Genomic DNA, 217,697 nt, shown 5'->3' with positions numbered 1-217,697 from the left:
TGCGCCAGCCAGGCCAGGCCGGCGGGAATCCGCCGGTCCTCGCGCGGCTTGGGCGGCCAGCCTTCGGTGTGCAGGGCCGAGGTGTACTTGAGGAAGGCGATCAGCGCCGTGACCTCGCGGGCGTCCAGCGGCAGGTTGGGCATCAGGGTGTGCTGGCCGCCGCGCCGTTCCAGGCGTTCGGCCGCGCCGGGGTAGCGCCGCAGATAGGCCTGCAGGTCGTCGGTGCCCGCGTCCTCCCGGACCGCCGGGTTCTGCAGCTGGACCCGGACGGCGGCGGACGTGGGCCAGCCCCCCGCCGAAGGCAGGAAGGCGGCCAGCCAGGCGGGTCCGGCGTCGGCGTGGATGCGCGTCAGGTCGGGGCCGAAATAGGCGCCGTTGCCGACGATGGTGTGACAGCCCATGCAGTTGTAGGCCTGGAAGACGCGCTTGCCTTCCACCGCGCCGGCCCCGCCGTACTGGATCCCGTCGGGGACGGCCTGGCCGCGCGAAGGCAGGAAGGACCAGACGGACAACAGCAGGAAGATCGCCAGCATCAGCGCCAGCACGGCCAGGGCGGAGCGGCGCTTGGCCGTTTCGCGGCAGTCGGTACCGTTCAGGCAGCTCATGGCCGTTCCTCCCGCGCCAGGCCGTCGCGCCCCGATGCCGGCGCCCGCGCCTGCTCGTCGTGCAGGAACAGGGTGCGCAGGCTGCCCAGGAAGACGTAGAACACGTAGACCGCCAGGACGTAGCCCGCGGCGATGTACAACCACCACATGGCATGGGATTCCGGCCAGTACTCGAAATCCCGCCAATAGGGCCAGGACAGCAGCACGCTGACCAGGCCAGCCAGGGCCGACAGCACCCCATCGATGATGCGTTGCGCCATGATTGCCTCTCCTCCGGGTTGTGGATGGCAGGGACAGTCTAGGAGCGGGGGTGGACGGGCGGCCCGAAGCCATCACCCTGGAGTAGGGATATGGTTGATGAGGGATCGATCAAGAAAGCATCAAACGATGGTTTTCTTTGCTGCGGCGCGAGATGGGAGGGGATCCTATAATCGGGTTCCGGATGGCATGAATGGCTAATTATCATTGTTTATTTTCAATATATTATTGAATCATATTAATGTTTTACATGAGATTCATAAATTCTGGATCCGGAGACGGGGCACGAGGGACTCGGGGCGGGGAGATCTTTCTTTCCCGCCGGGCGCCTTAACTTGCATCAAGTCGGTGCCGAAATAGGGATTTCCCTCCCGGGCCGGTATCGGGCCCATGGCGGCGGCTTGCGCGCGGCGGCCGGGCGCTCAGCTTCCTTAAAGCTTGAAGCTTCATAATAGAAGGTTGCCTTTGGATTCAGAAGGCCGGAGTTTCCTTGCCCATGCCAGAACAACCTTCCCAGGATCAGGCTCCGCCGGATCACCCCTTGCCGTCGCTGGAGCAGAGCCAGGTCGGCGGCCTGCCCGTGGCGCCCGACTTGGGGCTGAGCCTGGCGCAGGTGCGCATGCCGCGCGGCCTGACCCGTTTCGACGCGCGCTTGATGCGGCTCATCGGCGTGTCGATCCTGCTGGGGGTGGCGGCGGCCTGCGTGGCCTGGCTGCTGATGAAGCTGATCGGGCTGATCACCAACCTCAGCTTCTACGGCGTCTGGTCCACCGCGTTCAGCTCGCCGGCCGGCGCGGTGCCGCGCCTGGGCGCCTGGGTGATCGGCGTGCCGGTCGTCGGCGGCCTGATCGCCGGCGGCATGGCGCGCTGGGGTTCGAAGGCGATCCGGGGGCATGGCATACCCGAGGCCATGGAACAGGTCCTGCTCAACGAATCGCGCATTCCGACCCGCATCACGCTGCTCAAGCCACTGTCCTCGGCGGTCGTGATCGGCACGGGCGGCCCTTTCGGCGCCGAAGGGCCGATCATCGCCACGGGCGGCGCGCTGGGCTCGCTGATCGGCCAGCTGATGAAAGTGACGGCCAGCGAGCGCAAGGTGCTGCTGGCGGCCGGGGCGGCGGCCGGCATGGCGGCCGTGTTCGCCGCGCCGGTGTCGGCCGTGGCGCTGGCGGTGGAGCTGCTGCTGTTCGAACTGCGCGGCCGTTCCCTGATCCCGGTGGCGCTGGCCTGCGTCGCCGCGACCGGCGTGCGCGACCTGCTGATGGGCTCCACGCCCGTGTTCCTCATGGATCCGGTGTCCACGCCGGGCGGCGCCGCGCTGGCGGTTTACGTGCTGATCGGGGCGTTCATCGGCGTGCTCGGCGTCTGGGTGACGCGGGTCGTCTATGCCATCGAGGACGGTTTCGAGCGGCTGCCGATCCATTGGATGTGGTGGCCCGCGCTGGGCGCCGTGGTGGTGGGCCTGGTGGGCTGGATGGCGCCGCTGACGCTGGGCGTGGGCTACGTGAACATCGAGGACATCCTCAACGGGCGCCTGGCCATGGGCGCGCTGGCTTGGCTGTGCCTGATGAAATTCATTTCCTGGTCGGTCTGCCTGGGCAGCGGGACGTCCGGCGGGACGCTGGCGCCCATGTTCACCATCGGCGGGGCGCTGGGTGCCATGGTCGGCCTGCTGCTGGGCCATGCCGCGCCGTGGCTGGGAATCGATCCGCGCATCGCGGCGCTGGTCGGCATGGCGGCGCTCTTCGCCGGCGCCTCGCGGGCCCTGCTCACGACCGTCATCTTCGCCTTCGAGACCACTGGCCAGCCGGCGGGGCTGCTGCCCTTGCTGGGCGCCTGCACGGCCGCCTACCTGGTGTCGGCGATGATGATGCGCAACACCATCATGACGGAAAAGATCGCCCGCCGGGGCGTGCGCGTGCCGTCGGAATACAAGGCCGATTACCTGGAGCGCATCCTGGTCGGCGACGCCTGCGAGCGCGACGTGGTGACCCTGCGCGCCGACCAGACCATCGGCGAGGTGCGCGCCTGGATCGCGCGCGCCACCCCCGAGTCCCAGCATCAAGGCTATCCCGTCCTGAGCGCCGCGGGCCAGGTGCTCGGAGTGCTGACGCGCAGGACGTTCTTCGACGCGAAGTGGTCCGGGCAGGCGCGGCTGGGCGACCTGATCCGCCGTCCCCCCGTGGTGGTGACGCCGGCGCACACCTTGCGCCAGGCGGCCGATCACATGGCGGTGGAGAACGTCGGCCGGCTGCTGGTGGTCGACCCTGCCGACCCGACCCGCATGCTGGGCATGCTGACCCGGGGCGACGTGATCTCGGCCCATACCCGGCGGCTGCGCGAGAGCGTCCGCATGCGCCGCCAGATCGACCTGCGCGCCTGGCGTCGGGCCAGGGCCCGGCGGCGGCAGCGCGCCTAGGAAGCGCACCCTCTGGTTTTGTGCTGTGGGGGTTTGTGCTGTGGGGTTGCGGCGTCAGACCAGCGCTTCGATGACGGCTTGCGGGTTGCGGTCGATCACATTGAGCAGCACCAGCGCCGGGCCGCGCGGGGCGCGGTCGCCGCGCTCCCAGTGTCGCAAGGTGGCCGTGGAAAAGCCGAAGAGGGCGGCGAATTGTTCCTGCGTCATGCCTGTCCTGGCGCGCACGGCCTTCACATCGATGGCGCGTGGGCGATGCGTGCGGACGCTGCGTTCGTCCCCCTTGGCATGGGCGATGGCTTCCTGCAGACCCTGTTTGATGCTTTCAAATGCGGTGCTCATATTAGTTTTTGAAACAAGAGAGGATAGGCGCCGAACTGAATGGTAGGCGAGGATGGCTGACAAGGGAGCACGGCATGGACCATTGCGTCATGGGTCCATGAGAGGCGAGTCCAGGGCACCTCTGAACAAGCCATCACGCCGCATGCATCTGCGGACTTGGACGGCCTGCTATTCGATGTTCTGCGCCTGCTCGCGCATCTGCTCGATCAGCAGCTTCAGGTCGATGGCGGCCTGGGTGACGGTCAGGGCGGCGGCCTTGGAGCCCAGGGTGTTGGCCTCGCGGTTCATTTCCTGGAACAGAAAGTCCAGGCGCTTGCCGCTGCCGCCGCGCGCGGAGGACGCATGCTGGCCAGACAGGATTTCGCGCAGTTCCTGCAGGTGGGAACGCAGCCGGGTGAGCTCCTCGGCCACGTCCACGCGCAGGCCGAACAGGCTGGCTTCCTGGGCGATGCGGGCGGTCAGTTCGGCCCCGCCGATGGCGGCGAAGCCCTCCGGGCTGGCGGCCTCCAGGGCCTCGCGCAGGCGCTGGGCGACGCGATCCTGGTGCTGCCGCACCAGGGCCGGCAGCTCGGCTTCCACGCGCGCGACGATGGCGTCGATTTCGCCGGCCATGGCCAGCATGGCCTGCGCCAGCCGGGCGCCCTCGCGCAGCCGCGTGGCGCCGAATTCCTCCAGGGCCTGCTCGCAGGCCCGTTCGCACAGGGGCAGCCAGACTTCGGCGTCCAGGCCGCCGCGCAGCGCGCCTTCGCGCGGCAGTTCGGCCAGCGTCGGCGCGGGCAGGTCGGGGATGAATCGGCGCGCCCATTGCAGTTGCTCGGCCAGCGCGCGCACGGCTTCGGGATCCAGGGGGCGCAGGGCCTCGCGGTCGATCGCGGCGTAGGACAGCTTGAGCTCGACCTTGCCGCGCAGGGCCTGACGGCCGACGAGGTCGCGCAAGCGGGATTCGGCGAAGCGCAGGTCTTCCGGGATCCGCAGGCTCAGGTCGAGGAAGCGGTTGTTGACGCTGCGGATCTCGGCGCTGATCGACCCGGCGTCGGAGTCCAGTCGGGCGGAGCCAAAGGCGGTCATGCTGCGGATCATGGGGCGGTCTCGTCGGCGTTTATCTACAATGGGGCCTTATTGTAGTCCGGCCCTCTCGGGCCTCATGGCAGGAAATTTCTTCATGACGATCCCCTCGAATTCCGACTCCGCCCCCGCGCGGCCGTCCGGCCGCCGGCCGGACGAGCTGCGCCGCATCGAGCTGCTGACCGGCTATACGCGCCATGCCGAAGGCTCGGTGCTGGCCTGCATGGGCGACACCCGCGTGCTGTGCAACGCCAGCGTGCTGGACAAGGTGCCGCCCTTCCTGAAGGGGCGGGGCCAGGGCTGGGTCACGGCGGAATACGGCATGCTGCCGCGCGCCACGCACACCCGGGGCGACCGCGAGGCGGCCCGGGGCAAGCAGAGCGGCCGCACCCAGGAAATCCAGCGCCTGATCGGCCGCAGCCTGCGCGCGGTGTTCGACATGCGGGCGCTGGGCGAACGCACCCTGCACCTGGACTGCGACGTGCTGCAGGCCGACGGCGGCACCCGTTGCGCCAGCATCACCGGCGCCTGGGTGGCGGCGGCCCTGGCCGTGCGCGCCCTGATGGCCGGCGGCCAACTGGCGGCCGACCCGCTGCGCGGCCAGGTGGCCGCCGTCTCGGTCGGCATCGTGGACGGGCGGCCGGTTCTGGACCTGGACTACCCGGAGGACTCCGCCTGCGACACCGACATGAACGTGGTCATGACCGGCGCCGGGGATTTCGTCGAGGTCCAGGGCACGGGCGAGGGCGGCAGTTTCCGCCGCGACGAACTGGATGGCCTGTTGGATCTGGCGACCGCCGGCATCCAGGCGCTGATCCGCGCGCAGGCCGCCGCGCTGGAGGCCGCATGAAAAAAATAGCCCCCACGCTGCGCCTGCGGCTTGCTGCCCCCCAAGGGGGCGTTTTCCATCTTGGGACGGCCCTGCGATGAAAAAGGTCGTGCTGGCCTCGGGCAACCCGGGCAAGTTGAAGGAATTTTCCGCCAGCCTGTCGGCGGCCGGCATCGAGATGGTGCCGCAAGGCGCGCTGGGCGTGCCCGAGGCCGACGAGCCGTTCCATACTTTCGTGGAAAACGCCCTGGCCAAGGCGCGCCATGCCAGCCGCGCCACGGGCCTGCCGGCGCTGGCCGACGATTCCGGCCTGTGCGTGCATGCCCTGGGCGGCGCGCCCGGCGTGCATTCGGCGCGCTACGCCCAGGCGCCGGGCGGCGTGCGCTCGGACGAAGCCAACAATGCCCGGCTGGTGGCCGAGATGGCCGGCCAGGCCGACCGGCGCGGCAGCTACGTCGCCGTCCTGGTCTACGTCCGCAGCGCCGACGACCCGCGTCCGATCGTGGTCGAGGGCTCCTGGGACGGCGAGGTCCTGAACGCCCCCCGGGGCGCCAACGGCTTCGGCTACGACCCGTATTTCTACCTGCCCGACCTGGGCATGACCGCCGCCGAGCTGCCCCTGGAGCAGAAGAACATCCTCAGCCACCGCGCCCGCGCCTTACGCGGCCTGCTGCGGGCGCTGCGCGATGAGTTCGGCCAGGACCAGGGCGGGGAGCGGGGAAGCCGATGAAGCGCCTGGTTCCCGTTCCCGCGCCCGAACGCGCAGGCGACGGCCGCCCCGGCGTGCGCGGCAGGCCCGGCCTGGCGGCGCTGCCGCCGCTGTCGCTGTACGTGCACGTGCCCTGGTGCGTGCACAAGTGCCCGTATTGCGACTTCAATTCGCACGAACGTTCCGGCGAGTTGCCGGAAGAAGACTACCTGCGGGCCCTGCAGGCCGATCTGGAGCAGGCCGTGCCCGACGTCTGGGGCCGGCCGGTCTCGACGGTGTTCTTCGGCGGCGGCACGCCCAGCCTGTTGTCGGCCGAGGCGATCGACCGGATCATCGGCCTGTTCCGCGCCTACCTGAACCTGCCTCCCGACGTGGAGATCACCCTGGAGGCCAATCCCGGCACCGCCGAGGCGGCCCGGTTCCAGGGCTACGCCCAGGCCGGCGTGAACCGGATTTCGCTCGGCATCCAGAGCTTCGACGACGACAAGCTGCGCCGCCTGGGACGCATCCACGACGCCGCCCAGGCGCGCGCGGCCATCGAAATGGCCCAGCGCGCCGTGGACCGGGTCAACCTGGATCTGATGTTCGCGCTGCCGGAGCAGACTCTGGCCGAGTGCGAACGGGACGTGCGCGAGGCCCTGGCCTTCGGCACGGGACACCTGTCGCTGTACCACCTGACGCTGGAACCCAACACGGTCTTCGCCAAATACCCGCCCCGGGTGCCGGACGATGAACTGGGCGCGGCCATGCAGGACAGGGTGGCGGAACTGATCCAGGCGGCGGGCTTCGACCGCTACGAGGTCTCGGCCTACGCGAGGCCCCACCAGGCCTGCCAGCACAACCTGAACTACTGGCGCTTCGGCGACTACCTGGGGATCGGCCCGGGGGCGCATTCGAAGATCTCCTTCCAGGACCGCATCACGCGCCAGGCGCGGGCGCGCATGCCGGACGCCTGGATGCGGCTGGCGACCGAGGGCGCCGGCGGCCACGTGGTCGAACGCCGCGAGCTGAGCCACGACGACCTGGGCTTCGAGTTCATGCTCAACGCCCTGCGCCTGCGCGAAGGCGTCGAAGGCGGGCTGTTCATCGAGCGCACCGGCCTGTCGCTGATGGCCATCCTGCCGGCCATGCGCCGCGCGGTCGAGCGCGGCCTGCTCGAACCCGGCCTGGACCGCATCCGCGCCACGCCCCGGGGCTGGAGCTTCCTGAACGAACTGCAGATGGAGTTCCTGACCTGAGCGTCCGCCGAGTGTGCGCGGCGGGCGATCCGGCGCCGCCGGGTGCCGGACTGGACATGGAACCGGGCGGCCTGCACTGAAAAAGTGCGGCCATTGCACCAAAAGCACTAGAATGTGCACCTGAATGGTGCATCCATGCGCCGCCGTGGCCGGTCCGGTGTCCGTCCAGCAGGTCCTTCCTTCTGGAATCCTGGCCTGGAAAGCTGGCACGATCATTGCTAATGAAACCGACGAAGCCTCGGGCTTTTCCCTTTGACGACATGACTTGGCGCAGGAGCTTTTATGTCCACCCCTGAAAACGTTGTGCAGATGATCGCCGAACGCGAAGTGGCGTTCGTGGATTGCCGCTTTACCGACACCCTGGGTCGGGAACACCACCTGACCGTTCCCGCCAGCCAGATGGACGAGGACCGGATGGAATCGGGCGTCGCCTTCGACGGCTCGTCGCTGCCCGGCTGGAAGGGCATCGAGGCGTCCGACATGATCCTGATCCCGGACGCCGGGACCGCCCGCCTGGATCCTTTCCGCGAGGAAACCACGCTGATCCTGACCTGCGACGTGGTCGAGCCGTCCGACCTGAAGGGCTACGACCGCGACCCGCGTTCCCTGGCCCGCCGCGCCGAGGCCTACCTGAAGTCCAGCGGCCTGGGCGACACCGCCTATTTCGGTCCGGAACCCGAGTTCTTCGTCTTCGACGGCGTGAGCTGGAACGCGGACATGAGCGGCAGCTTCGTCAAGATCTCGTCCGACGAGGGCGCCTGGTCCAACGCCAACGAGGCCAACGGCAACAACCTGGGCTACCGTCCGGCCGTCAAGGGCGGCTACGTGCCCGTTCCGCCGATCGATTCCTTCGCCGACATGCGTTCGGAAATGTGCCTGCTGATGGAGCAGATGGGCGTGCCCGTCGAGGTCCACCACCACGAGGTCGCGAACTGCGGCCAGCTCGAGATCGGCACCCGCTTTTCCACCCTGGTGCAGCGTGCCGACTGGACCCAGATCATGAAGTACGTGATCCGCAACGTGGCCCACGTCTACGGCAAGACCGCGACCTTCATGCCCAAGCCCGTGGTGGGCGACAACGGTTCGGGCATGCACGTGCACCAGTCCATCTGGAAGGACGGCCAGAACCTGTTCGCCGGCAACGGCTACGGCGGCCTGTCGGAATTCGCCCTGTACTACATCGGCGGCATCATCCATCACGCCCGCGCCCTGAACGCCATCACCAATCCGGGCACGAACTCCTACAAGCGCCTGGTGCCGCACTACGAGGCCCCGGTCAAGCTCGCATACTCCGCGCGCAACCGCTCGGCTTCGATCCGCATCCCCTACGTCAGCAACCCCAAGGCGCGCCGCGTTGAGTCGCGCTTCCCGGACCCGCTGGCCAACCCGTACCTGGCTTTCTCGGCCCTGATGATGGCGGGCCTGGACGGTGTCCAGAACAAGATCCACCCGGGCGATCCGGCCGACAAGAACCTGTACGACCTGCCGCCGGAAGAAGACGCCAAGATCCCGACGGTGTGCTCGTCGCTGGACCAGGCGCTGGAAGCCCTGGACCGCGACCGCGAGTTCCTGACGCGCGGCGGGGTCTTCAGCAACGACCTGCTGGACGCCTACCTGGACCTGAAGGCCAACGAGCTCGACCGCCTGCGCGTGACCCCGCACCCGGTCGAATTCGACATGTACTACGCGCTCTAGGACGTGCGATGGACACGTCCGGCCTCGACCTGCTGCGCACCGCGGTCCTGCTGCTGGACGAGTCCTTCCGCATCCGCCACGCCAACGGCGCGGCGGAGGAACTGCTGGGCCAGTCCCGGCGCCAATTGGCGGAGCAGCCCGCGCAGCCCTGGCTGGACGGCTTCGACAGCGTCCTGAAGACCCCGCTGCGGGGCCAGCCCTGGGCCTGGCTGATCGAGATCCCGGTCCACCAGGGCGTCCACCTGGACGACCTGCGGCTGGCCCGGGGCCGCCAGGAGGCGCAGCGCGAAACCCTGCGCAACCTGGCCCACGAGGTGCGCAACCCCCTGGCGGGCCTGCGGGCCGCCGCCCAGCTGCTGGAAATGGAACTGCCGCGCGACGACCTGCGCGAATACACCCGGGTGATCGTGGCCGAGGCCGACCGGCTGGCCGATCTGGTGACCCGGCTGGCTTCCCCCAGCCAGCCCGCCGCCGCGCCCAGCGTCTTCAACGTCCACGAGCTGTGCGAGCGCGTCCTGTCGCTGATCCGCCTGGAATTCGGCGAGCGGATCCGCCTGGAGCGCGACTACGACGCCTCGGTGCCGGACATGCGCGCCGACCGCGACCAGTTGCTGCAGGCGCTGCTGAACGTGGCGCGCAACGGCGCGCAGGCGCTGGCCGAGACCCCGGGGCTGGACGCGCCCGCGCTGCATCTCAGCACCCGCATCCTGCACCAGCCCATGCTGGCCGACGGCCAGCACCGCATGGGGCTGAGGATCGCGGTCGCCGACAACGGCCCGGGCGTGCCCGAGGCCCTGCGCGACAAGCTCTTCCACCCCCTGGTGACCGGCCGGGCGCAGGGCACCGGCCTGGGCCTGAGCCTGGCCCAGGAATGCCTGCAACGGCAAGGCGGCCTGCTGGAATTCGATTCCGTCCCCGGCCGCACGGAATTCCGGCTGCTGCTGCCGCTGGAAGTCGCATGAGCATGAGGCAGGGAACCGCATGAACACCATCTGGATCCTGGACGACGAGCCCGGCATGCGCTGGGTGCTGGAAAAAGCCCTGGACAAGGCGGGCTGGCCGGTGCGCAGCTTCGCCGACGGCGCGGCGCTGAAAGAAGCGCTCGACGCCCTGGAGGGCGCGGCGGATCCGCGCGCGCCGGCCGTGCTGGTGTCCGACATCCGCATGCCGGGCCCCGACGGGCTGACCGTGCTGTCGGCGGTGCGCGCGCGCCTGCCGGGCCTGCCCGTCATCATGATGACGGCCTATACCGACCTGGACACGACCGTGGCGGCCTTCGAGCAGGGCGCCTTCGACTATCTCGCCAAGCCCTTCGACATCCAGGCCGCCGTGGAACTGGTCGGCCGCGCCGCCCAGTCGGCGCCGTCGCGCGCCGGGGCGGACGGCGTCCGGGAGGACTCCGCCGATGCGGGGGCCGTGCTCGGCGAGGCGGAAATGGCGCCCTCGCAGTCGCCGGCCATGCAGGACGTGTTCCGCGCCATCGGCCGCCTGTCCCAGTCCGGCGCCACCGTGCTCATCACCGGGGAATCGGGGACCGGCAAGGAACTCGTGGCCCGGGCCCTGCACCGGCACAGCCGCCGCGCCGCCGGCCCCTTCGTGGCGGTGAACGCGGCCGCGATTCCGCGCGACCTGCTGGAAGCCGAGCTGTTCGGCCACGAGCGCGGCGCCTTCACCGGGGCAGTCCAGTCGCGCCGGGGGCGCTTCGAGGAAGCCGACGGCGGCACGCTGTTCCTGGACGAGATCGGCGACATGCCGGCCGAGCTGCAGACCCGCCTGCTGCGGGTGCTGGCCGAGGGCGCCTTCTACCGGGTGGGCGGCGCGCGGCCCGTCCGCGCCGATGTGCGCATCGTGGCCGCGACCCACCAGCCGCTGGAAGAGCGGGTGCGCGCGGGCCTGTTCCGCGCCGATCTGTTTCACCGCCTGAACGTCATCCGCCTGCGCCTGCCGCCCCTGCGGGAGCGCCGCGAGGACATCGAGGCCCTGGCGCGGCACTTCCTGGCGCGCAGCGCCGCGGAACTCGGCGTGCCGGTGCGCCGGCCCGATCCCGCCGCGCTGGAAGCGCTGCGGCGCTTCGACTACCCCGGCAACATCCGCCAGCTGGAGAACGTCTGCCAGTGGCTGACGGTGATGGCGCCCAGCGCCGAAGTCGGGCTGGAGGACCTGCCGCCGGAGATCCTGGGCGCCGAGGCCGCCGATCCCTTCCGGACGGCCGCGGCCGGACCGGAGGGCGAACCGGGGCGGGGCGCTGCGGCGCCGGCCGCGGCTGGAGACGCCGCGGCGGCGGTCCGGCCCGACTGGCGCGCCGCGCTGGAAGCCGAGGCGCAGGGCCGGCTGGCCCGCCGCGAACCCGGCGTGATGGACGCCCTGCAGCGGGACTTCGAGCGCACGCTGCTGCGGGCCGGCCTGCGCCAGGCCGCAGGCCGCCGGGGCGAGGCCGCACTGCGCCTGGGGATCGGCCGCAACACGCTGACCCGCAAGTGCCGGGAACTGGGGCTCGACGAACCGGACACGGATCGGCCCGACGAGGACTGATGTCGGGCGCCGGCGTCTCGAACCGCTCAGGCGGCGGCCGGGGGCGCGCCGCGCAGGCTGGCCTGCGCGCGCCGGGCCATCAGGGCCTCGCGGTGGATGAAGGCCGCGATGTCCGGCGTGGCGGGGTGGTGGTGCATGCCGTAGGGCGTGTCCCATTGGGCCAGCCGACCCTCGTTCAGGATGCCGATCCGGTCCGCCACGGCGAAGGCCTCCGCCTGGTTGTGGGTGACCACCAGGGCGGTGCGTCCCGCCGCCTTCAGCAGGTCGCGCAGTTCAAAGGCCAGCCTTTCGCGGGCGTCCACGTCCAGGTTGGAAAAAGGCTCGTCGAGCAGCAGCAGGTCGGGCTCGGGCGCCAGCGCCCGGGCCAGTGCCACGCGCTGCTGCTGCCCGCCGGACAGCTCATGGGGGCGGCGCGCCTCCTGGCCCGCCAGGCCCACGAGGTCCAGCAGGGCGCGCACGCGCCGGCCGCGCTCGGCCGCGTCCAGGCGGCGCAGGCCGAAGCCGACGTTGGCCGCCACGTCCAGGTGGGGGAACAGCGCATAGTCCTGGAACATCATGCCCACGCGCCGGTGCTCGGGCTCGACGCGGGCGCCTTCGCCCGACAGCAGCCGCCCGTCCAGCCGGATCGAGCCGCCGTCCAGCGGTTCGAAGCCGGCGATGGCGCGCAGCACGCTGGTCTTGCCGCAGCCCGAGGCGCCCAGCAGGCAGGCGATCTGGCCGGTCTCCAGGGTCAGGCTCAGTTCGCGCAGCACGTCGCGCCGGCCGCCGTCGGCGGCGTAGCTCAGGGAAATCCGGTCCAGTTCCAGCATATCGGGTCTCAGGCGGAGGGGCGGTCCAGCAGGCGGGCCAGCAGGATCACGGGCAGCAGGCCGGCGGCGACGATGCCCAGGGCGGCGATGGCGCCTTCCTCGTAGGTGCCGCGCGCGGCCTCGGCATACAGCCAGGTCGCCAGGGTGTCGAAATTCAGGGGCCGCAGCAGCAGCGTGGCGGGCAGTTCCTTCATCGCGTCCACGAACACCAGCAGCGCCGAGGCGGCCAGCGCCGGGCGCAGCAGGGGCAGGTGGACGCGGCGCAGCATGCCGTGGACGTTTTCGCCCAGCAGGCGCGCGGCCTGGTCCAGCGACGGTGGAATCCGGTCCAGGCCCGCTTCCAGCGTCCCCACGGGAATCGCCAGGAAGCGGATCACGTAGGCCAGCGCCAGCGCGGCCGGGGTGCCCAGCAGCACCAGGCCCGCCGGGTCCAGGCCGGTCGCCGCGCGCAGCGCCGCCAGGCCCCGTTCGATCACCATCAGGGGAAACAGCAGGCCGATCGCCAGGACGGTGCCGGGCACGGCGTAGCCCAGCGTCGTCAGCCGGGACAGGGCGCGCAGCCGGACGCCCGTCCGCGGCAGGATGCGGCGGCTCCAGGCGATGGCCAGGCCGATGGCCAGGGCGATGGCCGTGGCCAGGGCGGAGACCGCCAGCGTCTGCCCCGCGGCGCGCAGCAGGGCGGGCGAGGGGCCCTGGCCCGCGCCCAGCCGTTCGAGGACGAGCGCCAGCAGGTAGGCGGCGGGTGCGGCGAAACCGATCAGGACGGGCGCCAGGCCCAGGAAAACGGCGAACCAGGCCGCCGGGCCGCGCAGCCTGCGCCGCCGGATCGGCGCGGCCCGGCGGCTGCCGGTGTAGCGCAGGCGCCGGCGGCCCTGGCGCTCGACCGTGATCAGGAGAGTCACCAGCGCCAGGGCCACCAGCGCGATCTGGGCGGCGCCCGCCAGGTCGGAACGGGTCACCCAGGTGGTGTAGATGGCGACGGTCAGGGTCTGGACGCCCAGGAATTCGGAGGCGCCGATGTCGTTCAGGGTTTCCAGCAGCACCAGGCACAGGCCGACGGCGATGGCCGGCCGGGCCAGCGGCAGGGCCACGCGCCGGAAGGCGCTCCAGGGGCCGTGGCCGAGCAGCCGGGCCGCTTCCATCAGGTGGGCCGCCTGGCTGGCGAACATGCTGCGGGTGGTCAGGTAGACGTAGGGGTAGAGCACGAAGGCCAGCAGCACGATGGCGCCCGGCAGGCCGCGCGGATCGGGCAGGCGGAATTCGCGCGGACTCGAATAGCCCAGCAGGGCGCGGACGGCTTCCTGGACGGGGCCGATGGGGTGCAGGATGTCCAGGTAGGCGTAGGCCACGATGTAGGTGGGCACGGCCAGCGGCAGCAGCAGCGCCCAGGACAGGATCCTGCGGCCGGGAAAATCGTAGGCCGTGACCAGCCAGGCGGCGCCCACGCCCAGGGCGGCGGCCAGCAGGCCCACTCCGGCGAGCAGGCCCAGGGTCTGGGCCAGCGCGTCCGGCAGCACGAATCGCAGCAGGTGGCCCCAGTGGGCACCCGAACCCGCGCCCGCCTGGCCCACCAGGGCCAGGACCGGCGCCAGCACGCCCAGCGCCGCCAGGGCCGCTCCGGCGTGCCAGGGCCAGGCCTGGAACCGGCCGCTCGCCGCCATCATGGCGTTCCCCGCCTATCGGCCCGTCATCGGTTCAGGCCGGCGCGGTCGACCAGTTCGCTGGCCTGCTTGCGGTGGCGGGCGATCTCGGTCAGCGGCAGGGCGTCGATCGTCAACGGTCCGAAGCTCGCTACGGTCGGGTCCAGCGCCACGCCCGCCTTCACGGGGTATTCGTAGTTGGCTTGGGCGTACAGGCCCTGGGCCTTGTCCGAGACCAGGTATTCCAGCAGCTGCACGGCTTCGGCGCGGTGCGGCGCGTGGCGCGCCACGGCGGCGCCCGAGACGTTGACGTGCGTGCCCGGCGCGTTCTTGAACGTGGGCCGGATGACGCGGATGGCGTCGCCCCAGCGGCGGGCGTCGCTGCCTTCGGCCGCGTTCTTCATGTGGCCGGCGTAGTAGGCGTTGGCGATGCCAACGTCGCAGATTCCGCCCAGGATGTCGCGCGCCACGTCGCGGTCGCCGCCGGTGGCGGGACGGGCCAGGTTGGCCTTCACGCCGCGCAGCCACTGTTCCGCGGCTTCGGCGCCGTCGTGGGCGATCAGGGCGGCGATGAGCGCGGTGTTGTAGGGATGCTGGCCGGAGCGGATGCAGACCTTGCCCTTCCAGCGCGGGTCGGCCAGGTCCTCGTAATGGAAGGACTGGATGTCCAGGTCCTTGGAGACATAGGCGACCCGGTCGCGCAGCGACAGGGCGAACCACTGGCCGTCGGCCGCGCGCAGGTTGGCGGGGATGGCGGCCTTCAGCGCGGCGGAATCGACCGGCTGAGTGACGCCTCCGTCCACCAGGTCCAGCAGGTTGCCGATGTCCACCGTCATCAGCACGTCGGCCGGCGATTGCGCGCCCTCGGCGCGCACCCGCTCGAGCAGGCCGTCCTTGACGAAGACCGTGTTGACCTTGACGCCGGTATCCTGGGTGAAGGCGGCGAGCAGCGGTTCGACGAGCTTGGGTTCGCGGGTGGTGTACAGATTGACTTCCGCCGCCAGGGCGGTGCCCGCCATCAGCGGCAGAGCGGCGGCCAGCAGGGACAGGCGTCGGGCGAAGGGCAGGGCGCGGAGGCGGATCGGCATGGGGGCGGCTCGTGCAAGTGGATGAAAAATGAGAACAATTCTCAAAACCGATTGGAATTTATCATCGCGTTCAGCTTAAAGCAAGCTGAACGTATTAAAATGCGCCGCGATCCCGGTCGTTGAGCCTGGTTTCGCGCCCGATCTTGCGCGAAATCAAGAAAATCCCTGCGCTGCGCAAGGTCTGGCCTTGCGTTTCACGGCCATCGCCGTACCATCTGTTCATACCCATCCATACCCCGAATTCTGGAGTCCGACCTTAGTCATGGCCGCTTTCAATTCCGAGCAAGTCCTCAGCGTGCGTCACTGGAACGACACGTTGTTCTCCTTCAAGACCACCCGCGATCCAGGCCTGCGCTTCCACAACGGCCATTTCGTGATGCTGGGCCTGGAAGTCGAGGGCAAGCCGCTGATGCGCGCCTACAGCATCGCCAGCGCCAACCACGAGGACAACCTGGAGTTCTTCAGCATCAAGGTTCCCAACGGCCCGCTCACCTCGCGCCTGCAGCACCTGAAGCCGGGCGACATCGTCCTGGTCAGCCGCAAGCCGGTCGGCACGCTGGTGGTCGACGACCTGCGCCCGGGCCGGCACCTGTACCTGTTCGCCACCGGCACGGGGCTGGCGCCGTTCCTCAGCATCATCAAGGATCCGGAAGTCTACGACCGCTTCGAGAAAGTCATCCTGACGCACGGCGTGCGCTTCGTGAGCGAGCTGGCCTATTCCGACTACATCCGCCATGAGCTGCCCCAGGACGAATATCTGGGCGAAATGGTGCGCGACAAGCTGATCTACTATCCCACGGTGACGCGCGAGCCCTACGAGCACCAGGGCCGGTTGACGACGCTGGTCGAAAACGGCCAACTGTTCCGCGACATCGGCCTGCCGCCGCTGGACCCCGCCGTCGATCGCGCCATGATCTGCGGCAGCCCGGCCATGCTGACCGACATCCGCGCCATGCTGGACGCGCGCGGCTTCGTCGCCTCGCCCGGCGTCGGCGAGCCTGGGGATTACGTCTTCGAGCGCGCCTTCGCCGAAAAATAGGCGCGGCGGGCGCCCGCGCCCGCTTTTATTTTTCGCTATTGGTCGGTACACTCTGATAGTCTTTTAACCATTACCGAGTCCCCCACCATGAGCAAGGCAATCATCCACACCGATGCCGCCCCGGCCGCCGTCGGCCCGTATTCCCAGGCGGTCAGCGCGCCGGCCGGCAAGCTGGTCTTCCTGTCGGGCCAGATCGGGCTGGAACCCGGCACGGGCGAACTGGTGTCGGAAAACTTCGAGGGCCAGGTCCGCCAGTCCTTCGCCAACATGCAGGCCGTCATCGAGGCGGCCGGCGGCACGCTGAACGACATCGTCAAGCTCACCCTGTTCCTCACGGACCTCAGCAAGTTCGCCAGCGCCAACGCGATCATGGCGGAAATCATTCCCCAGCCCTATCCGGCGCGTTCGACGCTGGGCGTCGCCAGCCTGCCCAAGGGCGCCCAGTTCGAAGTCGAAGCCATCCTGGCGCTCTGACCCTCACCGCCGTCCGCCGGACCATGCGCCGTGAACTCGGCTGAAAAGCCGCGCCGGGCCGCGACCGGCGCCCGAAAGACGGCGGGCGTATCGCAGGCCCGCCTGTTCGAGCGGCTGGGCCTGCGCGCCCCCGCCGACTTCGCCACGCACCTGCCGCTGCGCTACGAGGACGAAACCCGCATCACGCCGATCGGCGAGGCGCGGCCCGGCGTCCACGCCCTGTTCGAAGGCGAGATCGTGGACAGCGAAATCCGTTTCGGTCCCCGGCGCGAGCTGCAGGCCACGCTGGCCGACGATTCCGGCCGCCTGGGCCTGCGCTGGCTGCACGTCTATCCGGGCCAGCAGGCCCGCCTGCATGCCGGACGGCGGGTCCGCGCGCGCGGCGAGGTCCGCGCGGGCTACCACGGCCTGGAGATCGTGCACCCCCTGATCACCGAGCCGGGCACGCCGCTGCCCGACACCCTGACGCCGGTCTATCCCACGACCCAGGGCCTGCCGCAGGCCGCCCTGCGCAAGGCCATCGCCCGTGCCCTGGACGAGGCCGACCTGGGCGATACCCTGCCGGCCGCCGTGCGCGAGGCCTACCGGCTGGCCGACTTCGAGCCGTCCCTGCGCCTGCTGCACCATCCGGGACCGGACATTTCCCTGGAATCGCTGGCCGAACACAGCCATCCGGCCTGGCGGCGCATCAAGTTCGACGAACTGCTGGCGCAGCAGCTGGCCCTGGCCGACGCCCGGGCGGCGCGCCGCGCCCAGGCCGCCCGCGGCCTGCGGGGGGACGGCAGCCTGACGGGCCGCCTGCTGGCCAGCCTGCCGTTCAAGCCCACCGGCGCCCAGACGCGCGCCGTGGCGCAGATCGGCGGCGACCTGGCGCGCACGCATCCCATGCACCGCCTGCTGCAGGGCGATGTGGGCAGCGGCAAGACCCTGGTGGCCGCCCTCGCGGCCGCCCAGGCGATCGAGGCCGGCGCGCAGGTCGCCGTGATGGCGCCCACGGAAATCCTGGCCGAGCAGCTCTGGCGCAAGCTGTCCGAATGGCTGGCGCCGCTGGGCGTGGCGGCGGTCTGGCTCACCGGCGGCCTGCCGGCCGCCGAGCGCCGCCGGGCCCTGCGGGCCATGGCCACCGGCGAGGCGCGGCTGGCGGTCGGCACCCAGGCCCTGATCCAGGACAAGGTGGAGTTCGAGTCGCTGGGGCTGGTGATCAGCGACGAGCAGCATCGTTTCGGCGTGGGGCAGCGCCTGGCGCTGAACCGCAAGGGCGACCAGGCCCGGTATCGCCCCCACCAGCTCAGCATGAGCGCCACGCCGATCCCGCGCACCCTGGCGATGGCCTTCTTCGCCGACATGGACGTTTCGGTGCTGGACGAATTGCCCCCGGGGCGCGTGCCGGTGCGCACGCGCCTGTTCGATGACCGGCGCCGCGACGAAGTCCTGGCCCGCGTGGGCGAGGTCGTGCGCGCCGGACGCCAGGCCTACTGGGTCTGCCCCCTGGTCGAGGAAAGCGAGGCCCTGCAGCTGCAGACGGCCGTCGATACCCACGAGCTGCTGCGCGCGGCCCTGCCGGACCTGCGCGTCGGCCTAATGCACGGCCGCCTGCCGGCGCGCGAAAAATCGGAGGTCATGGACGCCTTCCGCGCCGGGGACATCGACCTGCTGGTCGCCACCACCGTCATCGAGGTCGGCGTGGACGTGCCCAATGCCGGCCTGATGGTGATCGAGCACGCCGAGCGCTTCGGCCTGGCGCAGCTGCACCAGCTGCGCGGCCGGGTGGGGCGCGGCGGCGGCGAGGCCACCTGCGTCCTGCTGTACCAGCCGCCGCTGTCGGCCATCGCCCGCGAACGCCTGCGCGCCATGTATGAGACCACCGACGGCTTCGAGATCGCGCGCCGCGACCTGGCCCAGCGCGGCCCCGGGGAACTCCTGGGCCTGCGCCAGTCGGGCCAGGCCCTGCTGCGTTTCGCCGACCTGGAATCCGACGAGGACCTGCTGGAGCAGGCCCGCGAGGCCGCCGCCTGGCTGTCGGCCGATTTTCCCGAGCACGCCCGCGCCCACCGGCAACGCTGGATGGCGGGCGCCGACCAGTACCTGCGCAGTTGAGAGGAATCCCGATGACCCTGACCGAACTGAAATACATCGTCGCCGTGGCGCGGGAGCGCCATTTCGGGCGCGCCGCGGAAGCCTGCTTCGTCAGCCAGCCCACGCTGTCGGTGGCCATCCGCAAGCTGGAGGAAGAGCTGGGCGTGGTGCTGTTCGAGCGCGGCGGCGCCGAAGTCGGCATCACCCCCATCGGCCTGCGCGTCGTCGCCCAGGCGCAGAAGGTCCTGGAAGAGGGCGCCAATCTGCGCGAGATCGCCCGCCAGGGGCACGACCCGCTGGAAGGTCCGCTGCGCGTCGGGGTGATCTACACCGTGGGGCCGTACCTGCTGCCCTACCTGGTGCCCGAGCAGATCCGCCGCACCCCCCAGATGCCGCTGCTGCTCCAGGAAAACTACACCACGCGGCTGCTGGAACTGCTGCGCCAGGGCGAGATCGACTGCGCCATCGTCGCACTGCCGCTGCCCGACACCGGCCTGTCGCAATGTCCCCTGTACGACGAACCGTTCTACGTCGCCCTGCCGCACAACCATCCCTGGGCGGATGAAAAGCAGATCGATTCCGGCCGCCTGAAGGAAGAGACCATGCTGCTGCTGGGAGCCGGCCACTGCTTCCGAGACCAGGTGCTGGAAGTCTGTCCGGAACTGTCGCGCTTCTCGGCCTCCAGCGAGGGCATCCAGCGCACCTTCGAGGGATCCTCGCTGGAGACCATCCGCCACATGGTGGCCGCGGGCATCGGCATCACGGTCCTGCCGGCCAGCGCGCTGGGGATGCGGGGCGCCGAAAGCCGGCTGCTGCGCTTCGTGCCCTTCAAGCCGCCGGCGCCCGACCGCCGCGTGGTGCTGGTCTGGCGCAAGAGCTTTCCGCGCCAGGCGGCCATCGAGGCCCTGATCCAGGCCGTGCGCCACTGCGGCATGCCGGGCGCCACCATGCTCGAAGACCCGGCTCCGGTGGCCATCGAGGCGGGCTGAGGCCAATGCCCGCGGCCCTGCGCCGGGTCAATGCCGGCGCGCCTGGCCCCATGCTATCCTGGTGCCGTGTGACAGACTTTTCGAAGGAGTGCTCCATGGCCAAGGCCGCCAAGAAACCCAGCCCGAAGAAATCCGCCATCGCGCCGTCCAGCGGCCTGCCGATCGACATCGGCATCTCGGCCAAGGATCGCGCCGCGGTCGTGGCGGAACTGTCCAGGACGCTGGCCGACACGTACACGCTGTACCTGATGACCCACAACTTCCACTGGAACGTGACCGGTCCCATGTTCAGCACCCTGCACCAGCTGTTCATGACGCAGTACACGGAAACGTGGCAGGCGCTGGACGCCATCGCCGAACGCATCCGCGCCCTGGGGCATTACGCGCCGGGCACCTACGCCGAATACGCGCGGCTCAGTTCCATCGCCGAACCCGCGTCCGTGCCTTCGGCCGAAGACATGCTGCGCATGCTGGTCGACGGCAACGAGTCGGTCGCCCGCACCGCGCGCCGGGCCTTCCAGTGCGCCGACGCCGTCAACGACCAGCCCACGGCCGACCTGCTCACGCAGCGCCTGGACGTGCACGAAAAGAACGCCTGGATGTTGCGCAGCCTGCTGGCCTGACCCTGGATCCGCGCGCCGTTCCGCCTCGGCGCGCAACGCGATATCGGGAAAACCCCCGTACGGCGCAATGACCGCTGCACGGGGGTTTCGTGTATTCTTTTCCAAGTCTTTCACAGGAGGTCTTATGAACGTACGCTTTACGCCGATGGCAGCCGCACTGGGCCTGGCCGCCGGCATGATGCTTTCTTCCGTGGCGCATGCCGATACCATCCGCATCGCCATCGCGGGGCCCTTCACCGGGGCGTTGACGCAGTATGGCGACATGGTCAAGGAAGGCGTGGACACGGCGATCGAAACCATCAACGCCGGCGGCGGCGTGCTGGGCAACAAGCTGGAAGCCGTCGTGATCGATGACGGCTGCGAACCCAAGCAGGGTCCGGTCGTGGCCAACCGCGTCGTCAACGAAAAGATCCACTACGTCGTGGGCCACGTGTGCTCCGGCGCGACGATCGCCGCCACGCCCGTCTACAACAACGAAGGCGTGGTCATGATCTCCCCGTCCGCCACCTCGCCCCTGGTGACCGACGGCAAGAACTACGACATGATCTTCCGCACCATCGGCCGCGACGACCAGCAGGGTCCCGCCGCCGCGGAATTCATCATCCAGAAAATCAAGCCCAAGGCCGTGGCCGTGCTGCATGACAAGCAGTCGTACGGCCAGGGCATCGCCACCGCCGTCAAGAACGACCTCGAAAAGGCTGGCGTCAAGGTCGTGCTGTTCGAAGGCATCAACGCCGGCGACAGCGACTACTCCGCCGTGATCACCAAGCTCAAGTCCTCGGGCGCCGATTTCGTCTACTACGGCGGCTACCACCCCGAAATGGGCCTGCTGCTGCGTCAGGGCGCCGAACAAGGCCTGCAGGCCAAGTTTATGGGTCCCGAAGGCGTGGGCAATCCGGACATCAACGCCATCGCCGGCCCCGCCGTCGAAGGCATGCTGGTGACCCTGCCGGCCGACTTCACCACCGATCCGGCCAACGCGGCCGTGGTCAAGGCCTTCAAGGACAAGAACCGCAACCCGGGCGGCGCCTTCCAGCTGACCGCCTATTCCGCCGTCGAAGCCATCGCCGCCGGCATCAAGGGCGCGGGCAAGGACGATCCGGCCAAGGTCGCCGCCTGGCTGCACAGCAACTCGGTCAAGACCCCGATCGGCGACATCTCGTGGAACAAGCAGGGCGACCTCAAGTCCTTCAAGTTCGACGTCTTCACCTGGCACGCCGACGGCTCCAAGTCCGTCTTCAAGTAAAAGCCGGCCCATGTCCGGGGCGCCGCGCGGCGCTCCGGACGCGGAAAAACGGCGCAGCCCGGTTTGGGCTGCGCCGTTTTTTCATGGCCGTTCTCGCGGCAGTCCACGGCCGGCGCGGCGCGCCGGCCGGGTTCAGGCCTCGACGCGCTTCCCGGTGCCGGCGTCGAACCAGTGCGCCGGATGCTCGCCGTCCGGACCGGCCGTGATCTCGTCGCCGGCGGCGAGCGGCCGTTCCCGGGTTTCGGACACGGCGCAGCGCAGCACCAGCGGCTGTTCACCCCAGCGGGCGTGGATCAGCTGTTCCGACCCCAGGATCTCGATCATCTCGATCCGGGCCCGCAGGCCCGGCGCGCCGAGCCTCAGGTGTTCCGGACGCAGTCCCAGGACCAGGGCGCGCGCGGGTCCTGGCGGCGCGGACAGGGGCAGGGCGACGCCGTCCGGGCCGGCCGCCCGGCCCTGCGCGTCCACGTCCACCCGCAGCAGGTTCATGGGGGGCGAGCCGATGAATCCGGCCACGAAGACGGTGGCGGGGCGCTCGAAGACTTCGGCGGGCGTGCCGATCTGCTCGGGCACGCCCTTGTTCATGACGACCATGCGGTGGGCGAGCGTCATGGCCTCGACCTGGTCGTGGGTGACGTACAGGCTGGTGGTGCCCAGGCGCCGGTGCAGTTTCTGGATCTCCAGGCGCATCTGCACGCGCAGCTTGGCGTCCAGGTTGGACAGGGGCTCGTCGAACAGGAACACGGCCGGCTCGCGCACGATGGCCCGGCCCATGGCCACGCGCTGGCGCTGGCCGCCGGACAACTGGCGCGGACGCCGCTGCAGCAACTGGTCCAGCTCCAGGATGCGGGCGGCGTCCTCGACGCGGCGGCGGATCTCGTCGCGCCCCAGCCGGCGGATCTTCAGGCCATAGGCCATGTTGTCGAAGACGCTCATGTGGGGGTAGAGCGCGTAGTTCTGGAAGACCATGGCGATGTCGCGCTCGGCGGGTTCCAGGTCGTTGACGACCCGGCCGCCGATGGCGATTTCGCCGCCGGTGACGGATTCCAGGCCCGCCACCATGCGCATCAGGGTCGATTTGCCGCAGCCCGACGGACCGACGATCACGACGAATTCGCCGTCGCGGACTTCCATGTCGATGCCGTGGATGACGGCCACGCCGCCCGGGTAGGTCTTGCGCACGTCGCGAAAGCTGAGTGTTGCCATGGGGGATGCGGTTTCCTATTTTTCTGAATCGACCAGGCCCTTGACGAACCATTTCTGCATCAGGATCACGACGGCGGCGGGCGGCAGCATCGCCAGCATGGCCGTGGCCATGACCAGGTTCCATTCGGTGACGCTGTCGCCCCCGGCGATCATGCGGCGGATGCCCACCACCACGGGATACATGTCCTCGTGCGTGGTGATGATCAGCGGCCACAGGTACTGGTTCCAGCCGTAGATGAACTGGATCACGAACAGGGCGGCGATGCTGGTGCGCGACAGCGGCAGCAGGATGTCCTTGAAGAAGCGCATGGGGCCGGCGCCGTCGATGCGGGCGGCCTCGACCAGCTCGTCGGGCACCGTCAGGAAGAACTGCCGGAACAGGAAGGTGGCGGTGGCCGAGGCGATCAGCGGCAGGGTCAGGCCGGCGTAGCTGTTGAGCATGCCCAGGTCGGCGACGACCGCGTAGGTGGGGGCGATGCGGACTTCCACCGGCAGCATCAGGGTGACGAAGATCATCCAGAAGCACAGCATGCGCAGGGGAAAGCGGAAGTACACCACGGCGAAGGCCGACAGCATGGAAATGGCGATCTTGCCGATGGCGATCGCCAGGGCCATGAAGGTGCTGATCCACAGCATCCGGCCCACGGGCGGGGTGTTGATCGCGCCGCCCTTGAGCACGGCCCAGTAGTTTTCCAGAAGATGGGGACCGGGGATCAGGGACATCGGCGCCCGGGCGACTTCCTGGGCCGTCTGGGTGGAGGCCACGAAGGCCACGTACAGCGGGAAGGCGATCACCGCCACGCCCAGGATCAGCGTGAGGTGCGAGACGATGTCCAGCAGCGGGCGGCGTTCAACCACGGGCGCCTCCGGAAGGGTCGGGATCGGTCGGCATCAGTAGTTCACCTTGCGGTCGACGTAGCGGAATTGCAGGGCCGTCAGGCCGATGACGATCAGCATCAGGATCACGGACTGGGCGGCGGAGGCGCCCAGGTCCAGGCCCTTGAAGCCGGCGTTGTAGACCTTGTAGACCAGGATGTCGGTGGCGTGCCCCGGCCCGCCCTGCGTGACCACGTCGATCACCGCGAAGGTGTCGAAGAAGGCGTAGATGAAATTGATCACCAGCAGGAAGAAGGTCGTGGGCGAGAGCAGCGGGAAGACGATGGTGCGGAAGCGCCGGAGGGGGCCGGCGCCGTCGATGGCGGCGGCCTCGATCAGCGAGCGGGGGATGGACTGCAGGCCGGCCAGGAAGAACAGGAAGTTGTAGGACACCTGCTTCCAGATCGAGGCGAAGACGACCAGCGCCATGGCGTCGGTGCCGTCCAGGCGCGGGTTCCAGTCGAAACCGAGCCGCGCCAGGTAGACCGCCAGGATGCCGACCGAGGGCGAGAACAGGAACAGCCACAGGACCCCGGCGACCGCCGCCGCGACCGCGTAGGGCCAGATCAGCAGGGTCTTGTAGATCCCCGCGCCGCGCGCCACGCGGTCGGCCATCACGGCCAGCAGCAGCGAGATCGCCAGGCCGCCGAAGGCCACCAGCGCCGAGAACCAGAGCGTGGTGCGGAACGAGCTCAGGTAGTCGGCGCTGGCGAACAGGTCCGCGAAGTTGTCCAGGCCCGCGAACTGCGAGGACAGGCCGAAGGGATCTTCCAGCCGGAAGGACTGCCACATGGCCTGGCCCGCCGGCCAGAAGAAGAACACCAGCGTGATGGCCAGCTGCGGCGCCAGCAGCAGCCAGGGCAGGCTGCGGTGGCGGAAGACGACGCGTTTTTCCATCGGCCTACTTGACGCTCTTCTCGAAGCGTTCGAGCAGGGCGTTGCCCTCGGCGTTCATTTTCTTCAGGCCGTCCTCGGGGCTCGTCTTGCCGGCGAAGATCTGCTCCATGGTGCTGTCCTCGATGTCGCGGATCTGCGGCAGGTAGCCCAGCCGCACGCCGCGCGAGTTGGCGGTGGTGGTGGCGTCGAGCTGCTTGACCGCGATTTCCGTGCCCGGGTTCTTTTCGTAGAAGCCGGATGCCTTGGTGGCCTGGTAGCCGGCCTTGGTGACGGGCACGTAGCCGGTGCCCTGGTGCCAGGCGGCGGCCTGTTCGGGGCTGGACAGGAACTTGAAGAACTTGATCACGCCCTTGTAGGCGGCGTCGGACTTGCCGGAGAACACCCACAGCGAGGCGCCGCCGATGATGGAGTTCTGGGGCGCGCCCTGCACGTCGGGATAATAGGGCAGGGTGCTGGTGCCGAAGGCGAAGCCGCCGGTCTTGATGATGGAGGCGCGCATGCCGCTGGAGCCGGTGTACATGCCGCACTTGCCCGAGGTGAACAGGGCGTTGCCCGCGTCGCCGCGCCCGCCGTAGGTGAAGGTGCCGGCCTTGGCCATGTCGGCCAGGAAGCCCAGGTGCTTGCGGAACAGCGGGCTGTCGAGCTGCAGGCGCGCGTCCAGGCCGCCGAAGCCGTTGTCCTGGCTGGCGTAGGGCACGTTGTGCCAGGCGGCGAAGTTTTCCAGCAGGACCCAGGACGGCCAGGCCGAGGAATAGCCGCATTCCATACCGGCGGCGCGCAGCTTTTTCGCGGCATCCGCCACTTCGGGCCAGGTCCTGGGCGGTTTTTCGGGGTCCAGGCCGGCCTTCTTGAAGGCGTCCTTGTTGTAGTACAGCACCGGCGTGGAGCTGTTGAAGGGCATGGACACCAGCTTGCCGTCGGGGGACGAATAGTAGCCGGCCACGGCGCCCAGGAAGGCGGAGGGATCGATGGGGTCGCCGACGGCTTCGGACAGCGCCTGGACGGGCTTGATGGCGCCCTTGGCGTACATCATGGTGGCGGTGCCGACCTCGAAGACCTGGAGGATGTCGGGCGCGTTGCCCGCGCGGAAGGCGGCGATCCCGGCGTTCATGGATTCGCCGTAGTTGCCCTTGTAGACGGCGTGCACGACGTAGTCGGACTGGCTGGCGTTGAAATCCTGGGCGAGCTTGGCGACGCGTTCGCCCAGGGGGCCTTCCATGGAATGCCAGAACGTGACGTCGGTGGCGGCCTGGGCCGTGCCCGCGCCGGTCAGCAGGGCGGCCAGCGCGGTCGCGCGAAACAAGGAAAAGGACATGGTGGTCTCCTGTGGTTGTGCCCCCGATCCAGCCCGGGTGGCGGCGGGAGGGGATTGTAGGGGCTCATTGTGATCAGCTTATGACGGCTTTGGCAATCCCTGATTTCCTTGCTTTTCTTTTCGTTTCCTGTGCGTTTTCTTTCTAATGCCCCATGCAGGGCTTTCTATGTGATGGCGCTTGTCCGTACAATGCCGGGTCATGAAAACCGAACTTTCTCTCGCCCTCATCGGCGGCGGCAACATGGCCAGCGCCCTGGCCAGCGGCCTGATCGGGCGGCGCTGCGCCGCCGCCAGCGTGCACGTGATCGATCCCGGCGAGGCCACCCGCGAACGCTGGGACGCGCTGGGCACCACCACGGCGGCGGCGCCCGACGCGCGCCTGTCCGGATGCCGCGTCTGGTTCTTCGCCGTCAAGCCCCAGGTCATGGCCGAGGTCGTGCGCCAGTGCCGCCCCTGGCTGCGCCCCGGCACCCTGGTCATCAGCATCGCCGCCGGCATTCCCGGCGCGGCGATCGCGCGCTGGCTGGGCACCGACGCCGAGCCCTACGCCCGGGTCGTGCGCTGCATGCCCAACACGCCCGCGCTGATCGCCTGCGGCATGACCGGCATGGCGGCCCTGGACGGCGTCGACGAGGCCGACCGCGCCCTGGCCGAGGAACTGCTGCGCGCCGTCGGCCAGGTCATCTGGGTGCGCGACGACGCCGCCATCGACGCCGTCACGGCGGTCTCCGGCAGCGGCCCGGCCTACGTCTTCCTGTTCCTGGAAGCCCTGATCGCGGCCGGGGTCGAGCAGGGCCTGACGCCGGACCAGGCGCGCCAGCTTGCGCTGGGCACCTTCCATGGCGCCACCCAGCTGGCGACCCTGTCGCCGGACCCGCCCGCCGTCCTGCGCGAGCGGGTCACTTCCAAGGGCGGCACCACGGCGGCGGCCCTGGCGGTCTTCCAGGATCGCGGCCTGCCCGACATCATGCGCCAGGCGGTGGACGCCGCCGCGCGCCGGGCGGGCGAGCTGGCGCGCGAATTTTCCAGTTGATCCGTCCCTGAATAACCCGGAACGCGCGCGACCGCGTTCCGCCCTAAGGGATTAACCGTAGTGACACCCTCGGGGTGAGCCTTCAGAATACGCCTGCCGCTCAGGGCGGAAGCAAAACCAAGGCTTGGCGCCCCTGGCCTCAACCCCGACCGGGTCGTTGAAACAGCCCACGGCGCCTCTACCGGAGACTATCGAATGAAGTTCAAACTGCGCATCACCCCCTGCATTCTCGCGTTCGGAGCTCTGGCTCTGGCTGCCGGCGCCCATGCCGACACCCTCAAGATCGGCATTCCGCAGCCGATGACCGGCCCCAACACCCAGTACGGCGACCAGATCCAGGCGGGCGCGCTCACGGCCATCGATGCGCTGAACGAAACCGGCGGGATCAAGGGCATGAAGATCGAGCCGCTGCTGATCGACGACGGCTGCGAACCCAAGCAGGCCGTGCCGGCCGCCAACCGCGTGGTCAACGCCGGCGCCAAGTTCGCCGTGGCCCATGCCTGCTCCGGCACCACGGTCCCGGCCGTCAACGTGTACGAACAGGAAGGCATCGTCGCCATCACCCCGGGCGCCACGTCCCCGCTGGTCACCGACACGATCAAGCCGCACTTCTTCTTCCGCACCATCGGCCGCGACGACCAGCAGGGCCCCTTCGCCGCCGAATACATCGCCAAGCAGCTCAAGCCCAAGAAGGTCGCCATCCTGCACGACAAGCAGACCTACGGCTCGGGCGTGGCCACCCAGGTCCAGAAGTCCCTGGAAAAGGACGGCGTGAACATCGCCATGTTCGAGGGCATCAACGTCGGCGACAGCGACTATTCCGCCGTGATCTCGAAACTGAAGGCCCTGGGCCCCGACCTGATCTATTTCGGCGGCTACCACCCCGAACTGGGCCTGCTGCTGCGCCAGGCGCGCGAGCAGGGCCTGGAAACCCAGTTCATGGGTCCCGAAGGCGTGGCCAACAAGGACCTCGCCGCCATCGCCGGTCCGGCCGTGGACAAGCTGCTGGTGACGCTGCCCGCCGACTTCACCAAGCGCAAGGGCAACGAGCAGGTGCTGGAGCAGTTCAAGAAGTACCAGCGCAGCCCGGACGGCGCCTTCACCATGACGGCCTACGCGGCGGTCCAGGTGCTGGCCGACAGCATCAACGCGGTCGGCGCCGACCCGGCCAAGGTCGCCGACTACATGCACGACCACAGCTTCGACACCGCCATCGGCAAGGTCGACTACGATGCGAAGGGCGACCTGAAGCATTTCGAGTTCGCGGTCTTCCGCTGGGATGCCAACGGCAACCTGACTCAGATCCAGCCCTGACGGGCTCGATCGGCCCCGGCGCGAGCCGGGGCCGGCGCGGTTCTTCCGGGCGCCAGCCGCCCGGCCGTCTTTCCGTCTCACTCCCCCCGACATTATGTCCGACCTGCTTCCTCTATTGACGCAACAGCTGTTCAACGGCTTGTCGCTGGGCGCCATCTATGCCCTGATCGCCATCGGCTACACCATGGTCTACGGCATCATCGGCATGATCAACTTCGCCCACGGCGAGATCTACATGATCGGCGCCTACGTGGGCCTGGTCACGCTTTCGGCCATCGGCGTGAACAGCGGCCTGCCGCTGCCCCTGATGGTGCTGGTCATGCTGATCATGGCCGTGCTGGTCACGGCGGTCTACGGCTTCGCCGTCGAGAAGATCGCCTACGCGCCGCTGCGCGACAGCCCGCGCCTGGTGCCGCTGATCTCCGCCATCGGCATGTCGATCTTCCTGCAGAACTGGGTGGCCACCGGGCAGGGCGCGCGCGACATGGCCGTGCCGGCGCTGATCACCGGCTCGTTCAACTTCACGGTGGGCTCCGGCGACTTCTCCGTGACCGCGCCGTACTCCCGCATCCTGATCATCGTGGTCACCGTGCTGATGATGATCGGCCTGACCCTGTTCATCAAATATTCCCGCACCGGCCAGGCGTCGCGGGCCTGCTCCCAGGACCTGCGCATGGCCAACCTGCTGGGCATCGACACCGGCCGGATCATTTCCTTCACCTTCATGATCGGCGCCATGCTGGCCGCCGTCGGCGGGGTGCTGATCGCCCTGGCCATCGGCAAGCTGAACCCGTTCATCGGCTTCATCGCCGGCATCAAGGCCTTCACCGCCGCCGTGCTGGGCGGCATCGGCAGCATCCCCGGCGCCATGCTGGGCGGCGTGCTGCTGGGCCTGGCCGAAACCTTCGCCGCCGCCTTCATCTCCTCGCAGTACAAGGACATCGTCGCCTTCCTGCTGCTGGTCTTCATCCTGCTGTTCCGTCCCACGGGGCTGTTGGGCAAACCCGAGGTGGAAAAAGTCTAAATGAATCAGAATCTCAAGAATGCAGCGATCGCCTCGCTGCTGGCGGGGGTGATCATTGCCCCCGTATATGGCCTGCAGATCCTGCGCCGGGGCCAGGAAACCTATCTGCAACCCGACTGGAAGATGATCCTCGGCGGCATGCTGATCGTCTTCGTGTTCCAGCTCGCGCGCGCCTGGCTGCGCCAGCGCCGGGCCGGCAAGGTCGCGGCGCCCTCGCGGTTCCGCATTCCCGCCATCAGCGACAAGTTCCGCCACCGGGCGATCCTGGTGCTGGTCCTGTTCGCGCTGGCCTGGCCGTTCTTCACCGGACGCGCCCAGGTGGACATCGCCACGCTGGTGCTGATCTACGTCATGCTCGGCCTGGGCCTGAACATCGTGGTGGGCTTCGCCGGCCTGCTGGACCTGGGCTTCGTCGGCTTCTACGCCACGGGCGCCTACACCTACGCCCTGCTGTACCACTGGGCGGGCTGGGGCTTCTGGCAGGCGCTGCCGTTCGCCGGCCTGGTGTCGGCCTTCTTCGGCTTCATCCTGGGTTTCCCGGTGCTGCGGCTGCGGGGCGACTATCTGGCGATCGTGACGCTGGGCTTCGGCGAGATCATCCGCCTGCTGCTCATCAACCTGACCGGCCTCACCGGCGGCCCGGACGGCATCTCGGGGATCCCCAAGCCGTCCTTCTTCGGCTACCAGATGGTGCGCCGCTCGGTGGACGGCACGCCGACCTTCCATGAGCTGATGGGCTGGTCCTTCAACAGCCAGGACGTGGTGATCTACCTGTACCTGATGGCGCTGGTGCTGGTGCTGTTCACCCTATACTTCACCAGCCGCCTGATCCGCATGCCGATCGGCCGCGCCTGGGAAGCCCTGCGCGAAGACGAGATCGCCTGCCGCTCCCTGGGCCTGAACCCGCGCAACATCAAGCTCTCGGCCTTCACCATGGGCGCCATGTTCGCCGGCTTCGGCGGGGCGTTCTTCGCCGCGCGCCAGGGCCTGGTCAATCCCGAATCCTTCACCTTCATCGAATCGGCGCTGATCCTGGCCATCGTCGTGCTGGGCGGCATGGGGTCCCAGCTGGGGGTCATCCTGGCCGCCGTGCTGCTGACCGTCATCCCCGAGATCGCCCGCGAATTCGCCGAATACCGCATGCTGATCTTCGGCCTGGTCATGGTCGTCATGATGATCTGGCGCCCGCAGGGCCTGCTGCCGGTGAAACGTCCGCAAGTGGAATTGGAATCATGAGTGAAACATTGCTGAAGGTCAGCGGACTGACCATGCGGTTCGGCGGCCTGCTGGCCGTCGACCAGGTCGAATTCGACGTGCGCCGCGACGAGGTCTTCGCCATCATCGGCCCCAACGGCGCCGGCAAGACCACCGTCTTCAATTGCGTGGGCGGTTTCTACAAGCCCACCACGGGCGACATCCTCATGGACGGCAAGGCCATCACCGGCCTGCCCAGCCACAAGGTCGCGCGCCACGGCCTGGTGCGCACGTTCCAGAACGTGCGCCTGTTCAAGAACCTGACCGTGCTGGAAAACCTGATGGTGGCGCAGCACACCCTGATGGAAACCGGCCTGCTGCAGGGCCTGTTCAAGCTGCCCTCGTACCGGCATTCCGAAACCGAAGCCAAGAAGCGCGCGGTCCAATGGCTGGATTTCATGGGCATCCGCCAGTACGCCAACCGCGAGGCCGGCAACCTGGCCTACGGCCACCAGCGGCGCCTGGAAATCGCCCGCTGCATGATCACCCAGCCGCGCCTGCTGATGCTCGACGAGCCCGCGGCCGGCCTGAACCCCCAGGAAAAGCGCGACCTGCAATCGCTGATCGATCAGCTGCGGCGCGAATTCGGCGTGGCCGTGCTGCTGATCGAGCACGACATGAGCCTGGTGATGGGCGTGTCCGACCGCATCCTGGTCATGGAGCACGGCAAGCCCATCACCACCGGCCTGCCCGACGAAGTCCGCGCGGATCCCCGCGTCATCAAAGCCTATCTGGGGGAATGACCGTGCTCAAGCTCGAAAACGTCAGCACGTTCTACGGGGCCATCCAGGCCCTGAACGAAGTGTCCGTGGAAGTCAACCAGGGGGAAATCGTCACCCTGATCGGCGCCAACGGCGCCGGCAAGACCACGCTGCTCATGTCGGTCTGCGGCAATCCGCGCGCCCGCTCGGGCAGGATCACCTTCCTGGACGAGGACATCACCCAGGAGCCCACCCACGTCATCATGCAGCGCGGGATCGCCATCTCGCCGGAAGGCCGCCGGGTGTTCCCGGACCTGACGGTGGCGGAAAACCTGAACATGGGGGCGTTCTTCCTGAACCGCGCCCAGACCGAAGAGGGCATGGAACACGTCTTCGACCTGTTCCCGCGGCTGCGCGAGCGCGCCAACCAGCGCGCCGGCACCATGTCCGGCGGCGAGCAGCAGATGCTCGCCATCGGCCGGGCGCTGATGACGCGCCCCAAGCTGCTGCTGCTGGACGAGCCGACCCTGGGCCTGGCGCCGCTGATCATCGCGCAGATCTTCGACATCATCCGCACCATCCGCGAGGAAGGCGTGACGGTGTTCCTGGTCGAGCAGAACGCCAACAAGGCCCTGCAGGTGGCCGACCGGGGCTACGTCCTGGAAACCGGCAAGGTCGTGCTGGCCGACACCGGCGCCAACCTGCTCAGCAACGACGAGGTCCGCAAGGCGTACCTCGGCGCCTGAACGGGTCGCGGCATCGCGCCGGCCCCCGCGCTGAACGGCGATCGGCCCCGTCTTCCGGCGGGGCCGATTTTTTGCGGGGGGAGGGGAGGGCATTGTAAAAGTGGGACAGCCCTCCACCTCGTGGTCTGCAGACCACTCGGATTGGCCTGTACACAGGACAACCCGCAGGGGTTGTCCCGAGTCAGGCCAATCCTTCCGCCTTCAGGGCGGCCTGGACGCCGGCGTCGGCGCGCAGGCGGGCCTGGAATTTCCGCAGTTCGTCCAGGCCTTCCAGCGGGATCTTCTTCGCGTCCGCCCACATCAGCAGCACGAACAGATAGGCGTCGGCCACCGAGCGCCTGCCGGTCAGCCAGTCGCGGCCGCGCAGGCGGTCGTTGACGATGGCGAACAGGCTTTGCAGCTTTTCGGCCGCCTTTCCGGCCACCACCTTGCCCTGGGCCTCGTCGCCATCGGTGTAGTAGGCCGGGCCGAAGACCAGGCCAAAGGTCTTATGCAGATCGGAATTGCACAGGCCCAGCCAGCGGCGGGTCTCCGCGCGTTCGCGCGGGGTGTCGCCCAGCAGGCCGGCCTCGGGGTTGAGTTCGGCCAGGTAGTCCAGGATGGCCGCGCTCTGGGTCAGGACGAAATCGCCGTCCACCAGGGTGGGGACGGCGCCCGTCGGGTTGAGCGCCAGGTAGTCGGCTTCCTTGGTCTGCTCGCGGGTCAGGCGGACGGTTTCATAGGGCTTGCCGATCCATTCGAGGACGATGTGGGAGACCAGGGGGCAGGCGCCGGGGAAATAATAGAGTTTCATGGTGCTTGATACTTCAAGAGTGAGGGGTTCGCCCTGTTTTATACCACCGCGGGCGCCGGCGCGGATTGAAGCATCCCCCCACCTCACCGCTTGCAAGCGGTTCGGATTCGTCAGGCACCGGGCAGGCCGCAGGGACTGCTTGGTGTCCGGACTCATCCATGGGGTAGACTATCTGGCTGACGCTGTCTTCCGACGAGGCCTTTCCCATGGACCCCCTGCGCATTGTCTTCCTGGACCGGGATTCCCTGCCTGCGACAGAGAATTTCACCGGCCCGGAGACGCCCCACGAACTGGTGCTGTATCCACGCACGGCGCCGGGGCAGGTGGTCGAGCGCATCCGCGACGCCGACATCGTGATCGTCAACAAGGTCGTGCTGGCCGCCGACGCGATCGACCAGGCGCCGCGCCTGCGCATGATCGCGGTCGCCGCCACCGGCACCGACAACATCGACCTGGACGCCTGCGACCGGCGCGGCATCATCGTGTCCAACGTGCGCGATTACGCCGTGCACGCCGTGCCCGAGCACACCTTCGCCCTGATGCTGGCCCTGCAGCGCAACCTGCTGGCCTACCGCCAATCGGTGCGCGACGGTCGCTGGCAGGCCAGCGGCCAGTTCTGCTATTTCGATTTCCCCGTGCGCGACCTGTCCGGATCGACCCTGGGCATCATCGGCCGGGGCGCCCTGGGCGAGGCCGTGGCCGAGATCGCCCGCGCCTTCGGCATGAAGGTCCAGTTCGCCGCGCGGAGGGACGCGGGCGAGCCCACCAACGACTACACCGATTTCAACCACGTCCTGCGCACCAGCGACGTGATCACCCTGCATTGCCCGCTCAACGCCCAGACCCGGGGCATGATCGGCGCCGCCGAGTTCGCCCTGATGGAGCGCAAGCCGCTGCTCGTCAACACCGCCCGCGGCGGGCTGGTGGACGAATACGCGCTGGAGCACGCGCTGCGCACCGGCCAGATCAGCGGCGCGGGCTTCGACGTCTCGTCCCAGGAACCCCCCGCGCAGGACCACCCCCTGATGCGCCTGCTGGACCATCCGAACTTCATCCTGACCCCGCACATGGCCTGGACCAGCGCCGCCGCCATCCGGACGATGATCCGCCAGGTGCGAGACAACATCGACGCGTTCCTGCGGGACGATCCGCGCAACGTCGTCGCCGGCTACCGCGCCGCGCGCTGACCTCCGGATCCTTTCCCCATGCCCGACCGCCCCGAACCCGCCGTGTCCCGTCCCTTGCGCGTCGCCATCAACGGCTACGGCCGGATCGGCCGCTGCGTGCTGCGCGCCCTGATGGAATCCCCGCATCGCCGCGATCTGCGCATCGTGGCGATCAACGAGCCGGCGGACCTGGAATCCATGGCCTACCTGACCCGTTTCGATTCGACCCACGGGATCTTCCCGGGCGAGGTCCGGGTGGCCGGCGGCGGGCTGGAGATCGAGGGACAGGCGATTCCCGTGTTCCACGCGCGGGAGCCGGCCGACGGCCCCTGGGGCCGGCTGGAATTCGACCTGCTGCTGGAATGCTCCGGCGCCTTTTCCACACGCGACCGCCTGCGGGCCTTCCTCGACGCGGGCTGCCCGCGGCTGCTGGTCTCGCACCCCGGCAAGAGCGCGGCGGACGTGGACTGCACCATCGTCCATGGCATCAACGACGGCGACCTGCGGGCCGGCCAGCGCATCGTGTCGGCGGCCTCGTGCACGACCAACGCCGCCGTCCCCGTCCTGGACCTGCTGGAACGCCGCCTGGGCGTGGAAAGCGCCTTTCTCACCACGCTGCATTCGGTGATGAACGACCAGCCCATGATCGACGGCTACCATCACGCCGACCTGCGCCGCACCCGATCGGCCATGCAGTCCATCGTGCCGGTGGCCACGGGCCTGGCCCAGGGCATCGAACGCATGCTGCCCGGCTTGGCCGGCCGCATCCAGGCCAAGGCGGTGCGGGTGCCGATCCTGAACGTCTCGGCCATCGACCTGGCCGTGAACCTGCGCCGGGACACGAGCCCGGAGGCGCTGAACGCGCTGTTCTCCGAGGCCGCCCGGGCCCGTCCCGACCTGATCGCCTGCGCCGACCAGCCCCACGCCTCGGTCGACTTCAACCACGATCCGCACTCGGCCGTCATCGACCTGGGCCAGACCCGGGTCAACCAGGGCCGTTTCGCCAACCTGCTGATCTGGTTCGACAACGAATGGGGCTTCGCCAACCGCATGCTCGACGTGGCGCGGGCCTGGGCGGGACATTTTTTGCCGCCGGGCCGCCCCAAGGCAAATTCGGCCACCGCGCCGGCGCACGCAACCTTTTCTTCTTCTCCCGGAGTTTGACATCATGGCCGATATTCGGACCGAAACCGATTCCATGGGCGCCATCGAGGTGCCCGCCGCGCATTACTGGGGCGCGCAGACGCAGCGTTCCATCCAGAATTTCCCGATCGGCGTGGCCCGCTTCCGCTGGCAGCCTCCCGTGATCCGCGCCCTGGGCGTACTGAAGAAGGCCGCCGCCCAGGCCAACGCCGAACTCGGCGAACTGCCCGCCGACATCGGCAACCTGATCGTGCGCGCCGCCGACGAGGTCATCGAGGGCAAGCTCGACGCCGAATTCCCGCTGGTGGTGTTCCAGACCGGCTCGGGCACCCAGTCCAACATGAACGCCAACGAAGTCATTTCCAACCGGGCTATTGAGCTGGCCGGCGGGCAGGTGGGCTCCAAGTCTCCGGTGCACCCCAACGACCACGTCAACCGCGGCCAGTCGTCCAACGATACCTTCCCCACGGCCATGCACATCGCGGTGGCGGAAGAACTGTCGCGCCATTTCTTCCCGTCCGTCGGGCGCCTGCGCGCCACGCTGGACGCCAAGGCCAAGGCCTTCCAGGACATCGTCAAGACCGGGCGCACCCACCTCCAGGACGCCACGCCGATCACGCTGGGCCAGGAAATCAGCGCCTGGGTGGCGCAGATCGACTTCGCCCTGGACGCCGTGCAGGCGGCGCTGCCGGGCATCTACGACCTGGCGATCGGCGGCACGGCCGTGGGCACCGGCCTGAACGCCCACCCGCGCTTCGGCGAGCTGGCCGCCGCCCGCATCGCCGACATCACCGGACTGCCGTTCCGCAGCGCGGAAAACAAGTTCTTCGCCCTGTCGGCCCACGACGCGCTGGTGAACCTGTCGGCGGCGCTGCGCACCCTGGCCGGCGCGCTGATGAAGATCGCCAACGACGTGCGCTGGCTGGCCAGCGGCCCGCGCTGCGGCATCGGCGAACTGCTGATCCCGGAGAACGAGCCGGGCTCGTCCATCATGCCGGGCAAGGTCAACCCCACCCAGTGCGAGGCCATGACCATGGTCTGCGCCCAGGTCTACGGCAACGATGCCGCCGTGGCCTTCGCCGGGTCCCAGGGCAATTTCCAGTTGAACGTCTACAAGCCCGTCATGGTGCACAACGTCCTGGAAAGCATCGGCCTGCTGGCCGACGCCTGCCTGTCCTTCGACGAGCACTGCGCCTCGGGCATCGAGCCCAACCGGCCGCGCATCGAGGAAAACCTGAACAAGAACCTGATGCTGGTCACCGCGTTGAACCGCCACATCGGCTACGACAAGGCCGCCGCGATCGCCAAGAAGGCCCACAAAGAGCACAGCACACTGCGGGAAGCCGCCCTGGCGCTGGGCTTTCTGACCGATGCGCAGTACGATGAATGGATCGTCCCCCTGGACATGACGCACCCCAGCAAGGCATGAGGCCGGGCGCGGGGCGGTCCCTGCGGACCATCCCGCGCCTGCCGAATCCGAGCCGCCTTCACCATGAAATCGCCCGTACAGATCAAGCGCGTATACGAAGAACCCGAAGACACCGACGGCCTGCGCGTGTTCATCGACCGGCTCTGGCCGCGCGGCGTGTCCAAGGACGCGTTCCACTACGATCTGTGGTGCAAGGACCTGGCGCCCAGCCCGGCGCTGCGCACCTGGTTCGGCCACAAGCCCGAGCACTGGGACGGCTTCCGCCGCGACTATGCCGCCGAATTGCGGGACGAACAGGCACAGGCCCGCATGGGCGAGGTCTTCGAGGCGGCCCGGGGCCGGCGCATCACCCTGGTGTTCGGCGCCAAGGATCCGGAACACAATCACGCGCTGATCCTGGCGGACGCGATGAACGACTACGCCCGGCGCCACCGCCTGGCCTGAACGAACACGCGGCGGCGCCGCGCCGGCCGCGCGCGATGCCGTCCCGGCCCGTGACCACGGGCCTGAACGCGGGGTCCGTCGCTCCGCAACCTCCTCGGGGAAGGACATGCTGCTGGTCTATTTCGGTTCGCAGTCGGTCTGGGCGCTGTCGCTGCTCGGGCTGATCCTGCTGCTGGCCGCGGTCATCGCCATCCAGGCGCATCGCGGCCGGGCACGGGGCGGCAACGAAGAGCTGCCCGGCATGACCGGCGAAGTCACCCAGGCCTCCGATGCGCGGGGCCGGGCCCGCGCCCTGGTGCGCGGCGAGATCTGGCAGGTGCATGCGGACACGCCCCTGCGGCCGGGGCAGGCCGTGCGGGTCCGGAGCGCGCGCGGCCTGATGCTGGAAGTCGAACCCGTCCCCGAGCGGGATGTTTCCCTGGGAGAACCCTCATGATGTTCCTGGAACTGGATTCGGGCCTCGGCCTGCTGGCACTCGTCTTCCTGGTGTTCGTGCTGTTCAAGCTGTTCCGCATCCTGCGCGAATACGAGCGCGCCGTGATCTTCACGCTGGGCCGCTACACCGGCAGCAAGGGGCCGGGGCTGATCATCGTGATCCCCTTCCTGCAGCAGGCGGTGCGCGTGGACATGCGTGTGGTGACGCTGGACATCCCGCCCCAGGACGTGATTTCCCGCGACAACGTGTCGGTGCAGGTGAACGCCGTGCTGTATTTCCGGGTGGTGGATCCCGGCAAGGCCATCATCCAGGTCGAACGCTACCTGGAAGCCACCAGCCAGCTGGCGCAGACGACGCTGCGGGCGGTGCTGGGCAAGCACGAACTGGACGAGATGCTGGCCGAGCGCGAAAAGCTGAACCTGGACATCCAGACCATCCTGGACGCCCAGACCGACGGCTGGGGCATCAAGGTCACCAACGTCGAGATCAAGGACATCGGCCTGAACGAGACCATGGTGCGGGCCATGGCGCGCCAGGCCGAGGCCGAGCGCGACCGCCGCGCCAAGGTCATCCACGCCGAAGGCGAGCGCCAGGCGGCCCAGGCCCTGGCCGACGCGGCCCATACCCTGGCCCGGGAGCCGTCCGCCATGCAGCTGCGCTACCTGGAAACCCTGTCCCAGGTGGCGGGCGACAAATCGTCGACCCTGGTGTTCCCGATCCCCATCGACCTCCTGGCGGGGTTCATGGGGCCATCGCGTCCGCCTCGGCCAGAAGCTGACCGATGACGGCGCCCGCCCGCAGGTCGTCCAGCCGGCCGAAGTGATGCAGGCGCACGCCGCCCCGGGCGTCCAGGATCACCAGGGACGGCGTGCCCTGGAGGCCCCAGGCCTGCATGGTCAGGGGAATCGGGTTGCCGGACGGGGCGGGGCGGTCGATGCCCACGGGAAAACGGATCCGGTATTCGTGCAGGAACGCCCGCAGCGCGACCTCGCCCATGGCGGCGTGATGCTCGAAGACCGTGTGCAGCCCGATCACCTGGACGCGGCCCGGCGGAAAGGACTCGTGGATCGCCTTGGCCTGGGGCAGGCCGTGGGACACGCAGCCCGGGCACAGCATCTGGAAGGCGTGCACGACCACCACGGATCCGCGCAGCGATTCCAGCGTGGGCGGAACGTCGTCGTGGACGTTCAGCCAGGTCTCGATGTCCCAGGGGGGAGGCAGCGCGCCGTTGATCATGATCAGTTTCCGTGGTGAGGCCGGTCCATTCCATCATAGGACGGACGTACAATCGTGGAAAGGCGCCCGCGCGGGAAAACCTACAATTCGTAGTGGTAATCTCCCGCGCATTCGGCGACCATGGTGTAATGATGCGCCTTCGCCGCACGGTGTGTGCCGGCGGCGTGGCGATACGGGGGCGCCATGGGGCGCCCATCGGAAACTTCCCTGTATGACGGAGAATTCACACATGAAACTGTCCGCTCTCGCCCTGAGCCTGTCCCTGCTGGTCATGGCTCAGGCCGCTCACGCTGCGCCGGACTTCGCCCAGGTCAAGGAAATCCTGACCAAGAACGCTTGCCTGGCCTGTCATGCGGTCGACAAGAAAGTCGTCGGGCCGGCGTACATCGATGTCGCTGCCAAGCACAAGGGCCAGGCGGACGCCGCCGAAGTCCTGACCAAGCACATCAAGGGCGGCAGCTCCGGCGTCTACGGCCCGATCCCGATGCCTCCCAACGTCGCCGTCTCCGACGCCGACGTCAAGACGGTGGTCGAGTGGCTGGTGGCCGGCGCCCCGCACTGATCGCCCAGCGCTCGAGAAGACCCTGCGCGCGGCTGTCAGCCGCCGCAGGGTTTTTTGATTTCGGGGTCCGGGGACGGACCCATCCTTCATCATCACAGGAGCCGGCATGAACCGAGTGGATGTTTTCTCGGGCCTGGAAACCCAGTCCATTTCCGTTGAAGTCCTGCGGGAAAAATACGCCAAGGGCGACGAAACCTCGATCGTCGAGATCCAGCAGCGCGTGGCGCGCGCGCTGGCCGCGGTCGAGAAACCCAGGCAGCGCGCCCGCTACCGGGCCATGTTCCTGGACGCCCAGCAGCGCGGGTTCATTCCCGCCGGCCGCATCAATTCGGCCGCGGGCACGGACCTGGCCGCCACGCTCATCAACTGCTTCGTCCAGCCGGTCGGAGACTCCGTGTCCGATCCCGTGGACGGCCGGCCGGGCATCTACGACGCCCTGCAGAAGGCCGCCGAGACGATGCGGCGCGGCGGCGGGGTGGGGTACAACTTCAGCCACATCCGGCCCGCGGGCGCCATCGTCAAGGGCACGGCCTCGAAGGCGTCCGGGCCCGTGTCCTACATGCGCGTGTTCGACCGCTCCTGCGAAACCGTGGAATCGGCCGGCTCGCGGCGCGGCGCGCAGATGGGTGTGCTCGACGTCGGCCATCCCGACATCGAGACCTTCATCGAGGCCAAGCAGACGGCCGGCGAGCTGACCAATTTCAACGTGTCGGTCAGCGTCACCGACGAATTCATGCGCGCCGTCGAGAACGACACGGCGTTCCCCCTGACCCATGCGGCGGAGCCCGCGGACGACCTGAAGGCCGCCGGAGCCCATCGCCGCGAGGACGGCCTGTGGGTCTACCGCGAGATCCGGGCGCGCGACCTGTGGGACCGGATCATGCGGTCCACGTACGACTATGCCGAGCCCGGCGTGCTGTTCCATGACCGGATCAACGGCGAGAACAACCTGCACTACCTGGAAACGCTGGACGCCACCAACCCGTGCGGCGAGCAGCCCCTGCCGGGCTATGGCTGCTGCTGCCTGGGTTCCATCGACCTGACGCGCTTCGTGCGCGACCCCTTCGGGATGCAGGGCGAGCCCTCCGTGGACTGGGACGGGCTGGCCGAGGTCGTGGCGGTGGCCGTGCGCATGCTGGACAACGTGCTGGACGCCACCGTCTGGCCCCTGCCCGAGCAGGCGGCGGAAGCCGCCCGCAAGCGCCGCGTCGGCCTGGGGGTCACGGGCCTGGGCGACGCGCTGATCATGCTGAAGCTGGCCTACGACAGCGAACCCGCGCGCGCGATGGCCGCCCGCTTCGCCCGCGAGGTGGCCCACGCCGCCTACCGCGCCTCGGTCGAACTGGCCCGCGAGCGCGGCCCCTTCCCGGGCTTCCAGGCCGGGCCCTACCTGGACAGCGGCTTCGCCCGGCGCCTGCCCGAGGACATCCGCGCCGCCATCGCCGAGCATGGCATCCGCAACAGCCATCTCACCTCGATCGCCCCGACCGGCACGATTTCCCTGGCCTTCGCCGACAATGCCTCCAACGGCATCGAGCCGCCGTTCTCCTGGACCTACACGCGCACCAAGCGCATGGCCGACGGCGGCAAGCAGGACTACGTGGTCGAAGACCACGCCTACCGGCTCTACCGCCTGATGGGGGGCGACGTGTCCGGCGAACTGCCGCCGTATTTCCGCACCGCGCTGGAGATCTCCGCCCGCGACCACGCGCTGATGGTCGCCGCCGTCAAGGATCACGTCGACGCCGCGATCTCCAAGACCGTGAACGTTGCCGCGGACTATCCCTACGAGGACTTCAAGGACCTGTACATGCAGGCCTGGAAGCTCGGCCTGAAGGGCATCACCACCTATCGCCCCAGCGGCAAGCGCGGCGCCGTGCTGTCGGTCGCGCCCGCGCCCGACACGCCCGCCCAGCCCGAGGCCATCTCCCTGTCCGAGGCCGACCGCCGCCTGGTGCTCAAGCGCGTCATCGAGCCGGTGCTCAACAGCCTGCGCTGGCCCAACCGCCCGCGGCTGCCGCGCGGCGCATCCTGCTGGGCGTCGGACGCCATCGAGTCCCCCGAAGGCAGTTTCGTGGTCTTCGTGTCCGACCTGCAGAACCGGCCCTTCGAGGTCTGGGTCAACGGCGCCCGCCCGCCGCGCGGCCTGGGCTCGGTGGCCAAGATGCTCAGCCTGGACATGTACACGGACGACTTCCCCTGGCTCAACCGCAAGCTGGAAGTCCTGGCCGGCACCAACGGGGGCGCGCCCTTCCAGATCCAGGATCCGGAGGCCGGCGAGCCGATCTGGGTGCCCTCGACGGTGGCCGCGCTGGCGCGCCTGGTGGCGTTCCGCCACCGCACCCTGGGCATCGATGCCTCGGTCCAGGCCAAGTCCGCCATGATGGAGGCCCTGATCGCGCCGCGCGAGCCCAAGACCGGCCCCGACGGGACGATGGGCTGGATCTGCGACGTCCTCAACCCGGTCACGGGCGACGATTTCGTGCTGATGGTCAAGGAACTGCGCATGCCCGACGGTTCCACCCGGCCGTACTCCGTCTGGGGCGCCGGCAAGTTCCCCCGCGCGTTCGAAGGCCTGTTCAAGCTCCTGAGCCTGGACATGCGCATCGTCGATCCGGCCTGGATCGCCATGAAGCTGCGCAAGCTGATGAACTATGCCGAGCCCCAGGGCGACTTCCTGGCCCGCGTGCCCGGCGCCGACAAGTCCAGCTCCTTCCCCTCGACGGAAGCCTACATCGCCCGCCTGCTGATCCACCGCTACGCGATGCTCGGCATCCTGGACGAGCACGGCGAGCCCGTCGAGCAGATGGGCGTGGTGCAGGCCGAGTCCGACGCCGCCGCGGCGCCCGCCCATCCGGCCCGCCCGGCGCCCGTCGTCAACGGGACCGAGTGCCCCGAATGCCACCTGCACAGCGTCATCAAGAAGGACGGCTGCCAGTTCTGCACCCACTGCGGATACACGGGGGCATGTGGATGAGACAGGACACGGGACAGTCCCTGCGGACTGTCCCGTGCCTGTCGAATCCGAGCGGCCTGCAGGCCGCGAGGTGGGGGAAACAGGGATAGAATGATTCCCCCGGCCCGGGGAGGCCGGGGACTCGATCACTCAACCAAGAAGTGTCATGAATCACCAATATGATGTCCTGATCATCGGCAGCGGCCTGTCCGGCCTGACGGTGGCGCTCCACCTGGCGGCCGACAAGAAAGTCGCCGTGCTGTCGAAGAAAGCCCTGCTGGACGGCGCCAGCAACTGGGCCCAGGGCGGCATCGCCGCCGTGCTGGACTCCCAGGACAGCCATGACGAGCACATCGCCGACACGCTGGTGGCGGGCGCCGGCCTGTGCGACACCGACGCCACGCGCCACATCGTCGAACAGGGCCGCTCGGCCATCGACTGGCTGATCGAGCTGGGCGTGCCCTTCACGCCCGACCAGGGCGCCGAACTGGGCTTCCACCTGACCCGCGAGGGCGGCCACAGCCAGCGGCGCATCATCCACGCGGCCGACGCCACCGGCCATCTGGTCCAGCTCACCCTGGAGCAGCAGGTCCGCGCCCACCGCAATATCACCCTGCTGGAATACCATTCCGGGGTCGAGCTCATCACCAGCCGCATCCTGGCCGGCGAGGGGCCGATCCCGGCCGACCGTCCGGCCCGCTGCCTGGGCGCCTATGTCTACGACGAGCGCGCCGACCGCGTGCACACCATCCTGGCGTCCCACGTGGTGCTGGCCACGGGCGGCGCGGGCAAGGTCTACCTGCACACCAGCAACCCCGACACCTCCACCGGCGACGGCATCGCCATGGCCTGGCGGGCGGGCTGCCGCGTGGCCAACATGGAATTCATGCAGTTCCACCCGACCTGCATGTACCATCCGCAGGCCAAGTCCTTCCTGATCTCCGAAGCCGTGCGCGGAGAGGGCGGGGTGCTGCGCCTGCCGGCCTCGGCCGGCGCCCAGGCGGGCGAGCGTTTCATGCAGTGGCACGACGAGCGGCTGGAACTGGCCCCGCGCGACGTGGTGGCCCGCGCCATCGACTTCGAGATCAAGAAGCGCGGCCTGACCCACGTCGACCTGGACATCAGCCACCGGCCGGCCGAATTCATCCGCGAGCACTTCCCGACCATCCACGCCCGCTGCCTGGAATTCGGCATCGACATGACCCGCGAACCGATCCCGGTGGTGCCGGCGATGCATTTCACCTGCGGCGGGGTGGTGGTCGACATGAATGGCCGCACCGACATCCCCGGCCTGTATGCGGTGGGGGAAACCGCCTACACCGGCCTGCACGGCGCCAACCGCCTGGCCAGCAATTCGCTGCTGGAATGCCTGGTGATCGGCCGCAACGCCGCGCACGACATCGACGCCCAGCCCGCGGCGGAGCCCCTGCCGGGCCGGGTACCGGAATGGGACGACAGCCGGGCGCGGGACAGTTCCGAGGCCGTGCTGGTCACGCACGCCTGGGACGAGGTCCGCCGCCTCATGTCCAATTATGTCGGCATCGTGCGCACGCAGAAGCGCCTGGGCCGCGCGCGCCAGCGCATCAGCCTGCTGGACCAGGAAATCGAATCGTATTACCAGGAGCACCGGGTCACCAGCGACCTGCTGGAATGCCGCAACCTGATCCAGGTCGCGGCCCTGGTGGTGGCCGCCGCGCTCTCGCGCAAGGAAAGCCGCGGCCTGCACTATTGCCAGGATTTCCCCTGGACGCTGCCGCGGGCGATGCCCACCGTGATGACGCCGGAGGACGGCTTCCGCTGAGGCCTTCTCAGACGATCCGCAGGGAATAATCGACGGCCTGGATGTCCTTGGTCAGGCTGCCGATGGAAATCCGGTCCACGCCCGTCTGGGCGATCGCGCGCACGGTGTCGTGGCGGATGCCGCCGGAGGCTTCCAGCAGGGCGCGGCCGGCGTTCAGCGCGACCGCCGCGGCCAGATCGTCCAGGCTGAAATTGTCCAGCAGGACGGACACGGCGCCGGCGTCCAGCGCCTGCCGCAGTTCGTCCAGCGATTCGACCTCGATCTGGACCGGAGCGCCGCCCGAGACTTCCTGCGCGGCCCGCAGGGCGGCGGCGATGCCGCCGGCCGCCATGATGTGGTTTTCCTTGATCAGGATGCCGTCGTACAGGGCCAGGCGCTGGTTCCGGCCGCCGCCCACGCGCACGGCGTATTTCTCGGCCAGGCGCAGGCCGGGCAGCGTCTTGCGGGTGTCCAGGATGGCCGCGCGGGTGCCGGCCGTCAGGTCCACGTAGCGGCGGGTGGCCGTGGCCACGCCCGACAGCAGCTGCAGGAAGTTCAGGGCCGTGCGCTCGGCGGTCAGCAGGGCGCGCGCGGGGCCGTGCAGGCGGCAGACCACGGAATCGGCCTCCATCAGGTCGCCTTCGGCGTAGGCCCAGTCGAGCAGGATGCGCTCGTCCACCCGGTGCATCACCGCCTCGAACCAGGGCGCGCCGCACAGCACGGCGGGTTCGCGCACGATGACGCGGGCGGCCTCGACCTGTTCTTCCGGGATCAGCAGGCCGGTGAGGTCGCCCGGGCCGATGTCCTCGGCCAGGGCGCGCTCGATGTTGGCCTCGAAGGACGACTGCAGGGCGGGCGGGAAGGGGGCGTGGGGATTGCGCAGCGTGGAAGGGGGCGTGGAAGGACTCATGCCGGACCGATCCCGGAAAACAGGGCCTGTTCCTGCGCGAGGTCGGGACCGGGGCGCGTGTCGCGGCGGCGCGCGGCGGCGAAGTCCAGCATGCGGTCGATGCAGACCTTGGCCTGGCGGCCCAGGGCCGGATCCAGGTGGACTTCGTTGGTGCCGAATTCCAGCGCGTCGGCCACGCCCTTGAGGGAATTCATGGCCATCCAGGGACAGTGGGCACAGCTCTTGCAGGTGGCGGATTCGCCGGCCGTGGGCGCGGCGATGAAGGTCTTGCCCGGCGCGGCCAGGCGCATCTTGTGCAGCAGGCCCTGGTCGGTGGCGACGATGAAGGTCGTGGCCGGCGATTCGGTCACGGCCGCCAGCAGCCGCGAGGTCGAGCCTACGACGTCGGCCTGGGCCACGACGGAGGCGGGCGATTCGGGGTGCACCAGCACCAAGGCGCCCGGGTGCTCCTTGCGCATCAGGTCCAGCTCGATGCCCTTGAATTCATCGTGCACGGTGCAGGACCCCTGCCAGAGCACCATGTCCGCGCCGGTTTCGCGCTGGATGTAGGAGCCCAGGTGGCGGTCGGGCGCCCAGAGGATCTTCTTGCCCTGGCGGTGGAGTTCGGAGACGATGTCCAGACCGATGGAGGACGTCACCATCCAGTCGGCCTGGGCCTTCACGGCGGCGCTGGTGTTGGCGTACACCACGACCGTGCGGTCGGGGTGCCGCGCCCGGAACGCGGCGAAGGCCACCGGATCGCAGCCCAGGTCCAGGGAACAGGTGGCGTCCAGGTCGGGCATCAGGATGCGTTTCTCGGGGGAGAGGATCTTGGCCGTCTCGCCCATGAAGCGCACGCCCGAGACCACCAGGGTATCGGCCGCGTGGTCGCGCCCGAAGCGCGCCATTTCCAGGGAATCGGAGACGCAGCCGCCGGTTTCCTCGGCCAGGTCCTGGATGTCGGCGTCCACGTAATAATGCGCGACCAGGGCGGCGTTGCGGGATTTCAGCAGGCGCCGGACGCGGTCCTTCTGGAATTCGCGTTCCCGGGGGGACAGCGGCGGATTCACCCGGGCCCAGGCCTCGGCTACCGTGTGGGTGCCGACGGCCATGTCCGGGCGGTCGAATTCGACGATTCGGGTACCTGAGGGCATGATGGTTGGGATCGAAGCGGAAAAACGGGGAGAAGACCATCATACGACAAAGCCGCCCGCACCGCCCGGCGCGCCCTTGCGCGCGCAAAGGGCATCGGCGCTCCGGACGGACCCGGTTCGCCGCCTCGCCCGCTTTCCGGCGGACTCCGCGTGGATGGAAATCGCAGCCATCGCCGTTATAATTCGCGCCACCCCCGATGTGCCTCCTCTCATGACCGTCTTCCTCGTTCCGGGAAACTGATGCTCGCCCTGGCCCTGTTCGTCCTGACGCTGGCGCTGGTCATCTGGCAGCCGCGCGGCCTGGGCATCGGCTGGAGCGCCTGCCTGGGCGCCGGGCTGGCGCTGCTGACCGGCGTCATCCAGCCGGCGGACATCCCGGTGGTCTGGGGGATCGTCTGGAACGCCACCGGGACCTTCGTCGCGGTCGTGATCATCAGCCTCCTGCTGGAGGCCGCCGGCTTCTTCGAGTGGGCCGCCCTGCACATGGCCCGCTGGGGCGGGGGCCGGGGCGGGCGTCTGTTCGTCCTGATGATCCTGCTGGGCGCCGGCGTCAGCGCGCTGTTCAACAATGACGGCGCGGCGCTGATCCTGACGCCCATCGTCGTCGCCATGCTGGCGGCGCTGCGGTTCTCGCCCCGGGCGACGCTGGCCTTCGTCATGGCGGCCGGTTTCATCGCCGACACCGCCAGCCTGCCGCTGGTGGTGTCCAACCTGGTCAACATCGTCACGGCGGATTACTTCGGCATCGGCTTCGCCCGCTACGCGGCCGTCATGGCGCCGGTCGATCTCGCGGCCATCCTCGCTTCGCTGGCGGTCCTGGGCCTGGTGTTCCGCCGCGCCATCCCGCCGCGTTACGACGCGCAGCGGCTGCCGGCGCCGGCGACCGTCGTGCGCGACCGGCCGACGTTCCTGGCGGGGTGGGGCGTGCTGGCGTGGCTGCTGCTGGGCTTCTTCGTGCTGGAGCCCCTGGGCATTCCCGTCAGCGCCACGGCGGCGGCCGGCGCCCTGGCGCTGGCCCTGGTCGCCGCGCGAGGCGGGCGCATCCCGGTCCTGCGCCGGGTGCGCGGAGCCCCCTGGCAGATCATCGTGTTCGCCCTGGGAATGTACCTGGTGGTCTACGGCCTGCGCCATGCGGGCCTGACGGAGTTCCTGACGCGGGCGCTGGACTGGCTGGCCGGGCAGGGCGTCTGGACGGCCACTCTGGGCACGGGCCTGCTGAGCGCGGTCCTGTCCTCCCTGATGAACAACCTGCCCACGGTCCTGATCGGCGCCCTGTCGATCGAGGCGTCCCAGGCGCATGGCGTCGTGCGCGAAGCCATGATCTACGCGCACGTGATCGGCTGCGACCTGGGCCCCAAGCTGACGCCCATCGGCAGCCTGGCCACGCTGCTGTGGCTGCACGTGTTGCGCGGCCGGGACATCCGCATCGGTTGGGGGCAATACTGCCGCATGGGGCTGGCGCTGACGCTGCCGGTGCTCGCCACTGCGCTGGCGACGCTGGCCTGGCGGATCGGCTGAGCAGCCCGACAAGCCATTGTGCGACGCCGGTCCCGGACGCTATTGACGATGGTCGACGATGCGCTCCCGCGGCTGGCGGGATCGGGTGCCGCGGCGATGCGGTGGCGGATCGGATGGGGGCCGCCGTCACTGGCTGGCGCCCAGCCTGCTCAGGGCTTCCGGGTTGCGTATGCTCAGGTGCCGCCGCCTGACGTCCAGGATGTGCGCAAGCTGCAGGCGGGTGAGCACGCGGCTGACCGTCTCGAGCTTCATGCCCAGATGGAGGGCGATATCTTCGCGGGTCATCTTCAGGACGAACTCCCGCGCGGAGTAGCCGCTGGCGGCCATCCGCTCCGAGATGTCCAGTAGGAAGCTGGCAATGCGTTCTTCGCTATTCATGCTTGCCAGAACGATCAGCAGGCGCCTGCAGTGATTCGTCTCTTGCGCGATCGCCCTGTTCAGCTGCAGTATCGCCATCACATCGGCCCTGGAACAGGCCACCAGATCGGAAAACGGCAGGACGCATACCAGGGAGTCTTCCAGGGCGACCGCGGTGCACACGTATTTTCCGGTTTCTATGCCGTCGAGGCCCAGCAATGCGCCCGCCATGGGAAAGGACACAATCTGCTCCATGCCGGTGCAGTTCGTGATGCGCAGTTTCATCGATCCGGCATACAGCTGATAAAGATTGAAACAGGCATCGCCGGCGCGATAGAGGGACTGTCCCCGATGTATGGGGCGGCGATCGATGACACCGCCCGGGAACGGCTGGCGGCCGCCATTTTTTATGTTGCGGCATAGGTCGGCAACCGGACATGTTCCCGCGGCGGCCAGCCTGCATGGGGCGGGAGGAGGGGCGTGTGGGACGAGTGGCCGGGGGTGGGGTCCCGGATCGCGCAGGCTGCCGCTCCCGGCTGGCATATGGACGGTGTTCATTGCATGCCTCATGTGGCCGGGTGGGCCACGGTTCGAACGGGTGACGATGGTCAGTATTGCCGGGGCGAAGCCGATCGCGCTATCGGCGGATTCGGATAGTTCCCGCCGAAAAGGACTACGGATGTAGGAATATTTCTACGGGCTCCGCCCACGTGTCGCCGGGCATGGCCGCGACGTTTCGGAATGTCCGGAGCCTATTCCGGATTTTCCGGATGCAGGTCCATGGTTTCCTGCTCATCGACGAGGCGGTGCCTGATTGCATAACGGACCAGGTCGGTCTGGTTGCGCATATGCATCTTGACGAACAGCCGGGTCTTGTAGGTGCTGACGGTCTTGACGCTGATGAACAGGCGCCGGGCGATCTCGGAATTGGTCTGGCCTTCCGCGAGCAACTGAAAAACGGTGAATTCGCGATCCGACAGCAGGAGATGGGGGGTATCGTCATGGCTGCCATGCCGTTCGAACGCAATGCTTTCCGCCAGCGCCTGGCTGAGGAAATGTCCGCCCATCGCCACTTTGCGCACCGCCTGGACCAGTTCTTCCGCCGCGCCGTCCTTGGTCAGGTAGCCCGCCGCGCCGGCCTTGATCGCCCGGACCGCATATTGTTGTTCCCCATGCATGGTCAGCACCAGGATGGGAACCTTGGGGTATTCCGCCCGGATCTGGCGTATCAGGTCGATGCCGTCGCGCCCGGGCATCGACATGTCGAGCACCAGCACATCCCAGTGCCGCCGGGCCAGAAGGGCCAGCGCCTCCTGGCCGTTGCCCGCTTCGCCCTCCACGACGATATCGCTGGTTTGATGGAGCAGGCGCTTCAGGCCTTCGCGCAGCAGCGTGTGATCGTCCGCGAGCAATAGCGAAATCATGGGCGTCTTCCTACGGGGAACCCGGTTGTTCCAAGGGCACGAGCACTTCCAGCCGGAGGCCCCCCTTGGGGCGGGTGTGGATCGATACGGTGCCGTTCAACAGGCGCACGCGTTCCCGCATGCCCAGCAGGCCCAGGCGCTTGGGCAGCGCCCTGGCCAGATGTTCGGGCGTCGTGCCCATGCCGTTGTCCTGCACGATCAAGGCGCACTGCGCCTCGGCGCAATAGAGCTCCAGCAGGACGTTCGTCGCGCGCGCGTGCTTTGCGATGTTCGTCAGCGCTTCCTGGGCGACGCGAAACAGCACGGTGCTCATCACGGTCGAAAATTCCTGCTGCCCGACATCGATGCGGGTTTTCACATCGACGCCGTAGCGGGAAATGAAGTCCGAAGTGAGCCATTCGACCGCGGCGGGCAGGCCGAGGTCGTCCAGCATGACGGGCCGCAGGTCGGACGCGATGCGGCGCAGGGAAGTGAACGCGCTCTTGATCAGGTGCCGCATCGCGTCTATGTGGCCGGGCCCGGCCGCGAGGGATGGGGGCAAGGCCGCTTCGAGCTGGGATAGTTCCATCGAAAGGGCCGTCAGGATCTGGCCGATGTCGTCGTGCAATTCCCGCGCGATGTGCCTTTTTTCCTGCTCCCGCTCGCGCAGCAATGCATTGGACAGCCGTGTGAGTTCGTCGCGCGAGGCGCGCAATGCCTGCTCGGCCTGCAACCGTTCCGTGATGTCGCGGAGAAAGACCGTCAGGTAGACGCCCGTCGGCGTTTTGATCCGGGAGATCGACGCCTCCATGGGGAATTCCTCGCCGTTGGCCTTCAGGCCCCACAGCGGCATGCCCGGCCCCATGCTGTGTCTGGAAATGCCCGTGGCCTGAAAACGCGCGGTGTGTTCCGCATGGGCCTTGCGGAAGCGGGCGGGGATGAGGATGTCCAGGTCCCGGCCTATCACCTGTTCCGCGTCATAGAGAAACGCCTTTTCCGCCGCGCGATTGAACAGGACGACGCGATGCGCCGCATCGACCGCGATGATCGATTCGCCGGTGGAGCGGACGATGTCGGCAAGCGGGGGGAGCGTGAACGAATCGATCATTGCATCATCCCCGATGAACTCCTGGATCCGGAAGGGTCAGGCAGGCGAATCCGTCATTTCGAACCGCAGGAAGGGCAAGCTGCAATTTTACGCCAGCGGGCCTGTTTCCGGCAGAAGGCGCATGCAGATTCCATGCGGGTTTCAAGTGATCTCAACCGGAAACGGGAGGTGCCGGCGGCGCCTCCCGCGGGCAGGCCGTTCAATCCGGTCGGGCTTCCTGTTCCACGAGCGTGCGCAGGATGTCGCGGCGGCCGACGAGGCCGACGATCTTTCCCTCCCGGGTGATGGGAACCCGTTTGATGCCGTATTTCAACATCACCTCCGCGATTTCCGCGAGGCTCGTCCGTTCGTCCCGCGTGATGACCGGGCTCGTCATGACGCTTGCCGCCGTCATCTCGCCAAGTTGCAGGCTGTGCAGGAATTCAAGATTCATCGGCCCGCCTTCGGCCAGACGGTCCAGCCAATGATTCAGCCTTTGCTGGTGGCCGCCGCCCTTTCGCCTGATGAGATCGCCTTCGCTGACCACGCCGGCCAGCGAGCCGTCGTTCGCAGTCACCATGACCGCGCTGATGTTTCTGCGCAGCATGATGTGAATGATCTCCGATACGGTGGTTCCGATGCCGACGCTCAGCGGGGAGGCGGTCATTACTGCGTGCGCAAGCATGGGGTTTTCTCCGGAATCGGGAGCGGCGGGCCGATCGGGGTGCGGCTGGCGCGGGCTGAGCAGGATGCGGGGGATCGCGGCCATGATGCGCACCAGTCAATGCGCGCCCGCCCGCTGTGGATCGGATTCCGCCCGCTGTGGATCGGACTTGCGATTCGCGGACGGGGCGGTGGCCTGCCCGTCCAGGACGGTCCGGACCAGTTCCAGCATGTACTGGTTCCAGCGGCCGATCTGCTCGGCGTACGCTTGTTGCTGCCAGGAAGCGCACTGCGCCATGTCGCTGGCGTTTTTCAGCTTGCCCGCGCATTGTGTGGCGGCCTCGGCGAATTCGGCGTCGGCGCGGCGCTGCATGTCCCGCAAGCGCTCCATGTGGGTAAAGTAGGTTCTCCAGGCGTCGAGCATGATGGTTGCCCCGGCCTTGTAAAGCGACGTCGATGTGTCGTTCCGTTCCATGGCGATCTCCTTGCCTGACCACGTATCACGCCATCAGTATGCATTTCATGCATTCCGGTTTCTTGACTTCCGTCAGTACTCGGCAGAGGGACCCGATCGAAGCATCTTCGCGGGGATTGATGCGCATCAATGGGGCATGCGGCACTGCGGTTAGGATGGGATGGAGCGGAGAACGATCCCTTTGCCGAAATCCAGAATCCGGATCGGGAGAACGAAGATGGGGCATTTGCCTGAATCTGTGCTGGAAGTCCTGAAAGACAGGCTGATCCGCCTGCGCGACGATGCCCTGAACGAGGCCCTGACTGCCGAAATCCGCGGTCTGTCGCCGCTTGCGACGAGGGATGGAGAAGTTCCGGACCGGGCTGAACGCGCCGAAGCCTGGCGCGAGGAAGAAATCGACAAGGTCGAAACCGCCATCGATCATCAGCGGGCTCGTGCCGCGGATGCGGCATTGCGGCGGATCGAGGATGGATGCTACGGCGCATGCGAGGATTGCGGGCGTGCGATTTCGCGGGCGCGCTTGCTTGCCCTGCCTGCCGCGCTGCGTTGTGCCGCGTGCCAGCAGGCTTACGAACGACGCCAGGGCCATGATCGTCCGGTCCGGCTGGGGCGGCCATGATGGCGGAACCGCGTCGAATGAAGGCGATGGTCCTGCGCCAATCCGGGCGTGCCCTGTGCCATGAAGAAAGGGATCTTCCGTCCCCGGGGCCCGGCCAGGTGCGCGTGCGCGTCGAAGCGTGCGCCGTGTGCCGCACGGACCTGCACGTCGTGGATGGAGAACTGCCGGACCGGAAACTGCCCATCGTGCCGGGGCACGAGATCGTCGGGATCGTCGAGGCGGCCGGGGAAGGCGTCGCCGGCATCGCTCCGGGCGCGCGGGTGGGGGTGGCATGGCTGGCGAGCACGTGCGGCGCCTGCGCGTATTGTCGCGAGGATCACGAGAATCTCTGCGAGTCGGCCGCCTTTACGGGCCATACGCGGGATGGCGGATTCGCGAGCCACGTGATCGCCGAGGCGGCGTATGTGTTTCCTCTCCCCGGCGATGCCGACCCCGTCAAGCTAGCTCCCCTGATGTGCGCCGGCCTGATCGGCTGGCGGTGCCTGCGCGCGCTGGGCGCGGCGCAGCATGTCGGCCTGTACGGTTTCGGCGCGGCCGCGCACCTCGTCGCGCAGGTGCTCCGCTGGGAGGGCAGGGCGTTCCACGCCTTCACGCGTCCTGGCGACGAGCGGAGCCAGGCGCTGGCGCGCTCGCTGGGTGCGGCCTGGGCCGGCGGATCGGATGCCATGCCTCCGGCGCCGCTGGACGGCGCCATCATCTTCGCGCCCGTCGGATCGCTCGTGCCGGCGGCGCTCGCCGCCGTCCGCAAAGGCGGCCGGGTGGTGTGCGGCGGCATCCACATGACGGACATCCCGTCGATGCCCTACCGCCTGCTGTGGGGGGAAAGATCGCTCGTCTCCGTGGCGAATCTGACGCGGCGCGACGGCCGGGAATTCCTGGAACTAGCCGGCAGGATCGGCATCGCGCCCAAGACGACCGTCTACGTCTTGCGGGACGCCAACCGCGCGCTGGACGATCTGCGGCAGGGGCGGATCGACGGCGCGGCCGTCCTGGTTCCCTGACCGTTTTTTCGCAAGCGTCGCCGATCGCCATCCGGCCGGACAGTCATCGGCCTTACGGCTGCGGAAATGAAAATCGAGATGATAAAAAGAACTCGAGCCGATCGTTGACTGACGTCAATATTATCGGTTTTCGACCTCTTATCCTGGATGGGCGGTTTCCGTGGATCCTGATCCTCGCGGATCGTTTCCATGCCAAATGGCGCACCGCAATTTTCATCCATAAGAGAGGTCGATCATGTACAAAGAACGATGGCAGCCGATCCTGGCCCTGATCCTGGGTGCATATGTCATTGCTTCACCCTGGCTCATTCCTTATTTTCTGGCAGATGCAAGACTGGCGCTGGAGCCTGCGTGGCACCACTATTTCGCGGGCCTGGCCATCGTCATCGTGGCGGTCTTTGCCATCATGTCCTTCGGGTCATGGACGTCATGGCTGGAGGCCTTGCTGGGCATATGGATGATCATCGCGCCATGGCTGCTCGGATTTTCTTCATTGCCCGTCGTCACCTGGAATTCAGTGATCGTGGGCATCGCACTCATCGTGATCTCCGTCGATTCCATGAGGACCGGGCTGATGCAATCGGCGTAGCAGGCCCGGCGCGTCGCCCATGCCGGCCGCCGGCCGGCATGGGTGTGTCCGAACCGCGGCCAATGCGGCCGCTTCCTCCCGTTCTTCCAGGCGCGCCTAGGAAAACTAGTGCGAAAACAGGATCGGGACGGTCATCGATTGCAGCAGGGTCTTCGACGTGCCGCCCAGGATCCATTCCCGCACGCGGCTGCGGTTGTAGAGGCCCATGACGATCATGTCGCAATCATGATCGGTGGCCGCGTTCAGGATGGCGTTGCCGACTCCGACGCCTTCGCTGACCGTGTGCACGGTCTTGGGCGCGGGATAGCCATGCGCGGCGCAGTAGGCCGCCAGGTCCCCCGGCTGGATGTCCAGCGCGCGCAGCATGTCCGGCTGCGGATCGACCGTCAGGACGGTGAGTTGGGACGCCTCGCGCAGCAGGGGGGCGGCATCGGCCAATGCCCGCGCGGCCCGGCGGCCGTAATCCCAGCAGAACAGTACGTTGCGGCCGATGGGCCGATGCGCGTCTCCGATGTAAGGGGCGACCAGCACGGGCCGGCCGGCCGCCATGATCACGGAATCGACCACGCTGGGCGGTATGGCCCAGTTCGGCTGGGCCATATCCGTCTGGCTCATGATCAACAGATCGCATGAACGGGCATGCGCCGCCAGGGCTTCTTCGATGGGGCTCTGGGGCATCCGGCATTGGGCCTGGATTCCCGCCAGCGCGGCCTGCTGCAGGAAATGGGTTTTGATCTCCAGCTTTTCCTGCGTGGATTGTTCCTGCAGCTGGGACAGGATCTGCTGCGAGATTCCCCCTTCGTCGTAGACGTATCGAGGAATGGGCGGATCGACGCAGATGCCGATCAGCTCGGCCTTGTGGCGCGCCGCCAGCTGAATGGCCAGTTGCACGCGGCGCGCCTGGTTGTCGTCTTTGGTCAGGTCAAGTGCGATACGTCCGAGCATGGCGGCCTCCTGTCGGCTGGGCAATCGGATATCGGGATCCAATCTATGCCCGCCGCGATCTTTCGCGATTGACCTGACGCAATGTTTCGTCGGAATGGCCGGGTCCCCGGCCGAGGTATACCGTTTCCGATATCGATGATAGGAATATTTCATTCTTAAAAATATGAAATCATCGTGATCCAACCCTAGAATATTCAGCAGTTCTTCTCGCGAAAAGATCTCTACGAAAATCCCCCCAGGAGACCGCATTGAAATACCATCATCACGGATACGTTTCGCACGATCCGCGCATCCAGGCGCCGGCCGGCGCCGGGATCGATCGCCCGGAAGAATTGCCCGACCGCGTGGACGTCCTGATCGTCGGCGCGGGACCCGCCGGCATGATCACGGCGGCCCAGCTGTCCCAGTTTCCCGATATCGTCACGCGCATCGTCGATCGCCGGACCGGGCGCCTGGAAGTCGGCCTGGCCGACGGCCTGCAGCCGCGCAGCATCGAAACGTTCGAGGCGTTCGGCTTCGCGCAGCGGCTGATCGACGAGGCCTGCCAGGTCACGGAAACCGTATTCTGGAAACCGGATCCGCAAAATCCGGCGGACATCGTCCGGGTGTCCCGCGTTGCCGAGGATCCGCACGACGTCAGCGAATATCCTCACCTGACCGTCAACCAGGCCCGGGTGCTGGATTATTTCGCCGAGTTCATGGCCAACGCGCCCACGCGCATGAAGCCCGATTACGGCTACGAGTTCCAGGGCCTGACGGTGGCCGGCGAGGGCGACTATCCCGTGACCGTGAGGCTGGTCCGCGCCGGCGGCGGGCCCGGCCGGGAGCGCATCGTCCGGGCCCGCTACGTCGTGGGCGCCGACGGCGGGCGCAGCGGCGTGCGCAAGGCGATCGGGCTGGCGCTGCGCGGCGTGTCGTCCAATCACGCCTGGGGCGTCATGGACCTGCTGGCCGACACGGATTTTCCGGACGTCCGCACCAAGTGCGCGATCCAGTCGGAAGCCGGCAACATCCTGCTGATTCCCCGCGAGGGCGGCTTCCTGTTCCGCCTGTACGTCGATCTGGGCGAGGTGCCCGCGGACGACGCGGGCGCCATCCGCGAAATGCCGCTCGAGCGGATCGTCGCCCGGGCGCAGCGGATCTTCCATCCTTATCGGCTGGACGTGCGCGAGGTGGCCTGGCACAGCGTGTACGAAGTCGGCCATCGCCTGTGCGACCATTTCGACGACGTTCCCCAGGCCGATGCCGGGCGCCGCGCGCCGCGCGTATTCATCGCCGGAGACGCCGGCCACACCCACAGCGCCAAGGCGGGGCAGGGCATGAACGCCTCGATGCAGGACGGGTTCAATCTGGGCTGGAAGCTCGGGCACGTCCTGGAGGGCCGCAGTCCCGCCGACCTGCTGTCGACCTATTCGGCCGAGCGCCAGAAGATCGGCCGGGATCTCATCGACCAGGACCTGCGCTGGGCCACGCAGATGGCCAAATCGGCGGAGGCCTTCGCCAGCCACGCCGAGTTCGAGCAGGCCTACCTGCGGATCACCGAATTCGCCCAGGGCTTCATGACCCGGTACGAACCTTCCATGATCACCGCGGCGGCCACGCACCAATCCCTGGCCGCGGGCTACCCGATCGGCAAGCGCTTCCGGTCCGCCGAGGTCATGCGGGTCGCGGACGTCAACCGGCAGCACCTGGGGCACGAGGCGAAGGCGGATGGCCGCTGGCGCGTCTACGTGTTCGCCGACGCGGCCCGCGCGGGCGAGGACTCGCCCCTGGCCGAACTGGGCCGCTGGCTGGACGAATCGCCCGAATCCCCCATCCGGGGGTATACGCCGGCCGGCCGGGACGAGAACGCCTGGTTCGACCTCAAGGTGATCTACCAGCAGGACTACACCGCCGTCGACATCGGCCGGGTGCCCAGGGCGTTCCTGCCGCGCGTGGGAACCCATGGCCTGACCGACCTGGAAAACGTCTACGCGTCGCTGGCGGACCAGGACATTTTCCGGCTGCGCGGCATCGACCGGCAGGGCGCCATCGTGATCGTGCGCCCGGACCAGTACGTGGCCAACGTCCTGCCGCTGACGGCCACGGACGAACTGGCCGGATTCGTCCGGACCTTCGCCAGCCGGCAGCAATGAACATCGTCACACAAAGGAGAGAGACAATGAAACTGCGCACAATCCTGGGCGTCGCGGTCCTGTCCATCGGCGGGGCGGCGCTGGCGCTGCCCGCCCAGGCCAAGGACCTGAAGATCGGCCTGGTCCTGTCGGTGTCGGGTCCGTATTCGGACTACGGCAAGCAGATCCAGAACGGCATCGAGACCTTCATGGCCCAGCACGGCGACACGGTGGCTGGACGCAAGGTCCGGCTGATCGTCAAGGACGACACCGGCATCGCCCCGGCGGTGGCCAAGCGCCAGGCGCAGGAACTGCTGATCAAGGACAAGGTCGACATCCTGGCCGGGTTCGACCTGACGCCCAACGCGTTCTCGGTCGCGCCGCTGGCCACCGAGGCCAAGGTGCCCATGATCGTGATGAACGCGGCCACGTCCTCGATCACGGAAAAGTCGCCCTACATCGCGCGCGTGTCGATGACCCTGCCGCAGAGTTCCTGGGCCATCGCCCAGTGGGCCGTGAAGAACGACATCAAGTCGGCCTACATCCTGGTGGCGGACTACGGCCCCGGGCATGACGCCCAGGCGCAGTTCAAGAAGACCTTCACCGAACTGGGCGGCAAGGTGGTGGGCGAGGTGCGCACGCCGGTCAGTACGCCCGATTACGCGCCGTTCCTGCAGCGCGTGAAGGAAACCCGGCCCGACGCGCTCTTCTTCTTCGTGCCGCCGGGCAGCTCGATGGTGGCGCTGGCCAAGAACTTCCGTGAAATGGGGCTGGACAAGCTGGGCATCAAGGAAATGGGGCCGGGCGACATGACCGACGAAAACTCCCTGGCCGCGCTGGGCGACAACGCGCTGGGCATGATCACCGCCTTCCATTATTCGGATGCGCACGATTCGCCGGAAAACAAGGCGTTCGTCGGTGCCTACACCAAGGCCCATCCGCAGGACCGCGCCAACTTCATGTCGGTGGGCGGCTACGACGGCATGCAGCTCATCTACAAGGTGCTCGAGAAGACCGGCGGCGACGCGGGCGGCGATGCCTTCATGGCGGCCGCCCGGGGCATGGCATGGGAAAGCCCGCGCGGCCCCGTGCGGATCGATCCCGAAACCCGCGATATCATCCAGAATGAATACATCCGCAAACTGGAGCGGGTCGACGGCGAGCTGCGGAATATCGAGTTCGCGACCTTCGAGGCCGTGAAGGATCCGGGCAAGCAGCGCTGATCCCGGTTCGTTCCCCGCCGCCGATGCGCTCCTTCATCCGGGAGCCCGACATGGGTAGCGATTGGACCGACCGCATCCGCCTGCGCAATCTCAGGTTCCTGCTCAGCCTAGCCCAGACGCGTAATCTGAGCCACTCGGCGGCCGCGCTGCACACCACGCAGCCCGGCCTGTCGAAATGGCTCAAGGACCTGGAAAGCGACGTGGGCCTGACGCTGTTCGAGCGCCACGCCCGTGGATTGACGCCCACGGTCCACGGCCAGGCGCTGATCGCGCACGCCCGCCGCATCGAGGCCCAGCTCGACCGGGCGGCGGCCGACATGAACATCCTGCGGGAGGGCGGGGCGGGGCATGTGGCCCTGGGGGCCTCGGGCGTGGCGGCGACCGAGGCCGGCCCGCTCGCCGTGCTGGAAATGGCCGCGCGCATGCCCAGCCTGCGCATCGACCTGGTCGAAGGCACCATGGACCTGCTGCTGAACCAGTTGAGCCAGGGCGACCTGGACATCGTCATCGGGCGGACGATGGAGGACGATCCGGGCCTGGCGAGCTTCGAGGCCGAGTTCCTGTACACCGAGCCGGTCGACCTGGCCGTGCGCCGCGACCATCCCCTGGTCGGCCGCGCCAGCATCGGCTGGGACGACGTGCGGCAGTACCGCTGGGTCGTCTGGCCCAAGGGGTCGCCGATCCGCAAGGGGCTGGAGACCGCGCTGGCCGAGGCGGGGTTGAGCCTGCCGCCCAACTACATCGAGTCCAACTCGGTCATCGCCAACATCGCGCTGCTGCGCAACAGCGATGCGATCGGCGTCGCCTCGCACCGTTCGGCGAGCGCGCTGGCGGACATGAACCTGCTGAGCATCCTGCCCCTGCGGCTGCAGTGCTTCGGGTCGGTGTCGATGTACTGGCGCCGGAACGAATACCACCCGCGGTCGGTGGAACTGGCGCTGGACTGCATCCGCCACGTGCTGCGCGCGCCCGGCGCGGTTCAGTGATTTCCCTTATATTCTCACTGGATAAGAATACGAGACAAGAAATTATCAAAAAATATTTATGATGGGCTTCATCCCGTGCGGGACAGGGGGGCCGGCCAAGGATCCGCCTCGTGCCGCCACGGTTTCGCCGCCAGCCATTTCCTTCGCGAGGGCCCATCCGCATGCAAGAAGATCACGCCGTGGCCAAAGGCAGCGCAGAGCGGGTCCTGCACGTCCTGGCGACGCTGGCCCGGCTCGGACGCGGCGCCACGATCGCCGAATTGATGGACCTGACGGGCCTGGCGCAAAGCACGCTGTACCGCCAGCTGTCCCTGCTGCGGCGCTGGGGCTTCGTGATCGGACGGGACAACGAATTCTCGCCCGGACCGATGTGCGTGCCCCTGGCCTGGGGATTCGACCAGTCCTCGTTCCTCACGCTCGAATCACACGAAAGAATGGAAGCCCTGTCGAACCTCAGCGGGGAGTCGATCGGGCTGCTCATGGCCGTCAAGCACCAGATCGTCTGTCTCGACATGGTGGAAAGCCGGCATCCGCTGCGCTGCTCCTTCGTCAAGGGACGGATGCTGCCGTTGTGCAAGGGCGCCTCGGCCAAGGCGCTGCTGGCGTTCATGCACGTCGAGCAGCGGCGCGCCGTGCTGGATCAATTGCAGCGCGACCAGTTGCTCGACGATGCCGCGCGGGCCGACCTGGAACACCAGCTGGAGCGGATCCGCGCCCAGGGATACGCGGTCACCAACGGCGAAGTCGACGCCGGCGTCTGGGGGGCGAGCGCGCCCCTGTTCCAGCATGACGGCCATGCCGCCGTGGCCGTCATCACCCTGATGGCGCCTTCGCTGCGGGCGCAAGGACAGGAAGAACGATTCATCGAGATGACCGTGCGCGGGGCGGCGCACATTTCATCGCGGCTGCAGAGCCTTTGACCCGAGACAAGCCCACACACCGAGGAGACTCCCCATGAAACTTTCCCAGACCTTCCGAATCACCCTGCTGGCCCTGGCGCTGGGCGGCGCGTCCGCCGCCAGCCAGGCGGCGTCCGACACCATCCGCGTGGTGACCGACCCGACGTTCCCGCCCATGGAAATGACCGTGGACGGCAAGCGGACGGGCTTCGACATCGAGCTGACCGAGGCCCTGGCCCAGGCCATGGGCAAGAAGATCGCCTGGACCGACATCGACTTCAAGGGGCTCATCCCCGCGGTGCTGTCCGGCCGGGCCGACGCCGCCATGTCGGCGATCTACATCACGGACGCGCGCAAGCAGGCCGTGGACTTCACGGATCCCTACTACGCCGGCGGGCTCGTGGTGCTGACCAAGAGCGGCGGCCCGATCAAGACGCTGAAGGACCTGGACGGCCGGCGCGTCACGGTGCAGGTCGGCACCAAGTCCGTGAACTACATGCAGCAGCACTATCCCAAGGTGCAGCGGGTCGAGGTGGAGAAGAACCAGGAAATGTTCAACCTGGTGGACATCGGCCGCGCGGACGCGGCGGTGACCGGCAAGCCGGCCGCCAAGCTGTTCGCGCAGCAGAATCCCGGCTTCACGGTGCTGGACGAGCAGATCACGACGGAGGAATACGGCATCGCCGTGAGCAAGAACGAGCCCGGACTGACCAAGGACCTGAACCAGGCGCTCAAGACCATCCAGGCCAACGGCGTGTACCAGCGCCTGGTCGACAAGTGGTTCGAGGGGAAGAAATGAATCTCGACTTCACGCCCGCGCTCGCCGGCTGGGAAGACCTGCTGCGCGGCACCTGGGTGACGGTGGAGGTCACCGTGTGCGCGCTGCTGCTTTCCTGCTGCCTGGGCCTGCTGATCGGCATCGGCCGCCTGAACCCCCGGCGCAGGATCGTCTACAAGGCATGCAGCGTCTACCTGTCCTGCTTCCGCGGCACGCCGCTGCTGGTGCAGCTCTTCATCTGGTTCTTCGGGCTGCCCCGTTTCGGCATCCTGCTGCCGGCCTTCGTCTGCGGGGTGCTGGGCATGGGCATGTATTCGGCCTCCTACGTCTCTGAAGTCGTGCGCGGCGCGATCCAGTCCGTGGACAAGGGGCAGATGGAAGCGGCCCGGTCCCTGGGGATGTCCTCGGCCCAGGCCATGGCCAAGATCATTCTGCCGCAGGCGGTCGTGCGCATGATCCCGCCGCTGGGCAACGAGTTCATCGCCCTGATCAAGAATTCGGCGCTGGTTTCCCTGGTCACCATCCACGACGTCATGCACGAGGGCCAGAAGATCATCAGCGTGTCCTACCGCTCGCTGGAGGTCTATCTCGTGATCGCGCTGATCTACTGGATCCTCACCAGCGCCACATCGAAAATCCTGCGCCGCGTCGAGCTGCGCCTGCAGGCCGGAGGCATGGTGCAATGAGTACGTCCGACGTCATGATCAGGATTCGCGATCTCCACAAGTCGTATGGCGACAATGCGGTCCTGAAAGGAGTCGACCTGGAGGTCGACCGGTCCCAGGTGGTGGTCGTCATCGGCCCCAGCGGCTCGGGCAAGAGCACCTTGCTGCGCTGCTGCAACGGCCTGGAGGTCGCCGAGCGGGGCACGATCGAACTCTGCGGCGAGCGCCTGCTCGACGAGGGCGCGCTGATGCCCGAAAAGGCCCTGAACCACCTGCGCACCCGCGTGGGTATGGTGTTCCAGTCCTTCAACCTGTTCCCGCACCTGACCGTGCTGGAGAACGTCACCATCGGCCCGCGCACCCTGCGGGGCGCTTCGGCCGCGCAGGCCGACGAAAAAGGGCTGGCGCTGCTGACCAAGGTCGGGCTCGAATCCAAGGCCCGGGCCATGCCCAACAGCCTGTCGGGCGGGCAGAAGCAGCGGGTGGCCATCGCCCGGGCGCTGGCCATGGAGCCGGAGGTCATGCTGTTCGACGAGCCCACCTCGGCGCTGGACCCGGAACTGGTCGGCGAGGTCCTGCAGGTGATGAAGCTGCTGGCCAAGGAAGGCATGACGATGATGGTCGTCACCCATGAAATGGGCTTCGCCCGGGAGATGGCCGACACCGTGGTCGTCATGGACTACGGCCGGGTCATCGAGGCGGACCGCCCGGATGTCATCTTCCAGCAGCCCAGGCACGAGCGCACCCGCTCGTTCCTGCAGGCGGTACTCAGCAAGGGCCCCATGGAGGCGGGCGCATCATGAGCGATACATTCTGGACCGGGCGCGACGACGCGTCCGAAAGCGGGGACACCCGCCGGCTGCACCAGATCGTGCGCACCGGGCCGGACGGCTGCGGGGCGGGGGACGCCGTCCTGCTGGGCTTCGCCAGCGACGCGGGCGTGCGGCGCAACCACGGCCGTCCGGGCGCCGCGAAAGGGCCCGGGGCGATCCGGCGCATGCTGGCGAACCTGCCCGCGCACGACCTGGAACGTTTCTGGGACGCGGGCGACGTGGCCTGCGAGGGCGACGCGCTGGAAGAGGCCCAGCGGGCGCTGGCGCGCAAGGTCGCCGCCGCGCTGGACGCGGGCGCGCGTCCCGTCACGCTCGGCGGCGGGCACGAGGTCGCCTGGGCCAGCTTCCAGGGGCTGGCCGCCCATCTGGAAGGAGAGGGCGGGGCGCCGCCGCGCATCCTGGTCCTCAACCTGGACGCGCATTTCGATCTGCGTACCAGCCGGCCGGGGTCGTCGGGGACTCCTTTCGACCAGATCCTGGAATACGGCCGCGACCACGGGCTGCCCATCCGCTACGCGTGCCTTGGCGTGTCGCCCGTGGGCAATACCCGCGGGCTGTACGATCATGCCCGGGCACTGGACGTCTTTCACGTCGAAGACATGGACATGCAGGAGCGCCACCTGCCCGAACGCCTGCGGCAGATCGGCGGCCTGCTGGCCGAGGCCGACCTGGTCTACCTGACGATCGACCTGGACGTGCTGCCCGCCGGCGTGGCGCCCGGCGTGTCGGCGCCCGCCGCCCTGGGCGTGCCCCTGAGCGTCGTGGAGGCCTGCGTGCTGGCGGTCAAGAAGAGCGGCAAATTGCACCTGGCCGACATCGCGGAGATGAACCCGGACCACGACGTCGATCACCACACGGCCCGCGCCGCCGCCCGGCTGGCCTGGCATCTGCTGAGGCCCTAGCGGATCCGGGGGGAAGTTCCGTCATGTCGATGTCCCCCGGCGGATCGGCCGCGACTTGGCTGCGCTTCATCCGCGCCGCCGAGCCGCGCGAGAGTCCCTGGAAGAACGGCGGCGGCGTCACGCGCGAGATCGCGGTCCATCCCGCCGGAGCGGAGATGGACGATTTCCTGTGGCGCGTCAGCGCCGCCGACGTCGCGGCGCCCGGGCCGTTCTCGCACTGGGAGGGCGTCGACCGCGTGCTGCTCGTCACCCGGGGCGGCCCGATCCGCCTGATCCAGGAGCGCACGGAACGCGCCATCATCCTGCCGGCCGGCCAGGGCTTCCGCTTCGCCGGCGAGGAGCCTTACCGCTGCGAACTGCCCGCCGGTCCCGTGCGGGATTTCAACCTGATGCTGCGGCGCACGAAGGCGCAGGGCCACGCGCAGGCGTTCCACGGCGCGCTCGCCCGGCGCCTCGCCCCGGGACATTGGCTGTGGCACGGCTGGCGCGGAGCCTACGAGGTGGACGTGTCCGGCGGCCGCCTGAGCCGCGGCGTGCTGGAAGCCGGCGACACGCTGCATCTTTGCGTGGCGGCGGGCGACCGCCCGATCCTGAGGTTGACGCCGAAATCCCGCGACGCCTGCCTGATCGCCGCGCGGATCGAGACCGCTTGAATTGCCGGCGCGAACGGCAAAAAGTCAGCCGGGTTTCCCGTTATTCCGCGGGTACGGCGCTCCGCCTTCATTCTCCCAGCGCTTCGCGCAATCGCAGTCCTGGAGCGGCTCGCCGCATTGCGGGCAGAGCGGTTGCGATTTTTCTGGGTGTTCGTGGCTCTTCCGTGCGGGATCGGGCCGGATGTCTTTCTCCGTCATGGCGTTTGCCTCCGGTATCAGTGAGGGACGCGCGTCATCGGCGCCGCGCGTAGCGGGTGGCGGCAAACCGTGTTCCGATCAGGCAAAGCACGGTAACCGGCCACAGGAAAATCGTGAGCAGATAGACCAGCGGGTAGCCGATGAACCCGTCGGCCCATCGATGGTCGATATCGATGAAGAAAATAATGTAGGCCAGCATGATCACGGCTCCGATGATGACCCAGGTCAGGATGAACGACATGCGTTACTCCTTTATTTGCCGAAGCGCTTACGGATAGTGTGCTCCGACCGGCGGGGCAAATCCATCCAGATTGAGTTCCGAGTGTGGATTTCTTTGACTTTACATAATATACATTATGCGAATTATAGGGAGGGTCAGGAAGAGACCGGGCGGCCTGAGTCCGGTCCCGCCGATTCCGTCGAAACCCTGTCGGCCTGCCGGCCCCGGCGACCCGTTCGGCGGCCAGGAAAGAGCCCGCTGTTCTTCGAGCGCCGGCGCCGTCGATCACGGTAAGATGCCACTGTTTTTCCTCCAACGGTTCCACGCATGAATCCATCCACCTTGATCGGCATCGTCGCCAGCATCCTGATGCTGGCCATCGTCCTGTTCCTGTCGGCCGAGGATCCGGGACTGTTCGTCGACTGGCCGGGCCTGGGCATCGTGCTGATCGGGACGGCGGCGGCGACCTTCATCGCCTATCCCTTGCGCGAGGTCATGCGCATCTTCGGCCTGATCCGCAGCGTCGTGCACCACGAGCCCCTGGACGTCGATAAGGATCTGGAGGATCTGGTCGAGATCGCTCGCATCTGGATGCAGAGCGACATCCATGCCGTCGAGCAGGCGCTGGAACGGGTGTCCAGCCCCTTTCTGCGCAACGGCGTGCAGTTCGTGATCGACAACGTGCCCGAGCAGGACATCCTGGACCTGCTGCAATGGCGCGTCGCCCGCATGAAGGCCAAGGAACACGCCGAGGCCCAGTTGTTCCGCGTCATGGCGGGCTTCGCGCCGGCCTTCGGCATGGTGGGCACCCTGGTGGGCCTGGTCAACCTGCTGTTCCTGCTGGGCGACGGCGACATCACGGCCATCGGCCGGCAGATGGCGCTGGCCCTGATGACGACCTTCTATGGCGTGCTGCTGGCCAACCTGGTGTTCAAGCCCGTGGCGGTCAAGCTGGAACGCCGCACCGAGCAGCGCCTGATCCTGATGAATACCCTGATGCAGGGCATCGCCATGATGAGCCAGAAGCGCAGCCCGGCCCTGATGCGGGAAACGCTGAAGGCCTTCATCGCGGAAATCCGCGATGAGATCCGCGACCAGAAACCCGTCGCCGCGCCCAGGAACAAGGAGCCGGAGCCCTCATGAGGCGCGGACCCGCCGAACCGAACCCGGCCCAGGCCATCGCCCAGCGCATGCGGGCGATGGAGGCCGAGCTGCATCAGGCCCGGCAGGCCTTGCGACGCGACCGCAAGCGCGCGAGCGTGTCCGACCGCTGGGGTCTGGAACAGCCGGCGACGGACTCGGCACAGGAAGACATCTGGTTCATCACCTACCTGGACATGATGACCCTGCTGCTGGTCGCCATGATCGTGATGCTGGCGTTTTCGGGGGCCATCGGCAAGCGGGACGGCGCGCCGGGTCCGGCCGTCCGGGCGGATGCGCCGCCGGCCGCGGCGCTGGCGCCGATTCCCGCTCCGGAGGACATCGCCCCCTATTCCGCGGAGGACGCCGCGCTCGCCTTCGCCCCGCCGCCCCCGGCCGGGCCCGAACATTCGCCGCTGTACGGGACTTTCCCGGACTTCGAGCCCGAGACGCCGCCGGCCCCCTTCGCGGCGGCCGCTGTGGCGCCCCGCCCGGACGAAGCCGTGGCGGCCGCCGCCACGACCACGCCGGAAGGCATCGACGGGGCCGTGGCGCTGGCGCAGATCCCGCCGCCGGAGGACATCGCCCCCTATTCCGCGGAGGACGCCGCGCGCGCGTTCGCCTCTCCTCCCCCGCCCGCGGGCGCGGACGGGGCGGACGGAAATCCATCGGCCGCGCCCACCGCTGCGCCGGCCCCCGACCAGGAGGCGCCGTCCGAAGGCGCCGCCCTGGCGGCGTCCCTGCCGCTGGGCGAGCTGGGCCATGACGTCGAAGTGATCGTCAACCGGCGCTCCATCAGCTTCCGCATCAACAGCGAGATCCTGTTCGGCACAGGCCAGGCGGATCTCAGCCGGGAAGGCTTGTCGGTACTGCGGCGCATGGCCAGGGTGCTGTCCGACGCCGGCTACGACATCACGGTCGAGGGGCACACGGATTCCGTGCCGGTGCGCAGCAACGCCCGCTATCCGTCGAACTGGGAGCTGTCCAGCGCCCGGGCGGGCAGCGTGGTGCGCTACCTGCAGGCCAACGGCATCGCCAAGGAACACCTGAAGGCCGTGGGCTATGCCGATTCCCGGCCGATCGCCGACAACCGGTCGCCGGACGGGCGGTCGCGCAACCGCCGGGTGGAACTGGTGGTGGAAAAGCCGCACGAGGACCGGGACAAGGCCGCGCGGTCCGATTCCAGGCCCGGCGCGGAAACCGCTGCCGCGCCGGAATCATCCGCCAGGCCCTGAGGCGCCCCGGCCCGGCCGCCGGCGCCCGTGCTCCGCGCCGGCCTCAGTCGCGCGAGAACGGCCTGCCGTCGAAATCGAGCGTGACCAGATTGCCGTCCATCGCCCCCATGCCGGGGGAATTCAGGGGCATGCCGGGCGCCGCCACGCCGCGCGTGTCCTTCGAGGCCAGCAGCTTGCGCACGGCCGAGGCCGGCACGTGGCCTTCGACGATCTGGCCGCTCGATTCCAGGCGCGCCGTGTGGCAGGACGCCAGTTCCATCGGCACGCCCAGCCGGGCCTTGACCGCCGCCATGTCGGACGAAGGCACCTCGCGCACGTCGAAGCCTTCGGCGCGCATGTGCTCGGCCCAGCCGTGGCAGCAGCCGCAATTCGGATCCTGGTAGACGGTGACGGCCTCGCCCGCCTGGGCGTGGACGGACAGGGAAGCCCCCAGGGCGGCGGCCAGCAGGCCGGCGGCGAAGAAACGTTTCATGCGTACCTCAGGTATTGAGCCATGATCCGCCGGGACTGGCGGGCCATGGGTTGGAGCGTGAAAAACCCGTTTGGTTCAGTCGCGCCCGATCGCGCCGGCTCAGATCTGCTCGAACCGTTCGTAGTGGCGTTCCGTCGGGGTTTCCGTGTGCGATACGCCGGCCACCCGGGCGGCGGGCGGCCCCTGGAGCAGCCAGGACAGCATGCGGTCGACGGCGGCGCGTTCGCCCTGGATCAGCGCTTCGACCCGGCCATCGGGCAGATTGCGCACCCAGCCGCCGAGTCCGAGCTGATGCGCCTGGCGGACGGTGGCGGCGCGAAAGCCGACGCCCTGCACGCGGCCTTCGACGAAGACGGACAGGGTTTCGAGGTCGTGATGTTCAGGCAGGGATTTCATACGGTCGTGAATCGGAAAGCAATCGGGGGTTCAGCCGAGACTTCTTTCCGCTCGGCTGGCTCAGAGGACACCAAGGGATTGCTTGATCATTAAACTGTAACCGAAACGGGCCGTAAAAAGGTTCCCGGAGGGATGTTTCCTGAAGGCGCTTCCGCTCTTTCGCATCCATCCGTGCGGCCAGCCGCGAACCGGCACCGATCCATCACCTGGACTTCGATCATATGGGCATTCGTTCCTTATCCATCCGGGCCAAGCTGGTCCTGGCTTCCGCGGCCACCGTCGCCGTGGCCATGGGCCTGCTGGCCGCCGCCAATCTGTACTCCGCCCAGACCGCCGTCAGGGAGCTCGTCGCAGCCCAGACGGAAAGCCTGATCAACAGCAATGCCCGGGAAATCGAAAGCTGGGCGCGGGACAAGGTCGCGATCCTGTCCTCGGTCCGGCCGGTGGCGCTGACGGACGCGCCCGAGCCGTTCCTGCTGCAGGCGCTGCATTCCGGGCGCTTCATGGCCACCTACATCGGCTCGGCCGACAAGAAGATGAAGTTCGGCCAGGTGCTCAAGCTGCCGGACGACTACGACCCCACCACCCGCCCCTGGTATACCCTGGCGGCGCAGGCCGGCAAGCCCATCCTGACCGCGCCCTATCTCGACGCCGCGTCCAACGGACTGGTGGTCAGCGTCTCGGTTCCCGTGCAGGAAAACGGCAAGACCCGCGCCGTCATCGCGGCCGACATCGGCCTGGACGACATCGTCGCCAGCACGCGCGCGCTGCGCCCCACCGAGCACAGCTTCGCCTACCTGGTCTCCGGCGACGGCAAGATCATCGCCCACCCGGACGCGAACCTGTCCCTGAAGCCGGCGACCGAGGTCTTCGCCGGCTACGACATCCCCAGGCTCCAGGGCCTGGCGGACCAGCCCGGCGCGCTCGTGGAGGCTGAAAACGCCGCCGGACGGTACTGGCTCAGCGCGCACCGCATCCAGGGCACCGACTGGATGCTGGCGATCGCCCTGGACCAGGGCGACATCCTGGCGGGCGTGCGCCAGATGCGCCTGCAGGCCATCCTGACCGGCGTCGTCATGATCGCGCTGGCGGCGCTCGCCCTGGCCCTCCTGACCCGCGCCCTGCTGCGCCGCCTGGGCAAGCTGAAGGACGCCCTGCAGAACATCGCCTCCGGCGAAGGCGACCTGACCCAGCGCCTCGACCAGGACGGCCATGACGAGCTGGCCCTGGTGGGGGCTTCGTTCAACCAGTTCGTCGACAAGATCGCCGGCACCCTGCGCAGCATCCGCCAGACCACGGATTCCGTGCACCTGGCCTCGGACGAGATCGCCGCCGGCAACACCGACTTGGCGCGCCGCACAGAAGGCGCCGCCGCCAGCCTTCAGGAAACGTCCAGCTCCATGGAGGAACTGTCCAGCACGGTGAAGCAGACCGCCGATTCGGGCAATGCCGCCGTGCAGCTGGCCGAAAGCGCCCGCGCCGCCGCGCGCGAGGGCGGCGAGCTGATGCACCGCGTGGTCGAGACCATGCAGGGCATGAACGAGAACGCCGCCCGGATCGGCGACATCATCGGCGTGATCGACAGCATCGCCTTCCAGACCAACATCCTGGCCCTGAACGCGGCGGTGGAAGCCGCCCGCGCCGGCGAGCACGGCGCTGGCTTCGCCGTGGTGGCGTCCGAAGTCCGGTCGCTCGCCCAGCGCAGCGCCCAGTCGGCGCGCGAGATCAAGGCCCTGATCGACACCAATGTGTCGCAGGTCGCGCATGGCGGCGAGCAGGTCCGCCAGGCGGGTACCGCCATGGACAAGATCGTGTCCGAGGTCCAGCGCGTCACGGACATCATCAGCGAGATCAAGGTCGCCACCAGCGAGCAGAGCCTGGGCATCAGCCAGATCGAGATTGCCGTGCAGCAGCTCGACGGCATGACGCAGCAGAATGCCGCGCTGGTCCAGGAATCGGCCGCCGCCGCCGACAGCCTGCGCGACCAGGCGCGGATCCTGGCCCAGGCTGTGGCCGGCTTCAAGCTCGATGACGGCCCCGGGGCCGGCCCGGCCGCCCTGCCCGCTCCGCGCGATTGATACCCATGAGAGCCATCCGGTTTTTTGTCGAGGGAGTCATAAAGACATAGCCCATCGGTCGTTCTCCCTGCGGGGGCCGGCTCCTAGAATGATCGCATTGTGCCGCAGGGCGCCCCGCCCCAGGCTCCATCCGATCCATTCGAGGCCCTCATGAGCAACGCATCCATCCGCAAACACACCGTGGTGATCGTCGGCGCCGGCACAGGCGGGACCACCGTCGCCGCCCAGCTCCGGCGCCAGGAGCCCGGCCTGGACATCGCCGTCATCGATCCGTCCAGCAACCACGACTACCAGCCCGCCTGGACCCTGGTGGGCGGCGGCGCCTACAAGGCCGAGGACACCCGCCGGTCCCTGCACGACTGCCTGCCCGACGGCGTGCGCCACATCGCGCAGCGCGTGACTTCCCTGCTGCCCGACGAACGCCAGGTGGAACTGGACGACGGCAGCCGCGTGGCCTACGACTACCTGGTGGTGGCCGCCGGCATCCAGATCAACTGGAACGCCATCGACGGCCTGGCCGACGCCCTGGGCAAGAACGGCGTGACCAGCAACTACCGCTACGATCTCGCTCCCTACACCTGGGAACTGGTGCGCCAATTCCAGGGCGGCACGGCGGTCTTCACCCAGCCGGCCGGCGCGGTGAAATGCCCGGGCGCCCCGCAGAAGGCCTTGTACCTGGCGGCCGACCATTTCCGCCGCCGGGGCGTGAAGGTCGACAGCCTGCAATTCCGTTCGGCCGGCGCCTCGGTCTTCGGCGTGCCCTTCTACGCCCAGGCGCTGGACAAGGTCATGGCGTCCTACGACGCCCGGCCGCACTACGGCCAGAACCTGGTCCAGGTGCGCGGCGAGGAAAGGATAGCCGTCTTCGAATCGGTGGTGGACGGCGAGAAAGTGCGCGAGGAAGTCGCCTATGACCTGCTGCACGTCGTGCCGCCGCAAGGTGCGCCCGATTTCATCCGCAGCAGCCCGCTGGCCGACGCCAACGGCTGGCTGGAAGTGGACAAGAACACGCTGCGCCACACGCGCTATCCCAATGTGTTCGGCCTGGGCGACTGCACGTCCACGCCCAACAGCAAGACGGCCGCCGCCATCAAGAGCCAGGCTCCCGTGCTGACGCTGAATTTGCTGAGCGTCCTGCGCGGCGCCGGCAACGTCGAAAGCTACGACGGCTACGCCGCCTGCCCGCTGACGACCTCGCGCGGCAAGGTCCTGCTGGCCGAATTCACCTACGGTGGCACGATCACGCCCAGCTTTCCGTTCGATCCGCGCATTCCGCGCCGCTTCTATTGGTGGCTCAAGCGCAGCTTCATGCCCTGGTTCTATTGGAACATCCTGCTCAAGGGCCGCGGCCTGCCGGTGACGCACCGCACGCGCCGTTTCCCGGCCGGCGTGCCCTCGGTCCAGCCCTGACGCATGCCCGGAACGAGCCCCGGCCCGCGCATGCGGCGGCCCGGGGCTCGCTCATTCATCGATCCGGCTCATGGGCCGGTCGCCCTACCCCCGGACCAGCAGCACGGACAGGGACGTCGGCTCGATGATGGTGGTGCCCGTGAAGGGCCGGTCGAACGAGGCGATCAAATAGAGGGTGGCGCCGAAGCCCAGGGAAAACAGCGCCAGGGATAGGGCCAGCGGCCGGCGATGGCCGATGTGCAGTTCGCTCAGCACGCAGGCGGCGACGAACAGCAGTACCAGCACCGCGGCCCACTTCGTCGTCATCACCCGGCCGTGCGAGACCAGCAGGCGCTGGTTGCGGGCGTTCTCGATGTCCGTCGCGTAGCGCCGCAGTGCCTCGGCGGCGCGTTGCAGGCCGACCCGGTCTGCTCCGGCCTCGATCCGCACCGCGGCGACCATCAGGGCTTCCAGTTGGTCCTCGGCGACCTGGCTGGCCCGGCCTTCGCCCATCAGGGGCCATTCGATCTCGATGACTTCGCGGATGTAATCGTCGAGCACGCCCGTGACCTGCTCGCGCATGTCGGCCGGCAGGAACTTGGCGACGCGCAGCGTGTCGGCCACGGCGATGGCTTCCTGTTCCACGGCGGTGCGGCCCTTGGCGTCCTGCTGCCAGATGTCCGACGCCACGAAGGCGATGACGATGCCCGTGGGCAGCAGGATGCCCGAAAGCATGGTGTTGACCATGTTGGGGGCCGCGCCGGGCGGCCAGAGGCGGCGCAGGGCGCCCATCAGGATCAAGGCGGAAGCCGACAAGCCCCCCACCAGCAGCACGCAGACGGCGAACATGGCCCATTCGGGCAGATCGTACATGAAGTCGAACACGGCGAGGCCCTCTCCGGGTGTTGGCGGGTATCGGCCCGCCGGGATCATGATGGGCGGACGTCAGGGATGGATCAGAGGATTTCCCGGATCGTTTCGAAAGGCCGGCACAGGCGCGCGCCCTTGTCCGTGACGACGAAGGGCCGGTTCAGCAGGACGGGGTGCCGCTCGACGGCGTCGAGCAGCTGTTCGTCGGTCAGCGAGGGGTCCGCCAGCCCGAGGGTCTCGTAGGCGGATTCCTTGGCGCGCAGGGCCTCGCGCACGGTCAGGCCCGCCGCCCGGATCAGCTCGCGCAGTTCGTCGCGCGGCGGCAGGGCCCGCAGGTATTCGATCACTTCGACGGGCCGGCCCGTGGCCTGGACCGCTTCCAGCGCCTTGCGCGACGTGCTGCAGCGCGGGTTGTGGTAGATTCTGATCATGCGGATCCCCGGGGTGGAAAGCCCCCATTATCCACGATCCCGCCGCTCCGAATAACCCGTCCGGCCGGCGATCCCGAACGCCGCGCGCCACCCAGCCCACGAAGCCCATGCCGATGTCCTCGCCGTCCGAAATCCCTTCGCCGTCCTCTCCCCGCCCCGCCCTGCCGATCGCGGCCCTGGCGCTGGTCCTGGCGCTGGCCGGCTGCGCCAGCGGCCCCCGGGACGACCTCAGCCTGGTGCCGGCCCAATTGGACCAGCAGACCAGCCAGGAAGGCCTGTTCACGCAGCCAGTGAAATGGTCGCGCGAACGTCCGGGCTGCCGGGGCGAATGCCCGAAGCTCACGGTCGATTCCCTGGCCTTCCCGGGACATCCCCGCCTGACCGAACTGGTCGACCACGCCCTGGCCGCCATGACCTGGGTCGACGCGCAAAGCGCGGCGCCCTACGACACCCTGGACGGTTTCGAGGCCTACTACTGGAAGACCGCCGGGTCGCGCGACGAGGTCCGGTTGACGGCGCGGACGCGCTATCGCAACGAACGCCTGACCGTGGTCGAACTGGACGCGGGTCAGTACCGGACCGGCATGGCCCACGGCATGACCGGTTCGCAGCTGCTGAACTGGGACAATGCGGCGGAAAAGGCCCTGACGATCGACAACCTGCTCGCGCCGGGCGCCCGCCCCGCCTTCGACGCGGCGCTGCGCGCCGAGCATGCGCGCTGGCTGGACCAGCATGCCGACGCCATCGACAACCGGGACAATTTCAACCGCATGTGGCCCTTCGCCCCCAGCGACAACGTGGGGCTGACCGACCTGGGCGTGCTGGTCAAGTACCAGCCCTACGAGATCGCGCCCTATGCCTGGGGGCAGCCGGAACTGCTGATTCCCTACGACCGCCTGCGGGGCATCCTGCGCCCGCAATTCCTGCCGCCGCAGTCCTAGCCGGGACCGGCGGGCCCCGCGCCGCCGGGCCGCATACGCACATACGCATATAGCAGCGCCGCATAATGCGCGGCGTTCATATCGTTGGACAAAACGATTCGTTCTGTCCCGGGAAGGAACTCTTTAACCTGATGCCTCGATCCCCCGCATCACGAGGTTCCTTTCCATGCGACTCCGATTCCTGCTTCCCCTGGCCGCCGCCCTGGGCCTGGCGAGCGCCGCGCACGCGGCCGACGTCACGCTGCTGAACGTGTCCTACGATCCCACGCGGGAACTGTACCAGGCCTACAACCAGGCCTTCGCCCGGTACTGGCAGGACAAGACCGGCGACCACGTCACGATCCGCCAGTCGCATGGCGGCTCGGGCAAGCAGGCGCGCTCGGTGATCGACGGCCTGCAGGCCGACGTGGTGACCCTGGCGCTGGCGCCGGACATCGACGCCATCGCCGACCGCGGCGCGATCCGCAAGGACTGGCAGCGGCAGCTGCCCCAGAACAGTTCGCCCTACACCTCCACCATCGTCTTCCTGGTGCGCAAGGGCAACCCCAAGGGCATCCACGACTGGGGCGACCTGATCAAGCCGGGCGTGCAGGTCATCACCCCCAATCCCAAGACTTCCGGCGGCGCGCGCTGGAACTATCTGGCGGCCTGGGGCTATGCCCTGCGCCAGCCTGGCGGCGACGAAGCCAAGGCGCGCGAGTTCGTGGGCAAGCTCTACCGCCAGGTGCCGGTGCTGGACTCGGGCGCGCGGGGCTCCACCACGACCTTCGTCGAGCGCGGCATCGGCGACGTGCTGCTCGCCTGGGAAAACGAGGCCTTCCTCGCCATCGAGGAACTGGGCCCCGGCAAGGTGGACATCGTCGTGCCCTCGGTCAGCATCCTGGCCGAGCCGCCCGTGGCGGTGGTGGACAAGGTCGTCGATGCCCGCGGCACGCGCGACGTGGCCCGGGCCTACCTGGACTACCTGTATTCCGAGGCCGGCCAGGAGATCGCGGCGAAGAACCACTATCGCCCTACCCTGAAGGAGGTCGCCGAGCGGCACGCGAAACAGTTCCCCCGGCTGTCGCTGTTCACTATCACCGACGTGGCGCCGAGCTGGACCGAAGCGCAGAAGACGCACTTCGCGGACGGCGGCGTGTTCGACCAGATCTACCAGCCGAACGCGCAATAAGGCGGCAGAGCCATGTCCTTCACGACGCTCGCGCCGCATGCCTCCGCCCCCGCGCCTCGGGTCCTGCCCGGCCGCAACCTGACCCTGGGCCTGACGCTGACCTATCTGTGCCTGGTGGTCCTGCTGCCCCTGTCGGCCGCATTCCTGACGGCCTCGACCCTGAGCTGGGAGGCCTTCTGGAAGGCGGTCACCGCGCCCCGGGTGCTGGCTTCGTACCGCCTGAGCTTCGGCGCCGCGCTGCTGGCGGCCGCCGTGAACGCGGTGTTCGGCGGCATCGTCGCCTGGGTCCTGGCGCGCTACCGGTTTCCCGGCAAGCGGCTGGTCGACGCCCTGGTGGACCTGCCCTTCGCCCTGCCCACGGCCGTGGCCGGGATCGCCCTGACCGCGCTGTACGCGCCCAACGGCTGGCTTGGGGGACTGCTGGCGCCGCTGGGGATCCAGGTGGCCTTCAAGCCGCTGGGCGTGGTGGTGGCGCTGGTCTTCATCGGCCTGCCCTTCGTGGTGCGCACCGTCCAGCCGGTGCTGGAGGACATGGCCCCTGAATACGAGGAAGCCGCCAGCAGCCTGGGGGCCTCGCGCGCGCAGGTCTTCGTCCGCGTGGTGTTCCCCGCGATCCTGCCGGCCCTGCTGACGGGCTTCGCCCTGGCCTTCGCGCGCGCGGCCGGCGAATACGGTTCGGTGATCTTCATCGCCGGCAACATGCCGATGGTCTCGGAAATCGCGCCCCTGTTGATCGTCACCAAGCTGGAGCAGTACGACTACGCGGGCGCCACGGCCATCGCCGTGGTGATGCTGGGGATTTCCTTCCTGCTGCTGCTGGCCATCAACCTGCTGCAGGCCTGGGTGCGGCGGCGCTCGACCGGCCGGACCGATTAGCGTGAACAGGCCCCAGGCACCCGCGCGCATGAATCCAGGCACGCATCCACCCGCATGAACTTTCCGATCCCATGACCTCCATCGTTCTCGATTCCCTTCCCCCGGCCGACGCCGCCGCGCGGCCGGCCGCCGAAGGCCGGCTCGTCCGCCTGGCGCTGATGGGAACGGCGTTCGCCTTCCTGTTCCTGTTCCTCTTCATTCCGCTGGCGGCGGTCTTCCACGAAGCCCTGGGCAAGGGCTGGGAAGCCTGCGTGACCGCGGTCACCGAGCCCGACGCCCGGGCGGCCATCCGCCTGACGCTGATCGCGGCCGGGATCGCGGTGCCGCTGAACCTGGTGTTCGGGATCTGCGCCGCCTGGGCCGTCACCCGCTTCGAGTTCCGGGGCAAGAACCTGCTCATCACCCTGATCGACCTGCCCTTCTCCGTATCCCCCGTGATCGCCGGCCTGATCTATGTGCTGATGTTCGGCGCCCAGGGCTGGTTCGGCCCCTGGCTGCAGGCGCACGGCATCCAGATCCTGTTCGCCGTGCCGGGCATCGTGCTGGCCACGGTCTTCGTCACCGTGCCCTTCGTGGCGCGCGAGCTGATTCCGCTGATGCAGTCGCAGGGCTACGAGGAGGAAGAGGCCGCCATCGTGCTGGGCGCCTCGGGCTGGCGCGTCTTCTGGCACGTCACGCTGCCCAACATCCGCTGGGGGCTGTTCTACGGCGTGATCCTGTGCAACGCGCGCGCCATGGGGGAATTCGGCGCGGTGTCGGTGGTGTCCGGCCACATCCGCGGCCTGACCAACACCCTGCCGCTGCACGTGGAAATCCTCTACAACGAATACAACTTCGCGGCCGCCTTCTCGGTGGCCTCGCTGCTGGCGCTGCTGGCGTTGTTGACGCTGGCCCTGAAATCCCTGGCGGAATGGCACCTGCGCGCCCAGGCCGCCCGCATCGCATCGGAGCAATCCTCATGAGCATCGAAGTCCGCCACATCCACAAGCGGTTCGGCACGTTCACGGCGCTGGACGACGTGTCCCTGGCCTTTCCGGACGGCCGCCTGACCGCGCTGCTGGGCCCGTCGGGCTGCGGCAAGACCACGCTGCTGCGCATCATCGCCGGCCTGGAGCATCCGGACGGGGGACAGGTCCTGCTGGAGGGCCAGGACGCGTCCCATACGCACGTCCGCCAGCGCCAGGTCGGCTTCGTGTTCCAGCACTACGCGCTCTTCAAGCACATGACGGTGTTCGAGAACGTCGCCTTCGGCCTGCGCGTCAAGCCGCGCGCGCAGCGGCCGGACGAGCGCCGGATCCGCGAGAAGGTCATGGGGCTGCTGGAGCTGGTGCAGCTGGACTGGCTGGCCGACCGCCGGCCGGCGGCCCTGTCCGGCGGCCAGCGCCAGCGCATCGCCCTGGCCCGCGCCCTGGCGGTGGAGCCGCGCGTACTGCTGCTGGACGAGCCTTTCGGCGCGCTGGACGCCAAGGTCCGCAAGGAACTGCGGCGCTGGCTGCGCCGCCTGCACGACGAGCTGCACATGACCAGCCTGTTCGTCACGCACGACCAGGAAGAGGCCCTGGAAGTCGCCGACGAGATCGTCATCATGAACAAGGGCCGGGTCGAGCAGCGAGGCGCGCCGCAGGCGGTCTATGATGCGCCCGAGACCGCTTTCGTCTACGGCTTCCTGGGGCACGTGAACCTGTTCCACGGCCGGGTGCGCGACGGGCGGCTGCACACGGGCGGCGCGGCCCTGGACATGCCGGGCCTGGAGGGCGCGGCCGACGCGCCGGGAACGGCCTATGTCCGGCCGCACGACATCCAGATCGAGCCGCTGCCGGCGGCGGAACCGCCGCCCGCCGGACACGGCCTGCTGGTGAACCTGCAGCGGGCGCATGCCTTCGGGCCGCTGGCGCAGCTGGAACTGCGCCGCGAGGACACCCAGGAGATCATCGAGGTGGTGATGCCGAGCCTGGAATTCGATCGGATCCGGGCGCAGGGCCACCGGCGCTTCATCGCCCGGCTCCGCCAAGCGCGGGTGTTCCTGAACTAGTGCCTCGTCCGCGGGACACCGGCGCTCCCGGGCTTCCGGCCGGGGGCGCCGCGCCGCCGGACCGGGGATGCGCGCCGCCCGGCGCCGCCGGGCTCATCGGCCCTGCGGCGTGTCTTCGAAGCGGCCCAGGTCGAAGTAGCGCGAGAACGAGGATTCGTCTCCCGCGTCCGTCTTGGCGTCCGGCGCCGGCGACGCGGCGGCCGGTCCCGTGGGCGCGGGCGCCTGCGCGGCCCCCGCCCTTCCGGCCGCGGCCGGAGCGGCGGCTCCGCCCCGCCGGCTCTGCGCCTTGCGGGCGGCGGCATCGTCCAGGGCGTCGGCCAGGGCCTGGTGGTTGCGCTTGCGCGCCCAGTCCGCCGCGGTTTCATGGGCGGCGTTGAACATGGTCGGATCGGCGCCTCGCGCCAGCAGCAGGCGGACGATTTCCGGCTTGCCGGACAGGGCCGCCATCATCAGCGGCGTGGTCCCGTCCGGACCGGGCGCATTGACGATGGCCCCGTGCTCGATCAGCATGCGGGCCGTATCGACCTGCGCCTTGGACGCGGCATAGTGCAGCGGCGTCCACCCCAGGCGGTTGACCTGGGCGCCCGCGGCGATGAGCGCCCGGGCCCGGTCGGTCTGGCCCAGGATGCACAGGTACATCAGCGCCGTCTCGTCCCGGGCGTTGGGCTCGTCGATCCGCACGTCGGGCGCCGCGCGCAGGGCGTCGAACACCTTCCAGGACTGGTCCCGCACCGCCTGGGTCAACGCGGGGTTGCCCAGGGCGTTGAGCGCGTTGGGGTCGGTGTAGCGCAGCAGCATGCCCTGGACGGCGGACACGTCGTCGCGGCGGATGGCCGACCACCAGTCGGCCGTCGGCGCCTGCTGGGCGCAGGCCGCGGGCGGCAGGCCGGCCCCCAGGGCCAGGACCAGCGCCAGGGCCGGGATCGGGCCGTGCGGCAGGCGGCGCCGCACGCCGGATCGAACGGGAGTGGACAGGGACATGGCGGAAGACCTCCGTCGGCTGGGATGAAGACAGGCGGCCCGGGCGGCGGGCCGGGGTTCAGGCGGGCGCGGCGGCCTTGTCGAACAGCCGCCAGTAGTTCTCGGCGCTCGCCTGCTCGATGGCGGCGACGGGCACGCCGCGCAGTTCGGCGATCTTTTCGGCCACGTGGATCACCCGGGATGGATCGTTCAGCTTGCCCCGGTACGGCACTGGCGCCAGGTAGGGGGAATCGGTCTCGATCAGCAGGCGGTCCAGGGGCACCTTGCGGGCGACGTCCTGGATCTGGGCGGCGTTCTTGAAGGTCACGATGCCGGACAGGGAAATGTAGAACCCCAGGTCCAGGGCCGCCTGCGCGACTTCCCAGGACTCGGTGAAGCAGTGCATGACCCCGGCCGGCGCGCGTTCCTCGCGCATCAGGCGCAGAGTGTCCCCGGCGGCGGCGCGGGTGTGGATGATCAGCGGCAGCCCGGTTTCGTGCGCCGCGCGGATGTGGGTGCGGAAGCGTTCGCGCTGCCATTCCAGCGGTTCGCCCTGGCGGTAGTAATCGAGCCCGGTCTCGCCGATGGCGACGACCCGGGGATGGGCGGCGCGGCTCGTCAGGTCGTCCAGGGTCGGCTCGACGCCGTCGTCGTCCTCGGGATCGTTGTCCGGATGCACGCCCACGGAGGCCCGCAGGAAGGGATGTTGCTCCACCAGCGCCATCAGGCCGGGCCAGTCGCGCAGGTTGACGCTGACGACCAGGGCATGGCCCACGCCGGCCGTCCGCATGCGCTCCAGCACGTCCGGCAGCTGGGCCCTCAGGTCGGGAAAATTCAGGTGACAGTGGGAATCGATGTACATGATGGAAGAATCTATCGGGGCCGCACCGACTGCAGCAGGTAGCGGGCGGCGTGGTCGGCCAGCAGCTTGGGGTTGAGGGCGTGCCGCGCCAGGCGCCGCTGTTCCCGCAGCCAGTCGGCCGCGCGGGCCAGGGCCGCGGGATCCAGCGCACGGGCGATGGCCGCGATCCGCGCCGCCTGTCCGGGATGATAGCGCGGCGGCAGGCCGTGCGCGCCCAGGCTCAGGTCCAGCCACAGGCGCTGGAAGCCGTCCACCCAGTCGGCCGGCTCGCCGGCCTGCAGCGCGTCGGCCAGCGCGGCGCCGTCTCCGCCGCCGCTCGCCTGGTCCAGGAACAATTCCAGCCAGTCGGGCGTCACGGGCCGCCCTTCCCTTGCCTGTTCCAGCGCCAGCATCGGCGCGCCGCCAGCGGCGGCCAGCCGGGCGGCGGCCTCTTTCACGCCTTGCGCCTGCAGCCAGGCCAGGGAGTCGGCGGCGGGCGGCACCGCCAGGGGCAGGCGCCGGCAGCGCGACACCAGCGTCGGCAGCAGGCGGTCGGGCGCCTGGGCCGACAGCAGGAACACGGTGTGTTCGGGCGGCTCTTCCAGGATCTTCAGCAGGGCGTTGGCCGCGATGGTGTTCAGGGATTCGGCCGGATACAGCAGGGCGACGCGCCAGCCTCCCCGGTGGGTGGCGGTGTTGAACCAGGGCAGCAGGCCGCGGACCTGCTCGATGCGGATCTCGCGCGAGGGCTGCTTCTTGGCGTCCTCGGCGACGTCCATCGCGCCTTCGCGCACGGCCTGGGCGTCGGGCCGGATACGGCGCAGATCCGGGTGGTTGCCGGCCCGGACCCAGCGGCAGGCCTGGCATTCGCCGCAGGCCAGGCCGTCCCGAGGCGATTCGCACAGCAGGCTGGCGGCGCCCGCCAGGGCGAACTCCATCTGGCCGCAGCCGGGCCGGCCGTGGATCAGCCAGGCGTGGGCGAAGCGTTCCCGCGAGGCCAGCCAGCGGCGCGCCGGCGCCTGTTGCCAGGGCAGGAAGTCCATCATGCCGGATCCGGGATGACGGGCGCGGGCGCGTAGCCGCGCGCGCGCAGCAGCCCGTCCAGGATTGCGCCCAGGTCGGCGCGGATGTCCGCGATGCCCCGGCGGGCGTCGATCACCCGGAAACGGCCCGGATCGGCCGCCGCCCGGGCATGGTAGGCCTGGCGGGTGCGCTCGAAGAAGGCGGCGTCCTCGCGCTCGAAGCGGTCGGCGTGCTCGCGGCCCTTCGCCAGGCGCTCGCGGGCGGTTTCCAGCGGCACGTCGAACAGCAGGGTGCAGTCCGGCCCCCTGCCCTGCTGCACCCAGTCCTCCAGGATGCGGACCGGTTCCGCGCCCAGGGCGCGGCCGCCGCCCTGATAGGCGAAGGAAGCGTCGGTGTAGCGGTCGCACAGCACCCACTGGCCGCGCTCCAGCGCCGGCAGGATGCGCGTGCGCCAATGCTCGTTGCGGGCGGCGAACATCAGCAGGGTCTCGGTGCGCAGGTCCATCGGCCGGTGCAGCAGCAGCTCGCGCAGGGTTTCTCCCAGGGGCGTGCCGCCGGGTTCGCGGGTGGACAGCAGGTCCACCCCGGCCCGGCGCAGCCGGTCCTCGATCCAGGGGATGTGCGTGCTCTTGCCGGCCCCGTCCAGGCCTTCGAGCGTGATGAAGCAGGCGCTCCGGGTCATCGGGCTCATCGCTTGAGGATGTATTTGCCGACGGCGCGGTTGTGCGCCGCCAGGTCGGTGGAAAATTCGCTGGTGCCGTCGCCCCGCGACACGAAATACAGGTATTTGTGTCGTTCCGGATGCAGGGCCGCCTCCAGCGCGGCCCTGCCCGGGCTGGCAATGGGCGTGGGCGGCAGGCCCGCGCGGGTGTAGGTGTTCCAGGGGGTGTCGCGTTCCAGGTCCTTCTTGCGCAGGCGGCCCTGGTAGTCGGCTCCCAGCCCATAGATGACGGTGGGATCGGTCTGCAGCGGCATGCCGGCGCGCAGGCGGTTGATGAACACGCCGGCGATGCGCGCCCGGTCGGCGCCGTGGCCGGTTTCCTTTTCGACGATGGAGGCCAGGATCAGGGCCTGGTACGGGGTCTCCAGCGGCAGGTCGCGGTCGCGCCCGGCCCAGGCGCGCTCCAGCGTCTGGCGGCCGGCCTGGGCGGCGCGGCGCAGGATGTCCAGGTCGGAACTGCCCGGCGCGAACACGTAGGTGTCGGGATGGAACAGGCCTTCGGGCGCGTCGGCCTCCAGCCCCAGGCGCCGCATCAGGGTCTGGTCGTCCATGCCGAGCGTATCGTGGCGAACCTGAGGGTCGGCGTCCAGCGCCGCCCGGATCTGGGCGAAGGTCCAGCCTTCGGGGAAGGTCAGGCGCGTCTGGGTCATGTCCCCGTTGGCCATGCGTTCCAGCAGCAGCCAGGGGGTGTCGCCTTCGCGGGCCTCGTAGGCGCCGGCCTTGAGCCATTTGTCGCGGCCGCTCAGGCGGGCCAGCCAGATGAAGGCCTCGGGCTGGATCTCGATGCCCGCGTCCCGCATGGCCAGGGCGATCTGGCGCGGCGTGCTGCCGGCGTCGATCAGATAATCCACCACGGGCGCCTGCATAGGCACGGGGCGCTTCCAGCCCCACCAGGCCGCCGCCGCGATGGCGACCGCCGCGGCCGTCAGGCCGAGGATCAGCAACCAGAGGAATGCGCGCAGGGCTTTTTTCATCGCCGGGCCGTCCCAAGATGAAAAGCGCCCCCTTTGGAGGCAGCAAGCCCGAAGGGCGCGGCGTGGGGGTAATTCTTCATGCCCGCCAGTTTAACTGGAACGTCGGACGGCGGCCCGGAGGGCTTGTGACTTTTCCGTACGGGCGGCCGGCGGGCGGACCGAAGCGCCCCTCCCCTCCAATCATATGGAGAGCGGCGCTTCGGGGGCGGGGCGGCTATGTCATGTCGGCTCAGAGGCTGCCCATCGCCATTTGCACGCCCAGGCTGCTGAGCGATACGGCCGTCCACACGCCCAGGCCGAGCAGCAGCGGACGGATGCCGGCCAGGGCCATGCGGCGCAGGTCGGAGGACAGCCCGATGGCGGTCAGTGCCATGATGATGAGGAATTGCGAGATCAGGTGCAGCGGTTCGAGCAGCGCTTCGGGGATCAGGCCCAGGCTGCGCGTCGCCGAAGCCGCCAGGAACCAGAGGATGAACCAGGGAAAGATGGTGGCCAGCGACACCCGGGTTTCCGAGTGCTGGTTGCGCCAGGCCGTCCAGAAGGCGATGACGATGCAGATCGGGATGATCAGCGTCGCGCGGGTCAGCTTGACGATGGTGGCGATGTCCCCCGCCGCCGTGCTGTAGCTGTAGCCCGCCGCCACCACCGAGGACGTATCGTTGATGGCGGTCCCGGCCCACAGGCCGAAGCCGGGGTCGCTCAGGCCCATCCAGTGGCCCAGGGGCGGAAACAGCAGGACCGCGACGACGTTGAAGAGGAAGATCGTCGAGATCGACAGGGCCGTCTCGTGGTCGTCGGGCTTGATGATGGGCGCCACCGCCGCGATGGCCGAACCGCCGCAGATCGCGGTGCCGACGCCGATCAGGGTGCTCAGGCGGCCACCCAGCTTCAGCCAGCGTCCCAGCAGCCAGGCGCTCAGGAAGGCCACGGACAGCGTGATCAGGGTGACGGCCAGGGACGAGGCCCCGGTTTTCATGACCTGGCCGAGGCTCAGGCCAAAGCCCAGGCCGATGATGGACCATTTCAGCACCTGGCGGCTGCTGAAGATCACGCCGGGGGTGAAGATCGGCGACAGGCCCAGCACGTTGCGCCAGGCCATGCCCAGCAGGATGCCGAACACGGGGCCGCCGATGAGCGGAAACCGGGCGCCCAGCCACCAGGCCGCCAGGCCCAGCCCCGCGGCGAGCAGCAGGCCATGCCACAGGGAAGGCGTGCGCGACGAGCCTCGGGACTGGGTCGAGGCGGCGGGGCGGCCGGCGGCCGGAGGCAGGGGGTGTGGAACGGCGGAAATGGGCAGCATGCTGAAAGCTCGTCGTCAAGTGGAAACTGACGGCCATTCTAGGCATGGGTTATGAATAAATAAATTCAAATCATTTTAGATAATGAATAAGAAATATTTAACTACCGCGCCCGGACTAATCCAGCCGGCAAGACCATGCGCCGGTTCACGCGCTATCCTATCCGGCACGCCCTTTCTTCCGCCGCCTCGTTCCCGCCATGTCGCTCAGCGTCGATTTCATTTATGGTGCCGTGCTGGCCTCCGCCCTCTTTCACGCGACCTGGAACGCGCTGATCAAGGGCAGTTCCGACACGCTGCTGAGCGCCATCGGCATCACGGGGGTGGCGACGCTGCTCGCGGCGCTCGGCCTGCCCTGGCTGCCGCCGCCGGCACCGGCCAGCTGGCCCTTCCTGCTGGCTTCGCTGGGGCTGCAGGTCGTCTACATGCGGCTGGTCGCGTACATCTACCGCGTGGCCGACATGAGCGTCAGCTACCCCGTCATGCGGGGGACCGCGCCGTTGCTGGTGGCGCTCGTTTCCATCCTGTTCTTCCACGACGACCCGAGTCCGGGCGCGCTCGCGGGCGTGGCCACGATCTGCGCCGGCATCCTGTGCATCGGCCTGCCCGGCGGCGCGCGATCGCACAAGTCCGGCGGCGTCGGGCTCGCTCTGCTGAACGCCGTCGTGATCGCGGGCTATACCTTGGTGGACGGCACAGGCGCCCGGCTTTCGCAGGCGCCGGCCAGCTACACGCTGTGGATCTTCCTGCTGCAGGGCGTCGTCATGATCGGTCTGGCCCTGCCCCGCCGGGCCCGGGAACTGGCCCGCCACTTCCGGGACCACTGGGGCGCGGCCGTACTGGGCGGGTTCGGCACCGTGATTTCCTATGGCGTGGCGCTTTGGGCCATGACCCTGGCGCCCATCGCCGTGATCGCCGCGCTGCGCGAGACTTCCATCCTGTTCGGCATCCTGATTTCGGGCCTGTTCCTGCGCGAGCGCCTGACGCCCGCCCGGATCGCGGGCGCCTGCGTCCTGGTGCTGGGCGTGATCGTGTTGCGCCTGGCCCCATAGCCGGCGGAGCATCGCCGCCGCTTCGCTCCCCGCATGGCGCCACCGGGGCGAAAAATCCGGCTTGGCATCAGCATTTACCCTAGATCACCCCGGCCGGGTTCCAGGCCTTTGCGGGCGATCAGTCAATGTTTACGCGACTCCCGCATGATCTGGATCAAATTTCGGAATATTCTGGCTCTAAAGTTAGAAACGAACTGGACCTAGTTCGCCGGGCGGACTATGGGCACCATGGACGCACAAGTGCCGCGCTGGAACAGATCCACGGACTGGCATCCGACGCGCCTTCCATCAAGGAGACGACCGTGAAACCATCATTTCGCTTCATTCGCAAGCTGACCGTGCTGGGCGTTGCCGCGGGGGCCCTGAGCCTGAGCTGCGGCGCCTTCGCCGCGACCAAGGTCGTGGTCGGTTATCAGCAGATCGTAGGTCCCTTCGTCAGCGCCATCGCCGATGGCAGCTTCGACAAGGCGCTGCAGGAAGCCGGGTATGAAGTGGACTGGCGCCAGTTCAGTTCGGCGGGCGACATTTCCAGCGCGTTCGCCTCGCGCGACGTGCCGGTGGGCGTGTTGGGGTCCACGGGGATCACGGCCGCCGTGACGCGCGGCGTGGACATGCAGCTTTTCTGGATCCTGGACAATATCGGCAAGTCCGAGGCGCTGATCGCGCGCAATGGCTCCGGCATCGAGAAGCCCAAGGATCTGGTGGGCAAGAAAGTCGGCGTGCCCTTCGTGTCGACGTCGCACTTCCACCTGCTGCTCGCCCTGAACGACATCTGGCGCATCAAGGCCAACGAAGTGCAGATCCTGAACATGCAGCCGCCGCAGATCGTGGCCGCCTGGCAGCGCGGCGACATCGACGCCGCCTACGTCTGGCCGCCCGCGCTGACGGAAATCATGAAGACCGGCAAGGAAATCGCCAATTCCGAGGAAATCGGCGCCAAGACCGTCCCCACCTTCGACGGCATCGTGGTGGACAAGGCCTGGGCCGCCAAGAATCCCAAGTTCATGGCCGCCTTCACCCAGGTCCTGGCCAAGTCCTACCAGGGCTTCGACGCGCGCAAGGGTTCCCTGACGCCGGATTCGCCCGAGATCAAGGGAATCGTGAAGATGATCGGCGGCTCGCCCGCGGACATCGTCAGCGCCATGAACCTGCTGCTCTTCCCGGACGTGAAGGAACAGGCGTCCGACGTCTGGCTGGGCGGCGGCGCGCAGGGCGGCGCCGTCAAGGCCCTGACGGCCAGCGCGAAGTTCCTGAAAGCGCAACGCCAGATCAATGCGCCCCTGGGCGATTACACCCCCTTCGTCACCGCCAGCTTCGCCGACGAGGCCGCAAAAACCGCGAAGTGACGGAAACATCCCGGACCGGAACCGGTCCGCGCGGCCGCCGGGGCTCCGTCCCCATGATGCTCCGGCGGCCCGGCACCCCATCTGAAGGAGACTCTCATGTCCGCCGCCATGGCCAATCTCAGCATCCGCAATGTCAGCGTGACGTATCCCTCCCAGATGATGGGCGGCGCGGTCACCGCGCTCAAGAACGTCAATCTCGAAATCGCCCCGGGGGACTTCGTCGTCGCCCTGGGGGCCTCCGGCTGCGGCAAGACCACGCTGCTCAGCGTGCTCGCGGGATTCCTGACCCCGACCGAGGGCGAGGTCCTGCTCGGGGGCAATCCCGTCATCGGCCCCGGCGCCGACCGGGGCGTGGTATTCCAGAAACACGCCCTGCTTCCCTGGCTCAATGTCATCGACAACACGGAATTCGGGCTGAAGCTGCAAGGCGTGCCCAAGAACAAGCGTAACGAAATCGCGGCCAGGAATCTCGAGCTGGTGGGCCTGAAGGACTTCCACAGGCACATGATCTACCAGTTGTCGGGAGGGATGCAGCAACGGGTCGGGATCGCCCGGGCGCTGACCTGCGATCCGGCCATGCTGCTCATGGACGAACCGATGGCGGCGCTGGACGCGCTGTCGCGCGAGACCATTCAGGAATTGCTGCTGGACGTCTGGCAGCACACCCACAAGATGCTTTTCTTCATCACGCACAGCGTGGAGGAGGCCCTGTTCCTGGGCACCAAGCTGATCGTGATGTCGCCGCGCCCGGGCCGCGTCACCAACACCTACGAGCTCGACTTCAACCGGCGCTTCCTGAAGGACCGGAACGCGCGGGCCATCAAGTCCAGTCCCGATTTCATCCAGATGCGGGAAACCGTGCTGGACATCATCTACGGCGACGAGCGGGCCGCCGGCGAGCCCGAGTTTCACCAGAACGTCTGACGCTTCTTCAAAACCGCATCATCGGAGTCACAGCATGTCGATCGTATCCAAGCGGAAGCGCCGCTCGGCGCAGCCCGGCAAAGTCTACGGCGCCCCAGGAGCCGGCTACAGCGGCCACATCAGCGTCATGACGGCGATCGTGCTGATCGCCCTATGGTTCCTCGTCACCGGCATGGGGTGGATCAAGCCCATCTTCCTGCCCTCGCCGGGCGCCGTTTATGGCAAGTTCATCGAAGCCGCGACCGAAGGCGTCGCCAATTCCACGCTGGCCCAGCATACCCTGGTCAGCCTGGGCCGGGTCATGGGCGCCTTCTTGCTGGCATTAGTGACGGCTGTCCCGGTCGGCATCCTGATGGGCGTGAACCGGACGATGCGCGGGCTGTTCGACCCCATCATCGAGTTCTACCGTCCCCTGCCGCCGCTGGCCTACCTCCCGCTGGTCATCATCTGGTTCGGGATCGGCGAGTTCCCCAAAGTCTTCCTGATCTTCCTCGCGATCTTCGCGCCCATGGCCATCGCCGCCCGCGCCGGGGTGAAGTCCGTTTCCATTGAACAGATCCACGCCGCCTATGCCATGGGGGCCAGCAGCCGCCAGATCATCTTCCACGTCATCCTGAAGGCGGCGCTGCCCGAGATATTCACCGGGATGCGCATCGGCATCGGCGTGGGCTGGACGACGCTGGTGGCCGCCGAAATGGTGGCGGCCGCACGCGGCCTGGGCTTCATGGTGCTGAACGCCGCCCAGTACCTGGCGAGCGACACCGTGATCATGGGTATCATCGTGATCGGATTCTTCGCCTTCTCGTTCGACTTGCTGCTGCGCTATCTCGAACGCATCATGATCCCCTGGAAAGGCAAAATTTAAGGAACACCCCCCATGCCAGAAAGCGGCTCCGCCGGCACCGTGCAATGGTCGGCCCTGTTCGCACGGGTCGACGATTACAACCTCAGCCTTCAGGGCCGCATCCGCAAGATGCTGGTGTCCGCCATCCTGAGCGGGCACCTGCCGCCGGGCTCTCCGGTGCCTTCCAGCCGGGAACTGGCCAAGGCCCTGGGGGTTGCGCGCAACACCACGGTTTTCGCCTATCAGCAACTGGTGGTCGAAGGCTATCTGGAATCCCGCGAGCGCAGCGGCCACTACGTGGCCAAGGGCATGGCCAACCAGCAGGCCGCCCCGCAGGGCGCGCCGGCCGCGGGACCGCCGCCGCGTACCGGCGTGGACTGGTCCAGGCGGCTGGTGTTCCACCCGTTCTCCCAGCGCAACATCGTCAAGCCGGCCAACTGGCAGAGCCTGCCCTACCCCTTCAGCTACGCCCAGTTCGACGCCCAGCAGTTTCCCACGGCCGAATGGCGCGAATGCTGCCTGCGGGCGCTGTCTGTGCTGGACATCCGCATGTGGGCGCCGGACCTGATCGCGAGCGACGACCCCGCCCTGGTGGAGGCGATCCGCAACCAGGTGCTGCCCCGGCGCGGCATCTGGGCCGAGGACAACGAGGTCATGGTCACGCTGGGCGCCCAGCACGCGCTCTATCTGGTGGCCACCCTGCTGATCCACGGCCACACCGTGGTCGGCATGGAAGATCCCGGCTATCCGGACGCGCGCAATATCTTCGCACACCGCACCGAACGCCTGGTTCCCCTGCCGGTCGATGACGAAGGTCTGATTCCTTCACCCGCGCTGAGGGAATGCGACTATGTTTTCGTCACGCCCAGCCATCAGTGCCCGACCAACGCGACCCTGTCCATGGAGCGGCGGGTCGCGCTGCTGGAACTGGCCAGCCGCACGGACAGCATCCTGATCGAGGACGATTACGAGACCGAGAACCGCTACGACGGGCATCCTTCTCCGGCGCTCAAGAGCCTGGACAAGCACGGCCGCGTGCTCTACATCGGCAGCCTGTCGAAAAGCTTCGCGCCCGGGCTGCGCCTGGGCTACATCGTGGCGCCGCGGGAACTGATGGTCGAATTGCGCGCCCTGCGCCGGCTGATGATCCGCCATCCCCCCGCCTACCTGCAACGGGCGTTCGCGCTGTTCATTTCACTGGGGCACTATCATGCGCTGCTGCGCCGGCTGTCCCAGGTCTATGCCGAACGGGCCCAGGTGCTGCAGGAAGCGGTCCGGACCCATCTGCCGCAGTTCGGCGGCAGGCCGATCCACGGCGGATCGTCCTGGTGGGTGGAGGGGCCGCCCGATCTCGACACCGACCGGCTCGCGCAAGCGGCCTTGCGGGCCGGCGTGGTGATCGAGCCCGGCCGGGTCTTCTACCAGGATCCCCGGTCGCAGGACCACCGGCACATCCGGCTGGGCTTCTCGTCCATCCACCGGGACAGGATCGCCGAAGGGATCGCGGCGCTGGCCCGGGTCGTGGCGGAGTCTTCACGCTAGAAAGAGGCCTGCGAAGAAGGCGGGCCCGGCGACGGGCCCGCCTTCTTCGCATTCACGTTCAGGCCGCGGCGTGCCCGAGGATCAGGCGATCCATCTCCGCCTTCGGCGTGTTGCAGTATTCGCGCGCCAGCGTCAGATAGAACCCCAGCCCGATCAGTACCCAGCAGCCCAGCGCGATCCAGGCGGGCGTTTCCAGGAAGGCGGGCGAACCCGGCACGAGCAGCAGCCCCAGCAGGCCGATGCTGCAGAGCATGCCCGCCAGCGCGACCAGTTTCTTGAGCGGCGCGGTTTCCTTGCAAAAAGCCGGCGCCCGCTGCGACGCGGTCCATTTGAACAACCGGTAGGCCACGGCGCAGTAATAGATGAAGGCGATCGAGATCCCCACGGCGGACATGTCCACGATCCAAAGCAGCACCGAACGGCCGAACCACGGCGCCAGCAGGCAGATCGCGCAGACGAACACGATGCTGGCCCACGGCGTGCCGTGCTTGCCATGCAGGCGGCAGAACACGGCGGGGAGCGCCTTGGCGCGGCCCATGGCGAACATCAGCCGGCTGCACGAAATGTAGAAGCCGATCAGGCCGGTGAAAATTCCCATGCAGAGCGCGATCACCAGGGCGGCCAGCCCCGCCGTGCCCAGCACCTGCTGGACGGCCCATCCCGTGCCCCAGATCTCGCGGAGATCCACCAGGTCCAGCCACGGGATGGCCAGGCCGGTCGCGAGGATCATGATCGAATAATGGGAAGCGGCCACCACCAGCGCCGCCAGGATCAGGAAGGTCGCCTTCGCGGGCGAGAAATTGAACTCCTCGGCGGCCTGGGGCACGGTATCGAAGCCGACGTAGGCCCAGGGAGAGATGGCGACGATGGCCGCGATCGCGGACCAGGACGGAATGCCCGGCTTGTAGAGCGGCAGCAGATTGCCGAAGGACGTTTCAGGCGCGAACGACATGGCGGCCGTCACTCCGGTCGCGGCGGCGATCAGCAGGACGCAGAAATAGAATTGCGTCTGTGCCGTGGCGTCCGCGCCCCGGATATTGAGCCAGGCGAACAGCACCAGGACGGCGCTGGCGATCAGCACCTCCATGAGATACACGTCCCACCCGGCGATGCTGTAGAGCAGCCCCACCTTGACGACGTCCGGGACCAGGAACTTGATCATCAGGGCGAAAGCGGAGGCGTTGAGCGCCACGATGGCCGCGTAGCCCAGGATCAGGAACCATCCGCACAGGAAAGCGTGCTTGCGGCCGAAGGCCAGGTAGGCGTAGGTGAAGGCGCCGCCGGTGATCGGATACGCTTTCACCAGAAAACCGGTGCTCAGGCCGACGAGGCTGAGGATCAGCCCGCCGATCCAGAGCCCGATGACGACCCCCATGGGCCCCGCCATGTTCATCCATTCGACCGGCAGCACGAAGCTGCCCCAGCCGATGGCCGAACCGAAGGCGATGGCCCAGACCCAATGAGGTTTGAAGGTTTTTCCGAGGGTGATTCGATCTGACATCATGGTCTCCTGCAAATATCGCTTTTTAGTTTTTATCGTTCCAATAACTGGAATCAAAAATAAGTTTATCGAACTCGAGGAGAAGCGCGTAGGGCCACAGCCGGCCCATCGTGGAGACCAGACGGAAATCCGATGAAAAAGGGTCGCCCACACGGGCGACCCTGGTCCGGTGCGGCGCGTGTGCGCCCAGGATGTCCGGTCAGAACACTTCGTCCCTCAGGTAGTAATACTTGTAGAACATCGCCTGCCCCAGCCGGCGGAAGGGCGCGAACATGTGACCGTTGAGCGGCGAGTTGTAGATCGGCAGATCCCATTGGGGGCCGGCCTTGCCGACGACGCGCTCGGCCAGGCGCCGGCCCGCCTGCGCGGAAAACGACACCCCGTTGCCGCCGTAGCCGATGGCGTAATAGATCCGCTGGCCTGGATCCGGCTGCGTGATGCGCGGCATCATGTCGTGGCTGACGTCCACCCAGCCCCACCAGGAATACGCGATCGGCACATCCTTCAGGGCGGGAAACTTGCGCGCCAGGCCTTGCTTGAGCAGGTCCAGGTGCCTGGGGTTTTCCGCGTCGGCGCCCGTGAGCGCGCTGCGGCTGCCGATCTGCATCGAGCCGTCCGGCAGCAGGCGGTAGTAGAAGCGCAAGGTGCGCGTGTCCGTGATGAACGTCGTGCTCTTGAGGCCGGCCGCCTCCCGCTCCTGCCGCGTCAGCGGGCGCGTCACCATCGAGTTCGACAGGATCGGCATGATCTTGTTGTCGAGCAGCGGATGCAGGCCCTGCGGCGTGTAGCCGCCCGTCGCCACGGCGACGCGGCGCGCGCGCACGATGCCTCCGGGGGTGCGCAAGTGGTGGACGCCGCCCACGGTTTCCCAGCCCAGGACCGGGCTGCCGGTATGGATCCTGATGCCCAGTTCGCGCAGGCGCCGCAGGTAGGCGAAGGCCAGCTTCAACGGATGGATGCCGACGCCTTCGGGCTCGTACAGCGCCCCGGCCGCTTCGCGGTCCATGGCGTAGCGTTCCCACAATTCCTCGCGGCTGAGCATCCTGGTGTCGTAGCCGAACTGTTCGCGCATGACACGGCACAGGTTCTCCAGGAACGCCATCTTCTTCGGACGGTGCGCCGTGTACAGATGGCCGCCGGGCTGGGCGTCGCACGGGAACCGCTCCACCAGGCTCTTCCAGTATTCGAAGCCATCGTGGATTTCACGATCCAGCCGCTTGGCGGTTTCCAGGCCCCAGCGCTCGATCCATTGCGTACGGTACAGGCGGCCCGAGGCGTTCTGCCCCTGGCCGCCATTGCGGCTGGTGCAGCCCCAGGCTTCCTGGTTGGCTTCCAGGACGATCGGGATGACGCCGTGCTCCTCGGCCAGGTTGAGCGCCGTCACCAGGCCGGTGAAGCCCGAGCCGATCACCACCACGTCCGCGTCCATGTCCTGGAGGACGGGGCCGTCGTCGGGCGGGGGATCCCCGGCCGTGCCCACCCAGTACGTGGGCGCGTATTGCTGATTGCGGCCCGCGGGCGAGACCAGGGGGTCGTAGCGCGGATCGTAGGGGTTGGAAGCGCGCGGCGCGGCGGCGGGCGGGACGGCCTGCGCGCGGGCGCCCGGCGGCGCTGAAGTCAAAGTGGCCATGGTGTCTCCTGTGGACGGGGTGGAGCTCCGCGCGAGCGATTCAGGCTTGTGCAGGCAAAAGGGGGCGCTGCTTGCGAAAGGCGTTCTTGATCAGGATCTTGCCGTCCTTGAAGGTCAGCAGGTCCACCATGTCGGCCTCGATCCGGGAACCGTCGGCGGTCGTGCCGGTGAACGTCGACTCCATCACGCCCCGGTCGCCCGACATCCAGCAGCGGGCATTGCGCCAAGCGGCGTCGGGAATGGTCTGCCAGGCCGACTCGAAGGCCTTGCGCACGGCGGCCGGACCTTCATGGCGCACTCCGCAGGCTAGCGGTCCCGCCACGCCCTCGAACACGCACGCCTCGTGCATGCACGCCATCAGGGCATCGATGTCGTGACGGTTCCAGGCCTCGCCGAAAGCCTGGAGCATGGAAAGCAACTGATCCTGTGTCATGGAGTCTCCTCGTGGATTGATGTGATGCGGCGCCGGTCCGAGGGTCGGAGATGCGCGGTGATGTTCACACATTAGGAGAACGCCCCAGGCTGGTCTAGGGCCAGTGATTACGTTTCGCTGGCGCCAGATCGCCTGGCTGGATCCTATGTTCCATCTGATCATTCGAGACGGATGGTTCCAGATTCAGAAATTCAGATTGACAATCACAAAAGGCTCTGTAGAATTCGAATAACACGATATCGAAATAAATCATCTCGATATCCGGAATAACTGGGCAAGTACAGCCCTCCGCATACCGCATCAGGAGACACACGATGGCAAACGATACCCGCCAAGTCGTTCAAGGCGTCCAGGAAATGACCCCGTCCGAGGCCTTCGTCGAGACCATGGTCGCCAATGGCGTGACCGAAATCTTCGGCATCATGGGCTCGGCGTTCATGGACGCCATGGACATCTTCGCCCCGGCCGGAATCAAGCTGATTCCGGTGGTTCACGAACAGGGCGCCGCCCACATGGCCGACGGCTTCGCCCGCGTCAGCGGCCGCACGGGCGTGGTGATCGGCCAGAACGGTCCCGGCATCAGCAACTGCGTCACCGCGATCGCCGCCGCCTACTGGGCCCATACGCCCGTGGTCATCGTCACTCCGGAGGCCGGCACCACCGGCATCGGCCTGGGCGGCTTCCAGGAAGCCAGGCAGTTGCCGATGTTCCAGGAATTCACCAAGTACCAGGGCCACGTCACCCATCCGGCCCGCATGGCCGAATACACCGCCCGCTGCTTCGCCCGCGCCCGGGACGAAATGGGACCGGCCCAGCTCAACATCCCGCGCGACTATTTCTACGGCAAGATCAAATGCGAGATCCCCCTGCCCCAGCCGCTGGATCGCGGCCCGGGCGGCGCCCAGAGCCTGGACGCGGCCGCCAGGCTGCTGGCCGAGGCCAAGTTCCCCGTCATCATTTCCGGCGGCGGCGTGGTCATGGGCGACGCGGTCGAGGAATGCAAGGCCCTGGCCGAGCGCCTGGGCGCGCCGGTGGTCAACAGCTACCTGCACAACGACTCCTTCCCCGCCAGCCATCCGCTGTGGTGCGGCCCGCTGGGCTACCAGGGCTCCAAGGCGGCCATGAAGCTGCTGGCCGACGCCGACGTGGTGCTGGCCCTGGGGACCCGCCTGGGGCCTTTCGGCACCCTGCCGCAGCATGGCCTGGACTACTGGCCCAAGAACGCCAGGATCATCCAGGTCGACGCCGACAGCAAGATGCTGGGCCTGGTCAAGAAAATCACCGTGGGCGTCTGCGGCGACGCCAAGGCCTCCGCGGCCGAGATCTCCCGCCGCATCGACGGCATGAAGCTGGCCTGCGACGCCAACAAGGCCGAGCGCGCCGCCCGCATCCAGGCGGAAAAGGACGCCTGGGAACAGGAACTGACGGACTGGACCCACGAACGCGATCCGTTCAGCCTGGACATGATCGAAGAACAGAGCAAGGAAGAAGGCAACTGGCTGCATCCGCGCCAGGTGCTGCGCGAGCTGGAAAAGGCCATGCCGGAAGATGTGATGGTGTCCACCGACATCGGCAACATCAACTCGGTGGCCAACAGCTACCTGCGCTTCGAGAAGCCCCGCAGCTTCTTCGCCGCCATGAGCTGGGGCAACTGCGGCTACGCCTTCCCCACCATCATCGGGGCCAAGGTCGCGGCGCCGCACCGTCCGGCCGTGTCCTACGCGGGCGACGGAGCCTGGGGCATGAGCATGAGCGAAATCATGACCTGCGTGCGCCATGACATCCCCGTGACCGCCGTGGTCTTCCACAATCGCCAATGGGGCGCGGAAAAGAAGAACCAGGTGGACTTCTACAACCGCCGCTTCGTGGCGGGAGAACTGGAAAGCGAAAGCTTCGCCGGCATCGCCCGGGCCATGGGCGCCGAGGGCGTCGTGGTCGATCGCATCGAGGACGTGGGCCCGGCCCTGAAGAAGGCCATCGACGCGCAGATGAACGATCGCAAGACCACCGTGATCGAAATCATGTGCACCCGGGAACTGGGCGATCCGTTCCGCCGCGACGCGCTGTCCAAGCCCGTCCGGCTGCTGGAAAAGTATCGCGACTACACCTGATCCCGGCCCCGAGGAGACGCCCATGCGCGCACAGGACATGCTGCTGGATGCCGCCCGGCGCGACCCGAAGCGGATCGTCCTGTGCGAAGGGGACGACCCCCGGGTGAAGGCTGCGGCCCGCCGGGCGGCCGCCGACGGCATCGCCCAGGTCCTTCTGCTGGGATCGTCGGAGGACGTCCCGGGCGTGCATGGCATCCGGCCCGCCGATTCCGGCTGGCTGGATGCGTTCGCCGAGGAACTGCTGTCCCTGCGCCGCGCACGCGGCATGACGCCGGAACAGGCCCGGGAGGCCGTGCGCCAGCCGCTGGTCTTCGCCGCCTTGATGGTGCGGCTCGGGCACGCCGACGGCTCCGTCGCCGGCGCCGTCCACACCACGGCGGACGTCGTGCGCACCGCCATCCAGGTCATCGGCAAGCGGCCTGGCGTGCGGACCGTATCCAGCTTCTTCATGATGATGCGCGACGAGCCCTTTCCGACCGGGGAGCATGCCATGGTCTTTTCCGATTGCGGCCTGGTGATCGAACCCGACAGCCGCGAACTGGCCGAAATCGCCCTGGCCTCGGCGCGCAGCGCCCGGACTCTGCTGGGGATCGAGCCGCGCGTGGCCATGCTCTCGTTTTCCACCCACGGCAGCGCCGCCCATCAGCAGATCGACAAGATCCGCGAAGCCATGGCACTGGCCCGGCGGCAGGCGCCGGACCTGCTCATCGACGGCGAAATGCAGCTCGATACCGCGATCGTGCCGGAAGTCGCCCGGCGCAAATGGCCGCAGTCCTCCGTGGCGGGCCAGGCCAACGTGCTGGTCTTTCCCAGCCTGGACGCCGGGAACATCGGCTACAAGCTCGTCGAGCGCCTGGGCCATGCCACCGCCCTGGGGCCGATCCTGCAGGGTCTGGACAAGCCGGCCAACGATTTGTCCCGGGGCTGTTCGGCGGACGACATCCACCAGGTGATCGCCGTCACCGCCGTGCAGGCGGCCTGGACGGACTGATCAAGGACGCCGGCGGCGCGGCGCGAGCGTCCGGATCAGCGCCAGCAACGCCTGCATGGTCACGCCGCCGTCCAGGTCCAGCCCGATCGAATGCGGGTAATAGGCGCTCAAGTCCTGGTTCACGCCCACCGCCAGGATCTCGACGCCGCGCTCGCGCGTGTAATGGCGCACCACCTGGCGCAAATGCGCATCGAGGAATCCGGGCGGATTGGCCAGGGCGGTGGCGCTGTCCATCGGGCCGCCATCGGACACGACCCACAGGATCCTGCGCCGCTCGTCCCGCTGGGCCAGCAGGCGTTCGCACGCCCATTGCACGGCCTCGCCGTCGATGCCCTCGCGGAACAGTTCCGGCTTCATGGCGGCCGTCAGGCCCAGCCGGCCCTGCCGGCGCGGCATGGCCTGCGACCAGAAGACCACGTGCTGCAGCTCGTTGAGCCGGCCCGGATGCTCGGGGCGGCCACGCGCGGCCTGCCATTCGCGGGCCGGCCGGCCGCCGTTCCAGGCGCCGGTGGTGAAGCCCAGCAGCTCGAAAGGCACGTCGGCGCGGCCGAACACGCGCGCCAGCAGATCCATCAGCAGCGCCAGGCGCGGGCCGTGGTGCCGCATCGATCCCGAGCAGTCCAGCAACAGCGCGATCCGCGCCTGCGCGACGGGCTCGTCGCGCTCGCGAAAGAACACCCGGTGATCATCGGGCGAGCCGATCAGTTGCGCCAGGCGGCGGCCGTCGATCCAGCCCTCGTCCTGGCCGAACAGGCGGCCCGAGGGCTGGGGCCTGAACAGCATCCGCCGCAAGGCCTGCGCCAGGCGGGACAGCGACCAGGGCAGCCGGGCGACTTCCTCGTCGAGGCGGCGGCGGTAATCCCGCAGCAAGGCCGGGCGCACCAGGCTGGCGGCCTCGACGACCCGGTCGTGGCGCCGGGTCCAGACGGCATAGCCGGAACCGGCCGCCTCCCCGGCTGGCGAACCACCCGCCGCCTGGCCGGCCGCTTCGTCCTCGTCGATTCCCGGCGGCAGCAGGGCCACGGAAAAATCCAGGTGCCGCTTCGGCGGGCGCTTCTTTTCCTTTCCGGCCAGGTCCTGGAACCATCGGGCCAGCGCCGTCGCCAGCTCCGCCGCCACGGGCGCGTAAGCCGCCTGGTCTTCGCGCAGCAGGCGCAGCCGCGCCAGCGGCCCGGCCAGCAGGGGCCCCATCCGGTAGCGAGCGGATTCGATCAGGTCTTCCAGGCGCTCCGGGACCGGCTCGTCGAACAGCCGGCCGCGGGCCATCAGGGCGAGGCAGAACAGGTGCTGGCCCGTCCGGGTCTCGATCAGGCCGGACCCCTGGAACCGGAACAGCCATTGCTCGAAGCGCCGGCGCAGATTGTCCCGCATGCCCGGCCAGCGTTCGGGCGCCAGGGCTTCCACGCGCCATTGCTCCAGCCACTCGAAGATCAGCGCGGCGACCGGATCCAGCAAGGAAATCCGATCCTGGTGCAGGCGCGCGTCGGATCGCAGCAGGCGCAGAGCCAGCGCGTCGGCCAGCGCCCGATAGGCCGGCGGATCGTCCAGCCCCGGCTGCGTCTGCAGGTGGGGCGCGCCGTCCGGCAGGAGGGTGTCGCCGTTCCAGGGCCTGCCGGCCTCGAAGTGCACCCGCGGCTGCCGGGACAGCGCCCGGATCGTCGCGGCCGTCCGGGCCTCCAGCGCGTGGCGGCGGGCCCAGTCGCGCACGTCAGGCGTCGTCATGCCCGGGGAGCGGGACGGCGGCGGCCATCTCCAGCTCCGTACCGAAACAGCGCTGGAAGTATTCCGCCACGGCGGCCTGCTCCGAGGCGTCGCATTTGTTCAGGAATGCGTAGCGGAAGGCGCGGGCGGGCGACTGGAAAATGCGCAGGTTTTCCGCCCAGGAGATCAGGGTGCGCGGCGACATCAGCGTGGACAGGTCGCCGCTCTGGAAGCCGGCGCGCGTCAGCGCGGCGACCTCGACCATGGCGGCGATCAGGCGGCGGCCTTCGGGGTGGTTCAGTTCCGGCACCTGCACCGCGACGATCTCGATTTCGGCCTCGGGGCTGAGATAATTCAGGGTGGCGACGATGTTCCAGCGGTCCAGCTGCGCATGATTGAGGCGCTGGACGCCGTAGTACAGGCCGCTGCTGTCGCCCAGCCCCACGCTGTTGGCGGTGGCGAACAGGCGAAAGCCGGAATGCGGCGCGATGACCCGGTTCTGGTCCAGCAGCGTGAAATGGCCGTCGCGCTCCAGGATGCGCTGCAGGACGAACATGACCTCCGGCCGTCCGGCGTCATATTCGTCCAGCACCAGCGCCATGGGCCGCTGCAGCGCCCAGGGCAGGATGCCTTCCTTGAATTCCGTGACCTGGCTGCCTTCGCGCAGCACGATGGCGTCGCGCCCGACCAGGTCCAGGCGGCTGATGTGACCGTCCAGGTTGACCCGGATGCAGGGCCAGTTCAGGCGGGCCGCGACCTGTTCGATATGCGTGGATTTGCCCGTGCCGTGCATGCCCTGGATCAGGACCCGGCGGTTGCACGAAAATCCGGCCAGGATCGCCAGGGTCGTATCCGGGTCGAAGCGGTAGTTCGGATCGGCTTCGGGCACGTACTCGCTGGGTTCGGCGAACGCCATGACCTCGAGATCGCTGTCCAGGCCGAAGCCGTCGCGCACGGACAGGCGCTTCGTGCCCAGGTCCGTGTCCACCAGCCGCTTCATGAGGCGGCCCGTTGCCGGATCGCGGCGCGCTCGGGGTAGCTGTCGGCCTCGATGTCCGCCAGTGCCTGGGCGGCGCGACGCAGCGCGGGCAGGCAGGACTCGATGCGCTGCGCCTGGAACCGGATCGTCGGCGCCTGGATGGCGATCCCCAGGTTGGACTTGCCGGACGGCATCGGCACCAGCATGGCGATGCAGGTCAGGCCGGGCAGGAATTCCTCGTCGTCCCTCGCATGGCCGTCCTTGGAAACTTTACGCAGCTCGGCCTCCAGCGCCTGCGGATCGGTGATCGTCTTTTCCGTGTACTTCTCGAGCGTGCCGGGCACCAGCAGGCGCTTGCGCTGCGAGGCCGACATCTGCGTCAGGAACAGCTTGCCGCTGGCGGAGCAATGCAAGGGCACCCGCGAGCCCGGATGCAGGTAAAAACGCAGCGGCGCCGGCGTCTCGACACGATCCAGGTACAAGACTTCGCTGCCGGCGCAACTGGTGATGTTGCAGCTTTCACCCACCTCGGACACCAGGGTGCGCAGCACGTTGCGGCGGGCGCCGTGCACGGTGTTGTTCAGCAGCAGGTTTTCCGCGATCCGCCGCAGGCGCACGCCGGTGCTGTAATGGCGCCCATCCCCGTCGCGCTGGATCATGCCGGCACTGTCGAGCTGCTGCAGCATGCGGTGCAGCGTGGGCTTGGGCAGTCCCAGTTCCTCCACCAGGCTTTGCAACGAGAAGTACTGGTCCTTTTCCGCGATCACTTCCAGGAGCGCGAACAGGCGGATGGCGGGGGTATCGCCATCCAGTTTGGTCGGCAAGGGGGCAAGTTCGACTGGACGCATGGAGTTCTAGGCCTTATATTTCAATAACAGGAACTTATTGTACCGATTTTAGGATTTTTAGCTAGGGTAATGATGAATATCGGAATCGCCGGCGCGGGCGTGCTCGGACGGCTGCTGGCCTGGAGGCTGACCCGCGCGGGCCATCGGGTGACCGTCCTCGATCCGGCGGGCGGCCCGCTGGACAGGGGCGCGGCCGGATGGACGGCGGCGGGCATGCTCTCGCCATCCGCCGAGCTGGAGTGCGCCGATCTTCAGGTCTTCCAGGACGGCCTGGACTCGATCGACATGTGGGCGGAAATCGTGGCGGCGCTGCCCGGCCCCCCCGATTTCGCCCGGCGCGGCAGTCTGCTGCTGGCGCATCGCGGCGACGGCGGAGCCGCGCGCCGCCTGGTGGACCTGATCGAGCGCAAGGCGCCCGAAGCCCACCGGCCCCAACCGCTGGCCGCCGCGGCCCTGGGCGAACTGGAACCGGACATCCACGGTCCGGCCCTGGCCTGGTTCCTGCCCCACGAGGGCGCCCTCGATGCGCCGCAACTCATGCAAGCCTTGTATGAAGGCGCGCAGGCGGCCGACTGGCGCTGGGGGCTGTCGGTGGAACAGGCGGGCGAAGGGTTCCTGGCGGCCGGCGGCCGGCGCCATGTCTTCGACCACGTGTTCGACGCGCGCGGCCTGGGCCAGCGGCCCGCTCGCGGCCCGGCCGCCGGCTGCGCGGACGTGCGCGGCGTACGCGGCGAAATCTTCCTGGTGCGCGCCCCGGACGTCCGGCTGGCGCGGCCCGTACGCCTGCTGCATCCGCGCCATCGCGTCTACATCGTGCCGCGCCGCGATCATCACTTCGTCATCGGCGCGAGCGAAATCGAGAGCGAGGACCGCTCCCCCGTGTCGCTGCGCACCACCGTCGAGCTGCTGGCGGCCGCGCACAGCGTGCTGCCCGGCCTGGCCGAGGCGCGCATCGTGCGCATGGAAACCAATCTGCGTCCGGCGCTGCGCGACAACCTGCCCCTGATCGAACAGGCGGCGGGCCTAACCCGCATCAACGGCCTGTTCCGCCATGGCTGGATGATCGCGCCGGCGATGACCGCGCGCGCCATCCGCCAGGCCGGCATCCCCTTCCCCGCTTCCGGAGGCCACACTGCATGAACACCATCCCGATCTATTTCAACGGCGAGTCCCGCGCCATCCCCGACGGCACGACCCTGCAGCAGGCGCTGGCGCTGCTGGCGCCTGGCGGCGCGCCGGATCACTCCCCGGTCGCCACCGCCCTCAACGGCAGCCACGTCGCCCGCCCGCGCCGGGAGCACGTCCGGCTGGCGCCGGGAGACCACATCACCACCTTCACCCCGATCGTCGGAGGCTGAACGCCATGAGCTGGCAAATCGCCGACACCGGACTCGACAGCCGCTTCTTCCTCGGCACGGCCGCCTACCCTTCCCCGCAGGTCATGCTGGACGCCGTGCGCGCCTCCGGCGCCCAGGTCGTCACGGTCGGCCTCAAGCGCCAGGCGGCGGCCGGCGCCCACGGCGGGCGGCCCTTTTTCTCGATGCTCCAGGAACTGGGGTGCCATCTGCTGCCGAATACGGCGGGCTGTGGCACGGCGGCCGAGGCGGTCGCGCTGGCCCACATGGCGCGCGAGCTCTTCGGCACGTCCTGGATCAAGCTGGAGGTGATCGGCGACGAGCACACGCTGCAGCCGGACGTGTTCGAACTGGTCGCGGCGGCCGGGACGCTGGCGCGCGACGGCTTCCAGGTCTTTCCCTACTGCACGGACGATCTGATCGTCTGCCGGCGCCTGCTGGACGCGGGCTGCGTGGCGCTGATGCCCTGGGCGGCGCCCATCGGCTCCGGCCAGGGCCTGATCAATCCGTCGGCGCTGCGCACCCTGCGCGAACGCCTGCCGGATACGCCCCTGATCGTCGACGCCGGCATCGGCTCGCCCATGGACGCCACGCAGGCCATGGAACTCGGCTTCGACGCGGTGCTGCTGAATTCGGCCGTCTCCCGCGCCCTGGATCCGGTGCGCATGGCCGAAGCCTTCAAATGGGCCATCCAGGCCGGACGGCTGGCCTGGGAAGCCGGCATCATGGCGGAACAGGACATGGCGGTCGCCACGACGCCGGTCTCGGGCCGGCCTTTCGTGCTGGACTGAGGCCGGCGGCCACCGCACGGACGTCAGACGGTGCGGGCGTCCTCCAGGATGAAATCGGCCGCGCGCTCGGCGATCATCACGGTGGGGACGTTGGTATTGCCGGAAACGATCGTCGGCATGACGGAGGCGTCCACCACGCGCAGGCCGCCGATGCCGTGCACGCGCAGGCGCTGGTCGACCACGGCCTCGCGGTCCGAGGCGGGCCCCATCCTGGCGGTGCCGACGGGGTGGAAAATCGTGGCGCCATGCTCCCGGCAGAAATGCAGGATTTCGTCGTCGCCGCGCACATCGCCGCCGGGGCGGAATTCCCGCTTCATCAGCGCGTCGAGCGGCGCCGTGGCGGCCAGGCGGCGGGCGTATTTCACGCCGGCGACGGCGGTGCGCCGGTCGCGGTCGCTGTCCAGGTAGTTGGGCTGGATGGAAGGCGCCTGCAGAGGATCGGCCGAGCGGATGCGGATCGTCCCGCGCGATTCCGGGCGCAGCTGGCACATGGAATATGTGCAGCCGGAAAAATCGTGCACCACGCCGCCGGCCATATCCGCGGACAGCGTCCCGAAGTGCAGTTGCGCGTCCGCCGTCGGGCTGTCGGGCAGAACGCGGCAGAAGGCCGCGCCCTGGTTGATGCCGATCGCCAGCGGCCCGCTCCGGAAGAGCAGCCATTGCAGGCCGATGCCCGCCTTGCCCCATACGGTGCGCAACTGGTCGTTGGTGGTGATGGGTTTGCCGACCTCGTAGATCAGGCGGACCTGCAGGTGATCCTGCAGGTTGGCGCCGACCCCGGGCAGGTCCTTGACCACTGCGACACCGTGTTCGGCCAGCAAGCCGGCCGGACCCATGCCGGAGAGCTGCAGTATCTGGGGTGACTGGACGGCGCCGGCCGACAGGATCACCTCGCGCGCGGCCCGCAGCGCGAGGTTCCGGCCGTTTTTCCTGTACGCCACGCCGCGCGCTCGCGTGCCTTCCATGAGCAGGCCTGTGACCTGGGCGCCGGTTTCGATGCGCAGATTGGCCCGCCTGCGCGCCGGGTCCAGGTAGGCGACCGCCGTCGAGCAACGCTTTCCCCTGCGGGTGGTCAACTGGTAGTAGCCGATCCCTTCGTTGTCGCCTTCGTTGAAATCGCGCCGCCGTTCCAGCCCCAGTTCTTCACCGGCCCGGATCAACGCCTCGACCAGCGGATGCCCGGTCTTGATGGAGGTGGCGTTCAGGGGGCCCCGGGTACCGCGTGTGGGCCCCGCGCCCAGATCATTGGTTTCCAGCTTGCGGAAATAGGGCAGGCACTCTTCCCAGCCCCAGCCCGGATTGCCCGAATCCTTCCAGCGGTCGTAATCCTGTCGCTGCCCGCGGATGTAGATCAGGCCGTTGATCGAGCTGGAGCCTCCCAGCGTACGGCCGCGCGGCCAGTAGATGCGGCGCCCCAGCATATTGGCGTCCGGATCGGTGTGGAAGCCCCAGTTCAGCGTATCGTGGAACATGGTCTTGCCGTAGCCGATCGGGATATGGATCCAGGGATTGCGGTCCCGTGGCCCCGCCTCGAGCAGGCAGACGGTGTATTTTCCGTTTTCACTCAGGCGGTTGGCCAGGACGCAGCCCGCCGACCCCGCCCCCACCACGATGTAATCGACTGTATTGGACACGCAGGACTCCGATCCGGCACGGGCCGGACTGGAATCCATCCTATCCATGATGATTCAGGACTCAAGTTAAACTGGGATGCCGTTTCGCCAGCGGAACGGTAAGTTCCAGAATCATTCCAAGGGTGGACCGATGGCAGACTCCCCGGCGCGTTATCTTCGTGAACTGCGCGTGTTGGAACAACTGGCGCGCACCCGGCATCCCCAGACCCTGTCCATGCTGGCCCACCGCCTGGATTTGCCCAAGACCTCGCTCATGCGCCTCCTGGCGGCGATGCTGGAAGCCGGCTTCATCATCAAGGCGCCGGGCGAACAGGGCTTCCTGCCGGGGACCCGCGCCGCGCGGCTGGCGGTGTCGCTCCTGGGGGCCCCTCATTTCTCCCGCGCCGCGCGGACGATCCTGGCCCGGCTGGTGGAAGCCACGGGCGAAAGCTGCAACCTGACGGCGCGGGAAGGCGACAGCATGCGCTATCTGGAGCGCGTGGAGACGCCCCAGCCCCTGCGCCTGAGCATGGAAGTCGGGGCTCATGTTCCATTGCATTGCACCGCCACGGGCAAGCTCGCGCTGGCTCTGATGGACGAAACGGAACGTCGTGCCACGCTGGACCGGATCACGCTGACCGGCCATACGCCCCGGACACTGACGCAACGCAACGCGCTGGAGCACGACCTGGCGGTCATCCGCCGGCAGCGGGTCGGCGTCGACCGGGAGGAATTCATCCAGGGCATGGTGGCCGTGGCCGTGCCGGTGACCGACGGCAAGGGGCGCATGATCGCCGCCATCGCCAGCCATGGCCCGACCGCCCGCGTTTCGCTGCGGTTCCTGCTCGATCAGGTTCCCAGGATGCGGCAGGCCGCCGAGGACATGGGAAAGGTCTTCGCCGAAACCGCCGCGCCATCGGACACGGACGAAGCCGCGCCGGATCGGGAATAGGCGGACCCGCGCCCATGGCCGGCGGAATCGCGCCCCTGTTCCTCGCGGCCTTTATCCGTTCCGCCTGTCGGCCCTCTCGCCGGCCCGGGCCGCGCCCGCGCTATCATGGGCGCTGACCGATTGTTTGAAACATTCATATTCACGGATTCACCATGGAAGGCCTCGCCATTGACGGATTTCAACCCTTGCCCGAATGCGCGCTGGTGCGCGTCCAGGGGCCGGACGCCGCGTCGTTCCTGCACGGACAGCTGACGCATGGCGTCACGGACCTGGACGGCGGCCTGGCGGCCCCGGCCGCCTACTGCACGGCCCAGGGCCGCCTGCTGGCCAACGGCGCGCTGTGGCGGGCGGGCGACGAAGAGCTCGTCTGGATGGTGTCGCGCGACCTGGCCGAAGGCCTGGTCAAGCGCCTGCGCATGTTCGTGCTGCGCGCCCGGGTCGCGATCGGCGTGGACGAGACCCCGAATATCTGGGGCGCGCTGGGCGCCGGGGCCGTGCCGGCCGCGCTGCACGCGGCGCCGGCCTGGACTCGCGCCTCGATCGAGGGCGCGGACTGGATCGTGGCTCCGATGTCCCGGGCGGAGCGGCCCGCCGCCTGGCGCCTGTCGGAGGCCGCGCCGGACAAGGCCGGCACGCTCGAGGACGGCGCCTGGACCGCGTCGCGGCTGGACGGCGGCTGGCCCTGGATCCGGGCGGCGTCCCAGGACCAGTTCCTGCCCGCTTCCCTGGACATGGACCTGAACGGCACCATCGATTTCACCAAGGGCTGCTACCCCGGCCAGGAAGTCATCGCCCGCAGCCACTACCGGGGCACGGTCAAGCGCCGCATGGCCTGCGGCACCGCGCCCTGGGCGCCGGGCGCCCCCGCCCTGCCCCCGGCATCCGATCTGTACGCCGCCGGGGACCCGACGGGCCGGCCCGTGGGGCGCGTGATCGAATCGGTCGTCCATCGGGGCCTGCTGCGCGTGGCGGCGGAAATCACCTTGTCCGACTGGCCGGCGACGCGCTACGCCGTCGGCGCGCCCGACGGCGCGGTGCTCGACCTGCGCGCGCCTTCCGGCACCGCCTGACGCCGGAGCGGTCCCCTCGACGGGTGGCGCGCGGGATGTCCCCGCCGCCACGCCCGTCTTTCAGCGCGGCTGGTGATACAGCTTCAGGATGCTGGAGAAATCCAGCTTGCCGTGGCCCTGGGCGCTGTGCAGCGCGTACAGGTTGCGCGCCAGTTCACCCAGCGGCGTGGTCGCGCGCGCCTGCATGGACGCTTCCGCCGCCAGCCCCAGGTCCTTGAGCATCAGGTCCACGCCGAAGCCCCCGGCATAGTCCTTGGAGGCCGGCGCGTTCTCCATCACGCCGGGCCAGGGGTTGTACAGCTCGGTCGCCCAGTTGCGCCCGGAACTCTTGGCGATGATGTCCGACAGCGTCTTGGGATCCAGGCCGTTGGCCACGCCCAGGGCCAGGGCCTCGGCCGTGCCGGCCATCAGGATGCCCAGCAGCATGTTGTTGCAGATCTTGGCGACCTGGCCCGCGCCCGCGTCCCCTGCGTGGAAGATGTTCTTGCCCATGGCCTGTAGATAGGGCCGCGCCGATTCCAGATCGGCGGCCGCGCCGCCGACGATGAAGGTCAGCGTGCCCGCCACGGCGCCGCCCGTGCCGCCGGACACCGGCGCGTCGATCATGCGGATGCCGCGCTGCGCGGCCGCCGCCGAGACCTTGCGGGCCGATTCCGGGGCGATGGTGCTGCATTCCAGCACCAGCGTGCCTCGGGCGATGGCCGTCAGCAGGCCGTCCTCGCCCAGGTACAAGCCCTCGACGTGACGGCTGGCCGGCAGCATGGTGACGACCAGGTCGGCCCCCGCCACGGCCTCGGCCGCCGAGGCCGCCGCCGTCGCGCCCGACTGGACCAGGGCCTGGACGGCCTGCGGGACCAGGTCGAAGACCCGCAGCGTGTGGCCCGCCTTCAGCAGGTTCTGTGCCATCGGGCCGCCCATGTGGCCCAGTCCGATGAATCCGATGGTGCTGCTCATGCCGTGTCTCCTGTGATGATGCGTGGAATTCTTGTGTGAGGTGGGGCGCGCCGGACCGCGCGGATGCGCGGCCGGCCGCTGGATCATGGGCCCAGGTCCGCCAGGGGATGGGGCTGTCCGGCCGGCCCCGCGGGCGCCAGGAAGCGCCGCGCCCAGTCCGCCGTGGCCTGCTCGTGCGTGGCCGGGTTCCAGCGCGGGGACTTGTCCTTGTCGATCAGCAGCGCGCGGATGCCTTCGCGGAAGTCCGGCTCGGCGCAGCAGTGCAGCGAGGCCGTGAACTCCATGCGGAAGGTTTCCGCCAGGGACTGGTGCCGCGCGCGCGCCAGCAGCGTGTGGCTGAGGCGGGCCGAGCCGGGCGACCCCGCCAGGAAGGTGGCGGCCGCGCGCGCCAGCCAGGGATCGGGGTCGTCCTTCCAGGCGGCGATGGCGGCGGCGATTTCCAGAAAATCGGCGCGGCCGCAGGCCAGGCGGATGGTGTCGGCGTGGCGCTGCAGCGGCCCGGGCGCGGGCGCCGGCACCTGGCAGGCATCCAGCGCGGCGTCGACCTGGGCGGCGTGGCGGGCCGGATCGGCCGCCCAGTCCGTGGCCGCCAGCGCGGCCAGCAGGGCGTCGGGCTCGCCGGCCTCGCAGACCCGGTCGGCCAGGCCGTAGTGCAGGCAGTCGGCCGCGCCCAGCTGCGCGCCGGTGAAGGCGAGGAAGGCGCCGATGCCGCGCGGCAGGCGGCTGAGCATCCAGGTGCCGGCCACGTCGGGATACAGGCCGATGGTGACTTCCGGCATGGCGAAACGCGTCGCGCCGGTGACGATGCGGTGGCTGGCGCCCAGCATCAGCCCCACGCCGCCGCCCATCACGATGCCGTCGGCCCAGCACAGCACGGGCTTGGGGTAGCGGTGGATGAGGTGGTCCAGCCGGTATTCGGTCTCGAAGAACTCGCGGGCCGGGACATTGGCCCAGGCGTCGCCCGCCGGGCTCTCGAGCATGGCGCGGTACAGGGCGTGCAGGTCGCCCCCGGCGCAGAAGGCCTTGCCGCCCGTGCCCTTCAGGACGACGGCGGCGATCCCGTCGTCGCCGGCCCAGGCCCGCAGGCGGGCGTCGAGCAGCCGGCACATGGGCAGCGACAGACCGTTCAAGGTGCGCGGGCTGTTGAGCGTGGCCACGCCGATGCGCCGGCCGCCGCGCGCGGGGATTTCCTGGAACAGCACCGGCTCCTGGCCGGCGGATTCGGGGATGGCGGACGCGCTCATCGCAGATCGGCCTCCTGGGTGAGGATGTGGCGCGCCACGATCAGGCGCATGATTTCATTGGTGCCTTCCAGGATCTGGTGCACGCGCGTGTCGCGCACCAGCCGTTCCAGCGGGTAGTCCTTCAGGTAGCCGTAGCCGCCATGGATCTGCTGCGCGTCCAGGCAGGACTGGAAGCACAGGTCCGTGGCCAGGCGCTTGGCCATGGCGCAGTAGGCGGTGGCCTGGGGGTCGCCCTCGTCGAGCTTGCAGGCGGCCAGCCGCACCATCTGGCGCGAAGCCACGATGTTGGCCAGCAGGTCGGCCAGCTTGAACTGCAGCCCCTGGAAGTCGGCCAGCGCGCGGCCGAACTGGCGCCGTTCGCCCATGTAGCGGCGCGCGGCCTCGTAGGCGCCCTGGGCCGCGCCCACCGAGCAGGTGGCGATGTTGATGCGCCCGCCGTCCAGGCCCTTCATGGCGAAGCGGAAGCCCTCGCCTTCCTCGCCCAGGCGGTTTTCCACCGGCACCTGGACGTTCTCGAAGGTGATCGGGCGCGTGGACTGGCTGTTCCAGCCCATCTTGTTTTCCTTGCGGCCGTAGGTGATGCCGGCGCTGTCGGCGGGCACCACCAGGGCCGAGATGCCGCGCGCGCCCTCACCGCCCGTGCGGGCCATGACCACCAGCACGTCGGTGTCGCCCGCGCCGGAAATGAAGGCCTTGGCGCCATTCAGGACGTAGTGGCCGCCCTCGCGGCGGGCGCTGGTGGTCAGCGAGGCGGCGTCCGAGCCCGCGCCGGGTTCGGTGAGGCAATAGGACGCGAGCTTTTCGCCGCTGGCCAGCAGCGGCCCCCAGTGGTCGCGCACCCGGGGCTGGGCCCAGGAGCCGATCATCCAGGTGGCCATGTTGTGGATGGTGATGAAGGCGGTGGTGGAGGGATCGACGGCGGCCATTTCCTCGAACACCAGCGTGGCGTCCAGGCGCGGCAGGCCCAGTCCGCCGATGGATTCGGGCGCGTACATGGCGCAGAACCCGAGCGCGCCGGCCTTGGCGAAGGCCTCGCGGGGAAAGATGTGTTCCTCGTCCCACTGCGCCGCGTAGGGGGCCAGTTCCCCCTGGGCGAATTCTCGGGCGGCCTGTGCGAAGGCCTGTTGCTCCTCGGTGAGGCGAAAATCCATGGTGCGTGTCTCCGGATTTTGTATGGGGCTGTCGCGGCATGCTCGTGGCGCCGCCCGACGCGGCCTGGCCCGGGTAGGGGCCGGCCGATGCGCCGCAGGTTTAATGTAGCACTTTGACGGCCTGCTTCCGCGCGGCCCGCCCACCTTAGCGCAGCCGCCGCGGCGCGGCTGTCGCGCACGCGACATTTTCCCGCGACATGCTTCTCGCACCGCCCGATGCGAGCCCCTCGGCGCCTGCCCGTTCATCGGCCCGGCGGGCCCGCCGCCAGGCCGGCGGCGTGCTAGCCCGCCTTCGGAGGCTGCCGTCCCGCATCCTGCCGGTGCGCCGCGCGCCGGCGGCGGGATTCCAGGGGGTCGAAGACCAGCGGTCGGTACAGCTCGACGCGGTCGTCCTCGCGCAGCACGCGGCGCGCGTCGCAGCGTTCGCCATACACGCCCATCGCGGGCGGATGGTCCGTGAACTCGGGGAATTCGTCGGCGAAACCGCTCAGGGCCAGCGCCTGGCCCGCGGTCGCGCCCTCGGGCACGTCCAGGGTCCGTTGCCACAGGCGCGTGGGCGCGGCGAAGGCGATGCGCACTCGCATATCGGCCCTAGCCCCCGTAGACCGCGTGGGCGCGCTGGGTGAAGGAATCGATGAAGCTGGTGGCGATCCGGTTGAAGACCGGCCCGACCACCGCCGAGAGCGCGCGGCTGGAAAAGGTGTATTCCATGGTGTAGAGCACCTTGCAGCCGTCCTCGCCCAGGGGCTGGAAGGTCCAGTGCCCGGTCAGGCTGGAAAACGGCCCGTCCACCAGGTGGAAGACGATCCTGTGCGGATATTCGTGGTCGTTGCGCGTGGTGAAGCTCTGGCGGATGCCGGCGAAGTGGATCTGCACCGTGGCCTGCATGCCCTGCTCGTTGCGCCACTGCACCTGGGCTCCGCCGCACCAGGGCATGAATTCGGGATAGCGTCCGACGTCGGCCACCAGATCGAACATCTGTTCGCAACTGAACGGAACGAGGACGGAGCGCTGGATCGAGGGCATCGGCAAGGCGGTCGGTTGGGCTAGAATGAAGGGATTTTACATTTTCAGTTCCCGCCTTGGTCGGACCCCCATGAGTATTGTCGAAAATCGCAAGGCCACCCACGATTACTTCATCGAAGAACGCTTCGAAGCGGGACTGGTGCTGGAAGGCTGGGAGGTCAAGGCCATCCGCGCCGGCCACGTCCAGCTCAAGGAAAGCTACGTCATCGTGCGCGACGGCGCCCTGTGGATCCTGGGCATGCACATCAGCCCGCTGCCCACGGCCTCGACGCACATCCACCCCAATGCCACCCGCACGCGCAAGCTGCTGCTGCACGCCGCCGAAATCAGCAAGCTGATCGGCAAGGTCGAACAGCGCGGCTATGCCCTGGTGCCGCTGAACCTGCACTACAAGGGCGGGCGCATCAAGCTGGACTTCGGCCTGGGGCGGGGCAAGAAGCTGCACGACAAGCGCGACACCCAGCGCGACAAGGACTGGGCGCGCGAGAAAGAACGGCTGATGAAGCACGACACCCGCGCCCGCAAGGGGGATTGAGCGGGAACAGGACGCCCGTCCGAAGATCGGACGTCCGCCAAGCCCGGTGCCCGGTGGCGCATCGGCCCGTGTCTTGCCCGGTCAGGGACGCCCCTCCCGGAAGGCCCGCCGGTAGGCCGTGGGCGTGGTCCGCAGGCGGGCTCGGAAGTGCTGCCGCAGCGACAGCGCGGAGCCGAAGCCGGCCGCCTGGGCGACCGCGTCGATCGGCAGGACGCTCCCCTCCAGCAATTCGCGCGCCCGCTCCAGGCGCCTGGCCAGCAGCCATTGCTTCAGCGACGTGCCCGTCGCCCGCTGGAAATGGCGCGTGAAGCTGCGCCGGCTCATCGCCGCCCGGGCGGCCAGCGTATCGATGGTGTGCGGCTGCTCCGCATGGGCGGCGGCCCAGCCCAGGACGCGGGCCAGCCGCCCCTCGCCGGGAGAGGCCGGCATCGGCCGTTCGATGAACTGGGCCTGCCCCCCGTCCCGGTGCGGCGCGACGACCAGCGCCCGGGCGGCGCGGCTGGCGGCGCCGGTGCCGCCCAGCCTGCCCAGCAGGTGCAGGCAGCAGTCCAGCCCGGCCGCGACGCCGGCCGAAGTCAGCACCCTGCCCTCGTCCACGTAGAGCGCTTCGCGCTCGACCCGCACGCCCGGATGGCGTTCGGCCAGGCGGCCGGCGTAGGCCCAGTGGGTCGTGGCGCGCAGGCCGTCGAGCAGCCCCGCCTGGGCCAACGGAAACGCGCCCAGGCATAGTCCCACCAGCCCCGCGCCACGCTTGCCGGCGCGCCGCAATGCCTGGATCAGGTCGTCCGGAGCCGGCCGGCAGTCCTCGTGCCAGGTGGGCACGATCACCCAGTCGGCCCGCTCCAGTTCCGACAGGCCGTATTCGGGGACGATCGAGAATCCGGCCGTCGTCCGCAGCGGCTCGGGGTCGGCGGCGCACACGCGCACCTCGAAGCCCGTGGCGGCGCCGCCCGGCCGCGCGCCGAAGACCAGCGAGGGGACCGACAGGTGAAAGGGCGTGATCCCGTCGAAGGCCACGACGGCGATCCGGATCGGGGCCGCGCCGGCGCGGCCGGCCGGCGGCGTCCGGGCCACCCGGGGACCGGCGGCGAAGGCGCTGGAAACGGGAATGCCGGAAGCGGGGGCGCTGAAAGCCTGGATCGTGGGATCGCTCATGATGGCCCGATTCTATCGAATCATGGTTTCCAGGCCAATACCGGCATCGGGCGGCCGGCTCCACAATGGCGCATCGGCCCTGGAGACGGGGCCGTTCCATCCCGACACCCTTTCCGGAGCCACCCCATGCCCTCCACACCTCGCCGCGCCCTGCTGGTCATCGACGTGCAGAACGAATACTTCACCGGCCGCCTGCCCATCACCCACCCGCCCGCGGAAGCATCGCTGCGCAACATCGGCCTGGCCATGGAGGCCGCCCGGAGCGCGGGCATTCCGATCGTGCGCGTCCTGCACGACGGGCCCGAAGGCGGTCCGGTGTTCGCCCCGGGTTCCGACGAATGGCAGCCGCATCCGGCCCTCGCCGGACTGCCGGTGGACCACACCGTCCACAAGACCCGGGCCAGCGCCTTCGCCGGGACGGACCTGGCCGACTGGCTGGCCGCGCGGGACATCGATACCGTGACCGTCGCGGGCTACATGACGCACAACTGCGACGCGGCGACGATCTTCGAGGCCCTGCAGCGGGGATTCGGCGCGGAATTCCTGTCCGACGCCAGCGGCTCGCCGGCCTACCGGAACGCGGCGGGCCAGGCGAGCGCGGAGGAAATCCATCGCGTGTTCTGCACCGTGTTCCACTCGAATTTCGCCGCGGTCGCCACCACGGCGGAATGGATCGAAGGCATTCGCGCGGGCCGTGCGCTGGAAAAGGACAACGTCTTCCTGTCGGGCCAGCGGGCGCGGCCGCCCCTCAGCGGATCGTGAAGCCCTCGATTTCCAGCAGGCGGACCTTGCGGCCCAGGCCGCCGCCATAGCCATTCAGGGTGCCGTCGCGGGCCAGGATGCGGTGACAGGGGATGATGATGCTGATGGGATTGCTGCCCACGGCGGTGCCGGCCGCGCGTCCATGGCCGGCGCCCAATCCCGCCCGTTCGGCCAGTTCGCCATAGGACAGGGTTTCGCCGCAGGGGACTTCCAGCAGGGCCTGCCAGATCTTCCGCTGGAAGGCCGTGCCCCGGGGTGCCAGCGGCACCTCGAAGACCGTGCGTTCGCCGCGCCAGTATTCGTCCAGTTCGCGCCGGGCCTGCTCCAGCACCGCCAGGGCGCTGGCGGGGGTGTCTTCCTGCAGCAGGCGCATGGGCGCCGCCGCGCCGGATTCCTCGTCCCGCCGGCGGGAGAAGGCCGCCGCGGATGCGGGACCGTCCGCGAACAGCTCGCCGCTTTCGCCCGTCGGCTGCCGCCGCGTCGCCCTGAACGTGCGGATCGCCCGGCCGCCCTGGAAGCCGGCCGAGGGATCGGACACCACCGCCGCGGCGGCCTCGACCCCCGGCACCCGGGGCAGATCCCGCTGATCGGTGAAGTACAGGCCGGTCAGGCCGTCCTCGTCCGAGGCCAGGAGGATCGGTCCCAGGGGGGACGGGATCAGGGCGTGGAACGGCATCGCATGCCGGTCAGGCGGCGACCTGCGTGTCGGCCAGGCGCTGCCAGGTATCGACCACCGTGTCCGGGTTCAGGGACATGGACAGGATGCCCTCGTCGCGCAGCCACTGGGCCAGGTCGGGATGGTCGCTGGGGCCCTGGCCGCAGATGCCGACGTACTTGCCGGCCTTCAGGCAGGCCTGGATGGCGCGGCGCAGCATGAACAGCACGGCGGGGTCGCGTTCGTCGAAGTCGGCGGCGAGCAGTTCCATGCCCGAATCCCGGTCCAGCCCCAGGGTGAGCTGGGTCATGTCGTTCGAGCCGATCGAGAAGCCGTCAAAGTATTGCAGGAACTCGTCGGCCAGGATGGCGTTGGTCGGGACTTCGCACATCATGATCAGGCGCAGGCCGTTCTCGCCGCGCTTCAGGCCGTGCGCGGCCAGCAGGTCCACCACGCGCTGCGCCTGGCTGAGCGTGCGCACGAAGGGCACCATGATCTCGACGTTGGTCAGGCCCATCTCGTCGCGGACCTTCTTCAGGGCCTCGCATTCCATGCGGAAGCACTCGGCGAAGTCCTCGGAGATGTAGCGCGACGCCCCGCGGAAGCCCAGCATGGGGTTTTCTTCCTCGGGCTCGTAGCGCGAGCCGCCCACCAGCTTGCGGTATTCGTTGGACTTGAAGTCCGACAGGCGCACGATGACGGGCTTGGGATAGAAGGCCGCGCCGATGGTGGCCACGCCTTCGGCGAGCTTTTCCACGAAGAAGGCGCGCGGGCTGGCGTAGCCCCGGGCGGCGGATTCGACGGCCTTCTTCAGGTCGCTGTCGACGTTCGGGTAGTCCAGGATCGCCTTGGGGTGGACGTTGATGTTGTTGTTGATGATGAATTCCAGGCGCGCCAGGCCGACGCCGCCGTTGGGAATCTGCGAGAAATCGAAGGCCAGTTGCGGGTTGCCGACGTTCATCATGACCTTCAGGCCGATGTCGGGCATCTGGCCCCAGCGCACTTCCTCGATCTCGGTCTCGATCAGGCCGTCGTAGATGCGGCCCTCGTCGCCCTCGGCGCAGGACACGGTGACCTCGCGGCCGTTGGCCAGCACGTCGGTGGCGTCGGCGCAGCCCACCACGGCCGGGATGCCCAGTTCGCGCGCGATGATGGCCGCATGGCAGGTGCGCCCGCCCCGGTTGGTGACGATGGCCGAGGCCAGCTTCATGACGGGTTCCCAGTTGGGATCGGTCATGTCGGTGACCAGAATGTCGCCGGGGCGCACCTTGTCCATTTCGGAGGCGTCGGCCACGACGCGCACCGTGCCCGAGCCGATCTTCTGGCCGATGGCCCGGCCGGTGATGAGGACCTCGCCGGTGGCCTTCAAGCGGTAGCGTTCCTGGACGTCGTGGTGGCCCTGCTGCGACTTGACGGTTTCCGGGCGGGCCTGGAGGATGTAGAGCTTGCCGTCCACCCCGTCGCGGCCCCATTCGATGTCCATCGGGCGCTGGTAGTGCTTTTCGATGATGGTCGCGTAGCGGGCCAGCTCGATGATCTCGTCGTCGGTCAGGGAATAGCGGTTGCGTTCCGACGCGGGAACCTCGACCGTGCGCACGGCGTAGCCGGAGACGCGCTGTTCGTCGAATTCCATCTTGATCAGCTTGGAGCCGATGCGCCGGCTGATGACCGGATAGTGGCCGGCGGCCAGCGTGGGCTTGAAGACGTAGAACTCGTCCGGGTTCACGGCGCCCTGGACGACGGTCTCGCCCAGGCCGTAGGACGAGGTGATGAACACCACGTCCTTGAAGCCGGATTCGGTGTCCAGGGTGAACATCACGCCCGCGCTGCCCTTGTCCGAGCGCACCATGCGCTGGATGCCGGCCGACAGGGCGACCTCGGCGTGCGCGTAGCCCTTGTGCACGCGGTAGGAGATCGCGCGGTCGTTGTACAGCGAGGCGAACACATGGCGGATCTTTTCCAGCACGTCGTCGATGCCGACCACGTTCAGGTAGGTTTCCTGCTGGCCCGCGAAGGAGGCGTCGGGCAGGTCCTCGGCGGTGGCCGACGAGCGCACGGCAAAGGAGCCCTTGCCGTCGGCGTCGAGCTGGGCGAAGGCGGCGCGGATGGCCTGCTCGAAGTCGGCCGGGAACGGGGTGTCGATCACCCACTGGCGGATTTCGGCGCCGGCGGCGGCCAGTTCGCGCACGTCGTCGGCGTTCAGCGCGTCCAGGCGCGCCTTGATGCGGGCATCCAGGCCCGTGGACTTCAGGAAGTCGCGGAAGGCGTCGGCCGTGGTCGCGAAGCCGCCCGGCACGCGGACGCCCGCGCCGGCCAGCTGGCTGATCATTTCCCCAAGAGAAGCGTTCTTGCCTCCTACCGAGTCCACATCCGTCATGCGGAGCTGCTCGAACGATACGACATACGACATGGTGTCACCTTTGAGATAGAAAAAGCGTGTTTGCCCGGCGTACGCGGCGCGGGGGGACGATACCCCCCGCGTGCGCGGCATGATCGCGTGCGCCCGGCAAACCAGCCTTGCTCCCGGTTCGGGTGACTGGTAACCTTTCGCGGATTGTACCGTTTCTGACGCTTGGTGGTTCAACAATACATGACCGACTCCCTCATCGAACGCCCGGTGTTCATCGTCTCCGACAGCACCGGGATCACGGCTGAAACCTTCAGTCACGCGGTGCTTTCCCAATTCGAGGAAATCGCCTTCCAGTCGGTCCGCCTGCCCTTCATCGATTCGGTGGAAAAAGCCGACGCCGCCGCGCGGCGCATCGCCCAGCAGGCCGACCGGGGCGGCCCGCCGCCGCTGGTCTTCAGCACCCTGGTGGATTCCGAAATCGCCGACCGCATCCGCGCCGCGCCCTGCATCTTCCTGGACCTGTTCGGCTCCTTCGTCCATCACCTGGAAGGCGTCCTGGGGATGAGCGCCAGCCGTTCGGTGGGCCGTTCGCACACCAACGGCCTGAGCAAGCAGTACAACAACCGCATCGAGGCCATCAATTTCAGCCTGGCCCACGACGACGGCCAGTACGTCCAGGGGCTGGAGCAGGCCGACGTCATCCTGGTGGGCGTCTCGCGCTGCGGCAAGACCCCCACCAGCCTCTACCTGGCGATGCAGTACGCGGTCAAGGCCGCCAACTACCCGCTGATCCCGGAAGACTTCGACCGGGGCGCCCTGCCCGCCACCCTGCTGCCCTACCGGCGCAAGCTGTTCGGCCTGTCGATCCAGCCCGAGCGGCTGGCCGAGGTCCGCAACGAACGCCGCCCCAACAGCATCTACGCCTCGCTGAAGCAGTGCCGCCAGGAAGTCGCCGACGCCGAACGCCTGATGCGCATGGAAAACATCCCCTGGCTGTCCACCACCACCCGCTCGATCGAGGAAATCTCCACGAAGATCCTCGACGAAGTCGGCCTGGACAGGATGAGTTACTGATTTTTTACCGCCGGGCCGTGCGCGCCTGCACGGCGGCCACCAGCTGCTGGCGCCGCTGCTCGAACAGGCAGACGGCCGCGGCGGCGGCGACGTTCAGGGATTCGACCGCCGCGGACTGCGGGATGTGGACCCGCCAGTCGGCCTGGGCCAGCAGTTCGTCCGCCACGCCCTGCCCCTCGTTGCCGAACAGCCAGGCGCACGGCCGCCGCAGGTCCTTGACGTACAGGATTTCGGCCTTTTCCAGTGTCGTGGCGGCCAGCGGGATGTCCAGCCGCCGCCTCAGCGCCGACAGGTCCGCGTGTTCGTGGATTTCCAGGGCGAAGTGCGCTCCCTGGCCGCTGCGCAGGACCTTGGGCGACCAGGCCGAGGCGCAGCCGCCGGACAGGAAGGCCTGCCGCAGGCCCGCCGCCGCGGCCGTGCGCAGCAGCGTCCCCAGGTTGCCCGGATCCTGCACCCGGTCCAGCCACAGGCAGCCGGCCGTGATGCGCGCAGGCGGCGCCGGGACGGGCGGCTCGACGATGAAGAACACGGCGGGGCCGTGCTCGACCTGGGACAGGACGGCGGCGAGATTGTTCTGCAGGACGACGCGGCGCACGCGCGCGCAGGCCTGCCAGATCGGCCCGACCCAGTCCAGGGACAGGGCGGACTCGCCGACCACCAGCGCCGGCGGCGGCCCCCGGTGTTCCAGCCAGGCGCGGCACAGGTGCTCGCCTTCGAGGATGACGCGGGCGTCGTGGCGGCCCGGCCGGCCCTGGGCCAGGCGCAGCCAGGCGCGGTAATCGGGGTTGTCGCGCGACGCGATGTGGCGCACGGGAACGGACGCGGTCATGATGGGCCTCCGAGCAGCTTGCGCACGGGGGCGAAGCCGCGCCGGTGTTCGGGGCACGGGCCGAACTCGGCCAGCCGGGCCAGGTGCAGCGCGGTGCCGTAGCCCTTGTGGCGGTCGAAGGCGTATTGCGGATAGCGTGCGTGCAGTTCCAGGCAGCAGGCGTCGCGCGCGGTCTTGGCCAGGATGGAGGCGGCGGAAATCGCCGGCTCCAGGGCGTCGCCCCCCACGATGGCGCGGGCGCGGCCCGGCAGCTCCTTGGGCAGGCGGTTGCCGTCCACCAGGATCAGCGCCGGCGCGCGGGACAGGTCCAGGCAGGCGCGCCGCATGGCCAGCATCGTCGCCTGCAGGATGTTCAGACGCTCGATCTCTTCGACGCTGGCGCAGGCGACGGCCCAGGCCAGCGCCCGCTCGCGGATCCGGCCGGCCAGGAATTCCCGGCGTTCGGGGCTGAGTTTCTTGGAATCGTCCAGGCCCTCGATGGGCCGGGCCGGGTCCAGGATGACGGCGGCCGCGTAGACGGGGCCGGCCAGGGGCCCGCGGCCCGCCTCGTCCACGCCGGCGACCGGACCGTCGTACTCCGGAGTCTCGAAGAGTTCAGGCTGCGCGGCCATGGCTGGCATCCAGTATGGCCTGCGCGGCCAGGCCCGGCGTGTCGCGGCTGAGGGTCTCGTGCAGCGCCGTGAAGCGCCGCTCGATGCGCTCGGCCAGGGCCGCGTCGGTCAGGGCCGTCCAGGTGTGCTCGGCCAGGGCCTGCGGCGTGGCGGCTTCCTGCAGCAGCTCGGGCACGACGAATTCGCGCTCGAGGATGTTCGGCAGGCCGATCCAGGGCAGGCTCGGGGCGTCCTGGCCGGATTTCCAGGCCATGATGCGCCGCATCCAGGGCGTGATGACGTAGGAGATCACCAGGGGCCGCTTGAAGAGCGCGGCTTCCAGGGTGGCCGTGCCGCTGGCCACCAGCACCGCGTCGGCGGCCTCCATGGCGTGCCAGGCGATGGGCCACTCGGCCGTGTCCAGGCCGTCGGCGCGGGCCGGCGTGCCCAATCCGGCTTCGGCCCCCTGCCCCGCCTCGGGCGGCGCCGACAGGACCTGGCAACCGGGGACGGGATATTGCGCCAGGAGGGCCTCGAACTGGGCGCGGCGGTGCTGGTTGACCACCGGCACGACGATCCGCAGGTCGGGATCCTGGCTCGCCAGGATCTGCGCGGCCCGCAGGAAACGGGGCGCAAGCAGGCGGATCTCCGATTCGCGGCTGCCCGGCATCAGGGCCAGCACCCGGCGGCCGGGCTCCAGGCCCAGGCGCGCGCGCGCGGCCGCGCGGTCCGGCCGCGCGGGGATGAGTTCGGCCAGGGGGTGGCCCACGTAAGTCACGGGCACGCCCTGCTCGCGGTACAGGTCGACCTCGAAGGGGAACAGCACCAGCATGTGCGACACCGCGCGGCGGATCTGGTGGATGCGCTCGAAGCGCCACGCCCAGATCGACGGACCGACGAAATGCACGGTGGGGATGCCGGCGGCGCGCAGTTTTTCTTCCAGGCGCAGGTTGAAGTCCGGCGCGTCCACGCCCACGAACACGTCCGGACGCCAGTCCAGCGTGCGGCGGCGGGTGTCGCGCCAGGTGCGGATCAGGCGCGGCGCCTGGCGCAGCGCATCGACGTAGCCGAACACGGACAGCGCGTCCATGGGATGCCAGGCCTCGAAACCCGCACGGGCCATGGCCGGACCGCCGATGCCCATGGCACGGACCTGGGGGTCCCGCGCCCGCAGGCCGCGCAGCATGCGCGCCGCCAGCAGGTCGCCGGAAGGTTCCCCGGCCACGATGGCGGCGGCGAAGGTCATGGCCGGGCGATACCCCGGCTGGATGCGCGCAGGAAATCGAGCAGGGTCTGGACGGCCGGCGCCTCGGCCGGATGCCCGGCCTGGAGGGCCGCCAGGGCCTCGATGGCCTGGTCCACGTTCAGCTGGCGCCGGTAGAGGATCTTGTAGGCTTCCTTCAGCACCTGGATGTCGGCCGGCGTGAAGCCGCGCCGGCCCAGTCCTTCGGCGTTGATGCCGACCGGCCGGAACGAATCGCCCGCGCCGATCATGTAGGGGGGCACGTCCTGGCGCACGGAGCTGGTGCCGCCGATCATGGCGTGCGCGCCGATGCGCACGAACTGGTGCACGGCCGACAGGCCGCCCAGGATGGCCCAGTCGCCGATGTGGATGTGGCCGCCCAGCTGGACGCTGTTGGAGATGACGATGTGGTCGCCCAGCTGGCAATCATGGGCGATGTGGACGTAGGCCATGATCCAGTTGTCGTCGCCCAGCCGGGTGGTGCCCGCGTCCTGGACGGTGCCGGTGTTCACGGTCACGAATTCGCGGAAGGTGTTGCCCGCGCCGATTTCCAGCGCCGTGGGCTCGCCCGCGTATTTCTTGTCCTGGGGAATGCCGCCGATCGAGCAATAGCGGTAGAAATGGTTGTCCGGGCCGATGACGGTATGCCCGTCGATCGAGCAATGCGGGCCGATGCGCGTGCGCGCCCCGACGCGGACATGCTCGCCGACGATGCTGTAGGGGCCGACGACGACGTCCTCGCCCAGCACCGCGCCCGGCGCGACGAGGGCCGTGGGATGGATCTGTGCCGCGCCCATCATTCCTCCAGGATACGCACCGCGCACATGATCTTGGCCTCGGCGGCGATCTGGTCGTCCACCTTGGCCACGGCGGTGTACTTGCAGATGGAGCGGCTGAGCTTGTCGGCCGAGACTTCCATGCGCAGCTGGTCGCCGGGCACCACGGGGCGGCGGAAACGCGCGCCGTCCACGCCGACCAGGTAGTAGGCGATCTTGGTGCTGGCCAGGTTCGGCGCGCCGGCGTCGGCGAAGGAGAACAGCGCGGCCGCCTGGGCCAGGGCCTCGATGATGAGGACGCCGGGCATCACGGGATGATGGGCGAAATGCCCCTGGAAGAAGGGCTCGTTGTAGGTGACATTCTTGATGGCCACGATGCTCTTGCCCGGGTCCATTTCCAGAACGCGGTCCACGAGCAGCATCGGTTGCCGGTGCGGCAGCCGTTCCATGATGTCTTTGATATCGAGTTCCATTATTTTATGCGTCCTGCTTGTGGTTCGTCGGCTGGCCGGACGTTCCGGCGGCGCCTTGTCGTTCCGCGGCGCGCAGCCGCTTGCGCAATTGCGCGAGCTGGCCGATCACGGCTGCATTATGTTGCCAGGCGCCATGTTCGGCCACGGGGAATACCCCGGTGTAGCGCCCCGCCTTGAGGATGTCCGAGGTGACCGCGGTGCCGCCCGAGATGTGCACGTCGTCGCCCAGCGTCAGGTGCCCGCCGAACATGGCCGCCCCCCCGATCACGCAGCGGCGGCCCATGATGGTGGAACCGGCCACGCCCACGCAGGCGGCCATCGCGGTGTGATCCCCGATCCGGCAGTTGTGGCCGATCATGATCTGGTTATCGAGCTTCACGCCGTCGCCCAGCACCGTGTCCTCGACCGCGCCGCGGTCGACGGTGGTGTTGGCGCCGATTTCCACGTCGTCGCCGATGCGCACACCGCCCAGCTGGGCGATCTTGGCCCAGGCGCCGGGCGTGCGCGGGTCGGGCGCGAAGCCGAAGCCGTCGGCCCCCAGCACCACGCCCGAATGCAGGATCGCCCGGGCGCCGACGTGGACGCCGTGATAGAGCGTGACGTGGGCATGCAGCAGGCTGTCGGGCCCGATGGAACTGCCCGCGCCGATGACGCAGCCCGCGCCGATGCGCACGCCCGCGGCCAGCCGGACGCCCGATTCGATCACCGCCAGCGGCCCGACGTGCACGCCGTCGGCCAGCACGGCGTCGTCGGCGATCACGGCGCTGGGGTGGATGCCCCGGGGCAGGCCGGCCTGGCGGTGGCGATCGAACCACTGGGCCAGCAGCGCGTACATCAGGTAGGGCTGCGGACACAGCACCGCCGCCCAGGACGGGGGGCCGGCATGGCGGGCCCTGTAGGCGTCCCAGTCCTGCTGTCGCAGGATGACGGCGGCCGCGCCGCAGTCATCCAGCTGGGACTGCAGGCGGGGATTGGACAGAAAGCTGATTTCGGACCGGCCCGCCGAGCCCAGGGAGCCGATTCCCGCGATCTTCAGCGCGCCGGATTCCGGCGCGCCCGTGATGCCGCATCCCAACCCGACCGTATCGGCAGCCCGCAACAGCTCGGACAATGCGGGTGCCCGATCGGGCGCGAGCAGCACAGGCATCGGAAATCAGCCGCCCAGGGCGCCGATGACCTGGTCGGTGATGTCCACGCGCGGGCTGACCGTGACGGCGTCCTGGATGATCAGGTCGTAGTTCTGCTGTTCGGCGATTTTCTTGATCGCGGCGTCGGCCTTTTCCACGATGGCGGAAAATTCCTCGTTGCGGCGGCGGTTGAAGTCTTCCTGGAATTCGCGGCGCTTGCGTTGCAGGTCGGAATCCATATCCTGGAGCTTGCGCTGGCGCTTGACGCGTTCGGCCTCGGACAGCACCGGGGCGTCCTTGTCGAGCTTCTGCGCTTCGGAGCGCAGGCTGTCGGACAGGCGCTGCAGTTCCTGGTCGCGCTTCTTGAATTCGGCTTCGATCTTGGCCTGGGCCGCCTTGGCGGGCTTGGAGTCGCGCAGGATGCGTTCCGTGCTGACGAAACCGATTTTTGTGCCCTGGGCATAGGACGGCGCGACGAACAGCGCCCCCAGGCCCACGGCCGCCGCCAGGGCCAGCGCCCGGTGGCTACGCACGGCGCGTTGCGCCAACGTTGAAACATTCAGACCTGAAACGAACATGATGAGGAATCCACCTAGGATCAAAGCAGCTACAAAAGGAGTTATTGTGCCATCAAACGCGGGGAATCAGAAACCCGTGCCGATCTGGAACTGGAAGACCTGCTTCTGGTCGCCTTCCTTGGCGTTCAGCGCGCGGCCGAAGGACAGCTGCAGCGGACCCAGCGGCGATTCCCAGGACAGGCCCAGGCCGGCGGAGTATTTCCAGCCGCAGGGATCGGCCACCTGGCCGTACTGGCCATTGGCGCAGGCCGAGCCGTCGGTCGTGTCGATCTGGCCGACGTCCGTGAACATGAACCAGCGCAGGGTGCGGTCGCGCGAGGCGCCGGGGAACGGCAGGTACAGCTGCACGTTGCCGACGATGCGCCGGGAACCGCCCAGGTAGGTGTCGGTCAGGGTGTCGCGCGGCCCCAGGGACGCGCCCTCGTAGCCGCGCACCGAGCCGATGCCGCCCGCGTACATGTTCTTGATCACCGGGAAGGCCTTGCCGCTGCTGCCGTAGGTCTTGGCCCAGTCCACCTGGCCGTTCAGGGCCAGGGTGAAGGAGCGGCCCAGGGGCAGGTAGTACTGCTGCTGGCCGCTGAGCTTGTAGTAGCGCAGGTCCAGGGTGGACACGTCGGCGGACACGCGGGTGTAGCTGCCGCGATGGGGCGCCAGGGCGCTGTCGCGGGTGTCCTTGGCCCAGCCCAGGCTGAAGATGGCGGCGTTGGTGGTGTCGCCGTAGTCGTCGACGAAGTTCTGGTAGGCCAGGGGCGCCGGATTGGTGCCGTCGCGGCGGATGTCCTTCAGGGCGTTGCGCTCGAAGGTCAGGCCGGCGAAGATGCGGTCCACTTCCGAGATCGGCACGCCGAAGTTCAGGCCCAGGCCCATGGATTCCACCGTGTACCAGCCGGTGGAGCCGCTGTCGGACACGTCATAGGGCGTGGTGCGGCGGTAGTACAGGGACGTGGTCTTGCTGATGCCGTCCTGGGTCCAGTAGGGGTTGGTGTGCGAGATCACCGCCGCGCGGTTGGTCTTGCTGGTGTTGACGTTCAGGGACAGGGAATTGCCGCTGCCGAAGACGTTGTCCTGGCTGATGCCGGCCGACAGCATCAGCTTGTCGGTCGAGCCGTAGCCCACGCCCAGGCTGATCATGCCGGTGGGCTTTTCCTTGACGTCGACGTTGACGTCCACCTGGTCGGGCGAGCCCGGCACCGGATCGGTCTTGACGTCCACGTCGGTGAAGTAGCCCAGCCGGTCGATGCGTTCCTTGGAGGTCTTGATGTTGGAGGAGTCGTACCAGGCGGCTTCCTGCTGGCGCATTTCGCGGCGCACGACCTCGTCGCGGGTGCGGGTGTTGCCGCCCACGTTGATGCGGCGCACGTAGACGCGGCGGCCCGGATCGACGTAGAAGGTCAGCTTGGCGACGTGGTTCTCGCGGTCCAGCACCGGGCTGGGATTGACGTTGGCGAAGGCGTAGCCCAGCGAACCGAGGTAGTCCGTGATGGACTTCGCCACGGCGTTGGTCTTTTCCGCCGAGAAGGTCTCGCCTTCCTTGACCGTGACCAGCGGCTGGAGCTTGTCGTCCAGGCCGAGCAGGTCGCCGGCCAGGCCGACCTCGCCCAGCTTGTAGGGCTCGCCCTCGTGCAGGGTCATGGTGATGTAGATGGCCTTGCGGTCGGGCGAGATCGACACCTGGGGCGGTTCCATGGAGAATTCCAGGTAGCCGCGATCCAGGTAGTACGAGCGGATGCGCTCCACGTCGCCCTCGAGCTTTTCGCGCGAATACTTGTTGGTACCCGTGTACCAGGTCATGAAGCCGCCGGTGGTCAGCTCCATCTGGTCTTCGAGGGTGCTGGCGGAGAAGGCCTCGTTGCCGATGAATTCGATCTTGTCGATGGTGGCGACGTCGCCTTCGAAGATGTCGAAGCTGACCCCGACCCGGTTGCGTTCCAGCGGCGTGATCACGGGATTGATCTGGACGCCGTACTTGCCCTTGGACAGATACTGCTGCTTGAGTTCGAAGACCGCGCGGTCGAGCATGGCCTGGTCGAAGATCCGGCCCTGGCCGAAGCCGACCTGCGCCAGGGATTTCGTCAGGGCCTTGGCGTCGAATTCGCGCATGCCGTTGAAAGTGATCGAGGCGATCGTGGGCCGTTCTTCGACGGTGACCACCAGCACGTTGCCCTGCGCATCGATCTTGACGTCGTTGAAGAAACCGGTGCCGTAGAGCTTCTGGATGGCGGCCGAGGCTTCTTCCTGGGTGAAGGTCTGGCCGACTTTGACGGGCAGATAGGTGAAGATCGTACCCGGATCGACGCGTTCGATCCCCTTGACCTGGATGTCCTTGACCACGAAGGGCGTGAAGGCCGCCGCGACGGCGGGCGCCAGCAGGGCCGCCAGCACCAGGGGAATGGCGCGCTTGATCAGACGAAAATTCCGGGGAGACGACATCCTGGCAATCCTATTTGGCCGTGGAGGAACATGCTTGAGCGATGCGCGATTGTAAGTCACAACCTCATCAACTGAAAAGCCGCGAAAAATCGTTGAACAAGGCCAGAACCATGAGGCCCAGCACGACCCCCAGGCCCAGCCTCTGGCCCAGGTCGCGCGCCCGCTCGGACAGCGGCCGGCCGCCGCGCAGCGCCTCGATCAGATAGAACAGCAGATGGCCGCCGTCCAGCATCGGAATGGGCAGCAGGTTCAGCACGCCGATGCTGATGCTGATGAGCGCCAGGAAGCCCAGATAGGACTCCAGGCCGATCCGGGCGGTGCGGCCGGCATATTCGGCGATCGTGACCGGTCCGGTGACGTTCTTCCAGGACACGTCGCCCACGACCATGCGGCCCATCATGCGCAGCGTGAACAGGCTCATGTCGGCCGTGCGCCGCGCGCCCTGCCACAGGCTGTCCAGGGGCCCCAGACGCACCAGCACCTGGGGGAACTCGGCCTGGATCAGGGCGCCGATGCGGCCGACCGTGCGGCCGCCCTCCCCGGCCTCGGGCCGGGGCGTGACGGACAGCGAGACGCGTGCGCCCTGGCGCAGCACGACCAGGGACAGCGGCCGGCCGGCGTGCGCCTGGACGGCCTGGACGAAGGCCTCGACGGACGGATGCTCCAGATCGCCGGCCGACAGGATCCGGTCGCCGGGAAGCAGGCCCGCCTGTTCGGCGGCGCCGCCCGGAACGAGCTCGCCCGCCACCGGGACCGGCGCCCGCAGCGCCAGCCCGGCGGCCTGGAGGGGATCGGGGCCGTCCGGCGTCACGGCCTGGGGGGCGAGCCGCAGCGTTTCCGTACGCACCGCGCCGTCGGCGGACCGCAGCGTCAAGGGTACGGCGCCGCCCAGGGACAGGGGTTCGGCCAGCCGCCACCGGGCCTGGGTCCAGGACGCCACAGGCTCCCCGGCCACGGCCGTGAGCGTATCGCCGTCGCGCACGCCGGACAGGGCGGCCGGCGTGCCGGCCGGCGGCGCCGCCAGCACGGCGGCCGGCTCCTGCGCGCCCCACAGGCCCAGGAAGGCGTAGATCAGGGCGGCCAGCACCAGATTGGCGGCGGGGCCCGCCGCCACCACCGCCACGCGCCGGATCAGCGGCTGGGCGTTGAACACGGCGCGGCGCGTGGCCTCGTCCGCGCCGGGCGGGGCCTCGTCGAGCATCTTCACGTAGCCGCCCAACGGGATGGCCGACAGCGCCCATTCGGTCCCATGCCGGTCGCGGCGGCGCAGCAGCACCGGGCCGAATCCGACCGAGAAGCGCACGATCGGCACGCCCGCGCGCCGCGCCACCCAGTAATGGCCCAGCTCGTGGAAGGTCACGAGCAGGCCCAGGGCAAGGATGAAGGCGAACAGGGTCAACAGCATGGGGAAAACAGGAATGGGAGGCTAGAAGAAGCCGGCCGCGACGCGCCGGGTGCGCGCGTCCAGGTCGAGGATCTCGGCCAGGGAGGACGGGGTCCGCGTCCCGTGCGCCACGGAATCGTCCAGGCAATGCTCGATGATGGAAGGGATCTGGGTGTAGCGGATGCGCCCGCGCAGGAAGCCGTCCACCGCGACCTCGTTGGCCGCGTTGAGCGCGATGCAGGCGCCCTGCCCCTGGCCCAGCGCGTCGAAGGACAGCCGCAGGCAGGGGAAACGCGCCAGGTCCGGGGTTTCGAAATCCAGGCGCCCCAGGCGGGCGAGTTCCAGCAGGCCGACGCCGCCGTCGATGCGTTCCGGATAGCCCAGGCCGTAGGCGATGGGCGTGCGCATGTCGGGCTGGCCCAGTTGGGCCAGGATGGAGCCGTCCAGGTATTCGACCATGGAATGCACCACGCTCTGGGGGTGGACCACGACCTGGATGCGCTCCATCGGCATGGAGAACAGCCAGTGGGCCTCGATGACTTCCAGCCCCTTGTTCAGCATGGTGGCCGAATCCACGGAGATCTTGCGGCCCATGCGCCAGTTGGGATGCGCGCAGGCCTGGTCCGGGGTGACCGCGTCCAGCTGGTCCAGCGCGGTGCGGCGGAACGGCCCGCCGGAGGCCGTGAGCAGCAGGCGGCGCACGCCCTCGGCCGGGCTGGCCGGCGCGCGCGCCCGGTCGGCCGACTGGGGCAGGCATTGGAAGATGGCGTTGTGCTCGCTGTCGATGGGCAGCAGCTCGGCGCCGGATTCACGCACGGCCCGCATGAACAGGCTGCCCGCCGCCACCAGCGCTTCCTTGTTGGCCAGCAGGACCCGCTTGCCGGCCCGCGCCGCCGCCAGCGCGCCGGGCAGCCCGGCGGCGCCCACGATGGCGGCCATGACGGCGGTGACCTCGGGGTCGGCCGCGGTGTCGGCCAGGGCCTGGGCGCCCTGGCGGATTTCCGGCAGGGGCCGGCCGGCCGGCCAGGCGGCCACGAAACGCGCCCGCGCGGCGTCGTCGGGGACGATCACCACACGCGCCGCGTGCCGCGCCGCCTGTTCCGCCAGCGACTCGATCCGGCTGTGCGCGCTCAGGGCGTGGACGGAGAACCGGTCCGGATGGCGCGCCACCACGTCCAGCGTGCTCACGCCGATGGAGCCGGTCGAGCCGAGGATGCAGAGGCGTTGCTGGACGGACATGGTGTCGGAACCCGTGGATGCGGAGGAATGAAGGAGGGCCGGATCAGAACCCGGCCATCAGCAGCAGCGCGGCGGCCGGCGCCACCGGCAGCACCGCGTCGATGCGGTCGTACACGCCGCCGTGGCCCGGCAGCAGCTGGCTGGAATCCTTGACCCCGGCGCGGCGCTTGAGCAGCGACTCGAACAGGTCGCCGACGATGGACCAGGCCGCCAGTGCCACGCCGGCCAGGACCAGGCCCGCCCAGCCGATGCGCGCCAGCAGCAGCGCCCCGAAGCTGTCCGGCCACCACAGGGCCGTGGCGACCAGCCACGCGGTGGCCGCCAGGATACCGCCGGCCGCGCCTTCGAGCGTCTTGCCGGGGCTGACGCGCGGCGCGAGCTTGTGGCGCCCCAGGCTGCGGCCGGTGAAATAGGCGGCGATGTCGGCGGCCCAGATCAGCGCCCACAGGCTGATCAGCGCCGCCGCGCCGTGGCGCAGGAAGACCCAGGCCAGCGCGTACCAGGTCGCGGCCAGGACCAGGAACCCGGCCAGGGCCAGCACGCCGGGCCGGCAGGCGGCCGGCACCCGGGCGCGCGCCACCGCGGCGGGGGCGACGGTCAGCCAGAACAGCACCGCCAGCGGCAGCAGGAAGGATCCGAAGGCGGTTTCCAGGGCCGGCTGGCCGTCGGCCAGCAGGCGCGACATCGGCACCAGCGCCAGGACCGCCAGGATCGCTCCGCCCCAGCGCGCGGCGGCGCCATCCTGCACCAGCCTCAGCCATTCCCACAGCGCGCAGCCGGTCATCAGGCCCAGCAGGGCCAGCATCGGCCAGGGCGTGGGGGCGGTCACGGCGGCCCCCACGATCAGCAGCAGGACGATGGCGGTGAGGATGCGCTGGCGCAGCATGAAGGATTCCTGTCAGGGCCTGTTTGCACTATTCAAGGCGTCACGCAGCTGGGCGCTGGTGCGGCCGAAGCGCCGTTCGCGGCCCCGGTACCACTCGAAGGCCTGGTCGAGCTGCGCGGCGTCGAAGTCCGGCCACCAGCAGTCGGTGAAATACAGTTCAGTATAGGCCAGCTGCCAGATCATGAAATTGGAAATGCGCTGCTCCCCGCCGGTGCGGATGAACAGGTCGGGCTCGGGCGCGTAGGCCATGGCCAGCCAGGGCGTCAGGGCGGCCTCGTCCAGGGCCTCGGGGTGGGCGGCGAGATCAGGCCGGTCGGCCAGCAGGGCCCTGGCGGCCTGCAGGATGTCCCAGCGGCCGCCGTAGTTGGCGGCGATGGTCAGCGTCAGGGCCGACTGCCCGGCGGTGCGCCGCTCGGCGGCCTCGATCAGGCCGCGCAGGTGCGGGTCGAAGGCCGACAGGTCGCCCACCACGCGCAGGCGCACGCCCTGGGCTTCCAGGCGGTCGACTTCTTTTTCCAGGGTGCGCACGAACAGGCGCATCAGCAGGGAGACTTCCTGGGCCGGCCGGCGCCAGTTCTCGGAGCTGAAGGCGAACAGCGTCAGGTAGCGCACGCCCCGATGGCCGCAGGCCTCGACGATGCGGCGCACGGCCTGGACGCCGCGCACGTGCCCCGCGGTGCGGGGCAGCATCCGCCGGGTCGCCCAGCGGCCATTGCCATCCATGATGATGGCGACATGCCGGGGCACGTCCCCGGTCTCGGGAATGGCCAGCGTGGAAGAAAGCGTGTCGGTCATACGCCGGAGCGTCGCGCGGCTGGCGGCTAGACCGTCATGATCTCGGCTTCTTTCTGGGTGACGAGCTTGTCGATTTCGGCCACGTAGCGGTCGGTGAGCTTTTGCACTTCGTCCTGGCCGCGGCGGTCCTCGTCTTCCGAGATTTCCTTGTCCTTGAGCAGCTTCTTCAGGGTCTCGTTGGCCTCGCGGCGCAGATTGCGCACCGCGACCTTGGCGTCCTCGCCCTCGCCCCGCACGACCTTGGTCAGGTCGCGGCGGCGCTCTTCCGTCAGGGCCGGCATCGGCACGCGGATGTTGTCGCCCATGGCGATGGGGTTCAGCCCCAGGTCGGATTCGCGGATGGCCTTCTCGACCGGACCCGCCATCGTCTTTTCCCAGACCTGCACGCTGAGGGTGCGGGCGTCGATCACGGTCACGTTGGCGACCTGGCCCACCGGCACGGGGGAGCCGTAGTATTCGACGTGCACGTGATCCAGGATGCCGGCGTGGGCGCGGCCCGTGCGGATCTTGGCCAGGCTGGCTTTCAGGGCTTCGATGGATTTGCCCATGCGCTCGTCGGCCGAGCGGCGAATGTCGGAAAGGCTCATGAGGATTCCTATACCTGAACCAGGGTGCCTTCGTCCTCGCCGCAGACGACGCGCCGGAGGGCTCCCGGTTTGTTGATCGAAAAGACCTTGATCGGCAGTTTCTGGTCGCGGCACAGCGCGAAGGCCGTGGCGTCCATGACTTCGAGGCGGCGCACGATGGCTTCGTCGAAGCTGATGCGCGAGTAGCGCGTGGCGTTGGGGTCCTTGTTGGGGTCGGCGCTGTAGATGCCGTCGACCTTGGTGGCCTTGAGCACGACTTCGGCGCCGATCTCGGCCCCGCGCAGCGCGGCGGCCGTGTCGGTGGTGAAGAAGGGATTGCCGGTGCCGGCCGCGAAGACGACGACCTTGCCTTCTTCGAGGTAGCGCAGGGCCTTGGGACGGATGTAGCGCTCGACGACCTGGTCGATGTTCAGGGCCGACTGCACCCGGGTGTCGACGCCGTGGTTCTTCAGGGCGTCCTGCAGCGCCAGGCCGTTCATGACGGTGGCCAGCATGCCCATGTAGTCGGCCGTGGCCCGGTCCATGCCCTGGGCGCCCGGCGCCACGCCGCGGAAGATGTTGCCCCCGCCGATCACCACGGCCAGTTGCACCCCGAGGGACACGACGCCGTGGATCTCCTCGGTCATGCGAAGTATGGTCGCGCGGTTGATGCCGAAGGCATCGCCGCCCATCAGAGCCTCACCCGAGAGTTTCAGGAGAACGCGCTTGTAGGCAGGAGTGGACATGCAGGATTCCTGGATGGATAAATGATCGAAGCATAAAACGGTACGGATGCCGGGATGCGGCTCCCGGACGCGGATGCGAACAGGCATCGCGCGTCCGGCGCGATGCCATCGTACCTGAAATCGAAATCGGCCGGAATCAGGAACCGCTGGCGGCGGCGGCGACTTCCGCGGCGAAGTCCTCGGACTTCTTCTCGATGCCTTCGCCCACCACGAACAGCGCGTAGCGGTTGATGCGGGCGCCCTTTTCCTTGAGCATCTGCTCGACGGTCTGCTTGTCGTTCTTGACGAAGGGCTGCGACAGCAGCGTGACTTCTTTCAGGAACTTCTGCACGGAGCCTTCGACCATCTTGGCGACGATTTCGGCCGGCTTGCCGGATTCGGCGGCCTTCTGTTCGGCCACGGAGCGTTCGGCGGCGATCAGGGCGGGATCCACGCCGTCCGCGCTCAGGGCGCGGGGCTTGGTCGCGGCGATGTGCATGGCCAGGTCCTTGCCGACTTCCTCGGCGCCGGCGAAGTCCACCAGCACGCCGATGCGTCCGCCGTGCACGTAGCTGTTCAGGCCATCCACGGTGTCGAAGCGCTGGAAGCGGCGCACCGACATGTTTTCGCCGATCTTGCCCACCAGCGCGGCGCGCACGGATTCGACGGTGCCGTCACCCATGGCGCAGGCGTTCAGGGCGGCCAGGTCGGCCGGATTGCGTTCGGCGGCGATGCGGGCCAGGTCGTTGACGAAGGCGATGAAATCGTCGTTCTTGGCGACGAAGTCGGTTTCGCAGTTGACTTCGACCAGCGCGCCGCTCTTGCCGTCGGCGGCGATGTGCAGGCCGACCAGGCCTTCGGCCGTGATGCGGCTGGCGGCCTTGGAGGCCTTGCTGCCCAGCTTGACGCGCAGCAGTTCCTCGGCGCGGGCCAGGTCGCCCTCGGCCTCGGTCAGGGCCTTCTTGCATTCCATCATGGGCGCGTCGGTCTTTTCGCGCAGTTCCTTGACCATGGCGGCGGTGATTTGAGCCATTATGTTCTCTCCTGTTCAATCAATGCGCGCGCCGACGGGCGGCGCGCGACGAGTCCGCCGCCCGTCGGCGGCGGCCGTGACGGCGGAAGGCAGGAAGTTATTCCTGATCCTGATCCTGCTCGACCTCGATGAATTCCTCGCCTTCGGCCAGTTCCTCGACCAGGCCGTTGAGGCTCTGTTCGCGGCCGGCCAGCACGGCGTCGGCCATGCCGCGGGCGTACAGGGCGATGGCCTTGGAGGAGTCGTCGTTGCCCGGGATGACGTGATCGATGCCTTCGGGCGAGTGGTTGGTGTCGACCACGCCGACCACCGGGATGCCCAGGGTGCGGGCTTCGGCCACGGCGATCTTGTGGTAGCCCACGTCGATCACGAACAGCGCGTCGGGCAGCGTGTTCATGTCCTTGATGCCGCCGATGGACTTGTTGAGCTTGTCCATTTCGCGCGCGAACATGAGCGCTTCCTTCTTGCTCATGTGCTCGGTGGCGCCTTCGGCCTGCTGGGCTTCCATGTCCTTCAGGCGCTTGATCGAGGTCTTGACCGTCTTGAAGTTGGTCATCATGCCGCCCAGCCAGCGGCTGTCGACGTAGGGCATGCCGCAGCGCTGGGCTTCGGCGGCGATCAACTCACGAGCGGAGCGCTTGGTGCCGACGAACAGCACGTTGCCGCCGCGCGCGGCGACCTGGCGCACGAACTGGCTGGCTTCCAGGTATTTTTCAACCGTGCGTTCCAGGTTGACGATGTGGATCTTGTTGCGCTGGCCGAAGATGTATTCGGCCATCTTCGGGTTCCAGTAACGGGTCTGGTGGCCAAAATGCACACCGGCTTCCAGCATTTCGCGCATGAGCGACATGAAAATTCTCCGAGAGGGTTTGGTCTTGTACCTGGCCAGTATCCGGGACTAACATGAGCGAAGGCTGAATCTTCAAACAACCGCGTTGCATTCAGAACGCATTGCTTTTCGAACATTCTGCATCGCCATGCAAGCCGCGCACCCTTGGGCGGCCAGGCACGCTATTTACAGCTAAGCCTATAATTCTACTATTCATCTCGTCCACACAGCAAGCACCCTCATGAGCCAAGTCATCACCGACCCCCACGAACTCGACCAGATGCGCGCCGCCTGCCAGGCCGCCGCCAGCGTACTGGACTACCTCGAACCGCACGTGCGCGCCGGGGTCACGACGGGGGAACTCGACCGCCTGTGCATGGACTACATCACCAACACGCTGCAGGTGAAGTCGGCCACCGTGGGCTACGCGCCCCCGGGCTATCCGCCCTTCCCCGCCTCCATCTGCACCTCGGTCAACCACGTCATCTGCCACGGCATCCCCGGCGACAAGGTCCTGAAGAACGGCGACATCATGAACATCGACGTCACCATCATCAAGGACGGCTGGTTCGGCGACACCAGCCGCATGTACTGCGTGGGCGAGCCCCCGATCCTGGCCCGGCGCCTGATCGACACCACCTACGAATGCATGTGGCTGGGCATCGAGCAGGTCCGCCCGGGCGCCACCTTGGGCGACATCGGCCACGCCATCCAGAAGCACGCCGAGGGCGCGGGCTTTTCCGTGGTGCGCGAATACTGCGGCCACGGCGTCGGGCGGCGCTTCCACCAGGATCCCCAGGTGCTGCACTACGGCAAGCCCGGCACGGGCGTGCGCCTGGAACCCGGCATGATCTTCACGATCGAGCCCATGATCAACGCCGGCCGCCGCGAAATCCGTACCCTGGCCGACCAGTGGACGGTCGTCACGCGCGACCACAGCCTCTCGGCCCAGTGGGAACACAGCATCCTGGTGACCGACGACGGCTACGAGGTGCTGACGGTGTCGCCCGGCATGCCGGCGCCCCCCGCCTTTGCCAAGGATGGGGCTGGACGCGGGACAGTCCTTGCGGACTGCCCCACGCCTGCCGAATCCGAGCGGCATGCAGGCCGCGAGGTGGGGAGCGCGTAGGCGCCAGAGGGCGCCATGAACCAGAAGAGCGCCGACGCGCACCGCCCCGTCCTGGCCGAACTGCGCGCCCGGATGCAGGCGCGCCGGGACGAGGCCATCCAGGCCTGGCGCGCGCACCTGCGGCCCGACACGCTGCTGTCCGCCCTGCGGCGCATCGCCGACGACACGCTGCGCGGCCTGCTGAAGATCCACCCGCTGCCGGCGGGCGCCTGCGCGGCCGCCGTCGGGGGCTACGGGCGGGGCGAGCTCTATCCCGGCTCGGACCTAGACATCCTGATCCTGCTCGAACGCGCCCCGGACGCCGCCGCACGCGAACGCATCGAGGCCCTGGTCGCCGCCCTGTGGGACATCGGGCTGGAACCGGGCCTGAGCGTGCGCACCCTGGAGCAATGCCGGCACGAGGCCGCCGCCGACATCACCGTCCAGACCTCCCTGCTGGAGGCCCGCTGGCTGGCCGGCGGCCGGGCGCTGTTCCAGCGCTTCCGCGAGCGCATGCGGCAGGACCTGAATCCCCGGGATTTCTACCTGGCCAAGCGCACCGAAATGCAGCAGCGCCACGCGCGCCACCAGGACACGCCCTATGCGCTGGAGCCCAATTGCAAGGAAGCCCCCGGCGGCCTGCGCGACCTGCAGGTGCTGCTGTGGCTGGCGCGCGCGGCCGGCCTGGGCACGACCTGGAGCGCGGTGGCGCGCACCGACCTGCTGACCTCGGCCGAGTTCCGCGCCCTGCGGCGGGCGGAACTGGCCTTCAAGCGCCTGCGCATCGAGCTGCACCTGCTGGCCGGACGCCGCGAGGACCGCGTGCTGTTCGACCTGCAGCCGCGCCTGGCGCGGGTCTACGGTTTCGTCGACCAGCCGCACCGGCGCGCCGGCGAACTACTGATGCAGCGCTACTACTGGGCCGCCCGCGTGGTCTGCCAGGTCAACCGGCTGCTGATGCTGGCGCTGGAGGAACGCCTGTTTCCCCGCCCGCAGGACGAGACGGTCGCCCTCGACGAGGATTTCTGCATCCGCCGCGAACGGCTGGCCCTGGTCCGCGAGGATGCCTTCGAGCGCGCGCCCAGCCTGCTGCTGAAGGTGTTCCTGGTCACGCAGCAGCATCCGGAACTGCAGGGCATGGCGGCCGGGACCCTGCGCGCCATGTGGCACGCCCGCCACCGCATCGACCGGGCGTTCCGCGACGACCCGGCCAACCGCCGCCTGTTCCTGCAGATCCTGCGCCAGCCGCGCGGCATCGTCCACGCGCTGCGCGACATGACGATGTGGAACATCCTGCCGCGCTACCTGCCCGCGTTCCGGCGCATCGTCGGCCAGATGCAGCACGATCTGTTCCACGCCTACACCGTGGACCAGCACATCCTGATGGTGATCCGCAACCTGCGCCGCTTCACCATGCCGGAGCACGCCCAGGAATATCCGCTCGCCAGCCAGCTGATCGCCGACCTGGACGATCACTGGCTGCTGTACGTGGCGGCCCTGTTCCACGACATCGCCAAGGGACGCGGCGGCGACCATTCGCAGCTGGGCGCCGCCGAGGTGCGCCGCTTCGCCCGCCGCCACGAGCTGCCGCGCGAGTCCGTCGATCTGCTGGACTTCCTGGTGCGCGAGCACCTGACCCTGTCCCAGGTGGCCCAGAAGCGCGACCTGAGCGACCCCCGGGTGATCCACGAATTCGCCGCCCGGGTCGGATCCCGGCGCCGGCTGGCCGCCCTGTACCTGCTGACGGTGGCCGACATCCGCGGCACCAGCCCCAAGGTCTGGAACACCTGGAAGGGCAAGCTGCTGGAGGACCTGTACCACCGCACGCTCGCCGCCCTCGGGGGCGAGCAGCCCGATACCCGGACCATCCTGGCCTTGCGCAAGGACGCCGCCGCCGCCGAAATCCGCCGGATGGGGCTGCGCGACGACAGCCGCGAAGCCTTCTGGTCGCAGCTGGACGTGGCCTATTTCCTGCGCCACGACGCCAACGAGATCGCCTGGCACACGCGGCACCTGTACCATTGCTTCCAGGGACCGGATCCGGTCGTGCGCGCCCGCGTCCTGGGCCAGAGCGAGGCCCTGCAGATCCTGGCCTACGCGCCCGACCGGCCGGACCTGTTCATGGACATCTGCACCTATTTCGACCGCCACGGCCTGAGCATCCAGGACGCCCGCATCCACACCACGCGCCAGGGCTGGGCGCTGGACAGCTTCATCGTGCTGCTGTCCGAGCACGACCGGGACTTCCGCTCCTGCGCCGCCCTGATCGAGCACGAGCTGCGCGCCGCGCTGAACGGCGGCCCGGCCGCGCGCCGGGACGCCACGGCGCCGCATCCCGGATCGCGCCGTTCCCGGGCCTTTCCGATCATGCCCAGCGTCACGCTGCAGCCCGACGAACAGGGCGGCAACTGGCGGCTGTCGGTCACGGCGGCCGACCGCGTCGGCCTGCTGCACGACCTGGCCCGGGTGTTCGCCCGCCACGACGTCGGCCTGAGAATGGCCAAGATCATGACCCTGGGCGACCGCGTGGAGGACATCTTCGTCCTCGACGGCCCCGGCCTGGAGCATCCCCGCGGCCAGATGCAGTTCGAACGCCAGGTGCTGGAAGCGCTGGGCGCGGCGGCCGACACATCCCTTTCCTTCCCTTCGACGAACCCGACCTCGACTTCGCCATGACCCTGACCCGCTCCGACCGTCTCCTGCGCCTCGTCGCCCTGCTGTGCCTGGCCGCCGTGGGCGTCGCCCTGATCTCGCAATACGCGTTCGACATGAAGCCCTGCGCCTGGTGCGTGCTGCAGCGCCTGATCCTGCTGGCCATCGCCGCCGTCTGCGGGCTGGCGAGCATGGGCTGGGGGTCCGTCCTCGTGCGCCGCATCGGCGCGGCCCTGGCCGCCGTCCTGGCGGCGAGCGGCATCGTGGCCGCCTGGTACCAGCACAGCGTGGCCTCGCAGATGCTGTCCTGCGCCCAGACCTTCGCCGACCGCTTCATCTCGGCCTCGGGGCTGGACGCCGCCCTGCCCTGGCTGTTCGGCATCTACGCGAGCTGCATGGACGCCCGCGTCGACCTGCTGGGCGTGGAATACGCGCTGTGGGGATTGATGCTGTTCATCGTCTGCGCCGTGCTGGCGCTGGCCGCGTTGCGACGCGCCGCCCGGACCTGAACCCCGGGCGGTACTGCGGCTCTCCACCTCGCGGCTTGCAGGCCGCCCGGATTCGATCCGCGCGGGACAGTCCGCAGGGACCGTCCCGTGTCAGCTCTCGTCCTCGGCCGCCGCCATGGCGCCGGAGCGCTGCGGCAGGCCCCGGGTGCGGCTGAGGCGCTCCAGGTAGGCGTCGTCGATGTCGCCGGTGACGTAGCGGCCGTTGAAGCAGGACGACTCGAAGGACCGCATGGCCGGGTTCAGGTCGCGCAGGGATTGCTCCAGGTCGTCCAGGTCCTGGTAGACCAGGCCGTCGGCGCCGATCTCGCGGGCGATCTGCGCCTCGTCCCGCCCCGTGGCGATCAGTTCGGCCTGGGTCGGCATGTCGATGCCGTAGACGTTCGGATAGCGGACCGCCGGCGCCGCCGAGGCGAAGAAGACCTTGTTCGCGCCCGCCGCCCGGGCCATGTCGACGATTTCGCGGCTGGTGGTGCCGCGCACGATGGAGTCGTCGACCAGCAGGACGTTCTTGCCGCGGAATTCCATGTCGATGGCGCTCAGCTTCTGGCGCACGGATTTCTTGCGTACGGCCTGGCCGGGCATGATGAAGGTGCGGCCCACGTAGCGGTTCTTGATGAAGCCCTCGCGGTAGTTCAGGCCCAGGCGCGCGGCCAGCTGCATGGCCGACGGCCGCGAGGAATCGGGGATCGGCATGACCACGTCCACGTCGCCCAGGCGCAGCGACTTGGCGACCTTGTCCGCCAGGTATTCGCCCATGTGCAGGCGCGCGTCGTAGATCGAGACCCCGTCCATCACGGAGTCCGGCCGGGCGAAATAGACATACTCGAAGACACAGGGCGTGTGTTCCAGTCCGGGATCGGCGCAGGCCTCGGCGCTCAGTTCACCGTCCTCGGTGATCACGACGGCCTCGCCGGGCGCGATGTCGCGCACCAGGGAAAAGCCGCTGCCGGTCAGCGCCACGGATTCGGAGGCCAGCATCCATTCGGGACCGGATTCCGTGTCGTGGCGGCCCAGGCACAGGGGCCGGATGCCGTGCGGATCGCGGAAGGCCACCAGGCCGAAGCTGCTGATGCTGGCGATGACGGCATAGGCGCCCTTGGCGCGCCGGTGCACCGCGCGCACGGCCTGGAACACGGCGTGCGCGTCCAAGGTGACCCCGTCGGACGCCTGCTGCAGTTCGTGGGCGAAGACGTTGAGCAGGACTTCGGAATCGGAATTGGTGTTGATATGGCGCCGGTCGTGCTTGAACAGGGACTCGCGCAGTTCGCGCCAGTTGGTCAGGTTGCCGTTGTGCACGAAGGTGATGCCGAACGGCGCGTTCACGTAGAAAGGCTGGGCCTCGTCGACGCTGGCGCTGGAGCCCGCCGTGGGGTAGCGCACCTGCCCCACCCCGCTGTTGCCCGGCAGCGCCCGCATGTTGCGCGTGCGGAACACGTCGCGCACCAGGCCGTGGGCCTTGTGCATGCTGAAGAACTGGTCGTGCGCGGTGGCGATGCCGGCCGCGTCCTGGCCCCGGTGCTGCAGCAGCAGCAGGCTGTCATAGATCAGTTGATTGACGGGGCCGCGCCCCATCACACCTACGATTCCGCACATAAGGATGAATTCCGGCTAATAGGGAAGCAGTTCCGCCACCTGGGTCGGCAGCAGCGATTTGACCTGTTGGAAGCCCCGGACGGCGGCGGCGGAGGTGCGCGCGTCGCGCCACCAGGGCTCCTGGGGGAGCTGAGTGTAGCCCGCCAGGCCCACCAGGGCCAGGACCAGCACCACGCCGCGTACCGCGCCGAACACCGCGCCCAGGCCGTGATCGGCCGGCGTCAGGCCGGTGCGGTCCACCAGCGCGCCCAGCGCCATGTTCAGCAGGCCGACCAGCAGGAGCGCCACGATGAAGACCGCCCCATAGGCGGCCAGTGTGCGCAGCAGGCCGTTGTCGATCAGACCCAGCAGCCAGTCGGACGCCGCCGGCCCCCACCAGATGGCGGCCACGAAGGCGGCGACGTAGGCGACCAGCGACAGGACTTCGCGCAGGAAGCCGCGCAGCAGGCCGATCAGGGCCGAGACGGCCACGACGGCCAGGACGAAGTAGTCGAAGCTGGTCACTTGCCGGAGATCAGGCCGTTCTGGTAGCCCAGGGCCCGCAGCCGGGCCTGGGCCGCCTGGGCGGCCTCGTGGGAACCGAAGGGTCCCACCCGCAGCCGGTAGACGGTGCGGCCGTTGGACTGGCCGCGCTCGACGTAGGCGTCGGTGACGCCGGCCTGGCGCAGGCTGTCGCGCCGCGCCTGGGCGTCCTGCTCGGTGGTGTAGGCGGCGACCTGGAGATAGTAACGGCCCCCGCCGGCGGCGGGACGGGCTTCGGACCGGGCGGCGGGCGGCGTCTTGCCGGCCAGCAGGGCCAGGGCGACGGAACCGTCGTCGGTGCGGTCGGCCGGGGCGCGGCTGGCGGGTTTGTCCGCGTTCGGGCGTTCGGCGCTCCGGGCGGGCTCGGCGGGCTTCTCGCGGGGAGGCTCGGGCTGGGTGCGGGCCGGTGGTTCGGCGGGCGCCGGTTCAGGCGCGACGGCGGCGGCCGGCGGCTGGCCCTGGGCGGGCGCCTGGGACGGTTCCGCCGGTTCGGCGGGCTCGGTCCCGGCGGCGGGCGCCGCATCGGCCGGATGATCGTTCTGGACGGCGCCCCCGGCCGCGGCGGTGTCGGGCTGGGCGACGGAAGGATCGGCGGCGGGAGGCAGTCCGGCGACCGGCGCCGGCACCACGATCGGAGCGTGCGTGTCGTCGGGGACGGGTTCGTCGAACAGCCAGGGCACGACGATGAACGCCGCCAGCACCAGCGCCAGGGCGCCGATCAGGCGGCGGCGGGCTTTCACGCGCAGTTCACGGAGCTGGGCCTCGGTTCCCGCGGATCGTGCCGGAGCGCGTTGTCCCGTTTCGGTTCCCTTGCGAAAAAACATCGTGCAGCCAACCCATCAAAAGTGGCGGACCGGCCCCCGGGCCCGATCAGGACAGGACATCCCTGCCTTCGCGGCGCAGGACGTCGAGCACAGGACCGACCGTGGCAAACGATCCGAACACGAGGATTCTATCATTGTCGGTCGCCAGTCTCCTGGCCTCGGCAAAGGCTTGTTCCGGACTGTCAAAAGTGGAAACCTGGACGTCCCGGGCCGCCACGGCGGGCCGGGGCGCGGCCCGCACGCCGGGCTTGTGCCCGCCCGTGGGCCGGGCGATTTCGCTGGTCTGGGCGATGAAGGGATCCACGGGCGCCTGGTCGCCGCAGAGGCGGTGCACGATGGCCGCCAGTTCCTGCGCGGTGGTGCCGCGCGGCCCGCCCAGCGTGGCGCACAGCCAGCGGTCCACCCGCCGCGACAGGCGCGACAGCGTGGTTTCGATGTCCTTGTCGCGCAGCATGCCGACCACCGCGTAGGTATGCGGATAGTGGCCCATGCTGTCCAGGTTCTGGCCCAGCGCCGAGGCCGCGTGCGGATTGTGCCCCACGTCCAGGATGGTGGCGGGCAGGCCGGGCAGGATCTGCATGCGGCCCGGCAGGCTGACGTGCAGCAGGCCCTGGCGCACGTCCTGCTGGGTGACCACCAGGCGGTCGCGCAAGGCCTCCAGGGCCGCCAGGGCCGCCGAGGCGTTCAGCAGCTGGTTGGCGCCGCGCAGGGCGGGATAGCCCAGCGCGTTGCGGCGCTGCGAGCGGCCGCCGTAGGCCCATTGCTGGCGGTCGCCGGAATAGTTGAAGTCGATCCCGACGCGCCACAGGTCGGCGCCGATCGCCATGGCGTGATCGATCACGGTCTGCGGCGGGACGGGATCGGCGCAGATGGCGGGCCTGCCGGGCCGGAAGACATGGGCCTTCTCCAGGCCGATCGCTTCGCGGGTATCGCCCAGGTATTGCATGTGGTCCAGGTCCACGCTGGTCAGGATGGCGCAGTCGGCGTCGATCAGGTTGACCGCGTCCAGCCGGCCGCCCAGGCCGACTTCCAGCACCACGACGTCCAGCCGGGCGGCCTGGAACAGCAGCAGGGCCGCCAGCGTGGTCATCTCGAAATACGTCAGGGTGACGCCGTCCCGGGCGGCCTCGATGCGCTCGAGCTGCGCCACGATGTCCGCGTCGGAGGCCTCCTCGCCGTTGATGCAGATGCGCTCGTTGAAGCGCAGCAGGTGGGGCGAGGTGTATTTGCCGACCTTGTAGCCCGCGGTGAGCAGGATGGATTCCAGCATCGCGCAGGTGGAACCCTTGCCGTTGGTGCCGGCCACGGTGATCTTGACGCAGTCCAGGGACAGGGCCAGGCGGCCGGCCACGGCGCGGATGCGGTCCAGGCCCAGGTCGATGGTTTTCGGATGCAGGGTCTCGAGGTAGGCCAGCCAGTCGGCGAGCGCGGCGCCCTGGGCGGGAGCGGAAAGGGACATGAGTGAGGCTTCGACAATGAAAAACGGCAGGTGCCGATATTAGCACCCGCCGTCCGGTGGCACGCCGGACATCCCTGCCCGGCGTGACGATACTGCTTACTTCTTCCTGGCGGGCGGCACGTCCGTGCAGTGGCCGTCGGCGACTTCGGCGGCCATGCCGACCGACTCGCCCAGCGTCGGGTGCGGGTGGATGGTCTTGCCGATGTCCACGGAATCCGCGCCCATCTCGATGGCCAGGGCGACTTCGCTGATCAGATCGCCCGCGTGGGTGCCGACGATCCCGCCGCCCAGGATGCGGCCGGTTTCCGCGTCGAACAGCAGCTTGGTGAAGCCCTCGTCGCGGCCGTTGGCGATGGCGCGGCCCGAGGCCTGCCAGGGGAACACGCCCTTCTTGACGGCGATGCCGTCCTTCCTGGCCGCTTCCTCGGTCAGACCGACCCAGGCGACCTCGGGATCCGTGTAGGCCACCGAGGGGATCACGCGCGCGTCGAAGAAGGCCTTGTGGCCGGCGATGACCTCGGCGGCCACGTGGGCCTCGTGGACGGCCTTGTGCGCCAGCATGGGCTGGCCCACGATGTCGCCGATGGCGTAGATGTGCGGCACATTGGTGCGCATCTGTTTGTCCACGGCGATGAAGCCCCGGTCGGACACCGCCACGCCGGCATTTTCCGCGCCGATCTTCTTGCCATTGGGCGAACGGCCGACGGCCTGCAGCACCAGGTCGTAGCGCTGGGGTTCCTTGGGAGCGGCTTCGCCCTCGAAGGTGACCCAGATGCCGTCCGCCTTGGCCTCGGCGGCGACCGTCCTGGTGTTGAGCATGACGTGGTCGAAGCGCCTGGCGTTCATCTTGTCCCAGACCTTGACCAGGTCGCGGTCGGCGCCGGTCATGAGGGTGGGCAGCATTTCCACCACGTCCAGGCGGGCGCCCAGCGCGGAATAGACCGTGCCCATTTCCAGGCCGATGATGCCGCCGCCGACGATCAGCATGCGCTTGGGCACCGATTTCAGGGCCAGCGCGCCGGTGGAGTCGACGATGCGCGGATCGTCCGGCAGGAACGGCAGCTTCACCGACTGGCTGCCGGCGGCGATGATGGCCGAGGCGAACTTGACCGTGGCCTGGCCGCCGTCGGCCTTGGCCACCGTCAGGTGGTGCGGATCGGCGAAGGTGCCCACGCCCTGGATGACCGTGACCTTGCGGGCCTTGGCCATGCCGGCCAGGCCGCCGGTGAGCTTGCCCACCACGGAATCCTTGTAGCCGCGCAGCTTGTCCAGGTCGATCGCCGGCTCGCCGAAGGCGATGCCGTGGGCGGCCAGGGACTTGGCCTCTTCCAGCACGCCGACGGTGTGCAGCAGGGCCTTGGACGGGATGCAGCCGACGTTCAGGCAGACCCCGCCCAGGGTGGCGTAGCGTTCCACCAGGACGACCTTCAGGCCCAGGTCGGCGGCGCGGAAGGCGGCCGAGTAGCCGCCGGGACCCGCGCCCAGCACCAGGACGTCGTATTCGCCGTCGGCCGCACCGGAAAACTGCGCGGGCGCCGGAGCCGAAGCCGCCGAAGCCGCGGCCGGGGCGGATGCGGGCGCGGCTGCGGGCGCCGCCTGGGCCGGGGCGGCCGGCGCCGCCGAGGCGGCGCCGTCGTCGGCGGCCTCGATGCGGACCACGGGCGTGCCCTGGGAAACCTTGTCGCCCAGCTTGACGAGGATTTCCTTCACCACCCCGCCCCGCTCGGCCGGGATCTCCATGGAGGCCTTGTCGGATTCCACGGTGATCAGGCTCTGTTCGGCCTGGATGGTGTCGCCCGCCTTGACCAGGATCTCGATGACTTCGACCGAGTCGAAGTCGCCGATGTCGGGGACGTTCAGATCGACGATGCTCATGCCGTCCCCCTTACAGGATGATGCGGCGGAAGTCCGCCAGCAGGCCAGCCAGGTAGGCATTGAAGCGCGCGGCGGCGGCCCCGTCGATCACGCGGTGATCGTAGGACAGCGACAGCGGCAGCATCAGGCGCGGCTGGAAGGCCTTGCCGTCCCACACCGGCTGCATGGTCGAGCGCGACACGCCGAGGATGGCGACTTCGGGCGCGTTGATGATGGGCGTGAAGTCCGTGCCGCCGATTCCGCCCAGGGACGAGATCGAGAAGCAGCCGCCCTGCATCTGCGAGGGCGAGAGCTTGCCCTCGCGGGCCTGGCCGGCGAGCTCGGAGGTTTCCGCCGCCAGTTCCATCACGCCCTTCTTGTCGGCGTCCCGGATCACCGGAACCACCAGGCCGTTGGGCGTGTCGGCCGCGAAGCCGATGTGGAAGTAGTGCTTGAGCACCAGGTTGTCGCCATCCAGCGAGGCGTTGAATTCCGGGAATTTCTTCAGCGCGGCGACCACGGCCTTGATCAGGAAGGCCAGCATGGTGACCTTGGCGCCGGACTTCTTGTTCTCCGCGTTCAGCTGCTGGCGCAGGGCTTCCAGATCGGTGATGTCGGCCACGTCGTTGTTGGTGACGTGCGGGATCATGACCCAGTTGCGGTGCAGGTTGGCGCCGGAGATCTTCTTGATGCGCGACAGCGGCTTGGTCTGGATTTCGCCGAACTTGGCGAAATCGACCTTGGGCCAGCCCAGCACGCTGAAGCCGCCGCCCGCCGGCAGGGTCGAGCCCACGGGGCTGGCGCCGCCGGTGGACAGGGCCTGCTTGACGTAGGCGCGCACATCGTCGGCGACGATGCGGTTCTTGGGACCGCTGCCGGTGACCTGGGCCAGGTTCACGCCCAGTTCGCGGGCGAACTTGCGCACCGAGGGCGAGGCGTGCGGCAGATTGCGCAGCGGCACCTCGGCTTCGGCGAAGGCCGCCGTCGGCGACGTGCGCTCCGGCGCGCTGGAGGCCATGGAAGACGCGGCCGGAGCCGCCGCGGGCGCGGGGGCTTCCGCGACGGGCGTGGGAGCGGGCGCCGCCGCGGGCGCGGGAACCGGCGCGGCGGCAACCGGAGCCGCGGCCTGGGGCGCGCCGCCGGCGGCTTCCACCACCAGGATTTCCGTGCCCTGGGAAACCTTGTCGCCCAGCTTGACCTTCAGTTCCTTGACCACGCCGCCCACCGAGGCCGGGATTTCCATGGAGGCCTTGTCGGACTCCACGGTGATCAGGCTCTGTTCGGGCTGGATGGTGTCGCCCACGGCGACCAGGATCTCGATCACTTCGACCGTGTCGAAGTCGCCGATGTCGGGCACGACCACGGACTGCGCGCCGCCCGAGGCGGCCGGCGCCGGGGCGGGAGCGGCCGCGGGGGCCGGGGCGGCCGCCGCAGCGGACGCGGCCGGGGCGGCGGCGGCAGCGCCGGAGGCCTCGACCTCCAGGATGACCGAGCCTTCGCTGACCTTGTCGCCCAGCTTGACCTTTACCGCCTTGACCACCCCGCCCTGCGAGGCCGGGATCTCCATGGAGGCCTTGTCGGATTCGACCGTGATCAGGCTCTGTTCGGCCTCGATCGCGTCGCCCACGGCCACCAGGATCTCGATGACTTCGACCGTGTCGAAATCGCCGATGTCGGGGACCTTGATTTCCACGATATTGCTCATGTTGTTCGTCCTCCTCAGGCGTGGTGCGGATTGGCCTTCTCGGGATCGATGCCGTACTTGGCGATCGCCTCGGCGCATTTCTTGATGTCGATGGCGCCCTCGTCGGCCAGGCTGCGCAGGGCGGCCAGGACCACGAAGTGGCGGTCGATCTCGAAGTGCTTGCGCAGTTCGGAGCGGAAGTCCGAGCGGCCGAAGCCGTCGGTCCCCAGGACCTTGAGGGGGCGCCCGGCCGGCACGAACGGACGGATCATGTCGCCGTAGGCCTTGATGTAGTCGGTGGAGACGATGATCGGACCCTGGGTGCCCTTGAGCTGGCGGGTGACGTAGGCCTCCCGGGACGGCTCGGTCGGATGCAGCAGGTTGTGGCGCTCGGCATCCAGGCCGTCGCGGCGCAGTTCCGTGAAGCTGGTCACGCTCCAGACGTCCGAGGTCACGCCCCAGTCCTTTTCCAGCAGTTCCTGGGCCGCCAGGACTTCGCGCAGGATCGTGCCCGAGCCCATCAGCTGGACGTGGTGCTTGGCGGGCTTGGCGCTGGACTGGAGCTTGTACATCCCCTTGAGGATGCCTTCCTCGTCCCCGGCCTTCAGGCCCGGCTGGGCGTAGTTCTCGTTCATGACCGTGATGTAGAAGAACACGTCTTCCTGGTCATGCATCATGCGCTGCAGGCCGCTGCGGATGATGACGGCGACCTCGTGGGCGAAGGCCGGATCGTAGGCCACGCAGTTCGGGATCAGGGAAGCCTGGATGTGGCTGTGGCCGTCCTCGTGCTGCAGCCCTTCGCCGTTCAGCGTGGTGCGGCCGGCCGTGCCGCCCAGCACGAAGCCGCGCGCCAGCATGTCGCCCGCCGCCCAGGCGTGGTCGCCGAAGCGCTGGAACCCGAACATCGAGTAATAGATGAAGAACGGGATCATGATGCAGTTGCTGACGGAATACGACGTCGCCGCCGCGATCCACGAGCTGAAGCCGCCGGCCTCGTTGATGCCTTCCTGCAGCAGCTGGCCGTTCTCGGCCTCGCGGTAGTACATCACCTGGCCCTTGTCCACCGGCACGTACTTCTGGCCTTCCGGGGCGTAGATGCCGATCTGGCGGAACAGGCCTTCCATGCCGAAGGTGCGGGACTCGTCCACCAGGATGGGCACCACGCGCGGGGCGAGGTCCTTGTCGCGCAGGATCTGGTTCAGCACCCGCACGAAGGCCTGGGTGGTGGAGATTTCCCGGCCCTCGGCGGTGGGCTCCAGCACGGCCTTGAAGGCCTCCAGGGGAGGCACCGGCAGGGACTGGTCGGCCTTCTGGCGGCGATGCGGCAGGTAGCCGCCCAGCGCCTTGCGGTGCTCGTGCAGGTACTTCATTTCCGGGGAATCCTCCGCCGGCTTGAAGAAGGGGATTTCCTCGAGCTTGTCGTCGGGGATGGGGATGTTGAAGCGGTCGCGGAATTCGCGCACCGAATCGACGTCCAGCTTCTTCTGCTGGTGGGTGGGGTTCTTGGCCTGGCCGACCTGGCCCATGCCGTAGCCCTTGATGGTCTTGGCCAGGATGACCGAAGGCTGGCCCTTGTGGCCGGCCGCGGCGGCGAAGGCCGCGTAGACCTTGTGCGGATCGTGGCCGCCCCGGTTCAGGCGCCAGACGTCTTCGTCGCTCATGCGGCTGACCATCTCCAGCAGCTTCGGATGCTTGCCGAAGAATTTTTCGCGCACGAACTTGCCGTCGTTGGCCTTGTAGGCCTGGTATTCGCCGTCCACGGTCTCTTCCATGACGCGGCGCAGGATGCCTTCCTTGTCGCGGGCGAACAGGGGATCCCAGTAGCCGCCCCAGATCAGCTTGAGCACGTTCCAGCCGTTGCCGCGGAAGGCGCCTTCGAGCTCCTGGATGATCTTGCCGTTGCCGCGCACCGGGCCGTCCAGGCGCTGCAGGTTGCAGTTGACGACGAAGATCAGGTTGTCGAGCTTTTCACGCGAGGCCAGGCCGATGGCGGCCAGGGTTTCGGGTTCGTCGATTTCGCCGTCGCCCACGAAGACCCAGACCTTGCGCTGGGCCGTATCGGCCAGTCCGCGGGCGTGCAGGTATTTCAGGAAACGGGCCTGGTAGATGGCCATCATCGGCCCCAGGCCCATGGACACCGTCGAGAACTGCCAGAAGCCGGGCATGAGCTTCGGGTGCGGATAGGAGGACAGCCCCTTGCCCTTGCCGCCCACTTCCTGGCGGAAATAGTTGAGGTTTTCCTCGGTCAGGCGGCCTTCGAGGAAGGCGCGCGCATACATGCCCGGGGACGAGTGGCCCTGGAAATACACCAGGTCGCCGCCGTGGTCGGGCGATTCGGCGTGCCAGAAGTGGTTCTGGCCGCACTCGATCATGGTCGCCAGCGAGGCGAAGGAAGCGATGTGGCCGCCCAGGCTGCCGCCGTCGGCGGGTTCGACCTTGTTGGCCTTGACCACCATCGCCATGGCGTTCCAGCGGATGTAGGAACGGATGCGTTCCTCGAGCACCATGTTGCCCGGATGCGGCGGCTCCAGCCCCGGGGGGATGGTGTTCACATACGCCGTGTTCAGCGAATAGGGAATGTGGGCGCCGCTGCGGCGGGCCAGGTCGATGAGCCGCTCGATCAGGTAGTGGGCGCGTTCCGCGCCTTCCCGATCGAGCACCGCTTCCAGCGCATCGATCCATTCCTGGGTTTCCTGCTGATCGACATCCGCCGCTGCCGCGTGGACTTGGTCAAGAGAGGACATGGTGTGTGTCTCCTGTGGTGTGGTTCGATGACGCGACCACACATCGCGCCAGCCTGATGAAAAATACCCCCACGCCGCGCCTTCGGCTTGCTGCCCTTCGAGGGGGCCGTTTTTACCTTGGGGCGGCCCGGCGGTAAAAAGCGAGGGAGGTGCGCCAGCGGCCCTGCAACGGAAGCCCCGGACGCGGACGCGCCCCGGGAGCCGGCACTTGCAGCCATTCTAGGAAAGAGCCCGCGCCAGCACAAGCAAAATTTCATTAGATGATATGTATTTTTATTATGTGAAAAATTGAATGGGGTTTTCACGTCTAAAATGGCGCAATCGCGATACCCTCACGCCCATGGCCTCCTCGAATCGCAAGTCTCTGATTCCGACGACGTTCTACGAGCACGCTCGTCACAGCCGACGTCTGTACTGGCTGACGCCGGCGGTCGTGCTCGTGCTCTATCTGTGCGTCATGGGCGCCTTCATCTGGCTGCAGCGCCTGCAGAGCGACAGCGTGATGTTCGTCACCATCGACCAGGAAACCCGCCAGCAGCGGCTGATGATGGTGGTGTTCGCCCTGTCCCTGGTGATCGTGTTCAGCCTGCTGGCGCTGTGGCGCTACACGCGCTTCCGCACCCAGGCCGAGGCCGCCCTGATCGCCGAGACCGGCTTTCGCCGCGCCATGGAAAACTCCATGTCCACGGGCATGCGCGTGTTCGACATGCAGGGGCGCATCGCCTACGTGAATCCGGCCTTCTGCCGCATGATCGGCTGGAACGAGGCCGACCTGATCGGCCGCACCGCCCCCTTCCCCTACTGGCTGCCGGGACGCCACGATCACCACCGCGAAACTCTGGCCCAGCTGCTGTCGGGGCGCACCCCCAGCAGCGGCCTGGAAATCGAGGCCCAGCGGCGCGACGGCTCGCGCTTCACCGCGCGCATGTACGTCTCGCCCCTGCGCGACCCCAAGGGAGAGCAGATCGGCTGGATGACCTCCATGACCGACATCACCGAGCCCAAGCGCATCCGCGAGGCCCTGACCGCCGCGCACGAGCGCTTCATGACCGTGCTCGAAGGGCTGGACGACGCGATCTCCGTCGTGGCCGACACCCCCGAGGGCCTGGAGCTGCTGTTCGCCAACCGCACCTACCGGCGCCTGTTCGGCGCCCAGACCGGCGGCCACGCGGAACTGCTGGGCGGGCGCCTGGGCCGCTTCACCGACGAGACCATGGAACTGTTCTCGGCCACGGCCCAGCGCTGGTTCGAAGTCCACCACCGGATGCTGGCCTGGACCGATTCCCGCCGCGTGCGCCTGCAGGTGGCGCGCGACATCACCGAACGCCGCAAGCACGAGGAAGAATCCCGCGTGCAGCAGGAAAAGGCCCAGCTCACCAGCCGCCTGACCACGATGGGGGAAATGGCCTCGTCCCTGGCGCACGAGCTGAACCAGCCGCTGACGGCCATCAGCAACTACAATATGGCGGCCGTGGCGATGATCAAGTCGGGCAAGGCCTCGACCGAATCCCTGCTCCAGGCCCTCGAAAAGGCCTCCCAGCAGGCCGAGCGCGCCGGCAAGATCATCAGCCGCATCCGCGAATTCGTGAAGCGCAGCGAGCCGCGCCGCCAGGCCGTGGGCCTGGGCCGCATCGTCGAGAACGCCGTCGGCTTCGCCGACATCGACGCCCGCAAGCGCCAGATCGAGATCGTCCAGAACCTGCCCGACCCCATGCCCGAAGTGCTGGCCGATCCCATCCTCATCGAACAGGTGCTGCTGAACCTGCTGAAGAACGGCGTCGAGGCCATGGAACACAGCGAATGCCGCAGCCTGCACGTCCGGATCACCGACCAGCATCCCCAGATCGAAATCGCCGTCATCGACCGCGGCCACGGCCTGCGCAATCCCGAGCGGCTGTTCGAGCCCTTCTACAGCACCAAGTCCGAAGGCCTGGGCATGGGCCTGAACATCTGCCGCACCATCATCGAATCGCACCACGGGCGCCTGTGGGCCAGCCCCAATCCGGAAGGCGGAACGATCTTCCGCTTCACCCTGCCCAAGGCCCCGCCGCATCCCCAGACTACGGCAATCACGGAGGAACAGCACGCATGAGCGATACCCAAATCCCCAGCACCATCTACATCGTCGACGACGACGAGGCGGTCCGCGATTCCCTGCGCTGGCTGCTCGAAGCCAACGGCTACGCCGTGCGCAGCTTCGCCGGCGCCGAGGAATTCCTCGCCGCCTACGATCCCGAGCAGGTCGGCGTCCTGATCGCCGACATCCGCATGCCCGGCATGAGCGGCCTGGAACTGCAGGAAACCCTCATCGCCCGCAAGGCGCCGCTGCCCATCGTCTTCATCACCGGCCACGGGGACGTGCCGATGGCGGTCTCCACCATGAAGAAGGGCGCCGTCGATTTCCTGGAAAAACCCTTCAACGAAGCCGATCTGCGCGCCCTGGTGGCCGGCATGCTGGAACAGGCCCGCGAGCGCGTGCGCGAGGCCCACGCCCAGCGCGACCAGCAGGCCGTGCTCGGCCGGCTGACGGCCCGCGAGCAGCAGGTGCTGGAACGCATCGTGGCCGGCCGCCTGAACAAGCAGATCGCCGGCGACCTGAACATCAGCATCAAGACCGTCGAGGCGCATCGCACCAACATCATGGAAAAGCTCGAGGTCACCACCGTGGCGGATCTGATGAAGATCGCCCTGGCCCGCGCCGAGGAAGCCTGACATGAGCGCCCGCATCATCGACGGCAAGGCCCTGTCCGCGCGGGTGCGCGGCGAGGTGGCCGAACGCGTGCGCGCGCTCAAGGCCCAGGGCGTCACGCCCGGGCTGGCGGTCGTGCTGGTCGGCGAGGACCCGGCCTCCCAGGTCTACGTGCGCAACAAGGCCGCCGCCTGCACGGCGGCCGGCATGCATTCGCGCGTCATCCCGCTGGGCGCCGACACGCCCGAAGGCGAGCTGCTGGACGTGATCGAGACGCTCAACGCCGATCCGGCCATCCACGGCATCCTGGTGCAGCTGCCCCTGCCCGGCCACATCGACACCGGGCTGGTGATCGAGACCATCAGCGCGGCCAAGGACGTGGACGGCTTCCACGTCAGCAACGCCGGCCTGCTGATGACCGGACGGCCGCTGTTCCGTCCCTGCACGCCCTACGGCGTGATGAAGATGCTGGAATCGGAAAACGTCCCCCTGCGGGGCGCCGAGGCGGTGATCGTGGGCGCCAGCAACATCGTCGGCAAGCCCATGGCCATGCTGCTGCTGGCGGCCGGCGCCACCGTGACGCTGTGCAATTCCAAGACCCGCGACCTGGGCGCCCAGACGCGCCGGGCCGACGTGCTGGTGGTGGCCACGGGCCGGCCCGGCATCGTCACCGGCGACATGGTCAAGCCCGGCGCGGTCGTGATCGACGTGGGCATCAACCGGCTCGAATCCGGCAAGCTCGTCGGCGACGTGGACTTCGACTCGGCCGCCGCGGTCGCATCCGCGATCACGCCCGTGCCCGGGGGCGTGGGTCCCATGACCATCGCCATGCTGCTGGTCAACACCATCGAAGCCGCCGAGCGCACGCTGCAGGCCTGACGCCGCAGGCATGACGCGGCGGACTTGAAAAACGGGGGCGCCGCCCCCATCTGGGCTCGCATGAACAGTACCCGCACCGCCGGCAATCCCCTCCTCGTTCCGGCCGAGGCATTCGTGGACTATGGCGCCGTCCGGCCCGAGCACATCGAACCCGCCGTGCGCGAGCTGATCGAGGCCTCGCGCGCCGCGATCGAGGCCGCCGCCGCGTGCACGGACCCGCCCGACTGGGACAACCTGGTCGAGGCCATCGAGGACCCGTCCGAACGCCTGCATCGCGCCTGGGCCATCGCCGGGCACCTGAACGGCGTGGTCAATACGCCCGACCTGCGCGCCGCCTACAACGCCTGCCTGCCGCTGATGAGCGAGTTCTCCACCTGGGTGGGGCTGCATCGCGGCCTGTACGAACGCTACCGCGCGCTGGCGGCGAGCCCGGCCTTCGCCGGGCTGACGCCGGCCCGCCGCCGCATCGTCGAGCTGGCGCTGCGCGACTTCCGCCTGAGCGGGGTCGAACTGGAAGGCGCCGCGCGCGAAACCTACGCGCGCAACGCCGAGCTGCAGGCCCAGGTATCCCAGAAGTTCTCCGAAAACGTGCTCGACGCGACCGACGGCTGGTCCCTGCTGATCGCCAACGAGACCCGCCTGGACGGCCTGCCCGCGGACGTGGTTGCCGCGGCCGCCCAGGCCGCCCGGTCGGCGGGCGAATCCGGCTGGAAGCTGACGCTGCACATGCCCTGCTACCTGCCGGTCATGCTGCACGCCCGCGACCGCGAACTGCGCCAGACCCTGTATCGCGCGCACGCCACACGGGCCTCGGACCAGGGCGATCCGGCCTTCGACAATTCCGAATCCATCGAAACGCTGCTGGCCCTGCGGGCCGAGGAAGCCGCCCTGCTGGGCCACCCCGATTTCGCCAGCCTGCGCCTGGAAACCCGCATGGCCGACAACGCCGGCCAGGTGCTGGACTTCCTGCGCGAACTGGCCGCCCGCGCCCGGCCCAGCGCCCGGCGCGACCTGGACGAGCTGCGCGCCTTCGCCGCCCGCGAACTCGGGCTCGATCCCCTGGAACCCTGGGACATCGCCTACGCGTCCGAGCGCCTGCGCGAAAGCCGCTACGCCTATTCCGACGAGGAACTGCGCCCCTATTTCACCGAATCGCGCGTGCTGGACGGCCTGTTCCAGGTGATCCGCACCCTGTTCGGCGTGCGCCTGGAAGCCACCGACGCGCCCGCCTGGCACGCCGACGCGCGCATCTACCGGGTGCTGGACGCCGAAGGCCGGGAACTCGGCCGCCTGGGCATGGACCTGTACGCCCGCACCGGCAAGCAGGGCGGCGCCTGGGTGGACAGCGAGCGCAGCCGCCGCGTGCACGCCGGGCGCCTGCACACGCCGCTGGCCTGGCTGACCTGCAATTTCCCCGCGCCGCAGGACGGCCGCGAGGCCCTGCTATCCCACGACGACGTGATCACCCTGTTCCATGAAAGCGGCCACGCCATGCATACGCTGCTTTCGCGCGTGGACGATCCCGGCGCCGCCGCCTTCGCCGCCGTCGAATGGGACGCCATCGAGCTGCCCTCGCAGTTCATGGAGAACTTCTGCTGGGAATGGGACGTGCTGCAGTCCCTGACCCGCCACGTGGACACCGGCGAGCCCCTGCCCCGCGCCCTGTACGACCGCATGATCGCCGCGCGCAACTTCCAGAGCGGCCTGCAGACCCTGCGCCAAGTCGAGTTCGCCCTGTTCGACATGCTGATCCACACCCGCGCCAGCGGCCTGTCGATCAGCGAGGTCCTGGACACCCTCGACCAGGTCCGCCAGGAGGTCGCGCTGCTGATTCCGCCCGCCTGGCACCGCTTCCCGCACGCCTTCTCGCACCTGTTCGCGGGCGGCTACGGCGCCGGCTACTACAGCTACAAATGGGCGGAGGTCCTGTCGGCCGACGCCTTCGCCGCCTTCGAGGAAGCCGCCCGGCCCGGCCCGGACGGCACGCGCGACGTGTTCGACCCGGCCACCAGCCGCCGCTACCTGGACGAGATCATCGCCGTCGGCGGCTCGCGCCCGGCCGCGGAATCCTTCCGCGCCTTCCGCGGCCGCGATCCCAGCATCGATGCGCTGCTGCGGCATAGTGGGCTGGTAGAGGTCCAATCGTCATGATTCGGCGCCTGCTGCTCGCGCTGGGACTCTGGACAGCCGGCATCGGCCTGGCGCTGGCGGCCGTCCATCCGGTGCGCGGCTTCCTGCCGGACCTGAAGTTTTCCCTGCAGGGCGCGGGCGGCGCGACCATCACCCAGCAGGCCTTCGCCGGCAAGGTGGTGCTGATGTTCTTCGGCTACGCGAGCTGCCCGGACATCTGCCCGACGACCATGGCGCAACTGGCCCAGGTGACCGAGTCCCTGGGCCCCAAGGCCGACCAGGTGCGCATCCTGTTCGTCAGCGTCGATCCCCACCGGGACACGCCCGACATCCTGCAGGCCTACGTGGACCAGTTCGATCCCCGCGCCATCGGCCTGACGGGCGACGAACAGGCCATCGCGGCGCTCGCCCGGCGCTACCGGGTCGCCTACCAGATCGAGCGTCCCGATCCGAAGCACCCGGACGCGCCCTACGAGGTCTCCCACAGCCGGGGGATCTACGCCTTCGACCAGCGGGGCAAGGCCGTCTGGCTGGCCTCGGACGGCGAATCCCAGGAAGAGCTGCTCGCCGCCCTGAAGCCGTTGCTGCGCTGAACCCTCAGCCTGTTTGCCGCGCGGCATCGCGCAGCGCCGTGCGGATGCCTTCCTCGATGGTCGGGTGGTAGAAGGGCAGGTTCAGCATGTCCGGCACGGTCAACCCCATCTGCAGGGCCCAGGCCAGCAAATGGCCGACGTGCTCCGCGTCCGGCCCCACCATTTCCGCGCCCAGGAAGCGCCGGTCGGATTTGCGCATGTAGACGCGCAGCAGGCCCTGGTTGCGCTGCATGACGCGCGAACGGCCCTGGCGGGTCCAGTCGACCTCGCCGATGGCGGCCGCGTCCGGATCGTCCAGCGCGGCATAGCCGCCGCCCACCTGCATGATCTGCGGATCGCTGAACACCACCGCCAGGGGCGCGCGGCGCGGCAGCGCCCGCACGTCGGGCCAGGCGGCGGCATTGCGCCCGGCCAGGCGGCCGTCGTCGGAGGCCTCGTGCTGGATGGCGTGGCGGCCGGTGACGTCGCCCGCCAGGAACACCGGCTGGCCGTGGACCTGCAGCGTTGCCGGATCGAAGCGCGGCCGGCCGCGCTCGTCCAGCGGCATCGAAGTGCGCTCCAGGCGCAGCGCGTCCAGGGCCGGGCTGCGGCCCGCCGTCAGCAGCACGCGGTCGAAGCGTTCCACGGTTTCCGGCCCGCCATCGGCCGACCAGCCCACCACGGCCTGATCGCCCTCGCGGCACGCCGAGGCGACCCGGGCGTTTTGAACCAGGGACAGTTCCGGCGCCAGCAGCGCCACCGCGGCCGCGCGTACCTGGGGATCGGCCAGATGGGCGAAGCTGCCGGAGCGGTTCAGCACCCGCACCCGCACGCCCAGGCGCGCCAGCGCCAGCCCCAGTTCCACCCCGATCACGCCCGAGCCGACGACCAGTACGCTGCGCGGCAGGTCGCGCCAGTCGAACACGTCGTCGTTGACGATCGCCAGGTCGCCCAGCGGCCGGTACAGGTCCGGCACGTTCGGCCGGGTGCCGGTGGCCAGGATGACGCGCCGGGCATGCACCTCGCGGCCGTCGCCGGCCCGCAGCACGCCGTCGCGCAGGAATTCCACCGGGGCGTCCAGACGGTGCTCCGGCGGCATGGCCCGCACGTCGTCCACCACGAAGCCCACGAAACGGTCGCGCTCGCGCCGCACCCGGTCCATCACGGCCGCGCCATCCACCCGGGGCGGGCCGTCCAGGCGGATGCCGAAGCCGTCCGCATGGCGCATGTCGGCCACGGACTGGGCCGCCGCGATCAGCAGCTTCGACGGCATGCAGCCCACCCGGGCGCACATGGTGCCGTGCGGCCCGCCTTCGATCAGCAGGGGTTTCAGGCCCGCCTTGAGGACCTCGCGGTAGGCCGGCAGGCCGGCCGAGCCGGCGCCGACGATGGCGACGTCGCAGTCGATGATCCGATTGTTCATTGCCACGCCCCGTGTCAAGCGGGCTGGACGTCGTAGCCTTCCTCGGCGATCGCGGCCTGGAGCGCCGCCGCGTCCGCCGACGACTCGATCGTGACGCGATGGGCGGCCAGGTCGGCCTGTACGGCGGCGCCCGGCGCCACGTCCTGCACGGCCCGGGTGATGGTCTGCACGCAGTGGTTGCAGGTCATGTCGGAAACGATGAATTCGGTCTTCATGGGAAAGGCTCCTGGAAAAGGGACTGCCGGCATCTTAAGCCTTGACATGGAGGGAAGCTCAAGCTTCGTCGTAACGCGACACTTCGATCAGGTTTTCATCCGGATCCCTGAAATACACCGAGGTGATCTTACCCGTCGCGCCCGTGCGCGGCACCGGGCCGTCGAGCACCGGCACGCCGCAGGCCCGGAGATGATCCAGCACCGCCTGCGGCGCCGCGGACGTGATCAGGCACAGGTCGGCGGTGCCGGGCAGCGCCACGGCCGCCTTGGGCTCGATTTCCCGGCCCTGCTGATGCAGGTTGATCTTCTGGCGCCCGAAGGCCAGGGCCTTGCGGCCCTCGCCGAAGGTCACGACCTCCATGCCCAGGACGCGCGAATAGAAATCGCACGTGGCGGCGACGTCCCTGACTGTCAGGACGAGGTGGTCGAGTCTGTCGATGCGTATCGTCATTTCTTTCCCGTGAGGTTCGCGGTCCGGCATCCGGACCGGCCGGTTCTGCAATACCCCTTGACCTTACCACACGGGCAAGCCCCATCCTACAATCATCGTGATGAACCGGAGTCCGCCCATGTCCGTCCTGCCCGCCCCATCCGCGCTCGACCTGGAGGTCGAGGGCATGACCTGCGCCTCCTGCGTGCGCCGGGTCGAAACGGCCCTGGCGAAAGTCCCCGGGGTGTCCCAGGCCAGCGTCAACCTGGCCACGCGCCGCGCCCACGTCACCCTCGCGGCCGAGGGCGCCGATCCCGGGGCGCTGGTCGCCGCCATTGAAAAGCGCGGCTACCAGGCGCGGCTGGTCAGCCGCGAGAATCCCGCGCCAGCCACGGACGACGCGGACGAGGACGCCGCCGCCGGCCGGCGCTTCCTCCTGGCCCTGGCCTTGACGCTGCCGGTGTTCCTGGTCGAGATGGGCGGGCACCTGGTCCCCGCCCTGCACCACGCGATCCAGTCCATGGCCGATCCGCGGGCGCTGGCCTGGGCCGAATTCGCGCTCGCCACCGCCGTGCTGGCCGGTCCGGGCCGCGCCTTCTTCACCCGGGGCTTCAAGGCGCTGCGGCACCTGGGGCCGGACATGAACACGCTGGTCGCGCTGGGCGCGGGCAGCGCCTGGCTGTATTCCGCGCTGGTCACGATCGCGCCCGCCCTCTTTCCTGACGAGGCCCGCCACCTGTATTTCGAGGCCGCCGCCGTCGTCGCCACCCTGATCCTGATGGGCCGCTGGCTGGAGGCCCGCGCCCGGGGCCGGGCCGGCTCCGCCATCCGCCACCTGATCGGCCTGCGGCCGCGCACCGCCTGGGCGCGGCGCGGCGACGACTGGGCCGAGCTGCCCATCGACGCGCTGGCCGTCGGCGACGAAGTGCGGGTGCGGCCCGGCGAGAAGATCCCGATCGACGGCACGGTCGTCGAAGGCGAATCCTGGGTGGACGAGTCCATGATCACGGGCGAACCCATGCCGGTCACGCGCCGCGCGGGCGACCGCCTGATCGGCGGCACGCTGAACACGCGCGGCAGCCTGACGATGCGCGCCACGCAGGTCGGGGCCGACACGGTGCTCGCCCACATCATCCGCCTGGTCGAACAGGCGCAGGGCGCCAAGCTGCCGATCCAGCGCCTGGTGGACCGGGTCACCGGCTGGTTCGTTCCGGCCGTCATGGCGCTGGCCGTGCTGGCCTTCCTGGGCTGGCTGCTCTGGGGACCGGAGCCCCAGCTGACACACGCGCTGATCGCCGGCGTGGCGGTGCTGATCATCGCCTGCCCCTGCGCCATGGGATTGGCGACACCGATCTCGATCATGGTGGCCACGGGGCGCGCGGCGGGCCTGGGCATCGTATTCCGCCAGGGCGACGCGCTGCAGCGCCTGCGCAACGTCCGGGTGGCGGCCTTCGACAAGACCGGCACGCTGACCGTGGGGCGCCCGGCGCTCAGCGACGCGCAGCCCCTGGACGGCCTGGACCGCGCCGCCCTGCTGGCGGCGGTGGCCTCGGTGCAAGGCGCTTCGGAACATCCCATCGCGCACGCGCTGCTGCAGGCCGCCAAGGCCGAAGGACTGTCCCCGGCACCGGTGGAAGGATTCGCGGCGCTCACCGGCGCGGGCGTGCGGGGCCGGGTCGAAGGCCACGACTGGCTGCTGGGCAACGAGCCCCTGATGCGCGATCAGGGCGTGCCGGTCGAGGCCGGGGTCGCGGCGCAGGTCCGGACGCTGGCCAGCCAGGGGAAGACGGTCTTCCTGGCGGCGCGCGACGGCCAACTGGCGGGCGTGCTGGCGGTGGCCGACACGTTGCGGCCCGGCGCCCGCGAGGCCATCGCCCGACTGCACGCCCTGGGGCTGAAGACCGCGCTCATCACCGGCGACCATGAAGCCGCCGCCCGGGCCGTGGCCGGCGAACTGGGCATCGACATCGTCCACGCCCAGACCCTGCCCGAGCACAAGGCGGAGCTGCTGCGGGCGCTGCGGCGCGACGCCGGCGCCCTGGCCTTCGTGGGCGACGGCATCAACGACGCGCCCGCCCTGGCGACCGCCGACGTGGGCATCGCCATCGGCCAGGGCACCGACGTCGCCATCGAATCGGCCGACGTGGTGCTGATGAACGAAGACCTGAACTCGGTGGCCCGCGCCATCGCGCTGTCGCGGCTGACGCTGCGCAACATCGGCCAGAACCTGTTCTGGGCCTTCGCCTACAACGCCGCCCTGATCCCGGTGGCGGCCGGCGCCCTGTATCCCTTCACCGGGCTGCAGCTCTCGCCCATGCTGGGAGCGGGCGCCATGGCCCTGTCCAGCGTCTTCGTCGTCGTCAACGCCTTGCGCCTGAAATGGCTGCCCTTGGGGAACCTCCATGACTGAATCCCGTCCACGCCGCCCCCTCGCCCCCGCCGGAAGACCGCTCACGATCGGCGAAGCGGCCGCCCGCACCGGACTGAGCCCCAAGATGATCCGCTACTACGAACAGGAGGGCCTGTTCGTCCCGCAGGCCCGCAGCGCCGCCGGCTACCGGCAGTACGGCGAGGCCGACCTGCACGCGCTGCGCTTCATCCGCAGCGCGCGCGACCTGGGGTTCTCATTGAAGCAGATCGCGGAACTGACCGGCCTGTGGCGCGACCGCGGGCGCGCCAGCGCGGAAGTCAAGCGCCTGGCGCTGGCGCACATCGAATCGCTGGAGGCCAAGGCCACCCTGCTGCGCGGCATGGCGGCGACCCTGCGCGAGCTGGCGCGGCGCTGCCATGGCGACGACCGGCCTGACTGCCCGATCCTCGAAGGCATCGAGGACGGCGCGCGCGCTCAGGCCCCGGCCGGGGCGTGCCATTCGGACACGTGATCCCGCCAGTCCGGACGCTGGACCGGATGCGGCGCGTCGATGGGCGTGCCGATGGCCAGGTAGCCCATGAAGCGCTCGTCCAGGGGGTCGAAGCCCAGGGCCTCGCCCACGCCGTCCAGGTAGGTGCCGATGCCGGTGCTCCAGAAGGCGCCGAAACCCAGGGCGTGCGCGGCGTTGAGCATGTTCATGGCCGCCGCGCCCACGGCCAGCAGGCTTTCATGCTCGGGGATGCGGCCGGAAGGATCCGGGCGGCAGCCCAGGGCGACCACCAGCGGCACCCTGGACAGCCACTTGCGGGCATTGTCCACCTTGGGCTGCGGCAAGGGCTTGCCCGCGGCGATGCCGGCCCGTACGCCCACGTCCACCAGGGCGGGCACGTCGGCGCCGCGCACCAGGACGAAGCGCCAGGGCTTCACGGCGCCATGGTCGGGCGCGCGCAGGGCGGCTTGCAGGATCAGGTCCAGCTGCTCGCCGGTCGGACCGGGCGCCTGGACGAACTTGACTGACTGGCGGCCAAGCAGGACATCGAAGAACGCGGACATGGGCAAGGCTCCTGGCGATTCACGGCACTATGAACAGGACGCCCGGATCATCAGGGCCTTCATGCGCCGGATCGCGGGCTCCCAGCCGTCGAACACGGCCTGGGCGACGATGGCGTGGCCGATGTTCAGCTCGGAGATTCCCGGCAGGGCGGCGACGGGCTCGACGTTGTCGTAATGCAGACCGTGACCGGCATTGACCCGCAGGCCCTCGCCCACGCCCACGGCGATGGCGGCGCGCAGGCGTTCCAGCTGGGCGGCGCGCAACCCGGCCTCGGGCGCGTCGGCATAGGCGCCGGTGTGCAGCTCGATCACCCGGGCGCCGGCGCGCGCGGCGGCGGCGATCTGGTCGGCCTCGGGATCGATGAACAGGGACACGCGGATGCCGGCGTCGTGCAGCCGCGCCACGGCGGACGCGACTTCGTCGTAGCGGCCGAGCACGTCCAGGCCGCCCTCGGTGGTCAGCTCGCGCCGGTTTTCCGGCACCAGGCAGACGTCCTGGGGACGGATGTCGCAGGCGATCGCCAGCATGTCCGGGGTGATGGCGCATTCCAGGTTCATGCGCGTGCGCAGGGCCGGCCGGATGGCGCGCACGTCGGCGTCCTGGATGTGGCGCCGGTCCTCGCGCAGGTGCAGGGTGATCAGGTCGGCTCCCGCGTCCTCGGCGCGCAGCGCGGCCTGCAGGGGGTCGGGGTACGTCGTCAGGCGCTGCTGGCGCAGGGTGGCGACGTGATCGATGTTGACGCCCAGTTCCATCAGGACGCCCCCGGCAGGTCGTCCGCCGACCAGCCCCCGCCCAGCGCCTTGTACAGTTCGACGCGGTTGAACAGCGCGTCGGTACCCAGCTGGATGAACTGCTGCTGCACGCCGTACAAGGCGACCTGCGCGGATTGAACCTGCAGGAAGCTGTCCACGCCGGTCTCGTAGCGGATCTGGGCCAGCTTGAGGGCCTTGAGCGCGGATTCCTCGGTGGCGCGCAGGGCGTCGAGCTGGTTGCTGTAGGTGGCTTCGCCCGCCAGGCCGTCGGCGACCTCGCGGAACGCGGTCTGGATGGCTTTCTCGTAGGCCGACACGGCGATGTTGCTGCGCGCCTTGGCCAGGTCCAGATTGCCCTTGACGCCGCCCGAGAACAGCGGCATCTGGATCTGGGGCGAAAACTGCCAGTAGCGGTGGCTGCCGCCGAACAGGGCGTCGAGTTCCGGGCTGGCGAAGCCCAGCAGTCCGGTCAGGGAAATGCGCGGGAAGAAGGCCGCGCGGGCGGCGCCGATCTGGGCATTGGCCGCCATCAGGTCGTGCTCCGCGCCGACGATGTCGGGGCGGCGTTCAAGCAATTGCGACGGCAGGCCCGCGGGCAGCGACTGCAGCAGCTGCTCGCGGCCGAACGGCCGGGGCTCGGGCAGGCCGTCGGGCACCGGCGTGCCCAGGAGCAGCTGCAAGGCGTTGCCGGCCTGCGTCATCGCGCGCTCGGCCGCGATGCGGTCGGCGCGCACGGTGTCGTACTGGGACTGGGCCTGGGCCAGGTCCAGGTCGGAGGCGACCCCCACGTCGAAGCGGGACTGGACCAGGTCCAGCGTGCCCTTGCGGGCTTCCAGGGTCTTGTCCATCAGCTCGTGCAGGACCTGGGCCGAACGCAGGCGGAAGTAGGCCTCGGCGGTCTGGGCGATGAGCCCCAACTGGACGGTGCGGCGCGCCTGGTCGGTGGACAGGTAGGACTGGTAGGCGGCTTCGCTGAGATTGCGCACGCGGCCGAAGAAGTCCAGCTCGAAGGCCGTCATGCCCACGCCCGCGATGTAGCTGCGGTTGACGGATTGGGCATCGGCGCCGCCGTTGCGCATGTCGGGCGGCGTGCGGGTGACCTGCCCCGTGCCCTGCGCGCCGATGGTCGGCAGGCGGTCGCTCTGGGCGATGCCGAACTGGGCGCGGGCCTCTTCGACCCGGTCGACGGCGATGCGCAGGTCGCGGTTGTTCTTCAGCGCCAGTTCGATCAGAGCCTGCAGGCGGGGATCCTGGAAGAAATCCCGCCAGGCCGGCAGCGCCGCAGCCTGTCCGGCGTCGGCGGCCGTGACCGGGAAGCGGTCGGGCACCGGCGCGTCCGGCCGGTGGTAGGTGGGCGCCAGCGAGCAGGCGCCCAGCGCCAGGCCGAGCGTGGAGACGGCCAGGACACGCGCAGAGAGTCGTCGGGTCGTCATGCCTTTTCTCCCGGGTCGGATTCGCCGGCGGCGGGGATGTGCGGCGCCTGGTGGCCCAGCAGTTTCGGTTTGGTCTTGAACAATTTCAGAATCACCACGAAGAAAGTCGGCACGAAGAGCACGGCCAGCGGCGTGGCCGCCAGCATGCCGCCCAGCACGCCCAGGCCCACGGCATTCTGGCTGGCGGCGCCCGCCCCGGTCGCCATCACCAGGGGCACCACCCCCAGGATGAAGGCGAAGGAGGTCATCAGGATCGGACGGAAGCGCAGCCGCGCGGCCTCGATGGCCGACTCGGCCAGGCCCGCGCCGCTGGCGTACAGGTCCTTGGCGAACTCGACGATCAGGATGGCGTTCTTCGCCGCCAGGCCGATCACGGTCACCATCCCGACCATGAAGTACACGTCGTTGTCCTTGCCCATCAGGCTGCTGAGCAGCACGGCGCCCAGCATGCCCAGCGGCACGGCCAGCATCACCGACAGCGGGATGGCCCAGCTTTCGTACAGGGCGGCCAGCACCATGAAGACCACCAGGATCGACAGCCCCATCAGGATCGCGGACTGGCTGCCCGCCTGGATTTCCTGGTAGGACAGCCCGGTCCACTCATAGCCCAGCCCGGACGGCAGCTGGGTGATCAGACGCTCCATTTCGGCCATCGCCTGGCCAGTGGAATAGCCCGGCGCCGCCGAACCGCCGATCCGGATGGATTCATAACCGTTGTAGCGCACGACCTGGACCGGGCCCTGGGTCCATTCCAGGGACACGAACGAGGACAGCGGCACCATCTCGCCGTCGGCGTTGCGGGCGTTGAGCCGCAGGATGTCGTCCGGATTCATGCGGGCGCTCTGCTCCGCCTGGACCCAGATGTTCTGCACCCAGCCCTGATTGGTGAACTTGCCGACGTAGGACGAACCGATCGCCGTGGAGATCAGGTTGGCGGCCTCGGAGAAGTCCACGCCCAGGGCGGCGGCCTTGGCGCGGTCGATTTCCACCTTCAGTTGCGGCCCCGGTCCCAGGCCGGTGATGCGCGTGCCGGTCAGGATGGGGCTCTGCGAGGCCAGCTGCAGCAGTTGCTGGGTGGCGGCCTGCAGGGCTTCGCTGCCCACGCCGCTGCGGTCCTCCAGCCGCAGGTCGAAGCCCGAGGCGTTGCCCAGCGAGGAAATGGCGGGCGGCGTGATGGAGATCACCATGGAGTCCGGCAGGCCGAACAGCAGCTTGCCCATGGCGGTGCCGGAAATCGCCTGCGCCGAGTCGCCCGGCCCCTTGCGTTCGGAAAAGTCCTTCAGGGGGACGAAGGCGATGGCGGCGTTCAGGCCGTTGCCGTTGAAGCTGAAGCCCTGGACGGCGATGATGTTGGCCACCTGCGGCAGGGCCATGAAGTATTTTTCCACCTGCTCGATGATTTCCACCGTGCGGCTGGACGAGGCGCCCGAGGGCAGTTCGATGTTGGCGATCACGTAGCCCTGGTCCTCTTCGGGCAGGAACGACGTGGGCAGGCGCAGGTACATCCAGCCCATCACGCCCACCAGCACGGCGAACACCACCATCATGCGCAGCGTGCGCTTCAGGCTGCGCGAGACCCAGCGGGTATAGCCCTGCGTGGTGCGCGCGAAACCGCGGTTGAACCAGCCGAAGAAACCGCGCTTGGATTCGTGATGGCCCTTGGGGATGGGCTTGAGCAGGGTGGCGCACAGCGCCGGGGTGAAGCTGAGCGCCAGCAGCGCCGAGAACAGGATGGACACCGCCATGGCCACGGAGAACTGGCGGTAGATCACCCCCACGGAGCCGGTCATGAAGGCCAGCGGCAGGAACACCGTGGTCAGCACCAGCGTGATCCCGACGATGGCGCCGCTGATCTGCGGCATGGCCTTTTTCGTGGCTTCCTTGGGCGACAGGCCTTCCTCGGCCATGATGCGCTCGACGTTTTCCACCACCACGATGGCGTCGTCCACCAGGATCCCGATGGCCAGCACCATGGCGAACATGGTCAGCACGTTGATGGAGAATCCCAGGGCCAGCATCACGGTGAAGGCCCCCATCATCGCCACCGGCACCACCAGCGCGGGGATCAGCGTGTAGCGCACGTTCTGCAGGAACACGAACATCACCACGAACACCAGCACCATGGCCTCGAACAGGGTGTGGACCACCTGCTCGATGGACAGGTCCACATAAGGCGAAGTGTCGTAGGGGATCTCGTAGGTGATGTTGTCGGGGAAGAACCGGGCCAGTTCGGCCATCTTGGCCTTGGCCAGCTTGGCCGTTTCCAGGGCGTTGGCCGTGGGCGTCAGCGACAGGGCGAAGGCGGCCGTGGGCTTGCCGTTCAGGCGGGCGCCGAACTGGTAGTTGTCCGAACCGAGCTCGACCCGGGCGACGTCACGGATGCGCACCGAGGAGCCGTCCGGATTGGCCCGCAGCACGATGTCGCCGAACTCTTCCGGCGTGGTGAGCTGGCCGTTGACTGTCAGCGGCGCCACCGTGCGCTGCGAGCCCGGGTTCGGGGGCGAGCCCAGGAGGCCGCCGGAGATCACCAGGTTCTGCGCCGCCAGGGCGCTGTTGACCTGGGACATGCTCAGCCCGTAGCCGACCAGCTTCTGCGGATCGACCCAGACGCGCATGGCGCGCGGCGCGGCGAAAAGCTGGAAATTGCCCACGCCCTTGATCCGCGACATCGGATTCTGGATGTTGCGCGTGATGTAGTCGGCCAGGGCGGTCTGGTCCATGGAGCCGTCCTTGGACGACACCGTGACCACCATCAGGAAGCCGGAGTTCGACTGGCTGACCTTCAGGCCCTGCTGCGTCACGGCGGCGGGCAGCTTGGCCGTGGCGTTGGACAGGCGGTTCTGCACGTCCACCTGGGCCAGGTCGGGATCCGTGCCCGGCGCGAAGGTGACGGTGATCTCGGCCTGCCCGTTGGAATCGCTGACCGATTCGTAGTAGAGCAGGCCCTTGGCCCCGTTCAGCTCGTTCTCGATGATGCTGGCCACGGTGGTGGCGACCTCGGAGGCCGAGGCGCCCGGATAGGTGGCGCGGATGTTTACCGTGGGCGGCGCGACGTCGGGATACTGCGACACGGCCATGTTGGGGATGGCCAGGATGCCGGCCAGGGCGATGGCCAGCGCCACCACCCAGGCGAAGATCGGTCGTTCGATGAAAAACTGTGGCATGAGAGCTCGCGTGGAATCCGGAGGAGTATCGGGCGGCCGTGGCCGGATCAGTGGGCCTTGCCTGGCGCGGCCTGGCCGTCGGCGGGCTTGTCGCCAGCGGATTTGTCACCGGCGGGTTTGTCGCCGGCGGGCTTTTCAGCGCCGGGCTGGCCGCCCGCGGCGGGCGGCTGCGCGGCGCCCTGCCCCGCCGGACCGCCCTGGGCCTGGCCCTGGCCCTTCCAGGGCATGGGCTGGACGGGCGCGCCGGGACGGACCTTCTGGAAGCCCTCGACCATCAGTTGATCGCCCGCCTGGATGCCCTGGTAGATGATGTAGCCATTGTCGGTGTGCGGGCCGACCTGGACCGGCGTGAAGGTGGCCTTGCCGTCCTTGATCAGGACGACCGTGCTGTTGCCGTCGGCGGTGCGCTGGATGGCCTGCTCGGGCACCACCAGGGCCTGCTGGTCCACGCCCTGGATCAGGCGCACGCGCACGTACAGGCCGGGCAGCAGGATCTGTTCCGGATTGGGGAACAGCGCCCGCAGGTTCACCTGCCCCGTGCCGGGATCCACGGCCACGCCCGAGAACAGCAGCTTGCCGGGATGGCGGTAGGCGGTGCCGCCGTCCAGCAGGACTTCGGCCCGCGCGTCGCCGTTGGCGTCCGGCTTGACGATGCCGTCGGCCATCTGGCGGCGCAGGGTGGCGATCTGCGCCACCGGCTGGGTGATGTCCACGTAGACCTGGTCCAGGCGGTGCACGGTCGCCAGCGAGGTGGCGGACGTGGCGCTGACCAGCGCGCCCACGGTGACCTGGGCCTTGCCGATGCGGCCGTCGATGGGCGAGGTGACCCGGGTGTAGTCCAGATCGATCTGCGCCGCTTCCAGGGCGGCCTGGGCGGCGGCGACCGCGGCGTCCGCCTGGCGCGCCTGGGCGACGGCGTTGTCGTAGTCCTGCTGGCTGACCGCGTGCTGCTTGATGAGCGCGGTGTAACGCTGCGCCAGCAGGCGCGCGGTGTGCGCCGAGGCCTGGGCGTTCTTCAGCTGCGCGGCGGCCTGGTCGCGAGCCGCCCGGTATGGGGCGGGATCGATGGTGAACAGCAGCTGGCCGGCCTTGACCGTGCTGCCCTGCTCGAAGTCGATGGACTGGACGATGCCGTTGACCCGGGCGCGAATCTCGGCGTCCTCAATCGCCTGCACGCGGCCCGGAAGTTCCGTGTTGACGACCGCGGCCTGGGGCTGGACCTGGATCACGCTGACCGGGACTTTCATGCCTTCCATCCCCTGCTGAGGCTCGCCCGAGCAGGCGGCCAGGGTCAGCAGCGACACCAGCGCCAGCGGTCGCAGGGCCCGGCCGGCGGACAGTCGATTAAAGGCCATAAGAAAAGCTCCAGAAACGTTGATTTTTCGATTGGGTGAAGCGAAGGATGGCCGCCCGGTCATGCGCAAGCCGGGATCGCCGGCCCCGCGGGCAAGCCAAAAGTATAAGGGGAAAATCCGCATGTCCGGCAGAATGCGCATCGCTGTCCTGCCCGCTATGGGCCATCCGCCGTGAAACGGTCCACGAGGATGCGGACCCGGCGTTCCAGCACGTCCAGGCGGGGCTTGTCCTCGATCTGGCCCTCCAGGGCCAGCAGGAACACCAGGGCGACCCCGGTATCGTCGAACACCTGGTTCAGGCATTCCAGCAGGCATTCGCGGTGCCGGCCGGCCACTTCCGGGCTCAGACCCTGGCAGACTTCCAGGAATTCGCTGGACATGGGCGCGGCTTCCATTTCGGACCAGGGCTCCAGCAACACCCGCCGGCAGACCGCGAACAGGCGCTCGCGCGGGGAGCCCGGCGCCCGCACCACTTCCATGGCGAGCGGCAGGCGCGACAGCATCCAGTCGTCGAAGACCTGCATGAAGAGGTCTTCCTTGTCCTTGAAGCCGCGGTAGAGCAGCGTGCGGGAAATGCCCGCGCGCTGGGCGATGTCCCCCAGGGAGGTACGGGAAAAGCCGAAATTCAGGAAGCACCAGCGCGCCGCGTCCAGTATCCTGGCGCGCCGCGCGATCATGGCTTCGGAACTCAGCTTGGGTGACATCGGCGCATTTTGACAATAAGTGCGTTTTTTGTCAATTTGATTTTGATGTCCACCTCGCGGCTTGCGGGCCGCTCCGATGATTCCGGCGGCCGGCAGTCCGCGGAGGACTGCCGGACCATCCGGCATCATCCCAACAACAACGTATCGTCGGAGAGTTCCTCGCCGCGCACTTTCTCGAACATGGCGAGCAGGTCGGGGACTTCCAGGTCGCGGCGGGTGTCGCCCGAGACGTCGAGCACCACCCGGCCCTGGTGCAGCATGACGGTGCGGTCGCCCACGTCCAGCGCCTGGCGCATGCTGTGGGTGACCATCATCGTGGTCAGGCCGTGCTCGGCCACGATGCGGGCGGTCAGGTCCAGCACGAACTGGGCGGTGCGGGGGTCCAGCGCCGCCGTGTGCTCGTCCAGCAGCAGGATGCGCGAGGGGCGCAGGGCCGCCATCAGCAGGCTGACGGCCTGGCGCTGGCCGCCCGACAGCAGGCCGATCCGGTCGGTCAGGCGGTTTTCCAGTCCCAGCCCGAGCATGGCTAGGCGCTCGCGGAACAGCACGCGCATTTCCTCGCGCACCGCCTGGCGCAGGCTGCGGAACTGCCCCCGGCCCAGGGCCAGGGACATGTTTTCCTCGATCGTCAGGTTCTCGCAGGTGCCGGCCATCGGATCCTGGAAGACGCGCGCGACCTTGCGCGCGCGGTCCCAGACCGGCTGGCGCGTGACGTCCTCGCCGTCGATCAGGACGGCGCCGCTGTCCACGCCCTGCTCGCCGGAAATGGCGTTCAGGAAGGTGGATTTCCCGGCCCCGTTGGAGCCGATCACGGTGACGAACTGGCCCGCCGGGATGTCCAGCGACATGCCGCGCAGGGCCTGGGTTTCGATCGGCGTGCCGGGATTGAAGGTCAGATGAAGGTTCTGGGCGCTCAGCATGGGATCAGGCCCTCTTTTTGCGCAGGCGCTGCTTGGCGAGCGGGATCACCAGGGCGACCGTGACCAGCACGGCCGTGACCAGGTTCAGGTCCTGGGCCTTCAGGCCCACGAAATCCGCGTTCAGCGCCAGCGCGATGAAGAAGCGATAGAGCACGGCGCCGACCACCACGGCCAGCGTCGCCACCATCAGGCGGCGGCTGGGCAGGATGGACTCGCCGATGATGACGGCGGCCAGGCCGATGACGATGGTGCCGATGCCCATGGAGATGTCCGCCCCGCCCTGCGACTGGGCGAACAGCGCGCCGGCCAGGCCGACCAGCGCATTGGAAATGCCCATGCCCAGCAGGACCATGTTGTCCGTGCGGATGCCCTGGGCGCGCGCCATGCGCGGGTTCGAGCCGGTCGAGCGCATCGCCAGGCCCACCTGGGTGGCGAAGAACCAGTCCAGCAGCAGCTTGGCGATCACCACCAGCGCCAGCAGGATCAGCGGCCGGGCGACGTAGTCCTCGATGCCGTCCGGCTGCAGCACGGTGAACACGGTGGGATCGGTGATCAGCGGCACGTTGGGCGCGTCCATGACGCGCAGGTTGATCGAATACAGGGCGATCATCATCAGGATGCTCGCCAGCAGGTCCATGATCTTCAGCCGGACGTTGAGCCAGCCCGTCACCATGCCGGCGAAGCCGGCGGCCAGGGTGGCCACGCCGGTCGCCAGGAAGGGATCCGTGCCGTGATGGATCAGGATGGCGGCCGTCGCGCCGCCCAGCGGAAAGCTGCCGTCCACCGTCAGGTCGGGGAAGTTCAGCACGCGGAAGGAAATGAGGACGCCCAGCGCGACCAGGCCGAATATCAGCCCGATCTCGAAGGCGCCCCACATGGAATAGATGGACATGGAATGGAAATCTCTGGATGCGGCCCCGCGCCGGACGCCGCCATGACGATCGGGCCGCCCTCAGGCGGCCCGGGGACGCGCAACGCGCGAAGGGGTTACTTGATGACCTGGGCGGCCGACTTGACCAGGGCGTCGGACAGCGTCACGCCCTGCTTGGCGGCCGCGCCGGGATTGACGTAGAGCTCGACCTTGGAACTGGTTTCGGAGGCGATGGCGCCGGGCTTCTCGCCCTTCAGGATGCGCACCACGAGCTTGCCGGTCTGCACGCCCAGGTCGTGGTAGTTCACGCCCAGGGCGGCGATGGCGCCGCGCTTGACGCTATCGGTGTCGGACGCCACCAGGGGGATCTTGGCGGAATTGCCGACCTTGACCAGGGATTCGTAGGCCGAGACGACGTTGTTGTCGGTGTTGGTGTAGATCACGTCGACCTTGCCCACCAGGCTGCGGGCGGCGGCTCCCACGTCCACGGTGCGGGCGGCGGTGGCTTCCACCAGGCTCATGCCCGATTGCGGCAGCAGTTCGCGCAAGCGCTTCACCACGACCACGGAATTGGCCTCGCCGGGGTTGTAGACCATGCCGACCTTCTTGGCGCCGGGCACGACCTTCTTGATCAGGTCGATCTGCTTTTCCAGGGACAGGGCGTCGGACACGCCGGTGACGTTGGTGCCCGAGGCTTCCCAGCCCGGCACGAGCTGGGCGGCCACCGGATCGGTCACGGCGGAATAGACCACCGGGATGGTCTTGGTGGCGGCGACCACGGCCTGGGCCGACGGCGTGGCGATGGCGACGATCACGTCGGGCTTGTCGCCCACGAACTTGCGGGCGATCTGGGCGGCGATGGCGGTATTGCCCTGGGCCGTCTGGAACTGCCACTTCAGGCCCTTGGCCTCGGTGTAGCCGGCGGAGGCCAGGGCTTCGTGCACGCCGTCCTTCACGGCATCGAGGGCGGGATGCTCGACGATGGAGGTGACCGCCACGGATTGCGCCTGGGCCTGCGCGGCGGCCAGCGCGCCCGCCACGGCGGCGGCGCCGGCAAGCGAGCGAAGGACGGAATGCAGCTTCATGAGGGAACTCCTTTGAATGGGGGACGATGCCGGACCGTGCCCGGATCGGGCAATGCGGCGACCAGTCTACCCGCCGGGATCAATATTTTCTGCAAGGGATATCCCTGCGGCGGCAATTATTGTAGCTTGGACGCGAAATGGCGAGGCGTATGAGGCATCGAATGCCAATAAAGCGTCAAAATAAAGAATCATCGATCAATAAATACCGGAAGCCACATCCCCGCGCCCTCAAAGCCCCGCCCCGTCCGGCGATTGATGCCATGGCGCGAGGACGCGCGCGGACGCGGCTCAGCGGACCTGGCGCTTTTCCAGCTTGCGCGCCAGGGTGCGGCGATGCATGCCCAGCCGGCGGGCCGTCTCCGAGATGTTGAAATTGGTCGCGGCCAGCACTTCGTGGATGCGCTCCCACTCGAGCGTCTTGATCGAGGCCTGGCGCGGCGCCAGGGCGGCCTCGACGTCGCCCTCGGTGCGGGCGAAGGCGCGCTCGATGTCGTCCGTGTTCGAGGGCTTGGCCAGGTAGTGGCAGGCACCGAGCTTGACCGCCTCGACGGCGGTGGCGATGCTGGCGAAGCCGGTGAGCACCACGATCAGCATCCCGGGCCCGTGCGCATGCAACCGCCGCACGCAGGCCAGCCCCGAGGCCTCGCCCTGCAGCTTCAGGTCCACGACGGCGTAGCCGGGCTCATGGCCCTGCGCGAGCAGCGCCTCGACGGATTCCAGGCTGTCGGCGCGCAGCACGCGGTAGCCGCGGCGCTCGAACGAGCGCGCCAGGGAATGCGACAGCGACTCGTCATCCTCGACCACGAGCAGCAGGCGCTGCGCTTCGGCGAGGGGTTCATTCAGCGGGCTCATCGGCATCCTCCGGCGTCAGTGCGGACAAGGGAAAGCGGATCGTGACGCAGGCGCCGCCTTCGGGCAGGTTGCTCGCGCTCAGGGTGCCGCTGAGGGACCGGGCCACCTTGTGCGACAGGAACAGGCCCAGCCCCCTGCCCGGCCGGCCCTTGGTGGACCGGTAGGGCTTGCCCAGCGAGCGCAGGACGTCCTGGACGAAGCCCGGCCCCCGGTCGCGGATTTCGAGCGTGAGCTGGCCGTCTTCAAGGACCGCGGTGAGCTCCTGCAGGGTCGGCGAGGCTTCCAGCGCGTTGTTCAGGACGTTGAACACCATCTGCTGGAGGCCCTGGTCGGCGATCACCGGCGCGTCCGTGTCGATCGTACGGCGGTAGCGCAGGCGGGCCGCCGGGTGGGCCTGCCGCCATTGCGCCACCAGCCCGTCCAGGAAGGCGCTCACGGTGGTGCGCGTCAGAGCCTCGCCGCGCACCTCGCCGGCCGACATCAGGATGCCGCCCAGGATGGTCTTGCAGCGCTGCACCTGGGCCTGCATGTCGCGCACGTCCTGCCGCAGTTCGGGATCGGCGGCCACGGCGGGCGCATGCGCCCAGTCCCCCAGGATCACGTCCAGGGTCGCCAGGGGCGTGCCCAGCTCATGGGCCGCGCCCGAGGCCAGCAGGCCCATGTGGACGATGTGCTCTTCCTCGGAGGCGCGCTGGCGCAGCGCCGCCAGCCGCGCGTCGCGCGTGCGCACGTTGTGGGTGATGCGGGTGATGAAGGCCGCCAGCAGGACGGCGTTCAGGGCGAAACAGACCAGCATGCCCAGCACGAAGGGACTGTCCAGCCCGCCGCCCAAGTCCAGCGGCAGGGTGTAGCCGTGGTGGCGGGTCAGCACCAGCCCGGCGAACGCGGCCGAGGTGACGCCCGCCATCATCCAGGTCGTGCGCCGCCGCAGCAGGACGGCGGCCAGGGCCACCTGCAGCAGGTAAAGGAAAATGAACGGATTGGTGGCGCCGCCGCTCAGGTAGAGCTGGGCGGTCAGGGCCATGACGTCGACGAGCAGCGCCAGGAACAGCTCGATCTGGCTCACGGGCAGGTGCCATTTCAGGCGCAGCTGGCTGAAGAAGTTGTAGACGATCAGCAGGACCACCACCGCCCCCATGTCGGACAGCGGCAGCGCCAGGGAGAACCCGGCCACGGCCACGGCGATGGCCAGCACCTGGCCGAGCACCGCGATCCAGCGCAGCTGGACCAGCAGGCGCAGGTTCTGCCGACCCGCCACGTGCGAGCCGTCCGGAAGCGCCGGCCGGGACGCGCGGCCCGGCCGGCTCACCGGACCTCCCCCCGCGGATCCGTGCCCGCCGCCGCGCGGCGGCGCCATTCCTGGCGCGCGCCGTAGGCCATCGCCGCCGCCGTCATGGCCGCCAGGGCGTACCAGGTGAGCGCGTAGCCGAGGTGCTCGTCGCGGAAACGCACGACCGTCAGGCCGGGCACGGGCCAGCGCGGCGGCTCCGCCTGGAAGGCGTCCTCCGGCGCGGCGGCCCCGCCCTCCGCCGACTGGTCGACGAAATACGGCGCGACGGGCGACAGGCCCAGGGACCGGGCCATGGCGGCCACGTCGCGGGAATACCAGCGGCCCTCGGTCGGCGCGTTGCTCCGCAGGAAGCCGCCGCCCGGCTGCGACAGGCGCAGCAGGCCCTCGATCCGGACCGGGCCGGCCGGCGGGGCTTCGCCCCGGCGGGCGGGATCGCGGTGCGCGGCATCGACGAAGCCGCGATTGATGAAGACATAGCCGCCGCCGTCGCGCCACAGGGGCGTCATGACCCAGAATCCGGCACCCAGGCGGGTATTGGCCTGGACCAGGATCTCGCGGTCCAGCAGGACGCCCCGCAGTTCGACCCGGCGGTATTCGTCACGGTCGGCCCGCAGGCCGGCCCAGGCGCGCGGCCCGGGCGCGGCCACGGGCGGCGCGCGCAGGAAGCCATCGACCCGGGCGATGAGGGCGTGCTTCCAGTGCATCCGGTGGATCTGCCAGGTGCCCAGCGCGACGAAGCCGCCCAGCGCCGCCGCCAGGAGGACGGTCCAGAGGACGAGCCATCCCGTGGGCAGAGGACGTGAGGGGCGTTGGGACACGGTGGGCGGAAGGAAGCGGACCCGGGGGGACGGCGGGCGCGGCCGGCCGGGCGGGACCGCGTCCGCGCGGGATCTACATCGACGGCATGTCGTGCAGGTGCCCCGGCATCATGTTGACGTTCAGATGGTACATCACCCACAGCGACCCCGCCAAAGCGATGGCCACGATGATGACGGTGAAGATCAGCGCCAGCAGGGTCCAGCCGCCTTCGGAGCGGGGGCTCATGTGCAGGAAATACACCATGTGCACGATCATCTGCGCGGCGCCGATCAGCAGGATCGCCAGCGCGGTGGCGCCGGAGCTGGCCAGGACGCCGTCCATGACCAGCCAGAAGGGAATCGCGGTCAGGATCACCGACAGGACGAAGCCGGTCATGTAGCCCCGGAACGTGCCGGGCGCGTGGCCGCCTTCCCCGGTGTGGGCCGCGTCGTGCCCGGGCGTGGTGTGGTGGCCGTTGCTCATGGCAGCACTCCCATCAGGTAGACAAAGGTGAAGACGCCGATCCAGACCACGTCCAGGAAGTGCCAGAACATCGACAGGCACATCAGGCGGCGGCGGTTCTCGGGAATCAGGCCGTGGCGGCCGAGCTGGAACAGCAGCGTGACCAGCCACACGATCCCGAAGGTCACGTGCAGGCCGTGGGTGCCGACCAGCGTGAAGAAGGACGACAGGAAGGCGCTGCGCCACGGGCCGGCGCCCTGTTCGATCAGGTGGTGGAACTCGAACAGCTCCAGTCCCAGAAAGGCCAGCCCGAACAGGCCGGTGACGACCAGCCAGGCCAGCGTCCCGCGCAGCCGGGCGCGCTGCGCTTCCAGCATGGCGAAGCCGTAGGTGATGGACGAGAACAGCAGCATGGCCGTGTTCACCGCCACCAGCTTCAGGTCGAACAGGTCCGCTCCCGTGGGGCCGCCGGCATACGCCCTGCCCTGCACGCCGTACACGGCGAACAGGCAGGCGAAGATGAGGCAGTCGCTCATCAGGTAGATCCAGAAGCCGAGCAGCGTGCCGTTTTCCGGATGATGGGGCTCCCGCACGACGAAGTCGGGAACGGAGGCCGGACCGCCGGCCGCTTGGGGATGCAGGATGTGGGTATCAGACATGGCGGGCCAACTGCAGGGTGCGGGCTTCCTCCGCGCGCGCCACGTCCGCGGCGGCGACGTGGGTGTCGCGGTGGTAGTTGAAGGTGTGGTGGATGGCGGCGGCGATCAGGGCCGCGAAGGACGCGATCACCAGCGCCCACATGTGCCAGATCAGGGCGAAGCCGAGGACCGAGCTCAGCGCTGCCAGCGTGAAGCCGGCGGCGGTGTTCTTCGGCATGTGGATGTCGACGAAGCCGCTTTCGGGCCGGCGGTAGCCCGCCTGCTTCATGTGCCACCAGGCGTCGCGCTCATGGACGCGCGGCGTGAAGGCGAAGTTGTAGTCCGGCGGCGGCGACGAGGTGGACCATTCCAGCGTGCGGCCGTCCCAGGGGTCGCCCGTGACGTCGCGCAGCGCCTCGCGGTCGCGCCAGCTGACGTAGATCTGCACCAGGAAGAAGGCGATGCCCAGCGCGATCAGGAAGGCGCCAACCGCGGCGACCTGGAACCAGATCTGCAGCGAGGGATCCTCGAAGTGGCTCAGGCGGCGGGTGACGCCCATCAGGCCCAGGATGTAGAGCGGCATGAAGGCGACCCAGAAGCCCACCACCCAGCACCAGAACGAGCACTTGCCCCAGAACACGTTCAGGCGGAAGCCGAAGGCCTTCGGGAACCAGTAGTTGATCGCGGCGAACACGCCGAACACCACCCCGCCGATGATGACGTTGTGGAAGTGGGCGATCAGGAACAGGCTGTTGTGCAGCACGAAGTCGGCCGGCGGCACGGCCAGCAGCACGCCCGTCATGCCGCCGATCACGAAGGTGATCATGAAGGCCACCGTCCACATCATCGGCAGCTCGAAGCGGATGCGGCCCCGGTACATGGTGAACAGCCAGTTGAAGATCTTCGCCCCCGTGGGGATCGAGATGATCATCGTCGTGATGCCGAAGAAGGAATTGACGCTGGCGCCCGACCCCATGGTGAAGAAGTGGTGCAGCCAGACCAGGTAGGACAGCACCGTGATCACGATGGTCGCGTACACCATGGAGGTGTAGCCGAACAGGCGCTTGCCGCAGTACGTGGAGGTGATCTCGGAGAACGCGCCGAACAGCGGCAGGATCAGGATGTAGACCTCGGGATGGCCCCAGATCCAGATCAGGTTCACGTACATCATCGGGTTGCCGCCCAGGTCGTTGGTGAAGAACTGGGTGCCCAGGTAGCGGTCCATGCCCAGCAGCGCCAGCGTGGCCGTCAGCACCGGGAAGGTGATGATGATCAGGATGTTGGTGCACAGCGCGGTCCAGGTGAAGACCGGCATCTTCATGAGCTTCATGCCCGGCGCGCGCATCTTGATGATGGTGACCGCCAGATTGATCCCCGACAGCAGCGTGCCCACCCCGGCGACCTGCAGGGCCCAGATGTAGTAATCCACCCCCACGTCGGGGCTGAAGTCCAGGCCCGAGAGCGGCGGATAGGCCAGCCAGCCGGTGCGGGCGAATTCGCCCACGAACAGCGACATCATCACCAGGACGGCGCCGCCGGTGGTCATCCAGAAGCTGAAGTTGTTCAGGAACGGAAAGGCCACGTCGCGCGCGCCGATCTGCAGCGGCACGACGTAGTTCATCAGGCCGGTGATGAACGGCATGGCCACGAAGAAGATCATGATCACGCCGTGCGCGGTGAAGATCTGGTCGTAGTGGTGCGGCGGCAGGTAGCCCAGCGCATCGCCGAAGGACATCGCCTGCTGCAGGCGCATCATGGCCGCGTCGGCGAAGCCGCGCAGCAGCATCACCACGCCCAGCGCCATGTACATGATGCCGATCTTCTTGTGGTCGATGCTGACGATCCAGTCGCGCCACAGGGGACCCCAGAGGCGGTAGCGCGTCATCAGGGCCAGGACGGCCAGTCCGATCACGGCCACGCCGGCGAAGGTGGCCACCAGGATCGGCTCGTGGTAGGGGATGGCTTCCAGGCTGAGCCGGCCCAGGATCCAGGTTCGCAAATCCATCTTTACTTCTCCATAGGCTGCATGAGATCGCTCATGCAGGTCGAACCGGGCCGCACGCAGCGATTCAGGATCAGGCGGTACAGGTCGGGATCGACGGCCGCCCAGCGGCGCACCGGATCGTTCTCGCTGGGCCGCTCCAGAGCCAGGTACCCGGCGCGGTCCAGGGTCCCGCCGGCGGCGCGGTTCTTTTCCACCCAGGCGTCGAAACCGGCCTGGTCCAGGCCGTGGAAGCGAAAATGCATGCCGGAAAAGCCCGCGCCGCTGTAGTTCGCGGACATGCCCTCATAGTTCCCGGGGGCGTTGATCACCGCGTGCAGCGTGGTCTGCATGCCCGGCATGGCGTAGATCTGGCCGGCCAGGGCGGGGATGAAGAAGGAATTCATCACCGAGGAGGCCGTGATCTTGAAGCGGATCGGCCGGTCCACCGGCGCCGCCAGTTCGTTCACGGTGGCGAAGCCGTATTCCGGGTAGATGAACAGCCATTTCCAGTCCAGGGCGACGACCTCGACGGTGAGCGGCTCGACGTGGGCGGCCAGGGGCTTGTCCGCCGAGATCCGGCTCAGCGGACGGTAGGGATCGAGCAGGTGGGTGCTGACCCAGGTGACGCTGCCCAGCGCGATGATGATCATCAGCGGCACCGACCAGATCACCAGTTCCAGGCGGGTGGAATGATCCCAGTCGGGGTCGTGGCGCGCCTTGCGGTTGGCCGCCCGGTAGCGCCAGGCGAACAGGATCGTGGCGACGATCACCGGCAGGATGACGATCAGCATCAGCCCGGTCGCCGTGTAGATCAGGTTGCGCTGCTGCAGGGCCACGTCGCCCGCCGGGTTCAGCAGCACGGCGTCGCAGCCGCCCAGCAGCAGGGCCGGGCCGGCGCCCAGCAGTATTTTCAGAATCTTGTCGTGCCTCATTGCCTTGGATGCCGATTTCACGCGAAGGCCGATACTATAGATTTGAAATGTCGAGGTGGAAATTGGACATTTTGACTCATGCCCCTTCGGTCCGCAGGGTTACTGCGGGTAATGTCCAATGGCGGGCCGTGCCGCCGGCGTGGGATTCTATGCGCGAGGCCGCCTGCGCGCGGCGGCCCGCACCGCAGACCAGGAGGACCCGATGACGACAGATATCCTCAGCACCCGCTTGCCCGGACCGCGCGCCCGGGAAGACGACCAGGCCAGGGCCGCCCGCCACGCCGAGGGCCACCCTTCCGTATCCCCGGGCGACATCGCCGTCGGCGTGATCATCGGCCGCACGTCGGAATACTTCGATTTCTTCACCTACGGGATCGCGTCGGTGATCGTGTTCCCCCAGGTGTTCTTTCCGTTCGCGGATCCCCTCGCCGGCACGCTGTACGCCTTTGCGATCTTCGCCCTGGCCTTCATCGCCCGGCCCTTCGGCACGACGCTCTTCATGCACGTGCAGAAGCACTGGGGCCGGGGCGTGAAGCTGACGGCGGCGCTGTTCCTGCTGGGCACGGCCACGGCGGGCATCGCCTTCCTGCCCGTCCACGAGACCCTGGGCGCGCCCGCCATCGTCCTGTTGGCGCTCTTCCGCTGCCTGCAGGGCATCGCCTGGGGCGGTTCCTGGGACGGCCTGCCCTCGCTGCTGGCCCTGAACGCGCCCGCCCGGCGCCGCGGCTGGTACGCCATGCTCGGGCAGTTGTCGGCGCCCATCGGCTTTTTCGTGGCCGGCGCCCTCTTCCTCTACCTGCACGCCCGCCTGGATCCGGCCGACTTCAACGGCTGGGGCTGGCGCTTCCCGTTCTTCGTGGCCTTCGCCATCAACGTCGTCGGCCTGTTCGCCCGCCTGCGGCTCGTGATGGACAATGAATTCTCGCGCCTGCTGGAAGAACGCGAGCTGCGCCCGATCGGCACGCTGGAGATGGTCCGCACCCAGGGCCGGCACATCGTCACCGGCGCCTTCGCCTCGCTGGCGAGCTATGCCCTGTTCCACCTGGTCACGCTGTTCCCGCTGTCCTGGCTCGTCCTGCGGCACCAGCGGACCGTATCCCAGGTGCTGTCGGTCGAGCTCGCGGGCGCCGCGGTCGCCCTGGCGGCCATGCTGTGTTCCGGATACCTGGCCAACCGCATCGGCCGGCGCCACACGCTGGGCCTCGTCGCCGTGCTGATCGGCGCCTTCGCCCTCGCCTCGCCCTGGCTGCTGGGCGGCGGCGCGGTGCATCAGGACGCCTTCATCCTGATCGGCTTCGCCCTGCTGGGCCTGTCCTACGGCCAGTCGTCGGGCACCGCGACCGCCAATTTCCTGCCGGCGTGCCGCTACACGGGCGCCGCGCTGACCGCCGACCTGGCCTGGCTGGTGGGCGCGGCCTTCGCGCCGCTGGTCGCGCTGGGCGTCTCGGACCGCTACGGCCTGGGCGGGATCAGCCTGTACCTGCTGTCGGGCGCGGCCTGCACCCTGGCGGCCCTGGCCGCGAACCGCTCGGCCCGCCGCGCCGCCGCCTGAGGCCGGCCCGAGTCCCCGCGCGGCTTGCAAGCCGCGCGGTGGACGCAAGCCGAAGGTTGCGGGGGGGGGCCGTCTTCAAGATGCCCGGTCGGCGTCGGCGGCGCGCACCGCCCGCATGAACGCCTGGATGCGCGCTGGGTCCTTGATCCCGGGCGCCGATTCCACTCCGCTGCTGACGTCCACGGCGAACGGCGCCAGGGCGGCGATCTGCGCGCCGACCGTTTCGGCCTTCAGGCCGCCCGACAGGATCAGGGCCGGCATGCCCTCGCCCCGGGGGACGTCGGCCAGCAGCGCGGTGTCGAAGCCGCTGCCGCTGCCGCCATAGCCCGTGCTGTAGCTGTCGAACAGCCAGCCGGCCGCCCGGCCGTGGGCCTCGCAGGCCCGGGCCAGCCCGGCCGCCGTGTCCATGCCGGGCGACCCGGCCCGGAAGGCCTTCACGTGGCGCACGCCGAAGCCGGCGCAGAAATCGGGCGATTCCTCGCCGTGGAATTGCAGCAGGTCGGGACGCACGGCCTCGATCACCTGGCTCACCGTCCGGGCGTCGGGATTGACGAACAGGGCCGTGACGCCGACGAAGGCCGGCACCCGGGCGCGCAGCGCGGCGGCCCGATCCGGCGTCAGGCAGCGGCGGCTGGGCGGATAGAAGACCAGGCCGACGGCGTCGGCGCCGGCCGCCACGGCCGCGTCCAGGTCCTGCGGACGGGTCAGCCCGCAGATCTTGACGCGCGTGCGCCGAAATCCGGGGACGCCTTCCGCCGGCCCGGCGGACGATGCGGCCGGCGCGCTCATTGGAACGCCGCCCCGGCGTCGCCCGCGCCGTAGCCGTCCTGACCGTAGGCGCTGTCCTGGCCGAAGGTGACGCTGGCCGGATCGACGGTGGGCGCGTCGCTCTTGTAGTGGGTCACCAGGCCGGGGAAGGCCAGCACCGCCACCACCATCAGGATCTGGATGACGATGAAGGGAATCGAGCCCCAGTAGATCTGGGCCGTGGTGACCTTCGGGATCAGCTTGCCGGTGACGCGGTCGTGGTAGTCCTCCTTGGGCGCCACGGAGCGCAGGTAGAACAGCGCGAAGCCGAACGGCGGATGCACGAAGGAAGTCTGCATGTTCACCGCCAGCAGCACGCCGAACCAGATCAGGTCGATGCCCATCTTGTCGGCCACCGGCCCCAGCAGCGGCACGATGATGAAGGCCAGTTCGAAGAAGTCCAGGAAGAAGGCCAGGAAGAAGGTCATCACGCTGACCACGACCAGGAAGCCGAGCTCGCCGCCGGGCACGTGCAGCAGCAGTTGTTCGACCCAGAGGTCGCCGTTGATGCCCCGGAAGCTGAGGCTGAAGATGGTCGAGCCCACCAGGATGAACACCACGAAGCAGGACAGCCGGGCCGTGCTTTCCATGGCCTGGCGCAGCTGCTTCATGGAAAAGCGGCCGCGCGACACCGCCATGATCAGCGCGCCGATGGCGCCCATCGCGCCGCCTTCCGTGGGCGTGGCCACGCCGATGAAGATGGTGCCCAGCACCAGGAAGATCAGCGCCAGCGGCGGGATCATCACGAACACGACCCGCTCGGCCAGGGACGACAGCAACTTCAGGCGCAGGAAGCGGTTGGCCAGGGCCATCGCCAGGGCGGCCGCGCCCCAGATCAGCAGGACGATGACGACGCGCTCGTCCACCGGCACGTCGGTATGGGCTCGGAAGTAGTAGTCCGAGCCCCAGTAGGCGGCCGCGGCCGCGATCAGGGTCAGGAACGCCAGGGACCGCAGGCCGCGCCGGCCGCGCGCGTCGACGAAGCCGCGCGCCTCCGGCGGCAGGGCCGGCACGTGGCCGGGCCGCACGATGGCCACCAGGAAGATGTACGCCATGTAGGCCCCGGCCAGCAGCAGGCCGGGCAGCATGGCGCCCCGGTACATGTCGCCGATGGAACGCCCGAGCTGGTCGGCCAGGATGATCAGCACCAGCGAGGGCGGGATGATCTGCGACAGGGTGCCGGACGCGGCGATGACGCCGGAGGCCAGGCGCCGATCGTAGCCGTAGCGCAGCATGATGGGCAGCGAGATCAGCCCCATGGAAATGACCGAGGCTGACACCACGCCGGTGGTCGCCGCCAGCAGCGCGCCGACGAACACCACCGCGATCGCCAGCCCGCCGCGCAGCGGGCCGAAGAGCTGGCCGACCGTATCGAGCAGGTCCTCGGCCATGCCGGAGCGCTCCAGGATCAGCCCCATGAAGGTGAAGAAGGGCACGGCCAGCAGCGTGTCGTTGCCGACGATGCCGAACACCCGCTGGGGCAGCGCCTGGAACAGCAGCGGGCTCATCAGGTTCAGGTCGATGGCCACCAGGCCATAGAGCACGCCCGTGGCGGCCAGCGAGAAGGCGACCGGGAAGCCCAGCAGCAGGAACACGATCAGGTTGAAGAACATGATCGGCGCGAGATTGTCGACGAGGAATTCCATGCTCAGCGTCCCTGTTCTTGTTGTTGTTCGAGGCCGGCCTGCCGCTGGGCCGCCAGGATGTCTTCCACCAGGGCTTCCTCGTCGCTCTTGCCGCTGGAGACCTGCATCGGATTGGGGCACCGGCCCCGCAGGAAGCCGATGCACTTGACCAGGTGCGAGAGCCCCGCCAGGATCAGCAGGGCGAAGCCGACCGGGATCAGGAGCTTGGCCGGCCAGCGGATCAGGCCTTCGGTGTTCGAGGACAGCTCATGGGTGATCCACGATTCCCAGAAGAACGGGATCGACAGCCAGAACACCAGGCAGGCCGCCGGCAGCAGGAAGAACAGCACGCCGAAGATCTCGATCCCGACCTGGACGCGCTCGGGCAGCTTCTGCGACAGGACGTCCACCCGGACGTGCTCGTTGCGCAGGAAGGTATAGCCCGCCGCCAGCAGGAAGATGGCCCCGAACAGGTACCACTGCAATTCCAGCCAGGCGTTGGACCCGAGGCTGAACAGCTTGCGCGCCACGGCGTTGCCGGCGCTGACCACGGCCACCACCAGCACCAGCCAGGTCACGGCCCGGCCGACGACCGTGTTCAGCGCGTCGATCCACCGGGAGATCGTCAGGAGAGGTTTCATCGTGCTTCCATGAAACGGGAAACGGAACGACGCGGGCTTGCCCCGTTCGCAATCAAATCGCTCAATTCTATACGAAGCTTCAGGCGGGCCGCCTCGGGATGAGGCGGGACATAGGGCAGTCCCCTACGGACTGCCCCATGCCAGACGAATCGGAGCGGCATCCAGCATCCCCAGGTGATGGCGCAGGGCCTCCCGGGCCGTGCGCTGCGGCAGGTCCGCATCCGGATAATCGGCGTGCGCCAGGTACAGGCCGTCGGGCATGAAGGTGGGCGCGGCCCGCCGCCGGTCGCGCTCGCGCAGCAGCTCGGCCGCCCATTCGGGCGGGCGCCGGCCCCGCCCCACCATCACCAGCACGCCCATCAGGTTGCGCACCATGTGGTGCAGGAAGGCGTTGGCGCGGAATTCGAAGACCAGGAAATCCCCGCCGCGATGGATCTCCAGCGCCTGCAGGGTACGCACCGGGCTGGCCGCCTGGCACTCGGACGAGCGGAAGGCGCTGAAATCGTGCTCGCCCACCAGCAGGGCGGCGGCGGCGCGCATGGCGCCGTCGTCGAGCCGGTCGTGCACCCAGCCGGTCCGCCCGTGCAGGATGGGGGAACGCACCGGAGCGCTGCGCAGCACGTAGAAATAGGTGCGGGCGCGGGCGTCGAAGCGGGCGTGGAAATCGTCGGGGACGGCGCGGGCCCACTGCACGGCCAGGGTATCCGGCAGCAGGGCGTTCAGCCCCCGCACCCAGGACTCGTCGCGCCGGACGGCGCCGGTGTCCAGGTGCACGACCTGCTGCAGCGCATGCACGCCGGCGTCGGTGCGGCCGGCGCAGACGGTGGCCACGGCGGGCGTCGCCAGGAAGCGGCGCAACGCCGATTCCAGGACGTCCTGCAGGGTCCGGCCGCCGGGCTGGGTCTGCCAGCCTTGCCAGCCCCGGCCGTCGTAGCTCAGCCCGAGCGCGATGCGTCCCATGAGGATCGGTTTCCGATGCGAGTGTCGATGCGGCGGCGCGGACGGAGGGCCGTCATGGCCGCCCGTCCGCGTCCGGTCAGCGCTGCGGCGGGCGCGATTCGCCCGGCTCGAGATCCAGGTCGATGTCCTGGATCCGCTCGCGCACCATGGATTCCGTCACCCGGGGGCTGGCGTCGGCCTCGTCCCGGGCGGCGTTGGCCCGGCGCAGCAGCCAAGCGATGATGAGCACGATCAGGGCCAGCAGGCCCGTCATCACGCCCAGCAGGTGGTCCTGGAGCCACGAGGCCCGGTGCTGGGCACGCTCGGAAGGCTGCAGCTCGGCCGCCTGGGCGGCCGGGCTGGCCGCGCCCGGCGCGGCGCCGGGACCTGCCGAGGCGGCGCCAGCGGAAGCGGAGGAAGCCGCGCCCCCGGAACCCGCCGCGGCGTTCGCGGACGAGCCGCCGGCAGCGGAGCCGGAGCCCGCCTGTGCCCCCGCTGCGCCCGCGCCGGCCGCGTTCGCCCCCGGGGCCGCCGTACCGGCCGAGCCGGAAGCCCCGGCGTTCCCGTCCGCCGCGGCCACCCCGTCGGCCTGGGCGGCGGCTTCCTGGCTGGCTTCGCTGATCGCGCTGGCGATCTGCTGGATCGAATGCCCGATGACCTCGGCCCCCTGGGCGGCGGCATTGCGCGCGGCCTCGCCCTGGGATTGCAGGGCCTGGTTCAGGTTCTGGACGTTGCTCTGGAGCTGGTCGACCCGGGCTTCGGCGTCCTTCAGGGCATGGCCCCGGGCCGTGCGGGCGTCGGCGGCCGCGTCGGCGCCCTTGTGCCCGGATTCGCTCAGGCGCAGGCGATCGCCCGCCGCGCCGGCGGGCCTGGCGCCCGTCCGGGATTCTTCCTGCGAGACGGCCCCCGCCGAGGCCTGGCCCGCGCCCGCCTCGGCCGCGGTACCGGCCAGGCGCCCGCGCATCCGCGCGAAGGCGGCGGCCTGGGCCTGGAACTGGCGCCGGGCCTCGGCGTCGGAAATCGACAGCATGTCGTTGATGTCCGGCACCGCCAGCGACGCGCCGGCGCGCACCAGGTTGACGTTGTCGTGGATGAAGGCCTGGGGATTGGCGCGCTGCAGCGCCATCATCAGTTGGTAGACGGAAACGCCGTCGACCGCATGGCGGCGGCTGATGGCGAACATCGTGTCGCCGGGACGCACGGCGATGGCGCCGGCCGGCACCCGCCGGGTGCTGGCATGCGGCGCGGCGGCCCCCACTGCGTCCGCCGACGCCCCGCCCTGCCCCGCCGGCCGGGCGTCGGCGGACGAGGCGGCGTTCCGGGCCGGACCCGGAGCCACCAGGGATACCTGGTAGCGCTGTTCGCCGGTGGCCGTGCGCACGTCCAGCAGCAGGTCCGCCAGGTTGCCGGAGAAGGCCTGCCCGGAACCGACGCGCAGGACGCGGCGGCCGTCGGGCCGGACGTCGGCGCCGACGGAAACGGACAGGCTGTCGAGCGGCACCGGCGGCGTCAGCCCCGCCTGGGCCCAGTCGGCGGCCGGCGCGGGCCGGGCCGACAAGGCCTGCAGGTCGGCGTCCGTCAGGCCGGAGACCGGCACCAGGATCAGCAGCGGCTCGCCCGCTCCGGAGGCCAGGCGCGCATGGCCGAAGGTCGCGGCCTGGGCCGCCCCGCCCGCCAGGAAGGCCAGCGCCAGGGCGCCGGCCGCCAGGCGGCCCGCCGGGGTCCGGCGCGCTGGGGTCGGGTGGTCTTGGGTCGAAGGCACGGCGTGGGGATTTTTTTCCATTCTTCTTCTATCGTTCAGAGTTCGCCCAGGGCGATGCGCAGCATGCGGCGCAGGGGTTCCGCGGCGCCCCACAGCAACTGGTCGCCGACCGTGAAGGCGCTGAGATATTGGGGTCCCATCGACATCTTGCGCAGGCGCCCCACGGGGATGTCCAACGTGCCGGTCACCGCCACGGGGGTCAGGTCCCGCATGGAGGATTCGCGGTCGTTGGGCACCAGGCGGGCCCAGTCGGTGCCCGTGCGCACGGCGTCGTTGATCTCGTCCAGGGGAACGTCGCGCCGCAGCTTGATCGTCAGCGCCTGGCTGTGGCAGCGCATGGCGCCGATCCGCACGCACAGGCCGTCGACCGGCACCGGATCGGTGCCGAAGCCCGGGCCGCGCCCGAGGATCTTGTTGGTTTCCGCGCCGCCCTTCCATTCCTCGCGCGAGACGCCGTCGCCCAGGTCCTTGTCGATCCAGGGGATCAGGCTGCCGCCCAGGGGCACGCCGAAGTTTTCGCGCGGCAGGCCGGGATCCTGCTGGGCCTTGAGCACGCCCCGGTCGATGTCCAGGATGGCGGAGGCCGGATCGGCGAGCTGGCCGGCCACGGCCTGGTTGAGGATGCCGAACTGGACCAGGAGTTCGCGCATGTGGCGCGCGCCGCCGCCCGAGGCGGCCTGGTAGGTCATGGAGGTCATCCATTCGACCATGTCGGCCTTGAACAGGCCCGCCAGGCCCATCAGCATGCAGCTGACGGTGCAGTTGCCGCCGATGAAGTCGCGCACGCCGCGCCGCAGGGCGGCGTCGATCACCGGGCGATTGACCGGGTCGAGCACGATGATGGCGTCGTCCTTCATGCGCAGGGTGCTGGCGGCGTCGATCCACAGGCCCTTCCAGCCGGCGGCGCGCAGCTTGGGGTAGACCTCGGTCGTGTAGTCGCCGCCCTGGGCGGTGACGATGATCGGCAGCTTGCGCAGGGCCTCGATGTCGTGCGCGTCCTGCAGGGGGCCCGCGCCCGCCGCCCAGGCCGGCGCCGCGCCGCCCGCGTTGCTGGTGGAAAAGAAGACCGGTTCGAACAAATCGAAGTCCTTTTCGTCGCGCATGCGCTGCATGAGCACCGAGCCGACCATCCCGCGCCAACCGACCAAACCGACTGCCTGAGCCATAAATTCCTGCCTGAACCGTAAAAGTGGATGTATGAACGCCTAGTTTAATGCTTCAGTTTAATGCCTTCAGCACGGCATCGCCCATTTCCGAGGTCGAAACCCGCGTGGTGCCGGCCTCGAAGATGTCGGCCGTGCGCAAGCCCCGGGCCAGCACCGCCTGCACGGCGGCCTCGATCCGGTCGGCGGCGGGCGCCGCGTCCAGGGAATAGCGCAGCATCATGGCCGCCGACAGGATGGTCGCCAGGGGATTGGCGACGTTCTGGCCGGCGATGTCCGGCGCCGAACCGTGGCTGGGCTCGTACAGGCCCTGCCGGCTGGCGTTCAGCGACGCCGAGGGCAGCATGCCGATCGAGCCCGTCAGCATAGCGGCCTCGTCCGACAGGATGTCGCCGAACAGATTGCCGGTCACCACCACGTCGAAGGCCTTGGGCGCGCGCACGAGCTGCATCGCGGCATTGTCCACATACATGTGGGAGAGTTCGACCTTGGGATATTCGCGCGCCACGTCGGTCACGATGTCGCGCCAGAACTGCGAGGTTTCCAGCACGTTGGCCTTGTCCACGCTGCACAGCCGGCCCTGGCGCTTGGCCGCCGCCTGGAAGGCCACGTGGGCGATGCGGCGGATCTCGGACTCGGCGTAGTGCATGGTGTCGTAGCCCTGGCGCTCGCCCGCGAATGGGCCGTCCTCCAGCGTGCGCACGCCGCGCGGCTGGCCGAAATAGATGTCGCCCGTCAGTTCGCGCACGATCAGGATGTCCAGGCCGGCGACCACTTCGGGCTTGAGCGACGAGGCGTTGGCCAGTTCCGGATACAGGATCGCCGGGCGCAGGTTGGCGAACAGCCCCAGGGCCTTGCGCAGGCCCAGCACCGCCTGTTCCGGGCGCAGGGCGCGTTCCAGGTGATCGTATTTCCAGTCGCCCACGGCGCCGAACAGCACGGCGTCGGAACGCTTGGCCAGGGCCAGGGTGTCCTCGGGCAGGGGATGGCCCTTGGCCGCGTAGGCGGCGCCGCCCACGGGCGCCTCGGTCAGTTCCAGGTCTAGGTCCAGCGCGCGCAGCACGCGCACCGCCTGCTCGACGATTTCAGGGCCGATGCCGTCGCCCGGCAGGACTGCGATGCGAGAAGTCATGAAGGATTCCGATTCGTGAAAGCCCGGCCCGCGGGACGCGGAGGGATCCGCGCATGCCGCCGGTCGGGCCGGAAGGCGCCGCTCGCGCGCGGCGCCTGGGGGTTGAGGAAAGGACGGAAAATCAAAGGCCGCCGGGATTCTCGCGCGCCAGCCAGGGGTGTTGCGCCAGGCGCCGCGCCTCGAAGGCGCGAATTTCGCCAGCGTGCAGCAGGGTCTGGCCGATCTCGTCCAGGCCCTTCAGCAGCGATTCCTTGCGGTAGGCGTCGATCTCGAAGGACCAGGACTCGCCGTCGGGCGCGGTCACCCGCTGTCCGGCCAGGTCCACGGTCAGCTCGTAGCCCGGCGCGGCCTCGACGGCCTGGAACAGGCGGGCCACCACGGCCTCGGGCAGCACGATGGGCAGCAGGCCGTTCTTGAAGCTGTTGTTGAAGAAGATGTCGGCGTAGGACGGCGCGATCAGCGCGCGGAAGCCGTACTGCTGCAGGGCCCAGGGCGCGTGCTCGCGGCTGGAGCCGCAGCCGAAGTTCTTGCGGCACAGCAGGATCGAGGCGCCCTGGTAGCGCGGCTGGTTCAGCACGAAATCCGGGTTCTGCGGCCGGCGGCTGTTGTCCATGCCGGGCTCGCCGTGGTCCAGGTAGCGCAGTTCGTCGAACAGGTTGGGGCCGAAGCCCGTGCGCTTGATGGACTTCAGGAACTGCTTGGGGATGATCAGGTCGGTATCGACGTTTTCCCGGTCCAGGGGGGCCACCAGGCCCCGGTGCGTGGTGAAGGCTTGCATGTTCGGAATCCTATTGGAAAGTGCGCACGTCGACGAAATGGCCGGCCACGGCGGCGGCGGCGGCCATGGCGGGACTGACCAGGTGGGTGCGGCCGCCCTGCCCCTGGCGGCCCTCGAAGTTGCGGTTCGAGGTCGAGGCGCAGCGCTCGCCCGGCTCCAGCCGGTCGGCGTTCATGGCCAGGCACATCGAACAGCCCGGCTCGCGCCATTCGAAGCCGGCGTCCAGGAAGATGCGGTCCAGCCCTTCGCGCTCGGCCTGGGCCTTGACCAGGCCGGAGCCCGGCACGACCATCGCCAGGCGCACGTTGGGCGCCACCCGGCGGCCCCTGGCCACGGCGGCGGCCGCGCGCAGGTCCTCGATGCGGGCGTTGGTGCAGGAGCCGATGAAGACCTTGTCGATGGCGACTTCGGCCAGCGGCGTGCCCGCCTTCAGGTCCATGTACTGCAGGGCGCGCTCCATGCCCTTGCGGCGCACGGCGTCGGTCTCGGCGGCCGGATCCGGCACGCGCGCGCCGACGGCGGCCACCATTTCCGGCGAAGTGCCCCAGCTGACCTGCGGCTCGATGTCGGCCGCGTCGATCTCCACCACGCGGTCGAAGGCCGCGTCCGGATCGGAATGCAGGGTGCGCCAGTATTCCACGGCCTGGTCCCACAGGGCGCCCTCGGGCGCGTAGGGGCGGCCCTTGAAATAGTCGATGGTGGTCTGGTCCACGGCCACCATGCCCGAGCGCGCGCCGGCCTCGATCGCCATGTTGCAGACCGTCATGCGGCCTTCCATGGACAGGGCGCGCACGGCGCTGCCGCCGAACTCGATGGCGTAGCCCGTGCCGCCCGCCGTGCCGATGCGCCCGATCACGTACAGGATCAGGTCCTTGGCCGTACAGCCGAAGGGCAGTTCGCCTTCCACGCGCACCAGCATGCTGCGGCTCTTTTTCATCAGCAGCGTCTGCGTGGCCAGGACGTGCTCGACTTCGGAGGTGCCGATGCCGAAGGCCAGCGCCCCCATGGCGCCGTGCGTGCTGGTGTGCGAATCGCCGCAGACCACGGTCATGCCCGGCAGAGTGGCGCCCTGTTCCGGCCCGATGACGTGGACGATGCCCTGGCGGCGGTCGTTCATGCGGAATTCGGTGATGCCCCAGGTGTCGCAGTTCTTGTCCAGGGTGTCGACCTGCAGGCGCGAGACCGGGTCCTGGATGCCTTCGCTGCGCGCCGTGGTGGGCACGTTGTGGTCGGCCACTGCCAGGTTGGCGGAGATCCGCCACGGCTTGCGGCCGGCCAGTTCCAGGCCTTCGAAGGCCTGCGGGCTGGTGACCTCGTGGACGAGATGGCGGTCGATGTACAGCAGACAGGTGCCGTCCGGGCCCTGGTGCACCACATGGGCGTCCCAGAGTTTGTCGTACAGGGTTTGGGGCATGGTCGTGGCCTCGAAAATCGGGAAATGGGCGCCGTCCGCGGCGGATCCGCCCGGAAGGACCGAGACGCGCGGACGCGATGAACCCATTATGCCAGTGTGATTTTCCCGGACAAGGCCAGTGCTTATCCTGGTATTGGATGTAATAGATACCAGCTTGAGCCAGGGACGCCCCTGGACGAGCCGGGCGGCAAGCGGGTGCCGCACGGTCCGGGACGGGATCCCGGACGGGGGCCCTAACCTTTCTTGCCCTGGTAGAGCGGCAGCACGATCTCGGAGGCCTGTTTCAGATCCGCGATCCGGCTCTGCGACGAGGGGTGCGTGGACAGGATTTCGGGCTGCCCCCCGCCCCCGGCGCGTTCCATTTTCTGCCACAGCGTGATGGCGGCGCGCGGATCGTAGCCGGCGCGGGCGGCCAGTTCCACGCCCATGCGGTCGGCCTCGGTCTCGTTGGAACGGCTGTTGGGCAGGGTGAACATGACCTGCGTCAGCGAAGAGCCCAAGTCGGCCACGGCTTGGTTGCCGGTGACGGCCGACAGGATCGACAGGCCGACGTTGGCGGCCATCTGGCGCGAAACCTGCTCGCGCGCGTGTTCCCGCAGGGCGTGCGAGATCTCGTGCCCCAGCACCGCCGCCAGTTCGGCGTCCGTGGGCTGGATCTTGTCGAGCAGGCCGGTGTAGACCGCGATCTTGCCGCCCGGCATGCACCAGGCGTTGACCTCGTCGGACTTCAGCAGGTGGATTTCCCAGGCCCAGTTGCGCGCGTCCGGACGGAAGACGCCGGCCTGGGCGATGAGCTTGCGGGCGATCGCCTGGACCCGCTGGGTCTGCGCGGCCGGGGTGTCCAGGGCGCCCTTGGCCTTGGCCTGGGCCAGGATCTGGCGGTACTCGGTCGCCGCCTGCTGGTTCAGCTCGGCCTCGGACACCAGGGTGGACATGGTCTGGGTGCGGTTCACGCCCACCAGCCCCGACTGGGTCGTCTGGACCTGGGCGCAGGCCGCCAGCAGCGCGGCCAGGCCGATCGCGGAAAGGCCGCGGATGGTTCGGATCATGTTCATCCCCCTCAGGCGCACTGCCCCCGATGGCGCAGGGCGTGGTCCATCAGCACGATGGCCAGCAGGGCCTCGGCGATGGGCGTGGCGCGGATCGCCACGCAGGGATCGTGGCGTCCCAGCGTCTGCACCATGACCGGCTCGTTGGCCCGGTTCACGGAGTGGCGTTCGATGCGGATGCTGGAGGTGGGCTTGACCGCCAGCGACACCCGCAGCGGCTGGCCGGAGGAAATCCCCCCCAGCACGCCGCCCGCGTGGTTGCCCATGAAACCGTCGGGGCCGATTTCGTCGCCGTGTTCCGAGCCGCGCATCGCGACGCAATCGAACCCCGAGCCGATCGACACGCCCTTGACGGCGTTCAGCCCCATCATCGCGTGGGCGATGTCCGCGTCCAGCCGGTCGTAGATGGGTTCGCCCCAGCCGGCGGGCAGGCCTTCGGCCGTGACTTCGATGCGGGCGCCGATGGAGTCGCCGTCGTGGCGCAGCCGGTCCATGAAGGCTTCGAGCTCCGGGACGATGCCGGCGTTGGGCGCGTAGAACGGATTCTGCGGCACGGCGTCCCAGGACTCAAAGGGAATCGGGATCGGCCCGAGCTGGCTCATGTAGCCGCGGATGCGCACGCCGTGTTCCTGCATCAGCCATTTGCGCGCCACCGCGCCCGCCGCCACGGTGGGCGCCGTCAGACGCGCCGAGGAGCGCCCGCCGCCCCGGGGATCGCGCACGCCGTACTTCTTCCAATAGGTGTAGTCGGCGTGGCCGGGGCGGAAGGTGTCGGCGATGTTGCTGTAGTCCTTGCTGCGCGCGTCGGTGTTGCGGATCAGCAGGCCGATGGGCGTGCCGGTGGTCACGCCCTCGAACACGCCCGACAGGATTTCCACCGTGTCCGGCTCGCGGCGCTGGGTGACGTGGCGCGAGGTCCCGGGCCGGCGCCGGTCCAGTTCCGCCTGGATGTCGGCTTCGGACAGCGCCATGCCCGGCGGGCAGCCGTCGACCACGGCGCCGATGGCCGGACCGTGCGATTCGCCGAAATTGGTGACACGAAACAGAGTACCCAGGGTATTGCCGGACATGGAAAGTTCTGTGAAAGAAAACCGTCGGAGCCTGACCGGAGGCACACGCCACCGGACCTGCCTGCGCAAGGGATGTTCTGGACAAATTTCCCGAGGCCCGATTATCGCATCCTTTGGCGGGGGATCCCCCCGGACGCGGCCCCGGCGTCCGGACGGACTCTTCCCGCGCCCCTATGCTGGCCGCATCCGGATGTCGAACGACCGGCAGAACGCGTAGGCCCGCAACGGGCACTGGGCGCAGCCCGGCTGCCCTCGGCATTGCTCCAGCAGGGATTCCAGCCCCCTGACCATCCTGCTCAGATCCCGCATCTGGCCATGCAGGACGTGGATTTTCTCCTGCACCAATTCCTGCACCTGCGCGCACTGCATCGCCTGCGGCGGCTGCAGCAGCCGGATGATTTCGTCGAGCGAGAAGCCCCAGGCCTGCGCCTGCTTGATGAAGCGGATCCGCTCGACGACATCCTGCGAATAGCGGCGGTGGGAACCCAAGGGCTTGGCCGGCACTGCGACGAGGCCGCGACGCTGATAGTAGCGGATGGTCTCCACGCTCACGCCGGCCAGCTTCGCGGCACGACCGATATTCAATGCATCACCTCATGAACTCCTTGACTCCGTACCTGGGTACGGACGTTAGATTGCCCCTGGCAATCAGGAATCCATGAGTGCCGCGAACCGGTCTGCCACCCATGCGGACCGGCTGCGTTCCTTCCTTTGTTCGATGAACGACTATGTTATCCGTAACAAAACGATTTGACTAGAATCGAAGAATCAAAGGCCACCCCGCATGGAAGAGACAGCACCAGGACCGGAGATCGAAGGCTTCCCGTATCCCACGAGGACCGGCGGCGCCCCGGACGCCGCCGCGGAAACTTCGGACGATCCGGACCCCCGGACCGCCCTGAGGCTCGCCCTGGAGCGGAAGGAATTCCGCCTCGCCTACCAGCCCATCGTCGACTTGCGCAACCGCCGGACCATCGGCGTCGAAGCCCTGATCCGCTGGCCGCGGGCGCGCGTCGGGCCGGACGTCTTCATCCCCCTGGCCGAGCGCATCGGTCTGATCCGGGACATCACCCGGCAGGTCTGCTTGCTGGCCGCCAGGGATCGCGTCACGCAACGGATTCCGGGATCCGTCGGCCTGTCGATCAATCTGTCGGCCGCGGACGCCGAAACCATGGAGACCGTCTCGCTGCTCTCGGATCTGTCCGGGGCGCTGGACGGCGCGCTCCTGAACGTGGAGCTGACCGAGCGCTGCCTGCTGGCGCCCGAACGCTGCGGCCCCGTCATCCAGGAGATCCGCGCCCGGGGCATCCAGGTCTATCTGGACGATTTCGGCACCGGCTACGCCAATCTCCAGTCCCTGGTCGAGCTGACGCTGGATGGAATCAAGATCGACCACCGCCTGACCCGGCGCATCGACGACTCCCGCGCCGCCCGGGAAATCGTCCGGCACCTCGGCCGTCTGGCGGGCGCGCAGGGCCTGTCGATCACGGCAGAAGGCGTCGAAACCGAGGCCCAGGCGCGATGGCTGTCGGTCCTGGGCATCCGCCGCGCGCAGGGCTGGCTGTTCGGCCGGCCTCGGTTCATCGAGGACTATCCCGCCGCGCGGCCCCGGACGCTGGTCCTCGCGCCGGACAGGGGGCCCGGACGGCACGGCTGACCGTCTCGTACCGCCTTCTTCCGCGCCGGGCACCGGCCCGCATGAAGGCTGCGCCGCGTCCCCTTGCCTACCGGATCAGGACGAGCAGCTGACCGGCACCGCCGGCTCGCCGGCGTCGGGCGGCCGGGCATAGGATTCGAAGCCGGGGCGTTCGGTGTACGGATCCCGCAGCAGGGACCACAGCCGGTCGATCTCCGAGGCGTCGCCCCGTTGCGCGGCCTCGATGGCGCGCTGCGCCAGGTGATTGCGCAGCACGTAGAGCGGATTGGCGCGGTCCATGGCGGCGCGGCGCGCGGCCGCGTCCCCGCCCTGCCCGGCCCGCCGAGCCAGGTAGCGGTCCAGCCAGGCGCGCGCCGGCGCGGGATCGGCGAACAGGGCCAGCCAGGGGCCGGCATCGCGGTCGGCGCCGGACAGCCGGCGGAAGGCCAGGGTGAAATCGGCCCGCTGCGCGTGCAGCAGGTTCCACCAGTCGTCCTCCAGCGCCGCGTCGTCCGGCCGCCAGGCGTCCAGGCCCAGCTTGCGCGCCAGGCCGGCGCGGTAGGCGTCCAGGAACTCGGCCTCGAAGGGCGCCAGGCAGGCCTCCAGCGCGGGCGCCTCGCAGCCCAGCACCAGCAGGCTGCCCGCCAGGCGGTACAGGTTCCAGCGCGCCACGGCCGGCTGGGCGTTCCAGGCGTAGCGCCCCGCCGTGTCGCTGTGGTTGCAGACGTGGTCCGCCTGAAAGGCGTCCATGAAGCCATAGGGCCCGTAGTCCAGCGTCAGGCCCAGGATGGACATGTTGTCGGTGTTCATCACGCCATGGCAGAAGCCCGCGAGCTGCCATTGGGCGATCAGGCGCGCCGTGCGCCGCGTCACCTCGGACAGCAGCCGGCAGGCCGTGGCGGGCACGTCGGCTTCGCCGCCGGCCGTTTCCCGGCATTCGGGATACCAATGATCCACGACGTAGTCCAGCAGGGCCTTCTGCTCGTGATGGGAATGGCCCCAGTGCTCGAAATGGCCGAAGCGCACGAAACTGGGCGCCAGGCGGGTGACGACGGCGGCGGTCTCGACGGTCTCGCGCACCACCGGATCGTCCGAGGCGGCCAGCGCCAGCGCCCGGGTCGTCGGGATGCCCAGGCCGGCCATGGCCTCGCTGGCCAGGTATTCGCGCACGCTGGAGCGCAGCACGGCCCAGCCGTCGCCCATGCGGGAATACGGCGTGCGGCCCGAGCCCTTCAGCTGGATTTCCCAGGCGCCGTCAGGGGTCCGGACATCGCCCAGCAGATGCGCCCGGCCGTCGCCCAACTGCCCGGCCCAGACACCGAACTGGTGGCCGCTGTAGGCCGTGGCCAACGGCGGGACGTCCCCCAGCCGGACGCCGCCGGAACACAGGGCCAGGAATTCGGGCGACCGCAGCGCGGCGGCGTCCAGGCCGATCAGGGCCGCCGCGTCGGGGTTGGCATGCAGCAGGCGCGGTCCGCGCAAGGGCCGGGGATCCACCTGGGCGTAGAAGCCGCGCGGCAGGGACGCGAACGAGCAGCCCGCGCGCAGCGCGGCCAGGGACGACGGTTCAGCCATGGCGCGCCGCCCGCTTGGCGGGACGCACGTACAGGATGGCGCCCAGGTACAGGCCCAGCGACAGGAGGATTTCCAGGCCGGCCAGCGCCGCCGATACCGGCGAGACGTCCGACCAGGCGCGCACCACGCCTTCCATCAGGTAGAGCAGACTGAGCATGGACACCCATTGCAGGGTGTAGAGCCGGCGCCGCAGCACGCCGCTCACGGCGAACAGCAGCGGCACGGCCTTCAGGGCCATCAACGTGCCGCCGGGACGCAGCGGCGCCCACCACAGCTCCCAGCCCACGCACAGGACGATCAGGCCGAACAGGCAGACGCACGCCAAGCCGTGCAGGCCCGGGCTGAATTTGATTTCCACGCTTTCCATGCTGGTATTATGACCCGAAACCCCGTGCCCGCCCCATGACGACGACACCGCAGACTCCCGCCCCGTCCCTGGCCGAGCGCCGCAACCGCGCGCTGGACATCCTGCGTTTCACGCTGGACTTCGCCGCGCACCGCAAGCTGACCCGGGTGGCCTCCAGCCTGACCTTCACCACGGTGCTGGCGATCGTGCCGATGCTGGCCGTGGTGCTGGCGCTGTTCACCGCCTTTCCGCTGTTCGCCGAATTCCACCAGGCCCTGGAAACCTTCCTCGGCGAAAGCCTGCTGCCGCCCTCGGTGTCGGACACCATCATGCGCTACCTGAACCAGTTCGCGGCGCAGGCGTCCGGACTGACGGCGGTGGGCGGCGCCTTCCTGGTCGTGACCTCGATCCTGCTGATCATGACCATCGACGAGGCCTTCAACGAAATCTGGAACGTCGCCCGCCAGCGCCCCATGCGCCAGCGGCTGCTGGTGTACTGGGCGATCATTTCCCTGGGGCCGATCCTGATGGGCGCCAGCCTGTGGGCCAGTTCGGTGCTGGCGCGGGAATCCCTGGGCTACATCGGCGACCTGCCCGAAGGCGTCGGCCTGCTGCTCAACCTGGTGCCCCTGCTGTTGTCGGTCCTGGGCTTCACCGCCCTGTTCGTATTCGTGCCCAACTGCCGCGTGCTGTGGCGCGACGCCGCGCTGGGCGGGCTGGGCACGACGGCGGTGCTGGCCGTCATGAAGGCCGGGTTCACCGCCTACCTGACGCGCTTCCCCTCCTACACCGTCATCTACGGGGCGTTCGCCACGCTGCCGATCTTCCTGCTGTGGATCTACCTGTCCTGGCTGGTGGTGCTGATGGGCGCCACGGTGGCCTCGCTGCTGCCGGCGCTGCGGCTGCACCGCTGGGCGCTGCAGCGCCAGGTCGGCGCCCAGGCCGTCGACGCGCTGGGGATCCTGCGCATCCTGTGGCAGGCGCGTGGCGCGCTGCCGCCGGGGCGCAGCCCGGGCTACCTGGAAAAACACCTGCGCGTCCATCCCGACGCCCTGCGCGACATGCTTGGCGCCCTGCGCGAACTGGGCTACGCCGTCCCCGTGGCCGATGGCGACCAGTGGGTGCTGGCCTGCGATCCCGCCCGGGCCGACATCGGCCCGCTGGTGGACAAGCTGCTGATCGATCGCGCCCAGGCGGGGCTGCGGCCGGGCACACTCGACGCCGTGGCCCGGACCCTGCTGGGCGATCCTCCCGTCCTGGACGCGCTTTTCGCCGGCGACGCTACCGAAAACCGGGACGATGATGCACAATAGTGAACAAACAGCCGGACCACGGCGCCACTGGGAATCGACATGCTGAAAGTCAATGAAATCCTGCGCGTGAAGGGGCACACGCTGTACACCGGGACGCCCGACATGCCGGTGCGCGAGGCCATCGCCACGATGAGCCAGCTCGACATCGGCTCGCTGGTCATCATGGACCACGGCCAGCTCGCCGGCATGCTGACCTTCCGCGAGATCATCAACCACCTGAACGCCCACGACGGCCAGGCCGGCGACTACACGGTGCGCAGCATCATGGACGACGCGCCCGTCAGCGTCACGCCCAACACCGACGCCGACGAGGTCCAGCGCCTGATGCTCGACAAGCACGCCCGCTACATTCCGGTGATGGACGGCCCCACCCTCATGGGCGTGATCTCGTTCTACGACATGGCGCGCGCCATCGTCGAGGCCCAGCAGTTCGAGAACGACATGCTGAAGGCCTACATCCGCGACTGGCCTTCCGACGCGTCGGACGCGCCGGCCCGTTGATGTCCTGTTCCGGCGCCGGCCATCAGGCCAGCGCCTGCCAGGCACGGCGCAGGATCCCGGGGCCTTCGGCCCGCAACAGCGCGGGATCCGACAGCATGCGCCGCCATTGCCGCGCCCCGGGACGGCCGGTGCGCCAGCCCAGCACGCCACGCATCATGATGTGCATCGGCACGCCGCGCGCGTGCTGCGCGGCCACGTAATCCACCCAGGCGTCCAGGATGGCCTCGGATCCGGGGGGCGTCTCGCCGGGCGCCATGCGCCGGTCCAGTTCGGCCAGGATGTCGGGATGGTGCCAGGCGGCCCGGCCCAGCATCACGCCATCCAGGCGCTCCATCCAGTCCATGCAGGCATCGACGTCGGCCAGCCCGCCGTTCAGCACGAACGCCGCGTCCGGGAAATCCCGTTTCAGACGTTCGGCGTCCGCGTAGCGCAGCGGCGGCTTTTCCCGGTTGTCCTTGGGCGACAGTCCCTTCAGGACCGCGTTGCGCGCATGGACGATGAACACCCGGCAACCGGCCTCGAACAGGATGCCGACGAAATCGCGCACGAAATCGTAGGACTCGTCGTAGTCCAGGCCCAGGCGGTGCTTGACCGTCACCGGTACCGACACGGCGTCCCGCATGGCGCGGACGCAATCGGCGACCAGATGCGGCTCGGCCATCAGACAGGCCCCGAAGGCGCCGCGCTGGACCCGCTCGGACGGGCAGCCGCAGTTCAGGTTGATCTCGTCGTAGCCCCGGCGCTCGCCCAGCCGGGCGCACTGCGCCAGCGCGTCCGGCTCGCTGCCGCCCAGCTGCAGGGCCACGGGATGCTCGGCCGGATCGAAATCCAGGTGCCGGCCCACGTCGCCGTGCAGCAGGGCGCCGGTGGTGATCATCTCGGTGTACAAGCGGGCACGCGGCGAGAGCAGGCGATGGAAATAGCGGCAATGCCGGTCCGTGACGTCGATCATCGGCGCCACGCACAGCCGCCAGGGCCTGGATTCCGGATCGGCGGGCGGGATGGACGGCGCGGCGGGATCGGCATCGATCCGGACGCCGGATGGGGACAGGGGCATGGCGGGGCATTCTTGGACAATCTTCCATTTTAACCGGGCGCGCGAGGGCCGCGCGGCCGCCACGCGGCGCCGGTCGCGCCGTCGGCCGGCCCCGGCCGGCTTTTCGTCTAAAATTCCGGCTGACCGATCCCGACCCGAACTCCGGCCTTCCGCGGCCGCATGCGTATTCCCATGGCCGTATTCACTCCCGTCACCGAAGACGACGCCCGCGCCCTGCTGCGGCGCTACCAGCTGGGCGAACTGGTCGCCCTGCGCGGCATCACCGCCGGCATCGAGAACACCAATTACTTCCTCGACACCACGCGGGGCGCCTATGTGCTGACCCTGTTCGAGGTCCTGACCGCCGAGCAGCTGCCGTTCTACATCGAGCTGATGCACCACCTGGCCGGCCGCGGCGTGCCCGTGCCCGAACCCCAGACCCTACTCGACGGCACCCGCCTGACCACCCTGAACGGCAAGCCGGCCGCGATCGTCACGCGCCTGTCGGGCGGCTACGAGCCCGAGCCCGGTCCGGCCCACTGCGCCCTGGCCGGACAGACCCTGGCCCGTGCCCACCTGGCCGCGCGGGACTTCCCCATCCACCAGCCCAACCTGCGCGGCCTGGATTGGTGGAAGGCCACCGCGCCCGCCCTGGCGCCCTTCCTGGACGCCGGCCAGGCCGAACTGCTGCGCGGCACGCTGGGCGAGCAGATCGCCTTCGCCGCCGCGGGCGCCCCCGCGAAGCTGCCCTTCGGCCCCGCGCACTGCGACCTGTTCCGCGACAACGTGCTGTTCGACGGCACCTTCGAGTCGCCCCACATGGGCGGCTTCATCGACTTCTACTTCGCCGGCTGCGACACCTGGCTGTTCGACGTGGCGGTCAGCGTCAACGACTGGTGCATCCACCGGGCGACGGGGGCTTTCGTGCGCCGCCGCCTGGAAGCCTGGCTGCAGGCCTACCACGCCGTGCGCCCCTTCACCGAGGAAGAGCGCGCCGCCTGGCCGGTGATGCTGCGCGCGGCGGCCCTGCGCTTCTGGATTTCCCGCCTGTACGACTTCCACCTGCCCCGGCCGGCCCAGACGCTCAAGCCGCACGATCCGCGCCACTTCGAACGCATCCTGCGGCTGCGCACCGAGCAGCCCGCGCCCGCCCTGCCCCGCCCATGACGACACCCCTGCAAGCCGCCATCCTGCCTCCCGGCGCCGGCTGGTCCTGGATCGCCCAGGGCATCCGGCTGTTCCGCCGCCAGCCCATGGCCATGCTCTTCTGGAGCATCGCCACCAGCTTCTTCATCAACGTCGGCGCCCTCGTCCCGGTGCTGGGCCAGACCGCGCTGGTGCTGCTCACCCCGCTGCTGACCTTCCTGACGCTGTGCGCCTGCCGCAACCTGGACGAGGGCGTGCGCATGATCCCCGGCATGTGGCTGCGGCCGCTGCAGGCCCCCGGCGTCACGGGCGCATTGCTGAAGCTGGGCCTGGCCTATCTGGGCTGCTCCTTCGTCGCCGCCCTGGCCGCCGTGCTGCCCTTCCTGTCCTCGATGCTCGATGCCCTGGGCACCGCCGAGCAACCCGATTTCACCGCCCTGGCCCAGGCCATGCAGGGCCCGCTGATGGTGTTCGGCCTGTTCTACGTGCTGCTCTCGGCCCTGTTCTGGCACACGCCGGCCCTGGTCGGCTGGCATGCCCTGCCCCTGCGCCGGGCGCTGTTCTATTCCATGGTCGCCTGCTGGCGCAACAAATACCCCATCGTCGTCTACGTGGCGACCTGGGCCGCCGCGTTCTTCGGCCTGCACGGCCTGCTGGACGGACTGGCCGCCGCCGGGGTGTCCATGGCCCTGCTGGCCTGGCTTTCCCTGCCGCTGGACGTCGTGGTCACGGCCCTGCTGTATTGCAGCTTCTATCCCATCTACACGACGATCTTCCGCGCCAGCCAGGCGGCCTCGACCTGAGCCCGCCAATCCCGCCGGGCGCAATAGCCCGCGGGCAGCTCCACGACGGCCCGCGCGCGGCGGCGCAGCGCGCAACGCCCCGGACCGACCCGGGGCATCATCCCCACGATCCGCCCTTCAGCGTCCAGGAACACCAGGTCCACGGGCCGCGCCAGCCCCAGCGTATGCACGGCGCGGCATCCCGGCAGCAGCAGCCCCCGGGGTCGCGCGCCCCACTCCGGCCACAGGCGCAGGCCGAGCAGCCGCGCGGCGAAGGAACGCGCGCAATACAGGCGCAGCGGCCGGGCCGTGTCCAGCCACGATGCCGGCTCCCCGGGGCCGCGCCAGGCCAGCCGCCGATAGGGTCCCGGCCGACGGGGATCGGCTCCGGGGACGCTCACCATCCCGCGTCCAGCAGCTTCACCGCCACGGGAAAGCCGATGACCAGGAAAGTGCAGGGAAAGATGCACAGCACCATGGGAAACAGCATGCGCACGGGCGCCTCCAGGGCCAGCTTCTCGGCGCGCAGGAACCGCTCGCTGCGCTGGCGCTCGGCCTGGGCCCGCAGCAGGGGCCCCAGGCTCATGCCCAGGCGGTCGGCCTGGGCCAGGGCCGAGACCAGGCCGCGGACTCCGGGCACATCCGCATGATCCGCCCAATGCTGCAGCCAGCGCGGCCGGTCCATGCCGGTGCGCTCCAGCGCGGCCGCGTCCCGCAGGCTCTGCCGCAGCGGGCCTTCCGGCGCATGGCCGGCCACCTGGCGCAGGGCCGCCGGCAGGCTGAGGCCGGCTTCCACGCACAGGGTCAGCAGATCCAGCATGAAGGGCAGCTCGCGCATCATCCGCAGCCGGCGTGCAGCCGCGCGGCGGCGCAAGGCCTGGTCCGGCCACACGAAGCCCAGCAGGGCGCCCGCCAGCGCCGACAGGATGCCGATCCGCGCCGGGGCGGAAGCCATCCATGCCCCCGCACCGGCCAGCACGGCGCCGCAGCCGGCCGCCAGTACGCAGGCCGCCAGCCAGCGGTCCGCCTGCCAATGCGCGGCCAGACCCGCGCGCGGTCCCCAGCGCCGCAATTCCCGGCGCATGCGCCAGGTGACGAAAGGCGCGCACCAGGGCGCCAGCGCCAGCACCCAGGGCCACCAGAACGCGGGCGGCCGGGTCCGAAGCTCGCCGCGCGCGGCGGCCCAGGGACCACCCAGCACCCACAGGCCCAGGCAGGCGGCCAGGGCCGCCAGGGACAAGCCGATCCAGAACCACGCCATCTCGTTCCCTCCAGTCGATCATCGGCCGGCCGCCGGCCGCTGCTCGAACCCACCATCCCGTGCGGAGCCCGGCGGCGGCCCGCCGCCTCGCGCCCGGTCCCGCCCGCTACACCTCGACCGCGGCCACCCGCCGGATCCAGAGGATGCCCAGGCCTTCGAGCGCCAGGATCGCCGCCATCACGATCCAGCCGTACCAGGTCCGCCACAGCAGCGCCATGGCCTCGGGTTCCAGGCGGACCAGCACCAGGGCCAGCGCCGCCGGCAGGCCGGCCATGATGCGGCTCTGCATGCGGCCCTGGGCGGTGAGCGCCTCGACCCGGCCCAGCCAATGCTGCCGCGCCCGCAGCGTCTGGGCGATGCTTTCCAGCGTGTCGGCCAGGCTGCCACCCGTGCGGGCGGCGATGCCCAGCGCCGACACCACCAGGCCGCAGGACTCGGTCGGCATGCGGGCGCGCAACTGCAGCAAGGCTTCCTGGAAACCCAGGCCCAGGCGCTGCTCGCGCAGCATCAGGCCGAACTCCTGGGACAGCGGCGGGCCGGACTGGGCCACGAGATGCCGCAGGGCCGGCTGGACTCCGGCCCCGGCACGCAGCGCGCCCGCCAGCGCCTGGACCAGATCGGGCAACTGGGCGTCGAACCGCCGCGCGCGGCGCAGGCGCACGTGGCGCAGGACCAGCGGCGGCGCGCACAGCAGCCCGGCAAGCACGGGCAGCACGCCCCACCAGCGGCCGGCCAGCCAGGCCACCGCCAGCATCAGGACCAGGCCCAGCCCGGCCGCGGCCGGCCGCAGCTGGGCCATGTCCAGGAACAGGAAGGACGCGTCCAGCGTGCGCCGGGTCTCGTCTCGCATGCGTTCCTCGTAGCGCGTCCAGGCGCGGTCCGCCTGTCCGAACAGCCACCAGGCGGCCAGCGCGACGCTGCCCGCGAACACCAGGAAGATCAGGACGGCCATGGCGCGTCTCCGGGGGACGGGGTGTTCAGGCGGGACGCCTCGTCCAGCGCCGCCCGGCCCTGGCGGACGGTGCGGCCGGAGAACAGCGCGGCATCGAGCGCCGCCGCGCCCTCGAAGCCGTCGGGCGGCAGGCCGCAGCCGGCGAACACGGCGGGCGGCCCGGCGCGCCCCAGGAACAGGTCCTGCAGCTGGATGCGCCCGCCTTCCTGGCCCGTCACCTGGACGATCGCGCTCACCAGGCGCCGGCCGTCGGCCGCGCGCACCAGTTGGACGATGAAGTCGATGCTGGAGGCGACGTGCTCGCGGATCGCGGCCAGCGGCAGGTCCATGCCCGCCATGAGGATCATGGTCTCCAGGCGGCCCAGGGCGTCGCGCGGGCTGTTCGCATGCAGCGTGGTCAGCGAGCCCTCGTGCCCGGTGTTCATGGCGGCCAACATGTCGAAGGCCTCGCCGCCCCGGCATTCCCCCACGACGATGCGGTCCGGGCGCATGCGCAGGGCGTTGCGCACCAGGTCGCGGATCTCGACGCGGCCCCGGCCTTCGGCATTCGGCGGCCGGGCCTCCAGGCTGACCAGATGGACGTGGTTCAGGCGCAGTTCGGCGGCGTCCTCGATCGTGATGACGCGCTCGCCGGCCGGGATGGCGTTGGACAGGACGTTCAGCAGGCTGGTCTTGCCCGAGCCGGTACCGCCGGAGACGATCAGGTTCTTGCGATGGCGCACGCAATGCGTCAGGAACCGCGCCATAGCCTCGTCCAGGGCGCCGACCGCCAGCAAGTCGGACATGTCCAGGCGCCGGGCGGGAAACTTGCGGATCGTCAGGCTGGCGCCGCGCAGGGCGATGGGCGCGATCACGGCGTTCACCCGGGAGCCGTCGCGCAGGCGGGCGTCGACCATGGGCGCGCTTTCGTCGATCCGCCGCCCCAGCGGCGCCACGATCCGGTCGATGACGCCCAGCACCGCCTGCTCGCCGCTGAAGCTGGCGGCGGCGCGCGCCAGGCGCCCGCCGCGCTCGATGAAGATCTCGTCGTGGCGGTTGACCATGATCTCCGTGACGCCGGGATCCGCCAGCAGCGGTTCGAGCGGTCCCAGGCCGACGGCCTCGTCCACCAGTTCCCGGACCAGCGCCTCCCGGTCCAGCTCCGGAGGCAGGGCCTCGTCGGCGGCGATCAGGCCGGCCAGCACGGCGGCGGCCTCGGCCCGCAGCGCGGCGTCACTCATCCCGCCGATGTCGCGGCGGCGCAGCTGCAGCGCGGCGATCAGGCCCTCGTGCAAGCGGCGCCGGTGAGGCTGCGCGGCGGATCCGGCCCCATCGGCCGACGGCATCCCCGTCTCGTCCGGACGCGCCCGCCCCGCCCTGTCCCCGGGCCCGGCCCGGCCCGGCCGGCCGGCATGCGGGCGCTCGCCATCGGCCGAGTCCGCCTCCACGGCGCCCGCCGCGCTTTCGTCCGGCGCGCAACCGGCCGCCCCGCTCGGCCCGGCATCCCGCGCTTCCGTTCCCGCCGGCAGGACGCGCAGCAGGCACGGGCCGATGACCACCTCGTCATGCTCCGTGAGCGGGCCATAGGCGGCGACCCGTTCCCCGTTGACGACGGTGCCGCACAGGGAACCGAAGTCCTCGATCCAGAGCTCGTCCTGGCGCAGCAGCAGGCGCGCATGCCGGCGCCCGACCCGCCAGGCGCGCAAGGCCAGGCCGCAGGCCCCGTCGCGGCCGATCAGCAAGGGCAAGGCATACCGCTCGCGCCGGCGGCGGCCATCCTCGAAGCGCAGATCGAGATCGACGGTGTTCATGGCATGGCCTCTTCGGTGGCGCCGCCCGGTCCGGTGGCGGCGCCCTGCCACTGGGAGCCGGGACCAACGGCGCGCGGATTCCAGCCCGGCCCGGGTTCCCGGACGGAAACCGGAGATGCGGACCGGACGGGCGCCAGCAGCACGGGTTCGGCCGGAAACGCCCGGCCCAGGATCGCGTCCGCGCGCCGGGCGCGCAGGCGCAGGTCGGGATGATCCGCCGTCACCAGTTGCGGCGTGACCAGGATGGCCAGTTCCGTTTCGTTGCGCTGGAAGCGCGTCGAACGGAACAGGGCTCCCAGGACAGGCAGGTCGCCCAGGCCCGGCAGGCGATCCACGTTGCGGGCCGTGTCCCGCGACAGGAAGCCGGCCAGCACCAGGGTCTGGCCGGAGCGCACGTTGAATTCGGTGGCCGTGCGGCGGGTCTTCAGGGAAGGCCCGCCCGGCACCGACAGCGACGGATCGATGGCGCTGACCTCGACTTCCAGGCGCGAGCGCACGGCGCCGCTGCGTTCGATGGACGGCGTGATGCGCAGCGACACCCCGTAGGGCTTGAAGGCCGTCTGGGTATTGCCGTTGCCGTCCACCGTGCTGTAGGGCACTTCGCCCCCCGCCAGGAATTCGGCGGTCGCGCCGCTGCGGGCCAGGAGCTGGGGCTGGGCCAGCACCACCGCCCGCCCGTCCTGGGCCAGCAGGTCGATGCGCGCCGACAGCAGCGCGTTGATGCCGAAGTAGCCGGCGGCCCGGGGCGACGGGAAGGCCAGGGGCAGCACGGTTTCGCCCGGCCGGTCGGCGTAGCGGCGGGAACCCCCGTCCCATCCCAGGCCGGCGTTCACGCCGCCGATGCTCTCGCCACCCCAGCGCAGGCCGACCTCGCGCAGCAGGGAGCGCGGCACCTCGACCACGCGCACGTCCAGCAGCACCATCTGGTCCCAGCCGACCGTGCCGGTGAAATCCAGCAATTGCGGGTAGCGGCGCCCCAGTTCCGCCAGGCGCTGCCGGTCGCCGTCGGACAGGTCGTCGCCTTCGACCAGCAGCTTGTCGCCCAGGGACGTCACGCGGGCGCCCGGGATGCGTTCCAGCAGACTGCGCAGTTCGTCCCGCAGCTGGCGCGTCCCTTCGGGCGCGACCTCCACGACATAGCGATAGGCCTGGCCGTCCGCCGTCCAGGCATGCAGCGTGCTGAAACCGGGCTTGCGGGCGAACACGATGACTTCGCGGTCGTCGGTGCTGACGGCGTTCAGGATCTTGCCGTCACCCACCGCCACCCGGGCCACGCCGGGGATGCCCAGCACCCGGACCTCGCCCGCCTGGAGCGCCAGCGGGGTTTCGGCGACGGGAGCCGAAGCGGCTGGAGCGGAGGCGGCCGGGACCGGCATCGCCAGCCCCAAGGACAGGCACAGGGCCGGACACAGGCCACGGGCAGGAAGCGGGCGCGGATTCATGGCGTCTCCCCGTCTTCGGATTGGACGGTCCGGGCAGCCGGAGCGCCGTCGTCCTCGTCATCCAGTTCCCTCGCCGGGCCGGGCCAGGCCGCCGGGCCCGGCGGCGCGTCGGCCACGAAGACGGCGGGTTCCCCATCGGCCACCGGCGCGCCGCGCTCCGCCTGCCCCGCCAACGCGCGCATCCAGGCGCTGGCCAGGGCCTGCCCTCCGGGCAGGTCGAACCAGCCATTGCCGGGCCGCGCGGGCTGTCCTTCCGGATCGGCCCAGCCCGGCAAGGCGCGGGCGCCCGAAGAGCCGTACAGGATGACGGCCCGCCGGGCCGGTGCGCGCGGCGGCTCGCCCACCCCCAGCAGAGACGCCAGGTCGCCCCGGGCGGCCCGGCGGTCGGCGCGCGCGTCCCCGGGGTGGCGCAGGATGGCGGTCAGCGTGCCCGCCTGGCGGGCGGCGACCAGCTTCACGACGTCCTCGGGTGCCGCGTCGAGCGTCACCGTGGAGTAGGAGGATTCCTCGGCCCCGGCCTCGGAGGCGCGGGTCTCGCGGCCCGTCGCCAATACCAGCACGCCCTGGAGCAGCGGCGCCGTCAGGCGCTTGCGCCTGTGGTCGAAGGACACGTACAGGTCGATCAGGTCGCCGGGCTGCAGCAGGCCGGACAGGGAATTGACCTGGTCCACCGGCAGCGTGATGGCGCGCCGTCCGGGCGCCAGGTGTTCCGAAAAGGCGGGCTGGGGGCGCACGGTGTGCGCGGGCACCAGCGCGTCGCCCGCGCGCACGGCGGTCACCAGGACCCGGCCCTCGAGTTCGCCCAGCCGGGCCAGCGGCAAGGTGTCGCCGCCCACCCAGCGGGCGGGAAAGCTGCGCACGGCCAGGTCGTCCGGCGTCAGCCGGGCACCGGCCGCGAGATCCCGGGCGGCCACGATGCGCTCGACCATGTCCAGGCGGGCGCGGTCCTCGATCTGCCGCTCGCGCTCGCGCACATGCAGGGCCAGGGCGCCCGCCGCCAGCAGGCCGGTGCCCAGGGCCAACGCCCCCAGGACGGCGGATCGGGGGACGAGCGGAAAAGGGAACGTCATGAGGACTCCTTGGTCCGGTGCCAGAAGGTCAGGGCGACGGCGTCGGCCCGGGGGTGGAGATGGACCGTGAGGCGGGCGCCGTCCGGTTGCGTCCATTCGCCGGCCGCCGAGAGCGCGCGGCCCGCCGCCGGGCCGAAGGCCTCGTCGGCCGGCGCCACCGGCCGCCAGCGCCAGTCCCGCAGGGCGCGCAGCACGGCGGCGGCCACGCGCGGGTACGGTCCCGGACATAGGTAGCTGGCCAGAGATCCGGCGCCGCCGGCCATGCGGCTGGAGGCGCGCAGCACGGGCCGCGCCCCGGGCGGCGCGAGCGCCGCCGGATCGAATCCGGCCTCGCGCCGGGGCCCGGGCCCCAGACTGGACAACAAGCCGACCGTGCTTCCGCCGCCGTCATCGGCCGGCCGCAGTTGAGCCAGCCAGTGCCGGCCCTCATGGAGGCCCGACAGCGACAGCACGGCGCCGGAAAATTGCAGCCGGTCGAACCGGGACTCGCCTGCGCGCGTGAGCCGCCGCGCCGCGTCCGCCGGCGCCATCGGAGCCCGGAAACGCCGCACCTGCAAATAGGCGCCGGGGAGATCGAACACCATGGGGGCTGCCCAGGACCATCCGGCCAGGGCCTCGGCCCGGGCCGGATCCCAGGGGCCGGCGGCGGCCGAACCGGCGCACAGCAGCAGGGCCGCCATCAGCATCGAGGGCGGACGCATGCAGGATACGAATGAATTCATGGCTGTCTCCAAGGTTGCAGGTGCGGGCGCGGCACGCTCGCCGTCCAGGGGACGATCCAGTCCCAATCGGGCAAGGCGCGGCCCCAGGCGGCGTCCACCCCCTGGAGACGGCCCAGAACCGCCCGGCCCGCCGCCCGGGAGGCCGAAGCCGCATCACCCCAGGCGCGCGGACTGTCCGCGAGGGCCGCCTGGACGGCGGCATCGCCTGTGGCCGCGCCATCGCCGCTCAGGATCGCGGTATGGCGGCGCAGGCCGAGCCCCAGCCGGTCGAAATCGCGCAAGTCCCCCGCCGTCGCACGCGCGCCGGCGGTCCGGACCCGGGCGACGGCGCGCCAGACGTCCGGATCGCCCAGCCGCAATTCCCGGCGCAGGTCCGCCGCCCCGGCCACGGGATCGCCAGGCTGCCGGCCGGCCGGGACGCCGAGCGGCTCCAGGGCCAGACTGGCCTCGTCCGCCAGGAAATCCAGCCCTTGCCGGGTCCGCCAGCGATGCCCGGGCGCATCCAGGTAGCCATCCGCGCCGGACTCCAGCGCCTCCGGCGCCAGACCCTGGAGGGCATGGGCGAAGGCGGCGCGGCGGCTGGCATGGGCCAGTTGCAGGCCGACATCCTGCAGGCGTCCCAGCCAGGCGATGCCCAGCCACAGGCTGCCCAGCGCGGCCAGCGCGACGAGGGTCTCGGCGAGGGCCTGGCCGCCCTGATGCGGATGAACGGACATGTCAGTCTCCCGGTGCGTCGGACAACCCGGCTGCCAGGCGCGCGTGCCAGTAGGGATGGAACAGGCTGGGGGTTTCGTCGAGGCCGTCCGCCCGCCGCTCGGGCCGGGAAAACAGGCTTTCCGCGGCGCTGCGGGCGCGGATCGGGCGGCCCGAGGCATCCGGCAGTTCCATGCGCACGACGAACCCCGACGCGGCGTCCGGACTGGCCCCGGCGCCGACGTCCAGGTAGTCGCCCAGGCCGCGGGAGGCCCAGGACCGCCGGTCCCGCAGCGCATAGGAATTGGCGAGGGGATTGTCCCGGCCGCCCACCAGGTCCCATTGCGTCGCCGCCCGCACCCAGCGCCAGAAATCCTGGTCGGCGAAGTCTTCCGGCGGCACATCGACGTGATCCGCGTCCATCGCCTGGCCGGGCCGCGCCGGCATCCAGGCCCAGCCCATGGCGTATTCCCGGTAGTAGCAGCCGATCCAGCGGTTGGAGCGCACCGCGTGGAAGGACTGCGTGTCCCCCGCCCGCCAGCGGCCGGACTCGTCCAGCGCCGTGCCCCCGCGCCGCCGCAGTTCGTGGCGCAGGTGCGGACAACGGGCGCTGACCGGCCAGGGATTGCGCGCCGTATGGTCCCGCGGACCGAGGAAGGGATACAGGCCGGCCAGATCGCGCACCCAGTCGAACAACGGCGCGTCCGGCGCATGGCGGCGCAGCAGGCCGGGCCAGGCGTCGTCCGCCACCACGGGCTGCAGATCGCCGGACTTGCGTTCGGGATAGTGGGCGGCCAGCACGGCCCGCATCGCATCCAGGCGCGCCTGGGGCAGGTCCCGGGCCAGGGCGCGCGACAGGTCCGCCGACCGCTCGTGCACGAAGCGTTCGTGCGCGGCGTAGGCCCGGCCCAGGGCCCCATCGGCGCGCGCCTGGGCCTCCAGGCCGGCGGCGGCCGCCGCCGCCAGGTAGGCGCGGCCGTGATCGGCGCCGAACAGCATGCCGATCAGGTGGGCGGGCGGATTGCCCTGGGCCAGGCGGCGCGATTCCATGCCGGCGTATTGCGCCCAGCTGCCTAGCGTGACCAGGTGCGCCATGGCCAGCTGGTGCGCCATCCGGGCACGGTTCAGGTAAGCCAGGAAATTCAGGGTCCGGGCCTGGACCAGGGCGCCGCTGTAGGCGGCGGCGTCCAGGCCGTGGACCAGCCGGGTCTTGGCCGCCAGGACCTGGCCGGTGGCGAAATAACGCGTCCAGGCCAGGGCCAGCACGGCCGCCAGCAGCATGCCCAGCACCAGGACCTGGCCCTGCTGGCCGCGGTGCGGATGGCGGAGGCCGGCCATGTCACTGCCCCGCCGCCGCATTGCCGGTGAAGGACTTCAGCGATTTGGCGGCCGCCTGGGCCGCGGCGGATTCGGCCGCCGTCTGGGCGATGCGGGACTGCTCGGAGCCGTCTTCCCCGGCGATCTCGCGTGCCATGGCCGCCGTCTGGGCGCGGATCACCTGCCCGAAGAGCTGGTAGACCGCGATGGCGGCCACGGCCACTAGGGCGACGACCACCACGTACTCGACCATGGCCTGCCCGCGCTGCGCGGCCCGGGCGGCCGGACCGAGCCGGGGCGTCAGGAGAACGGGCGCATCCGGCGTGCCCGGCCGGACCGGTTCGCGCACGGCGCCGAAGGACGGCGCGCCGGGAAGGATGCGGCGAAGGCGGCCGGAAGACGGTCCGGGACGGGCGCGGCGCGGCAGGCGAAGGAAGGCGGACATGGCGGGCTCCGGAAAGAGGATGGAGCCCAGTGTGCCCCGCCCTCGCCTGCCCGCCTATTCGCACTTCCCGTCCTGGCTGAAAGTGTCCCGCCCGCCGGCCGCGCGTGGAGTTCCGCCGGCCCGGCGCCTGCGTCCAGGGCGGGCCCGGACCATCCGGCCGATCCGGGTCCGGGTCCGGAGCGCGGGCCGGACCGGCGCGGCCGAAGGATCAGCCGATGCGCAGGCGCAGGGTGCCCAGCCCCTCGATGGCGGCCTCGAGCCGGTCGCCCGGCTCGACGGCGCCGACCCCGGCCGGCGTGCCGGTGAAGATCAGGTCGCCGGCCCGCAGTTCGAACAGCGTGGACAGGTAGGCGATGGCTTCCGGCACCGACCAGATCATGTCCGACAGGTCGCCCGACTGGCGCGGCTGGCCGTTGACCGACAGGGTGATCGCCCCCTTCGCCATCGCGCCGGCGGAAGCGGCCGGATGCAGCGGTCCGATGGGCGCGCTGTGGTCGAAGGCCTTGCCGGTTTCCCAGGGACGGCCGGCCTTCTTGGCTGCGCCCTGCAGGTCGCGGCGCGTCATGTCCAGGCCGATGGCGTAGCCCCAGACGCAGGCGGCCGCCTGCCCGGGCGTCAGGTCGCGGCCGCCCGATCCCAGCGCGGCGACGAGTTCGACCTCGTGGTGCAGGTCCCGGGTGAGCGGCGGGTACGGCAGCACGCCCTCGGCGCCGTCGGCGACGTTCAGGACGGCGTCGGCGGGCTTGGCGAAGAAGAACGGCGGCTCGCGCCCGGAATCGCCCATTTCCCGCGCATGTTCCGCGTAGTTGCGGCCGACGCAGTAGATGCGCCGCACGGGGAAGCGGGCCGACGTGCCCTGGACGGCCACGGTGGCCGCCTCGGGACGGGGAATCACGGTTTCACTCATCCCTTGGCCTGCTCGTAGCGCTCGACGGAGGAGCGGATTTCCTGCTTGGCGGCGTCCACGCCCGACCAGCCCTGGACCTTGACCCACTTGCCCTTTTCCAGGTCCTTGTAGTGCTCGAAGAAGTGCTGGATGCGCTGCAGTTCCTCGGCCGGCAGGTCCGCCGTCGATTCGATCTGGCGGTACGGCGGGTAGAGCTTGTCGACCGGACGGGCCAGGAGCTTGGCGTCCTTGCCGGCTTCGTCTTCCATGTTCATCACGCCCAGGGCGCGGCAGCGGATCACCGAGCCGACCTGCACCGGGAACGGCGCGATCACCAGCACGTCCACCGGATCGCCGTCTTCCGACAGGGTCTGGGGGATGTAGCCGTAGTTGCAGGGGTAGTGCATGGCGGTCAGCATGAAGCGGTCCACGAACACGGCGCCGCTGGCCTTGTCGACTTCGTACTTGACCGGGTCCGCGTTCATCGGGATCTCGATCACGACGTTGAATTCCTCGGGCAGCTTGTCGCCGGCCGGCACACGATCTAGGCTCATGGGGTTCCTTGATAGGTCAGACAGAAAAATCTATTTGCGCGCGCCGCCGTCCGAGGTCTGGGACATGTCCACCCCGGGGATGGGCGCAGTGTCGAAGTATTCGTCCTCGGCGGGCGCGGATGCGGCCGGCGCCCCGGCCGAGGGGCCGGGAGGCGGCGGCGCGGACACGGGATCCGCGGCAACGTCCGTCTCGTCCTGGACATAGACGCCGCTGGCGGCATACGACGTGGCCAGCGGCGGTTCGCCGGGCGCCGCCTCGGCCGCTTCGTCCGTCTCGTCGAAGCGGGGATCGCCGCGCGTGTCGGCGGCCGGCAGCAGGCGGTCGACGGCGGGGATTTCGGCATCCGCCGCCTGGCAGGCCAGCCGCCAGTTCCGCAGGGCCTGCTCGGGATGGCCCAGCGCGTCGTGCAGGTTGCCCAGCAGGGCGTGGATGTGGGTGTCGGCGCGCAGGGCCAGGCTGCGTTCCAGGTAATGTTCGCCCTGCCCCCAGAGCCGGGCCGCCAGGCAGATCTGGCCCAGCGCCGCCAGCAGGCCAGGGTGGTCGGGATTGGATCTCAGCCAGAGCTCGGCATGGCCGAGCCGGTGGCTGGCCTGGGCCGCGTCGCAATGGGCGTAGACGCGCAGCAGGCGGTCGTCCAGCCGGCGGCCGAGGGCGGCTTCCAGGATGCGGGCCGATTCGGCCGGATGGCCCAGCCTGGCCTGGGCCTGGGCGCCGGCCAGCGCCACGTCCGGATCCAGCCGCTCGGCGGCGCTCAGGTCGCCCCAGAGGGCGTCCCAGCCGGATTCCTCGACCCGGGACAGGCGCTGCGCGGTCGATTCCCGGATGAATTGGCGAGCCTGGGCTTCGTCGATGGCGCCCCGGCGCAGCAGCAGGCGCGTGAGTTCGTACACGCGGTCCGCATGGCCCAGCTGGCGGTGGGCGCGCAGCAGCAGGCGCGTGCCGTGCAGGAAGCGCGACGAGGCGTCCTGCAGCGGTTCGAGCAGGGCCAGGGCTTCTTCGGCGCGGTTCTGGTCCAGGTACATTTCAGCCGTCACCGTGTCCACGGCCTGGCGCAGGCGGGAATCCTGGCCGGCGCCTTCCTGGGCGAGCCGCAGAACCTGGTCGCGCCGCGCGGTTTCGCCCAGCAGGTGCAGGGCGCGCGCCGCGCTGAGCCCGGCCAGCACCTTGCGGTCGGCCGAGCGGGTGCGCGACACCAGGCTGGACAGGTCTTTTTCAGCCTGGACGTAGCGGCCTTCGAGCACGTTGATCCAGCCGCGTTCGAGCAGTTCGACGTCGCGCTTCTGGGCGCGGCGCCCGCGCCAGGCGCGCAGGCGGCCGGGGCTGTTCCCCAGCCAGCTCAGCGCGCGCAGCAGCCAGTGCAGCGCAAGGAAGGCCACCAGCGCGAGCACGACGGCCAGCGACAGGGACAGTTCGATGCGCCACGGCTGGGCGACGATGAGGACGTTGCCGCCGTGCTCGCGCAGCACCAGGGCCAGCGCCACGGCGGCCGCGAACAGAATCAGGGTCCAGATCCAGGATCGCATCGCGCTCCCCTCAGACCGCGCCGGCGGGCGCAACGGCGGGCGATTGCGTCACCGGGGCGTCGTCGTCCTGGCCGGAATCGTCGGGGACGCCGCCATCCTGCTCGTCTTCCTCGGCGGCGGCGGCATCCCGGGCGGCGGCGATCGCGGCCAGGCTGTTGTCCACGGTCGGCAAGGCGACCTCGATCGCGGTGTCATGCAGTTCGCGGGCGATCTTCAGGGCCTCGCGGGAGGACTCGGCGCGCATGTCGTAGCGCTGGTCGATGGCCCTGGACAGCTGCCCGAGTTCGGCCTGCCAGATGCGCGACTGGCGCATCATCAAGGCCAGCTGGGCCGTCACGGCCCGCTGTTTCAGGACCTCGCGGAAGCGCAGGGCCTGGTCGGGCGACATCAGCAGCGCGGCCGCGTCGTCCACCCGGCGCACGTCGAACAGGCCGCGCAGATCCTGCGACAGCATGCCGGCCGCGTCCCGCGTCCATTGCCAGGCGCCGGCGGCCACCGCGCGCCAGCCCTCGGGCGCCGGCCCGGCCGGAGCCTGGGAGGCGGCGGCAGGCGCCTGCGCCGGCGCCGCGGGGGCAACCTGGCCGGCCGCGGGCGCGGCAGTGTCCGGGACCAGCAACGGCGCGGTCCCGATCAGGTCGGACAGGCGGTCGATCCGCGCCGACAGGGCCGGCAAGTCGATGGTCGCCACGGCGCGCAGGCGGTCCAGGTCGCCGTTGATCGACTGCTGCAGCGCCGCCAGCCCGGGGCGGTTGGCGCGCGCCAGCTGGGCCTGCGCGGCTTCGAGGGAGATGATCGCGTTGGCGACGTTGCCGCCCAGGGCGAGCTGCTGCTGGGCGATGGTGACCAGGTGGTCGATGTCGTTGAGCAGCAGCAGGTCGGAGCCGCTGTCCGTCATCATCCGCAGGGCCTGGTCGAGTTCCTGGACCTGGCTGGAGGTGGTGTCCAGGGCGCCGCGCAGATCCTCGATCCGGGCGGCCTGCTCCTGGACCAGGGACAGGGCCTGCCCCGCCTGGGCGCGGGTCTCCTGGACGAGCTGGACGCTTTGCTCGTGCTGCCGCTGCAGGTCGGCGCGCAGGGCGCGGTACTGCCGGTTCTGGTAGTACAGCGCGCCCCCGAGGACCAGGGCGAGCAGGACCAGCAGGACCACCGCCAGGACGGGGCCTCCCGACCGTGTCCGTCCCGCCCCTGCCTGGGCCGTTGCCAGCGCCGAGGCGGGCGTCGCCGATTCGGGGGTCGGTGCGGGCGAGCTGTGATCGGTATCGGTCATGGCGGCGTACGGGTCCTTCTAGGCTGATCTCGCAGATGCCAATATAGCCTGAAACAAGGCGGCCTCATCGGGCGCGCTCAGGCGCACGGTCAGCGCGCCCGCGGGGCGATCGGCATAGATGCATTGTAAACGCCGCGCGATCCGCTCGTGCAGCGTGACGACCCTCAGGGCGGGCGGCCAGTCCAGGCCCTGGCGGCGCAGGCTGTCGGCCACGGCGTCGACGGCCTCGGGACTGGTCAGCAGCAGCGTACAGCCGGACGAATCCGCCAGGGCGGCGCACACGGCGCGGTCCCAGGCCACGGGGCCGCGCCGGTACAGGGCGTGGCATTCCACCGCCCAGCCGCGCGCCCGCAGCTGCCGCGCGAGCCAGTCGCGCCCCCGCTGCGCCCGGAGGATATGGGCGCGACCCGGCGCCAGGCCCGCGGCCTCGATGACGGCCAGCAGCGATTCCGAATCGGGGGTGGCGCCGGCACCCGGCGCCAGGACCAGGTCTTCGGGCACGTGGGCGCGCAGCGCCCGGGCGGTCGCCGCGCCCACCGCCGCGGCCCGGACGCCATCCGGCCAGGGCGCGCCGGCGCGGCCGTCGAAACAGGCGTCCACCGCCTGGCGGCTGACGAAGACGCAGAGATCGCCCGCCCGGAACTCTGGGACGGCGGCGTCCAGCCGCTCGATCGCCAGGGCCGGCGCCTCGATCACCGTCGCGCCGGCCGCGCGCAGGGCGCGGGCCAGCGATTCGTTGCGCCCTGCGGGGCGCGTGAGCACGACCGGGGCCTGCGGGTCCATCCCGGGACCGCTCAGGAGGCGGCGGACTCGGACAGGCGGGCCAGGATCGCGTCCGCTCCCTGGCCGAGCAGGTCCCGGGCGACGGCGGCGCCCAGCGTTTCGGCGGCCTCGGGCGCGCCCTCGGCGTGCGCGCGCAGGACGCGGCCGCCGTCGGGTTCCGCCACCAGCGCCCGCAGGTTCAGGCGGCCGTCCCGCAGGACGGCGTACGCCGCCAGGGGCACCTGGCAGGAGCCCCCCAGCGCGCGCGACACGGCGCGCTCGGCCAGGGCGCAGGCGGTGGTCTCGCCGCAGGCCAGCGGCGCCAGCCAGCCCCGCAGATCGGCACGGTCGGCCAGGATCTCGATGCCCAGGGCCCCCTGCCCCGCGGCCGGCAGGCTGAGCTCCACCGGCAGGACGGCGCGAATCCGGTCCGCCAGGCCCAGGCGCCGCAGGCCGGCCGCGGCCAGCACGATGGCGGCGTAGTCGCCCCGGTCGAGCTTGGCCAGTCGGGTGTCCAGATTGCCGCGCAGGGGCTTGACCGCCAGGTGGGGGTAGCGGGCGCGCAGCTGGGCCTCGCGGCGCAGGCTGGAAGTGCCGACGACGGCGCCCGGGGGCAGCTCGTCCAGGGATCCCGCGGTGTTGGACACCAGCGCGTCGCAGGGATCGGCCCGCTCCATGATGGTGGAGAGGGCGAACGGAGCCGTCAGGTCGACCGGCACGTCCTTGAGGGAATGCACGGCCAGGTCCGCGCGCCCGTCCAGCAGCGCGGTTTCCAGTTCCTTGACGAACAGGCCCTTGCCGCCGACCTTGGACAGTGTCCGGTCCAGGATCTGGTCGCCGCGCGTGGTCATTTCCAGCAGTTCGACCCGGCAGCCGGGATACAGGTCCTGGAGGCGGGCCTGCACGTGGCGGGCCTGCCACAGCGCCAGGCGGCTGGCCCGGGTGGCGATGACAAGGGTTTGGGGTGCCGGGGCGTCGGTCATGCGGTGTACCTCGAGAGCAGCAAGCGAAGCAGCAGGCCCAGCGCGGCCAGGATGGCCAGGCCCTGCAGCAGGGTGGGACGTTTCAATTTCATGGCGCGGTCCGTGTGGCGGCCGCCGCGCGGCGGCCCAGCCAGGTGCCCAGGCCCATGACGAGCAGGGCGCCGGCGATTTCGGCGCCCAGGCGGATCGATTCCTGGCCGGAACCCAGCCAGTCCGCCAGGGCGGCGTCGGTGACCAGCATCCCGCCGGCGATCCAGCCCAGCAGGCCCGCGCCCAGCGTCACCACCAGCGGATAGTGGTCGATCAGCCGCAGCACCAGGGTGCTGCCCCAGACGATGATGGGCACGCTCAGCAGCAGGCCGAAGACGACGTAGGCCAGCCGGTGGTCCGCGACGGTGTTCTGGGCCGCGCCGGCGATGGCGATGACGTTGTCCAGACTCATGACGAAATCGGCGATGATGATGGTGCGCACGGCCGCCCAGACGGAGCCGGCGCCCTGGATGCCGTCGTGCGCGCCGCCGTCCGGCAGCAGCAGCTTGATGCCGATCCAGAGCAGCAGCAGCGCGCCGACGATCTTCAGGCCGGGGAACGCGAGCAGCGTCAGCGCGAAGGCGATCAGGGCCACCCGCAGGACGATGGCGCCGGCCGTGCCCCACAGGATGCCCTGCAGGCGCCGGCGGTGTTCCAGGCGGCGGCAGGCCAGCGCGATGACGACGGCGTTGTCGCCGCCCAGCAGGACGTCGATCAGGACGATCTGGAAGACCGCGCCCCAATGCATCTGTCCGAGCCATTCGAGCATGCCGAGCCCGCCTCCTGGTCAATGCGATGGAAAAGAAAAGGCCCCCACGCCGGGGGCCCGGATGATCGGCGCGAGAGCGTCGGCCGCTCCGCGCCGGTCTTTCATTACAGCACGGTTTTGAGCAGCTTGCCCATTTCCGAGGGGTTGCGCGTGGTGCGGATCCCGCAGGCTTCCATGATTTCGAGCTTGGCGTCGGCGGTGTCGGCGCCGCCCGAGATCAGGGCGCCCGCATGGCCCATGCGCTTGCCCGCCGGGGCGGTGACGCCGGCGATGAAGCCGACCACGGGCTTCTTCATGTTGTCCTTGGCCCACTGCGCGGCGTTGACCTCGTCGGGACCGCCGATCTCGCCGATCATGATGACGGCGTCCGTGTCCGGATCGTCATTGAACAGCTTCAGCACGTCGATGTGCTTCAGGCCGTTGATCGGGTCGCCGCCGATGCCGACCGCGCTCGACTGGCCCAGGCCCAGTTCCGTGACCTGCGCCACGGCTTCGTAGGTCAGGGTGCCGGAACGGCTGACGACGCCGATGCGGCCCTTGCGGTGGATGTGGCCCGGCATGATGCCGATCTTGATTTCGTCGGGCGTGATCAGGCCCGGGCAGTTGGGGCCCAGCAGCAGGGTCTTGCGATTCTCGGCGCGCATGCGGTTGCGGACTTCGAGCATGTCGCGCACGGGGATGCCTTCGGTGATGCAGATGGCCAGGTCCAGGTCGGCCTCGACCGCTTCCCAGATGGCGGCGGCGGCGCCCGCGGGCGGCACGTAGATGACCGACACGGTCGCGCCGGTGGCCTGCTTGGCGTCCTTCACGGAGGCGTAGATGGGGATGCCCTCGAAGTCCTCGCCGGCCTTCTTCGGATGCACGCCGGCCACGAAGGCGGCGCGGCCGTTGGCGTAGTCGCGGCACATGCGGGTGTGGAACTGGCCGGTCTTGCCGGTGATCCCCTGGGTGATGACCTTGGTGTCCTTGTTGATCAGAATCGACATGTTCTATTCCCTGTGGTGCTTATTTCGCGGCGGCGACGGCGGCGGTCGCGGCTTCGGCCATGGTATCGGCGCTGATGATGGGCAGGCCCGAGGCCGCCAGCATCTTCTTGCCCTGTTCTTCGTTGGTGCCCTTCATGCGCACCACCAGCGGCACGCCGAGGTTCACGGCCTTGCAGGCGGCGATGACGCCTTCGGCGATCACGTCGCAGCGCATGATGCCGCCGAAGATGTTGACCAGGATGGCCTTCACGCCGTCGTTCTTGAGCATGATCTTGAAGGCTTCGGTGACCTTTTCGGCCGTGGCGCCGCCGCCGACGTCCAGGAAGTTGGCCGGCTCGCCGCCGAACAGCTTGATGGTGTCCATCGTGGCCATGGCCAGGCCGGCGCCGTTGACCAGGCAGCCGATGTTGCCGTCGAGCTGGATGTAGGCCAGGTCGAACTTGCTGGCCTCGATCTCGGCGGGATCTTCCTCGTCCAGGTCGCGGTAGGCGACGATCTCGGGGTGACGGAACAGCGCGTTGGAATCGAAGTTGAACTTCGCGTCCAGGGCGACGATGTTGCCCTTGCTGTCGCGGTTCAGGGGGTTGATCTCGACCAGCGAGGCATCGGTTTCCATGTAGCACGTATAGAGCTTCTGGCACACGTCGATGAACTGGTCCACGGAATCGGCCGGCATGGCGACGCCCTTGGCCAGCTTTTCGCCGTCGGCCCGGGTGAAGCCCTGCAGGGGATCGATCATCACCGTGATGATCTTTTCGGGGGAAGAATGGGCGACTTCCTCGATGTCCATGCCGCCTTCGCTCGAAGCGATGAAGGCCACTTTCTGCGTGGCGCGGTCGGTCACGACGGACAGGTAGTATTCCTTCTGGATGTCGGCGCCGTCCTCGATGTACAGGCGGCGCACCTTCTGGCCCTCGGGGCCGGTCTGGTGCGTGACCAGTTGCATGCCCAGGATCTGGCCGGCCAGCGTCCTGACTTCGTCCAGCGACTTGGCGACCTTCACGCCGCCACCCTTGCCGCGGCCGCCGGCGTGGATCTGCGCCTTGACGACCCAGACAGGACCCCCCAGTTTTTCGGCTGCCGCCACGGCCTCCTCGACCGAGAACGCGGGGATGCCGCGCGGGACAGTCACGCCAAACTTCTTCAGCAATTCCTTGCCTTGATATTCGTGAATTTTCATGAGTTACCTGTCAGTGGAGAAAAAAGAAAGCCGCCGGCCCGCCGCTTCGACGTTCAGAGCTAGCGTTCATCGGAATGCGCCTCGGCGGGAACATACCAGGGGGAATAATGTGCGCGCACCACGGGCCCGTCCACCCGCAGGGCGTGGCAGCCGTCCAGCTGGAACGGCCGCTCGCCGGTATCGGATTGCCGCTGGCGGCCGGCCATGGTCTGGATGGCCACGGTGGGCAGCACGTCGGTCAGTTCCGTGACGTGGGTGCAGCCGGCCGTGCGGCCGAAGCGCTCGCGCACGTGCTTGCGGAACTGGTTGAGCAGGTTCAGGCCGACCAGGCGGCGGTATTCCGGCGCGATGGCGCCGCAGAATTCGCCGTAGGGCGCGGCTTCGTAGGCGGCCTCGGCCGCCGTGATGGTGAAGCGGTCGTCGATGGTGATGCGCAGGCGCATGTGGTGCACCGGTGCGCCCGCGGGATGGACGCCGCCGCCGCGGATCGGGAAATCGTAGGCCTTGGTGTCGACGAGTTCGGCTTCCAGGTCCCACAGCCCATCATCCCGGGCATAGGATTCGACGCGGATGGAGCGCGTGTGGACGGGACGGCGCGGACACGCCGGATCGGACAAAGGCATGGGGGACGAAAGGGCCGGGATTCGTAAAACCTTTCAATTATATACCGTGTATAAGCCCCCGATTATGTCGGGGGCCCATGCGCCGCCCCGCCCCGGGCGGGACGCGCCGGCCCCTCGGGGGCCGGCGCCCGCGCGTCCGGTCAGGCCGCTTCGCGCAGCGTCCGGGCCGCCTGCACCATCGCCTGCAGCGCCGCGCGGGTCTCCGGCCAGCCGCGCGTCTTCAGGCCGCAGTCCGGATTCACCCAGAGCCGCTCGGCGGGCAGGCGGCGGGCGGCGCGCCGCACCAGGTCCACCATCCAGTCCTCGCGCGGAACGTTGGGCGAATGGATGTCGTAGACCCCCGGTCCGATGTCGTTCGGGTAGGCGAACGCCTCGAACGCCCCCAGCAGCTCCATGTTCGAGCGTGAGGTCTCGATGGTGATGACGTCGGCGTCCATCGCCGCGATCGATTCGATGATGTCGTTGAACTCCGAATAGCACATGTGCGTGTGGATCTGCGTGTCGTCGCGCACCCCGCTGGTGGACAGGCGGAAGCAGTCCACCGCCCAGTCCAGGTAGGCGGCCCAGTCGCCGCGCCGCAGCGGCAGGCCTTCGCGGAAGGCCGGCTCGTCGATCTGGATCACGGTCACGCCGGCCTGCTCCAGGTCCTGGACCTCGTCGCGCAGGGCCAGGGCGATCTGGCGGCAGGTCTGTTCGCGCGGCTGGTCGTCGCGCACGAAGGACCACTGCAGGATCGTCACCGGGCCGGTCAGCATGCCCTTGACCGGCTTGTCCGTCAGGGACTGCGCGTAGGCCGACCAGGCCACGGTCATGGGCGCCAGGCGGGCCACGTCGCCGTAGATCAGGGGCGGCTTGACGCAGCGCGAGCCGTAGCTCTGCACCCAGCCGTAGGCGGTGAAGGCGAAGCCGGCCAGCAGTTCGCCGAAGTATTCCACCATGTCGTTGCGCTCGGGCTCGCCGTGCACCAGCACGTCCAGCCCGATTTCCTCCTGGAAGCGCACCACGCGCTCGATTTCCTCGCGGATCGCCTTTTCGTAGGCGGCGTCCCCCAGCGCCCCGGCGCGCCAGTCGCGGCGCAGCGCGCGGATTTCCGGCGTCTGCGGGAAGGAACCGATGGTGGTCGTGGG

205 protein-coding genes and 1 pseudogene (1 of these 206 running past the window's edge) are annotated in these 217,697 nt (G+C 69.3%); 81 read left to right on the top strand and 125 right to left on the bottom strand.

Going from position 1 to position 217,697, the window contains the following annotated elements; genetic code table 11:
• A partial coding sequence (locus tag ACFO27_RS15005) for a c-type cytochrome (protein ID WP_376818049.1) occupies positions 1 to 605 on the bottom strand: 605 nt, incomplete at its 3' end.
• Positions 602 to 865: a hypothetical protein gene (locus ACFO27_RS15000; protein ID WP_323024564.1), complete on the bottom strand. Its 264-nt coding sequence runs from the start codon at positions 863 to 865 to the stop codon at positions 602 to 604. The genes ACFO27_RS15005 and ACFO27_RS15000, both read right to left, overlap by 4 nt.
• 494 nt (positions 866 to 1,359) lie before the next feature.
• On the opposite strand from ACFO27_RS15000, the gene ACFO27_RS14995 reads away from it, so the two are divergent.
• Positions 1,360 to 3,282 (top strand): chloride channel protein, encoded by a 1,923-nt coding sequence (locus ACFO27_RS14995; RefSeq protein ID WP_376818048.1) that lies wholly within the window; start codon positions 1,360 to 1,362, stop codon positions 3,280 to 3,282.
• A 54-nt stretch (positions 3,283 to 3,336) separates the two neighbouring features.
• Here the strand turns inward: ACFO27_RS14995 and ACFO27_RS14990 are convergent, their stop codons facing one another.
• Positions 3,337 to 3,621: a helix-turn-helix domain-containing protein gene (locus tag ACFO27_RS14990; RefSeq protein ID WP_376818047.1), complete on the bottom strand. Its 285-nt coding sequence runs from the start codon at positions 3,619 to 3,621 to the stop codon at positions 3,337 to 3,339.
• 168 nt (positions 3,622 to 3,789) lie between these two features.
• Positions 3,790 to 4,701: a YicC/YloC family endoribonuclease gene (locus ACFO27_RS14985; protein WP_376818046.1), complete on the bottom strand. Its 912-nt coding sequence runs from the start codon at positions 4,699 to 4,701 to the stop codon at positions 3,790 to 3,792.
• Between the two features lie 82 nt (positions 4,702 to 4,783).
• Here ACFO27_RS14985 and rph point away from each other — a divergent pair, with 82 nt between their 5' ends.
• The 6 genes from rph (at position 4,784) to ntrC (ending at position 11,689) form a co-directional block, all read left to right on the top strand.
• Positions 4,784 to 5,536, top strand: coding sequence for a ribonuclease PH (gene rph / locus ACFO27_RS14980; RefSeq protein ID WP_376818045.1), 753 nt, complete (start codon positions 4,784 to 4,786; stop codon positions 5,534 to 5,536).
• 76 nt (positions 5,537 to 5,612) lie between these two features.
• Positions 5,613 to 6,245, top strand: coding sequence for an RdgB/HAM1 family non-canonical purine NTP pyrophosphatase (rdgB, locus tag ACFO27_RS14975; protein ID WP_376818044.1), 633 nt, complete (start codon positions 5,613 to 5,615; stop codon positions 6,243 to 6,245).
• A complete protein-coding gene (gene hemW, locus ACFO27_RS14970) occupies positions 6,242 to 7,462 on the top strand; it encodes a radical SAM family heme chaperone HemW (protein ID WP_376818043.1) in 1,221 nt (406 codons plus the stop codon). The genes rdgB and hemW overlap by 4 nt, the downstream gene beginning before the upstream one ends.
• A 282-nt stretch (positions 7,463 to 7,744) precedes the next feature.
• On the top strand, positions 7,745 to 9,157 hold the full coding sequence (glnA, locus tag ACFO27_RS14965; RefSeq protein WP_376818042.1) for a type I glutamate--ammonia ligase: 1,413 nt from the start codon (positions 7,745 to 7,747) through the stop codon (positions 9,155 to 9,157).
• A gap of 8 nt (positions 9,158 to 9,165) precedes the next feature.
• Positions 9,166 to 10,119, top strand: coding sequence for a nitrogen regulation protein NR(II) (glnL, locus tag ACFO27_RS14960; RefSeq protein WP_376818041.1), 954 nt, complete (start codon positions 9,166 to 9,168; stop codon positions 10,117 to 10,119).
• 19 nt (positions 10,120 to 10,138) lie between these two features.
• Positions 10,139 to 11,689 carry a nitrogen regulation protein NR(I) gene (gene ntrC, locus ACFO27_RS14955; RefSeq protein WP_376818040.1) on the top strand — a complete coding sequence of 517 codons (1,551 nt, stop codon included), beginning with the start codon at positions 10,139 to 10,141 and terminating at the stop codon, positions 11,687 to 11,689.
• Positions 11,690 to 11,715: 26 nt separating this feature from the next.
• Here the strand turns inward: ntrC and ACFO27_RS14950 are convergent, their stop codons facing one another.
• The 3 genes from ACFO27_RS14950 to ACFO27_RS14940 are packed head-to-tail and all read right to left on the bottom strand — an operon-like array spanning position 11,716 to position 15,226.
• Complete coding sequence (locus ACFO27_RS14950; RefSeq protein WP_376818039.1) at positions 11,716 to 12,498, bottom strand: ABC transporter ATP-binding protein; 783 nt, start codon at positions 12,496 to 12,498, stop codon at positions 11,716 to 11,718.
• Positions 12,499 to 12,506: 8 nt separating this feature from the next.
• The gene (locus ACFO27_RS14945; protein ID WP_376818038.1) at positions 12,507 to 14,162 is read right to left on the bottom strand and encodes an ABC transporter permease; all 1,656 of its coding nucleotides are present in this window, start codon (positions 14,160 to 14,162) and stop codon (positions 12,507 to 12,509) included.
• A 23-nt stretch (positions 14,163 to 14,185) separates the two neighbouring features.
• Positions 14,186 to 15,226 (bottom strand): Fe(3+) ABC transporter substrate-binding protein, encoded by a 1,041-nt coding sequence (locus ACFO27_RS14940; protein WP_376818037.1) that lies wholly within the window; start codon positions 15,224 to 15,226, stop codon positions 14,186 to 14,188.
• A gap of 262 nt (positions 15,227 to 15,488) precedes the next feature.
• Between ACFO27_RS14940 and ACFO27_RS14935 the strand changes: the two genes are divergently transcribed.
• The 6 genes from ACFO27_RS14935 (at position 15,489) to ACFO27_RS14910 (ending at position 21,673) form a co-directional block, all read left to right on the top strand.
• Positions 15,489 to 16,265, top strand: coding sequence for a ferredoxin--NADP reductase (locus tag ACFO27_RS14935; RefSeq protein ID WP_323024551.1), 777 nt, complete (start codon positions 15,489 to 15,491; stop codon positions 16,263 to 16,265).
• Positions 16,266 to 16,352: 87 nt separating this feature from the next.
• The gene (locus ACFO27_RS14930) at positions 16,353 to 16,739 is read left to right on the top strand and encodes a Rid family detoxifying hydrolase (protein WP_323024550.1); all 387 of its coding nucleotides are present in this window, start codon (positions 16,353 to 16,355) and stop codon (positions 16,737 to 16,739) included.
• A gap of 30 nt (positions 16,740 to 16,769) precedes the next feature.
• A complete protein-coding gene (gene recG / locus ACFO27_RS14925) occupies positions 16,770 to 18,836 on the top strand; it encodes an ATP-dependent DNA helicase RecG (protein ID WP_376818036.1) in 2,067 nt (688 codons plus the stop codon).
• An 11-nt stretch (positions 18,837 to 18,847) separates the two neighbouring features.
• A complete protein-coding gene (locus tag ACFO27_RS14920; protein WP_323024549.1) occupies positions 18,848 to 19,804 on the top strand; it encodes a LysR substrate-binding domain-containing protein in 957 nt (318 codons plus the stop codon).
• A gap of 95 nt (positions 19,805 to 19,899) precedes the next feature.
• Complete coding sequence (locus ACFO27_RS14915) at positions 19,900 to 20,427, top strand: Dps family protein (RefSeq protein WP_376818035.1); 528 nt, start codon at positions 19,900 to 19,902, stop codon at positions 20,425 to 20,427.
• A gap of 124 nt (positions 20,428 to 20,551) precedes the next feature.
• Positions 20,552 to 21,673 carry a branched-chain amino acid ABC transporter substrate-binding protein gene (locus tag ACFO27_RS14910; protein ID WP_376818034.1) on the top strand — a complete coding sequence of 374 codons (1,122 nt, stop codon included), beginning with the start codon at positions 20,552 to 20,554 and terminating at the stop codon, positions 21,671 to 21,673.
• 132 nt (positions 21,674 to 21,805) lie between these two features.
• Here the strand turns inward: ACFO27_RS14910 and ACFO27_RS14905 are convergent, their stop codons facing one another.
• The 4 genes from ACFO27_RS14905 to ugpB are packed head-to-tail and all read right to left on the bottom strand — an operon-like array spanning position 21,806 to position 25,967.
• Complete coding sequence (locus tag ACFO27_RS14905) at positions 21,806 to 22,879, bottom strand: sn-glycerol-3-phosphate import ATP-binding protein UgpC (RefSeq protein ID WP_376818033.1); 1,074 nt, start codon at positions 22,877 to 22,879, stop codon at positions 21,806 to 21,808.
• A gap of 15 nt (positions 22,880 to 22,894) precedes the next feature.
• Positions 22,895 to 23,737 carry a sn-glycerol-3-phosphate ABC transporter permease UgpE gene (ugpE, locus tag ACFO27_RS14900; RefSeq protein WP_376818032.1) on the bottom strand — a complete coding sequence of 281 codons (843 nt, stop codon included), beginning with the start codon at positions 23,735 to 23,737 and terminating at the stop codon, positions 22,895 to 22,897.
• 33 nt (positions 23,738 to 23,770) lie between these two features.
• Positions 23,771 to 24,652, bottom strand: a complete 882-nt coding sequence (gene ugpA / locus ACFO27_RS14895) for a sn-glycerol-3-phosphate ABC transporter permease UgpA (RefSeq protein ID WP_376818031.1) — start codon at positions 24,650 to 24,652, stop codon at positions 23,771 to 23,773.
• Positions 24,653 to 24,656: 4 nt separating this feature from the next.
• A complete protein-coding gene (ugpB, locus tag ACFO27_RS14890) occupies positions 24,657 to 25,967 on the bottom strand; it encodes a sn-glycerol-3-phosphate ABC transporter substrate-binding protein UgpB (RefSeq protein WP_376818030.1) in 1,311 nt (436 codons plus the stop codon).
• A gap of 199 nt (positions 25,968 to 26,166) precedes the next feature.
• Here ugpB and proC point away from each other — a divergent pair, with 199 nt between their 5' ends.
• The 6 genes from proC to ACFO27_RS14860 all read left to right on the top strand — a co-directional run bounded on the left by proC (position 26,167) and on the right by ACFO27_RS14860 (position 32,039).
• Positions 26,167 to 27,000, top strand: coding sequence for a pyrroline-5-carboxylate reductase (gene proC, locus ACFO27_RS14885; RefSeq protein ID WP_376818029.1), 834 nt, complete (start codon positions 26,167 to 26,169; stop codon positions 26,998 to 27,000).
• Between the two features lie 195 nt (positions 27,001 to 27,195).
• Complete coding sequence (locus ACFO27_RS14880; RefSeq protein ID WP_376818028.1) at positions 27,196 to 28,314, top strand: high-affinity branched-chain amino acid ABC transporter substrate-binding protein; 1,119 nt, start codon at positions 27,196 to 27,198, stop codon at positions 28,312 to 28,314.
• A 94-nt stretch (positions 28,315 to 28,408) separates the two neighbouring features.
• Complete coding sequence (livH, locus tag ACFO27_RS14875) at positions 28,409 to 29,338, top strand: high-affinity branched-chain amino acid ABC transporter permease LivH (protein ID WP_376818027.1); 930 nt, start codon at positions 28,409 to 28,411, stop codon at positions 29,336 to 29,338.
• Entirely contained in the window at positions 29,339 to 30,574 is a 1,236-nt protein-coding gene (locus ACFO27_RS14870) for a high-affinity branched-chain amino acid ABC transporter permease LivM (RefSeq protein WP_376818026.1), read from the top strand.
• Positions 30,571 to 31,335 (top strand): high-affinity branched-chain amino acid ABC transporter ATP-binding protein LivG, encoded by a 765-nt coding sequence (livG, locus tag ACFO27_RS14865; protein WP_376818025.1) that lies wholly within the window; start codon positions 30,571 to 30,573, stop codon positions 31,333 to 31,335. Before ACFO27_RS14870 ends, livG begins: the two co-directional genes overlap by 4 nt.
• Before the next feature lie 2 nt (positions 31,336 to 31,337).
• The gene (locus tag ACFO27_RS14860) at positions 31,338 to 32,039 is read left to right on the top strand and encodes an ABC transporter ATP-binding protein (RefSeq protein ID WP_376818024.1); all 702 of its coding nucleotides are present in this window, start codon (positions 31,338 to 31,340) and stop codon (positions 32,037 to 32,039) included.
• Positions 32,040 to 32,220: 181 nt separating this feature from the next.
• Here the strand turns inward: ACFO27_RS14860 and ACFO27_RS14855 are convergent, their stop codons facing one another.
• Positions 32,221 to 32,832, bottom strand: a complete 612-nt coding sequence (locus ACFO27_RS14855) for a glutathione S-transferase family protein (RefSeq protein WP_376818023.1) — start codon at positions 32,830 to 32,832, stop codon at positions 32,221 to 32,223.
• A gap of 206 nt (positions 32,833 to 33,038) precedes the next feature.
• Between ACFO27_RS14855 and ACFO27_RS14850 the strand changes: the two genes are divergently transcribed.
• The 6 genes from ACFO27_RS14850 (at position 33,039) to ACFO27_RS14825 (ending at position 38,235) form a co-directional block, all read left to right on the top strand.
• Positions 33,039 to 34,019, top strand: coding sequence for a D-2-hydroxyacid dehydrogenase (locus ACFO27_RS14850; protein ID WP_376818022.1), 981 nt, complete (start codon positions 33,039 to 33,041; stop codon positions 34,017 to 34,019).
• A gap of 18 nt (positions 34,020 to 34,037) precedes the next feature.
• The gene (locus ACFO27_RS14845; RefSeq protein ID WP_376818021.1) at positions 34,038 to 35,162 is read left to right on the top strand and encodes a type I glyceraldehyde-3-phosphate dehydrogenase; all 1,125 of its coding nucleotides are present in this window, start codon (positions 34,038 to 34,040) and stop codon (positions 35,160 to 35,162) included.
• Between the two features lies 1 nt (position 35,163).
• A complete protein-coding gene (fumC, locus tag ACFO27_RS14840) occupies positions 35,164 to 36,570 on the top strand; it encodes a class II fumarate hydratase (RefSeq protein WP_376818074.1) in 1,407 nt (468 codons plus the stop codon).
• A gap of 63 nt (positions 36,571 to 36,633) precedes the next feature.
• On the top strand, positions 36,634 to 37,014 hold the full coding sequence (locus ACFO27_RS14835) for a DUF488 domain-containing protein (protein ID WP_376818020.1): 381 nt from the start codon (positions 36,634 to 36,636) through the stop codon (positions 37,012 to 37,014).
• A 106-nt stretch (positions 37,015 to 37,120) separates the two neighbouring features.
• Positions 37,121 to 37,450 (top strand): NfeD family protein, encoded by a 330-nt coding sequence (locus ACFO27_RS14830; protein ID WP_376818019.1) that lies wholly within the window; start codon positions 37,121 to 37,123, stop codon positions 37,448 to 37,450.
• Positions 37,447 to 38,235, top strand: coding sequence for a slipin family protein (locus ACFO27_RS14825; RefSeq protein ID WP_376818018.1), 789 nt, complete (start codon positions 37,447 to 37,449; stop codon positions 38,233 to 38,235). Before ACFO27_RS14830 ends, ACFO27_RS14825 begins: the two co-directional genes overlap by 4 nt.
• On the opposite strand, the gene ACFO27_RS14820 is transcribed toward ACFO27_RS14825, so the two are convergent.
• Entirely contained in the window at positions 38,192 to 38,686 is a 495-nt protein-coding gene (locus tag ACFO27_RS14820) for a thioredoxin domain-containing protein (RefSeq protein ID WP_323030349.1), read from the bottom strand. The genes ACFO27_RS14825 and ACFO27_RS14820 overlap by 44 nt on opposite strands.
• 235 nt (positions 38,687 to 38,921) lie before the next feature.
• Here ACFO27_RS14820 and ACFO27_RS14815 point away from each other — a divergent pair, with 235 nt between their 5' ends.
• From ACFO27_RS14815 to nadB, 3 genes are all read left to right on the top strand, one after another.
• Positions 38,922 to 39,248, top strand: coding sequence for a c-type cytochrome (locus tag ACFO27_RS14815; protein ID WP_376818073.1), 327 nt, complete (start codon positions 38,922 to 38,924; stop codon positions 39,246 to 39,248).
• Between the two features lie 106 nt (positions 39,249 to 39,354).
• A complete protein-coding gene (locus ACFO27_RS14810) occupies positions 39,355 to 42,225 on the top strand; it encodes an adenosylcobalamin-dependent ribonucleoside-diphosphate reductase (RefSeq protein WP_376818017.1) in 2,871 nt (956 codons plus the stop codon).
• A gap of 145 nt (positions 42,226 to 42,370) precedes the next feature.
• On the top strand, positions 42,371 to 44,005 hold the full coding sequence (gene nadB, locus ACFO27_RS14805; protein WP_376818016.1) for an L-aspartate oxidase: 1,635 nt from the start codon (positions 42,371 to 42,373) through the stop codon (positions 44,003 to 44,005).
• Positions 44,006 to 44,012: 7 nt separating this feature from the next.
• Here the strand turns inward: nadB and nadC are convergent, their stop codons facing one another.
• Both nadC and nadA read right to left on the bottom strand, forming a co-directional pair.
• Entirely contained in the window at positions 44,013 to 44,894 is an 882-nt protein-coding gene (gene nadC, locus ACFO27_RS14800) for a carboxylating nicotinate-nucleotide diphosphorylase (protein ID WP_376818015.1), read from the bottom strand.
• Positions 44,891 to 46,027, bottom strand: a complete 1,137-nt coding sequence (gene nadA, locus ACFO27_RS14795) for a quinolinate synthase NadA (protein ID WP_376818014.1) — start codon at positions 46,025 to 46,027, stop codon at positions 44,891 to 44,893. The genes nadC and nadA overlap by 4 nt, the downstream gene beginning before the upstream one ends.
• A gap of 240 nt (positions 46,028 to 46,267) precedes the next feature.
• Between nadA and ACFO27_RS14790 the strand changes: the two genes are divergently transcribed.
• Complete coding sequence (locus ACFO27_RS14790) at positions 46,268 to 47,545, top strand: arsenic transporter (RefSeq protein WP_376818013.1); 1,278 nt, start codon at positions 46,268 to 46,270, stop codon at positions 47,543 to 47,545.
• 126 nt (positions 47,546 to 47,671) lie between these two features.
• Here ACFO27_RS14790 and ACFO27_RS14785 read toward each other — a convergent pair whose 3' ends face one another.
• The 5 genes from ACFO27_RS14785 to ACFO27_RS14765 all read right to left on the bottom strand — a co-directional run bounded on the left by ACFO27_RS14785 (position 47,672) and on the right by ACFO27_RS14765 (position 51,530).
• A complete protein-coding gene (locus ACFO27_RS14785; protein ID WP_376818012.1) occupies positions 47,672 to 48,460 on the bottom strand; it encodes a helix-turn-helix domain-containing protein in 789 nt (262 codons plus the stop codon).
• A 194-nt stretch (positions 48,461 to 48,654) separates the two neighbouring features.
• The gene (locus tag ACFO27_RS14780) at positions 48,655 to 49,326 is read right to left on the bottom strand and encodes a response regulator (protein ID WP_376818011.1); all 672 of its coding nucleotides are present in this window, start codon (positions 49,324 to 49,326) and stop codon (positions 48,655 to 48,657) included.
• Positions 49,327 to 49,336: 10 nt separating this feature from the next.
• Positions 49,337 to 50,413 carry a PAS domain-containing sensor histidine kinase gene (locus ACFO27_RS14775; RefSeq protein WP_376818010.1) on the bottom strand — a complete coding sequence of 359 codons (1,077 nt, stop codon included), beginning with the start codon at positions 50,411 to 50,413 and terminating at the stop codon, positions 49,337 to 49,339.
• A 199-nt stretch (positions 50,414 to 50,612) separates the two neighbouring features.
• Positions 50,613 to 51,161: a CBS domain-containing protein gene (locus ACFO27_RS14770; RefSeq protein WP_376818009.1), complete on the bottom strand. Its 549-nt coding sequence runs from the start codon at positions 51,159 to 51,161 to the stop codon at positions 50,613 to 50,615.
• A gap of 12 nt (positions 51,162 to 51,173) precedes the next feature.
• The gene (locus tag ACFO27_RS14765; RefSeq protein ID WP_376818008.1) at positions 51,174 to 51,530 is read right to left on the bottom strand and encodes a hypothetical protein; all 357 of its coding nucleotides are present in this window, start codon (positions 51,528 to 51,530) and stop codon (positions 51,174 to 51,176) included.
• A 217-nt stretch (positions 51,531 to 51,747) separates the two neighbouring features.
• Between ACFO27_RS14765 and ACFO27_RS14760 the strand changes: the two genes are divergently transcribed.
• From ACFO27_RS14760 to ACFO27_RS14750, 3 genes are all read left to right on the top strand, one after another.
• Positions 51,748 to 52,149, top strand: coding sequence for a TraR/DksA C4-type zinc finger protein (locus ACFO27_RS14760; protein WP_376818007.1), 402 nt, complete (start codon positions 51,748 to 51,750; stop codon positions 52,147 to 52,149).
• Positions 52,150 to 52,166: 17 nt separating this feature from the next.
• The gene (locus ACFO27_RS14755; protein WP_376818006.1) at positions 52,167 to 53,150 is read left to right on the top strand and encodes a zinc-dependent alcohol dehydrogenase family protein; all 984 of its coding nucleotides are present in this window, start codon (positions 52,167 to 52,169) and stop codon (positions 53,148 to 53,150) included.
• Positions 53,151 to 53,385: 235 nt separating this feature from the next.
• Positions 53,386 to 53,739, top strand: coding sequence for an SPW repeat protein (locus ACFO27_RS14750; RefSeq protein ID WP_376818005.1), 354 nt, complete (start codon positions 53,386 to 53,388; stop codon positions 53,737 to 53,739).
• A 105-nt stretch (positions 53,740 to 53,844) separates the two neighbouring features.
• Here ACFO27_RS14750 and ACFO27_RS14745 read toward each other — a convergent pair whose 3' ends face one another.
• A complete protein-coding gene (locus ACFO27_RS14745) occupies positions 53,845 to 54,684 on the bottom strand; it encodes a universal stress protein (protein WP_376818004.1) in 840 nt (279 codons plus the stop codon).
• A gap of 248 nt (positions 54,685 to 54,932) precedes the next feature.
• On the opposite strand from ACFO27_RS14745, the gene ACFO27_RS14740 reads away from it, so the two are divergent.
• From ACFO27_RS14740 to ACFO27_RS14700, 9 genes are all read left to right on the top strand, one after another.
• Positions 54,933 to 56,819: an FAD-dependent monooxygenase gene (locus tag ACFO27_RS14740; RefSeq protein WP_376818003.1), complete on the top strand. Its 1,887-nt coding sequence runs from the start codon at positions 54,933 to 54,935 to the stop codon at positions 56,817 to 56,819.
• A gap of 26 nt (positions 56,820 to 56,845) precedes the next feature.
• Positions 56,846 to 58,021, top strand: a complete 1,176-nt coding sequence (locus ACFO27_RS14735; protein WP_376818002.1) for an ABC transporter substrate-binding protein — start codon at positions 56,846 to 56,848, stop codon at positions 58,019 to 58,021.
• Between the two features lie 50 nt (positions 58,022 to 58,071).
• Positions 58,072 to 59,007: a LysR family transcriptional regulator gene (locus ACFO27_RS14730; RefSeq protein ID WP_376818001.1), complete on the top strand. Its 936-nt coding sequence runs from the start codon at positions 58,072 to 58,074 to the stop codon at positions 59,005 to 59,007.
• Positions 59,008 to 59,168: 161 nt separating this feature from the next.
• Entirely contained in the window at positions 59,169 to 59,927 is a 759-nt protein-coding gene (locus ACFO27_RS14725) for an IclR family transcriptional regulator (protein WP_376818000.1), read from the top strand.
• A 34-nt stretch (positions 59,928 to 59,961) separates the two neighbouring features.
• Positions 59,962 to 60,705 (top strand): transporter substrate-binding domain-containing protein, encoded by a 744-nt coding sequence (locus tag ACFO27_RS14720; RefSeq protein ID WP_376817999.1) that lies wholly within the window; start codon positions 59,962 to 59,964, stop codon positions 60,703 to 60,705.
• Entirely contained in the window at positions 60,702 to 61,370 is a 669-nt protein-coding gene (locus ACFO27_RS14715) for an amino acid ABC transporter permease (RefSeq protein ID WP_043682593.1), read from the top strand. The genes ACFO27_RS14720 and ACFO27_RS14715 overlap by 4 nt, the downstream gene beginning before the upstream one ends.
• The gene (locus tag ACFO27_RS14710; RefSeq protein WP_376817998.1) at positions 61,367 to 62,152 is read left to right on the top strand and encodes an amino acid ABC transporter ATP-binding protein; all 786 of its coding nucleotides are present in this window, start codon (positions 61,367 to 61,369) and stop codon (positions 62,150 to 62,152) included. The genes ACFO27_RS14715 and ACFO27_RS14710 overlap by 4 nt, the downstream gene beginning before the upstream one ends.
• Positions 62,149 to 63,084: a formimidoylglutamase gene (gene hutG, locus ACFO27_RS14705; RefSeq protein ID WP_376817997.1), complete on the top strand. Its 936-nt coding sequence runs from the start codon at positions 62,149 to 62,151 to the stop codon at positions 63,082 to 63,084. The genes ACFO27_RS14710 and hutG overlap by 4 nt, the downstream gene beginning before the upstream one ends.
• Positions 63,085 to 63,107: 23 nt before the next feature.
• Complete coding sequence (locus tag ACFO27_RS14700) at positions 63,108 to 63,737, top strand: HutD/Ves family protein (RefSeq protein ID WP_376817996.1); 630 nt, start codon at positions 63,108 to 63,110, stop codon at positions 63,735 to 63,737.
• A gap of 232 nt (positions 63,738 to 63,969) precedes the next feature.
• Here ACFO27_RS14700 and ACFO27_RS14695 read toward each other — a convergent pair whose 3' ends face one another.
• The gene (locus ACFO27_RS14695) at positions 63,970 to 64,176 is read right to left on the bottom strand and encodes a hypothetical protein (protein WP_376817995.1); all 207 of its coding nucleotides are present in this window, start codon (positions 64,174 to 64,176) and stop codon (positions 63,970 to 63,972) included.
• Between the two features lie 306 nt (positions 64,177 to 64,482).
• Here ACFO27_RS14695 and ACFO27_RS14690 point away from each other — a divergent pair, with 306 nt between their 5' ends.
• A complete protein-coding gene (locus ACFO27_RS14690; protein ID WP_376817994.1) occupies positions 64,483 to 65,298 on the top strand; it encodes a motility protein A in 816 nt (271 codons plus the stop codon).
• Positions 65,295 to 66,530 carry an OmpA family protein gene (locus ACFO27_RS14685; RefSeq protein WP_376817993.1) on the top strand — a complete coding sequence of 412 codons (1,236 nt, stop codon included), beginning with the start codon at positions 65,295 to 65,297 and terminating at the stop codon, positions 66,528 to 66,530. The genes ACFO27_RS14690 and ACFO27_RS14685 overlap by 4 nt, the downstream gene beginning before the upstream one ends.
• 43 nt (positions 66,531 to 66,573) lie before the next feature.
• On the opposite strand, the gene ACFO27_RS14680 is transcribed toward ACFO27_RS14685, so the two are convergent.
• Both ACFO27_RS14680 and ACFO27_RS14675 read right to left on the bottom strand, forming a co-directional pair.
• Positions 66,574 to 67,002, bottom strand: coding sequence for a DUF411 domain-containing protein (locus ACFO27_RS14680; protein ID WP_376817992.1), 429 nt, complete (start codon positions 67,000 to 67,002; stop codon positions 66,574 to 66,576).
• A 99-nt stretch (positions 67,003 to 67,101) separates the two neighbouring features.
• Positions 67,102 to 67,398, bottom strand: coding sequence for an acylphosphatase (locus ACFO27_RS14675; protein WP_376817991.1), 297 nt, complete (start codon positions 67,396 to 67,398; stop codon positions 67,102 to 67,104).
• A 221-nt stretch (positions 67,399 to 67,619) separates the two neighbouring features.
• On the opposite strand from ACFO27_RS14675, the gene ACFO27_RS14670 reads away from it, so the two are divergent.
• Together ACFO27_RS14670 and ACFO27_RS14665 are read left to right on the top strand one after the other, a co-directional pair.
• A complete protein-coding gene (locus ACFO27_RS14670) occupies positions 67,620 to 69,476 on the top strand; it encodes a methyl-accepting chemotaxis protein (RefSeq protein WP_376817990.1) in 1,857 nt (618 codons plus the stop codon).
• Positions 69,477 to 69,626: 150 nt separating this feature from the next.
• The gene (locus ACFO27_RS14665) at positions 69,627 to 70,886 is read left to right on the top strand and encodes an NAD(P)/FAD-dependent oxidoreductase (RefSeq protein ID WP_376817989.1); all 1,260 of its coding nucleotides are present in this window, start codon (positions 69,627 to 69,629) and stop codon (positions 70,884 to 70,886) included.
• 84 nt (positions 70,887 to 70,970) lie between these two features.
• On the opposite strand, the gene ACFO27_RS14660 is transcribed toward ACFO27_RS14665, so the two are convergent.
• Positions 70,971 to 71,750 carry a bestrophin-like domain gene (locus ACFO27_RS14660; RefSeq protein WP_376817988.1) on the bottom strand — a complete coding sequence of 260 codons (780 nt, stop codon included), beginning with the start codon at positions 71,748 to 71,750 and terminating at the stop codon, positions 70,971 to 70,973.
• A gap of 71 nt (positions 71,751 to 71,821) precedes the next feature.
• On the bottom strand, positions 71,822 to 72,166 hold the full coding sequence (gene arsC, locus ACFO27_RS14655; protein ID WP_376817987.1) for an arsenate reductase (glutaredoxin): 345 nt from the start codon (positions 72,164 to 72,166) through the stop codon (positions 71,822 to 71,824).
• A gap of 107 nt (positions 72,167 to 72,273) precedes the next feature.
• Between arsC and ACFO27_RS14650 the strand changes: the two genes are divergently transcribed.
• From ACFO27_RS14650 to ACFO27_RS14630, 5 genes are all read left to right on the top strand, one after another.
• Positions 72,274 to 73,107 (top strand): RsiV family protein, encoded by an 834-nt coding sequence (locus ACFO27_RS14650; RefSeq protein ID WP_376817986.1) that lies wholly within the window; start codon positions 72,274 to 72,276, stop codon positions 73,105 to 73,107.
• A gap of 166 nt (positions 73,108 to 73,273) precedes the next feature.
• The gene (locus tag ACFO27_RS14645) at positions 73,274 to 74,278 is read left to right on the top strand and encodes a sulfate ABC transporter substrate-binding protein (RefSeq protein ID WP_376817985.1); all 1,005 of its coding nucleotides are present in this window, start codon (positions 73,274 to 73,276) and stop codon (positions 74,276 to 74,278) included.
• A 12-nt stretch (positions 74,279 to 74,290) separates the two neighbouring features.
• Positions 74,291 to 75,154 carry a sulfate ABC transporter permease subunit CysT gene (gene cysT, locus ACFO27_RS14640; RefSeq protein WP_376817984.1) on the top strand — a complete coding sequence of 288 codons (864 nt, stop codon included), beginning with the start codon at positions 74,291 to 74,293 and terminating at the stop codon, positions 75,152 to 75,154.
• A 71-nt stretch (positions 75,155 to 75,225) separates the two neighbouring features.
• Positions 75,226 to 76,116, top strand: a complete 891-nt coding sequence (gene cysW, locus ACFO27_RS14635; RefSeq protein WP_376817983.1) for a sulfate ABC transporter permease subunit CysW — start codon at positions 75,226 to 75,228, stop codon at positions 76,114 to 76,116.
• Positions 76,113 to 77,186: a sulfate/molybdate ABC transporter ATP-binding protein gene (locus ACFO27_RS14630; RefSeq protein WP_376817982.1), complete on the top strand. Its 1,074-nt coding sequence runs from the start codon at positions 76,113 to 76,115 to the stop codon at positions 77,184 to 77,186. The genes cysW and ACFO27_RS14630 overlap by 4 nt, the downstream gene beginning before the upstream one ends.
• 93 nt (positions 77,187 to 77,279) lie before the next feature.
• Here the strand turns inward: ACFO27_RS14630 and ACFO27_RS14625 are convergent, their stop codons facing one another.
• From ACFO27_RS14625 to ACFO27_RS14600, 6 genes are all read right to left on the bottom strand, one after another.
• The gene (locus ACFO27_RS14625) at positions 77,280 to 78,167 is read right to left on the bottom strand and encodes an ankyrin repeat domain-containing protein (RefSeq protein WP_376817981.1); all 888 of its coding nucleotides are present in this window, start codon (positions 78,165 to 78,167) and stop codon (positions 77,280 to 77,282) included.
• A 58-nt stretch (positions 78,168 to 78,225) separates the two neighbouring features.
• On the bottom strand, positions 78,226 to 79,008 hold the full coding sequence (locus ACFO27_RS14620) for a TatD family hydrolase (protein WP_376817980.1): 783 nt from the start codon (positions 79,006 to 79,008) through the stop codon (positions 78,226 to 78,228).
• A gap of 11 nt (positions 79,009 to 79,019) precedes the next feature.
• Positions 79,020 to 80,033 carry a DNA polymerase III subunit delta' gene (gene holB / locus ACFO27_RS14615; RefSeq protein WP_376817979.1) on the bottom strand — a complete coding sequence of 338 codons (1,014 nt, stop codon included), beginning with the start codon at positions 80,031 to 80,033 and terminating at the stop codon, positions 79,020 to 79,022.
• Complete coding sequence (gene tmk, locus ACFO27_RS14610; protein WP_376817978.1) at positions 80,030 to 80,692, bottom strand: dTMP kinase; 663 nt, start codon at positions 80,690 to 80,692, stop codon at positions 80,030 to 80,032. The genes holB and tmk overlap by 4 nt, the downstream gene beginning before the upstream one ends.
• A gap of 5 nt (positions 80,693 to 80,697) precedes the next feature.
• Positions 80,698 to 81,705, bottom strand: a complete 1,008-nt coding sequence (mltG, locus tag ACFO27_RS14605) for an endolytic transglycosylase MltG (protein ID WP_376817977.1) — start codon at positions 81,703 to 81,705, stop codon at positions 80,698 to 80,700.
• A 229-nt stretch (positions 81,706 to 81,934) separates the two neighbouring features.
• Positions 81,935 to 83,005: a YeiH family protein gene (locus tag ACFO27_RS14600; protein ID WP_376817976.1), complete on the bottom strand. Its 1,071-nt coding sequence runs from the start codon at positions 83,003 to 83,005 to the stop codon at positions 81,935 to 81,937.
• 197 nt (positions 83,006 to 83,202) lie between these two features.
• Here ACFO27_RS14600 and ACFO27_RS14595 point away from each other — a divergent pair, with 197 nt between their 5' ends.
• The 5 genes from ACFO27_RS14595 (at position 83,203) to pdxR (ending at position 88,710) form a co-directional block, all read left to right on the top strand.
• The gene (locus ACFO27_RS14595; RefSeq protein ID WP_376817975.1) at positions 83,203 to 84,054 is read left to right on the top strand and encodes a DMT family transporter; all 852 of its coding nucleotides are present in this window, start codon (positions 83,203 to 83,205) and stop codon (positions 84,052 to 84,054) included.
• 302 nt (positions 84,055 to 84,356) lie between these two features.
• Positions 84,357 to 85,400 carry a taurine ABC transporter substrate-binding protein gene (tauA, locus tag ACFO27_RS14590; RefSeq protein WP_376817974.1) on the top strand — a complete coding sequence of 348 codons (1,044 nt, stop codon included), beginning with the start codon at positions 84,357 to 84,359 and terminating at the stop codon, positions 85,398 to 85,400.
• 108 nt (positions 85,401 to 85,508) lie between these two features.
• Positions 85,509 to 86,324, top strand: coding sequence for a taurine ABC transporter ATP-binding protein (locus tag ACFO27_RS14585; protein ID WP_376818072.1), 816 nt, complete (start codon positions 85,509 to 85,511; stop codon positions 86,322 to 86,324).
• 34 nt (positions 86,325 to 86,358) lie between these two features.
• Entirely contained in the window at positions 86,359 to 87,189 is an 831-nt protein-coding gene (locus ACFO27_RS14580) for an ABC transporter permease subunit (RefSeq protein ID WP_376817973.1), read from the top strand.
• A 12-nt stretch (positions 87,190 to 87,201) separates the two neighbouring features.
• Complete coding sequence (gene pdxR / locus ACFO27_RS14575; protein WP_376817972.1) at positions 87,202 to 88,710, top strand: MocR-like pyridoxine biosynthesis transcription factor PdxR; 1,509 nt, start codon at positions 87,202 to 87,204, stop codon at positions 88,708 to 88,710.
• Between the two features lie 58 nt (positions 88,711 to 88,768).
• Here the strand turns inward: pdxR and ACFO27_RS14570 are convergent, their stop codons facing one another.
• From ACFO27_RS14570 to ACFO27_RS14560, 3 genes are all read right to left on the bottom strand, one after another.
• Entirely contained in the window at positions 88,769 to 90,214 is a 1,446-nt protein-coding gene (locus ACFO27_RS14570) for an APC family permease (protein WP_376817971.1), read from the bottom strand.
• A gap of 196 nt (positions 90,215 to 90,410) precedes the next feature.
• On the bottom strand, positions 90,411 to 91,841 hold the full coding sequence (locus tag ACFO27_RS14565; RefSeq protein ID WP_376817970.1) for an NAD(P)/FAD-dependent oxidoreductase: 1,431 nt from the start codon (positions 91,839 to 91,841) through the stop codon (positions 90,411 to 90,413).
• Positions 91,842 to 91,881: 40 nt separating this feature from the next.
• Entirely contained in the window at positions 91,882 to 92,274 is a 393-nt protein-coding gene (locus ACFO27_RS14560; RefSeq protein WP_376817969.1) for a nuclear transport factor 2 family protein, read from the bottom strand.
• A 314-nt stretch (positions 92,275 to 92,588) separates the two neighbouring features.
• On the opposite strand from ACFO27_RS14560, the gene xsc reads away from it, so the two are divergent.
• Complete coding sequence (xsc, locus tag ACFO27_RS14555) at positions 92,589 to 94,385, top strand: sulfoacetaldehyde acetyltransferase (RefSeq protein WP_376817968.1); 1,797 nt, start codon at positions 92,589 to 92,591, stop codon at positions 94,383 to 94,385.
• A 22-nt stretch (positions 94,386 to 94,407) separates the two neighbouring features.
• Positions 94,408 to 95,376 carry a phosphate acetyltransferase gene (pta, locus tag ACFO27_RS14550; RefSeq protein WP_376817967.1) on the top strand — a complete coding sequence of 323 codons (969 nt, stop codon included), beginning with the start codon at positions 94,408 to 94,410 and terminating at the stop codon, positions 95,374 to 95,376.
• Here pta and ACFO27_RS14545 read toward each other — a convergent pair whose 3' ends face one another.
• Genes ACFO27_RS14545 through ACFO27_RS14535 form a run of 3 tightly spaced genes read right to left on the bottom strand, consistent with a single transcriptional unit; the run spans position 95,377 to position 98,904 of the window.
• Positions 95,377 to 97,098, bottom strand: coding sequence for a cobaltochelatase CobT-related protein (locus ACFO27_RS14545; protein ID WP_376817966.1), 1,722 nt, complete (start codon positions 97,096 to 97,098; stop codon positions 95,377 to 95,379).
• Complete coding sequence (locus ACFO27_RS14540; protein ID WP_376817965.1) at positions 97,085 to 98,077, bottom strand: AAA family ATPase; 993 nt, start codon at positions 98,075 to 98,077, stop codon at positions 97,085 to 97,087. Before ACFO27_RS14540 ends, ACFO27_RS14545 begins: the two co-directional genes overlap by 14 nt.
• Positions 98,074 to 98,904, bottom strand: coding sequence for an IclR family transcriptional regulator (locus ACFO27_RS14535; protein ID WP_376817964.1), 831 nt, complete (start codon positions 98,902 to 98,904; stop codon positions 98,074 to 98,076). Before ACFO27_RS14535 ends, ACFO27_RS14540 begins: the two co-directional genes overlap by 4 nt.
• A gap of 72 nt (positions 98,905 to 98,976) precedes the next feature.
• Here ACFO27_RS14535 and ACFO27_RS14530 point away from each other — a divergent pair, with 72 nt between their 5' ends.
• Genes ACFO27_RS14530 through ACFO27_RS14520 form a run of 3 tightly spaced genes read left to right on the top strand, consistent with a single transcriptional unit; the run spans position 98,977 to position 101,050 of the window.
• A complete protein-coding gene (locus tag ACFO27_RS14530; protein ID WP_376818071.1) occupies positions 98,977 to 100,044 on the top strand; it encodes an FAD-dependent oxidoreductase in 1,068 nt (355 codons plus the stop codon).
• Complete coding sequence (gene thiS, locus ACFO27_RS14525; protein ID WP_376817963.1) at positions 100,041 to 100,262, top strand: sulfur carrier protein ThiS; 222 nt, start codon at positions 100,041 to 100,043, stop codon at positions 100,260 to 100,262. Before ACFO27_RS14530 ends, thiS begins: the two co-directional genes overlap by 4 nt.
• Before the next feature lie 5 nt (positions 100,263 to 100,267).
• Positions 100,268 to 101,050 (top strand): thiazole synthase, encoded by a 783-nt coding sequence (locus ACFO27_RS14520; protein ID WP_376817962.1) that lies wholly within the window; start codon positions 100,268 to 100,270, stop codon positions 101,048 to 101,050.
• 23 nt (positions 101,051 to 101,073) lie between these two features.
• Here the strand turns inward: ACFO27_RS14520 and ACFO27_RS14515 are convergent, their stop codons facing one another.
• A complete protein-coding gene (locus ACFO27_RS14515) occupies positions 101,074 to 102,684 on the bottom strand; it encodes a GMC family oxidoreductase (RefSeq protein ID WP_376817961.1) in 1,611 nt (536 codons plus the stop codon).
• 130 nt (positions 102,685 to 102,814) lie between these two features.
• Between ACFO27_RS14515 and ACFO27_RS14510 the strand changes: the two genes are divergently transcribed.
• Complete coding sequence (locus ACFO27_RS14510) at positions 102,815 to 103,615, top strand: IclR family transcriptional regulator (protein WP_376817960.1); 801 nt, start codon at positions 102,815 to 102,817, stop codon at positions 103,613 to 103,615.
• A gap of 152 nt (positions 103,616 to 103,767) precedes the next feature.
• Positions 103,768 to 104,685, top strand: coding sequence for a CAF17-like 4Fe-4S cluster assembly/insertion protein YgfZ (gene ygfZ, locus ACFO27_RS14505; protein ID WP_376817959.1), 918 nt, complete (start codon positions 103,768 to 103,770; stop codon positions 104,683 to 104,685).
• A 60-nt stretch (positions 104,686 to 104,745) separates the two neighbouring features.
• Here the strand turns inward: ygfZ and mmsB are convergent, their stop codons facing one another.
• From mmsB to ACFO27_RS14480, 5 genes are all read right to left on the bottom strand, one after another.
• Positions 104,746 to 105,639, bottom strand: coding sequence for a 3-hydroxyisobutyrate dehydrogenase (mmsB, locus tag ACFO27_RS14500; protein ID WP_376817958.1), 894 nt, complete (start codon positions 105,637 to 105,639; stop codon positions 104,746 to 104,748).
• An 83-nt stretch (positions 105,640 to 105,722) separates the two neighbouring features.
• Positions 105,723 to 106,883: an enoyl-CoA hydratase/isomerase family protein gene (locus ACFO27_RS14495; RefSeq protein ID WP_376817957.1), complete on the bottom strand. Its 1,161-nt coding sequence runs from the start codon at positions 106,881 to 106,883 to the stop codon at positions 105,723 to 105,725.
• Entirely contained in the window at positions 106,880 to 108,034 is a 1,155-nt protein-coding gene (locus ACFO27_RS14490) for an acyl-CoA dehydrogenase family protein (protein WP_376817956.1), read from the bottom strand. The genes ACFO27_RS14495 and ACFO27_RS14490 overlap by 4 nt, the downstream gene beginning before the upstream one ends.
• A gap of 281 nt (positions 108,035 to 108,315) precedes the next feature.
• Complete coding sequence (locus ACFO27_RS14485; protein ID WP_376817955.1) at positions 108,316 to 108,612, bottom strand: RnfH family protein; 297 nt, start codon at positions 108,610 to 108,612, stop codon at positions 108,316 to 108,318.
• 13 nt (positions 108,613 to 108,625) lie between these two features.
• Positions 108,626 to 109,060: a type II toxin-antitoxin system RatA family toxin gene (locus ACFO27_RS14480; protein ID WP_376817954.1), complete on the bottom strand. Its 435-nt coding sequence runs from the start codon at positions 109,058 to 109,060 to the stop codon at positions 108,626 to 108,628.
• Between the two features lie 70 nt (positions 109,061 to 109,130).
• Between ACFO27_RS14480 and smpB the strand changes: the two genes are divergently transcribed.
• Positions 109,131 to 109,595 carry an SsrA-binding protein SmpB gene (smpB, locus tag ACFO27_RS14475; RefSeq protein WP_376817953.1) on the top strand — a complete coding sequence of 155 codons (465 nt, stop codon included), beginning with the start codon at positions 109,131 to 109,133 and terminating at the stop codon, positions 109,593 to 109,595.
• Between the two features lie 81 nt (positions 109,596 to 109,676).
• Here the strand turns inward: smpB and ACFO27_RS14470 are convergent, their stop codons facing one another.
• A complete protein-coding gene (locus ACFO27_RS14470) occupies positions 109,677 to 110,627 on the bottom strand; it encodes a GlxA family transcriptional regulator (RefSeq protein ID WP_415831022.1) in 951 nt (316 codons plus the stop codon).
• A 249-nt stretch (positions 110,628 to 110,876) separates the two neighbouring features.
• Here ACFO27_RS14470 and ACFO27_RS14465 point away from each other — a divergent pair, with 249 nt between their 5' ends.
• Positions 110,877 to 111,512 carry a cysteine hydrolase family protein gene (locus ACFO27_RS14465; protein ID WP_376817951.1) on the top strand — a complete coding sequence of 212 codons (636 nt, stop codon included), beginning with the start codon at positions 110,877 to 110,879 and terminating at the stop codon, positions 111,510 to 111,512.
• Here ACFO27_RS14465 and ACFO27_RS14460 read toward each other — a convergent pair.
• Positions 111,499 to 112,188, bottom strand: coding sequence for a methylated-DNA--[protein]-cysteine S-methyltransferase (locus tag ACFO27_RS14460; protein ID WP_376817950.1), 690 nt, complete (start codon positions 112,186 to 112,188; stop codon positions 111,499 to 111,501). The two genes, ACFO27_RS14465 and ACFO27_RS14460, sit on opposite strands and share 14 nt — an antisense overlap.
• Before the next feature lie 10 nt (positions 112,189 to 112,198).
• The gene (gene ppsA / locus ACFO27_RS14455; protein WP_376817949.1) at positions 112,199 to 114,577 is read right to left on the bottom strand and encodes a phosphoenolpyruvate synthase; all 2,379 of its coding nucleotides are present in this window, start codon (positions 114,575 to 114,577) and stop codon (positions 112,199 to 112,201) included.
• 180 nt (positions 114,578 to 114,757) lie between these two features.
• Between ppsA and ppsR the strand changes: the two genes are divergently transcribed.
• Positions 114,758 to 115,591 carry a posphoenolpyruvate synthetase regulatory kinase/phosphorylase PpsR gene (ppsR, locus tag ACFO27_RS14450; protein ID WP_376817948.1) on the top strand — a complete coding sequence of 278 codons (834 nt, stop codon included), beginning with the start codon at positions 114,758 to 114,760 and terminating at the stop codon, positions 115,589 to 115,591.
• A 4-nt stretch (positions 115,592 to 115,595) separates the two neighbouring features.
• On the opposite strand, the gene ACFO27_RS14445 is transcribed toward ppsR, so the two are convergent.
• The 16 genes from ACFO27_RS14445 to rpsB form a co-directional block, all read right to left on the bottom strand.
• Positions 115,596 to 116,402 (bottom strand): TrmH family RNA methyltransferase, encoded by an 807-nt coding sequence (locus tag ACFO27_RS14445; protein ID WP_376818070.1) that lies wholly within the window; start codon positions 116,400 to 116,402, stop codon positions 115,596 to 115,598.
• Between the two features lie 14 nt (positions 116,403 to 116,416).
• Positions 116,417 to 117,031, bottom strand: a complete 615-nt coding sequence (gene rnhB, locus ACFO27_RS14440; RefSeq protein WP_376817947.1) for a ribonuclease HII — start codon at positions 117,029 to 117,031, stop codon at positions 116,417 to 116,419.
• Entirely contained in the window at positions 117,015 to 118,256 is a 1,242-nt protein-coding gene (gene lpxB / locus ACFO27_RS14435; protein ID WP_376817946.1) for a lipid-A-disaccharide synthase, read from the bottom strand. Before lpxB ends, rnhB begins: the two co-directional genes overlap by 17 nt.
• Positions 118,253 to 119,053, bottom strand: coding sequence for an acyl-ACP--UDP-N-acetylglucosamine O-acyltransferase (gene lpxA / locus ACFO27_RS14430; RefSeq protein ID WP_376817945.1), 801 nt, complete (start codon positions 119,051 to 119,053; stop codon positions 118,253 to 118,255). The genes lpxB and lpxA overlap by 4 nt, the downstream gene beginning before the upstream one ends.
• On the bottom strand, positions 119,050 to 119,502 hold the full coding sequence (gene fabZ / locus ACFO27_RS14425) for a 3-hydroxyacyl-ACP dehydratase FabZ (RefSeq protein ID WP_043682505.1): 453 nt from the start codon (positions 119,500 to 119,502) through the stop codon (positions 119,050 to 119,052). The genes lpxA and fabZ overlap by 4 nt, the downstream gene beginning before the upstream one ends.
• 4 nt (positions 119,503 to 119,506) lie before the next feature.
• The gene (gene lpxD, locus ACFO27_RS14420; protein WP_376817944.1) at positions 119,507 to 120,649 is read right to left on the bottom strand and encodes a UDP-3-O-(3-hydroxymyristoyl)glucosamine N-acyltransferase; all 1,143 of its coding nucleotides are present in this window, start codon (positions 120,647 to 120,649) and stop codon (positions 119,507 to 119,509) included.
• A gap of 6 nt (positions 120,650 to 120,655) precedes the next feature.
• A complete protein-coding gene (locus tag ACFO27_RS14415) occupies positions 120,656 to 121,207 on the bottom strand; it encodes an OmpH/Skp family outer membrane protein (protein WP_376817943.1) in 552 nt (183 codons plus the stop codon).
• A 66-nt stretch (positions 121,208 to 121,273) separates the two neighbouring features.
• Positions 121,274 to 123,637, bottom strand: a complete 2,364-nt coding sequence (bamA, locus tag ACFO27_RS14410; protein WP_376817942.1) for an outer membrane protein assembly factor BamA — start codon at positions 123,635 to 123,637, stop codon at positions 121,274 to 121,276.
• A gap of 67 nt (positions 123,638 to 123,704) precedes the next feature.
• Complete coding sequence (rseP, locus tag ACFO27_RS14405; protein ID WP_376817941.1) at positions 123,705 to 125,042, bottom strand: RIP metalloprotease RseP; 1,338 nt, start codon at positions 125,040 to 125,042, stop codon at positions 123,705 to 123,707.
• Between the two features lie 21 nt (positions 125,043 to 125,063).
• Entirely contained in the window at positions 125,064 to 126,260 is a 1,197-nt protein-coding gene (locus ACFO27_RS14400; RefSeq protein WP_376817940.1) for a 1-deoxy-D-xylulose-5-phosphate reductoisomerase, read from the bottom strand.
• Between the two features lie 43 nt (positions 126,261 to 126,303).
• Positions 126,304 to 127,146, bottom strand: a complete 843-nt coding sequence (locus ACFO27_RS14395; protein ID WP_376817939.1) for a phosphatidate cytidylyltransferase — start codon at positions 127,144 to 127,146, stop codon at positions 126,304 to 126,306.
• 12 nt (positions 127,147 to 127,158) lie between these two features.
• Positions 127,159 to 127,941, bottom strand: a complete 783-nt coding sequence (uppS, locus tag ACFO27_RS14390) for a polyprenyl diphosphate synthase (protein WP_376817938.1) — start codon at positions 127,939 to 127,941, stop codon at positions 127,159 to 127,161.
• Between the two features lie 26 nt (positions 127,942 to 127,967).
• Positions 127,968 to 128,528, bottom strand: coding sequence for a ribosome recycling factor (frr, locus tag ACFO27_RS14385; protein WP_323024278.1), 561 nt, complete (start codon positions 128,526 to 128,528; stop codon positions 127,968 to 127,970).
• An 8-nt stretch (positions 128,529 to 128,536) separates the two neighbouring features.
• The gene (pyrH, locus tag ACFO27_RS14380; RefSeq protein WP_323024277.1) at positions 128,537 to 129,253 is read right to left on the bottom strand and encodes a UMP kinase; all 717 of its coding nucleotides are present in this window, start codon (positions 129,251 to 129,253) and stop codon (positions 128,537 to 128,539) included.
• 136 nt (positions 129,254 to 129,389) lie between these two features.
• Positions 129,390 to 130,265 (bottom strand): translation elongation factor Ts, encoded by an 876-nt coding sequence (gene tsf / locus ACFO27_RS14375; protein WP_323024276.1) that lies wholly within the window; start codon positions 130,263 to 130,265, stop codon positions 129,390 to 129,392.
• A gap of 97 nt (positions 130,266 to 130,362) precedes the next feature.
• Positions 130,363 to 131,115, bottom strand: coding sequence for a 30S ribosomal protein S2 (gene rpsB / locus ACFO27_RS14370; RefSeq protein WP_323024275.1), 753 nt, complete (start codon positions 131,113 to 131,115; stop codon positions 130,363 to 130,365).
• A gap of 220 nt (positions 131,116 to 131,335) precedes the next feature.
• On the opposite strand from rpsB, the pseudogene map reads away from it, so the two are divergent.
• The 3 genes and pseudogenes from map to ACFO27_RS14355 form a co-directional block, all read left to right on the top strand.
• Positions 131,336 to 132,127, top strand: a pseudogene (gene map / locus ACFO27_RS14365) (type I methionyl aminopeptidase); the annotation flags it as partial.
• A 111-nt stretch (positions 132,128 to 132,238) separates the two neighbouring features.
• Positions 132,239 to 134,878 carry a [protein-PII] uridylyltransferase gene (locus tag ACFO27_RS14360; protein ID WP_376817937.1) on the top strand — a complete coding sequence of 880 codons (2,640 nt, stop codon included), beginning with the start codon at positions 132,239 to 132,241 and terminating at the stop codon, positions 134,876 to 134,878.
• Positions 134,879 to 134,880: 2 nt separating this feature from the next.
• Positions 134,881 to 135,363: a disulfide bond formation protein B gene (locus tag ACFO27_RS14355; RefSeq protein WP_376818069.1), complete on the top strand. Its 483-nt coding sequence runs from the start codon at positions 134,881 to 134,883 to the stop codon at positions 135,361 to 135,363.
• 90 nt (positions 135,364 to 135,453) lie between these two features.
• On the opposite strand, the gene purF is transcribed toward ACFO27_RS14355, so the two are convergent.
• The 7 genes from purF to aceE form a co-directional block, all read right to left on the bottom strand.
• A complete protein-coding gene (gene purF, locus ACFO27_RS14350; protein ID WP_376817936.1) occupies positions 135,454 to 136,956 on the bottom strand; it encodes an amidophosphoribosyltransferase in 1,503 nt (500 codons plus the stop codon).
• A 15-nt stretch (positions 136,957 to 136,971) separates the two neighbouring features.
• On the bottom strand, positions 136,972 to 137,460 hold the full coding sequence (locus tag ACFO27_RS14345) for a CvpA family protein (protein WP_323024272.1): 489 nt from the start codon (positions 137,458 to 137,460) through the stop codon (positions 136,972 to 136,974).
• Positions 137,457 to 138,218: an SPOR domain-containing protein gene (locus ACFO27_RS14340; protein WP_376817935.1), complete on the bottom strand. Its 762-nt coding sequence runs from the start codon at positions 138,216 to 138,218 to the stop codon at positions 137,457 to 137,459. Before ACFO27_RS14340 ends, ACFO27_RS14345 begins: the two co-directional genes overlap by 4 nt.
• Positions 138,219 to 138,348: 130 nt before the next feature.
• Complete coding sequence (gene folC / locus ACFO27_RS14335) at positions 138,349 to 139,761, bottom strand: bifunctional tetrahydrofolate synthase/dihydrofolate synthase (protein ID WP_376817934.1); 1,413 nt, start codon at positions 139,759 to 139,761, stop codon at positions 138,349 to 138,351.
• A gap of 96 nt (positions 139,762 to 139,857) precedes the next feature.
• Positions 139,858 to 141,636: a dihydrolipoyl dehydrogenase gene (gene lpdA, locus ACFO27_RS14330; RefSeq protein WP_376817933.1), complete on the bottom strand. Its 1,779-nt coding sequence runs from the start codon at positions 141,634 to 141,636 to the stop codon at positions 139,858 to 139,860.
• Positions 141,637 to 141,646: 10 nt separating this feature from the next.
• Positions 141,647 to 143,320, bottom strand: coding sequence for a dihydrolipoyllysine-residue acetyltransferase (gene aceF, locus ACFO27_RS14325; protein ID WP_376817932.1), 1,674 nt, complete (start codon positions 143,318 to 143,320; stop codon positions 141,647 to 141,649).
• 14 nt (positions 143,321 to 143,334) lie between these two features.
• The gene (gene aceE / locus ACFO27_RS14320) at positions 143,335 to 146,043 is read right to left on the bottom strand and encodes a pyruvate dehydrogenase (acetyl-transferring), homodimeric type (RefSeq protein ID WP_376817931.1); all 2,709 of its coding nucleotides are present in this window, start codon (positions 146,041 to 146,043) and stop codon (positions 143,335 to 143,337) included.
• A gap of 340 nt (positions 146,044 to 146,383) precedes the next feature.
• On the opposite strand from aceE, the gene ACFO27_RS14315 reads away from it, so the two are divergent.
• The 5 genes from ACFO27_RS14315 to ACFO27_RS14295 are packed head-to-tail and all read left to right on the top strand — an operon-like array spanning position 146,384 to position 152,334.
• Positions 146,384 to 148,135, top strand: a complete 1,752-nt coding sequence (locus ACFO27_RS14315; RefSeq protein WP_376817930.1) for a PAS domain-containing sensor histidine kinase — start codon at positions 146,384 to 146,386, stop codon at positions 148,133 to 148,135.
• A complete protein-coding gene (locus tag ACFO27_RS14310; RefSeq protein WP_376817929.1) occupies positions 148,132 to 148,755 on the top strand; it encodes a response regulator transcription factor in 624 nt (207 codons plus the stop codon). The genes ACFO27_RS14315 and ACFO27_RS14310 overlap by 4 nt, the downstream gene beginning before the upstream one ends.
• 1 nt (position 148,756) lies before the next feature.
• Positions 148,757 to 149,611 (top strand): bifunctional methylenetetrahydrofolate dehydrogenase/methenyltetrahydrofolate cyclohydrolase FolD, encoded by an 855-nt coding sequence (gene folD, locus ACFO27_RS14305; protein WP_323029806.1) that lies wholly within the window; start codon positions 148,757 to 148,759, stop codon positions 149,609 to 149,611.
• A 60-nt stretch (positions 149,612 to 149,671) separates the two neighbouring features.
• Positions 149,672 to 151,762 (top strand): M3 family metallopeptidase, encoded by a 2,091-nt coding sequence (locus ACFO27_RS14300; RefSeq protein ID WP_376817928.1) that lies wholly within the window; start codon positions 149,672 to 149,674, stop codon positions 151,760 to 151,762.
• Positions 151,759 to 152,334 carry an SCO family protein gene (locus tag ACFO27_RS14295; protein WP_376817927.1) on the top strand — a complete coding sequence of 192 codons (576 nt, stop codon included), beginning with the start codon at positions 151,759 to 151,761 and terminating at the stop codon, positions 152,332 to 152,334. The genes ACFO27_RS14300 and ACFO27_RS14295 overlap by 4 nt, the downstream gene beginning before the upstream one ends.
• A 4-nt stretch (positions 152,335 to 152,338) precedes the next feature.
• Here the strand turns inward: ACFO27_RS14295 and ACFO27_RS14290 are convergent, their stop codons facing one another.
• The 3 genes from ACFO27_RS14290 to ACFO27_RS14280 are packed head-to-tail and all read right to left on the bottom strand — an operon-like array spanning position 152,339 to position 154,402.
• Positions 152,339 to 153,736 (bottom strand): dihydrolipoyl dehydrogenase, encoded by a 1,398-nt coding sequence (locus ACFO27_RS14290; protein WP_376817926.1) that lies wholly within the window; start codon positions 153,734 to 153,736, stop codon positions 152,339 to 152,341.
• A 14-nt stretch (positions 153,737 to 153,750) separates the two neighbouring features.
• A complete protein-coding gene (locus ACFO27_RS14285; RefSeq protein WP_376817925.1) occupies positions 153,751 to 153,951 on the bottom strand; it encodes a heavy-metal-associated domain-containing protein in 201 nt (66 codons plus the stop codon).
• A gap of 58 nt (positions 153,952 to 154,009) precedes the next feature.
• A complete protein-coding gene (locus tag ACFO27_RS14280) occupies positions 154,010 to 154,402 on the bottom strand; it encodes a VOC family protein (protein ID WP_376817924.1) in 393 nt (130 codons plus the stop codon).
• Positions 154,403 to 154,520: 118 nt separating this feature from the next.
• On the opposite strand from ACFO27_RS14280, the gene ACFO27_RS14275 reads away from it, so the two are divergent.
• Together ACFO27_RS14275 and cueR are read left to right on the top strand one after the other, a co-directional pair.
• Positions 154,521 to 156,791, top strand: coding sequence for a heavy metal translocating P-type ATPase (locus ACFO27_RS14275; RefSeq protein WP_376817923.1), 2,271 nt, complete (start codon positions 154,521 to 154,523; stop codon positions 156,789 to 156,791).
• Entirely contained in the window at positions 156,784 to 157,263 is a 480-nt protein-coding gene (gene cueR, locus ACFO27_RS14270; RefSeq protein WP_376817922.1) for a Cu(I)-responsive transcriptional regulator, read from the top strand. Before ACFO27_RS14275 ends, cueR begins: the two co-directional genes overlap by 8 nt.
• Here the strand turns inward: cueR and ACFO27_RS14265 are convergent.
• The 16 genes from ACFO27_RS14265 to cyoA form a co-directional block, all read right to left on the bottom strand.
• Positions 157,227 to 157,805 (bottom strand): nitroreductase family protein, encoded by a 579-nt coding sequence (locus ACFO27_RS14265; RefSeq protein ID WP_376817921.1) that lies wholly within the window; start codon positions 157,803 to 157,805, stop codon positions 157,227 to 157,229. The two genes, cueR and ACFO27_RS14265, sit on opposite strands and share 37 nt — an antisense overlap.
• A 27-nt stretch (positions 157,806 to 157,832) precedes the next feature.
• Positions 157,833 to 158,561 carry a pyridoxine 5'-phosphate synthase gene (pdxJ, locus tag ACFO27_RS14260; RefSeq protein WP_376818068.1) on the bottom strand — a complete coding sequence of 243 codons (729 nt, stop codon included), beginning with the start codon at positions 158,559 to 158,561 and terminating at the stop codon, positions 157,833 to 157,835.
• A complete protein-coding gene (locus ACFO27_RS14255) occupies positions 158,558 to 159,991 on the bottom strand; it encodes an efflux transporter outer membrane subunit (protein ID WP_376817920.1) in 1,434 nt (477 codons plus the stop codon). The genes pdxJ and ACFO27_RS14255 overlap by 4 nt, the downstream gene beginning before the upstream one ends.
• Positions 159,988 to 163,155: a multidrug efflux RND transporter permease subunit gene (locus tag ACFO27_RS14250; protein ID WP_376817919.1), complete on the bottom strand. Its 3,168-nt coding sequence runs from the start codon at positions 163,153 to 163,155 to the stop codon at positions 159,988 to 159,990. Before ACFO27_RS14250 ends, ACFO27_RS14255 begins: the two co-directional genes overlap by 4 nt.
• 47 nt (positions 163,156 to 163,202) lie before the next feature.
• Positions 163,203 to 164,510 (bottom strand): efflux RND transporter periplasmic adaptor subunit, encoded by a 1,308-nt coding sequence (locus ACFO27_RS14245; RefSeq protein ID WP_376817918.1) that lies wholly within the window; start codon positions 164,508 to 164,510, stop codon positions 163,203 to 163,205.
• Between the two features lie 155 nt (positions 164,511 to 164,665).
• On the bottom strand, positions 164,666 to 165,214 hold the full coding sequence (locus ACFO27_RS14240) for a TetR/AcrR family transcriptional regulator (protein ID WP_376817917.1): 549 nt from the start codon (positions 165,212 to 165,214) through the stop codon (positions 164,666 to 164,668).
• Positions 165,215 to 165,339: 125 nt separating this feature from the next.
• Positions 165,340 to 166,134, bottom strand: coding sequence for an ABC transporter ATP-binding protein (locus tag ACFO27_RS14235; RefSeq protein WP_376817916.1), 795 nt, complete (start codon positions 166,132 to 166,134; stop codon positions 165,340 to 165,342).
• Between the two features lie 4 nt (positions 166,135 to 166,138).
• Complete coding sequence (locus ACFO27_RS14230; protein WP_376817915.1) at positions 166,139 to 167,026, bottom strand: ABC transporter permease; 888 nt, start codon at positions 167,024 to 167,026, stop codon at positions 166,139 to 166,141.
• A gap of 95 nt (positions 167,027 to 167,121) precedes the next feature.
• Positions 167,122 to 168,090, bottom strand: a complete 969-nt coding sequence (locus ACFO27_RS14225; RefSeq protein ID WP_376817914.1) for an ABC transporter substrate-binding protein — start codon at positions 168,088 to 168,090, stop codon at positions 167,122 to 167,124.
• 288 nt (positions 168,091 to 168,378) lie between these two features.
• Positions 168,379 to 168,942, bottom strand: a complete 564-nt coding sequence (locus ACFO27_RS14220) for a response regulator transcription factor (RefSeq protein WP_376817913.1) — start codon at positions 168,940 to 168,942, stop codon at positions 168,379 to 168,381.
• Positions 168,926 to 170,200, bottom strand: a complete 1,275-nt coding sequence (locus tag ACFO27_RS14215) for an ATP-binding protein (RefSeq protein WP_376817912.1) — start codon at positions 170,198 to 170,200, stop codon at positions 168,926 to 168,928. Before ACFO27_RS14215 ends, ACFO27_RS14220 begins: the two co-directional genes overlap by 17 nt.
• A gap of 47 nt (positions 170,201 to 170,247) precedes the next feature.
• Positions 170,248 to 171,051 carry an SURF1 family protein gene (locus tag ACFO27_RS14210; RefSeq protein WP_376817911.1) on the bottom strand — a complete coding sequence of 268 codons (804 nt, stop codon included), beginning with the start codon at positions 171,049 to 171,051 and terminating at the stop codon, positions 170,248 to 170,250.
• 73 nt (positions 171,052 to 171,124) lie between these two features.
• Positions 171,125 to 171,514 carry a cytochrome o ubiquinol oxidase subunit IV gene (gene cyoD, locus ACFO27_RS14205; protein ID WP_376817910.1) on the bottom strand — a complete coding sequence of 130 codons (390 nt, stop codon included), beginning with the start codon at positions 171,512 to 171,514 and terminating at the stop codon, positions 171,125 to 171,127.
• Entirely contained in the window at positions 171,511 to 172,152 is a 642-nt protein-coding gene (cyoC, locus tag ACFO27_RS14200; RefSeq protein ID WP_376817909.1) for a cytochrome o ubiquinol oxidase subunit III, read from the bottom strand. Before cyoC ends, cyoD begins: the two co-directional genes overlap by 4 nt.
• The gene (cyoB, locus tag ACFO27_RS14195) at positions 172,145 to 174,136 is read right to left on the bottom strand and encodes a cytochrome o ubiquinol oxidase subunit I (protein ID WP_376817908.1); all 1,992 of its coding nucleotides are present in this window, start codon (positions 174,134 to 174,136) and stop codon (positions 172,145 to 172,147) included. The genes cyoC and cyoB overlap by 8 nt, the downstream gene beginning before the upstream one ends.
• Before the next feature lie 2 nt (positions 174,137 to 174,138).
• Positions 174,139 to 175,047, bottom strand: a complete 909-nt coding sequence (gene cyoA / locus ACFO27_RS14190; protein WP_376817907.1) for a ubiquinol oxidase subunit II — start codon at positions 175,045 to 175,047, stop codon at positions 174,139 to 174,141.
• A 202-nt stretch (positions 175,048 to 175,249) separates the two neighbouring features.
• Between cyoA and ACFO27_RS14185 the strand changes: the two genes are divergently transcribed.
• Positions 175,250 to 176,599, top strand: coding sequence for an MFS transporter (locus ACFO27_RS14185; protein ID WP_376817906.1), 1,350 nt, complete (start codon positions 175,250 to 175,252; stop codon positions 176,597 to 176,599).
• A gap of 75 nt (positions 176,600 to 176,674) precedes the next feature.
• Here the strand turns inward: ACFO27_RS14185 and ACFO27_RS14180 are convergent, their stop codons facing one another.
• The 12 genes from ACFO27_RS14180 to ACFO27_RS14125 all read right to left on the bottom strand — a co-directional run bounded on the left by ACFO27_RS14180 (position 176,675) and on the right by ACFO27_RS14125 (position 189,564).
• A complete protein-coding gene (locus ACFO27_RS14180) occupies positions 176,675 to 177,388 on the bottom strand; it encodes a phosphoribosylanthranilate isomerase (protein ID WP_376817905.1) in 714 nt (237 codons plus the stop codon).
• Positions 177,385 to 179,052 carry a TRAP transporter large permease gene (locus tag ACFO27_RS14175; protein WP_376817904.1) on the bottom strand — a complete coding sequence of 556 codons (1,668 nt, stop codon included), beginning with the start codon at positions 179,050 to 179,052 and terminating at the stop codon, positions 177,385 to 177,387. The genes ACFO27_RS14180 and ACFO27_RS14175 overlap by 4 nt, the downstream gene beginning before the upstream one ends.
• A gap of 2 nt (positions 179,053 to 179,054) precedes the next feature.
• The gene (locus ACFO27_RS14170; RefSeq protein ID WP_376817903.1) at positions 179,055 to 179,672 is read right to left on the bottom strand and encodes a TRAP transporter small permease subunit; all 618 of its coding nucleotides are present in this window, start codon (positions 179,670 to 179,672) and stop codon (positions 179,055 to 179,057) included.
• 123 nt (positions 179,673 to 179,795) lie between these two features.
• The gene (truA, locus tag ACFO27_RS14165; RefSeq protein ID WP_376817902.1) at positions 179,796 to 180,632 is read right to left on the bottom strand and encodes a tRNA pseudouridine(38-40) synthase TruA; all 837 of its coding nucleotides are present in this window, start codon (positions 180,630 to 180,632) and stop codon (positions 179,796 to 179,798) included.
• 76 nt (positions 180,633 to 180,708) lie between these two features.
• On the bottom strand, positions 180,709 to 182,394 hold the full coding sequence (locus tag ACFO27_RS14160; protein WP_376817901.1) for a type IV pilus assembly protein FimV: 1,686 nt from the start codon (positions 182,392 to 182,394) through the stop codon (positions 180,709 to 180,711).
• A gap of 14 nt (positions 182,395 to 182,408) precedes the next feature.
• Positions 182,409 to 183,539, bottom strand: coding sequence for an aspartate-semialdehyde dehydrogenase (asd, locus tag ACFO27_RS14155; protein ID WP_376817900.1), 1,131 nt, complete (start codon positions 183,537 to 183,539; stop codon positions 182,409 to 182,411).
• Positions 183,540 to 183,591: 52 nt separating this feature from the next.
• Positions 183,592 to 184,668, bottom strand: coding sequence for a 3-isopropylmalate dehydrogenase (gene leuB / locus ACFO27_RS14150; protein ID WP_376817899.1), 1,077 nt, complete (start codon positions 184,666 to 184,668; stop codon positions 183,592 to 183,594).
• A gap of 121 nt (positions 184,669 to 184,789) precedes the next feature.
• The gene (gene leuD, locus ACFO27_RS14145; protein ID WP_376817898.1) at positions 184,790 to 185,446 is read right to left on the bottom strand and encodes a 3-isopropylmalate dehydratase small subunit; all 657 of its coding nucleotides are present in this window, start codon (positions 185,444 to 185,446) and stop codon (positions 184,790 to 184,792) included.
• Between the two features lie 10 nt (positions 185,447 to 185,456).
• Entirely contained in the window at positions 185,457 to 186,860 is a 1,404-nt protein-coding gene (gene leuC / locus ACFO27_RS14140; protein ID WP_376817897.1) for a 3-isopropylmalate dehydratase large subunit, read from the bottom strand.
• A gap of 233 nt (positions 186,861 to 187,093) precedes the next feature.
• Positions 187,094 to 187,915 carry a M48 family metallopeptidase gene (locus ACFO27_RS14135; RefSeq protein WP_376817896.1) on the bottom strand — a complete coding sequence of 274 codons (822 nt, stop codon included), beginning with the start codon at positions 187,913 to 187,915 and terminating at the stop codon, positions 187,094 to 187,096.
• A gap of 5 nt (positions 187,916 to 187,920) precedes the next feature.
• A complete protein-coding gene (gene aroC / locus ACFO27_RS14130) occupies positions 187,921 to 188,979 on the bottom strand; it encodes a chorismate synthase (protein WP_376817895.1) in 1,059 nt (352 codons plus the stop codon).
• Between the two features lie 171 nt (positions 188,980 to 189,150).
• Positions 189,151 to 189,564, bottom strand: coding sequence for a MerR family transcriptional regulator (locus tag ACFO27_RS14125; RefSeq protein ID WP_376817894.1), 414 nt, complete (start codon positions 189,562 to 189,564; stop codon positions 189,151 to 189,153).
• Positions 189,565 to 189,763: 199 nt separating this feature from the next.
• Here ACFO27_RS14125 and ACFO27_RS14120 point away from each other — a divergent pair, with 199 nt between their 5' ends.
• Positions 189,764 to 190,636 (top strand): EAL domain-containing protein, encoded by an 873-nt coding sequence (locus tag ACFO27_RS14120; RefSeq protein WP_376817893.1) that lies wholly within the window; start codon positions 189,764 to 189,766, stop codon positions 190,634 to 190,636.
• 75 nt (positions 190,637 to 190,711) lie between these two features.
• Here the strand turns inward: ACFO27_RS14120 and ACFO27_RS14115 are convergent, their stop codons facing one another.
• A complete protein-coding gene (locus ACFO27_RS14115; RefSeq protein WP_376817892.1) occupies positions 190,712 to 192,190 on the bottom strand; it encodes a protein adenylyltransferase SelO in 1,479 nt (492 codons plus the stop codon).
• Positions 192,183 to 192,548: a DUF2069 domain-containing protein gene (locus ACFO27_RS14110; protein WP_376817891.1), complete on the bottom strand. Its 366-nt coding sequence runs from the start codon at positions 192,546 to 192,548 to the stop codon at positions 192,183 to 192,185. The genes ACFO27_RS14115 and ACFO27_RS14110 overlap by 8 nt, the downstream gene beginning before the upstream one ends.
• A 44-nt stretch (positions 192,549 to 192,592) precedes the next feature.
• Between ACFO27_RS14110 and ACFO27_RS14105 the strand changes: the two genes are divergently transcribed.
• Positions 192,593 to 193,849, top strand: coding sequence for a YihY family inner membrane protein (locus ACFO27_RS14105; RefSeq protein WP_376817890.1), 1,257 nt, complete (start codon positions 192,593 to 192,595; stop codon positions 193,847 to 193,849).
• A gap of 39 nt (positions 193,850 to 193,888) precedes the next feature.
• Positions 193,889 to 194,350 (top strand): CBS domain-containing protein, encoded by a 462-nt coding sequence (locus ACFO27_RS14100; RefSeq protein ID WP_376817889.1) that lies wholly within the window; start codon positions 193,889 to 193,891, stop codon positions 194,348 to 194,350.
• Positions 194,351 to 194,372: 22 nt separating this feature from the next.
• Here ACFO27_RS14100 and dusA read toward each other — a convergent pair whose 3' ends face one another.
• Entirely contained in the window at positions 194,373 to 195,407 is a 1,035-nt protein-coding gene (dusA, locus tag ACFO27_RS14095; RefSeq protein WP_376817888.1) for a tRNA dihydrouridine(20/20a) synthase DusA, read from the bottom strand.
• A gap of 171 nt (positions 195,408 to 195,578) precedes the next feature.
• Between dusA and ACFO27_RS14090 the strand changes: the two genes are divergently transcribed.
• Both ACFO27_RS14090 and ACFO27_RS14085 read left to right on the top strand, forming a co-directional pair.
• Entirely contained in the window at positions 195,579 to 196,553 is a 975-nt protein-coding gene (locus ACFO27_RS14090; RefSeq protein WP_376817887.1) for a homoserine kinase, read from the top strand.
• Positions 196,550 to 197,335 carry a BPSS1780 family membrane protein gene (locus ACFO27_RS14085; protein WP_376817886.1) on the top strand — a complete coding sequence of 262 codons (786 nt, stop codon included), beginning with the start codon at positions 196,550 to 196,552 and terminating at the stop codon, positions 197,333 to 197,335. The genes ACFO27_RS14090 and ACFO27_RS14085 overlap by 4 nt, the downstream gene beginning before the upstream one ends.
• Here ACFO27_RS14085 and ACFO27_RS14080 read toward each other — a convergent pair.
• The 21 genes from ACFO27_RS14080 to metE form a co-directional block, all read right to left on the bottom strand.
• The gene (locus tag ACFO27_RS14080) at positions 197,293 to 197,718 is read right to left on the bottom strand and encodes a DUF192 domain-containing protein (RefSeq protein ID WP_376817885.1); all 426 of its coding nucleotides are present in this window, start codon (positions 197,716 to 197,718) and stop codon (positions 197,293 to 197,295) included. The two genes, ACFO27_RS14085 and ACFO27_RS14080, sit on opposite strands and share 43 nt — an antisense overlap.
• Positions 197,712 to 198,575, bottom strand: a complete 864-nt coding sequence (locus tag ACFO27_RS14075) for a type II secretion system F family protein (RefSeq protein ID WP_376817884.1) — start codon at positions 198,573 to 198,575, stop codon at positions 197,712 to 197,714. Before ACFO27_RS14075 ends, ACFO27_RS14080 begins: the two co-directional genes overlap by 7 nt.
• A 106-nt stretch (positions 198,576 to 198,681) precedes the next feature.
• The gene (locus ACFO27_RS14070; RefSeq protein WP_376817883.1) at positions 198,682 to 199,527 is read right to left on the bottom strand and encodes a type II secretion system F family protein; all 846 of its coding nucleotides are present in this window, start codon (positions 199,525 to 199,527) and stop codon (positions 198,682 to 198,684) included.
• A complete protein-coding gene (locus ACFO27_RS14065; protein WP_376817882.1) occupies positions 199,515 to 201,317 on the bottom strand; it encodes an ATPase, T2SS/T4P/T4SS family in 1,803 nt (600 codons plus the stop codon). Before ACFO27_RS14065 ends, ACFO27_RS14070 begins: the two co-directional genes overlap by 13 nt.
• Complete coding sequence (locus tag ACFO27_RS14060; protein WP_376817881.1) at positions 201,314 to 202,759, bottom strand: type II and III secretion system protein family protein; 1,446 nt, start codon at positions 202,757 to 202,759, stop codon at positions 201,314 to 201,316. Before ACFO27_RS14060 ends, ACFO27_RS14065 begins: the two co-directional genes overlap by 4 nt.
• Positions 202,756 to 203,829, bottom strand: a complete 1,074-nt coding sequence (gene cpaB / locus ACFO27_RS14055; protein WP_376817880.1) for a Flp pilus assembly protein CpaB — start codon at positions 203,827 to 203,829, stop codon at positions 202,756 to 202,758. The genes ACFO27_RS14060 and cpaB overlap by 4 nt, the downstream gene beginning before the upstream one ends.
• Positions 203,826 to 204,551 (bottom strand): hypothetical protein, encoded by a 726-nt coding sequence (locus tag ACFO27_RS14050; RefSeq protein ID WP_376817879.1) that lies wholly within the window; start codon positions 204,549 to 204,551, stop codon positions 203,826 to 203,828. Before ACFO27_RS14050 ends, cpaB begins: the two co-directional genes overlap by 4 nt.
• The gene (locus ACFO27_RS14045; protein WP_376817878.1) at positions 204,548 to 205,267 is read right to left on the bottom strand and encodes a hypothetical protein; all 720 of its coding nucleotides are present in this window, start codon (positions 205,265 to 205,267) and stop codon (positions 204,548 to 204,550) included. Before ACFO27_RS14045 ends, ACFO27_RS14050 begins: the two co-directional genes overlap by 4 nt.
• Position 205,268: 1 nt before the next feature.
• Complete coding sequence (locus ACFO27_RS14040; protein ID WP_376817877.1) at positions 205,269 to 206,582, bottom strand: hypothetical protein; 1,314 nt, start codon at positions 206,580 to 206,582, stop codon at positions 205,269 to 205,271.
• 1 nt (position 206,583) lies between these two features.
• Positions 206,584 to 206,814, bottom strand: a complete 231-nt coding sequence (locus tag ACFO27_RS14035) for a hypothetical protein (protein ID WP_323024361.1) — start codon at positions 206,812 to 206,814, stop codon at positions 206,584 to 206,586.
• 400 nt (positions 206,815 to 207,214) lie between these two features.
• Complete coding sequence (locus ACFO27_RS14030; RefSeq protein ID WP_376817876.1) at positions 207,215 to 207,913, bottom strand: fumarylacetoacetate hydrolase family protein; 699 nt, start codon at positions 207,911 to 207,913, stop codon at positions 207,215 to 207,217.
• Entirely contained in the window at positions 207,910 to 208,446 is a 537-nt protein-coding gene (gene ppa / locus ACFO27_RS14025) for an inorganic diphosphatase (RefSeq protein WP_376817875.1), read from the bottom strand. The genes ACFO27_RS14030 and ppa overlap by 4 nt, the downstream gene beginning before the upstream one ends.
• Before the next feature lie 30 nt (positions 208,447 to 208,476).
• Entirely contained in the window at positions 208,477 to 209,970 is a 1,494-nt protein-coding gene (locus ACFO27_RS14020; RefSeq protein WP_376817874.1) for a heme biosynthesis HemY N-terminal domain-containing protein, read from the bottom strand.
• Positions 209,971 to 209,980: 10 nt separating this feature from the next.
• Complete coding sequence (locus tag ACFO27_RS14015; protein WP_376817873.1) at positions 209,981 to 211,237, bottom strand: uroporphyrinogen-III C-methyltransferase; 1,257 nt, start codon at positions 211,235 to 211,237, stop codon at positions 209,981 to 209,983.
• Positions 211,238 to 211,255: 18 nt separating this feature from the next.
• Positions 211,256 to 212,020 carry a uroporphyrinogen-III synthase gene (locus ACFO27_RS14010; protein WP_376817872.1) on the bottom strand — a complete coding sequence of 255 codons (765 nt, stop codon included), beginning with the start codon at positions 212,018 to 212,020 and terminating at the stop codon, positions 211,256 to 211,258.
• 11 nt (positions 212,021 to 212,031) lie between these two features.
• Positions 212,032 to 212,982 carry a hydroxymethylbilane synthase gene (gene hemC / locus ACFO27_RS14005; protein WP_376817871.1) on the bottom strand — a complete coding sequence of 317 codons (951 nt, stop codon included), beginning with the start codon at positions 212,980 to 212,982 and terminating at the stop codon, positions 212,032 to 212,034.
• An 88-nt stretch (positions 212,983 to 213,070) separates the two neighbouring features.
• Complete coding sequence (locus ACFO27_RS14000) at positions 213,071 to 213,781, bottom strand: TerC family protein (RefSeq protein ID WP_376817870.1); 711 nt, start codon at positions 213,779 to 213,781, stop codon at positions 213,071 to 213,073.
• A gap of 104 nt (positions 213,782 to 213,885) precedes the next feature.
• Positions 213,886 to 214,767, bottom strand: coding sequence for a succinate--CoA ligase subunit alpha (gene sucD, locus ACFO27_RS13995; protein ID WP_323024202.1), 882 nt, complete (start codon positions 214,765 to 214,767; stop codon positions 213,886 to 213,888).
• Between the two features lie 19 nt (positions 214,768 to 214,786).
• A complete protein-coding gene (gene sucC / locus ACFO27_RS13990; protein WP_376817869.1) occupies positions 214,787 to 215,947 on the bottom strand; it encodes an ADP-forming succinate--CoA ligase subunit beta in 1,161 nt (386 codons plus the stop codon).
• A 59-nt stretch (positions 215,948 to 216,006) separates the two neighbouring features.
• Positions 216,007 to 216,570 carry a DUF2889 domain-containing protein gene (locus ACFO27_RS13985; RefSeq protein WP_376817868.1) on the bottom strand — a complete coding sequence of 188 codons (564 nt, stop codon included), beginning with the start codon at positions 216,568 to 216,570 and terminating at the stop codon, positions 216,007 to 216,009.
• 140 nt (positions 216,571 to 216,710) lie between these two features.
• On the bottom strand, positions 216,711 to 217,697 hold the 3' end of the coding sequence (gene metE / locus ACFO27_RS13980) for a 5-methyltetrahydropteroyltriglutamate--homocysteine S-methyltransferase (RefSeq protein WP_376817867.1). Its footprint extends 1,311 nt past the window's final position; the window shows 987 of its 2,298 coding nt (coding positions 1,312-2,298); the start codon falls outside the window, past its right edge; the stop codon is at positions 216,711 to 216,713.

This window comes from Castellaniella denitrificans, assembly GCF_042653765.1.
GTDB classification, from domain to species: Bacteria; Pseudomonadota; Gammaproteobacteria; order Burkholderiales; family Burkholderiaceae_B; genus Castellaniella; species Castellaniella denitrificans.
Note: the sequence above shows the minus strand (reverse complement) of the source record. Positions and strands in the feature narration are given on the sequence as shown.

Excerpts from the sequence above, each read along its gene's own strand:
- ACFO27_RS14940 (WP_376818037.1), bottom strand. The coding sequence starts at position 15,226 with ATGCCGATCCGCCTCCGCGCCCTGCCCTTCGCCCGACGCCTGTCCCTG.
- ACFO27_RS14770 (WP_376818009.1), bottom strand. The coding sequence starts at position 51,161 with ATGGCCGCGATCCCCCGCATCCTGCTCAGCCCGCGCCAGCCGCACCCC.
- ACFO27_RS14160 (WP_376817901.1), bottom strand. The coding sequence starts at position 182,394 with ATGGAAAAAAATCCCCACGCCGTGCCTTCGACCCAAGACCACCCGACC.
- ACFO27_RS14780 (WP_376818011.1), bottom strand. The coding sequence starts at position 49,326 with ATGATTTCGCTATTGCTCGCGGACGATCACACGCTGCTGCGCGAAGGC.
- ACFO27_RS14540 (WP_376817965.1), bottom strand. The coding sequence starts at position 98,077 with ATGAAGCGGCTGGTGGACACGGACCTGGGCACGAAGCGCCTGTCCGTG.
- ACFO27_RS14180 (WP_376817905.1), bottom strand. The coding sequence starts at position 177,388 with ATGAGCGCGCCGGCCGCATCGTCCGCCGGGCCGGCGGAAGGCGTCCCC.
- ACFO27_RS14675 (WP_376817991.1), bottom strand. The coding sequence starts at position 67,398 with ATGAAATCCCTGCCTGAACATCACGACCTCGAAACCCTGTCCGTCTTC.
- ACFO27_RS14735 (WP_376818002.1), top strand. The coding sequence starts at position 56,846 with ATGAAACTGCGCACAATCCTGGGCGTCGCGGTCCTGTCCATCGGCGGG.
- ACFO27_RS14920 (WP_323024549.1), top strand. The coding sequence starts at position 18,848 with ATGACCCTGACCGAACTGAAATACATCGTCGCCGTGGCGCGGGAGCGC.
- glnL (WP_376818041.1), top strand. The coding sequence starts at position 9,166 with ATGGACACGTCCGGCCTCGACCTGCTGCGCACCGCGGTCCTGCTGCTG.
- nadA (WP_376818014.1), bottom strand. The coding sequence starts at position 46,027 with ATGCCCTCAGGTACCCGAATCGTCGAATTCGACCGCCCGGACATGGCC.
- ACFO27_RS14720 (WP_376817999.1), top strand. The coding sequence starts at position 59,962 with ATGAAACTTTCCCAGACCTTCCGAATCACCCTGCTGGCCCTGGCGCTG.
- ppsR (WP_376817948.1), top strand. The coding sequence starts at position 114,758 with ATGACCGACTCCCTCATCGAACGCCCGGTGTTCATCGTCTCCGACAGC.
- holB (WP_376817979.1), bottom strand. The coding sequence starts at position 80,033 with ATGATGGACTTCCTGCCCTGGCAACAGGCGCCGGCGCGCCGCTGGCTG.
- cueR (WP_376817922.1), top strand. The coding sequence starts at position 156,784 with ATGACTGAATCCCGTCCACGCCGCCCCCTCGCCCCCGCCGGAAGACCG.
- ACFO27_RS14870 (WP_376818026.1), top strand. The coding sequence starts at position 29,339 with ATGAATCAGAATCTCAAGAATGCAGCGATCGCCTCGCTGCTGGCGGGG.
- ACFO27_RS14075 (WP_376817884.1), bottom strand. The coding sequence starts at position 198,575 with ATGGCGTGGTTCTGGATCGGCTTGTCCCTGGCGGCCCTGGCCGCCTGC.
- ACFO27_RS14690 (WP_376817994.1), top strand. The coding sequence starts at position 64,483 with ATGAATCCATCCACCTTGATCGGCATCGTCGCCAGCATCCTGATGCTG.
- ACFO27_RS14695 (WP_376817995.1), bottom strand. The coding sequence starts at position 64,176 with ATGTCGTTCATCCTGACCTGGGTCATCATCGGAGCCGTGATCATGCTG.
- ACFO27_RS14915 (WP_376818035.1), top strand. The coding sequence starts at position 19,900 with ATGGCCAAGGCCGCCAAGAAACCCAGCCCGAAGAAATCCGCCATCGCG.
- ACFO27_RS14820 (WP_323030349.1), bottom strand. The coding sequence starts at position 38,686 with ATGATCAACGGCGCGCTGCCTCCCCCCTGGGACATCGAGACCTGGCTG.
- ugpA (WP_376818031.1), bottom strand. The coding sequence starts at position 24,652 with ATGGAAAAACGCGTCGTCTTCCGCCACCGCAGCCTGCCCTGGCTGCTG.
- ACFO27_RS13985 (WP_376817868.1), bottom strand. The coding sequence starts at position 216,570 with ATGCCTTTGTCCGATCCGGCGTGTCCGCGCCGTCCCGTCCACACGCGC.
- ACFO27_RS14280 (WP_376817924.1), bottom strand. The coding sequence starts at position 154,402 with ATGACGATACGCATCGACAGACTCGACCACCTCGTCCTGACAGTCAGG.
- ACFO27_RS14480 (WP_376817954.1), bottom strand. The coding sequence starts at position 109,060 with ATGCCCTCGATCCAGCGCTCCGTCCTCGTTCCGTTCAGTTGCGAACAG.
- ACFO27_RS14015 (WP_376817873.1), bottom strand. The coding sequence starts at position 211,237 with ATGACCGATACCGATCACAGCTCGCCCGCACCGACCCCCGAATCGGCG.
- hemC (WP_376817871.1), bottom strand. The coding sequence starts at position 212,982 with ATGACCGACGCCCCGGCACCCCAAACCCTTGTCATCGCCACCCGGGCC.
- tmk (WP_376817978.1), bottom strand. The coding sequence starts at position 80,692 with ATGACCCGGAGCGCCTGCTTCATCACGCTCGAAGGCCTGGACGGGGCC.
- ACFO27_RS14625 (WP_376817981.1), bottom strand. The coding sequence starts at position 78,167 with ATGTCCCTGTCCACTCCCGTTCGATCCGGCGTGCGGCGCCGCCTGCCG.
- ACFO27_RS14945 (WP_376818038.1), bottom strand. The coding sequence starts at position 14,162 with ATGATGGCGGCGAGCGGCCGGTTCCAGGCCTGGCCCTGGCACGCCGGA.
- ACFO27_RS14070 (WP_376817883.1), bottom strand. The coding sequence starts at position 199,527 with ATGGCCGTCCTGATCTTCCTGGTGTTCGCGGGCAGCGTCGCGCTGGCC.
- ACFO27_RS14710 (WP_376817998.1), top strand. The coding sequence starts at position 61,367 with ATGAGTACGTCCGACGTCATGATCAGGATTCGCGATCTCCACAAGTCG.
- lpdA (WP_376817933.1), bottom strand. The coding sequence starts at position 141,636 with ATGAGCATCGTCGATCTGAACGTCCCCGACATCGGCGACTTCGACTCG.
- ygfZ (WP_376817959.1), top strand. The coding sequence starts at position 103,768 with ATGGAAGGCCTCGCCATTGACGGATTTCAACCCTTGCCCGAATGCGCG.
- ugpB (WP_376818030.1), bottom strand. The coding sequence starts at position 25,967 with ATGTCCTTTTCCTTGTTTCGCGCGACCGCGCTGGCCGCCCTGCTGACC.
- cyoB (WP_376817908.1), bottom strand. The coding sequence starts at position 174,136 with ATGGATTTGCGAACCTGGATCCTGGGCCGGCTCAGCCTGGAAGCCATC.
- ACFO27_RS14580 (WP_376817973.1), top strand. The coding sequence starts at position 86,359 with ATGTCGATCGTATCCAAGCGGAAGCGCCGCTCGGCGCAGCCCGGCAAA.
- ACFO27_RS14520 (WP_376817962.1), top strand. The coding sequence starts at position 100,268 with ATGAGCTGGCAAATCGCCGACACCGGACTCGACAGCCGCTTCTTCCTC.
- ACFO27_RS14745 (WP_376818004.1), bottom strand. The coding sequence starts at position 54,684 with ATGCTCGGACGTATCGCACTTGACCTGACCAAAGACGACAACCAGGCG.
- ACFO27_RS14255 (WP_376817920.1), bottom strand. The coding sequence starts at position 159,991 with ATGACGACCCGACGACTCTCTGCGCGTGTCCTGGCCGTCTCCACGCTC.
- ACFO27_RS14510 (WP_376817960.1), top strand. The coding sequence starts at position 102,815 with ATGGCAGACTCCCCGGCGCGTTATCTTCGTGAACTGCGCGTGTTGGAA.
- ACFO27_RS14910 (WP_376818034.1), top strand. The coding sequence starts at position 20,552 with ATGAACGTACGCTTTACGCCGATGGCAGCCGCACTGGGCCTGGCCGCC.
- ACFO27_RS14315 (WP_376817930.1), top strand. The coding sequence starts at position 146,384 with ATGGCCTCCTCGAATCGCAAGTCTCTGATTCCGACGACGTTCTACGAG.
- proC (WP_376818029.1), top strand. The coding sequence starts at position 26,167 with ATGAAAACCGAACTTTCTCTCGCCCTCATCGGCGGCGGCAACATGGCC.
- cpaB (WP_376817880.1), bottom strand. The coding sequence starts at position 203,829 with ATGACGTTCCCTTTTCCGCTCGTCCCCCGATCCGCCGTCCTGGGGGCG.
- ACFO27_RS14775 (WP_376818010.1), bottom strand. The coding sequence starts at position 50,413 with ATGATCGATTCGTTCACGCTCCCCCCGCTTGCCGACATCGTCCGCTCC.
- ACFO27_RS14035 (WP_323024361.1), bottom strand. The coding sequence starts at position 206,814 with ATGGTCGAGTACGTGGTGGTCGTCGCCCTAGTGGCCGTGGCCGCCATC.
- smpB (WP_376817953.1), top strand. The coding sequence starts at position 109,131 with ATGAGTATTGTCGAAAATCGCAAGGCCACCCACGATTACTTCATCGAA.
- ACFO27_RS14045 (WP_376817878.1), bottom strand. The coding sequence starts at position 205,267 with ATGTCCGTTCATCCGCATCAGGGCGGCCAGGCCCTCGCCGAGACCCTC.
- ACFO27_RS14905 (WP_376818033.1), bottom strand. The coding sequence starts at position 22,879 with ATGGCAACACTCAGCTTTCGCGACGTGCGCAAGACCTACCCGGGCGGC.
- ACFO27_RS14785 (WP_376818012.1), bottom strand. The coding sequence starts at position 48,460 with ATGAACACCGTCCATATGCCAGCCGGGAGCGGCAGCCTGCGCGATCCG.
- ACFO27_RS14630 (WP_376817982.1), top strand. The coding sequence starts at position 76,113 with ATGAGCATCGAAGTCCGCCACATCCACAAGCGGTTCGGCACGTTCACG.
- ntrC (WP_376818040.1), top strand. The coding sequence starts at position 10,139 with ATGAACACCATCTGGATCCTGGACGACGAGCCCGGCATGCGCTGGGTG.
- ACFO27_RS14310 (WP_376817929.1), top strand. The coding sequence starts at position 148,132 with ATGAGCGATACCCAAATCCCCAGCACCATCTACATCGTCGACGACGAC.
- ACFO27_RS14030 (WP_376817876.1), bottom strand. The coding sequence starts at position 207,913 with ATGAGTGAAACCGTGATTCCCCGTCCCGAGGCGGCCACCGTGGCCGTC.
- ACFO27_RS14845 (WP_376818021.1), top strand. The coding sequence starts at position 34,038 with ATGCCCGACCGCCCCGAACCCGCCGTGTCCCGTCCCTTGCGCGTCGCC.
- ACFO27_RS14290 (WP_376817926.1), bottom strand. The coding sequence starts at position 153,736 with ATGAACAATCGGATCATCGACTGCGACGTCGCCATCGTCGGCGCCGGC.
- ACFO27_RS14360 (WP_376817937.1), top strand. The coding sequence starts at position 132,239 with ATGAACCAGAAGAGCGCCGACGCGCACCGCCCCGTCCTGGCCGAACTG.
- pdxR (WP_376817972.1), top strand. The coding sequence starts at position 87,202 with ATGCCAGAAAGCGGCTCCGCCGGCACCGTGCAATGGTCGGCCCTGTTC.
- ACFO27_RS14415 (WP_376817943.1), bottom strand. The coding sequence starts at position 121,207 with ATGTTCGTTTCAGGTCTGAATGTTTCAACGTTGGCGCAACGCGCCGTG.
- ACFO27_RS14715 (WP_043682593.1), top strand. The coding sequence starts at position 60,702 with ATGAATCTCGACTTCACGCCCGCGCTCGCCGGCTGGGAAGACCTGCTG.
- folD (WP_323029806.1), top strand. The coding sequence starts at position 148,757 with ATGAGCGCCCGCATCATCGACGGCAAGGCCCTGTCCGCGCGGGTGCGC.
- tsf (WP_323024276.1), bottom strand. The coding sequence starts at position 130,265 with ATGGCTCAAATCACCGCCGCCATGGTCAAGGAACTGCGCGAAAAGACC.
- ACFO27_RS14020 (WP_376817874.1), bottom strand. The coding sequence starts at position 209,970 with ATGCGATCCTGGATCTGGACCCTGATTCTGTTCGCGGCCGCCGTGGCG.
- ACFO27_RS14250 (WP_376817919.1), bottom strand. The coding sequence starts at position 163,155 with ATGCCACAGTTTTTCATCGAACGACCGATCTTCGCCTGGGTGGTGGCG.
- cyoA (WP_376817907.1), bottom strand. The coding sequence starts at position 175,047 with ATGAGGCACGACAAGATTCTGAAAATACTGCTGGGCGCCGGCCCGGCC.
- ACFO27_RS14700 (WP_376817996.1), top strand. The coding sequence starts at position 63,108 with ATGTCGATGTCCCCCGGCGGATCGGCCGCGACTTGGCTGCGCTTCATC.
- ACFO27_RS14185 (WP_376817906.1), top strand. The coding sequence starts at position 175,250 with ATGACGACAGATATCCTCAGCACCCGCTTGCCCGGACCGCGCGCCCGG.
- aceE (WP_376817931.1), bottom strand. The coding sequence starts at position 146,043 with ATGTCCTCTCTTGACCAAGTCCACGCGGCAGCGGCGGATGTCGATCAG.
- ACFO27_RS14400 (WP_376817940.1), bottom strand. The coding sequence starts at position 126,260 with ATGTCCGTCCAGCAACGCCTCTGCATCCTCGGCTCGACCGGCTCCATC.
- ACFO27_RS14080 (WP_376817885.1), bottom strand. The coding sequence starts at position 197,718 with ATGGTGAGCGTCCCCGGAGCCGATCCCCGTCGGCCGGGACCCTATCGG.
- rdgB (WP_376818044.1), top strand. The coding sequence starts at position 5,613 with ATGAAAAAGGTCGTGCTGGCCTCGGGCAACCCGGGCAAGTTGAAGGAA.
- ACFO27_RS14990 (WP_376818047.1), bottom strand. The coding sequence starts at position 3,621 with ATGAGCACCGCATTTGAAAGCATCAAACAGGGTCTGCAGGAAGCCATC.
- ACFO27_RS14685 (WP_376817993.1), top strand. The coding sequence starts at position 65,295 with ATGAGGCGCGGACCCGCCGAACCGAACCCGGCCCAGGCCATCGCCCAG.
- ACFO27_RS14855 (WP_376818023.1), bottom strand. The coding sequence starts at position 32,832 with ATGAAACTCTATTATTTCCCCGGCGCCTGCCCCCTGGTCTCCCACATC.
- ACFO27_RS14220 (WP_376817913.1), bottom strand. The coding sequence starts at position 168,942 with ATGAGCCCGCTGAATGAACCCCTCGCCGAAGCGCAGCGCCTGCTGCTC.
- arsC (WP_376817987.1), bottom strand. The coding sequence starts at position 72,166 with ATGATCAGAATCTACCACAACCCGCGCTGCAGCACGTCGCGCAAGGCG.
- livH (WP_376818027.1), top strand. The coding sequence starts at position 28,409 with ATGTCCGACCTGCTTCCTCTATTGACGCAACAGCTGTTCAACGGCTTG.
- ACFO27_RS14595 (WP_376817975.1), top strand. The coding sequence starts at position 83,203 with ATGTCGCTCAGCGTCGATTTCATTTATGGTGCCGTGCTGGCCTCCGCC.
- ACFO27_RS14565 (WP_376817970.1), bottom strand. The coding sequence starts at position 91,841 with ATGGCCACTTTGACTTCAGCGCCGCCGGGCGCCCGCGCGCAGGCCGTC.
- cysT (WP_376817984.1), top strand. The coding sequence starts at position 74,291 with ATGTCCTTCACGACGCTCGCGCCGCATGCCTCCGCCCCCGCGCCTCGG.
- ACFO27_RS14880 (WP_376818028.1), top strand. The coding sequence starts at position 27,196 with ATGAAGTTCAAACTGCGCATCACCCCCTGCATTCTCGCGTTCGGAGCT.
- asd (WP_376817900.1), bottom strand. The coding sequence starts at position 183,539 with ATGGCTCAGGCAGTCGGTTTGGTCGGTTGGCGCGGGATGGTCGGCTCG.
- ACFO27_RS14275 (WP_376817923.1), top strand. The coding sequence starts at position 154,521 with ATGTCCGTCCTGCCCGCCCCATCCGCGCTCGACCTGGAGGTCGAGGGC.
- ACFO27_RS14240 (WP_376817917.1), bottom strand. The coding sequence starts at position 165,214 with ATGTCACCCAAGCTGAGTTCCGAAGCCATGATCGCGCGGCGCGCCAGG.
- lpxD (WP_376817944.1), bottom strand. The coding sequence starts at position 120,649 with ATGCCTGTGCTGCTCGCGCCCGATCGGGCACCCGCATTGTCCGAGCTG.
- ACFO27_RS14230 (WP_376817915.1), bottom strand. The coding sequence starts at position 167,026 with ATGTCCATCTATTCCATGTGGGGCGCCTTCGAGATCGGGCTGATATTC.
- ACFO27_RS14065 (WP_376817882.1), bottom strand. The coding sequence starts at position 201,317 with ATGAACACCGTCGATCTCGATCTGCGCTTCGAGGATGGCCGCCGCCGG.
- ACFO27_RS14930 (WP_323024550.1), top strand. The coding sequence starts at position 16,353 with ATGAGCAAGGCAATCATCCACACCGATGCCGCCCCGGCCGCCGTCGGC.
- ACFO27_RS14265 (WP_376817921.1), bottom strand. The coding sequence starts at position 157,805 with ATGTCCGCGTTCTTCGATGTCCTGCTTGGCCGCCAGTCAGTCAAGTTC.
- mltG (WP_376817977.1), bottom strand. The coding sequence starts at position 81,705 with ATGAAAAAAGCCCTGCGCGCATTCCTCTGGTTGCTGATCCTCGGCCTG.
- ACFO27_RS14985 (WP_376818046.1), bottom strand. The coding sequence starts at position 4,701 with ATGATCCGCAGCATGACCGCCTTTGGCTCCGCCCGACTGGACTCCGAC.
- ACFO27_RS14120 (WP_376817893.1), top strand. The coding sequence starts at position 189,764 with ATGGAAGAGACAGCACCAGGACCGGAGATCGAAGGCTTCCCGTATCCC.
- ACFO27_RS14295 (WP_376817927.1), top strand. The coding sequence starts at position 151,759 with ATGATTCGGCGCCTGCTGCTCGCGCTGGGACTCTGGACAGCCGGCATC.
- mmsB (WP_376817958.1), bottom strand. The coding sequence starts at position 105,639 with ATGAGCAGCACCATCGGATTCATCGGACTGGGCCACATGGGCGGCCCG.
- cyoD (WP_376817910.1), bottom strand. The coding sequence starts at position 171,514 with ATGAGCAACGGCCACCACACCACGCCCGGGCACGACGCGGCCCACACC.
- hemW (WP_376818043.1), top strand. The coding sequence starts at position 6,242 with ATGAAGCGCCTGGTTCCCGTTCCCGCGCCCGAACGCGCAGGCGACGGC.
- ACFO27_RS14750 (WP_376818005.1), top strand. The coding sequence starts at position 53,386 with ATGTACAAAGAACGATGGCAGCCGATCCTGGCCCTGATCCTGGGTGCA.
- lpxA (WP_376817945.1), bottom strand. The coding sequence starts at position 119,053 with ATGATGGGCGCGGCACAGATCCATCCCACGGCCCTCGTCGCGCCGGGC.
- ACFO27_RS14225 (WP_376817914.1), bottom strand. The coding sequence starts at position 168,090 with ATGAAGCTGCATTCCGTCCTTCGCTCGCTTGCCGGCGCCGCCGCCGTG.
- ACFO27_RS14830 (WP_376818019.1), top strand. The coding sequence starts at position 37,121 with ATGCTGCTGGTCTATTTCGGTTCGCAGTCGGTCTGGGCGCTGTCGCTG.
- nadB (WP_376818016.1), top strand. The coding sequence starts at position 42,371 with ATGAATCACCAATATGATGTCCTGATCATCGGCAGCGGCCTGTCCGGC.
- ACFO27_RS14680 (WP_376817992.1), bottom strand. The coding sequence starts at position 67,002 with ATGAAACGTTTCTTCGCCGCCGGCCTGCTGGCCGCCGCCCTGGGGGCT.
- ACFO27_RS14570 (WP_376817971.1), bottom strand. The coding sequence starts at position 90,214 with ATGATGTCAGATCGAATCACCCTCGGAAAAACCTTCAAACCTCATTGG.
- ppsA (WP_376817949.1), bottom strand. The coding sequence starts at position 114,577 with ATGTCGTATGTCGTATCGTTCGAGCAGCTCCGCATGACGGATGTGGAC.
- thiS (WP_376817963.1), top strand. The coding sequence starts at position 100,041 with ATGAACACCATCCCGATCTATTTCAACGGCGAGTCCCGCGCCATCCCC.
- ACFO27_RS14285 (WP_376817925.1), bottom strand. The coding sequence starts at position 153,951 with ATGAAGACCGAATTCATCGTTTCCGACATGACCTGCAACCACTGCGTG.
- pyrH (WP_323024277.1), bottom strand. The coding sequence starts at position 129,253 with ATGTCCACTCCTGCCTACAAGCGCGTTCTCCTGAAACTCTCGGGTGAG.
- hutG (WP_376817997.1), top strand. The coding sequence starts at position 62,149 with ATGAGCGATACATTCTGGACCGGGCGCGACGACGCGTCCGAAAGCGGG.
- ACFO27_RS14535 (WP_376817964.1), bottom strand. The coding sequence starts at position 98,904 with ATGCGTCCAGTCGAACTTGCCCCCTTGCCGACCAAACTGGATGGCGAT.
- ACFO27_RS14460 (WP_376817950.1), bottom strand. The coding sequence starts at position 112,188 with ATGCCGTTCCACGCCCTGATCCCGTCCCCCCTGGGACCGATCCTCCTG.
- ACFO27_RS14175 (WP_376817904.1), bottom strand. The coding sequence starts at position 179,052 with ATGGAATTCCTCGTCGACAATCTCGCGCCGATCATGTTCTTCAACCTG.
- ACFO27_RS14825 (WP_376818018.1), top strand. The coding sequence starts at position 37,447 with ATGATGTTCCTGGAACTGGATTCGGGCCTCGGCCTGCTGGCACTCGTC.
- ACFO27_RS14060 (WP_376817881.1), bottom strand. The coding sequence starts at position 202,759 with ATGAATCCGCGCCCGCTTCCTGCCCGTGGCCTGTGTCCGGCCCTGTGC.
- ACFO27_RS14235 (WP_376817916.1), bottom strand. The coding sequence starts at position 166,134 with ATGCTGAGCGCCCAGAACCTTCATCTGACCTTCAATCCCGGCACGCCG.
- ACFO27_RS14465 (WP_376817951.1), top strand. The coding sequence starts at position 110,877 with ATGCCCTCCACACCTCGCCGCGCCCTGCTGGTCATCGACGTGCAGAAC.
- fabZ (WP_043682505.1), bottom strand. The coding sequence starts at position 119,502 with ATGGAACTCGATATCAAAGACATCATGGAACGGCTGCCGCACCGGCAA.
- ACFO27_RS14995 (WP_376818048.1), top strand. The coding sequence starts at position 1,360 with ATGCCAGAACAACCTTCCCAGGATCAGGCTCCGCCGGATCACCCCTTG.
- bamA (WP_376817942.1), bottom strand. The coding sequence starts at position 123,637 with ATGTCGTCTCCCCGGAATTTTCGTCTGATCAAGCGCGCCATTCCCCTG.
- ACFO27_RS14725 (WP_376818000.1), top strand. The coding sequence starts at position 59,169 with ATGCAAGAAGATCACGCCGTGGCCAAAGGCAGCGCAGAGCGGGTCCTG.
- glnA (WP_376818042.1), top strand. The coding sequence starts at position 7,745 with ATGTCCACCCCTGAAAACGTTGTGCAGATGATCGCCGAACGCGAAGTG.
- ACFO27_RS14950 (WP_376818039.1), bottom strand. The coding sequence starts at position 12,498 with ATGCTGGAACTGGACCGGATTTCCCTGAGCTACGCCGCCGACGGCGGC.
- aceF (WP_376817932.1), bottom strand. The coding sequence starts at position 143,320 with ATGAGCAATATCGTGGAAATCAAGGTCCCCGACATCGGCGATTTCGAC.
- ACFO27_RS14050 (WP_376817879.1), bottom strand. The coding sequence starts at position 204,551 with ATGAATTCATTCGTATCCTGCATGCGTCCGCCCTCGATGCTGATGGCG.
- ACFO27_RS14935 (WP_323024551.1), top strand. The coding sequence starts at position 15,489 with ATGGCCGCTTTCAATTCCGAGCAAGTCCTCAGCGTGCGTCACTGGAAC.
- ACFO27_RS14670 (WP_376817990.1), top strand. The coding sequence starts at position 67,620 with ATGGGCATTCGTTCCTTATCCATCCGGGCCAAGCTGGTCCTGGCTTCC.
- ACFO27_RS14085 (WP_376817886.1), top strand. The coding sequence starts at position 196,550 with ATGACGACACCCCTGCAAGCCGCCATCCTGCCTCCCGGCGCCGGCTGG.
- rnhB (WP_376817947.1), bottom strand. The coding sequence starts at position 117,031 with ATGGCCGCGCAGCCTGAACTCTTCGAGACTCCGGAGTACGACGGTCCG.
- ACFO27_RS14530 (WP_376818071.1), top strand. The coding sequence starts at position 98,977 with ATGAATATCGGAATCGCCGGCGCGGGCGTGCTCGGACGGCTGCTGGCC.
- ACFO27_RS14790 (WP_376818013.1), top strand. The coding sequence starts at position 46,268 with ATGCTCGCCCTGGCCCTGTTCGTCCTGACGCTGGCGCTGGTCATCTGG.
- ACFO27_RS14560 (WP_376817969.1), bottom strand. The coding sequence starts at position 92,274 with ATGACACAGGATCAGTTGCTTTCCATGCTCCAGGCTTTCGGCGAGGCC.
- livG (WP_376818025.1), top strand. The coding sequence starts at position 30,571 with ATGAGTGAAACATTGCTGAAGGTCAGCGGACTGACCATGCGGTTCGGC.
- ACFO27_RS14490 (WP_376817956.1), bottom strand. The coding sequence starts at position 108,034 with ATGGATTTTCGCCTCACCGAGGAGCAACAGGCCTTCGCACAGGCCGCC.
- ACFO27_RS14495 (WP_376817957.1), bottom strand. The coding sequence starts at position 106,883 with ATGAGCGCGTCCGCCATCCCCGAATCCGCCGGCCAGGAGCCGGTGCTG.
- ACFO27_RS14000 (WP_376817870.1), bottom strand. The coding sequence starts at position 213,781 with ATGCTCGAATGGCTCGGACAGATGCATTGGGGCGCGGTCTTCCAGATC.
- ACFO27_RS14545 (WP_376817966.1), bottom strand. The coding sequence starts at position 97,098 with ATGACGACGCCTGACGTGCGCGACTGGGCCCGCCGCCACGCGCTGGAG.
- rph (WP_376818045.1), top strand. The coding sequence starts at position 4,784 with ATGACGATCCCCTCGAATTCCGACTCCGCCCCCGCGCGGCCGTCCGGC.
- ACFO27_RS14835 (WP_376818020.1), top strand. The coding sequence starts at position 36,634 with ATGAAATCGCCCGTACAGATCAAGCGCGTATACGAAGAACCCGAAGAC.
- truA (WP_376817902.1), bottom strand. The coding sequence starts at position 180,632 with ATGGGACGCATCGCGCTCGGGCTGAGCTACGACGGCCGGGGCTGGCAA.
- ACFO27_RS14115 (WP_376817892.1), bottom strand. The coding sequence starts at position 192,190 with ATGGCTGAACCGTCGTCCCTGGCCGCGCTGCGCGCGGGCTGCTCGTTC.
- ACFO27_RS14620 (WP_376817980.1), bottom strand. The coding sequence starts at position 79,008 with ATGTACATCGATTCCCACTGTCACCTGAATTTTCCCGACCTGAGGGCC.
- cysW (WP_376817983.1), top strand. The coding sequence starts at position 75,226 with ATGACCTCCATCGTTCTCGATTCCCTTCCCCCGGCCGACGCCGCCGCG.
- rpsB (WP_323024275.1), bottom strand. The coding sequence starts at position 131,115 with ATGTCGCTCATGCGCGAAATGCTGGAAGCCGGTGTGCATTTTGGCCAC.
- ACFO27_RS14760 (WP_376818007.1), top strand. The coding sequence starts at position 51,748 with ATGGGGCATTTGCCTGAATCTGTGCTGGAAGTCCTGAAAGACAGGCTG.
- ACFO27_RS14810 (WP_376818017.1), top strand. The coding sequence starts at position 39,355 with ATGAACCGAGTGGATGTTTTCTCGGGCCTGGAAACCCAGTCCATTTCC.
- dusA (WP_376817888.1), bottom strand. The coding sequence starts at position 195,407 with ATGCCCCTGTCCCCATCCGGCGTCCGGATCGATGCCGATCCCGCCGCG.
- leuC (WP_376817897.1), bottom strand. The coding sequence starts at position 186,860 with ATGCCCCAAACCCTGTACGACAAACTCTGGGACGCCCATGTGGTGCAC.
- lpxB (WP_376817946.1), bottom strand. The coding sequence starts at position 118,256 with ATGACCTTCGCCGCCGCCATCGTGGCCGGGGAACCTTCCGGCGACCTG.
- purF (WP_376817936.1), bottom strand. The coding sequence starts at position 136,956 with ATGTGCGGAATCGTAGGTGTGATGGGGCGCGGCCCCGTCAATCAACTG.
- sucD (WP_323024202.1), bottom strand. The coding sequence starts at position 214,767 with ATGTCGATTCTGATCAACAAGGACACCAAGGTCATCACCCAGGGGATC.
- folC (WP_376817934.1), bottom strand. The coding sequence starts at position 139,761 with ATGTCCCTTTCCGCTCCCGCCCAGGGCGCCGCGCTCGCCGACTGGCTG.
- cyoC (WP_376817909.1), bottom strand. The coding sequence starts at position 172,152 with ATGTCTGATACCCACATCCTGCATCCCCAAGCGGCCGGCGGTCCGGCC.
- ACFO27_RS14765 (WP_376818008.1), bottom strand. The coding sequence starts at position 51,530 with ATGGAACGGAACGACACATCGACGTCGCTTTACAAGGCCGGGGCAACC.
- ACFO27_RS14105 (WP_376817890.1), top strand. The coding sequence starts at position 192,593 with ATGACGACGACACCGCAGACTCCCGCCCCGTCCCTGGCCGAGCGCCGC.
- pta (WP_376817967.1), top strand. The coding sequence starts at position 94,408 with ATGCGCGCACAGGACATGCTGCTGGATGCCGCCCGGCGCGACCCGAAG.
- ACFO27_RS14600 (WP_376817976.1), bottom strand. The coding sequence starts at position 83,005 with ATGCTGCCCATTTCCGCCGTTCCACACCCCCTGCCTCCGGCCGCCGGC.
- ACFO27_RS14100 (WP_376817889.1), top strand. The coding sequence starts at position 193,889 with ATGCTGAAAGTCAATGAAATCCTGCGCGTGAAGGGGCACACGCTGTAC.
- ACFO27_RS14300 (WP_376817928.1), top strand. The coding sequence starts at position 149,672 with ATGAACAGTACCCGCACCGCCGGCAATCCCCTCCTCGTTCCGGCCGAG.
- ACFO27_RS14645 (WP_376817985.1), top strand. The coding sequence starts at position 73,274 with ATGCGACTCCGATTCCTGCTTCCCCTGGCCGCCGCCCTGGGCCTGGCG.
- ACFO27_RS14650 (WP_376817986.1), top strand. The coding sequence starts at position 72,274 with ATGCCGATGTCCTCGCCGTCCGAAATCCCTTCGCCGTCCTCTCCCCGC.
- ACFO27_RS14755 (WP_376818006.1), top strand. The coding sequence starts at position 52,167 with ATGAAGGCGATGGTCCTGCGCCAATCCGGGCGTGCCCTGTGCCATGAA.
- ACFO27_RS14730 (WP_376818001.1), top strand. The coding sequence starts at position 58,072 with ATGGGTAGCGATTGGACCGACCGCATCCGCCTGCGCAATCTCAGGTTC.
- leuB (WP_376817899.1), bottom strand. The coding sequence starts at position 184,668 with ATGACTTCTCGCATCGCAGTCCTGCCGGGCGACGGCATCGGCCCTGAA.
- xsc (WP_376817968.1), top strand. The coding sequence starts at position 92,589 with ATGGCAAACGATACCCGCCAAGTCGTTCAAGGCGTCCAGGAAATGACC.
- rseP (WP_376817941.1), bottom strand. The coding sequence starts at position 125,042 with ATGCTGTTGACCCTGTTCGCCTTCATCCTTGCCCTGGGCCTGCTCGTG.
- ACFO27_RS14850 (WP_376818022.1), top strand. The coding sequence starts at position 33,039 with ATGGACCCCCTGCGCATTGTCTTCCTGGACCGGGATTCCCTGCCTGCG.
- sucC (WP_376817869.1), bottom strand. The coding sequence starts at position 215,947 with ATGAAAATTCACGAATATCAAGGCAAGGAATTGCTGAAGAAGTTTGGC.
- ACFO27_RS14135 (WP_376817896.1), bottom strand. The coding sequence starts at position 187,915 with ATGAACATGATCCGAACCATCCGCGGCCTTTCCGCGATCGGCCTGGCC.
- ACFO27_RS14040 (WP_376817877.1), bottom strand. The coding sequence starts at position 206,582 with ATGGCCGGCCTCCGCCATCCGCACCGCGGCCAGCAGGGCCAGGTCCTG.
- ACFO27_RS15000 (WP_323024564.1), bottom strand. The coding sequence starts at position 865 with ATGGCGCAACGCATCATCGATGGGGTGCTGTCGGCCCTGGCTGGCCTG.
- uppS (WP_376817938.1), bottom strand. The coding sequence starts at position 127,941 with ATGACCGACACGCTTTCTTCCACGCTGGCCATTCCCGAGACCGGGGAC.
- ACFO27_RS14090 (WP_376817887.1), top strand. The coding sequence starts at position 195,579 with ATGGCCGTATTCACTCCCGTCACCGAAGACGACGCCCGCGCCCTGCTG.
- nadC (WP_376818015.1), bottom strand. The coding sequence starts at position 44,894 with ATGAGTCCTTCCACGCCCCCTTCCACGCTGCGCAATCCCCACGCCCCC.
- ACFO27_RS14170 (WP_376817903.1), bottom strand. The coding sequence starts at position 179,672 with ATGAAACCTCTCCTGACGATCTCCCGGTGGATCGACGCGCTGAACACG.
- ACFO27_RS14245 (WP_376817918.1), bottom strand. The coding sequence starts at position 164,510 with ATGGCCTTTAATCGACTGTCCGCCGGCCGGGCCCTGCGACCGCTGGCG.
- leuD (WP_376817898.1), bottom strand. The coding sequence starts at position 185,446 with ATGCAAGCCTTCACCACGCACCGGGGCCTGGTGGCCCCCCTGGACCGG.
- ACFO27_RS14010 (WP_376817872.1), bottom strand. The coding sequence starts at position 212,020 with ATGGACCCGCAGGCCCCGGTCGTGCTCACGCGCCCCGCAGGGCGCAAC.
- aroC (WP_376817895.1), bottom strand. The coding sequence starts at position 188,979 with ATGTCCGGCAATACCCTGGGTACTCTGTTTCGTGTCACCAATTTCGGC.
- ppa (WP_376817875.1), bottom strand. The coding sequence starts at position 208,446 with ATGAGCCTAGATCGTGTGCCGGCCGGCGACAAGCTGCCCGAGGAATTC.
- ACFO27_RS14395 (WP_376817939.1), bottom strand. The coding sequence starts at position 127,146 with ATGCTGCGCCAGCGCATCCTCACCGCCATCGTCCTGCTGCTGATCGTG.
- ACFO27_RS14585 (WP_376818072.1), top strand. The coding sequence starts at position 85,509 with ATGGCCAATCTCAGCATCCGCAATGTCAGCGTGACGTATCCCTCCCAG.
- ACFO27_RS14665 (WP_376817989.1), top strand. The coding sequence starts at position 69,627 with ATGAGCAACGCATCCATCCGCAAACACACCGTGGTGATCGTCGGCGCC.
- frr (WP_323024278.1), bottom strand. The coding sequence starts at position 128,528 with ATGAGCCTTTCCGACATTCGCCGCTCGGCCGACGAGCGCATGGGCAAA.